Below are 230,686 nucleotides of genomic sequence, written 5' to 3'. Positions count from 1 at the left end.
GGCCCTGCCGTCCCTTGCGTGAGGGCCAGTGCGGATCAGCCGAGACGTCCCGAGCGAAATCCCCGATGGCGTTGTGCTGATCGGTATGGGTCTTCAACCACGCGGTGAAGCGGCTTGGGCATGTCCGCATACTTCCGCCGCCGCGTCGGAACAAACCCAATGAGGTGCGGCGCATCCTTTGGCGCTCGCTCCGCTCGCGTGTTGGCCGTCGCCGGGGCTTCCGGCGCGGTCCGGGGCGCGGGCGCGGCACCCGGGGGCAGGATCCGCACCGTGCGCACCGCGTCGGTGCCAACCGTGCTGTTCGCAATGCTGGCACCGATTGGGCCTATTCCAACTCATCCCTAACTCTGAGCAACGCAGGGTATTCGCAAACGACCAGTTTCCCAAACCGGCGATTCCTCGGATTATTGGTAGTCCACCGCTTCTCGCTGCTTCCCCGCTCACGGAAGCAACCAGACCCGAAAGGCACTGCGGACAGGAATGCCCAGCCAGAGCAGCACGACGCATCATGACCCGTTCAGCCCTGAGCACACCCGCGCCACCTGGAGCGGGACCGCGAGCGTCGAGGACGCCGCCCAGGCGTTCGGCTTGTCGAGGTCGAAGAGCTACGACCTTGTTCGCCGCGGGGAATTCCCCTGCCGCGTACTGCCGATAGGCCGTACCACCCGCGTCGTCACCGCCTCGCTCCTCCGGGTACTCGAGAGCGGCGAGCCGGAGTACAACAAAGCCTCCAACGCAAGCACCAAGCCGTCTTGACCAACTGCACGAGGACGCCCCGCCGGAGCGTCCTCGCATCAGGTCCCGTCTACGCAGGCCCCCGTCGAAGCAAGCCGGCAAGGCCCTCACATGTCACGAGCGATCACAGCCGAATCACCAACCCCACGCACACCATCACGCCACAACGCTCTGACTTGGTCTTACGCTCTCCCCCTGAACCCACTGGACGCCCCTGGACGGTTTCTACGACATGTGCCATGTGGTACCGCGAAGCCCACTCGCCAGCACCACGGACTACACACCAAGCTCCGGACCAGGCGCGGACCAACTCGGCTTCGCAGCAGACGCCGGCGATCCCGTGGACGTCGTGTGGAGGCCGCGGCAGCATGTGACGCTCGCCGAGTCGGTCGGGGCCATCCTGGGCGACCAGGAAGTATTGCGCCGCGTCCACTCCCTGGCCGAACAGGTCCCGGCCTGGGATGCGAAGGCCATGCTGTTTCACGTCTCGAACCGGACACGAGCTGCTGCTGAGCACCCCACGGAAACACTGGCAGCGACATCCTCGAACTCGGGCTGACCATGGCGTTCGCATGGGCCGAAGACTTCAGCATTCAGGATCCGCGGATGGCCCTCGCCGAGGCCGCGAAAGGCTGCCCCTACCAATGGGAGCCGGAAAAGCACACTCTTTACGTGTTCCGCGCCGACGAGGCTCGGAACACCCTGACCAGTGAAGACCTCTGGAGCGAACGTGCGGACGACCGCAGAGTCGACCGGCTGACCAGGTCGGAAAGGAACGACGGGCCAGGCTGCGAAGGTTCTACGGATTCTGGCCGATCTTCTCGGACGGCAACCGCCACAGACGGACCCGACAGGTCGCGACTAGACTGCTGCGCGCTACCACCACACCGAGGCTGGGCAGTACATGTGAACGGCTGGCGTACCAGCAGCTCATCGAAGCCGGACAGGGTTCCTTCGACTGGACCGAGCACATCGCGCACCCGTTGGCTCGCGAGGCGGTCGCCGACCTCGCCGGGCGAGACAATGCCGACCACCTTCTGGGCATGGCTGCCGCCGTCATGCACGAACTCGCCGCACCAGAGGTGGACATGGTGCGAATCGACCTGGCTTTGGAAGCCGTGGACGGCCTGCGGGACTGGCTGGCCGGTGAAATCCACCGCCCCTCATCCCGCTTCCTCGCCGGGCTGGCGGACGTGTGGAGCGACGAGCACCTCGGGCCCGACTACGCGGCAGCCCTGCTTGCCCAATTCATCACCGGCTCCTACGAACCGATCCTGACTGCCTTGTGCGTTGCCGGGGAACTGGCCACGGCCCCGCTCATGGCCGGCCTGCCAGTGCGCAGCGTGCGCGAGGAAGTACTCCGGCTCGCGACACCGTTCCGTTTCGCCAGCCGCTACGCCCGCCGCCCGGTGACCGTCGGCCCGCACCACCTCGGCACCGGCGACCGGGTCACTGTCTGTCTCGGCACAGCCAACCTGGACCCCCGCCGCTACCCCGAACCGCTGGACGTCGCGGAACGCCGGGAGATACCCCGTTCCTTCAGTTTCGGCTTCGGCAAGCACTACTGCCCCGGCGCTCCGATAGCCCGAACGGTCATCGATGCCCTGCTGAAGACCATGCTGGGACTCGGCGTCCGGTTCGAGGTGGAGGAAATGCAGCGGGAACCGGAGCTACCCATGCTGCGCTACCGGCAGCTGAAGGGGCACCTGGTCCGGCACGACCGATAGCCCCGGACGTGGGGAACGACGCCGGCACCGGACCGGCCTCCGCTGAAATCAACTCCTCAAGACACCCGGTGTCCGCTGCCCGCTGCCGGGCTCCGGCGGAGGCGCGGAACGCGAGATGCCCGCGCGGCAGCGACTTGCGCCTCCTGGTTCCAGTCCATCACCCAATTCGTAGCCCGACCAGGAAGACCCTCATGGATTATCTGCTCGACCCCGCTGAACAGCCCCAGGACGTCCCGGCACGGTTGGCGGAACAGATCGCCTTCATCGCGGAGATCGACCGCCTCAAGACCGTGCTCCGCCTCAGCCCCCTGCTGGCCGCCGACCGCCGGGAGAACGACGCCGAGCACTCCTGGCACCTGGCGGTGATGGTGCTCGTCCTGAGCGAGTACAGCAACGACCCGGTCGACATCGGCAAGACACTGAAACTCGTCCTGGTGCACGATCTCGTGGAAATCTACGCGGGAGACACCAACCTCTTCGACACCGAGGGCCGCAAGAACAAGGCAGAGCGTGAACAGGCGGCCGCCATGAGGCTGTTCGCCCTCCTACCGGGTGACCAGGAGAAGGTTTTCCACGATCTGTGGGAGGAATTCGAAGAGGCGCAAACACCGGAGGCCCGGTTCGCCAAAGCCATGGACCGTCTCCAGCCCCTCCTGCTGAACTTCGGTAACGAGGGCGGCACCTGGCGCGGCCCGGGCGTCACCGAATCCCTGATCCGCACCCGGACCTCCGGCATCGCGGACGGTTCCCGCGAGCTGTGGGACTTCACCCAGAAGCTGTTCGACCTTGCTGTCGGCCGCGGCTGGATCATTCGCGATTGACCGACCACGGACGACCTGGCCCATTCGCCGAGGCGGCCTTACACAACCCTGGTTCGCGGAGCTCGCGATCTTTACAAAGACGTCAGCACCGGTCTCCTGCAGACAGCCCCGGAACGGGTGATGACGGCGGAGCTGCATCTATAGCCGATCACCGCCTTGCGGTCTTTGCGTCGGCTGGTGGCGACCTGCCTATCGCCTATCGCGGGCTCTGTTCGTCGTTCGTTTGGTCCAACACGTGCCACTCGCCGACGACGGGCGTCGCCCAGCTTTGATGTGGACGTGGAACAGCTCGCTCGGCCACGACCGTTCGTAGCACCAAGCAGCCGTCTGCCATGAGCTATACCGACTCGCCTACGGAAGCTGAACCTTTTGCTCGATTCCACCTACACACAGCATGCGGCTGTACGCTCGCCGCTCTGCTCGTCTTGGTTGCCTACCGCGTACTCGGCCTGCGCCGACCGAACTGATTCTCACGCTGACCGACGTCCTCGGTACGGGGGAGGCGGTCCAGCGGCTCGCGGATCGCAAGGCTGCCCAGGCAATGATCATGGACCCGCCCGACACCGCCGCCATACCCGAAAGACTGTACGCCTCATAGTCATCTCTGCTGATTCAGCGGAGATGACCTTCACCTTCTCCGCCACGGACTGAGGCTGTCGTGATCGATGGCTTTCCCCGGCCGGCCCCTGCACCGGCAGGCCGATCAGTCCTGCCGATCCCTGGTAGCAGGCACCTATTCGAGTGACGCTCACCAGGCCGACAAACGCCGTAACCACTGGTGAAAGGTGCGGACATTGCGGGACAACGTGGTTGCTGAGCAGGGCCGTTGCGTCCGAGGGCAGCTGATCGGTTGCAAGGTTGAGGACACGCGGCGGCTGGGTGGGGAGTAATCGGCGGCAGAAAGCGTGTGGTCTGTAGAACCCGCCGGGCCACACTCGGTAGCGCCGAGGAGACATGCGCCCTCCCCGCCGGACCCTATGCCATTTCCACCCACGGACATGCCTTGGCGCGCTGCGCCCGCCGACCCACAGAATGACAAGGGCTATGACACCCGCCACCCGCCCGCCTGCCGTTCGCCCGACCTGCTCAAAGCCGTCCTCGCCGGCGTTGGCGGTGTCTTCTTCCTCGTCGCCGTCCTGCGGCCCGCGCCCTGGTCCTACGCGGTCGGCGCAGTCCTCCTCACCACCTCGGGCCTCGTACATTCGCGCTGCCAGCCGCCACGCTGAACGCACCATCCCTCACAGGAACACGGTCCGCTCCATGTCGTCTTCATTCAGCGGAAGCCGGAGCATTCCTGCCGAGGCCAGGCGGGGGACGGCAGGGCTGCCGAACAGCCCTGGTTGCCGCGTCCAGGGCGGGTGTGCGCCGTTTGGTCCGATGGGGGAACGCCGCCGGGAATCGTGTCGGACGGACTGTGGGACCGCCTGGAACCGCTACTACCGCAGCGTGAACGCAGGTTCCGACATCCGGGGCGTAAGCCGCTGTTGAAGCGGCAAATGCTGTGCGGGACCTTGTACGTGCTGCACACCGGGGCCCAGTGGGAGCCCCTGCCGCGGGGCCTCGGTTTCGGCTAGGGCATGGCGTACTGGCGACGCCTGCGGGACCGGAACGAGGCCAACGTGTGGCAGCGGCTGCACGAGGTCCTGCTGGCCGGGCTGAACGCGGCGCGCGGCTGGGCTGGTCCCGGTGCGTGGTCGACTCCTCCCACGTCAGGGCGTTACTAGGGAAATCCACACGGGCCCCTCGCCGGCCGACCGGGACGGGGCCGGTTCGAAGTGCCAACGGATCACCGACGGGCACGGCACTCCGTTTGTGGTCCTGCCGACCGCCGGCGACCGCAATGACATCACTGGGCTGCTGCCTCTGCTCGACGCGATCCCGCCGGTCCGCGGCCGCGTCGGGCGCCCCCGCCGCAAGCCGGACCCGCTGTCCGCCGACCGCGGTTATGACCACGACATCCACCGCGGCCGGGATCGTACTCGCGATCACCCGCTGCGGTATCCGGCCGGACCTGCCGGAATACCGGGCCGGCCTGATCATCGTCGGGCTGGCCCGCTGCATCGCCATAGTCATCATCTGGAACGACCTGGCCTGCGACGACCGAGAAGCCGCCGCCCTCGTCATCGCGTTCTCCGCGCTGGGCTGGTTCTGTCGGCGTGGGAGCAGGCCGTGGCCGTCCGTTTGTGACTGAGCGCTTGAGTTGGCCCTTTAGCGCTCCAGTTGGCCGGCTGAGCGTCGCAGTTGGCCCCTTGCCGCCCTTTCTGAAGAAGTGACGCCAGATGACGGGCCGCCCCGAGCCGCCAGCGGCGGCTGATCGCTCCGGTGGACACCAGTAAGCACGACTTCGCCGGCCCCTGTGATTCAGTCCGGGGTCGCCGACGGCCTGGCCGACTGCGGGGAACCGCCTCGGCGAAGACGCAGAGCGGCGGGCCGTGGGGCTAGCCCCACGGCCCGCCGTACGGCGCCCTGTTTACACTTCCGACCACCAGTCGACCCACAGCTCGGAGTCGTCGGTGATGACGAACGCGTACGGCCGCTGCTTCGCGTCCGGAGTGTCCTGAAGCGTGACTGCCTCACCGGGCCGCTCGACGATGCGGCCGGACGGTGTGTCCTGCGCGGCCCAGTGCCACGCTTTGCCGTCCCACCAGTTCACGTACAGCTTCGAGTCGTCACCGATGACGAAGGCATACGGGCGGGTGAAGGCGTTGGGGTCGTTCTGCCTCATGACCACGCCCACGGAGTCGAGGATGAGCCGCCCGGACGGCGCGCCCTGTGCGCTCCAGTTCCACTTGCTGCCGTCCCACCAGTTCACGTACAGCTTCGAGTCGTAGCCCTGCACGAAGGCGTAGGGCCGCTCCGCGGCGTTCCGGTCGTTCCGGGCGCTGATGACGCCCGCGCCCTTCTTGACCGGTTGCCCGGACGGCGCGCCCTGGTCACTCCAGTTCCACTTGCTGCCGTCCCACCAGTTGACCCAGACGCGGGAGTCGTCGGTGATGACGAAGGCGTACGGGCGGGTGAAGGCGTTCGGGTTGTCGCGCACGGTGGTGACGCCCAGGGGACGGGAGATGGTGCGGCTCGGCGGCGCGCCCTGGTCGCTCCAGTTCCACTTGCTGCCGTCCCACCAGTTGACCCACATCCGGAAGTCGTCGGTGATGACGAACACGTACGGGCGCTGCGCCGCGTTCGGGTCGTTCCGCACGGAGACGACCCCGACGCCCTCACGGACCAGACGTCCGCTGGGTGCGCCTTGTGTGCTCCAGTTCCACTTGTTGCCGTCCCACCAGTTCACGTACAGCTTCGAGTCGTCACCGATGACGAAGACGTAGGGGCGCTGTGCCGCGCTCGCATTGTCCTGAACCGTGACCGCGCCGACCTTCTCAAGGACGGTGCGCCCGGGCGGAGTTCCTTGGTCACTCCAGTGCCAGGCCTTGCCGTCCCACCAGTTGACGTGCAGCCGTGAGTCGTAGCCCCGGACGAAGACGTAGGGCCGCTGTGCGGCCTGCGGGTCGTCCTTCATGGTGACGGCGCCGGCGGTGGCCCGGACCCCGATGGTGCTGGTGGGCTTCTGCTGGTCGCTCCAGTGCCATGAACCCATGCGATTCCTCTCCGGACCTCAAGCCCGACACGTCGCGGGCAGGGCATGCTGAGGTGAGATGTGCTCCGAGCGCCCGGCGCCGCACGAGGCAGATGCCAGGACGTGGGGGCGGGGTCCGGCCGGGCCCCGCCAGGTGCTGCGGCGGACACTCTGGCACCGCACCTGCTGCCTGTCACCGGCGCGGTGAGGAGGGCGACATTCCAGGGGCACGATCCGGACACCGCTGACGAGATGGTGCATTTCAGCCAATGAACGCTTCGTGACGATAACGAGTCCTTGCCGAATGGTGATCTGCTTGTGGCGCGGTGGAGGGGACGGTGATGTCGTCCCTCGGGGGTCAGGATGGCTCGGCGAAAGCCGTGGGAGGTCAGTGATGAACTGTGGGCGGTGATCGCGCCGCTGCTGCCCCGGCATGAACGCCACTACCGGTACCCGGGCCGCAGGTGGATCGATGACCGCAAGACATTGCAGGGTCATCTTGTTCGTGCTCTGCACCGGCGTCCAGTGGAAGTTCTTGCCGCAGGAGCTGGGCTTCGGGTCCGGGCCGACCTGCTGGCGGCGCCTGGCCGCATGGCAGCAGGCCGGCGCCTGGGAGGACCTGCGGCAGGTGCTGCTGGACCGCCTGCGGGCGGCGGAGCGGCTGGACTTCTCCCGCGCCGCCGTCGATGCCTCGCACGTGCAGGCCAAGCGGGGGCGCAGCCGCCCAAAAGCCGGCCCGGGTCCGGCTGACCGGGGGCGGCCGGGCTCCAGGCACCATGTGCTGACCGGCGGCGGCATTCCGCTGCGGGTATCGCTCACCGGCGGCCACCGCAACGACGTGACACAGCTGTTGCCTCTGATCGACACCGTGCCGCCTGTCCGGGCCGCCGCGGACGACCGCGGCGCAAACCCCGGACGCTCTATGCCGACCGCGGCTACGACCACGACGTCCACCACCGCCGCCTGCGGCAGCGGAACATCGTTCATAAGATCGCCCACCGCGGGCAGCCACACGGCTCGGGACTGGGCCGAGTGCGACGGGTCGCCGAAGCAGCCATCGCCCACCTCCACGGACCACGCCGACTGCGAGTTCGCTGGAAGCACGCGACGACATGCACAACGCCTTCCTCCAACGTGCTCACTGCATGATCCTCGCCCGAAAACTCCCAACATTCTGAAAGGGCTCCTGAGACCACGGACACACCGGAGCGAGCGAAGAGGACGTACGCTGCGGCACGCCCGCGTACAGCCAATGTGCTCGTCCTGGCCCTGTTCCTGCCCCTGCGACGGGCCGACGGACTCCCTGTGGATTTCACCGCGCAAACCACCACCTCGCTGAGCGACAGTGATTCCGTACGGCGGTCGAGTGAACGGCGCCGCACCACCTGCGGACCTGCCAGCACGCGCTGGCCGACGCCGACGGTGACCGCGCGATCCGTGCCTCGTTGTCCCCGGCAGACGCACACACGGTTGGCCGAAGCTGTCGGCCGGACAGGAGGACGTTGGCGATGCCGATCATCAAGCAGGCCCTCGCCGCCGCTGCTGCCGCTGCCGGACTGGTGGGAGCGACCGCCGGAGCGGCGGCCGCGACGACTGTCATCGGCGCAGGCAACAGCGCGCACGACAACCACTGCGCCAACAGCGCATCGGCGCGCACTGCCCAGTCGGGGACGAACGCCCCTGGAAGCCTGGTCGGCGAGGTCCTCGCGGTGGCGCTGAGCGCACCGGCCAACCAGTGCGGCGACCTCGGCCTGCCCAAGGAGGACAAGGCCGACCAGCCGGCGGAGAACGCGCACATCGACGTCGCCGAGTAGGGCACGTGACCGCAACGACGAGGCCGCCGTCACCGCCCGTCATCGACAGACTCGGGACAAGCAGGAAAGACTTGGAGGCTTCTGCCGCAACCCGCGGTCCAGCGACAAGCACATCACCGCACTCGAAACCGATCTTCTCCACGTGACGGACGGGTCACCCGGTGCTGTCTACGATGATCAAACTGGTCGTCATACCTGACCGGAGTCTCCATGAGCGACCCGGCGCCGCGCGTCCTGCTGGACACCAGCTTCGGTCCCATCGAGATCGAGCTCAACTCCGAGAAGGCCCCCGTCACGGCGAAGAACTTCCTCGAGTACGTCGGAGCGGGACTTTGCAACAACACGGTCTTCCACCGCGTCATCCCCGCCTCCTTGGCCCTGGGCCGCGGCTTCACCGACCGGGTGGTCCAGGAGTCCATCCGCGCCGATCAGGAATGAGGCCGGCAACGGTCGGCAGAACACCCGCAGAACGCTGGCCATGGCCCGCACCTCGATCCGGGCTCGGCCACGTCCCAGTTCTTCATCAACGTCGCCGGCAACGACTTCCTCAACCCTGGCCGCGACCGCGGCTATGCCGTCTTCGCGAAGGTCACCAGGGGCACGGGGTGGCCGACCAAATCGTCAGCAGTCCCACCAGCGTCAAGAAGGGCATCCGGGGTACCCCCGCCGACCCGGTCCACATCAAGTCCGCCATGCGCATCGACTGACCGGGCTCGATCGCGAAACCGCTCTTGCCCCCATCAGCAGCGGTTCCGCGTTGAGGTGATTCACGCGGCGGACACCTGCGCGACGCATCAGGCCGGGGCCCCGGCCCTCCGAACAGCTCAGCTCACCAAAAAAGTACCAGGCGCAGGTTGTGCTCAAGCGGGCACCCGAAGTCCAAGGCCCGGCTGGATGATCGAAGTGCCAGGTGGACAGGGCCCATTCGATCAACCCCCGCGCTCGGCGGACAGATCGCCGGACCAGCCGCCGTGTGGGCTCCTGGGTTCGGTCTACCGTGCGACGGCCGGCTTGTCGCATGGCGCGAAGGCGGGCAGCGCAGAACGTCGCGCGGCGAGTGCCGTGCCACTTGGCCTGGGACGGCGACGGGCGGAGCCGGCAGGTGCGGTCCGCCCGTCCACACCGGGTAGCGTTCAGCCGAGCGGTAGTTCCAGGACGGCTTCCTCTCCGGCCGGGGAGGTGATGGTGGTGGTGCTGTCCTGCGTGCCGGTGAAGGCGTAGAGCTGGTCGCGGCTGTTGACGACCAGGGCGAGGCGGTGTCCGTCGGGCAGGTCGTAGGCGGTCGGCTGGAGCTTCCAGCCGACGGTGCGGTCCGTGCCGGCGCTCAGGCCGGTGGCGGTAAAGGGCTCGTGGGTGATGATGCGGGCGCTGCCGTCCGGAGCGATGTCGAAGAGGTAGGCGACCAGGGTCGCGGCGTCGGCCTCCGGGGCCCGGACGGTGAGCTGCAGGTGAGCGGTGCCGCGGATCCGGCGGCCGCCCGCCAGCGCCTCGGTGGACCAGACCAGCAGCTGGCTCCGCTCGAAGCCGGCCGGGTCGTAGGTCTTGGGGTTGCCGAACCACTCCTTCTGTCCGGTCTTCATGATGTCGTCCATCGCGGTGGCGGTGGTCTCGTGGCCGGCGGTGAAGTCGCGGCTCCAGCCCGTGGACGGCTTGTCGGACAGGGCCCCGTCACCGTGCAGGTGCCAGTCCTCGGTGCCGGTGGTGGCATCGGCCCAGGAGGCGAGCGGTTCGCGTCGGGCCGGGGCGGTGATGCGCCGGCCGCCGCCGAGGGCCGGGGCGGTCTCGTAGGTGAACATGACCTGGCTGCTGACCACCGGCCAGTCGGGCACCTCGTTGGCGTCGCCGAGCAGGTGGTGGTCGAGCCAGGCGTATGCCTCCCGCATCGGTGTCAGCAGACCAGGGAAGGCCACGCCGGTCACCACTCCGGTGATGCCGGCGCCTTCCGGGGCGCCGTGGTCGCCGATCCACAGGTTCAGATGCTTGGGCGTGGTGAGCTTGTCGAAGGCGGCGATCGCCTCACCGGCCGGGAACAGGCTCTCGTGCCAGGTGTTCGAGTAGAAGGTCGGGATGCCTCGCGCGTTGGTGCTCTCGACGTAGGTCTCCGGGGAACGCTCGGTGCCCCAGGCCACCACGCCTTCCATGTTCCGCCCGTCGCGGAAGTCCTGAAGGATGCGCCGCGTCCTCTCGTCGAACTTCTCCTCCTCCGCGCCGCCGGTGAACTCGATCAGCTTCCGTACCGCCTCCTCGTGCCGGGTGCCGTTGTCGTAGAGGCTGGTGGCGAGGTTGCCCCAGGTGCTCAGCGCCGCCACGGCGGCGACTCGGCCCTCTTGGTCGTGCGCGGCGACCAGCTGGCTGATCCCCGATCCGTAGGACAGGCCCATGAAACCGACCTTGCCCGGCGCGAACTGCGCCTGCGCGTGGTCGATCACCTTGGATCCGTCCGCCCAGTCGACCGGACCGGCAACATCGATGAACCCCTCGGAGGTGGACACCAGCCCTGGTTTGCCGATGCCCCGCGGGGTGTAGGCCAGCACGTGATAGCCGCGCGCCGCCAGCGAGAGATAGCCGGCCATGAACGGCAGCCAGCCGTACGGATTCCACCCGGCGGGCACGATGACCACCGGGCGCGGCTCCGCAGCGTTCTGCCTGATCGCGAATGCCGACAGGCTGATGTCCTCCGTCATGGGGACACGCTGGAGTGTGACCTCGGCACGCCGGCGGACGCCGGCCACCAGCTCCTGCAACTCCCCGGGGAGCGCACCGGCCGGGGCACTGCCCTGGACGGCCGCGAGCAGCGCCCGGGCAACGGCGAGCACCGACGGGTTGATGTCGAATCCCGCGCCACGCCAGATGCCATGGGTGGCGATATCGGCGAGGGTCGCGTCGGTGACCGACACGACCGGCTCCCCATCTGCTGTTGTCACGTGAACCGCCCCTTCCTGACAAGCACCAGGCGTCCGAGAGGACGCCATCCAGGCGAAGCATGAAGCGGAACGCAAGCGCCGAAACGAAAGAGCGGCCGGTCGTACCCGAACGAGCGGAAACTCCGCGCACCGGCCCACGGCAACGGCACCCACCGCCACCAGCCCCGCCCACCCACCGGGTTCGCCGACGTCCTCACCGAGAAGCAGCCGCCGTACGTACGGCGGCGCCGGTTCGGGTGGCAGGGCCGGCAACGGTGCTGACCGGGGCCGTTCGCGTGACTGATGCGCGCCCGGAGGACTGCCCGGAGCCACTAGACGCTCCCGTGGCGCCCCAAGGACATTCTCCTCCTCGCCGCCATCACCGTCATGCGGCCACCGGCTCACCCGGATCACGCGCCGCCCCGGGACGGTACACCGGCCTTATGGCTGTCGACCGGGCCGGCCAAGGCCAGGCGGGCATCGGGCAGATGCCGCGGAAGCAACTGGTCCGTCACCCGCGTCAGCGCCGGTGTTCCTTGCTGGCGGGGCACCGGGGCTCCAAGGAATGTCAGTGGCACCCGTGATCATGAGCGTATGGGTGAGGAGAAGCCAAAGGAGTCACGCACCGGGTTCGATCCGTTGGCGCGATCGTCCGTGTTTGACGCGGTGAAGTCCCCGGTAGCCGCAGCCATAACGCGCCCGGCCTGCGTTGGCTCCATCGGCCATCAAGCTCTCGGCAAGATCGTTGAGCAGGACCGCGCGACACGACGCGTCGGCAGCGTGGTCGATGTTGCGCGGAACGTCTCCCTCAGCACAGGCATCGACGTACGCGGCCTGATGAACGCCTGGGCGCGCGTTGCCCTGGGGCCGGACCCGTTCGGCCTGCGGCAGGCCGCCGCGCACATCACCGATTCGTTGCACCTGAGCATCAGCCGGGCCACAGGCACGGGCCGGATCCTCCAGCAACTGACCACACCGGTGCGGTTCGACATCGTCGGCCTGGTGCCGAACCCGTTCGAGAAGCTTGTCCGGCCGCTGTCCCCGACGCTTCCCAGGCTCGCCGAGAAGCTGGCGGAGCTGCTCTTCCCTCCGAACCTGCAGCACTTCGCCGAAGCCGAGTGGGACCGACTCATCGCCATGGGGACCGACGACGGCATCGGTCTGATGTGGGCGCCGGGCAAGCAGCATCTGCTGGCCCTGCTGGACGAGCCCGACCGCGAAAGCCGGTACGCCTACCTGCACGCACAGCGTGAGGCCCTGTTCGGCGAAGTGGCCGAGGGCCTCGACGAGGTCGAGCAGGAGGATTTGCAGGACCTGGCCGCCTTGGGACAGCGCGCCGTCGAAACGGCGCGCGCGAGCCTGTGGGAAGCAGCTTTGTCGTTGGCCACCAATGTCGTCTACACGGCCATGGATACCAGGGCACTGAAGTGGTACCGCGAAGAGTTCCAGGACGTCGTCGACGAGCGCAGTCACAAGATCACTGGCCGCGGGGCAGGAAAGACCATGGCGTTCGTCCTCGACCACGTACCGATGCCGCCCCGCGCCGTCGCCATCTTCGAACTGCGTTCCCACCTCGTCCTCCGGCCACTGTCACAGACCTTCGCACAGAGCGATACGGTGCGGAGTCGGCACCAGCGTCGAGCGCGTTGTGGGCCACCGACTGGATCACCCGGCCGTGACCTGGCCGCTGAAACACGACGTACCCCCGACAGTGCCGCGAAAAGCCGGCCACCGCGAACTGGCCGAGGCGTTCCGGCCCAAGGCCCCCGCATGGCCCAGCGGCTGACCGACGAGGCCTTCGATGCCCTTGACGAACAGGCCGTCGTCCCAGGCGCCACCACCCTCGATACCATCGTCTCCTCCCTGGCCCGTTCAATGATGGCCGTTGATGGCCGTCCATGCACAACGCAAGGCCCTGGAAGCCCAGGTCGCCACTCTGCCGGAGGCCCACCTTCTTTCCAAGGCCCTGACCTCGATGACCTGCGTCGGTGTCAGGACCGCCACCGTCCTGCTGGTCGCCGTCGTCGACAGCACCGGCTTCCTCACCGCCGCCCACCTCATCTCCTGCACCGGCCTTACGCTGCCACCAAGTCCTCCGGGGCTGCCAGCGCATCAGCGTCCTGTTCGCCATACTCCGCGACGGCACCTTCTCCCCGCCCCGCCCCCGCGCCTCCGCCATCACCCTCGCCGCCCAACCAGGACCAACCACCGAACCAGGCCGCCTGGACTTGACGAAAGACATCGGGTGCAGCTCTTCCGCAGGGATAGCTTGAGGTGTCTGCCGTGGGCCGACGACTGGCGTCGTTGTCCGGATCGTTAGGGTTGCTCGCCATGAGCTGTGAACGATGGGCATTGGGCGGGGACCTGTGGGTTTCCCGGATTGGGTACGGCGCGATGAGGCTGACCGGCTGGCCGCGGGGAGACCGGCCCGACCGGGATGCTGCCCTGGCCGTCCTGCGGCGGGCTGTGGAGTTGGGTGTCAACCACATCGATACCTCGAACTACTACGCCCGCGACGGGGTGTCCGCCAACGAGTTGATCCGGGCCGCGTTGTACCCGTATCCGGATGATCTGGTGATCGTGACCAAGGTGGGGGCATTGGTCGAGGGGGCGGACATCGCGCTGTCGGCCGCGGAGCAGCACGGCCTGACCGCCGACGGTCTGCGTCGTGGGGTGGAGGCGAACCTGCGGTCGCTCGGCGTGGATCGGCTGGACGTGGTGAACCTGCGCATGGGCGACCGCGGTCACGAAGGCGCCTCGCTCGCCGGACCTCTGGAGACTCTCATGGCGCTGCGTGAGGAGGGTGTGATCCGGCACATCGGGGTGTCGAATGTGACCACTGAGGAGTTCGCCCAGGCCCGGGCCGTTGCCCCGATCGCCTGTGTGCAGAACGCCTACAACTTTGGCGTGCGCGACGATGATGCGCTGGTGGACGCGTGCGCGGAAGCCGGTATCGCGTATGTCCCCTTCTATCCGGTCGGCGGCTTCAAGCCGCTAGCCGCCGAGCGTCTGAGTGCGGTCGCGGACCGCCATGGCACCACCACCGCTCAAGTGGCCCTGGCCTGGCTGCTGGCCCGCTCAAGCAACATCTTGCTCATCCCGGGCACGGGTTCCCTGGCTCATCTGGAGGAGAACATCGCCAGCGATCGACTCGTATTGACGGACAAGGATCTGGCAGAGCTGGGCTGACGGGCCGCGATCGGGCAGTGAGACCGTAGATGTTCTGCTGACGGCTCGGGTAGAGGCGTTGGTGCTCGCGGCGTAGGTGGTAGCGCCAGTAGGTGTCGAGGTCTGCGTTGTCGGTCAGGGCACGAAGTTCGAGGACGGCTTCGGCACCGGCGAGGCCCCAGCGGGCGCCGGTGATGTCGAGCCGGTCGCCGATCAGGTGGCGGCAGGCACCCCCGATGGCGCCGGTGGCGATCGGCCAGCCGGCCGCGAGGGCGGTGTCGTGGCCGAGCTGGTCGAGCTGGCCGGTGAGGTAGTTGGTGCAGGCGGCGACGGGCTCGTGTTTCGCTCCGTGCAGCTGGTCCCGGCCGGGTGCGCATCGCCCGCCGGGCTCGTTGGTGCGCTTTGAGGGTGTCGGGCCGCAGCGCCTCGGGCCGCATCACGATGCCCTTGCTATCGAACTGCATCACCAGCAGCGTGTCGGCGGTCGCCGGCAGCGGCATCCACTGCCGGTAGAAGACGTCGATGTCCCCAGCGGCGGCTACGACCAGCTGCTCAGCCTGCCGCTTACTCAGCACCTTCCCGCACCGGCGCTCGATCGCCGCGACGGCCTGGTCGTAGGAGCCGCGGACCGCCCCGGCGACGGCGAGCCGGCGCAGGCCATGGCAGTGCCGTCCGGCGGACAACGACAGCTCCGCATCGGCCGGGCGCACGCTGGACAACCCCTTCTGCCGCCACGCGCACCGCTCGACGGTGGCCGTGCCGAACACGCAGGCCAGCTGGCGATGATGCCCGGTTTCCCGATACGGACGACGCACGCCATCCGCCCCGTCACGTTCGTCGAGGCCACCTGGTGGGGCAGCTCCCGCTCCCGGAGGGCCCGCAGGTCGAGATACCTCTGGAACCTCAGCCGCAGGAGCTCCCGGCCCTGCACCTCGATCAGATCCTCAGCTCATGGTGCGCCAGCACCCGCGCCTGCGGCTCGGCCAAGGCGCCCATCAGGCGGTCGAAGGCGCTGACAGCGGCAGCGAACGGATCGTCGGCCTCGAAGGCGTCATACCGTTTCACAGTGAGCCTTTTCCAACCTCAGTTCGTGCATGTGAGGTGCAGGGTGAGGACGGCCTGGACGATGCTGGTGATACGGCTGGTAGAGCATCGCAGTTTGCGCATGAGCCGCCAGGTTTTGAGGGTGGCCATGGCCTGTTCGACGAGTGCACGGATCTTCGTGTGTGAGCAGTTGACGGCTCGCCGGCCAGGGGAGAGAGTCTCCCAGCGCCCCCAGTAGGGAACTCGCACGGTGCCGGCGGCGCCCCGGTGGCCCTTGTCGGCCCAGCAATCCACCCCGGCACCCGCCAGGGCACCGATGATGCCGTGGGTTCGCGCGGCCTTGATGTCGTGGACGGATTCCGGCAGCGCGGGCGACGCCCACACTAACCGTCCCGCCGGGTCGGCGTTCACCTGCACGTTCATGCCGTGCTTCTTATGTTTCCCGGAGTAGAAGGGTCGGTCGGCGGCGATCCGGCCGATCGGCAGCAGCGTGCCGTCCAGGATCGCGAACGCCTTGCCGGAGGCTGTCCTCACCGCCTCGGCGAGGGTTGGAGCCAGAGCGGCCAGGATGTCGACGGCCTCAGCGATGTACCGGTGGGCGGTGGTGGTGCCCACGCCGGACCCGGCGGCGAGCTGAGCGTAGGTATGGCCGCATCGCAGATGAGCCAGCACGAGCAGCGCCTGCCGTCCGGCGGCCAGCCGGCGCCATCGTGTCCCTTGCGCAAGACGACGTGCGGTCAACTCACGGGCGAGGAAGCGCAGAGCGGAGGTGGACAGATCCACCCCGGCTGGGTAGACAAGCGTGCGGAAAGCTCCTGGCAGGACGGCTTGTACTCGACACGCACCCGTCTACCAGGAGCTTCTCTACGCCCGGACCCCGCCCTTACCCCCAGTGGCTTTGCTCCGCACGCAGGTTGAGGACACCTCGGTGGGTGTTGGCATGAGGGAGCGCGCGCGGAAGTGCTCGGCGCCGATCACGAGCGCGGGACGGTGGTCGAAGCGGCACCGATCCCATTCGTGCCCGCGTCGTGCTCGGCTACCTGCGAGCCGGGCGCGAGCTGGATCCGGCCGGGCTTGCGGCTCGGGGCCGACTCGGACTCGTTCCGGTGTGCTCAGTTGTGTTCAGCGAGGAGCAGTACCACCCGGGGCCCCGGCGCCCAGGAGCGTGAGCAGCCCGGGGAATCTCTTCTCGATGTCCGCGCGTCGTAGTCGGATGCCCTTGCGGTTGCCGTAGTCGATCTCGTCAATGAGACCTGCCTCGCGCAGGACCCGGAAGTGGTGGGTCTGGGTCTGCTTCGAGATCGGAAGATCGAACGAGTTGCAGCCCCGCTCGCTGTCGCTGCGGTCGGCGGCCAACTCCGTCATCACCGAACGACGGTGCTCGTCGGCGAGGGCGCGGAACACCGCACCCAGATCGAGCGCATCGGCCTCCGGGCCGACCAGGTTCCTCCCGGCCACGCCGCACCTCCTTCAAGTACGACTTGCATCGTACCTGAAGGACGTGCTCCACTGAGGTACGAAAATTTTCGTACCTAGGTCGGTTGTGCTGCCCCGCGCCGCCGCCCCCTGAGACCAGGGCCGGCACTCGCCGGGGGCCTGGTCATCGACACTCCGAGAGGTCATCGTCATGAAGAAGCCCGAGGTGCTGATAGTCGGTGCCGGAATCGCAGGGCCCGCACTCGCCTACTGGCTCTCCCGGAATGGATACCGGCCGACGGTCGTCGAACACGCCCGGCAGCTGCGCTCCGGAGGCAGCGCGATCGTCGTGAAGGGGCCCGCGGTCCCGGCCGCCGAGCGCATGGGCATCCTCCCGCAGCTCCGCGAGCTCGCCACCCGCAATCGGTCGCTGACCCTGCTCGACCCCGGCGGCAGGCGGATCCTGCAACTCCCGCTCACCTCGGACAAGGCGCCGACGGTCGAGGTGACCCGAGCCGACCTGTCCGAGGTGCTCCACCGGTCGGCGCAGACCGAGGCCGAGTTCTTGTTCGACGACACGGTCACCGCTCTCGACCAGGACGAAAGCGGGGTGGACGTCACCTTCCGGCGGTCCGCGCCACGGCGCTTCGACTTGGTAGTCGGTGCCGACGGGATGCACTCCACCGTACGGCGCCTGGTGTTCGGACCCGAGCGGCAGTTCGCGAGCGACCTGGGCCTGTACGGCGCGACCGTCCCGCTGGAACCCGACGCCATCGAGGACCCGACCGAGATGACGATGCTGACCGTGCCGAACCGGATGTTGGTCCTCCACCCCTCGCGGACCACTCCGCTCGCGATCTTCACCTTCCGGGCCGCACAGCCGGCGCCCCACGACCGCAAGAACATCGCCCTTCACAAACAGACCGTGGCCGACGCCTACGCCGACGTGCGGTGGCGGGCACCGGAACTCGTGGCGGCGTTCCTCGACCACCCGGCTCCGTTCTTCGACCCCCTGACCACCGTCCGGGTGCCCTCGTGGTCCCGCGGACGGGTCGTACTGCTCGGGGACGCGGCGGCGGCGACAGCCCTGCTGGGTGACGGGTCCAGCATGGCGATGGCGGGCGCGTACGCCCTCGCGGAAGAGCTCGCCGCCCATCCCGGTGATCACGCCCGCGCCTTCGCCGCCTACGAGTCGCGGCTCCGCCGTGAGGTAGGCCCGCGGCAGCGACGTGTCGGTCTGCTCTCCAGGCTCATGGTGCCCCGCACCCGGCCGGGCCTCGCGGTGCGCAACGCGGTGGGCCGCGCGGTCGGTCGCACGAACCGGATCGCCTCTCGCGAAGCCGCGAACCGGTAGACCGGGCCCGCACCGACCGCGCACCGGCCGGTGCGCAGCTCCGCGGCAGCTCTCAGCCGAATCGGCGCCGCCATGCCCGACGAGCCCGGCGTGGCAGGCCATCGCCGATGCGGCAGGTCGGCTACTGGCGGCCTCACCCACCGTTCCGGGCGCTCGCCACGACACGGATGCTGCCGGTGACTCCCCCCCCGCGACGCGGAGGTGAAGTGCTGGACGGACAAGGTGTATCGAGGCGCCGGCGGCACCACCCGGGCGCCCGTCCGCGGTCGCCATCTCAAGCTGCGGCGACGTCGGCACAACAGCAGCCAGACCGGAAGCCGTTGCCTCGGCGACCAAGCCATGGCCACCCTGAAGGGCTGGCGCCTCCCGCGAAAACTCCGCTGTAGCACCAACCGAGCCACTGCCATCGTGAAGACCACCCCCGCCCTTCGCCACGCCTCAACCTGAGGTTGGAAAGGGCTCAGTGGCCCTTCTTTCCACTCTTCGGTTGGGTCGCACCTTCGAAGGTAGAAAGAAGAGCCTTTGTCGTTCCGGGAATGCACCCCTAAGACATAGCGGCCCCCTCACGGCCGGCACGGTGCGACGCTCGCGGAAGCGCACCAGACGCGCACCGAGCACCAGTACAGGAGGCGTGGAGATGAGCACGAGGAAGAACCCCACGGCGGACTTCAGTGAGGCCGGCCTGCGCGCCCTGGCGGGCCCGCGCTCCTTCGACCGCGGTACGGAGTACCTGAACGCGGTGACGGCCCTGGAAGTGGGTGACGGCTGGATCACCGCGACCGTGCACGGCACCGACGCGTACGAAGCCCGCTTGACCTTCGGCGGCGGCGAAGGTCTCACCGGAATGTGCACCTGTCCCTATGGCCAGGAGGGGAACTTCTGCAAACACCTGGTCGCCGTCGGGCTGAGCGTGCTCGGCCGGCCGGAAAGCCTGCCGCGGCAGCGTGCCCGGGCCCGGGAACGGGCACGCGACCTGGACGCCTGGCTCGCCGCCCGCTCCCGCGACGAGCTGCTGGCGCTGGTGCGCGAACAGATGGCCCACGACCGCGGGTTCCGGAGCCGCATGCGGCTCCGGGCCGCCACCGCCCGGCACGACCTCGCCGAGATCCGTACGCAGGTGTCCGCGCTGCTCGACTCCGGCCCGTTCGCCCAGTACGGATGCCTCGCGGGAGGAGCCGCGCACTCGTACGCGGAGCAGGCCGCACAGGCGGTCGCCGCGCTCGCCGAACTGACCGCCCACGGCCGGGCGGCCGACGCGGTCTCCCTCTCCCGCGAAGCGATCGACGAACTGGGGCGGAGGTACGAGGAGACCGATGACTCCGACGGCGCCCTCTCCTCTGTCCTGGCCCAACTCGCCGAAGTCCATCTCGATGCCTGCCGCGCCGCCTCACCGGATCCCACCGAGACCGCGCAGTGGCTGGTCGTCCACCTGCTCGGCGATCTCGCCCATGCCACCGGCGTCGCGCTCCGCGACTACCGCCACGTCCTCGGCCCGGAGGGACTGGCGGTGACACGAGAACTGACGACCGAGGCCCACCAGCGCAACCCGTCCGGCTGGGTGGAGAAGGACCTGATGAGGACGCTGAACACGATGGAGGGCAGGGTGGACGCCCTGATTGCCCGCCACGCATCGAACCTCCGCCCGGACGGCGGTACGCACCTGCGGATCGCCCGGGAACTGGCCCTGGCCGGGCGTCCCGCGGAAGCCCTCCAGTGGGCCGAGCGCGGCGTCACGGAGGCCCCCGACCCCGCCGTGCTGGACAGTGACCTGCTCGACTACCTCAGCACCCGGTACGAACGTTCCGGCCACCTGGCACAAGCAGTCATCCTGCGCCGCGACCACTTCACCGCACACCCCACCCTGACCACCTACCAGGCGCTGCACGCGGCGGCGCAGACCGCTGACACCTGGCCGGCGGAGCGCGAGAACGCCCTCAAGATCCTGCGCACCACAGCGGCACGGGGCGAGGCAGACCGCCCCAACGGCCCCGCCCTCATCGACGCCCTCCTGGACGACGGCGACCTCGACACCGCCTGGCAGGCCGCCTCCACGACGGGCACCGCCGACCACCAGTGGCTCACCCTCGCCGACCGCATCCGTGACACCCGCCCCGCCGACGCCCTCCCCGTGTACCTGCGCCTCCTCGAACCGCTCAAGAAGTCCACCGGCGCCGCCGCCTACGAACAGCTCACCTCTCTCCTCCTGAACATCAGCGCCTGCCACCGGCTCCTCGGAACGGACGAGGACTTCACCGCGTACGCCACCACCCTGCGTACCGAACTCAAACGCAAGCGCAAGCTGATGGCGATGTGGGACGAGCACGGGGTGTGAAGCGCCGGTGCCAACAGGCTCTCACCAAAACCGGAACGGGATCTCCGGCCGGCGCAAGGTCGCCGGCCGGGGGCGCGGTACGCAGCCGACGCCCGCCTCACCCTTGTCCCCGCGCACCTGTCGGACGATCTCCCTCGCAGAGACCGGGACGACGCCGTCATCACTCAGCACGGTGACCGCCGAGCCGTCGAGGGTGACAGCAGGCAACGCGCCCTCGTCACCGTCCTGGTTGTGGGCCGCGGCCACCTTCTTCCCCCAGGGCAGGCAGGTCAGCTCCCGTACGGCCTTGTCGAACGCCGGCGTCCGCAGCCCGTCCACCCGATCGGCGATCCCCAGCAACGTGTCCGCCGAGACCAGCGCGGCACCATCCCATTTCTCCCGGCCCGACCGGCCCGCGAGAACCGCCCCCGGTAGCGCACGAACCTTTCCAGCCCTTCGTTGGCCGCCGCCCTCAGCGCGTTGGCCGCCCGGCGTGAGCCTTATCCGCCCTCGACGTCGTCCTTGACAGTGGCGAGGCGGTACTCGACTCGGTACGCTCCCTTGTCGGCGAGTTCCCGCATGGTCCGGCCCAACGCGGCCTCCAGACGAACGCAGGGCGCACACCGCGGGTCCAACGCGACCGATCAACACGGCCACCACCACGACCGCCCCGACAACCGAGAACCGCCGCCGCGTCCGCCTCCTTCTGACACTCCACTCACGCTCGAACTTGAGTTGTTCCCGAGCCGATCATCCGGGTTCGGGCCTGCGCCCACGCGGTCCCTGCGGTATCGCAGTGACCGACTGAAACCGTCTGATGTTCAGCATCGAGGCAGAGAAGATCGGCAATAGCGCACGCCACAGCTCACTGGGGGATCTCTGTCGGGTGTCGGACATCCTCAGGTCGGAGGGTGTGGATCCCGGGGACGTCGACCGCTTCGTCGTGGACGGCTGGAAGTCGTCCATCAAGGATCCGCGGACCGTCTCCACGCACCAGGACGGAGAACCGACTGCCCTGCCAGTGGCGCCCTATGCGGACGGCTTTCTGTCCACCGCGCCTCTCCACCGTTACGCTTTCACCGCGCGCCAGGGCCCGTCAGGCTCATGTCCAACGCACTGCCGTTCCGTGGAAGGTTGTCTGCCCTCTTCAGTTCCAACTTGGGGCCGTTTCGCGAGAATGTCTCGCAGAATGACGCTGAAGCGGATTGGCGTTACCGGTCCATTCCCGGGAAGGCGATGGCCTACGCGGCACTGGGCAAGGTCGAGCAGGACGCCCTCCTGGATTTTGCTCCCTTGGTGGCATGTCCGGGACGGCCAAGGAGAGTAGCCTCGCTCTGGGAAGAGAGCTGGCCGCCAAGCGCGAGCATTTCTTTCCGGGCATGTCGGATCGTCTACAGCGGTCCACGCCTCCCCCGGGACGAGACCTTGCCGGAGGGGTGGCGAACGGGCGCTTGCGACGAGTGTCAACTGGCCGAGCTGCTGCACACCGACGGGTCACTTGTCGTCGCCCTCTCCGGCCGGGCAGAACTCGGGCCGAGGACGCTGGGGAGCCGCAGCATCCTCGTCGGCGGCACGGATCAATACCTGGCCCGCTGGCAAAGCCGGTCGCGCCCTCCCCACGTGACTTTCACAGTCACCGCCCACCACCCCAACTACACCTGTATCACCGCACCCGACATCACCCTCGCCCCTACCAGCGGCGCGTCAACTGCGCCAGCAGCCTAGGAGACATCAGCCGCTGGTCCTCGCCGATGAAGCTGTTCGAGTACATGTCGCACGTCAAGGCGATCATCCCCTCCGACCTACCGGTACTCAGGAAGGTCCTGATGGCCGGCGTCAACTGCCTGCTCTGCCCGCCCGACGATGTCGCGGCCTGGACAGCGGCCGTCCAGCTCCTGGCCGACGCACCCGGGGGTCGAGCCTCCACAAAACCGGAACAGGTGAAGGCCAATGCGGCGGCCGGGGAGTGGATTCCCACCACGCGAGAGGTCAGGGAGGTCTTGGAGCTGCTGTGACAGCTCCAAGAGGGGTGCCCGTGATCAGCGGTAGACCGTTGCTTCCTTGGCGGTCTGCTTGATGCCGTTGGCTCCGTTGAACAAGCGCTGCCCCCACGGGGTCAGCGACTTGGCGTCGAAGTGGTTGCTGAGGTCGAGGTGGGTGTCCTCGCCGCTGTTGCCGCTCCAGGACCAGCCAAGATAGCCGACGCGTGCGGCTTTGGTCCGGGCCATGATGGTGTCCTCGTCCGTGTCACCACTCGGGTGGTAGTGGCCGAACTCCCCCACGACAAGAGGGAGCTTGTTCCGGGTGAAGCTGTCGAGGTAACGCTTGACCTTGTCGGCGGAGTTGTAGACCCCGTACATGTGGACGGAGAAGACGGTGTTGTGGTCGGGGTCGGCGTCGAGGACCGAGCGGGCCTGGCGCTGCATGGTTCCCGACCAGTCCTGGCCCCAGTTGGGTCCGTCGGCCATCAGTGCGTGATGCAGGCCGGCCGCGCGCAGCCGGGCGATGGCGGCTTTGGTGTCCGCCGCCCACCGGTCGGTGTTGTTGTTGCCGCAGGGCTCGTTGCCGACGTTGACGACGACATGGCTCTCCTGGCCGCGCAGGGCGCCGCGGACGCTGATCCAGTAGTCGGCGGCGCGGGAAGGGAAACGGCTCCCGTCTGCTCGCCGTAACCCGTGGTGTCATGGACTTCCAGTACGCAGATCAGCCGGTTCGCCTTGCAGCGGGATATGACCGCGCGGACGTCGGCAGTGTCGTTCTTCGTCCAGCGGTCGCCGCTGCTCAGTACGATGCGGACGCTGTTGGCCCCAAGACGTTTGATGTCGGACAGGGCCCGGACGGTCCGGTCCGGGTGCCAGGCGTGGGAGTGATTGACGCCGCGGAAGACGAAGTCGGCGCCGTTCTTTTCGACAAGCCGGCCGTTTTTCACATGGATGCCGGTGTCGGTGTGCGCGTAAGCCTGAGTGTCGGCGGTGGCGGGCAGGCTCTGGGACGGGGCCAGGAGGAGGATGCTCACTGTCGCGGCGAGAGAGGGCAGATAGGGCACGGCAATGGTTCCTTATTGTCGGTGGGTGGTGGCGAGAGGCATTCGATCCGAGCCGCCGAGGAACGACCGTCTAATTCCGCCATGTTCGGACGGCGCGGCAACCTTTTCGGTGGTCGGTGGCCGGACGGGGCGTACTCCGGGCCGGTGATTCGGTGGGCAGGTCTCTCGCGGTCAGGTCGACTGGCGCCGAAACGGGCATCGGTTCTCTTTACGGCCGAATATCCGGGCGCCGGGTGGGCGCAATATCGGGGGTGCGGAAGCGGGTCGTCCTTCGCAGAGCCGCCCGAGCGGGCCAGCGCGGCATCCCCGCTCGTCGGGTGCGGTGGGAGACGTATCGCGCCAGGTCAGTCCGGCGGCGGCGCGGTGGAGCCGCGAGGGGTGAGGGCCGGCCGCGGGACCGGGTGTGAGGCGACGTCCTTGCCGGCGATCACGTCGAAGAGGGCCAGGGCCACTTCGGCACCGAAGGCGTGCACGTCGTGGCTCATCGCCGAGAGCGTGGGGTGGGTGAGCCGGCACAGCTGTGAGTCGTCCCAGGCCAGTAGGGACAGGTCATCGGGTACGGACAGGCCCAGCTCGGCGGCGACGCCGACGCCGGCCACCGCCATGATGTCGTTGTCGTACAGGATCGCGGTCGGGCGGTCGGGGGCGAGCAGCAGGGAGCGGGTGGCGCGGGCGCCTTCCTCGCCCGCGAAACCGGTGGTGGTCTGCCGGGTGCCGTCGAGTCCCAGTTCGCGCAGCGTGGTCTCGAATGCGGTGGCGCGGATCGCGCTGTGTCCCAGGCCGGCGGGTCCGCCCACCCGGGCGATACGGCGGTGTCCGAGGGCGGCGAGGTAGCGGACGGCTTCGGCGACGGCGGTGGCGTCGTCCGTCCACAGGGAGGGCAGCCCGCCGGTGAGTGACGGGTGCCCAACTGCGACGGCAGGCAGGCCCAAGGCGCGCAGCGGCTCCACGCGGGGGTCGTCCTGGTGGAAGTCCACCAGGACGGAGCCGCCGATCAGGCGGCCGCGCCACCAGCTCTCCTGGAGCGCGATCTCCTCGTCCAGATCACGTACCAGGCGCAGCAGCAGCGAGCAGGACCGTTCGGCCAGGACGCCTTCGATGCCGGAGATGAACTCCATGTAGAACGGTTCGAGGCCGAGCAGCCTGGCCGGCCGGCAGATGGCGAGTCCCACGGCGTCCACCCGTCGGCTGGAGAGGCTGCGCGCGGTGGAGTCCGGTTCCCAGCCGAGTTCGCGGGCGACCGCGAAGATGCGGTCCCGGGTGGGCTGGGACAGGCCCGGCCTGTCGTTGAAGGCGAGGGAGACGGCCCCTTTGGACACACCGGCCCGTGCTGCGACGTCCTTGATGGTGACCCGTCGGGGTGTGGCGCTCACGAGGCTCCCAGACAGAAGAGGGCGGCGCGGAACTCCTCGCTCCCGGCGCCGGCCGCACCCCGTACACGGATGCGTGTCCGTTCGCCGGGCAGCAGGGTCACCAGGCCCCGGCCGGCCACGGCGTCGGGGGCCAGCCGGTCGGCCTGGAGCAGGAGGTCGCGTATCAGGGTGTGTGCCGTCACCACGAGGTCGACTGTATCCTCCGCGTCGGCGACGGGCTCCACCGCGAGGTCGAACCGGGGGCGCGGAAAGGCGAAGTCCCGGTCCCGTACGGCGAAGAACACCGCGCGCAGCTCCCCGGCGTCCGCGACCAGGTACTCGGTCCCGGAGCCCTTCGCGGGGACGAGGTCCCGCGGTACGGGGAGGCGCAGTACGGACCGGGGCCCGACGGTCAGGTCGAGCGTCACCTCGTAGGCGGCGAGCGTCTCCGGCAGGACCGTGTCGCAGCCGGCTTCCATACGGCGCAACGTGACCGGCGTACGCCAGGGGTCCGCGCTCTGGTTCACCAGCGCGAGGACGGGTCTGTCAGGGCCGGGTTGCAAGGTCAGCAGGCGATCGGCGTAGACGCGACGGAGCTCGTGGTAGAGGGGCTTGGGGCGGCCGTCGCCGTCGATGGCCGACCAGGAGCTGGCAGGCCAGCAGTCATTGAGTTGCCAGACGACGGTGCCTGCGCAGAGGGGCCAGTGGGAGCGCCAGTGCTCGATTCCGGCGGCCACGGCGCGGGCCTGGACGACCTGGGTGAGGTAGTGCCAGCGGTCGAAGTCTCCTTCGGGGAGGCGGAAATGGCGCGTCACGCCGCGATGCAGTTTGTCGTTGCCGGCTTCGGCCTTCTGGTGGTGGAGCATCCCGGGCGAGTCCGGCGCGAGTGCCTCGCCAGGCAGGGCGCGCCGCAGGGTGGCCAGCGCCGGGGGTGCCTGCCAGCCGAATTCGGAGACGAAGCGTGGCACGGTGGCGCGGTACTCGGTGTAGTCCCGGCGGTTCCACACCTCCCACGAGTGGTGGGTGCCGTGGGCCGGGTCGTTCGGGTGGTGGTCCCAGGAACCGGACCAGGGGCTGCTCGCCGTGTAGGGGCGGGTGGGGTCCAGTTCGGCGACCACCCGGGGCAGCAGCCCGAGGTAGTAGCCCTCTCCCCAGGAGTTCCCGGCGAGTTCGGCTTCCCACCCCCAGTCGCGGAAGCCCCAGAGGTTCTCGTTGCCGCCGTTCCACAGGACGAGGCTGGTGTGGTGCATGAGGCGTACGACGTTCTCGCGGGCCTCGGCCTCCACCTCGCCGCGCAGCGGCTGCTCCTCGGGGTAGGCGGAGCAGGCGAAGGGGAAGTCCTGCCAGACCATGAGGCCGAGTTCGTCGCAGGCGTCGTAGAAGGCGTCGTCCTCGTAGATGCCGCCGCCCCACACCCGTACGAGATCGACGTTGGCGTCGGCGGCCTGGGTGAGCCGGGTCCGGTAGCGGTCCGGGGTGACGCGGGAGGGCAGGACGTCGTCGGGGATCCAGTTGACGCCACGGGCGAACGTGCGGGTGCCGTTGACGACGAACGCGAACCCGGTGCCGTGCTCGTCGGCGCCACGGTCCAGCTCCACCGTACGGAAGCCGATACGGCGCCGCCATGCGTCGAGGGCGTGCTGCCCAGGTGCGGAAGCCGCCGCAGTGGTTGTCGGCGTCCCGGGCGCCTCGTACAGCGTGACCTCCACCTCGTACAGCGGCTGATCGCCATAGCCGCGTGGCCACCACAGCCCGACGTCGGGCGCCTCCAGAACGATGACGGCCTCGCCGTCCTCGATGACGGCCGCTCCCCGCGCTTCCGTCCCGGCGATCACGGCGTGAGCCACGAGTTCGCACGCCGCAGCCTGTCTGGTGCGTTCCACCTCGATCCGCAGTTCCACGCGGCCTGTCGTTCCCTCGACAGCGACCAAGGGGCGGACCCGCGCCAGGCGGGCCGTCGACCAGTGCTCCAGGCGTACCGGGCGCCAGATGCCGGCGGTGACGAGGGTGGGGCCCCAGTCCCAGCCGAAGCTACAGGCCATCTTGCGGATGTACTGGGAGGGTTCGGGGTAGACGTTGGGCCGGTCTCCGGTGACTGCCCGCACGGCTGCCGCCTCGTCGTAGGCGGAGGCGAACTCCACGCGGAGTTCGCCGGTGCGCCCGGTGACGTCGAAGCGGTAGCCGCGATGCATGTTCCGTGTACGCCCGAGTTCTTCACCGGCCAGCGTGATCCGCGCGGCGGTGTCCAGACCGTCGAAGACCAGGTCCGTACGTTCGTGGACGGCCGGGGCGGGCGGAAGGCTGGTCGTGTACGTCCATGCGCGCCGTCCGATCCAGGCCACGTCGTGCTCGTTCCGCCCCAGGAACGGGTCGGGGATCAGTCCGGCGGCCAGCAGGTCGGTGTGCACGCAGCCGGGCACCTCGGCGGCGAGTGACGCCCCGTCGTGACTCAGTCTCCAGCCCTCGGTGAGCGGGATGACGTCCTTCATGGCGCGGCTCCAATCAGCGGGGGCGAGCCCGGTTGAGGGAATGCGGGGCCAACCTAGCCTGCGGCAGGTAAACCGGTCTAGTGGATACCTTCTGAAAGGGCCGCCCGTCAACTACAGCCGAAACACGTCTACTTGGTATCACGCTCCGGCCGATGGTAACGATTGCGCATCGCGAACGAAGCAGCAGCTTTACCGGTTCAGCTTCCGCTGTCATAGTTCCGGCATCCCACCGAAGACATGAACCGGCCCCCGGAAGGAGTTGGGCTCATGGGGAGGAAGACACTCGCCTGCGCACTCGTCGTCACGGTGGCGCTGGCCGTCGCGGGCTGCGGCGGCGTAGGCGCCCCCTCGGGCGAGACCGCGACAGCCCCCTCGGACCCGAACGACGTGTCGGGCCACCTCACGGTCCTGACACACCGCACCGACCTCGTCCAGAACGGTGTCCTGAAGAGGTACGCGGCCGAGTTCCACCAGACCTACCCCAAGGTCGAGGTCGAGTTCGAGGGCATCACCGACTACGAGGGCGAAGTCAGGATCCGGATGAACACGGAGGACTACGGGGACGTCCTGATGATCCCCTCCTCGATCGCCAAGGACAACTACCCCAAGTTCCTCGCCCCGTTAGGCAGCACCGCGGCGATGAGCAAGCAGTACCGCTTCACCGGCAGGTCGGACGTCGGCGGCAAGACGTACGGCATCGCCACCTTCGGCTCCGCCAACGGGGTCGCCTACAACAAGACTGTCTGGAAGAAGGCCGGGGTGACTGAATGGCCCACCAGTCCGGCGGAGTTCATCGCGGCGCTGCGTACGGTGAAGGCGAGGACGGGCGTGGTGCCGTACTACACCAACTTCAAGGACGGGTGGCCGCTCGGTACGCCCTGGTCCAACAGTGTCGGCTCGGTCAGCTGCTCCGCGCGGGCCGGGGACGCGCTGGCCACCAGCGCCCGGCCCTGGTCCCCCGGCAGCGACCTCAGCGTCATCGATGCCTTGCTGTACGACATCGTCCGCGGCGGCCTCGCCGAAAAGGACCCGACCACCACCAACTGGGAGAACTCCAAGAACCTCCTCGCCAAGGGGCAGGTTGGCAGCATGGTGCTCGGCTCCTGGGCGGTCTCGCAGCTGCGGGACGCCGCCGAGCAGGCGGGTACGAACCCGGACGACATCGGGTTCATGCCGTTCCCCGCACAGAAGGACGGCAAGTTCTGCGCCATGCTGCTCTCCGACTACCAGCAGGCGGTGAACGTCCACTCGCCGCACAAGGAGGCAGCCCGCGCCTGGCTCGACTGGTTCACCGAGAAGTCGGGGTACGCGCAGTCGCAGGGGGCGGTGTCCGCCCTCCGGTCCGCGCCGCTGCCGTCGAACCTCCAACCGTACGTTGACAACGATGTCAAACTGGTGGAGCGCTCCGAGGCGAGAACCGCCGGGGTCAACGCCGTCGACGACGCCTCCGAGATCGGGCTCGCCAAGCCGGACTACCGCCAGAAGATCGTCGACCTCGCCCGCGGCGCTCAACCGGGCGACCTCCGCGGCTACTTCGCGGAGCTCGACCGCCGCTGGGCCGAAGCGTCCCGGAGCATCCGCCCATGACAAGACCGCGATCACAGAACGGTCCGTCCCCCTCGGGCCCGCCGTCCCACCGGGGCCACCGCCCTTCCGGACCACGAAAGGCCCTGGCCGACATGGTGTCCGACACCACCGGCGGGAAGCCGACGTCCGCCGCCGGAACATCCGAGACCGCCGCCCCGCACCGGCAGGCAGGCCGCTCCCCCGCCGTCCCACCGCGCTCCTGGCGCTCGCACCCCTGGCGGCGGGCCACTCCCTGGCTCTTCCTCGCCGTGCCCCTGGCCCTGCTGATCACATTCACCTACGTCCCCGTGGGCAACATGATCTACTACAGTTTCACCGACTGGGACGGCATCAGCCCGGAACGCCACTTCACCGGCACGGACAACTACCAGCAGCTGTTCACCCGCCCCGAACTGTTCCGTGTCTTCCTCGTCAGCCTCTACTACCTCACCGCGTCCGCGGTGCAGATCGCGGCGGCACTGTACTTCGCCACCGTCCTCAGCTTCGACCTGCGCCTGCGCAACCTCTTCAAGGGCATCCTCTTCTTCCCGTACCTGGTCAACGGCGTCGCCATCGGCTTCGTCTTCCTCTACTTCTTCCAGGACGGCGGCACCCTCGACTCGGTCCTGGCCTGGTTCGGCGCCGACCGCGGCCACGCCTGGCTCGGCGACCCCGAGTCGGCCAACGCCTCGCTCGCCGGAGTGTCCGTATGGCGGTTCACGGGGCTCAACTTCGTCCTGTTCCTGGGGGCCATCCAGTCCATTCCCGGTGAGCTGTACGAGGCGGCGCAGCTCGACGGGGCCGGCAGACGGCAGCAGTTCCGGTACATCATCGCGCCGGGCATCCGGCCCGTTCTCACCCTGAGCATCATCCTGGCGGTCTCCGGCTCGCTCGCCGTCTTCGAGATCCCGTACCTCATGACCGGCGGCGCGACCGGTACCTCGACATTCGTCATCCAGACGGTCAAGCTCGCCTTCCAGTTCAACAAGACGGGCCTGGCATCGGCGGCGGCCGTCGTGCTGCTCACGATCATCGTGCTGATCACCTGGGTCCAGCGCCGGCTCGTGCCCGACGAGAAAGCCGACCTCGTATGACCATGCCCCGCATCACGGCCGTACGCCGCACCGCGGCCTCACGCGGCCACCGGCGCCCGCGACTCGGCACCGGCCTGACCTACCTCTCCTTGATCGCCGCCTCCGCTGTGGTGCTGATCCCGCTCGCCGTCGTCTTCCTGACCTCGCTCAAGACCTCCCGTGAAATCACCGGCGGCGGCGCACTGGCCTTGCCGCATGACTGGCTCAACCTCTCCAACTACGCCACGGCCTTCCGCGACGGCCATCTGCTCACGGCCCTGGGCAACACCGTCTTCCTCCTGGCCTTCTCGATCACCGGCACCGTCGTGATCGGTTCCATGACCGCGTACGCCGTCGACCGGTTCGACTTCCGGGCCAGGAAACCGGTGCTGGCGCTGTTCCTGATCGCCACCCTCGTACCCGGCGTCACGACCCAGGTCGCCACCTTCCAAGTCGTCAACAGCTTCGGACTGTTCAACTCCCGGTGGGCCCCGGTCCTGCTCTACATGGGCACCGACATCGTCTCGGTCTACATCTTCCTGCAATTCATCAGGTCCATCCCGGTCTCACTGGACGAGGCGGCGCGGCTGGACGGGGCGAATGCCTTTGCCTTCACCATCTACCGCAGGATCATCTTCCCGCTGCTCAAACCGGCGATCGCGACCGTCGTCATCATCAAAGGCATCACGGTCTACAACGACTTCTACCTCCCCTTCCTCTACATGCCGTCCGAAGACCTCGGCACGATGTCCACCGCTCTGTTCCGCTTCAAGGGCCCTTTCGGCGCGCACTGGGAGACCATCTCCGCCGGGACCGTCCTCGTCATCGTCCCCACTCTGATCATCTTCCTCTTCCTTCAGCGGTACATCTACAACGGGTTCGCCCAAGGCGCCACCAAGTGACTGGAGCCGGCCCGCTGACTTCCCCGGTGCGGCCTGGACCGAGCCGCCGGGAGACCGGTGATTTCGCCGATGCGTGGCCGTGGGCGCGCCCCGACAGTGGTGGTCGTCATTCACCATCGGCGGCCTCACCGAAGCGTCTCCCCGTCGTGCCGCGGCAGCGGCCGGGGCCGGCGGGCTCGGTTGCGCCCTACTGGAGGAGCCCCCTCGTGCGCCCTCACGCGGACGACGAAGACTGCCCAGCCCGTATCCCCCTTCACAACGGCCGCAGACGCCCCCGGCCCCGGCGCCACTCCCGAGTGGTGACGGCGGGAGCGGCCGCCGTGCTCGGCCTCGGCAGCCTGCTCACCGCCGGAGCCTCCGGCGCGGGGGCCGCGGCGGCCGGAGCCGGCGGCAACCCGTACGAACGCGGACCCGACCCGACCGAGTCGAGCATCGAGGCACCAAGAGGCCACTACGCGGTCTCCGAGAAATCGGTGTCGGCCCTCGACGTCACGGGCTCCGGCAGCGGCACGGTCCACTACCCAGCGAGCACCGCGGACGGAACCTTCGGCGCGGTCGCGATCGCCCCCGGCGACGGCTCCCTCCAGTCGAGCATCGCCTGGCTCGGCCCGCGCTTGGCGTCGCAGGGCTTCGTGGTCATCACCATCGACACCCGCGCCACCGTCAATCAGCCCGCCACCCGGGGCGACCAGCTTCTCGCCGCCTTGGACTACCTTGCCCGGCGCAGCCCCTCCACGACCGTGTCGACAGCAGCCGGCTGGGCATGATGGGACACTCCATGGGCGGGGGCGGCAGCCTCGAAGCCGCGAAGGACCGCCCGTCGCTCCAGGCGGCGATCCCGCTGACCGGCTGGAACCTCGACAAGACGTGGCCGGAGATCCGCGTGCCCACCCTGCTCGTCGGGGCCGACGGCGACACGATCGCGCCGGTCGCCACTCATTCGCAACCGTTCTACCAGAGCCTGCCGTCCACGCTGGACAGGGCGTATCTGGAACTGAACAACGCCACCCACTTCACGCCCAATCGCCCCGACACCACCATCGCGAAGTACAGCGTCTCGTGGCTGAAGCGGTTCATCGACAATGACACCAGGTACGAGCAGTTCCTCTGCCCGCTGCCCCGTCCGAGCCGGACGATCGACGAGTACCGCGGCAACTGCCCGCACACCTCGTAGCCGTACGTCCGCGACGCCGGCGGCGGCTGCCGCACATGGCCGCCACCGGCCCACGGTCTCCGCCCCCGTCCCCGTCCCCGTCCCCGTCCCCTACCATCACCGTCACCGGATCACCTCGCCCGAACGACAGGAGACCGATCCCGGTGACGGACTGCGGAGTGAGGGGTTCCCGCCCTGCTCACCCGGCAGTAGCGTGACAGCCGTGACCGGACCGGCCACCGTGGAACCTCCGCTGCGGTTGTAGGGGCGGGAGGCGGAACTCGCGGCCCTGGCCCGCCTGTTGGGCAAGGTGCGGGCCGGGCACGGCGGTGCGCTCGTGCTGGCGGGGAGGCCGGGGCTGGGACGCACCGCCCTGTTGGGTCGGGCGGTCCACGCCTTCCGTTCTTCCGCCACCGCACGCGGCGCGACCGTTCTCCACACTCGCGCCGCCGCTCCCGAAGCGTCCTTGCCATACAGCGGACTGCACGCGCTCCTGTGCGGCGCCGACGACGAGCCACCCACCGATGTGCTGCGCTCCGGCATGCCGCCCGCCGCCCTCCTCTGCCTGCTACGGACACTGGCGGAACGGGGGCCGCTGCTGGCGTGCGTCGACGACGTACACCTATGGGACACGCAGTCGCGTACCGCCCTCGGCTTCGCCGCCCGCCGTCTCGACGCGCCGTTCCCGGTGGGCCTCGTGCTCACCGTCGCCGCCCATCGCGCGGACGACTCCGCACTCACCGGTCTTCCGCTGCGGTAGCTGGCCCCCTATCGGACCAGGCCGCCTCCGCGCTGCTCGACGGACTGACTCGCACTGGCATCGACGCCGTCGTACGCGCCGAACTGCTCGCCGAGGCCGAGGGCAGCCCACGCCTCCTGCACGACCTCGTCGCCACGCTGGACCCGGACCAGTTGGGCGGCCGGGCCCCGCTGCCGTACCCGTTGGTTCCTGCGGAGCTCCTGCGGCGGACGCACTCGGCGTACGTACGGATGCTGCCGGACGGTGTCCGCGCGCTGCTGCTTATCGTGGCGGCAGTCGGGGAGGCCGAACCGTGTGACGACGTACCGGTGGAGGTTCTGCTGCGCGCGGTGGCCGCCGGGGCGGACATGGGTTCCGCCGGCCTCGCGGCCGCCGAAGCTTCGGGAGTCCTGTCGCGTACCGGCGATCACGTCCGCTTCGAGTCCGCGCTGCTGCGCCGCTCCGTGTACGCGGGTGAACCGCCGGCCCGCCGCCGGGCCGCTCACACGGCCCTGGCCGCCGTCCTCGGCAGGGCAGCACACCGACTCCTGCGCCTGCATCACCGTGCCTGCGCGACCGAAGGCACCGCTCCAGCCCTCGCCGACGCACTGGCGGCGGCAGCGGCGCAACCGCACCACAACCGCCTCCGGCGCAGCGCGGCCCTCGCCCGATCCGCCGAACTCACGGCCGACGGCAACAGGCAGACGGCACGCTTCACCGCCGCGGCCGACCAGGCACGGCTGGCCGAGGACACCCGCGCGGCCCGCACCCTGGTCGCCCGGGCCCGCCAACTGCCCTCGGAGGACGGCACACGGGGCCACGCCGAGTTGGTGTACGGCACTCTTGCTCTGCGGGACGGCCCGGTCGCCGACGCCCGCGAGATCCTGTGCACCGCCGCGCGGCTGCTGGCTCCGCGCCACCCGGCCGCGGCAGCCGAAGCCCACCTCGGCGCCGCCGAGGCAGCCTGGTCCACGGGCGCCCCCGCCACCAATCTCGACGCCGTCACCCCCGCCCCTGACACCGATCCGCTCGGCAACTACCGCACCGGAATGCGCGCCTTCCTGGACGGCCGCTGGGGCCAAGGGCGGACCGCGTTACGCCGATGCATCGACCTGGCGGACAGCGCCACCGACCCCGCGCTGCTGCTGCGCGCAGGGGCGGCAGCCCTGGTCGTGGGCGACGTCGAGGCCGCGAACACCGCCAACACCCGCGCACTGGCCGCCGCACAGACACGGGGCACAGCTCTGCTCGTACCTCAGGCCCTGGAACACCTCGCCTACAGCGAGCTGCGCGCGGGACGCCACGCCAAAGCCAGCGCCCATGCCCACCAAGGGCTGCTCGCCGCGCACCAGGCCGGACAACGCAACACCGGGGAAATGGTCCACCACCAGCGTGGCGACCGGTTCCTTCACCGCCACGCTTCCCGCTCAGAGCGTGACGACCTTCGTAACGGTGTGACAAGGACGCCAAACGGGAACAGCAGAAATCCGCTGACGGCCCCACCTGCAAAGGCGAACCCGTCCAACGAGCGTCACCAGCGGGGAGAGCCCTGTCGCCCCGCGGCCCGTAACCCAGATACTCGTCACTCATTCGACGGCAATAACCCTCCCCCCACGGAAATCACCTGCAAGACTCTCCTCCACGGGGAATGGCATACCCGTCGGACTCCGACCCCGTAAGGAGAGTCATGCGTACCCGAATCTCTGGCACTGCTGCGGCACTCGCCGCACTGATCGCGTTGGGAACCGCAGGGGTGGCCGCAGGCAACGCCGCGGCGGCTGACAGCCCCACCTCCCGAACCTTCCACATGAACGACGACCCGGCGTCCCCGGACGAACACGAGTGGAAGGAAGGTTCATACAGCACCAGATATGCCTGCGTAAAGCGTGGGGACTGGGGCGTGCAGAACGGGAAGTGGAAGAAGTATAAGTGTGTGAATTACCCCCACTGGGAGTACACCGAGCTGTGGGTCCGAGTATAGCGGCTCCGAGGCGGAAGGAACGACCGGCCTGGCAGCGGTACGCGTACGCACGTCCATACGGCACGGCTGTCAGGCCGAGTGTGCTGCCCACTGCACCCACAGCGGGAGCAGCAGCAGGGTCACGACCGAGCTCTTGATGACGAGGGCGGCGGACATGTCGATCGCCACGTCGTAGCGCTGGGCGAAGATGAACAGGTTCTGTGGGGTGGGCATCGCGGCGAGCAGGACCAGGTAGTGCAGCCAGTCACCCTCCACGCCGAAGCCGTGGCGCGCCACGACCAGGGTCATGAGTGGGAAGGCCACACACTTGAAGGCTATGATCCACAGCTCCTCGACGGTGGTGCCGCGCACCGTCAGCCCCATGCCGCCCAGGTGCAGCCCGAGGGCGAACAGCGCCACCGGAGAGGCACTGTCGCCGACGAACGCGAAGCTGTCGAGAGCGACCTGAGGCAGCGGCACGGACAGCAGGTTGAGCACAATGCCCGCGTTGCAGGCGATGACGACGGGCGTCATCAGTGATGCGGCGACGGCCGCGGTGAGCCGCGTACGAAGGGCCCCTGCACGGTCCGAACGCCCCAGCTCCACGATCGAAATGATGACCAGGGACAGCACACAGACCTGGAACAGCAACACCGGGAAGATCGGTGCGGCGCTCCCGAACAGCCAGGGCGAGGCCCACTTGGGCGCAGCGCACTCCTACGTCGGCGACCCGGCTGACGCTGGCGTCGGCACCGACCAGGTCCCGGGTACGGAGGGTGTCGCCGTGGTTGGTCCGTGCGGTGGCGATGTGGTCCTCCTCGGCCACGGTGGTCAGCGCGGTGCTGTCGCGGGCCGTCGTACCGGCGGCTGCTGCGGCCTCGGTCAGTGCCGCGTCGAGTTCGCTGTGGAGGACCATGGGGCATCCGATCGCCTACTTCGACCGGGACTAGCAGGTGCGTGTCCCCGGCTGGCACCGTTCGAGGATGGTGGTGGGGTCGAAGAAGCGAGCCGAGGGCTTGGCTCGGACGTCACCGGTGGTGATGTCGCGGATCACGACGCCTTCGTCCTCGGTGAAGCTGGGGTCCGCCTTGTAGCCGCCGAGGTAGATGCCCTCTTCGCCGGACTTGTTGGCGGTGACGATGTGCAGGTAGTCACCGGTACGGCTCTTCCAGAGGGCGCTGCGGACCGGGGCGCGCCAGTCGGTGTTCATCGCGACGACGTCGACTCCCATGCGGGCCAGGACGTGGGCGGTCTCGGGCGGCATCATGTCGACGTCCTGCATGAGGGCGAGGCGGGCGTAGTCGCGGTCGACGACCAGGTAGTCGTTCGACAGTCGGTCCCCGGGGAGTGCTTCGCCGCGCCGGTGGTGGGTGCGCCGGTAGTCGTAGGTCTGCCCCGTCGAGGCGAGGAGGGTGCTCTTGGGCACCTCGGTGCCGGTGGACGGGTAGTGGATGAGCAGGTCGGTCCGACGGCTCGTGGCGAAGGACTTCAGCTCCGCGAGGCCCGCCGTGTCGGGGCCGGGGAAGTAGTTGGCCGGGAAGACGATCAGGCGCAGTTTCTTGCCGGTGGACTCGGCCCGGGACGTGGCCTTGGCCGCGGCATCGAGAGCGGTCTGCCAGGGTGTGGTGCTGGGGCCGGGGTCGACAGCGGCTGCGGTGAAGGTGGTCGGGGCGGGCTGCTGGAACTGCTTTTGCGTATAGGGCTCCAGGGTGTCCTGGCCCAGCAGCGCGTACATCGCGGGTTTGCGTTCCACCGGGAAGGTCCGTGACCTGCGTACGGGAATCTCGCCGTAGCCGATCTGATCGGACCGGCCGCTCACCTCCGCGAGGACCTTGCCGTCGTGCGTCATGATGATGCTGCGCGACCCCGTGTCGAAATCGTAGGGAAACGGGGACGGCACGGTGAAGGTGTCCTGTGTGAACACCTCGGGCTTGGTTCCCTTGGTGCCTTTCCCCCAGCGGTTCGCGACAATCATGGAGAAGTCGTTCTCGAAGGTCCGGACGCGGACGAAGTCGGTGTCGATCCCGACGTTGGCCGGCGCGATCAGGATGTCCGCTCCCTGCACGGCGGCCGCTCTGGGGAACTGCGAGTTGAACATGTCGGAGCAGATGACCAGCGCCATCCTGCCGTATTCGGTGTCGAAGGTCGGGATCGGGTCGAAGCTCGCGGCGTTGTAAGAGGATTCGATCAGGTGGTTGCGCTTGCGGTAGACGCCGCGGGCCCTGCCGTCCGGGCCGATGAGCACGGCCGAGTTGTAGTAGCGGTTCGTGTCCGGCTCGTAGACCGGCATGCCGAACGCGATGTAGGCGCGGTGCCGTTCGGCGACGGCGCCGAGAGCGGTGGTCGATTTTCCGGGGACCTGCTCGGCGGCCTCGGACATCTCCGCACGGCTGAAGAAGGAGTAACCGCTGGTGGCCATCTCCGGCAGCACGATGAGCTTGGCGCCCTTGCCGGCTGCCCGGTCGGCCAGCTCGACCATCTTGGCGCGGTTGTCGTCCACCTTCCCTTCTTCCGGGGCGAAGTGAATCGTCGCGGTCTTCAGGGTTCTGGGTGCCGGTGACGCGTCCGCCGCGGCGGCGCTCGTGGGCTCGTGGCCCGGCAGGAGGGGAATCAGCCCTGCCAGCGCAGCCGCCACCACAACCGACCGGAGCCGACGGCGACGTAACAGCGGGATCGGTTTCAAGGGATTCTCCGATCTCATACGGCGGGCACCTTCTTCGAGTACCTCAGCGCAGCACTCAGGAAATGGCGCGGGATCTCCGGGTGCAGGCTGAAATGGAGATGGATGTAGCTGGCCGCTACGTTGTCGAGCAGGAACCCGGCACGGCGGCTTTCACCCGTGCTCGTGGTCACCTCGTACAGATTCGGTTCGATCTCGGCAGTGGTGATACGGGACTGGTGGAACTCCTGGCCACGGGCTCGTTGCCCCGCCTCGCCGAGCGGGGACGGCGCCTGTGTGCGCACCTCGACGTAATGGATGGAGAGGTATTGCCGGTCCATCACCACATCGATCGGGAGGATACCGGTCATGGTCGCGCGTTGACCGTCGAAGTCGGTCAGCGACCGGGCGAGGTACATCATCCCGCCGCACTCCGCGTAGACCGGCATTCCGTGCCCGGCCCGCGCCCTCAGCTCGTTTGCCAAGGAGCGGTTGCCGGCCAGTTCGGCAGTGAAACTCTCCGGGTAGCCGCCGCCGAGATACACCGCGTCGACGTCGTCCGGCAGCCGGGGATCGACGGTCGGCCGGAACGGCACCAACGTGAACCCGGCGTCCTCCAACGCGTGCAGGTTCTCCTCGTAGTAGAAACAGAACGCGGCGTCACGGGCCACCGCCAGACGCGCACGGGGCCTACCGGGGCCGGAACCGCGTGCCGGACGGTCCGCGGATGTCCCGGCGGGCCCGGGCAGCGCGGTACGAGTGGCCGCCAACAGCCCGTCCACGTCCACCGAGCGTCCGGAAGCGAGCTGCGCGCGGGCGCGTGCCGCGGCGCCTGTCGGGTTCTCCTCGACCGTGGTCAGCCCGAGATGCCGCTCGTCGACACGCAGGTGCTCGCTGCGCTCGACCCAGCCGGCCACGAGCTCCCGCAGGTGGCCGGGGAGCGCGCTGAGCACCATATCGGCGTGGGTGCGGCTGCCGACCCGGTTCAGGACGCAGGCCGCGATCCGGACCTCGGGGTCGAAGGCCAGCAGGCCGCCGAGGACGGCTCCGGACGTACGCGTCATCCCCCACACGTCCATGACGACCACCACGGGCAGGCCGAGAAGCTTGGCGATGTGCGCCGCGCATCCCTTCTCCGTCCCGTTCTCCCCGTCGTACAGCCCGCCCATGGCCTCGATCACGCACACGTCCGCCTCGGCGGACCAGCGGTCGAAGGAGCGGCGCACGCCTTCGGCCCCCATCATCCACAGATCCAGGTTGATCGACGGCCGCCCGGTGATCTCCCGGTGGTATCCGGGGTCGATGAAGTCAGGGCCGAGCTTGAAGGCCTGTACCCTCAGGCCGCGTTCCCGCAAGAGGCGCAGCAGAATGGCCGTGACGGTCGTCTTGCCGGCGCTGCTGTGCGTCGCGGCGACAACGAATGCGGGCCGCGACCGCGGTGCGGGGCCGGTGCTGGCCGTGTTCTTCACTGCTGCGCCTCCAGAACGAGCCGGATCTTCCGTGCAGTGACGCAGAGTACCGCCAGGCTTCGGGCGGGGACGGGCGGAAGCGGCACAGGTCGGCGATGTCTGGTACGGACATGCCGCCGGCTGCATACACTCCCTTGCGGAACCCACTCGAAGACCCCCGGGCCGCAACGGTCCTCAACGGTCCGCACCAGGCAGACGAGAGACACCCGGTGAGACGCAGCGTCAGACCCATCAGCCGCAGCCTGGCCGTGGTGGCCACCGCGGGGACTCTCGCGCTGGCTTCCGCGGCCCCCGCCCACGCCGCCGACTACCGCTACTGGTCGCTGCGGCACGGGGACAACGGCACCTGGCACACCACGGCCGAAGGCCCGGGTACCTACCGTCCGGCCGACGGCGCCGTGGAAGGGCTGCGCTTCGCCGTCTTCCACGAGGACACGAAAGGGTCCGTCGTCCCCCGTACTCCCGCCGACTTCGCGGCGATATGCGCTGCCATTCCGGCGAAGACAGACACCAAGCGGGTCGCCTTGGTCCTGGACTTCGGAACAGCAGAGGATGCCCCGTCCGGGGAGCGGCCGCCGGCGATACGCACGCTCTGCGTGCGGTTGCCGCCGGATGCCACCACCGCGGAGGCGCTGGCCAAGGCCGCGCCACCCCTGCGGTACGGGTCCTCGGGGTTGCTGTGCGCCATCGCGGGCTACCCGCGGCGCGGCTGCGGGGAAGCGGTGGCCGACAGCTCCCCTCACGCGAGCGGCAGCGACAGCCCTGGCAGCGGCAGTGGCAGTGGTTCGGGTGGCGGGCCGTCCGTGGGGCTGCTGTTCGGTGGTGGCCTCGTCGTTGCCCTGGTCGGCGCGGCCGTATGGCAGGTCCGGCGCCGCCGCGACGCCTCGTGAGCGCACCGCGGCCGGCCGGCAGCACCGTGGTCCGTACGAGGCGGGCGCGCGTGCCCGCCGCAGTTCAAGGGTGCCGGCGATCCGAGCACGGGACCGGTCGGTCCGGCGAGGGGCACCGATGTGTCCGGGTGACTGGCGGGGCGACAAGAACGTGCAGGTGAAGGTGGTGTGGCTCGAACTGCATGGCGGTGCAGCGAGGAATGAGCCGATGAGCGGTGGGTGGCGTGACACGACCGTAAGGGGCTGGCAGGGTGCTGGGGGCGAGCTCGAACAGCCGCCGGCCGGCAGGCGTCAACCAGACCCATCGACTGCAAGAGGGTGTGGAACGTGGCAGAGCAGACCGCTGCACCGGGTTCCTTCTACCGGCGCATCGACGCCGTCGTGAGGGCCAAGGGCAACGACCCGATCACGTGGGTCCTCAAGGACAACTCCTACGTGCGCTACGACATGAAGGACAACCACGGCTTCGACGGGTACCCCAAGCTCATCGAGGGCAACTGGCCGGGCCTGGTGGACAGCTTCGGGCGCCGGATCGACGCCGCGCTCAACCGCCGGGACCAGCCGAACGTCGTGTACCTCTTCAAGGACAGCCAGTACGTCCGCTACGACCTGGACTCCGACAAGGTCGAGCCGGGCTACCCGCTCAGCATCGCGGAAGGGTGGAAGGGGCTGCCGCCGGACTTCCAGCTCGGCATCGACGCGGCCGTCAACCACCAGAGCAACCCGAACGTCAGCTGGTTCTTCAAGGACGACCTGTACATCCGATACGACGTCGTGAACGACAAGCTGCTGGGCGGCCCGACACCCATCCTGCGCGGCTGGCGCGGGCTGCCGGAGAACTTCCAGCGGGGCATCGACGCGGCCGTCAACTCCGTGCTCGACACGGACAAGGTGTACCTGTTCAAGGACGACCAGTACGTCCGCTACGACCTCGTCAGCGACAGGACCGACAGCGGCTACCCGCTGCCGGTCGAGGGGAACTGGAACTTCTTCGCGTGAACCTCGCCGCCTGAAGTCCGCGGCGGCTCGGCGTCCCGTCCGGCTGATGCGGACGGGACGCCGATGCGGACCTGCCTGGCGGGGCCAGGTGCCGGTGAGGGAGTTGGCCAGGTCCGTGATGTTCAGCGGGAACTGCCTGATGGAAGTGGCCTGACCGGTGAGGACGTTGACGCTGTAGAGCGACGGGTTGCCCGCACCGTTCGGGGTGAGGGAGGCGAAGGCGGCGTAGTCGGCCGTCTGCCCGTCGGACAGCGTGCTGTAGATGCCCAGGCCCGCGTTGAGCCCGGCGTTGACGCCGAGCTTGCCGGTCGGGGCGAGCGTTCCCTGGTTGGCCGGGGACTGGAGGACGACCTGGTCGTTGGCCGTGTCGACGTCGGCCAGGGGGATCGCCGTGGCCACACTGCGGTCGTTGTTCGTGTACGCGGCGGCGGTGACACCCTTGGCCGTGCCCTCCTCCCCCGGGAAGGTGAGGTTCTGGTCCTGGACGGTCGTGTGGTTGTTGAGGTTGTGCCGCAGGTTCTGCCCGTTGTCGCTGATCACACGGAGCCGGTCGGCCGCCGGGTCGAAGTCGACGCCGAACGCCGTGCCGCGCATGTCGTACTGGAGCTGGGGCACCTTGGTGACCAGGGCGTCCTCGTCACCCGTCGGAATCTTGGTCGTGTAGATCCCGCCCTTGTCGCCGACCCCGTACTGCAGGCCGTCCCGCACCCGGAAGTCGATGCCGACCAGGCTCGTGTCACCGACGAGGCCCTCGACGGCCCTTACCCAGTCGAGGACCTGCGGCCGGTCGGTCTTGAAGGCGGCAATCAGAATGACTGTCGCGGTGTTCCCCACGGATGTACATGCGGTTCTCATTAAGACTGCTTCACGGCCCCTCCACAAGCGGAAAAGGTGATGAGAACGCCCAGGTCCGGGAATTTTGCGCGCTGTGACAAAGACCTGGTCGCGTACTCGCCGCCGTTTTGCGCGCTGTGGCTCCGGCGTCGGGCCGTCGAGCTGTCGCCGGACAGACGCGAGTTGTCCGAAGCCGACCTCGGCTACATCGCGACGATGGGTGAGCTGCGGGCCGAGGCGGGGATGTCGCTCGACGCACGGCAGCGGGTCCTGGGGCTGCACGCCGCGCTCATGCTGCGCGAGGTCAACGAGGTGACCGAGGCCCAGCGCGGCTGCGGAGTCGAGGAAATCATGCGCATGATGAGCTGGTTCGCTCCGCAGGGTGACCGCGGTATCGGCGCCTACTGCCAGGGATTCGTACGGGTACTGCGCCGCCGGAGACAGTACGTCGAACAGGTCGCCGTGCTGACCCGGTCCCTGCTGAACGGAGATCCCATAGCGGCGGAACTCGCCTCGGCCGTCGGTATGGAGCTGCCTGTTTGCTGGGTGGTGACGGTGTTCCGTATGCCGGTCCGCCCCGCCGCAGATCGTTTTCTGGAAAACGATATCGAGACATTGGTGAAAAGCCACCGGACGCCTGTCATGCGGGGCCGGGAATACAGCGACGGAAACGGTGAGCTGATCGCTCTGGTTCCCTTGATTTTCGGCACGGCGGGAGCCGAATCCGCAGCGCCGCACGCCCATTCCGACCTTCTGCCCGAGCTCGCCCCCGACTCCCTCGACGCGTACTACCGCCACGGCATGCACCGCGGCGCCACGGCGACCGCCCTCAACATCCACGCCCGCACCCTGGACGGCCGCCTCCGCCGGGTACGGGAACTCACCGGCATCGACCCCGGCTCGACACGCGGCGTACGCACACTCAGCGCGGTCGTCACCAGGCGCCTGTCGGGAGCGTGGCGCTGAACCCGTCGGGGCCCGTACGGACCTGTGGCGACCCATCGGCCGCGCCGGGCCGGGGTGGCCGACGTAGCTGTAACTGCTCCGGATGAACCACATCGCGGGGCGGCGGCTGACGCGCGCGAAAAGAACAAGACTGCCGTCGGCATGCCGACTGCGGGACCCTGGCTGCCTCACCCCAAGGCAGGAGACCGCGGATGACGATGCCATCGGGTTCCCCCATACCCTTGCACCTCTCGGGCAACAACGCACCGGTCGCGGCCGAGGTCACCCACCGGCCGAGCGCGGTGACCGGCACCGTGCCCCGGGAACTGTGCGGCCAGTACTTCCGCAACGGGCCCAACCCGCGTAGCGGCTGGTCGCCCCACTATTTCGCCGGTGACGGCATGCTCCACACCGTCGCACTGGCCGACGGCCACGCCACCTGGTACCGCAACCGCTACGTACGCACCCCGCTGCACGCACAGCCGGGCGCCTCCCGCCTCGACCTCGCCTTCGATCCGGCCACCTCACGGATCGACTACCGCGTCACCACCGCCAACACCCACCTGATCGCCCACGCCGGCCGGCTCTTCGCCCTCGAAGAAGGCGGCTTCCCCTACGAGGTCACCCCCGACCTGGCGACCCTCGGGGTCTTCACCTTCGACGGGGCGCTCACCACCCCCATGACCGCTCACCCCAAGACCTGCCCCCGCACCGGGGAACTGCACTTCTTCGGCTACCGCCTCCGGCCGCCGTACCTGACCTACTACCGGGCCTCCGCTGCGGGCGAAGTGCTCCAGAAGCAGATCGTGGACCTGCCGCGGGCAGTCATGATGCACGACTTCGCCCTCACCGCCCACCACGTCGTCTTCATGGACCTGCCCGTCGTCTTCGACGCAGGCCGGGCAGCCGCAGGCGGCCCGCCCTGGCGGTGGGACGACGGACACCGCGCTCGCTTCGGCATCCTGCCCCGGACGGGGAAGGCCGCCCGCGTACGGTGGTTCGACGTCGCGCCCTGCTACGTGTGGCACACGATGAACGCCTTCGAGACCGACGGGACGGTCACCCTCACCGGCACCCGCGTCCCGGCCCTGTGGCGCCAGGGGCCGCAGGACCTCAGCGGTGGCCTGCCCACCCTGCATCAGTGGGTACTCCACCTGGCCAGCGGCACGGTCACGGAAACCCCGCTGGACGACATTCCCAGCGAATACCCCCGCATTGCCGACACCGGTGTCAGCCTGCCCCACCGCTACGGCTACACCGCCGGATTCACCCTCGACGCCGAGCCCCTGCACACCGAGATCTACAAGTACGACCTGGCCCACGGCGCCCGACGCAGCACCCACCGCTTCCCCGCCGGCCACACCTGCGGAGAGCCCGTCTTCGTCCCCCGCTCCCCCACCTCTTCCGGCCAGGAAGACGACGGGTACCTCCTGACGTTCGCCCACGACCGCTCCCGCGGCACCAGCTACCTGGCCGTCCTGGACGCCGCCGACCTCAGCGCCGCCCCGGTCGCCGAGATCCACATACCTGTCCGCATACCGGCGGGCTTCCACGGCAACTGGATTCCCGGCACCCCGGGTGCCGCGCCCAAGGTGCCGACAGCAGACAGGGCCCTCAAGGGGCGTTGAAGCCCTCCCGCCCGACGATACGGCGCGCCTCCACTCGTCCGCGCGGCGCACGCTGCTTTCGGTCGGCCAGTTGGCTACCGCCGTGGTGCCGGCCGGGATACTGGTGTCCGTCTGGGTGCCTGTGCGGAACGGGCGCACGCTCTTCGAGCGCGAGCCGCTGTCACGCCTGCCCACAGACATGCCTTTCAGCGTCACGGCGCCCGGGCTGGAGGCGTACGTCGCCATCCTGTTCATGCATAGCGCTGGAACTCGTCCCCGCCAAAACGAGTGACGGAGAGCCCGTGGTGCCTCGGCCGATCAACGCCGCTGACCTGCACCAGGCGATCAGCCTCGCGGTTCAGGACCTCGGCCGGGGCCGCGAGTACCCGGGAGACGCCCTGCACCGGCTGACCGTCGGTGACCGGGTGTTCCGTCCCGGGCTGCGCCGCGGGACGGCCTCGGACTGGCTCGGTGGCATGTCGGTACCGGCGCCTGGCACGGGCGGCGCGGTGCGGCTGGATCCCCGCTGGGCCACCGCACTGGACCTGTTCGGACACGAGCGTCTCCGGCGCTTCGTAACGATCCGTCTCGGCAGCTGGCAGGAGGAGGTCGTCACCACCGTCCTCGCACGGGCTCTCAGCCAAGGCAAGGTGCTGCACTTGGAGTGGCAGCCTTACCTGCTGCCGCCGACCGCCACCGCCTACCGGGTGATCGACTCGTTCGCGCCCGTCGATCACCTGGCCGACGGGCCGACGGTGGTGGGGCAGGCGCTCTGGGGGCTGGGCCGTGACATGGGCGCCGCCATCGGCCAGATCTTCCGCACCTGGGCGTCCGCCGCCCGCGCCATGCGCCATCGCGGCCGCTACCGCCGGCTGGTCCGCGACGGCTATGCCGTCAACCATGCTCCGGCCGTCAGCGTGCGTGGACTCGGTGCCGAGGAGCACTTCCAGAACGTCTTCCAGGAAGCCGATGTACAGCGCTTCTTGAGCACGGTCTGGGTGCGCACCCAGACCGCGGTGCTCACCGCACTCAAGGACCGCGGCTACGACGTCAGCGCATTCGAACAGCAGGCACAGAACATCGTCAACAACAACATCAACAATGGAACGCAGATCAGTGGCGGCACCCAGCACGGCCCCGTCGCCGGCGGCCCGGGCACGGGTCACTCCGCCTCAGCCACGCGTGGGGGCGCGGCCCGGCTCCCGCGCCAACTGACCAGGGACGACCGCAGACAGATCGCTGAGGAGACGGCCATGTCGCCTGACGGGCCGAGCACCCCGCACAACGAGGGCGTTCAATTCAGCGGCGGTACGCAGTACGGCCCCGTCGCGGGCGGCCATGAGGCGCGGGCCACCGTCCACCACGCGCCCGCCGCAACGGCCCCGGCTGCTGTCCTGTCGCCCGCCCAGGCGGAGTTGCTGCAGGCGGTGGCAGCCCTTCGTCGCGACCTCGCCATGCTGATCGCCGCGCGGCCCGGGGCACTGGAGTTGGATGCGGCGCAGGACGCCGAATACAGCCTGGCACAGGCCGAGTCGGAGGCCGGTCAGGTACAGCCACCGCAGGGCCGGCTGCGACGCCGCCACCAGACCGTCGCTGATGCCCTGGCGGGCGTCGGCGCACTGGCAGCCGGTGTCACCACCGTCCAGACAGCCTCTTTGCCGCTGGATAGCCGCTCCTTGCTCTCCCGGACGATGAGCCCGCGCTTTCCCGTGGCGCCCCAGGCAGAGCGACACCCTGGCGACGACGACGGCCGCATGTGGCGCCTTTACCACCCCCGGCGGAGCACCGGCTTGACGCCGTCGGCCGCAGTCCCGAGAGTACCGCCTGACAGCCTTCCGCCGAGGAGGTTCCATGACGAACCGCATCGATCAACCACGCAAACTCGACCTGGTCGGCAATCCGGTACAGATCAGCGGTGTCGGCACCGGTTTCGAGGCCACGCTGCAGTATCGCGTCGGCGACGGGCACGACGAGGTCAGCGGCCACTTCAATGCCGGGGGCGGCTCCGGGGAGCACGGGCAGTTCCAGGTCCAGGCCGACGTCAGGCATGCCGCGTTCAAGCTCGACCGGCTGATCGTCCAGGTCTTCGAGATCAGCCCGAAGGACGGCAGCGAGATCAACCTCGTGTCCGTACCGGTGATTTACGGGCCGCGCATCGTCCGCGGCTATTACGGGTACCGCGAGCACAAGGTGGTGAGGGGCGACACCTTGTCGTCCATCTCCAAGGCGTTCTACGGCGACCCGTCCCTTTACCAGCGCATCGTCCGGGCGAACCCGGATCAGGTGACGGATCCCGACGTGATCGTGCCGGGGCAGGTGCTCCGCATTCCGATCGGCGTCTGACGACGGACTTCGGCGTCTACGCGAGGCCGCCGTTGCTCATCAGCAGTTGACCGTTGATCCACTCGCCCTTTTCGGAGCACAGGAAGTCCACGAGGTGTGCGGTGTCCCGGGGAGTGCCCAGCCGGCCGAGCGGCGTGCTGCACATACAGTGCTCCCGCACTTCCTCGGGCATCCAGCCGGTGTCGACGGGCCCGGGGTTGATCGCGTTGGCGGTCACTCCGAGGTGGGCGAGTTCGTGGGCGGCGGCCAGCGTGATGCGGTCCAGGGCCCCCTTGCTCGCCCCGTAGGGCAGGTTGCCGACGGTGTGATCACTGGTGAGGCTGACGATCCGGCCGGTCCCCGTGCCGCGGCGAAGCGGCGCCCGAACTCGCGGATGAGCAGCCAGGCGGCGCGCGCGTTGACGGCGAAGTGCCGGTCGAAACTCTCGACAGTGGTGTCCAGGAGCCCGGAGTCGACGGACTCGCAGTGGCTCATCACCAGCGCGGTGACCTTGCCCATCCGCTGTTCGACCTCGTCGAAGACGCGCGCCGGGCTCGCGGCCCCAGCTCATACGGTCGTCGTAGGGCGTCCAGTAGGTGAAGGCGATGTCCCAGCCCGAGGCGGCCAGCCGACGGGCGATGCCCGCGCCGATCCCGACGGTACGGCCCACCCCGGTGACGAGGGCGAGCGGGCGGCCGGGCGAAGCGCCGTGTCCGTGGGCGGGCCGGTCATGACCGGTGTTCGTCGTCACGGGCCGGAAGGGTTCACGAAAGACACCGCGGCGTCAATCATTGTCCCGCGGCACCGCGGCACCGCGGCACCGCGGCATCGCGGCATCGCGACATCGCGACATCGCGACATCGCAGTTTCCGGCAGGGGCAGGGGCAGGGCGGTGACAGGCGGCACACGTACCCCGCCCCGAGAACCAGGCTTCGGGCAGCGCGGGCCCCTACCAGGTAGGCAGGGGCCCGTGGCGGAGAGATGCGGTGCCTGTTCGCGGTGGACGGCATCCCGGCCGCCACCGCGCACCGTCTGCTGCCGTCCTACCGCCCCGGCCTCACTTCAGGTGCCGTGTGAAGAACCGGCCCCCGCCCTCCACCTCGAACCACGGAGTGCCGGTGTGCCCGCCCATGTTGGCGTGCAGCGTCTTCTCCTTGCTGCCGAAGGCGTCGAACAGGTCCAGGGCCCGCTGCCGGGGGTTCCCTTCGTCGTCCCACTGGAGCAGGAGCAGCAGCGGAATGGTGACCTGCCGGGCCTCCTCGCGCTGGGCTCGGGGTACGTATCCCCCGGCGAAGAGACCGGCGGCCGCGATGCGCGGCTCTACCGCCGCCAGCCGGATGCCGACCGCGGCCCACCCCGAGTACCCGACCGGGCCGCCGATCTCGGGCAGCGCGAGGAGGGCGTCCAGGGTGGTCCGCCATTCCGGGGCCGCCTTTTCGACCAGCGGACCGATGAAGGACTCGAAGATGTCGTCGGTCGGCTCGCTGGCCTGCACCGCCCGGCGGAGTTCGGCACGTGCCTGCTCGTCGGCGGCGGAACGGGGCCGGTCGCCGCACCCGGCGGCGTCGATGGTGGCGACCGCGTGACCGCACGACGCGGTGTACCGGGCCCGGGCCACCAGCCGGGGTTCCCTCTTGGGAAGGCCGTTGTTGTGGGCCATGAGGATCAGCGGGACCGGCTCGGCGGACTCGGGTGTCCACAGGGTGCCGGGGATCTCGCCGAGGGTGAATTCGCGTACGAGGACGCCGTTGTCGAGGCGTTGCTCGGAGGTGAAGTGCATGGTCGTGCCTTTCGGGAGGGCTCTGGAACGGCGCTCCCGGACGACCTATCGCCCGACCGTGACCCCGGAGGGAAGCACCCATGTCGATACTGCGTTCACAGGTACCACCTCCTCGTTCTCTCGCACGGTCGACGGAAACGTAGCAGTGGTCGCGGCGGCCGGCCAAACGAATTTCGCGGAGTCTCCGTCACCGGACACCACGGGGCCGGAACACTCCGGTGGGGTACCGCGTCGGAGGTGTGCACGACGGCAAGCCGAGGTACTGGCCACAGCCGCCGGCCATGAAGCCGCTCTGGGCGGGGAGGATCAGTACTGCCTGGTACAGATCTGGCGGACCGCCACCGCCTGAACCGCGCCCGAAGGGATCGCAGGGCGCCCCTCAGGCGCCCGCCACGAGCAGGGGCACCAGCGTGGCGCTGGAGTGAGCGAGCCAGTACGCCTCGCGGCGCGCAGCGTGCACCGCGCGGCGGAGCAAGCACCGTTCGCCCGCCGGGACATGGCAGGTCGGGCACTCCACGGAGTAGACGCCGTGGCGGAACCGGCGATGTGTCTCGTGCGCCGCCTCGTAGGCGGCATCCGAGGCCGGGGACGGGATGGTGGAGGACAGCGTGGACGGCACGCGGCGGCCTCCCCTGGTGGGCGCGGGGGCGGCGGCCGCGGGGAAGAACGGTGCAGCGGCCTGCGCGGTGGCCGCGGGGACGGTGAAAGTGGCGCTCATGGAGGGGCGTCTCCTGGGTACGTGGGCAAAGGCCGAAGCCCCCACCATCTCTTACGTCTGCTCGCCGAATCCGTTACACCTCTCCGTTTGCCCAGGTCAGACAGGAAGATGTGCGGTGCGTTCCTCCATGGCCGGGGACTGGTGGGCGGAAACAATCGGCGGCGGGGAGAAGTGGGGAAGCGGCAGGGCGCGCCCTGACCGCTGCGGGTCGGATTCAGGCCGTTTCCTGTCGGGGTGGTCGCCGACCACTCTGGCGTATATCCAGCGATGACCGTATAACGGTTCAAGAGCTCCTACGAAGCGTCACGCCTCTCATGAGATGCGGTCGGTGGAGTGTGTGCGCCGCGCGCGGATGACGGATTTCCGGGCATCGTGAGCGTTCAGGTCGCACCCTCGTCGGTCCACGGCTCCCGATGCTCCCCCTTCCCCGCGTCGGACCGATCGCGCCGCACAGCCCCTCTCGCACTCCGCGCGAAACGCCCGTCCCGGACCTGGAGTCGCTTAGATGAGCGGAACCACCCTCTCGCAGTTCTTTCTGGCCCTGGCACTCGTTCTCGGCTGCGCGAAACTCTTCGGCTGGCTGGCGCGTCTGGTCGGGCAGCCGCGGGTGGTGGGGGAGATTTGCGCGGGCCTCTTGGCCAGTCCCATGGTCCTCTCCCCCGAGCTGGTCGCGGTCATTCTGCCCGGCGAGGTGAAACCACTGCTGAGTGTGGTCGCCGACATCGGTCTGGCGGCTTTCATGTTCGCCGCCGGTTACGAACTGGACCTGTCGATGCTGTACCGCAGGGCGTCCGGGTCACTGGGGCTGCTCATCGGTTCGATTCTGTGCCCGCTCGCTCTGGGCGCGGGCGTGGCGCTCTTTCTCGCCGACCAGTACGCCCCCGCGCATCGCACGGCCTTCGTCCTCTTCGTCGCCCTCGCCATGTCCGTGACGGCACTGCCCGTACTCGTCAGAATTCTCGCGGACCGCGGGCTGAGCGGCACGCCCGTCGGAAATCTCTCCCTCGGAGCGGCCGCGGTCGGCGATCTGACCGCCTGGGTCTGTCTCGCGGGCGTGGTGGCCTACGCGGGGGAGCGGGTCAGGTGCGTGTCCTCCTGCTGCCGCTCTATCTCGTTCTGCTGGTCATGGCGCGGCCGGCGCTGAGGGCGGCGGTACGCGCGAGCCTGCGGCGGAACCGGGCGGGTGCCGGGCTCGTCTCCGCCGTGTTTCTGGGACTCATGCTGTCGTGCGCGGTCACGGAATGGCTCGGCATCCACTTCATCTTCGGTGCCTTGGCGTTCGGCGCCATCATGCCGCGCAAAGAGATGGCGGAGCTGCGGGGATCGGTCCCCCGCAGCATGAATCAGATCGGCCAGCTCATGCTGCCGCCCTACTTCCTCCTGGCCGGCATGAATGTCGACCTCTCGGCGGTCGGCGTGTCCGCTGTCGCCGTCATCGCACTCATCATCTGCACGGCGATGCTGTCCAAGATCGGCGGTGCGTACGTGGGCGCCCGGATCTCCGGTATCGGGCACGGGGAGGCGCTGCCCACGGCCCTGCTGATGAATACGCGAGGGCTGACCGAAATCGTGATCGTCGCTGTCGCCCTGGACGCCGGCATCATCGACCGGTCCTTCTACTCCGTGATGGTCATCATGGCGATCGCGACCACAGCCATGACCGGACCGCTGCTGACCTTGCTGGTCAAGGCCCCGAAGGACAGCGCTCCGGCTCCGCTCGTCGGCGAGCGCGCGAAGAAACCTTGACCGAGGGGAAGGCGCCGGCCGGGCAGAAGAGGCCGTCCCGGTCAACCACGGGCTACGCGCCGTCGTTGACCGGGGGAAACGTGGTCTCAGTGCTCGGTCGTCGATATCCGCTGCCGCACGCGCCGCGACCACGGACCTTTACGGCGGCGGAAATGCCGTCAGAGCGGATACCCGAGACTGCGCAGGCCTTCCCGTACCGAGTCCGGCGGGGCGTTGTTCCGGGCCGGGCCCAAGGACCGGTTGTAGTCGTCCAGCACGGCGAGCAAAGTGGGGTCGGGGGCGCCTTCTCGGACGTGGGGAATCGTGTTGTCGTCGAAGTGTTCCATCCGTACCCGCTCGTCCGGAGTCAGACGGCTCATCTGGTCGGTGTAGCGGTAGTTCAGCCGGACCAGCCTGGTGCGATTCAGGTAAGCGCTCTCGCCCAGGAGCACGTGCGGCAGCGCCCCGGGATCCTCGCCGGCGCGCTGGCGTTTCTGGTAGTGCACGAATTGCCGTGCGTCGGAGGTGTACGCCTGGGCCAGTGCCGGCGCGTCCTCGGTGAGCCCGGTCGTCCCCCGTACCACGTCGGCGCGGGATTCCCCGTCGAAGAGTCCACGCCAGGGAACCTCGATCCCGGCCAGTTCCATGACCGTGGGCGCTATGTCCGCGGACCGGATGCGGCGCAGGTGCCGGCCCTGGGCGACCCCGTCCCCCGCGATGATCAGCGGTATACGGAGGACGCCTTCCTCCAGCGAGTTGAAGTTGCCGTACGAATCGTCCTCGAACTGCTGGCCGTGGTCTCCGAACAGGACCAGCAGCAGGGTCTTGCCCGCTTGGCGTACCCGGTCGACGAGCTGGGTGAGGAACGGCTCGAAGCGGCTCTTGAGGAAGAACTCGATCCCGTCCAGGTACATCTGGAAGAGGGTGTCGTACTTACCCGCGGCGTAGAGGTAGTTGATGGCCCGCTTGTACCGCAGGAACAGCGCCATGTCCGCTGGCGTGCGGTACGTCTCGTTCAGTTCGTCGACCTGGTGGGGTACTTCCGCGGGCAGCAGGCTCTCCATCCAGGCGATTTTCTCCTGGTAGGCCGAGCCGCCGAAGCGGAGGTTGTGGAAGCCGTACGGCATATGCATACCGGCGAAGTGGGCCAGCGAGAGGGACATCTCCGTGGCGAGCACGGCGTCGATGAACTTCTGGTCCTCCTCGACGAGATACGTGTCGATGTCCGCCGTGAATCCCAGCTGGGCACCGAGGATGACGGGGAAGTCAACCTTCATGAGGGTCTGGCGGCCGGCGCGGCGGGCGTGGGTGAACACCGACGGGCTGCGCAGGAAGCCCTCGTAGAAGGCGTGCAGGCCGTGGCGCGCCGGATACTGCCCGGTGAATACCGTGGCGTGGGCGGCGGAGGTGTACGGCGCGGAGGCGATGACGTTGGTGAAGAAGGCGCCGGAATGTGCCAGGTCGTCCAGCACGGGTGTGGCGGGGGCCCGCAGGTCGGGGTAGCGCAGTGGCCAGAGTTTGTGCGGATTGGCTCCCACGCCGTCGCTGCGCAGGCAGTCCAGGGATATGAACACGACATGGTCGTACGGCTGGGGAACGCTCACGGGCGTGTTTCCTCTCGCTCAGACGGGGTCGGACCACTCGCCACGACGCTGTCGGTGATACGGAGCGTCCCGCCCCCGGGCGGGGGCGGGACGGGCACCGGATGAGGCGCTCCGGCCACGGCCGCGGTACTGCCGTCAGGCGCCGTCCGCACGCCGTGGGCGGTCAGCGCCCGGTTCGCCGTGGCTGACGGCGACGGCCGTCAAACGGGGCCGGGGCGGGCCTTGATCGCCCGCAGGCCGAGTTCGGCCGCGGCGCTGAGGCTGGCGGCGACGGGTACGGCGACGGCCGCCGCCCGCTCCGGGTCGTACGAGCCGTCGGCGAGCAGGACGCAGGAGGCACCGACCGCGACGGCCGCTTCGTTGTCGTCCAGGGTGTCACCGATGAGCAGCACCCGGTCCACGCTCAGCTCGGCCGGGTGCCGCTCCCGTACGGCGTCCAGGTGCCGTGCCAGCACGGCCTGTTTGCTCTCGGTGCGGTGCTGCCGGGCCATGCCCTCGGCGACCAGGAAGCGGGACATCAGGCCCTCGCGTTCGAGCAGGGCGACCACCTCGTCGTGCTCCCCCATCGACAGCAGGGAATGGGTGACGCCGGCGCCCGCCAGGCTGTCCAGGATGTCGGCGACGCCTTCCCGCAGCCGGGCCCGGTCCAGCAGATTCCGGTACGTCCGGTGATAGCACTCGGCGATGGCCTTCCACTGGAGGTCGGTGAACGTCCGTTCCAGCAGGCTCGTGTAGAAACTGCGTACCGGGCGGGTGAACGCCCTGCGGTAGGCCTCGTGCGTGATGTCCCCGCCGCCGACGGTCCGGCAGGCGGCGCTGGCCGCGGCGACGCTGATGTCGATGTCGTCGAAGAGCGTGCCGTTCCAGTCCCAGACGATGTGGGCCGTCACACCCGGACTTTGCCCGAGGTCAGCAGGTGAATGCGCTTCTCCGGCGGCACCGGCGGGACCGGACGGTGGCTCAGCCACATCGTCTCCTGCCGGTCCAGGATGTCCAGATACTCGCTGCGGACCTCCTGGTACCGCTGAGCCGTCTCCGGGAACACCGACTCGTAGATCATGTCGCACAGGTGGAGATTCCTTTTCCAGTGATCTTCGTCTTGGGCCGTCACCGGCATCACGCCCCAGAACCGGAACGGTACGTCCAGCAGCCGGTCGCGTGCGTCCGGAATGTACGGCGTGTAGATGTTCGACTGAATGTGGTAGTTGGGGACGAGCCCTCGGCTGATGATGCTGCGGATGTAGTCGATCTGGCCGAGGTCGGCCTCGTAGTCGATGTCGAGCAGACCCGAGATGAAACTGGGTTTGATGGAGATGCCCCGCGCGGCGGCGAACTGGAGGCGGTCCTCGAAGCTCTCCACCTCCACCGGCTTGTTGATCTCTTTGCTGGTGAAATTCTCGATACCGACGAGGACGGAGTGGCATCCCGTCTCGGCCATCCGGTCCAGGTTCTCGTCGGTGAGCGTCACCAGGCACGTCTGTTGCGACCAGGCGATACCGGCCTCCGACAGCACGTCCATCATCTCGTCGGCGTGCTGCTGACGCATGAAGAAGAACGGGTCGGCCACGGACACCGCGTCGGCGCCGTACTCCGTCTGGAGATACCGGACCTCGTCCCGCAGGACCTCGGGGTCCTTGTAGTTGATCTTGTAGACCATGGGGTTCAGGCAGAAGGTGCACTTGTACGTGCACCCGATGCTGGTGACGACCGTGTAGCGGATCTTGTCCCGCACCTCGGGCGCGTAGGTCTCGCCGATCCACGAGTTGTCCGGCCGGAAGGTACGGAACTTCAAGTCGTCCGCCCGGCCGAACACCTGCTTCGCCCACGCGAAGATGTCCCGGTTGGTCACCACGAACTCGCAGTCGGCTTCGAGCTTGAGCAGGTCGGGCCGCAGGAAGTGGTTGGAGCTGACCGCCGGCCCGCCGACGAAGAGTTTCGCGGGCGAACGCCGGGACAGGTCGACGGCGATCTGGCGCGTGCTGTCGTAGGAGTTGACCGTCGAGGAAATCAGGACGGCGTCCGGACGGTGGTCCAGGACCCGCTGCATGTTCTCCTCGTACGTACCGAAGTTGAAGTCGACGACCCAGGCGTCCGGTGTGTAGTGCCGCGCGATGCTGTAGAGATACGTCAGCGCCTGCGCGATGTGGTAGGTCGAACCGTTCTTGACTTCCGTCGCCAAGTGCGGGCGCCATCCCGTGCAGTACCCAACGTGCGGAAAAATGATGACAACCCGCATGGTTACCCTCTCTGTCGTCACCGCACCGATCACGTCCTGCCGGACGTCTGTCCAGCCGGAATCGGCAGCAGCGGTGCTGAGGAACAGAAATCGCCGGATCGACGGGCGAGCAGACGGGCAGGCCTCCGACCGTCGTACGACGAGAATTGCCGCGCACTTCCCGCACGTGCACCGAAGGTGGTTCCCTGCTCGATTTCCCAGCAGGCTAACGACGCGTCTCTCGGAGCGTCAAGCGTCATACGCACCGGCTGTCAGCACCTATTCCGCCGAGGGGCCGCACGGGAAATCGTGGGCCCCTCGGCGGCACTGATCGCCCGTTCAGGACGGCTCGGGCAGCCCCAGGGCCCTGGCGGCCCAGGGCAGGGCCACTTCGAGCTGACGCCGCTGAATGTCCCGCACCATCGGCGCCTGCGGAATCACCGGCAGCCCGGCCCGCGCGGCGAAGAAGCCGGCCACCAGCGCGGCCAGTTCCGCCGGGACGGAAGCCACCTCCTCCGGAGCCGGTCCGCCCTCCAGCCGCAGGCTCGGCAGCCAGAAGGCGACGTCGAACTGCGCGTTGCCGACCGCGGCGTGATTCCAGTCGAACAGGAACGCCCGCCCCTCGCGGAAGCACAGATTGTCGCTGCGGACGTCCAGGTGCAGCAGACTGTCACCGTCCAGCTGCTCCGGGCGCGCCGCTGCGAGCAGTACGGGGAGCGCGCGGTCCAGCCAGGCGGCGGAGCACAGCCCCAGGGACAGGAACGGCTTCGGATCGGCCGCCACCTCCGGCCAGTTGTCCTCGCCCATGTGGGTGGAGCGGGCCGTCGGCAGCCCGGGGGCGCTTCGTGCCCGGCGACCGCCCGCAAGGTCGCGAGCACCGCGTCGATCTTCCCCTTCGACCAGGGGGACTCCACTCACCGTCGGAAAGGTCTTCCAGGACGAGCACCGGAAGTTCCCCGTCGTCGTGCCACCCGAGCACGCGCGGCACCACGTCGAGACGGAGCGCGTCGTAGACTTCGTACTCCCTGCGCAGCCACTCGGCGGTGACGGCGTCGTCGGCGTGCTTGACGAACGCGGTCCGGTCGTCGGCCAGGCGGACGATCCAGCGGCGATTGTTCGTGTAGCCCCGCCCCTGGATTCGCTCCGCCGACTTCACTGTCTGCCCCAGCGCCCGTTCGATGCGCAGGGTCTCATCTTCGTGCAAATACATCGGCACACATTAGCATTTTCACTTCTGCCGCATTCAAGAAATCGCCGAATACGTTGAATTCACGCCACCCTTCTGTCCGACGATCGCCGATGCGCCACCGAAGCCCCTTTTATCGGACACTCCGGCGATACCACTCGGCACCTCCGATTCCGTCGGCGGACGGCTGCTGTCGGCACGTCAGAAGTAGCCCTCGCGCTTGCGGTCCTCCATCGCGGCCTCGGACATCCGGTCGTCCGCCCGGCTTGCACCCCGTTCGGTCAGCCGTGACGCCGCGATCTCGGCGATGACCTGCTCGACCGTCCCGGCATCGGAGTCCACCGCTCCGGTGCACGACATGTCGCCGACCGTCCGGAAACGCACCGTCCGCCGCTCCAGGGGCTCCGCGTCCTTCGGCCCGCCCCACTCCCCCGGTGACAGCCACATGCCGTCGCGGCGGAACACCGTGCGGGTGTGGGCGAAATAGATGGCGGGAAGCTCGACTTTCTCGCGGGCGATGTAGTGCCACACGTCCAGCTCGGTCCAGTTGGACAGCGGGAAGACGCGTACATGTTCGCCGGGGGCGTGCCGCCCGTTGTACAGCTGCCAGAGTTCCGGCCGCTGCCGGCGGGGGTCCCACGCGCCGAAGTCGTCCCGCAGCGAGAACACCCGTTCCTTGGCGCGCGCCTTCTCCTCGTCCCGCCGGGCGCCGCCGAGCACCGCGTCGTGCCGGCCGGCCGCGATGGCGTCCAGCAGCGGCACCGTCTGCAAAGGATTGCGGGTGCCGTCCGGTCGCTCGCGCAACCGCCCGTCGTCGATGTAGCGCTGTACCGAGGCGACCTGTAACCGGAGCTTGTGCAGGGCCACGGTACGGTCCCGGTGGGCGATGACTTCCGGGAAATTGTGGCCGGTGTCCACGTGCAACAGCACGAAAGGCAAAGGAGCCGGGGCAAAAGCTTTCAGTGCCAGGTGCAGTACGACGATCGAGTCCTTGCCGCCGGAAAAGAGGATGACCGGCCGTTCGAATTCGCCGGCCACCTCGCGCAGGATGTGCACCGACTCCGATTCCAGCACGTCGAGGTAGGCCAGAGAACGGACCGGAGGGTGGCCCCCGCTGCCCGGCCCGGCCGCCCCGGTGGCCGTGGAGGCCCGTTCTTCGCCCGCTGCCCGCATCGGCTCCGTCTCCTACGCGTCGATCACGGCGTCCACGGGCACCCCGTCGAGGTCGTGTGCCAACCGCCGGCGCCCCGACAGCGCTCCCAGTTCCAGCATGAAGGCCACGCCGACGACCTCGGCCCCCGCCTCCGCGACCAGGGAGGCGGCCGCCAGAGCGGTGCCGCCCGTCGCCAGCACGTCGTCGACCACGACCACCCGGTCCTTCGGTCCCAGGGCGTCACACTGGAGCTCGAACTCGTCCGTCCCGTATTCCAGCTCGTACACTCGCCGGAACGTCCTGCCGGGCAATTTGCCGCTCTTGCGGATGACCGCGAACCCCAGCCCGGACCGTACGGCCACCGGCGCGCCCAGCACGAATCCGCGGGCCTCAAGTCCGACGACCATGGTGGCTTCGCGGCTGCGGCACACGTCGGCCAGTGCGTCCACGAGTGCGGTGAACGCTCGCGGGTCGGCCAGCAATGAGGCGTAGTCCTTGAACAGCACACCGGGATACGGATGGTCCGGCACATCGCGGATATAGCCGGCCAGCCACGTGGCCAGCGGCATCATCTCCATTCCGACCGGTCCCCGTAGCCGAGGCGCTCGGCCATGTCCGCGGTTTTCCGGTCGATGGCCGGCTCGATCAACGACGCGCGCTCCGTCCAGCGCCACCCTCGCGGACGTGCGGTCGCCACGACCGGCCGGATACCGTGGTGCACCGCCCTTCGGAATTCACCGGTCAAGGGGACACCGAGCCATGCGCCCATCTTCTCGAAGGAGGCGATCCGGCCGGCCGGGCCCGCGGTCAGGTCCTCGAAGCGGACGGTCATACGGTCGATCGAAGCGTCGGCGAGATGACCGAGCACCGCCTCGTGGGCGCTACGCCACTGGAACGCGCAGACTTCGGCGAGTGGCGCTCCGGTGTACTCCTCCCAGCCGGGTGGGAGGTCGAACTTCCACCACCACTGGTTGTCCTCGTTCTGCTCGACATACCCGTGGATGCCCAGCGGTTTCTCCATCCGGTGCGCGTGAAAACCATGATGGCGCCATCCGTCGTAGAGACCGTTGACGGCAGCGGCCGGATTGCGGGTCAGGTGCAGTATCCGGAAGCGCGCGTTGGGGAAGAGCGACCGCAGGAAAGGCAGGCGATACGCATTGCTCGGTGTCTTGACGACCAAGGGCTTGTCGTGCAGGTCGGCGGCGTCCGCCCGGCGCCAGGAACGTGCTACGACGAACGGTGGCTCCTCCACGAGGAAGCCCCCGGCGCCCGTAGTCCGGTGTCCATGGACGGATACCTGCGCCCGAATTCTCTCGGCAGGTCGTAGTACCGCGGATCGACCGGCAGGCCCCGCTCGGACAATTCCTCCAGTACGGCCAGCAGACACCTGGCCTCGTGCGCCCCCTCCGGCGCGTCCGCGGACCGGCGGTACGGGCGTGCGCGCCACGCGCGACGGACCGTCTCGACGAGTTCCAGGGGCTCCAGCGGCAGTTCCGGCCATTGCACGATCAGCCGCCAGGCCATGTCGGCACAGAGCTGGTCCTCGTCGCACTCCTGGGCCGCGCTCCCCGCGTCCCGCGCCATTTCCTCGGCCAGTACCGAGCGCGCCCAGGGTTCCAACGCGGTCGCGTGCTCGGCCCCCAGCGCGTCGGATCCGGTGCGGCTCTCCGGATGGCCGAGCCCGGCCAGGCGGAGAAAGGGATTGGTCTCCGCCTGGAAATGCAGCAGCTCACGGGAGTACCGCAGGAGTTCGGCCACCATGCTGGAGCCACCGCGGGAACTGCAGGCGAGCACCACGACCTCGCCGACCCTGCCGAGGAAATCCGGCACGGCGGGGCCGCGCAGGGGCCGCAGCGCGTCCAGACGTTCGTGCAGCGTACCGAGCCCCTGCGGCGCACTGACAGAATGCGTGGTCATCCGGCCATCACCGCGGTTTCCGCAGCGAATAGACACACCAGCGCCACTGGTCGTTGATGGATCCGTCGGCCAGCACCTCGAACGGGTGGGCTTCACGCACCTCGCGCGGCGCTTCGTAGAACAGCCGCTGGATCTCCCGGCGATGCGCCGGGGTGGTCTCGTGGGTGTCGATCCACTGGTCGATGGATTCCCACAGCAGGTACTCGGTCATCCGGACGTCCTGGAATCCGGCGCCGAGGAGCAGGGAACGGAAATCCTCCTCACGGAACATCTGGTGCAGCAGCGGCTGTTTCTTCTTGAAGACGCGGTACATCCAGAAGGCGTCCTCGTCCGCGTACGGGACGATCTGCCCCACGATGAACTGCCCGCCGGGCCGCAGTACCCGGAAGATCTCCGACACCGGGCGCTCGGGCTGCGGGAGCAGATGCAGCACCTCCCGTGTGACGACCAGGTCGAAGGAGTCGTCCGGATAGGGCAGGTCGTAGACCGTGCCCTGGTCCACGCGGTCGAGCCGGGTGGAGGCCAGGGCGACCATCTCGGGGGTGATGTCCAGCCCGACCGTCTCCCCGACCCGGTCCTTGAAGGAGGCGCCCACCACACCGCTGCCGCAGCACACGTCGAGCATCCGGGCGTCGGCCGGCACCTCGCACAGCGCGGCGTGCCGGGCGAGCAGGTCGCCGTCGGTCAGCCAGGCGCAGGAGTCGTGCCAGTTGCGGGAGCGGATACCGAACTGCCGTTGGTAGACGGTGTAGTCGATGGCGAGATCGCGCCGCTGCACGCGGGCGGTGCGGCCGGCCAGCCGGGCGGCGAGCCGGGCGCGGGTGGCGTCCAGCACCCGGGTCACGATCCGCCGTCCCAGTTCCTCGTCCTTCTCCATCCGGCGGCTGAACTCGCTGTCGACGGCCTCTTGGACGACCTGGCCCACTTCGGGGTTCTGCAGCCGCTTCTTGGTCTGCCCGTCGAAGCGCGGGCCGTCCATGCGCAGGGAGACGACGGCGGTGAGCCCTTCGAGGACGTCGACGGAGGTGATGCGCTCCCCGAGGTGCGCGTCCAGCATGCCGCGCGCGGTGGCGTAGCGGTTGATGGCCTGGGCCAGTGCCGAGCGGACCGCGTCGACGTGCGCGCCGCCCTGGTCGGTGCGGACTCCGTTGACGAAGCTGCGGATCTCCTCCGTATACCCTTCCGTCCACTGGAAGGCCAGTTCCAGGGCGCTGTGGTCGCCGGTGGCGTCGACCACGATCGGCTCGGGGTGGACCACGGAGGCCGCCCGGTTGAGGTGCGCGAGGAAGCCCCGTACTCCCTCCGCGAACGAGAAGCGGGCCCGGGTGCCGGTCGCCTCGTCCGTCAGCGCGACCGTGAGTCCGGGATGCAGGAAGGCGATCTCCTGCAACCGCTCGGTCAGGGTCCGTACGGAGAAGGCGCAGGCGTCAAAGATCCGCGCGTCCGGCCGGAACGTGACGCGGGTGCCGCTGCCGTCCGCCGCTCCGGCCTTCGTCAGCTCCATCAGCGGTTCGCCGCAGGAGTACTCCTGGTAGTGGTGCACCCCGTCCCGCCGGATGTCCACCCGGAGCCACTCGGCCAGGGCGTTGACGCAGGAGACGCCGACGCCGTGCAGTCCGGCCGAACGGCTGTAGGCCGAGCCGCCGAACTTGCCGCCCGCGTGGAGGGTGGTGAGGACGACCTCGCAGGCCGGGCGGCCGGTGTCGCGGTGGACGTCCACCGGGATGCCCCGCCCGTCGTCCTCCACCGTGCAGGAGCCGTCCGTGTGCAGGCTGACCGACAGCTCGCGGGCGTGGCCCGCCTCGTGTTCGTCGACGGCGTTGTCGAGCAGTTCGAAGACCAGGTGGTGCAGGCCGTCGGGGCCGGTGGAGCCGATGTACATCGAAGGGTTGCGGCGTACCGCCTCCAGCCCGGAGAAGACCATGATCGCCGATGCGTCGTAGGCGGCGGCCGCGGCCGTCCGCGAATCATCGGTCATGGCGGGCTCCCGTGAGTGCGGGGTCACCGGCGGATTCGTCCGAGTGCCGGGACATCTCCTGCAGCGCGGCGTCGAGCCGGGCCGTGTGCTTCTTCTTCAGCGCCATGAGCGTGGTGAGCCAGCTGGCCAGGTCCGCGCCGCCCGCGTCGAGGGCGGCGGCGGTCAGACGCGGGTAGGTCTCACCGGACTGCTCCAGGGCGGCCGTCACGGACGAGGCCAGGTTCAGCGGGGTGTCCCCCACGTCCCGGAAGCCCGTGGCCGGGGTGACGTCGCGCAGGACGTCGAGGTGGCCGTGCGCGGCGCACCTGATGCTGTCGGCCAGGTCGGTGAACAGCTCCGCGACCTGGGTGTGGCCTTCCGTCTCGGCTATCTGCGCGAAGTAGGCGTAGCGCAGCGCGGTGGTGGCCTCCGCGGCGAACACCGCGCGCAGTTCGGCCGCCAGGCTCTCACTCGGCTGTGTCATGGGGCTCCTCACCGGCTCCGCCGCCCGTCGCGGCCGGCTTGGTCCCCGCCGCCACGACGAACAGCATGTGGTCGACGATCCGGCCGGCCGCCTCCCGGACCGCGTGCAGGGACCTGAATTCCTCGGTGGCGCCCCGGTAGGCGGCCCGGATCGCCTCGCGGCGCTCCTGGCCGATGGCGCCGTTGTCGGACCAGACGTCCACGTCCTCGGCGGAGATGTGGCGGCGGGTGTGCACCGGATCGCACCCCGCCCCGCGGAGGAGGGCCGCCGGCTCCTCCGGAAGGAAGAAGTGGCGGCGGACGGGGTTGCGCAGCCGGAGGATCTCGAAGTACGTGTCCCGGTCGTGCGGCCCGTACGCGCACAGGTTCACCAGGACGACCCGGCCGCCGGGGCGCACGACCCGCACCATCTCCTCGACGGCGTCGGGGAGGTCCATGAACTGCATGCCCTGCCGGCACACCACGAGATCGAACTCGCCGTCGTCGAACGGCAGCTTCTCGGCCGGCGCCACCACCAGTCGGTCCAGGAACGGTGCGGCCTGCTCCGCCATCTCCGCGGTGAGGTCCAGGCCGACCACCTCGGCCACCCGCCCGGAGAAGAGGCGGGAGACCAGACCGGTGCCGCAGGCCACGTCCAGGACCCGGTCGCCGGGTGCCGGCGAGCCGAGGCCGAGGACGATCTCGCCGAGCCCCTGGTCGGTGCACCAGGAACTGGACCGGTCGTAGGTGGCGGCACGCATTCTGAAGTGCTCGGTCACGTCATCTCGCGTGATCGGCAAGGAAGGACCTCCCTTTCGTGTTCTCCGGTTACGTCACCACCCGCGGGCGCCGCCCGCGCTCGGGGCCGGCCGGGTGGCTGTCAGGCCGTACTGCGTCGTGCGGCGAGCGGTGCGGTCAGGGCCGGCCGGCCCCGGAGCCGCACCCGGGCGTGCGCCCTGATCCGCAACCACCGCACATAGACGTCCCTGCCGAGCCGCAGGGAGTAGTTCCGGTCCTGCCTGAGCGACCGGAACTCCACCTGTAGCCGCAGGGCCGCCGACCGCACGGCCAGCTCCACCGGGGAGGGGGTGGGGCAGGCGTGCGCGTCGGGGTGGACGGGGTAGCCGAGGCCGCTCTTCAGCGGCCCCGTCACCTTGTCCACCAGCAACCGTTCGCCCGGGGTCAGCCCGGCCTGGTGGGCGCCGATCCGGTCGGTGGTGACCGGTGTTCCGGCGTTCCGCCACGCTTCGGCCCATCCGGCCGTGTGACGGGCGGCCGACGAGCGGTGGTGTTCCAGCATGGCCGGGTGGAGTTCCTCGGCCAGGAAGGAGCAGAGTCGCTCGATCTCCTCCCGTGGGCGCGAGACCAGGTCCTCGTAGCGCAGCAGATGGACCGATTCCGGCCCCCACCGGGACAGCGCGGCCCTGGCCTGTTCCTGCTGCCGCCGCCACAGGTGGGCCATCCGGTAGGGGTGGCTGTAGCCGAAGATGGACCGCTTGGCCGAGGAACCGACGTCGCAGGGGTCCCTGACCAGCCAGATGAAGCGCGCCTCGGGGAAGTGCGCCAGCGCCTCGTCCACGTGGTCCACCATGAAGGTGCTCTTGCACCCCCAGCGCGCGGCGCCCTCGGCCTCTCGGTACTGGTCGTACACGGCGGCCACCACCCCGAACAGGGTGGGGGCCGCCTCCTCCACCACGCGCCGGGGGTCGATCGTGTGCTGCCAGGGGTGGATGTGCCGCCGCAGCAGCCCTACGGCGTCCTCGGCGGCCTTCCGGCGGTTGGCCGCGACGGTCAGGTCGCCGTAGGAGCCGGCGGGCGTGGCCAGGTAGCGCATGAAGTGCGGCGGGTGCGGGACGCAGATCCGTGGATGCGCGTCCAGGATCAGGCGCAGCAGGTTCGACCCGGACCGTTCGGTGCCGATGATGAAGATCGGGCTCTGCGGCCCCGGCGCCGCTTTCATGCGCCACCGAGGGCCGCGGCGCGGCGCATCATCTCGGCCCCGCTCGGCACGAGACGGCTGCCGAGTGCGGCGACCTCGGGGGAGGCGCACTGGTCGAGGGTGAAGCGCCCGGAGCCGGGAGCCAGTCCGCCGGCCGCCGAGCTCCACTTCTCGCGCCAGCCGGTTCCGGCGTAGGACGTGGAACGGTCCAGGCCGTCGTGCGGCTGCGGGTGGAAGTACCAGAAGTTCTCCGGGTAGTGCTTGAAGTCCATGACGGGGCCGGGCTGGTAGGCGTCGTAGATGCGCTGGTAGGCGTCACGGCAGGCACCTTCGGACAGTCCGCTGATGTTGAGGAACTCGTCCTCGTGCAGGGCCTGTTCGATGGACAGCCAGTTGAGGTGGTCGATCTCGGAGCGGATCAGCCCGGAGGCGATGGCCTGTTTGTAGACCGTGGTCCCCGGCATGGCCGACAGGTACTTGACGCGGGTCACGTGGTTGTACGTCTCGGCGAACTGGACCATGTGGTTGAGGGACTCGTTGCTCTCGTTCGGCAGGCCGACGATGAGCAGGGAGCCGAACCGCACATCGTTCTCGAAGGTGGTCCGCATCGCCCGTACGGTCAGGTTCTCGCTGCTGCCCTTGCGGGCCTCCCGGAGCACTTCCGTGCCCAGCGACTCCACTCCGTAGAGGATGATGTCGCAGCCGGAGTCCCGCATGGCGGTGATGCGCGGGGTGTCCATGTCGGCGCACCGGGTCAGGCACGTCCAGCGGATGTCGTGGTCCTTGATGGCGTCGCAGATCTCTATCGTCTGCCGGCGGTGGGAGCTGAAGGTCAGGTCGACGAAGAAGCAGAAGTCGACGCCGTACTGCTCCTTCAGCCAGGCCATGTCCCGGTCCATCTTCTCCGGGGACTTGGCCCTGACCTGGGGTGTCGTGCGGTAGCAGAAGGAGCAGTCCATCTTGCAGCCGCGGCTGTACGAGGAGATGATCTGCGGCTGCATCCCCATGGGGCTGTGATACTGGGGCCACAGGTCGAGCCGCATCCTGGGCAGCGAGTCCAGGTCCATCATCTGGCCGCGGGCCCGGGTGCGCTTGGGCTCCCCCTCGGGGGTGCGGTAGCAGATGCCCCGGACGTTGGGCAGGTCCTGCTCCCACTTGCCGGCGGCGAAGCTCTCCATGAGTTCGAGGATCGTGATCTCGCCCTCGCTGATCACGGCGACGTCGCACGCCGTGCTCTCCATGAACACATGGGGCACCGAGGTCACCAGGGATCCGCCGCAGATGATGGGGACGTCCGGTTCCGCGTCGCGGACCATCTGCATCAGTTCCCGGCAGAACGGGAAGTTGTCCTCGAAGGTGCACACGCCCAGCACGTCGGTCTGGCCGACGATCTGGTCGTAGGCGGTCTTGAGCGGGTTCAGCGCGTACCGCACGTCGACGATCCGTACCGGGAAGCCGGCGTTGTGCAGCACCGTCGAGATGTAGGAGGCGCCCTCGTAGGGCGAGGTCAGGAAGAACTCCCAGCCGCGCGGCATGCTGAACGGGGACGGGCCGACGACCAGGGTGAAGCTCGGGAGGGAGGGATCCGTGGGCACCGGCTCGTCGTCCTGCTCACGCATCTGCCGCATATAGCGCTGGTCGACGGCCTCGTCGGCATTCGAGTACAACTCCAGCGCCAAGGATTTCTGTGCCATGAGTACTCCCTAGTTGCCAGGTGATGTGTCCTTATCCGCTGGCCTGCCGGTCGTGCGACACCACGATCCGGCGCACCTGGTCGGCGAATTCACGCCATGAATCCGCACAGCCGTCGGCGAGTTCGGCCACCATTTCCGCCCAGTGCGGCGGGACACCGTCCACGAGGTGGCCACCTGCCTCCATGAGCAGCTCTTGCGCGTCGAACAGCCGTAAGAGCGTCCGACCCATTTCGGTGAAACGGATCGACGGGTCTTTCTTGAGGGTGCGATGCAGCTCCGAAATACCCTGGAGGGGCTGCCCGTTGGTGGTCTTCCCCGCCGGCTTGCGGTCTCCCAACTGCGGCGTGGGGCGCCCGGCCGCGTTCTTCCGCTTGCTCGCCGGAGCGGAGACTTCACGATAGCGCACCGGCACCGGGTCCCGGCCTGAACGCAGACGTTCACGCACATCGTGTGCCGTACCCAGGGATATCCCGACCGTGGTGGCGACTTCGCGCAGCGGCATGCCAGGGTGGTCCGTCATCACCCGGGCGGCCGTCTTCCGCAGCTCCGACATGTCCAGCGGCCGGGTTCGGCCGTCATTGCCGATACGGGCGTTCGAGTGAGGAATTTCCTCACTCGAACGCCGCCGGACGGCCGCGACCGTCTTGGGGGACAGGCCGCTCACCCGGGCCACGGACCGGTCGGAGAGATGGGGGTGCGACCGTACGATGCGGGTCGCGGCGGCGGTGCGCTCCTCCAGCGAAAGCGGCAGCCCGTGCCGCACATTGCTCTCCACCGCCAGGACGAAGGCGTCCGCCTCCGAACCGTCGAAGAACGTGCAGCGGATGGTCCGGTCGCCGCGCTGGACCGCTACCTGGAGCCGGTGCATTCCGTCCAGAACCCGCATGGTGGGACGGTGTACGAGAATGGGAGGAAGGCTCGCTCCGGAGGCGAGCAGCAGTTCCACATGCTCTCGGTTGAGTCCCCCGGAACGGGGGAATCATTCGAGCTGCGCAGTTCCTTCAATGACACCAGGTGCAGGGAGTCTTCGGCCGGTCCGGGTTCGCGCACATTGCCGAGGTCTTGCAACAGCGACCTCCTCAGAAGCACTCCTCCAAAGTCGCCCACCAGTCTATGCACGTTCAGTCAATAGCCGATCAACAGCGGATCTACGCGTCAAGCGGAAGGACGCCAACCGTGACGAGTCTCGTGCTCATCTCCCTCGACACCGTTCGGGCGGACGTCGCCTATTCCGGGAAGATGCCCGGAATCGAGGCGCTGCGCCGACGGGGTACGACCTTCCGGCAGGCCATCTCGTCCGCCCCCTGACCCCGATCAGCCATGCCAGTGTGTTCACCGGCCTGCAGCCGGCCCGGCACGGCATCCGCCATCTGCTGCGCGAGCAACTGCGGCCGGACACGACGACGTTGGCGGAGCGCCTGCAAGCGGCGGGGTACGCCACCGGCGCGGTGGTGTCCTGCCCGGGGCTCAACCGGTGGTACGGCATGGACCGCGGCTTCGACCACTACGACGACGAGATTCCCCGTCTGCCCGACGGCAGTGACCCCCTGACCGTCAACGACGTCAAGCTGCGCGGCCTGGCGCTCAAGCGGGCCCCGTTGGTGGCGGACCGCGCCGCCGCCTGGGCGGAACGCCAGGAGGGCCCCTTCTTCCTGTTCGCGCACTTCTTCGACGCCCACTGGCCGTACGAACCTCCGGAGGACTTCTGCCCGGACGCCGCCAACCCCTACGAGGGCGAGGTGGCGTACAGCGACCACTACCTCCAACTGCTGTTCCGCAGGCTGGAGGAGGCCGGGCACCCGCTCGACGACCTGCTGGTCGTGTGCTTCTCCGACCACGGGGAGGACCTGGCCGGCTGGTACCCCAACGACCACTCCGGCGACCTCGGCCACGCCTACGAGGAGGGGCACGGGTGCCTGCTGTTCGACACGACGCAGCACGTCCCGCTCATCATCGGCGGGCCGGACGTGCCCCGGGGCCGCGAGATCACCGAACAGGTCCGGCTGGTGGACATCGCACCCACCATCCTGGAGCTGCTGGGTCTGGACCCGTACAAGGACGGCCCCGACGGCAGCTCACTGACCGAGTTCTTCGGTGAGCAGGCGCCCGCGGCCCGGCCCGCCTACTCCGAGACGTACCACCCGGAGGAGCGGCGTTCGGACGGGCGCTACCCGGATCTGCTGCCCCTGGCGTCGATCCGGCTGAGTGAGGGGACAGCCGCCAGAAGGTCATCTGGCAGATCGGCGGTGACCGGGTGGAACAGTACAACCTGGCCGCCGACCCCGACGAGCTGCACGGCCGGACCCTGTCCTGCCGTCAGAGCGACGAGGCCCGGCCGGAGTGGTGAAGGGCCTCGGTCGCCGCGGCGGGCGGTGAGCCGAGGATGTCGTCCGCGAGCTGCGCGGCCTGCGCCCGGATCTCCGCGATGGCCGTGGTCTCCCACTGCGAGCCCCGCCGCAGCGGGCCGATGGCCAACAGGGCCGGGTCGGGCCGCCCCGCGTGGTCGAGCAGCCGTCCGCGACGGTCCGTGGCCATGCCCAGCCGCAGGGCGTCGGGGACGGCCAGTCCGTCTCGCAGGAGCCAGCTCAGCAGCGGATCGGCCGAACCGGTGATGTCCCGTCCGAAGCCGGTGCAGTTGATCACCCAGTCATAGCGCACGGGCACCGCCCCGGCACCGACGTCGAGCCCGGCGACGACCCCGCGCGGGCACGCGCGCAGATAGACCGCCCGTCCCTTACGGGCCTTCAGGCGGCCCGAGCCGAGCGCGCGACCGAGCCGATGGGCGGTGACCGGCGGCAGCCGATGACGGTGCACGTCCCAGTACGTACCGAAGCGCCCCAGGAAGTCCCGCTGGTCCTCGGCGTCGAGCCGGCCCCACAATTCGCCGGTACAGGGGCGCAGCGCGTCGATGATCTCCCGCCAGCATTCCGGGCTCCTCCGCATCTCGGAGCGGACCGTGCTCACGAGCCGGGCCAGATTGAGCCGGTCGTCCGCCAGCAGAACGCCCACGACGTTCGGGTGCCCTCCGTGCGAGCATCCGGAGCCGTGCGGCCGGGGCAGCAGCCCGTGCCGGGACACGGCGTCGACACGGACACCCACCGAGCTGCCGAGCAGGCTGAGCCCGATGTCCACCGCGGTCAGTCCGTTGCCGAGCAGCAGCACCGAGGAATGGTCGGCCACCGCCGGGAAGCCGCTGTGCCAGGGAGAGCGTACGTACCGCGGTCCCGCCTGCGCCGAAGCGAACGGATCGCGCCAGGTGGCCGTGTTCCCCATGGCGAACACGACATGGTCCGCCGCCACGCACCGGCCGTCGGACAGCGCCACCACCGGCCGCGGGAGGCCGGGAAGCACCCGGCGCGCACGGCGGCGCACGTGCCACAGCTGCCCGGTCTCCGCCGTGCGCTCCCGGGTCTCGCGCAGCGTGTCGGCCAGGTAGGCGCCGTACGTACCGCGCGGCACGTAATGGCCGGCGGGCGTGTCCGGTTCCCGGCGCCTCAGCCAGGCGGCGAGGTGTCCGGGGTCGTGGGCCCAGGCGCCGGAACGTTCCATCGGCGTGTTCATCAGGTGCCGGGGGTCGCGCGACGCGTAGGCCGTGCCGCGGCCCAGCTCGTCGGACGGTTCGATCAGCGAGATCCGCACCGGGCGGCGGGCCGCCGCGCTCGCCTCCAGCAGGTGGACACAGGCCAGGGTTCCGCTGGCTCCGCCGCCGATGACGGCCACCGAGACCGCGTTCCGGTTCACGGCTTCCTCCCGGCCGGCGTGCCGGCGTCGTCGCGCAGCAGAATGCCGGTGAGACAGCCGAGGGCTCCCGCGGCCTTCACGTACTCCCCCACCTCCACGGTGTCCACGTGCAGGCCGGCTGCCTCCAGACGCCGCCGGGTGTCCGGACAGCCGGCGGGCATCAGCACGACCCCCGGCGCGAGCGTGACCAGGTTCATGGCCCGCCTCCGCACCACCTCGTCCTCCGGCGGCAGTTCGATCACCTCGTAACCGTGCTCGTGCAGAAGGGCGCACAACTCCGCGGTGGCCGCCGCCGCGTGCAGCAGTACCCGCAGGTGGTCTACGAAGACCAGGGAGCCGAGGAGGTGCTGCACCCCGGGGCCGAGCGGTACGACGACGGTCCGCACACCTTGGCGTCCCAGTTCGTCGCCGACGACCGCCGCGCCCTCCGGGTTGGTGCGGAAGCCGCAGCCCACCACGACCGTGTCCTTCCCCAGCCACAGGGCGTCCGCGCCCTCGAAGGTGGCCGTGCCGGCCGGGGTCCTCAGCAGGGGGACGCCGAGGGCGGCCAGGGCGACTGCCGCGAACCGCTCCTCGCCTGCGCGCTGGGCGGATGCGGGGCGGGCGAGCACCACGCCCTGCGGTGTCGCCAGAAAGAGGTCCCGCATGAAGATCAGGTTGGGCCCCGCATGGGCCGGCGGCCGGACGATGTGGACGGTCACGCCGTGCCGGAGGTACGCCTCGGCCACCGCGTCCGCCTGTTCCCGTATCCGTCCCAGGTCGACCCTGGCGGACATCAGGTGGCCGCGGGGCGCGTCACCGGCCGCCTCCAGGCTGTCCGGCGGCCGGGCGAGCACCACTTCCCGCAGCGGGGCCACCTCCGACCGGTAACCGCACCGGTGCCACAGCGTTCCGGCCGCCACTTCCTCGTGGTGCGCCGCGGTGCGGGGCACCCAGCCGTCACCGCCCAAGTCACTCGCCGTGGCTTGGCGCGTGGCAAGGCGCAGCCCGACCGTGCCACCGTGTCGACCGGTCCGTTCCACTCGGCCCTCCAACCTTCGTCGGCCCTGAAAACGCGAGGGTGATACGGCGCTCGGGTTCTCCGGAGCCGCTGCCGTCAGTCGCGTTGCGGCGGATACACCGTGGGGTCGTCCAGCGGGACCTTCAACCACGAGATCATCTGGCGCAGTTGGTGGTACGCCCGGAGCCGTTCCTCGTCGTCGTCCTTCTCCTCCGCCGCCGCGATCGGCTCCCAGAGCCGGGGCACCATCACCGGCCCGATCTCCAGGAGGCCGCCGCTCCCTCCAGTGGCCCATTTGGCGAGCACGTACCGCACGATGGCGCCGACGGGGATGTCCAGGTTGCGGGACATGCCGCGCACCGTCTCCAGCGGGTCGAGCAGTCCGTAGGCGAGAACGTCCGACTTGAAGTTCGCATGCCGGTCGTCCGAGTCCCAGCTGCCTTTCCAACGACGCAGACATATTACTTCCGAACCGTCGTCCGCGGTCCAGATGTCAGGCGTTTCCGGGTGAGCGTTCACGTAACTCCCCACGGTCCATGGACATTTCCTGGATTAAGCCATGACCGGCCGGTCTCCGGCAAGGGCGCCCCGGGCTCTCTGGACAGTCGGCCGGAAACCGGAGTAAAACCGGTGACACGCGCCGCAGCGGTTTCGCCGGCCGTACGAACAGGCGATATCGACAGCTGATCCCGCGTTTTTCCCCGGGCCCCGGCTTTCCGGCCGGCAACCGCGCCCGGCCGTCGCGTTGTTCCCGGTCCCGGAAGGAGTTCCCTTGAATGCTTCGCCGGCCACCACGGAGCCGAGGTCCTTAGCCGTCCGCACCAGCGGCTCCACGACCAGGCAGGTCCTCCTGGCGAGCACCATCGGAAGCGCCATCGAATGGTACGACTTCTACCTCTACTCGACGGCCTCCGTGCTGATCATCGGGCCGTTGTTCTTCCCCGGGAGTTCCACGACGGCGACCATGCTGGCCACGTTCGCGACCTACGCCGCCGGGTTCGTGGCCCGGCCGCTGGGCGGCGTGCTCATCGGGCACTTCGGAGACCGCGTCGGGCGCAAGAACATGCTGGCCCTCACGCTCCTCGTGATGGGCCTCGCCACCTTTCTGGTCGGTGTGCTGCCGACCTACGAGCAGGCCGGAATCCTGGCGCCCGCGCTGCTGGTCACCCTACGGATCCTGCAGGGCATCGGCATCGGCGGAGAGTGGGGCGGAGCCGTACTCATGAGCGCGGAGCACGCCCCGCCGGGACGCAGGGGCCTGTGGACCTCCTTTCCCGCGGCCGGGTTCCCGCTGGGGCTGCTGGGCAGCACCGCCGTGATCGAACTGGTGCTCCGGATGCCGGAGCGGCAGCTCCACGCCTGGGGCTGGCGCCTGCCCTTCCTCGCCTCGATCGCCCTGGTGGTACTGGGCGTGGTCGTACGGCGGAAGGTGGCGGAGTCCCCGGAGTACGTGCGGGCGAAGAGGACGACGGCGGTGGCGGCCCTGCCGGTCCGGGAAGTGCTGCGGCACACCCCCGGCAAGGTGGTGCGCGGTGCCCTGGCCGCACTCGGTCTCGCCGTGATCGTCAGTACCTTCACGGTCCAGCTCTTCACCGCGGCCTCCGCCGGACAGCAGCACACCACCCGCTCGGTCTTGCTGCTGGGGCTGGCGGCCGGCGCGCTGGCCGAGGCTCTGATGCTGCCGGTGTGCGGGGCGCTGTCCGACCGGTGGGGCCGTCGCCCGGTCATTCTGTCCGGGTACGCGGTCTGCGCCCTCCTGGCGGTGCCCGCGCCCTTCTGGCTGGCTTCGGGAGAACCGTGGCTGGTCATCATGACCTTCGTCCTGGCCATGGGGGTCGGCCATGCCGCGGTGTACGGCGCCTTCTCCTCCTTCCTGGTCGAGATGTTCCCCGTCCAGCAGCGCTATTCGGCGCTGGCCGTGACCTATCAGGTCGGCGCGACGATCGCCAGTTTCAGCCCGCTCGTGGCCACGGCCGTCGCCGGATCGGAAAAGGCCACCCTTCCCGGCATACTCATCATGATCGGCTGTTTGGCGCTCGCAGCCGCCGCGGTGGCAAGTTCCCGGCCTGGGCCCGGTATACCGGGGCGGGAACCTCTGGCGTGACGTCATAATCCGGCAGGGTCCTGCCGGCCGCCACCGTGCGGGGGTGCGTACTCCGGCAGTACGGCATCGGCGTATTCCGTCTCGCGGCTCAGCACAATCCGCAGGCGTGCCCGGGAACATTCTCCACGGCTTGCCATCGCTCCGGGGCCTTGTCCTGATCGGGCGGTACGTCGTCCGCCCACCCGGCCAAGGCCCGGCACAGCGCCGCATTGATGGCGGAAGTCGCCTCCCCGGAAAGGTGCCCCCAGCGCTTGGCCATCGCCGCGGCTTTCTCGTAATGCGTCACAGCCTCGTCGAAACGCCGCTGGGCCCGTGCCAGCATGCCGAGCCCGTGCAGCGCCTGCCGTGCGATGAACGGGTCCTGGCCCTGACGGGCGGAGTTGATCGCCAGGTCCGCGTAGGTCCGCGCCTCGGTCAGCCACCCCGTCTGGTACGCGGTGACGGCGTAGAGGAACTGGGCCCGCCCGAGCGTTCGCGGCTCGTTCCGTTTCGCGGCCGCGCGCACCAACGGGGGACGGCGGCCCGCAACCGCTCGTCCCCCACCGCCCCGGCGAACGGGGACACGGCGATGAGCAGGTCCACGGCACGCGGCAACAGCTCCTCCGCTGCCCCCGCCGGGCGGCGTGCCGCCTGCAGCGCCGCGCCGGATATCGTGGGGACCTCGCTGCGGACCCACTCCCGTGCCTGCCGGAAGTCGGGAAAGGACAGCCCCACGGGGGCCCGCAGACGAAAGGCGTCCTGCACGGGGTCGCCGGGCGCCGCCAGTGCGAACGCGTTGCACGCCGTGGCCAGCAGGTGTTCCAGCAGCCCCCGCAGGGCACGGTCCGACTCGGCCTGGTCGGGCCGGCCGAGCCGTGCGCCGGCCACGGAGCGGGCCACGTACCGTACGCGATACCGTCCGGGCCCGGACGAGCCCAGCAGTGAGTCCGCTCTGAGGGCTTCCAGGACGCGCCCCGCCGTGGGTTCGTCCACCATCAGCACCGCCGCGGCGCTGCGCACCGTGAAGTCCGGTACGCCGGTGGCCGTCAGCCGGCCCAGCGGCGCGAGCTGATCGGGCATCAGGTGCCGGTGGTCCCGGCCGACCGGCCCGTCGGGCGCAGCGGTGACGGAGGCACGGCCACGCCCCGGCGTCTTCTCCGTCGAAGCGACGGCCTCGTCGAGGCTGAGCCTGTCCAGACCCGCCCGCGCCGACAGGGCAAGGCCGGGCAGGTCGGACCGCGCACTGACGATGACGCCGCACCGGACGCTCACCGGCATCAGGTCCCGTAGCTGCTCCGCGTCCCGCGCGTCGTCCAGCACCAGCAGGACCCGCCGCTCGTCCAGCATCGAACGGAAGAGGTCGCGGCGTGCGTCCCGGCCGTCGGGAACGACCTGGTGCGGCACGCCCATGGACAGCAGGAATCCGGCCAGGACGGCGGACGGGTCGGCGGGCACCTTGGCGGCACCGCGGAGGTCGGCGAACAACTGGCCGTCCGGGAAGGCGTACTTCACCCGGTGGGCCGCGTGCAGGGCCAGCGCGGTCTTGCCGACACCGGCCACCCCCGATATCCCCACGGCGGCGGGTGCGCTCCGCGCCGGGTCGGTCAACGCCGCACACAGGTGGGACACCTCGGCCTGTCTGCCGACGAACCCCACGGCCTCCGCCGGAAGCTGGGCGGGAGGCGGCACACGGCATCTCCTCGACCCGACCGGGACCGTGAGGTCGGCCGGGCGGTCCGGCTTCCCGTCCGCGTCACCGTACGGCAAGTCCGCGGGAAGGACGCCACTGAGGATGCGCTGTTGCAAAGCGGTGAGCTCGGCACCGGGATCGATCCCCTGCTCTTCCAACAGAAGCTTCCGTATGTTCTGGTAGACGTCGAGAGCTTCGGTCTGACGCCCGACACCGTACAACGCTCGCATGAGCAAACATCGGAACCGTTCGTTCAGCGGGTAGGCCCCCACCAGATCGGTCAGCTCCGGTACGACCAGCCGGTCGCGTCCGGACTCCAGCGCCAAGTCGTAGTGCTCTTCCAGCGTAGCGATCCGCAGCTCTTCCAGCCGTGCCCGCTGCCGCGCGGCGAACGGGCCCGGTACGCCGCTCAGCGGCTCGCCCCGCCACAGGTCCAGGGACGCCGACAGCAGGCGCCCGGCCTCCTGTGTCCGGCCCGCCCTCCGCTGTTCGACGGCCCGCTTCATCAGGGACTGGGCGCTTCCGGCGTCCACCGCGGAGGAGTCGGTGGCCAGCCGGTAGCCGTCGCCGGCCGATTGCAGCACGGACCGGTCCACGGCTTCCTGCGGTTCCAGGAGCTTGCGCAGCCGCCAGACGTAGGTACGGATCGTCGTCACGGCCCGCTTCGGTGGCTGAAAACCCCACACGGCTTCGATCAGCCCGCTCATCGGCACGGCTTTCCCGCCACTCAGCAGGAGCCCCACCAGAACCGCCTGTTGCTGGGGTGGGCCCACCGGAACCCCGACACCGTCCCGGTGGGCACAGAGAGGCCCGAGAACGTGGAACCGCAAGTCATCCGCCATGGCTCGTCCTGTGGTGTCGGTACCGGAGGGGAGCACATCGTCACCGCAACAAGAAGAGTTAAAGGTAATGCGAAAGTGTTTGCCCGACCAGAACGGAAGCTTTAAACCCAACGGATCCAGCCGAGTCCGGGCCCGCCGGCCCCTGCCTCCTCCCCGCTCCCAGGAGACCCCACAGCCAGGGCCGGAACGTCCCCGTCCCGCCGTCCCCCGCGCCTCACCGGGCCGTTTCCCGAAACACCTCGGCCACCCCGGAAGGCCGTCGTCCTCGCGCCACGCCGAAGCCTGCCCGCTCCCGACGTCCGGTTGCGATCCTCAGGTGTGTCGGCAAGCGGAGGAGCGGGCAGGCTTCTTCGGTTGAGGACTTGGGCCGACCGCGCACCGACGCTGCTGCCGGGCTCCAAGCGATGACAACACCGTCCTGTGCGCGCTCACGTCAGTTCGCTCCCACCGAGGTCGGAGCGGGCGGCACCCAGCGCTGGTTGCGCGCCTGCTGCGACCGCAGGCCGTAGCCGGACTTGAGCTCCTCGGGGATGGCGTACTGCATCACCCGGCCGCGGGTCAGGGAGGCGAGTTCGAAGCCGGAGACCAGGCTGCCCGCCTTGTCCAGGGCCCACTCCCCCAGCGGGCTGCTGTCCTCGATGGTCTCCAGCACGCCGAGGACCAGCGGCACGGCCTTGGCCGCCGTGTCCCACGGGCCGCGGGGGATCTGCAGCCAGCCGGCGATGGTGTCGCCCACGAGGTAGCGGATCGTGGCCGGCACGATCGGGTCGAACAGGGTGCCGGGGACGACGTCTTCGTACATCCGCATCAGCTGGTTGTTCAGCCGTACGCCCTCCTCCGAAGGCCCCAGGTTGCGCAGGAGGTAGAGGTCGGCGTAGGCCCGGGCCTCGGTGAGGTTGTCCGGCGCCGCCGTCATGTCGCAGCCCAGGATGGAGCCGACGACGCGCCAGGCGTAGTAGTACGCCTCCGCGCCCTCCTGGCTCATGTGGATACCAAGACGGTGCATCGCGTCCAGGACGAGGATCGAGAAGCAGATCTGCCCGCCGATCATGTCCTCCTGGCAGAGTGGCACTCCGTCCCGCTCGCTGTCCCACCGCCCGGACCGCGTCAGGTGGTGGCGCACCGCGGCGTGCAGCAGGCGTACCTTCTGGGCGGCCGGGATGAACTTGCTGCCCTCCTCGAAGGCGTTGGTCTGCATCAGATACGTGACGAACTGCCCGGTGTTCGCCATCCGGCGCGACGGGTAGTCCATGGAGTGGGTGGAGGCCAGCAGTTTGGCCACGCGCGGAACGGCGTACGTGGCCGGCATGGCGGCGAAGGACAGGCCGGTGTTGATGTGCGCGGCGTTGTCCATGAAGAACAGCCGTGCCCGCTCCATGATGTCCCAGTCGACCCAGGCCGGGGGCATGCCGGTCGCTTCCAGGTAGGACGCCGCCGACTGCGGCAGGCCCTCCGGCAGTTTGTGTCCGGCGGTGGTGAAGAAGCGCATGAGGGTGTTGAAGTCCGACACCTCTCCCCGTTCGAACATGGCGGCCACGGTCTCGTCGGCGAGCGGGTCGCCCTGGTTCCGCAGTTCGTCCAGCGTCGCTTCGGTGTATCGCGCGGTGGTCTCGGCGGCCTCGGTGGCCCCCGTAGCCCCAGTGATTCCCTTGGTCTCAGCGGTCACGAAATCCTCATCTCTCTCGTTGCCCTCACAGGGACCGGTCGGCCGCCGAAGCCGCCAGTGCGCCGAGCACCGAGCGGGCGTCCGGCGGCAGCGCCACGGAGTCCAGCGCCGCCCGGGACCGCGCGATCCGTTCCCCGATCATGTCCTCGACGCGCTGCCGCGCACCGCAGTGCTCCATCAGCTCCCGTACGGTCGCCGCGCCGTCCTCGTCCAGACCCTGGCCGGCGGCCAGGGTCTTGGTCAGCAGCCGCCCGTCGTCCGGGGAGAGGAGGGAACGGGTCAGCGCGAGCAGGGCGGTGGGTTTCCTGTCCCGCAGGTCGTCCAGGTTCGACTTGCCGGTCCGGTCCGGGTCGCCGAAGGTGCCCAGCAGGTCGTCGCGGAGCTGGAAGGCTTCGCCCAGCGGCAGTCCGTATCCGGTGAAAGCGGCCAGTACGTCCCGGGAGGCGCCACCGAGCGTGGCGCCCATGTGCAACGGCCGCTCCACGGTGTACTTGGCCGTCTTGTACCGGGCGACCTCCAGGGATTCGGCGACACCGGAGGCGCCGCCGGTGCGCAGGACTTCCAGGCACTCCCCCGCGACGGTCTCGCGCAGCAGCGCGGACCACAGGGGCACCGTCCGCGCCACGTAGGCGCCGGGCAGGCCGCAGGTCGCGAAGACCTTGCCCGCATACCCCATCAGCAGATCGCCCAGCATCATCGCGAGCGCGGCGGAGCGGTCCTGGCGGCCCGCGCCGGGCCGCTCGTCCGCGGCTTCCCAGGTACGGACACCGCCCGCGGCGAAGGCGACATGTGCCGTCGGCAGGCCGTGTCGCAGCCGGCTGTCGTCGATGATGTCGTCATGGGTGCACGCGGCCGCGTGCACCAGCTCCATGGCGGCCGCGGCCTTGATCACTCCGTCGCAGTCCGGCTGCCCGGCGGCCCGCCAGCCCCAGTAGAGGAAGGCGGCGCGCAGCCGCTTCCCGCTCGTCAGCGAACTGCGCAGTTGCTCGCAGACCGGGGCGAGTTCGCCGGACAGGCGCAGCAGCTCGGCTTCCTCCTCGTCGGCGAGCCGGCACAGGTACGTGTCGATGCGCCGCTTGAAACCCGCCGCGTCATGCATGGGCGGGCCCGGACACCTCGGCCGCCTGGGCCCGCTTCACCGCGCGGCACGCCATCACCTCGAGGTAGTTCTCGGTGTCCGGCGTGACCCGACGGGACGCCAGTTCGCCGCGGGCGCGCAGGTCGTGCACCCCGTCGGCGACAAGCTCCCGCAGGTCCGAACGGCGCAGCAGCTGCCGGCCCCGGTCCGCGGCGCGGCGCAGCCGTTCGAGTGCGGCATCCGCGAGGCCCACGGCGAGCAGGGCCACGTCCTCCAGCCCGGCGGCGGAGTGCCGGCCGAACGGGCCGGCACCCTCGGGTTCGGTACCGGCGGACTCCGTACCCGCGGAATCGCTTCCCTTTTCCTGCTCCGGCATCTCCGGCACTCCCTCACTCCCGTTCCGATGCGATCTTCCGATCACCCAGGAGCTTCCAGTGAACCGTTCCACGCCGCCGAAGACCGCCGTTCCGGCTGCCCACCCCCGCCAGTGGTCCGCGATTCCTACGATGGAGTGACGATCACCCCGTCAGGCGGACGGCGGCGGCCCTGATCCCGTACAACACGTCCGGTCCGTCGAAGTCAGGTACGCCGGAGGGCTTTCCCGTCATGCCGGTGAGCCTTTCCGTGCTTCGGCCGGGCGGCCCGCCGCCGCCCTCATCCACCCGTGACCGCCTCCGCCGCGGTGCGTCCCAGCAGGGTGTGCAGGAGTCTGGTGGCCGGCAGGGAGGAGTGGAGGTAGACGTGTTCGTTGCGGTGTTCCACGGCGGTCAGGAGGGCGCGGAACGTGGCCTCGGCCTCCTCGGTACGGCCTGCGTGCTGCTGGGCCTGGCCCAGCAGGCCCAGGTGGAGCGGATGGCGCAAGTACGTTCTGCTGGTGCGCAGTTCGGCGAGGGAGACGTGCATGAGGCCGAGGCCTTCGTCCTCCTGGCCCGAGTGGGTCAGGCCCCAGCCCTTCAGTACGCCGAGCAGGGCTTTCCAGTAGAGCAGTCCGTGTTCGCCTGCCAGCCGCACGCCCTCCGCGCCCGAGGAGCGGGCCGTTGCCGCGTCGCCCTCCCAGGCGGCCACCACCGCGTCCACGTACAGGGCGAAGCACCGGTCCGAGGGGCGGCTCTCGAACTTGGTCAGGCGCAGCAGCTCCCGTCGGCGCGTTCCGGCGGTGCGCCGGTTGCCCAGCAGCCAGTGGGTGAAGGCGTTGTAAGAACGGCAAGAGACGCGCGGGTCGTGCTGGAAGGTGCGGGCCAGGGCGTGCCCCTCACCGGCGAAACGATCCGCCATGGCGACCGCGTACTCCAGCTCGCCGAGCGCCTCGGTCAGCCGGCCGCGTACGTGCAGCACGATGCCCTCGCCGTACGCCGCGCCCAGGCATCCCACCGGCGCACCGGTGGACTCCCGCATCTCCCGCAGCAGCCCGGAGAACTGCCGCGAGTCCTCGTAACGGCCGGTGACCAGGTACGCCGCGCACAGCGCCCACAGGACCGAGGGGTCCTCGGGGGCGTGGGTGACCGCGCTGAGCGCCCGGCCGTGGGCCAGTTCCGACTCGGCCTCCGGGTGGCCGTAGCCGCGTGTGGTCGCCAGTACTTGGCCCAGCTGGATGCGCAGTTGCTGCTCCAGCCGCACTGCCGACGGGTCGTCGGGGCAGAGCAGGCCCACGAGGTGCAGTGCCCGGCGCAGCCACATCTCCACCTGCTCGTAGGCCCATTGCTGTTCGGCCTGTTCGGCGGCGCGCAGCAGTCTGGGGAGAGCGCGCTCGACGGGGACGGCGTCCTTGGCCTGCCACGAGTGGTCGGCGACCCGCTCGATCTCTTCCCGCCCGGCCCGCCCCCGGGCGCACAGCGCCTCGGCGACCCGGGCGTGCAGCCGCTGCCGGTCCTCGGAGGGCAGCTCCTCGATGAGCGTCTCCCGTACCAGGGCGTGGGCGAAGTGCAGCCGGCCCGGGTGGTGCGGGTCCTCGGCGAGCAGGCCCGCGCGGATCGCCGTCTCCAGCGCGGCAGGAACCGGTTCGCCGGCCGCGACGGAGCGTCTCAGCAGGTCGGTGTCGACCTCGGTACCGATGACGGCGCACACCCGCAGGACGCGCAGCACCGGCTCGGGAAGGGCGTCGAACCGCTGGTGCAGCGCGTCCCGCACGCCGGTCGGGACGCGGGCCAGGAGTACGGCGACCGCGTCGGACCGGTGCAGGCTGCGCGCGTCCCCGAGGAGTGAGAGCAGCTGCATGACGAAGTACGGGTTGCCCTCGCTCCGCCGGTGCAGTACCTCCACGACCTCCGGGTCCACGCCCGGCCCGGCCTGGGCGTCCACGAGCGCGGCGACGGCCTGCCGGGACAGCCCTCCCAGACGCAGGGTCTCCGTCCGCGGTCCGCGCAGGACCTCGGAGAGGGCGCGGCGGAGCGAGTCGTCCGACTCGGCCTCGAACTCGCGGGCGGTCAGCACGATGCCGAGCGGTTGGCCCTGCCGGCGGGTGCTCAGCAGCCTGAGCAGTTCCAGCGAGGCGGTGTCGGCCCACTGCAGGTCTTCCAGGAACAGGACGAACGGGCTCTGCCGGGCCAGGGTGAGCAGGACCTCGCACACCGCGTCGTGGGTGAGGAAACGTGCCTGTCCCCAGTCGGATTCCGCGCCGGAGCCGTCGGGGCCGTCGCCTGTCGGGCGTTCGGGCAGGAGTGGGGTGAGCAGGGCGCCGAAGGGCTGGGCGACCCGGAAGAACGCGTCGGCGCGGGTGAGGGCGAGCCGCCGCAGGACCTGGGTCCACAGCCAGTAGGGCGGGACGCCCTCGCCGGGGAAGCAGTGGCCCCACACCACTTCGGGGCCGCCGTCCGCTTCGAGACGTGCGGCGAGTTCGAGGAGCAGCCGGGTCTTGCCGACGCCGGCGGGACCGAGGACGGCGGCCACGGGCCCGTGTCCGACCAGTGCGCTCGCCGCGGCGGTCGTCAGGCGGCGCAGTTCCTGGCTGCGCCCGGTGAACGGGGACGGGGCGGCGGTGCCGCCGACGGGCTCCTCGCGCCGTTCGGGCGCCTGGGGTGTGCCGGTGTGGCCGTCGGCCGCCGCGCCGTGCCCGCGTCCTTCGGTCTCCGGGTGCCCGCCCGGGTACGCCGGCCGCTCCGCCTCGGCGGACCCCGCCCCGGGGCCGCGGAGCGTACTCGCCGCCTCGTGCGGCGGCGGTTCCTTGTCCACCCAGTCCGGGCGGTGGGCGGGCGGGCCCTCCAGGCCGGTGCCGTGCGCCTCCGGGTCCTGGCGGAGGATCGACGTGCGGACCCGGCGGAGTTCGGACGTCGTGCCGACCCCGAAGTCTTCGGCCAGGTGGTGGCGGGTCCGCTCGTACACCTCCAGGGCCTCCGCCTGGCGCCCCAGCCGTGACAGCGCCGTCATCAGATGGCCGACGAGACGCTCGCGCGCGGGGTGGCGGCGCGCCTCGGCTTCGAGGCCCGCCGCCACTTCCTCGGCCGCCCCCAGTGCCAACTGGGCCTCCGCGCCGGCCTCCACCGCCGAGAGCCGGAGCTGTTCCAGCCGGTTCGTCTCGTCGTTCAGCGAGGGGTGGGCGTCGAACTCCGCGTACGGCGAGCCGCGCCACAGGCCGAGCGCGGTGGTGAGCCGGTCGCGGGCGCCGCCCGGGTCACCGGCTTCGAGCAGGCGCCGCCCCTCGGTCACCAGGTGTTCGAACCGGAACACGTCGATCTCCTGCGGGTCCAGCTCCAGTACGTACCCCGGCGAGCGATGGCGCAGGAGCGGCGCGCGCTCGGGGGCGGCCGCGGGGTCGAGGGCGCGGCGCAGGTGCGAGACGTAGCTCTGCAGGGTGGCGACCGCGTGGCGCGGCGGCTCCTGGCCCCACAACTCCTCGACGAGCAGTTCGGTGGGCACCACCCGGCCCAGGCGGACGAGCAGCAGCGCGAGAAGGGCCCGCTGGCGCGGTGGTCCGAGCGGCCGGTCGCGCCCCTCGTGCCGTACGGACATGGTGCCCAGAACGCTCAGCCGGGGAACGTCGGCACCATCGCTCCGTAAAGGACTCGCTATGGGGGTTCGGGCATCTCGTTCTCAATCGTTCTCGCACCGGGCGGCGCTTGAAAAGAGGGCCGGCACCTCGCGGCCGGCCTGAAATCGGATCTTGGCACAGAAAAAGGCATCCTCCAAGATCACCGAAGGGTCTCCGGCAAGTGAAGGACAAGCAAACGGCAAGGAACGCACAGGGATTCCGGCAGCGACGCGGCGCCTGCCTCAAGACGCCGACAAGGAACCGCCAACATCCCGACCAGTCTGTCGCAAGGAACGTGCCGCACGATGACCGGCGCAGAAACCGTGGGTGAGCAAGCGGAGGAGTGCCTTCCTCCGGCCGGCTCCTGACGGAACTTCCACGGACCGCAGTCGGCACGAGGGGAAGGCGGCAATGCAGCGGACAACAGCCGGGGCAGCCCCGACGTGAGAGCTCACGCGACGGGCCCACCGGCCCTCGCGTACGCCACGCCGCGGTTCGCCGCGTCGCATTCCTCCCGGGACACCACGTCCCTCCCATGAGCAGCTCGACAAGGAACGGAGCCCGTCCGGCGTGTCCCCGCACCGCCCGGACGACCCTCACCAGGGCCCGCCCCCGGCGCGGCCGTGCAAGGTACGGAAGGCAAGACAAGATGCAACAAACGCTCCCATCGGGCTCGCCGGCACCGTCGCACAGCGGTGCCCGGCCAGACCCGGAATCGCCCACCCGCCGACCGGCCCGCGCGATGGCGGTCCCGCCGCCCGACGGCCGGTCGTCCCGAGTCGCCGGTGCGACCCACCTCGCGGCTCTGCGGCCCCCCACCGACCGGGGCGGCAGGCCCGCCGGTACGGAGCGGAGCACGGACCCGGTGAGCGTGGTCGTGCTGGCGGACGACCCCATCACCCTCGACGGCACGGTCGCCTTCTTGCGGAGCAACCCGCTGATCTCGGTCGTCGGCGACGACCGGCTGCGGGAGGCGGACGTCGTCCTGATCCTGGTGTCGCCCGAGGGGACCGACGAGGCGCTCGCCCGGCTGGGGCAGCGGGACGCCTGGCAACGGCCCTCCCAGCGGCTGATCCTGGTCGCGGACTCGATGTCGGAGTACCAGCTGATGCGCGCCGTGGCGCACGGCCTGACGGACGTACTGCCGCGGGCCCAGAGCGATCTGGGCGCGATCGCGGACGCCGTCTGCGACCGCCGGCAGCGCACCGGGGTGGCCGATTCGCTGGTCACGCTGCTGCACCACCTCCAGCGCGACATTCTGGAGCCGCACCGGCTGAACGCGGCCGGCTTCGACACGCGGGAGATGAACATCCTGCGGATGCTCGCCGACGGCTGGAGCACCGGCGAGGTGGCCAAGGAACTCGGGTACTCCGAGCGCACCATCAAGAACGCGATCCATACGATGCTGGCCAGGCTGGGACTGCGCAACCGCACACACGCCGTTGCCCATGCCATCCGTTCCGGCACGGTCTGAGAGGAAGCTGAACCGAGTGGTGGAAGAAATCGTGGCCCTCTACGCCGAGGGTGATCTGAGCGGACGCGTCGTCGGCTCGGCACCCCGGAGCAGGATGCGCGCGGAGAACCTGCCGCACTGCGCGACGCAGGTGCTGCTGCGCGACCCGGAGGGCCGGGTGTACGTGCACCGCCGTACCGACACCAAGGACGTCTACCCGGGCATGCACGACGCCTGGGCCGGCGGTGTGGTGGCCGCCGGGGAGGACCCGGACGAGACCGCCGAGCGGGAGGTGACGGAGGAACTCGGCGTCCGCGGCTGCCCGGTGCGTCCCTGCTTCCGTTACTGGTTCGCCGACGACCACGCCAACTACCTGGCCTGCGTGTACGTGGCCGAGTACGACCCGGACCTGCACGGCCCGGTGGTGCACCAGGCGAGCGAGGTCGCCGAGGGCTGGTGGATGACCTGGGAGGAGCTGACGGCGCGCCTGGCCGACCCGGAGTGGCCGTTCGTGCCGGACGGACGGGCCGGGCTGGAGCGGTACGCCCGGTACCTGGAGGAGCAGCCGGCGGCGCGCGGCTGACGTGAACCGACCGGTCCGGCGCGGTGCCCGACGGCACCGCGCCGGGCCGCGCGGCGCCCTACAGCGGTTCCGCCGCCGTGGGAATGCTGATGCGCTCGGCCAGCGCCGCGAGCCTGGACATGACCTGTGCCTCGGTGTCGCCGCGCACCGAGACGATGGCCGCCGCGTCGCTGTACCTGGCCGGCGGGGCCAGCAGATCACCCTCCTGCACCAGGATCTGCGCTTCGGTGATCCACGGTTCGTCAGGCACCTCCGGGGTGCGCAGGACCCGGCCGGGCTCGGCGTACAGGGCCGTGAAGCCGGTCAGGTGGGCGTCGGGGGCCGGTACGTGCGGCACGCTGCCCTCCAACTGGGCCCGCAGCATCACTTCGTCGAGGTTGGCCCCGGTACGTGACCGGAAGCCGGCGAGGATGCCGCCTCCCCGGCCCGCGCCGCGATCTCGCAGAACACCGGGCCCGAGGGGGACATGAACACCTCGTGGTGCGCCACTCCGGTGAAGCCCGGGTACGCGGCGAGCACGGCCCGGTCGAACGCGAGCAGCGCGTCGAGCAGCGGGCCGTCGGGCACGGCGACGTCGCGGCAGGGCTCCAGCCGCCGGTAGGACATGGTGCTGTCCACGTACCGGCCGGCCACCGCCGACGTGACGTGCGCGTCCCGCACCACGCTGTCGACGTGGTACAGCTGCCCGTCGACGAACTCCTCGACCTCGAACTCCGCCAGCCGGCCGGCGTGGTCCCGTACGAACCGGTCGAGCCCGGCGACGTCGTCCAGCAGGTGGATCTCGCTGGAACCGGCGCCGAGCCGCGGCTTGACGACCACGCGGCGGTACTTGTCCAGCAGCGTCAGCGCGGCCTCCCGGGAGAACGGGGCGAAGTCCGGCACCGCGATGCCGTGGTCGCGCAGGTGCTCCTTCATCAGCACCTTGTCGCGGAAGAGCAGCGCCTGCTCGACGCGCTGACCGGGGATGCCCAGTTCTTCGCGCAGTTCGGCGGCGGGCAGCAGGAAGCGTTCGGTGACCGCCACCAGACGGTCCGCCGGCCGGCCGCCCCAGCGGTGCTGGAAGCGGACCGCCTCGGCGAACGGCGCGGGCTCGACACCGGGCACCCCGACGACGGACGCCAGCTCGGCGCCCACGGCCTCACCGGTCCGCTCCAGTGCGGTGACCAGCCGTACCTCCCAGCGGTCCGCGGGCAGGAAGGGGCGGCCGTCCGGGCCTCGGTACGAGGAATAGCCGAGGCGGTCGAGCAGAATGACCGGCTGCTTTTCCTGAGGCGCCGCCGGTGCATTCCCCGTGATTTGCGATGTCATTGCACAACCTTTTTCGGCTCGATGCCCTGTCGTGTGGGCCGGTTGCCCGGAAGCCGTTCGCCCGTGGCGGTAACAACGTTGTCGGAGCAACGTGGTCCGGGACTTGTCCCGGGGGCTCGGCGGACTCTCGTCAATGTCCGGTACCGGCGTCGGCCGGGTGTTCGTCGGCTGCTGTGCGGATGAGCCAAAACCCTAGTCACGATGGCGCTGGTGAAAAGGGCCGGCGGCCGATCCGGGACCAACGGGCAGCGTGCGTTGCCCTTGTGTACCCGAGTCGCGTACCGCTCGTTGCGACGCGGCGCCGCTGGTCATGGCGGTGGCGGCGATCAGTACCGTACGCGTACGCGCGAGGGGTGGGGTATTCGCGGTGGCGTCAGATTTCCCTGACAGGCAGTCGCTCTTCCCTCTCGCAAATCCTTTGGGGCAGTGAAGTCTTGACAGTCCCGAGTGAGCGCTGTTGTGATTGTTCTGCGCGGCGAGCCCCGCCCCAGCACCTCTCTCTTCCGGCCTTCGGGCGGCGCGGCTCGCAGTATTCTCCAACGACCCTTTCGGAGCGTTCTTTGGAAAGCTATCTATGGAGGGACTCCGAGGTGTCGCGCTCCGGTTCCGGCGACGAGCCTTTCGGCTGGGTCCCGGAAGCGCACAGCGTCTTCACCGAGCGGATTCTCGCCGAAGAGCCGTCCTATCCCTGTTACTTCGGGACGCAGGGCCAGCAGCGCGGCAACAACTCCTTCAGCGCCGTCGACACCCGCTACCCGGACACCCACGGCCCGGCCGCGCTCGCCCGGTCCCTGCGGGCCTACCGGCAGCGGGCCTGGCAGGGGCCGAAGCGGCAGACCCTCATCGTCTTCGTGGGGCCGGCCGTGCCCGGGGCGGAACTCGCGGACGACCACCGGCGGTTCTGGACGCTGCTGGACGAACTGCGGGCGTACGACACGGAGCCCTGGCCGGCCGATGTGCCCACCGACCCCTCCGACCCCCGCTGGCAGTGGTGCTTCGACGGCGAGCCGTGGTTCATCTTCGCCGCGAGCCCCGCCTACCAGGACCGCCGCAGCCGTGACCTCGGACCGTGCCTGACCCTGGTCTTCCAGGTCCGGCGGGTCTTCGAGGGCATCGGCGGCAGCACGGTGGCCGGCAAGGCCGCCAAGCGCCGGGTCCGGGAGGGCCTGGCGCGCTACGACCGGATCGGCCCGCACCCCACCCTCGGTGACGGCGACACCTCCACCGACTTCAAGTGGCGGCAGTACGCGCTGCCGGACGACGCGAGCGTCGCCGCCCCCGACGCCTGTCCGGTGCGGCACCACGCCGCCGTCCCTGTCCTGCCGGAGCGGAACGCCGTCGGCGGCTCCGCCTTACCGCAACCCCACGAAAGGCAGCGTCCGTGACTGCTGAAGACTTCTGGTCCCGACACGTGTTCGTCCTGCTGAGCTCCGACATCGTCCACCGGGGCCGGCACGGCGATCTGGTACAGCGGTTGCGGGACGAGGGCTTCCCCCGGTGGCAGCCCGTGCCCTCCAGGCCGACCCGGAGCTGATCGACGACCTGTACTCGGACCTCATCGCGGGCCAGTGGCAGACCTGGCGCTACCGTCTGGTGGACGCCGTCCTCGGGCTCGGCCCCACCGTCGCCCTGATCTGCCGCTGCGACGGCCGGCACGCCGAACTCGCCAAGCTCAAGGGCTACCAGCACCCGACCGACGCCGAACTGGGCACGCTGCGCCGCGACTTCGACGCCATCAACAGCGCCATGAGCGTGATGCACAGCTCCGACGGTCCGGAGGACTCCGAGCGGGAGGCCGCGGTCTTCGGTCTGACTCCGGAGCACGCGGGCGATCCGGAGCAGGTCGCCGCCGAGATCGACCAGCTGTGCCGGCTGAGCACGCCGGGCAACCCGGAGACCCGCGACTTCGAGCAGGTCCTGGCCTCGGTGCGCACCCGGCTGGTGGGCGCGCTGTGGGAGGAGCTGCCCGCGGCCGTACGGCAGCAGATCACCGCCGAGTTCACCGACACGTCCCAGCTGGGCCTGCCCGGCGCCGGTGACCGGCTGGCCACCGTCCTGGGCGACCGGCTCTCCGCCGACCTGGCCGACGTGGTGCGCTGCGACTTCACCCCGAAGTGGCGCGACGAGCTGCGGATGGCCTGGGCGGAGGAGCGGCTGCGCCGGGCGGGCGTGATCCTGGACGAGTGGGAGCGTGTGGTGCTCGGCTCGTCGCTGCACTTCCCGCCCCTGCGGGCGAGCGTGGAAGCGGCCAGGTGATCGGCACCCGTACCGCCTCCTGGACCGTGTCGGTCGCCGACTCGGTCCAGGAGGTGGGCCGCCGGTCCTGGACCTCGCTGGTGGAGGCGTGCGGAGCGCCCGTCTTCTACAGCTACGACTTCCTGTGCAGCGTGGAGAAGCTGCCGCTCACCTCGCCGTCCCGTGCCCGCTACCTGGTGGCGCGCGAGGAGGCGGCCGGTGAACCGGTCGCGGTGCTGCCGGTGTATCTCCAGCACACCCGTGACCCGTTCGCCTCGGGCCCGGGGTCCGACGCTCTGCTCACGGTGCTGATGGGGCATGTGTGGCACTGCTACGACACCGTGCTGCCCAGTCGCGTACCGCTGACCGCTCCCCTGGTGGAGGCGTTCTGGACCGCGCTGGGTGAACTGGCCGACAGCTCCGACGTGGATCTCTGGGGGCTGGCCAATGTGGCCGCCGACGGCGAACTCGCCCGTCTGCTCACGGAGATCGGCGTGGCGACCGAGTCCACCGTGCCGCGCTACCGCCTGCCCCTCACCGGCGGTCCCGCCACCCTGGACGAGCACCTCACCACCGTGAGCCGCCCGTCCCGGCGCACCCTGCGCCAGTTCGCGCGGCGGGCCCGCGACGCCGGCGCCAAGATCACGCTGCGCCAGGGCTCCGAAGCGCTCGACCAGGACGTCCTGGACCTGTGCGAGGCCACCGCGGACAAGCACGCCCCCGGCTACTACCCGCCGGAGCGGCTGGCCGCCCTGGTGAACGCCCTCGGCCCCGACTGCGGCATCCTGCGCGTGGATCTGGACGGCGTACTGCTCGCCGTCTCCCTGTGCCTGTACGACCGCACCCGGATGCATGCCTGGGCGGGCGGCTGTCTGTACCCGCGGGAACTCAACTGGAGCCCGCAGTACGTGCTGTTCGCGGCCGAACTGGAGGCCGGTATGGCCTCCGGGCGGCAGGTCCTCGAATGCGGCCGCCGCAACGACGAGTTCAAGACCCGTTACGGCCTGCACGCCCAGCCGCTGGTCCGTGCCGCCGTGCGCCGCTGACCCCGCGCAGCCGCCCGGCCCCGCCGCGGGGCACCCCCGCCCCCGCGCACGCAAACGTCAGAGGAAAGGCCCACCATGTCCCTACCGGACCCTGCCTTCGACCGGCGGGCGGCAGCGCTGCTGCGCGCCGCCGCCAACGATCTCAAGCGCGACGACACCACCGCCGAGGCCGACCTCGGCCTCGCCCCCGGCACCTTCGCCGGCCTCACCAGCGGTGAGCAGCCCGTCGACCTGGCCCTGCTGGGCCGTGCGGCCGAGGTCTGGCCGCTCAACGAGCGCGACCTGCTGCCCGGCCACGACGACACCTCCCGGCGGGTCCGGGTGATGCGGGCCAAGGAGTCGGAGGCGTCCTCGCGGGTGCTGGCCCGCGGCGGCGACGACTACTACGAGTACCGCGACACCGCGATGTCCCGCGTGGCCTCGTACCGCCCCGAGTGGATCCGCATGCTCCAGCCGGTGGACGACAACGATGCCGACAACCCGGCCGTCCGCTGGAACCGCGGCCATCTGCTCTACCAGTTCACCTACTTCGTCGGCCCGGTGAACTACTACTACCGGTGGCAGGACCGCAGTGTCTGCGTGCCGATGGAGACCGGGGACTCGGTGTGGGGGCTGCCGTTCGCCCCGCACTCCTTCACCGCGCGGTCCACCGACGAACCGGCGTACATCCTGGCCCTCACCTACGGCGGTGACCTGGTCGGGGACGCCCAGCGCGAACTGGCCATCCTCGGCAACGCCGCCGCCCACCGGGCCAAACTGTCCGCCGAAGCCGGGCCGGCCGCGCTGCTGCGCTCCTTCCTGGAGGCCAGGGCGGTCACCGTCGAGGAGCTGGCACGCCGCAGCGGGCTGCCCGCCGGGCACCTGGCGGCGCTGGTCGCCGGGGACCGGACGCCGTCCGACGCCGAGCGGGCCGCGCTGGCTGAGGCCCTCGGCGTGTCCGAGCGCGACCTGCTGCCGCCGAGCACCCGCACGGACGGCGGTGTGGTCGTCCAGCGGTCCGCGACCGCGCACCGCTGGAACTACCCGGCGGACGCCCCCGCCTACCGCTTCACCCAGCTCGCCGGCGACGCCTCGCACCCGCACACCACGGCGCTGGAGACCGAGGTGCTGGCCCGCTCCGCCGACGACACCGCCTGGCTCTCCACCTACCAGCACAGCTACCTCTACGTGCTCGGCGACCAGCCCGTGCGGCTGCGCTGGGAGGCCGACGGGGAGCAGTACGACGAGGAACTGCGGCCCGGCGACTCCGCCTACGTCATGCCGGAGGTCCCGCTCTCCCTCGTCCGCGCGGACCCCGAGGCGGCGCCCGCCCGGGTACTGCTGCTGCGCATCGCGGGCGCGGTGCTGCCCGAGGTGCGGTACGCCCTCGGCGCCATGCCCGACGGCGGGATCGAGCGCTATGTCAACGAAGACCGGCTCTGGTACAGCAAGGAAGGCAACTGACATGTCCGAGAACACCACCACCACGAACAAGTCCGCACTGCTGCGTGAGCTGCTCGCCGGTCCCCGGCCGGTGGCCGCGGTGGGCGCGCACGACGGGCTCAGCGCCAAGCTGGTGGAGCAGGCGGGCTTCGACGCCGTCTGGTGCTCCAGCTTCGAGGTGTCGGCCAGTTACGGCCTGCCGGACGCCAGCCTGGTGACGATGACGCAGTTCCTGGCGGCCGCCGAGGTGATGGACGCCATCATCGACATCCCGGTGATCGCCGACTGCGACACCGGGTTCGGCGGGCCGCTCAACGTGGCGTTCGCCGTTGAGCGGTACGAGCGGGCCGGCATCGCGGCGATGTGCATCGAGGACAAGCTGTTCCCGAAGATCAACAGCTTCGCGGACGCCGGTCAGGACCTGCTGCCCACCAAGGAGTTCGCCCTCAAGATCGAGGCCGGCAAGCAGACGCAGAAGGACGAGCGGTTCCTGCTGATCGCCCGGACGGAAGCGCTCATCTCGGGCCAGGGCGTACCCGAGGCGCTGGAGCGCGCCCACGCGTACGCGGACGCCGGTGCGGACGCCGTGCTGGTCCACAGCAAGAGCCGCCGCCCGGACGACATCCTGGAACTCGGCGACGCCTGGGACCGCGACGTACCGCTGGTCGCGGTACCCACCACCTACGCCTCGGTGGAGGAGAAGGCCCTGTTCGACGCGGGCTACCGCCTGGTCATCTACGCGAACCAGGGCATGCGCGCCGCGGTGAAGAACGTGCGCGAGGTGCTCGGCAAGCTGCGCGCCGAGGGCCGCGCCGAGGCCGTGGACGCCGACATCGCCACCATGCCGGAGATCTTCGCGCTGCAGGGCATGACCGCGGCCTTCCGGACCGCGCCGTGAGCACGACCTCCAAGGCGTTCGTCACCGCGCTCGAAAACCACGACATCAGTCTGGTCGCCGGAGTGCCCTGCTCGTACTTCGGCGGCCCCATACGCGAGCTGGGCCACTGGCCCGGTATCCACTACGTACCGTCCGCCAACGAGGGCACCGCGCTGGCCACCGCGGCCGGCAGCCGGCTGGCCGGGCGGCCGGCCGCGGTGATCGCCCAGAACTCCGGCTTCGGCAATCTCGTCAACCCGCTGACCTCGCTGGTCCTGCCCTACCGGATCCCGGTGCTGGTGTTCGTCAGCATGCGCGGCTGGCCCAAGGCGTCCAGCGGCGAGCCCCAGCACCACTGGATGGGCCGCGTCGTGCCGGAATGGCTGGACTCCCTCGACGTACCGCACCGGATGCTCCTGCCGGACGGGCCGGGCATCGACGAGGTCCTGGAGGAGACCCGGCCGGCCCTCGCCTCCGGACGGCCGGCGTTCGTCCTGGTGGCCAAGGGCGCGGTGCAGGACGAGAAGGCGGTCGGCACGCCGGACACGGCGCCGCAGCAGGCCGAAAGCGAACTGCCCGACCGCGACGACCTGGTGAAGGCCGTGCTCGCCGAGGTCGGCCCGGAGTTCGTCTTCTCCACCACCGGGTACCTGTCCCGCTCGCTGTTCAACCAGGGCGACCGGCCGCGCAACTTCTACATGCAGGGCTCGATGGGCCACGTGGCCTCGCTGGCCCTGGGCTCCGCCCTGGCCCGCCCGTCGGAACGGTTCGTGGTGCTCGACGGTGACGGCTCGGTGCTGATGCACATGGGAGCGCTCACCACGGTGGGGCACTTCGCGCCGCCGAACCTGGTGCACGTGCTGTTCGACAACCAGGTCTACGACTCCACCGGCGGGCAGCCCACCACGGCGAGCACCACGGAGTTCGACACCATCGCCCGGGGCAGCGGCTACCGCCGGGTGCAGTACGTGGCCTCCACCGCGGCGGTGCGACCCGCGATCCAGGACGCCTTCCGCGCCGAGGGCCCCACACTCCTGGTGGTCCGCGGCCGGGCGGGCGGCGCGGCGGGCGAACGGGCCTCCGGGGCCGTCACCGTCCCCGAGATCGCGCGCCGGTTCAGCGCGGAACTGACCGCGGGGCAGGTGCCGCTGTCGTGACCGGTACGGTTCCCCCGCGGCCGTCGCCGGACTGCGACGGCTGCCAGGACACCCCGCCGCGTTCTTCGGGACCGGCGCCGCGGCACGGCTCAACGCCGTGCTGGCGGGCGCCGGCGCCCGGCGCGTGCTGCTCGTGCACGGGCCGTCGTACGCCACCGGCGCGGCGGCCCGCCTCACCCGGGCCGGCCGGGCCGGGTACGAGGTGCACCACTTCGGCGACGTACGGCCCAACCCGGAGCTCGGCCACATCGAGGAGGCGGTACGGGTCATCCGCCGGCTGCGCCCCGACGCCGTCGTCGGCATCGGCGGCGGCAGCAGCATGGACGTGGCCAAGGCCGCCTCCGTGCTCGCCGCCCAGGACACGGACCCGGCGGACTGTCTCGGCACGCCGGACCTGGTCTTCCGGAAGCGCCCGGGACGGCTGGTCCTGATGCCCACCACCGCCGGTTCGGGCAGCGAGCTCACCCGGTTCGCCACCCTGTACCGGGACGGCCGCAAGCTGTCCCTGGACACGGACGGGGCCCGGGCCGACGTGGTCCTGGTGGATCCCGAGCTGACCGCGACGGTGCCGGTGCCGACGACCGTGGCCGGCGCGCTCGACGCCTTCAGCCAGGCCGTGGAGTCCTCCTGGGCCCGCACCGCCACCCCGCAGTCCCTGGAGTGGGCCGAGGAGGCGCTGCACGCCCTCCTCCCCGCGCTGCGGCAGCTGGCCGACACGGGACGGCCGGCCGAGGTACGGCACGACCTGTCCCTGGGCGCGGCCCTCGCCGGGGCGGCCATCGACGTCACCCGTACGACCGCGGCCCACGCGCTGTCGTACGCGCTGACCAGCCGGCTCGGCCTGCCGCACGGTGTGGCCGTGGCCCTCCACCTGCGCTGGCTCATCGGCCGGCACGCCGCGGCGACCTCCCGGGAGTGCCCGCCGCCCGGTGTCCGCGTCCTGCACGGGCGGGTCGCCGAGATCCGCCGGATGGTGCGGGCGCACACCGGACGGGAGCCGGAAGAACTGCTCACGGACCTGCTACAGGCCGGCGGCCACCCCGCCGACCTCGCCGACCTCGCCCTGCCGGCCGACGACTGGGCCGGCGTGGTGGCCGAGGCGCTGGACTCCGGCCGGGCCATGAACAACCCCTGCACGCTCACCCCCGAAGACGTCCTCGGCCGGTTCGTCCGGCCCTCACTGACGGAAGGCGCCGCGCGATGAACGCACAGCGTGTCCTGTACACCGACCCCGCCTGGCTGGTCGCCGACGGCCGGCAGGACCTCTCCCTGGCCACCGTCGAGCGCGACGTCCTGGGCGACAAGGTCGAACTGCTCACCGCTCCGCACGAGGACGGCCGCTACGTCCTGACCGACGACCGGCTGCTGGAACGCGCCGCCGGAGCCGACGCCCTGGTGGTGTACCGCTGCCAGGTCACCGACGCCCTGCTCGACGCGGCGGGCGACGGGCTGCGGGTCGTGGTCCGGCAGGGCGTGGGCGTGGACAACCTCAACGCCGACCTGCTCGCGGAGCGCGGGCTGCCCGGCTTCAACGTGCCCGACTACTGCGTGGACGAGGTCGCCGTGCACACCTCGGCGCTCGCCCTCGCCCTGGAACGGCACGTGGTGCCGCAGCACGTGACCCTGACCGGCGGCACCTTCGACATCTACGCCGGTGGCGCGCCACGCCGCGTCAGCCGCCGCACCCTGGGCATCGTCGGCTTCGGCCGGATCGGCCGGGCCGTCGCCCGCAAGCTCGGCACCTTCTACGGCCAGGTGCTGGTGTACGACCCCTACATCGGCCGGGACCTCGCCGAGGGCTACGGCGCCCGCACCGTCGACACGCTGGAAGAACTCCTCGCCGAGTCCGACCTGGTGACGCTGCACTGCCCGCTCACCCCCGGCACCGAAGGACTGATCGGCGAGGCCGAGCTGCGGGCCATGAAGTCCGACGCCTTCCTGGTCAACGCGGCCCGCGGCCGGCTCATCGACCCGGAGGCGCTCGGCAGGGCGCTGGACGAGGGCGCGATCGCGGGAGCCGGACTGGACGTCTTCGCCCCGGAGAACCCGCACCAGGACCCGCGCTGGAAGCCGGTGCTCGACCACCCGCACTCCGTCTTCACCAGCCACCGGGCCTTCCTGTCCGAGGAGGCGGAGGCCAGCAGCCGCCGGCGGGTCGCCGAACTCGCCCGGGACGCCCTCGCCGGTGACCCGGCCCTGCTCGCCGGCCGGGTGGGCCGCGTACTGCCCGACGGAGCCGCCCGATGACCACACTCGCTCCCACCGCCGTCACCGACCAGAGCGGCGACGTGGTGGTCCTGTCCACCGGCGACATCCGTGTCGCCCAGCACGACCCGGGGGCCGTGCCCGCCGCCCGCCGCGCGGACCAGCCCTACCGCTCCCCCGCCGGCGACCTGGCGCTCCGCGAGGCCATCACCGCCTACACGGCCGACGGCGGCACCGCGGGATTCGGCCCGGACCAGGTGGTGGTCACCCCCGGCGCCCGACAGGCGATCTTCACCGCCCTGCTGTCCGTCCTGCGCGGCGACCGCCGGGAGGTGCTGCTCCCGACGCCGTACTGGGCCAGCTTCCCCCGGCTCGTCGAGATGGCCGGCGGGACGCCGGTGCCCGTGCCCACGGAGCCCGGCCAGGGCGCTCCGTCCCTGGAGGCGCTGGCCCGGCTGACGACCGGGCGCACCGCCATGCTGATCCTCAACTCCCCGCGCAACCCCGACGGCGCGGTGGTCTCCGCCGAGGAGCTGCGCGGTATCACCGAGTGGACGGCGGAGCGCGGGCTGACCCTGCTGTTCGACCAGGTGTACCGGGGTGTCGCGCTGTACGAGGAGCCGGCGCCCTCCGTGACCCAGCTCTACCCGGAGCTGCCCGGCCACGTGGTGCTCACCGACGGGGTCACCAAGAGCCACGCGCTGGCGGGCCTGCGGCTCGGCTGGGCCGTGGCCGGGCCCGACACCGCCGCCCGAATCACGGCCACCGCCTCCCACCTCATCGGCGGCGCCAGCGGAGTGGTCCAGGACATCGCGCAGCAGGTGCTGACCACCGGGGAGCCCGGACGCCGGGAGCTCGGCGCCCGGCTCGCGACCCACCTCGACCTGGCCCTCGATGCCTTCGCCGGCATCCCCAAAGTGCGCTGCGCCCGCCCGGCGGGCGGCATCTTCCTCTTCCCCGACCTGCGCGGCTGGCTGGCCGACAGCGCCCCGCCGCAGGCACGGGAGGACATCGTCGGCTGGCTGCGTGCCCGGCACGAGGTGGCGGTGGTCGACGGCGCGGCCTTCGGCGCCCCCGGCCATCTGCGGCTCTCCTTCGCGCTGCCGGCCGACCAGCTCAAGGACGGCCTGCACCGGCTGCGTACGGCCCTCACCCGCCCCTGACCTCCGAACAGAAGCGAGCCACCACCATGGACCCTGCCCTTCTGGACGCCCTCCCCCACGCGGTACAGGCCGCACTCGGCCGGCAAGGCGCCACCCACGAGCGCATCGCCGCTCTGGTGGACGACCGGCCCGGCGACGTGGTCATGCTGGCCGGTTCCTACGCGACCGGCGAGGCCAACCCGACCTCGGACCTGGACATCCTCGTCCTGATGCCCGGATCGGGCGCGCGCGGGGTGCCCGGCACCACCAACCATCCCTCGATCTTCGGGGACAGCTTCGACGGCATGGCGGGCGACTTGATGGTCAACATCGAGTACGTCAGCGAGGACGCCATCGCCCTGGTGCAGCAGGCCGTACGTCCTACCACCGGCGGCGAACTGCCCGACCTGGCCAACCTCCAGGGCCTGGAACTGCGGCTCGTCCAGCGGGTCAGCACGGGCTGGCCGCTGTCCAACGCCGACCGCCTGGACGAGATCAGGAAGGGCATCGACGCGGACCTCGTGCGCGCCTCAGCGGCGGCACTGGCCTTCGTCGACACGATGAGCCTCCTGGCCGACACCACGGTGCTCCCGTCCCCCGCCCGGGAACTGATGTGCCGCGGCGCCGCCGAAGCGCTTCTCACCTCCGGCCTCAACGCCTTCGGCCGGATCACCTACGGCACCAAGCACCTGCTGTCCAGGTCGGCCACCGCCGCCCAACTCCCCGGCGCACCCGCCCTGTTCGCCCAGCGCGACAAGGTGCTCTTCGCCGACCGGCTGCCACAGGAGGAGGCGCTGCCCTGGCTGCTCGACCTCGCGGAAGAGCTGTTCCGCGCGTTCGGCGACGAGCGGTGCGCGCCCGGCATCCAGCCCCTCCTCGAACCGTTCCGGCCCCAGTGGGCCTGGTCGGGCCGGGCCTTCTAGTGCCGGTCGGCCTCCTGGCCCGCATCGTGCTGTCCCGAATCGTTTCTACCTAGGGAGTCCCCCGTGAGCTCCGCTCCCCAGTCACACCGGGGAATCATGACCCAGCCGGCGTTCCGCCGCTTCTGGGCGGCCCGGACGCTGTCCCTGGTCGGCGACTACGCCTTCCGCATCGCTTTCGCCACCCACCTCATCACCGTGACCGGTTCGGCGTCGGTGCTCGCCGCCGCCACCGCCGCGCTGCTGGTGCCCTCACTGCTGTTCTACCTGGTCGGTGGGGCGGTGGGAGACCGGACCAAGGCGCGGCGGCGGGTCCTGGTGGTGTGCGACGTGGCGCGGGTGGTCGTCCTGCTGCTGATCGCCGCCGCCACGTACTGGACGACCAGCGCGCTGCTCCTGGTGGCGCTCTCGTTGCTCATCGGGATCGCCGACGGCTTCTTCATGCCGGTCTCGTTCTCGTACATGCTGGAGATCACGTCGCGGGACAAGCTGGTCTCCGCGAACTCCGCGCTGTCGGTCAGCATGCAGTTCGGGCTGATCGGCGGGCCGCTGATCGGCGGTCTGCTGGTGGGGTTCGTCGGGGCGCCCGCCACCTTCGCCTTCGACGCGCTGACCTTCCTGTTCTCCGGGATCCTGTTGATGGTCCGGCCGAAGGGCGTGACCGGTGCCCGGCCGGAGACCACCGGCGAGACCACCGGCGAGGCGGGTGTCGAGCCGCGCCAGCCGCTGGGCGAGCAACTGCGCCGCTTCGGCAGGGACATCGTGGAGGCGCTGCACTACGTACGGGGCGTGCCCTGGCTGCTGATCTTCCTGGGCGTCGGCGCGCTGGTGAACGCCGTCTTCGCCGGTGTGCTCGACGTACCGATTCCGCTGATCATGTCCCCGGAGGGCACCAGCCAGGCCCAGTCACTCGGTGTCTTCTACGCGCTGGAGGGCGTCGGCGCGCTGATCGGCGCCGTGATCCTGATGCGGCTCACGGTCAAGCGGCTGGGTACCAGTATGTTCGCGATGCTGCTGATGATGGCGGCGGCGCTGACCGCCGTCGGATTCTTCGGCGGAGGCATCCCGGCGCTGGCCCTCGCCCTGCTGTACGGCATCGGGCTGCACGTCTTCAACTCCCTCTACCCGAGCCTGCTCCAGGACCGGGTTCCGGAGAACCTCACCAGCAGGGTGGGCAGCCTGTCGTTCCTCGGGTTCGACGGCCTGATCCCGCTGGGCACGCTGCTGATGGGCCCGCTGGTGACCACCATGGACGCACAGGGCGCGGCCATGGTGGCCGGCGCGGCGGCCGTCCTGCTCAGTCTCGCGGCGCTGCTCGCCCCCAGCATCCGGGGCCTGAAGGCCGAGCCGCCGGCCGACGTCCCCGCGGCCGAGCCCGACCTGGCCCCCGCTGACCCGTCCGCGAGGACCGGCCCACGACCGAACGAAGGAGAGGAATGCCCCGCACCGAGATCTCCGCGCACTTCGACGCCGCACGCTGGGGCCGACTGCACCCCGGCTCCGCGGTGCAGAGCGCCTGCTGGATCGACATCATGCTCAGTCGGCTGCCCGGTAAGCCCCTGATGGTGCTGCACGAGGACGACGACGGCGCCGCGCTCGGCTTCGTGGGCGCGGTGGTCGGGGAGCCGGGCGCCTACGAGGCGTACAACCCGTGGACGATCCTGCGCGCCGACCCCGAGGTCTTCCCCGCCGCGCACGCCGACGGGCCGGTGGCCCCACGGCTCGGCGGCGCGGCGGAGGACATGCTCCCCAGCGTGGTGCTGTCCGCCCCCGGCTACCTCGGTGACCCGGTCGGTCCGGCCGGCCGGCGCCCGGACGCGGTACGCGACTGCCTGTCCGCGGTGCTGGACCACGCGCGGGACGCCGGGCTGGCGACGGTCTGCGTGCTCTACACCACTCCCGAAGGCGCCGCCGTGCTCGACCCGGTGACCACGGCGCTCGGCGGCGCGAGCTTCGATCTGACCTCCCGGTCGGTGCTGGAGATCGGCTGGGCGGACTGGGAGGACTACCACTCGGGGCCGCGCAACCGGCGGCGGGCCGAGATCCTGCGGCAGTTGCGCCGGCTGGCCGAGGCCGGGGGCGAGGTGGTCCGCGAGGATCCGCGGCCGCGGTTCGACGAGGTGGTGGCCGCGCGCTGCTGTCTGCTGCGCCACTACGGCCAGCCCGCGGACGAGGACAGTGAACGGCGCAGGCTGCGCGCCCTGATCGAGGCGTTCGGCGACGACCTGGTGCTGTACTCGGTCGTCCGCGAGGGCCGCCTCCTGGCCCATGCGCTGTTCGTCGCCCAGGACCGCATCCTGCAGAACATCTACGCCGGCACCACCGAGGAGGGCCGCGCCACACCGTACGCGCACCTGGCGGCCACGTACTACGCGCCGCTGATGTACGTCACCAGCAAGGAGTTCGACCGGATCGACTACGGCGTGGGCCACGAGACGACCAAGCGTCTGCGCGGCTGTCTCGTCGTGCCGCTGCGCGGTCACCTGCTGCCGGTGACCGGGCGGTGACGGGCGGGCCGGGCGGCGTGTCGGCGGCCGCCCGGCCCGCCCGAGGGCTGCCTGTGCCACTGCCGTCGGACTTCGAGCACTACCGCCCGTGGTTCTTCGGGGGCGTCGTGCCCGGCGCCCTGCCACAGAATTCCGCTTCCCCGACGTCCTCGTACCGCTGCACGGTCTGCCGCGTCAGCCAGTCACCGTTGACGTTGAAGGCGAGCAGATGCCGGCCCCCACGGTGCCGTAGGCGTGCGTCAGGGAACCGTGCAGGCTTCCGTCGTGGCCCCAGACCGTCACCCCGCAGGACAGCTCGCGGCCCATGAGCCCGAGTCCGTACCAGTCGGGGAGGGCTTCTTCCGGCAGGCGTACCGCGTGCAGCATGGCCCGCATCTGTGCCGCCGGCAGCAGATCGCCGCGCAGCAGTGCGGCCAGGAAGCGGGCGATGTCCCCGGTGGTGCTCACGATGTCGGCCGACCCGGCCCACATGGTGGTGTTGTAGTCCGTCGCGTCGTGGATCGCGGCGTGCGGGTCCTGGACGTAGAGCGTGGAGTACGCGACGGGGTGCGGGCCGGGCAGCGTCGGGCCGGTGCCGGGAAAGGACGTCTCGTGCAGCCGCAGCGGGCGCAGGACGCGGCGTTCGATCTCGTGGCGGTAGGAGTGGCCGGTCACCTCTTCGACGATCATTCCGGCGACGAGGTAGTTGGTGTTGGAGTACGCCCAGCCCTTGCCGGGCGCGAACAGCGGCCGGTGCCGGAGCGCGGCACGCAGTACGTCCTCGGGAGCGAACGTGTCGTAGCGGTGTTTGAGGAAGCCCGCGCCGGTGTAGCGCTTCTTCAGCGCGGCGTCGTCGCTGAAGTTGTAGAGCCCGCTGGTCTGCTGGAGCACCTGGCGTACGGAGATCCGGCGGCCGTCGTTGCCGCTGCCGCGGATCGCGCCCGGGAGCCACCGGTCCACGCTGTCGTCGAGACCGAGCCTGCCCTCGGCTTCGAGTTGCAGGACGACGGTGGCGAGAAAGGTCTTGGTGACGCTGGCGGCCCGGAAGTGGTCGGCGGCACTGCGCTCCCGGCCGGTGCCGAGGTCGGCGACTCCGGCCGTGCCGTTCCACACTCCGTGCTCGTTACGGACCTGGGCGGCCACGCCGGGCAGGCGCACCTCGGCCACCAATCGGTCCAGGGCTCGGCGGGTCGACGGATGCTGCGCGGAAGCCTGGTGGCCGGTCTCCGTGGCCTGTGCCGGTCCCGTCAGAGCGGTCACGCCGAGGACGAAGGACACCGCCATACCCGCGCAGCGGCGGAAGCGACGGGCACGGTGTGCGGGGGAACGAGGGGCACGGTTGTGCATACGGGGTCTCCTCCCCGACCGCACGCGACGGCGCCCGGCGGGGCGTCGGCTCGCCTGTTCCAGAAGCCGCGCGTGTCTCGGCAAGCAACAGTCGGCCGAGCATAATCGGCGACCCCCTGCGTGTCCTGCGAGAGGCTCGGATTCAGCCCCGAGCCCGGTCGAAGGCCCATGCCCCCTCGGTGCGGATGCTTTCGTAGCTGCCCAGCTCGGGGCACCGGTCACGGGTGCCCGGCATCGGGAACAGCCGGGCCCGGCGCTGCGTCATGGGGGCCAAGGTGATTGCCGCGCACAGGCCGACGAACAGCGAGAACGCCGCCAGGGCCCGGACACCGGGCCAGCATCCCGGCACACCGCACCGGCACGCCGCCGCCATGCCGGGCCGGTCCGGAAGCCTGGCCCGGATGGCGGCATCCCGCGCCTCGGTCCCCCGGGACGCCCCCGCCCCGTCCGGCGCGGGACTACGTAAGGCCCCGGCTACGTAGTTCTCGCCGACGCGGTGATTCCCCTTCCGGTTCCGGCGGCAGGGTCGGTACAGCAGTCACGTACCGGCTCCGGACGGATGGGGACGCGCCGGTGAACAGGACCGGGGAATCACGTGCTCAGCTCGCCTCCGGCCGCCACGGCTTCCGTACCCACCGCGCGGCGGGTGCGGGTGGCGGTCACCGCACCCGACCCGATCAGCCGTGAGGGGGTCCTCAGCCGGCTGCGCCGCCACCCGGAGGTCGATCTCGGGGAGGACGCCGGTTCCGCCGCCGTGGCCGTGCTCGTCGAGGACGTACTCGACGAGGCGGCACTCGCCCGGCTGCGGCGGCTCGTACGCGGTGAGGGAGCGCGGGTGGTGCTCGTCGTGGGGACCATCCGCGAGAACGAACTTCTGGACGTATCGAGTGCGGCGCGGGCGCCATCGTCTGGCGCCGCGAGGCCACCGCGCACCGGCTGGTTCAGGCGGTGCTGACCGCGGCCGAGGGGGCGGCGATCTGCCCGCCGACCTGCTGGGCCGGCTCATCAGCCAGGTGGGCCGCCTGCACCGGGGCGGCGCCGACCAGCCGGGGTCCTTCCTGGGCCTCACCTCCCGCGAGGTGGACGTCGTGCGGCTGGTCGCCGAGGGGTTCGACACCTCGGAGATCGCCACCAAGCTGTCGTACTCCGAACGCACCGTCAAGAACGTCATGCACGGGCTCACCACCCGCCTGCACCTGCGCAACCGCACGCACGCGGTGGCGTACGCCCTCCGCGAGGGCTACATCTGACCGGACGGACGGCGGGGTCGGCCCCTTGGGGCACGAGCGCTGCCCCGCCGCCGTCCCCGGCGTGCCTGCGCCCCGGACGGTTCAGGGACCACGATCGGCAACAGGACCGCGCACAGCCGACGCGACCGGCGGCAGGGCCGCGCAGCGCCGATGCCGGGGACGGCGGGGCGGCCGGCAGGTGGGAGCACGTAAGTGATTCATGAGGTGGACGAGGTCCTCAAGGGGCTCATCGGCGGCGGGGCCCTGGCCGGGTCCGGTATCGACGTGTCCTTCGAGGTGCCCACCCGTGACTGGGCGGCGCGGCGCAACGCGCCGGTGGTCAACGCCTACTTGTACGACATACGGGAGGACATGGCCCGGCGGCAGCGCGGACGCACGGCGCTGCGCGACGAGCGCGACATCGTCGTACGCCGCCGCCGCGCGCCGCGCTGGTTCCGGCTCTCCTACCTGGTGACGACCTGGACGAAGACACCGCAGGACGAACACCGGCTGCTGTCCGCTGTGCTGGCCACCCTGCTGCCGCACGAACTGCTCGCCGCCGAGGAACTACCGGAATCACTCGGGCGCCTCGGCCTGGCGGTGCCGGTGACGGTGAGCGGCAGCCAGTCGGAGGCCCGTTCCCTGGCCGACATCTGGTCGGCGCTGGGCGGGGAACTCAAGCCCTCCCTGGATGTCGCGGTGACCGTGCCGTTCCCGGCGTTCCCCGACTACGACGCGGGGCCCCCGGTCACGGAGGGAGCGGTGGTCCGGGTACGCGGTGCGGACGGCGGCCCGCCCCGGTCGGAGGAGCGCGGCCACCGGCCCGGCCAGATCGCGGAGGCCCGCGCCGCACGGCACGGCGCACCGGTGCGTTCGCCCGGCCGGTGCCCGCCTGACTGATCTCACGCTGGGAGACGACAGTCACGGCCGTCAGGTTCTTGATCGGTGACGTCATTCGGCCAGCACCCGGGACAACCAGGGGACTTCTCCGAGATGACGGAGAACATCGCTCAGCTCCCCGCCTCACCCGTGACCGACATGACTGACGTACCGCCACCTGTCAGGACACGGCGCGCGCCGGACAGTTCACCCGGGCTCCGGACGAGCCGCCCCGAATTCCCGGCGCAGCCGGTCCGGGTCGACCGCGGTCACGGCCGTCTTCCCGTCCAGCTCCCAGCCCGTCCCGTACGCCGCGGCGAAGGCGTCCTCGCCCAGCGCGGCCCGCCCTCGGCGGGTGAGGTCGCGAACCTGCCGGTCGGTACGGTCGTGGGCACCGCGCAGCCGGGAGGCGGCGCCGAGCAGGACGGCGGCCCGGTGCTGCCGCCCGTGTGCCTGGGCGAGCGCGGCCGCCTGCACCGCCACCAGCGACAGGATCGGCAGGTCCCGGGCCGCCAGCGCAGCCGCGTACGCCGTGGCCAGCGCCTTCTCCGCGCCGGCCAGGTCCCCCGTCTCCAGGCAGAGGGAGGCCCGTACGCTGCCGACCAGCGTCCGCGCGTGGTCGCCGGGGAACAGGGTGCCGCCGTGCAGGCCCCGTTCGGCTCCGTCGAGCAGTTCCCGCGCCCGGCCCAGGTCGCCGCGCCACACCCGGAAGACGGCCTCCCACGCGTCGACCAGGAACAGCATCTCCGGCGCGCTCATGCGCCGCGCCCGCTCCCGGGCCGAGTCGATGGTCGCGATCACCCGGTCGGTGTCGCCGCGCCGCAGGTACAGGTCGATCCAGCGCAGGTCGCCGAAGACCTCGTCACCGACGCTCAGCGAGCCGAACCCGGCCGCCAGCGAACGGGCTTCGCGCAGGTCGGCCAGCGCGCCGTCGAGGTCGTCGTCGTACTGCCGCAGCTGGGCGCGCAAGGGCAGCGTGACGGCCTGGCCCCAGCGGTCGCCGGTCTGCCGGAAGCAGGCGAGGGCTCCTTCCACGTCGGGGCGCATCGCGTCGAGTTCGCCCGCGTTCTCGGCGAACTGGGCCCGGAACATGCGGGCCAGCCCGGACAGCCACACGTCGTCACCGTCGGCCAGCTGCCCGATGATCGCGGGCGTGCTCTTCTCTTCCTGGAGGAACACGAGCGGGAGGGCGGTGAGGGCGCCGTAGGAGGCGGGCAGTTCCGGGTACGCGAGCAGCCGCTCGGCCACCTCGCGCATCTCGGACCGGTCGGCCGCGGCCTCCCCGCGGTCCTCCCCGGCCGGGTGACGAACCGGTTGAGCAGGTGGATCGCGTGGGCGCAGGCACGGTCGGGCGCCGGCCCGCCGCCGGGCACCGCCAGTGCCTCGCCCAGCCAGTAGGCCGCGTCACGGTGCCGGCCGAGCATCTGCCAGTACCAGGCCAGCCGCAGGGCCAGGGCGACCGCGCCGGTGGCGTCGCCGGTGTCGCACCGCCGGCGCAGGGCGGCGAGCGTGTTGTCGTACTCGTCGCTGATGACGTGCAGGGCCGCCAGTTGGCCGGGCCCGCGCAGCTGCGGGTCGTACCGGGCCATCAGCTCGGCGGAGTAGCCGGCGGCCAGGTCGCGGACGGTGTCGAGGCTGCCCGCCGCGGCAAGGCGGTCGGTGCCGTACTCGCGCAGCGTCTCCAGCATGCGGTAGCGGCCGGGGACGGGCGCGAGGTGCAGCAGGGACCGGTCGACCAGGGCGGCGAGCAGTTCGGGGACCTCGGCGGCCGGCACCGCGGTTCCGGCGCGGAGCGCGGTGGCCGCGGCCACCGTGACTCCGCCGGGCAGGACCGAGACGCGTTCGGCGACCGTACGTTCGTCTGCGCTCAGCAGGTCCCAGCTCCAGGCGATGACCGCGCGCAGCGTACGGTGCCTCGGCAGCGCGGCGCGGCTGCCGGTGGTGAGCAGCCGGAACCGGTCGCGGAGCCCGTCGGCCAGCTCGGACAGGGACAGCGTCCGCAGCCGGGCCGCGGCCAGTTCGAGGGCCAGTGGCATCCCGTCCAGGCCGCGGACCACCCGCCGGACCTCCGGCAGCGTCACCGCGTCGACCACGAAGCCGGGGCGCACCGCCGCGGCCCGCTCGGTGAACAGGCGTACCGACGCCGCCCGCCGGGCCTGCTCCACGCCGTCGTCCGGGCCGGGCAGCGCGAGCGGGCCGAGCGGTACGAGTGACTCACCGTCGACCGCGAGAGGTTCGCGGCTGGTGGCGAGCACGCGCAGCTCCGGGCACCGGGGCAGCAGTGCCGCGACCAGGCGGGCCACGGCGTCGATCAGGTGCTCGCAGTTGTCGACAAGCAGCAGGCTCTCCCGGCCGCCGAGCCGGTCGACGAGAACGTCCAGCTCGTCGCCCGCCGCCCGCACCCGGGCCTCGGCCGGCGCGCCGCCGCGTATCCCGGTCCCGGCGAGCAGGGCCGCGCCGACCTTGGCCGGCTCGGTGACCGAGGTGAGGTCGATCATCCAGGCGCCGTCGCGGTACGCGTGCCGGTGGCGGCGGGCGGCCTCGACGGCGAGCCGGGTCTTGCCGGCGCCGCCAGGGCCGGTCACGGTGACCAGGCGCCCGGCGGCGAGCAGCGTCTCGATCCGGGCGAGGCCGTCGGCGCGCCCGACGAAGCTGGTCAGCGGCGCGGGCAGACTGCCCGGCCTGGTCCGTACGTCGTCCGGGGCCGGCTGCTCGGCGGCGCGCAGCAGCCTCAGATGGCGCTCGCGCAGAGCGGCCCCCGGATCGGCGCCGAGGCCGTCGGCCAGGGTTTCGCGGACCCGCTCGTACAGGGCCAGGGCTTCGGCCTGGCGGCCCTGGGCGGCGAGCGCGTCCATGAGCAGCGCGGCCGCCCGCTCGTGGACGGGCTGCTCGGCGAGCAAGGCGGTCAGGCGGGCAGCGGCCGCGTCGGCACGGCCCAGGGACAGTTCGGCGTCGGCGAGGTCGGCCACGGCCTCGGCCGAGGTGTGGGCCAGCCGGGTCGCGGCGGCGGGCGCCACCACGGCGACGGCCGTCGGCTCGGTGCCGGGGCGGTCGCCCCACAGCGCCACGGCCTCGCCGAGCACGGACGCCGCGGCATGCGGATCACCGGCGCGCAGGCAGTTGCGTCCGGCGGCGGCGAGCTGCTCGAACCGCAGCACGTCCACGTCGGCCGCAGCCACGTCCAGCCGGTAGCCGCCCGCGGTCTGCGCCACGGCGCCGGCCGCACCGAGGGCCCGGCGCAGCCGTGAGACCAGTGCCTGGAGGGCGTGGGCAGACCCGGCCGGCGGCTCCTCGGCCCAGATCGCGTCCACCAGGACCCTCTGCTCGACCGCGCGCCCGCCGGCGAGCGCCAACCGTACGGTCAGCCCTCGCAGCCGCGCGCCCGCGACGGGCAGGGCCGTGCCACCGCGGGACATCTGCAAGGCACCGGCGCCGAGCAGCATGACGCGAAGCCGCGCGTCCCCATTCCCGTTCCCACCCCTGTCCATCTGCCCATCTTCGCGCGCAGGCCGGGGAGTTCCCGAGGCGGGGCGGGTGGCTGTGTCACCGACTGCGGGTCTGGTGCTCGTTCTGTGGAACGTGCCGCTGCGTGGGTGACCTGGCCGGAGTGGTGAGCCGGTTGACGGCGGCGGTAGCGCACGCGGGCGCGGCCGGGGGCGGCCGGCAGCGGCGAATCAGCGGTTCACGTCCGGGTGGTGAGCCGCGCGAGTGCCGCGTCGTACCGTGCCTGGAGGCCCGCGTCGGCCGCTACCCGCAGCAGTGCGCCGAGCGCCCGTACCGCGCCGTCGTCGTAGCCGGAGGACTCCGCTTCCCGGGCCGCCGCGTCGAGTTGCCTGATGCCCTCGGTTGCGTCCCCGAGCCCCAGCAGCGCCTCTCCTTTCACCATGAGCAGCAGGGTCCGGGGGATGTCGGTCGTGCCCGGCCGGTCGTGGAGAGCCAGGGCCTGGGTCGCGGTGTCGAGGGCCTGGTGCCATTTCGCGGCGTCGGCCCAGTGGCGGGCGAGGTGTTGCAGGGCCAGTTTCTCGATGGTCCGGTCGCCGGCCTGGCGCGCCAGCTCCACCGCCCGCTCGCATCCCCGCGCGGCCTCGTCCTGGCTGCCGAGCGCCGCTTGTGCCATGGCCAGAACGATCAGGGCGTTCGCCTCGGCCACCGCGTCCCCGGTCCGGGAGGCGAGGGCGCGCGCGGCCTCCAGGTGGGTGACCGCCTGCGGGACGCGCCTTTCCTCGATCAGGATCCAGCCGAGGACGTTGAGCACCCGTGACTCGCCGTGCCGGTCGGCGTCGGTCCGGGCCGCTTCGAGCGCGGTCTCGAGGAGCGGTACCCAGCCGTCGCGCACGCGCCACACGATCAGCGGCCACAGCGTCATGACGAGCCGCCAGGTCCTGCCGTGCAGTGCGGCGGCATGCGCCGCGGCCACCGCCAGGGTGAGGTCGTCTCTCTCGGCCGCGTACCAGGCCACGGCGGCGGACCGGTCGCCGAACGTGCGCACGGCGGCGGGTGCCAGGTAGTCCTTCGGCAGCGGGAAGCACTCCTCGTTGCCGGGCTCGGCCGCGGCCACCGCCGCGAGGCCCGTGGCGATGTAGTGGTCGAGCACGCGCTTGAGCGCATCGGGCCCGGCGTCGAGACTTCGTGCGTAGAGCCGCACCAGGTCGTGCATCGTCCAGCGGCCGGGCATCGTCTCCGTGACGAGGTGCGCGACGGCCAGCCGCTCCAGACCGGTCTCGGCGGCTGCCGGGTCCGTGTCCGCCAGGGCCGCCGCGGCATACCGGTCGACGTGCGTGCCGGGGTGGCGGCCGAGATGCGCGAACAGGCGAACGACGGGCTCCGGGAGCTGGTGCAGCGTCACCCGCAGCGCCGCTCGCACGCTGGTGTCCTCCACGTCCAGCAGGCTCAGCCGGCGTGTCTCGTCGGACAGTTCGGCGGCCATCGCGCTCAGCGGCCAGGCGGGCCGTTGCGCCAGCCGGGCGGCCGCCACCCGCAGCGCCAGAGGCAGCCCGCCGCACAGCTCGGCCAGGCGTCGCGCAGCCGCCGGCTCCGCGCGGACCCGTTCGGCGCCGAGTACCTGGGCCAGGAGCATCGTGCCGTCCGCCGGCCCGAGCACGTCCACGGCGACGGGCCGGGCGGTGTCGGTGACGATCAGCCCCGGCAGCCGGTGTCTGCTGGTGACGACGGTGACGCAGCGGCGCCCGCCGGGCAGGAGCACTCTGACCTGCTCGGAGTCCCGCACATTGTCGAGCACCACGAGGAGCCGGCGGTCGGCGGCCAGCGACCGGAACAGCGCGGCCGCGCTGTTCACCGACTCCGGTATCCGGCCGTGCGCCACACCGAGCGCCAGCAGGAACTCGCGCAGCACCTCCATGGAGGACGGCTCGCCCTGGTCGCCGAAGCCGCGCAGGTCGGCGTGGAGCCGCCCGTCGGGGAATGCGGCGCGGCTCTGGTGGGCCCAGTGCAGTACGAGTGCCGTCTTGCCCACCCCGGCGGGCCCGGTGACCAGGCAGACGGGCGCCTCGCCCACGGCGGCCCGGGACACCGCGGTGAGCTCCGCAGCCCGCCCGTGAAAGCCGCGCGGCGCGCGTGGCAGCAGATCGGGCGCACTCGTGGGCGCCACGGCGTCCCGTACGGCGGCAGGCGGCAGTGCCTGCGTCGTGGGGGCCGGCGGGGCCGGCCCAGGCTCGCCAGGCGCTCCAGTTCCCTCGCGTCCTGCGGGCTCAGGCGCAGGGCCGTGGCCAGGGCCTGCACGGTCCGGCGCTGCGGCCCCCGCGAGCGTCCGCCCTCCATGTACGACAGGGCCCGCACGCTGACCCCCGCGCTCTGCGCCAGCTCCTCCTGCGTGAGCCCGGCGCTCTTGCGCAGGCGCTGCAGGAGCGCGCCGAAGTCGCCGTCGGCCTGTGTTCCCGTACCCATCCTCGAAGCCCCCACAACCCCAGGGCCCACCGGATGCGCAACCCCACCTGCAAAAGTATGCAGCACCCTACTTTTGCAGGTGGAATTGCCTGTTGCGTCCAGGTTCTGTCGGGTTGGCTCAAGGGCGTACGAACGCGGGGCGGCCGGCCCCACCCGGCCGCCCCGCGCCGTCACTTCGCGCACCCCGTGTTCGCCGCCGAAGCCGCGGCCGAACACCACCGGGAGCGGACCGACCGGTGTCGCCGACGCGCCTCGCCCGCGCCACGACACCTACCTCTTTCCCGACTTCGCGCACACCGACGAACCTCCAGGAAAGGCCTGCTCCGAGGTCATTCCCCTGTCCGAGGCACGAAGAAGGGTCCCTGCGCCGGCCGTGGCGCCGGCCGTTCTGCTCGGTCTGCTCATCGGGTATCCCGCTCCGGCCGCTCATGCCACTCCGCCCGATGACCTGACGATCGCGACGTACCACTCGCAGGGTGAAAGAGTGAATGATCTGAGGACTCTCAGCAGGCGCAACGCCATCGTCCTGGTCCAGGAGGCGGGTGCCCTCCCGACGCAATGGACCTATGTAGGCATCCACCTCAACCAATGGGACTGCTCCGAACAGCTCAGCCAGGAATTCATTGTTCGGCAATATGGTGGCGGGGCTCTCCAGTTCTTGCACGCGAGGGAGCACCAGAGCCCCGACTTACTGACACGGCCAGGGCGGAACCGCCTGACTCGGGCGATGCCTGAACTCGGGGTGTCAACGTCATGTGAGCCGCTGTCAGCGCCGTGTGCGCCCCGTGTGAGTGACCGGCGGCAGTCTTCCGATGTCTGACATCCCGAAGACGAGGAAACCTCATGCATGACGTGCTCATTGTGGGCGCCGGCCCGGTAGGCCTGTTCCTTGCCTGCGAACTCGGTCTCGCGGGCTGCTCCGTCCTGGTGCTCGAACGGGAGCCGGAGCCCCGCTCCCCGTGGAAGGCGGCCCCGCTCGGTTTGCGGGGTCTGTCCGCCGCGTCGGTCGAGGCGTTCTACCGCCGCGGGATGCTGGACCCGCTGCACTCAAGGTCGGGCGTACACGACGCCCCAGGCACGGCCCCCGGCGCAGCACCCGCAACGGACGAACCGTCTCCCCTCCCGGCGTGGGCCACTTCGCCGGCATGATGCTCGACCCGGCCAAGGTCGACTTCGACGCCCTGCCGTTCCGGCTTCCCGGCCCGGCGACGGGCGGCGTGCTGACGAGCCTCGAAGCGATCGAGGCGGTGCTGTCCGAGCGGGCGTCCCGGCTCGGCGTGGAGATCAGGCGCGGCGTCACGGTCTCGGCCGTCACGCAGGACGACGGGGGCGTGGTCGCGTACGCCGGCGAGCACACGTACGCGGCGCGCTGGCTCATCGGCTGCGACGGCGGACGCAGCACGGTGCGCGGGCTCGCCGGCTTCCCGTTCGTCGGCACCGAACCGCTGTTCACCGGCTACGTCATGCTGGCCACGGTCGCCGGCCCCGACGAGCTGGCTCCCGGGTTCAACCTGACGTCGGCCGGCATGTACCTCCGGATGCCCGCCCAGGAGTACATCGGCATGATGGACTTCGACGGCGGTGCGTTCGACCGCTCGCGGCAGCCGTCTCCCGGCCACCTCCAGACGGTGCTGCGCCGTGTGTCCGGCACCGGTGTGACGCTGAGCGACGTCCGTCTCGTCTCGGACTTCACCGACCGGGCGATGCAGACGACGACCTACCGGCTCGGGCGCGTCCTGCTCGCGGGCGACGCCGCGCACATCCACTCCCCCTCGGCGGGCAGGGGCTCAACCTCGGTATCGGTGACGCCGTGAACCTGGGGTGGAAGCTCGCGGCGACCGTGCACGGGCACGCGCCGGACGGGCTGCTCGACACCTACACCCGCGAACGGCACCCGGTCGGCGCGGCGGTGCTCGACTGGACACGCGCCCAAGCGGCGGTGATGCGGCCGGGTCCGCACGGCCGGGCCGTCCAGTCAGTGATGCGCGACCTGCTCGGAACCCGTGACGGAGCGACCCAGGTGTTCGCGAAGGTGTCGGGCGCGTCGATCCGCTACGACCTCGGCGGCGAGCACCCGCTGACCGGCCGCAGCGCACCGGACCTCCGCCTCGAAGACGGCACCCGGCTCGGGGAGCTGTTGCGGGACGGGCGCGGTGTCGCCCTCGATCTCAGCACCGACCGCCGTCTGCGTGATGTGACGACGGGCCGACCGGGCCGCCTGCGTCACACGGCCGGGACGGCGAAGAACAGCCTCGGCCTGGACGCCATGCTCATCCGTCCGGACGGCATCGTCGCCTGGGCGGGCGGTCGCGGCTTCGACCCGCACGCGTTCGAACGGGCCGCCGACCAGTGGTTCGGCATTCCGGCAGCCTGATCCGCCCAAGTCCTCGTTCCCCCCGCCCTTCTCTTCCAGGAGCACCCATGACGATCACCCTCCGCCCGGGAGCCACCGTGATGTTCACCGGCGACTCGATCACCGACAGCCAGCGGCTGACGAGCGAGGACGGCCTCGGCTCCGGTTACCCGCTGCGCGTCGCGGGCGAGTGGGGCCTGCGGCACCCGGACCGGCCCGTGACCTGGCTGAACTCCGCGATCGCGGGCCACAAGGTACGGGACCTCGAACCCCGGTGGCAGACGGACGTGCTCGACGCGCGCCCGGACGTGGTGTCGATCCTCGTCGGCGTCAACGACATGGGCTGGCACACCCTGGACCCGGAGGGGTACGTGATTCCCGTGGAGGAGTTCGCGACGGGTTACGACCGCCTGCTCGCGCCCCTCGCCGCGGCCGGCACGGAGCTGATCCTCGTCGAACCGTTCCTCCTGCCGATCCACGGCGTCGTCGAGGCCGGAGCCGGTACCGCGCGCATCGGGCCGGAAGAGCGCGAGCGATGGCGCGCCGACCTGGACCCGAAGATCCGGGCCGTACGCGAACTCGCCCGCGCGTACGGGGCGCGGCTGCTCCCGGCCGACCGCATGTTCACCGAACTCGCCACGACGACCGGCCCGGAATACTGGGCCGAGGACGGCGTCCACCCGACCCCGGCCGGCCACGCCGCACTCGCGGAGGCCTGGCTGCGCCTGGTCACGTGACGGCTTCCGGCCTGTGCCTATGGGGTGAAGGGCCCGGACCGGGCCCTTCACCCCATAGGGGCCTTGCCGGGATGACGTTCTCCTCATCTCTCGGGACTTCTCGATGACCTTGTCCTTGTCCGTGCCCAGCTGCGTTTCATCTGATCAACCCTCTTTTGTTCATTGTGTTTCGCCGTCGCACACTTCGGACGCGGGACACTTTCCCTCGGGCCATTTCTCGTTCCGGTAGAACCCTCCTCACCGGCTCCACCGGCGCATTCTCCGTGCCGGCAGGCAGCCTGCCCGGATGTCATGCAGGCCCTGCAACGGCCTACTCCTTCTCCACCTGCGGCTACTGCCGCGGGTACGGCAAGGGCTGTCCCTGGCGGAGGACTTCGACTACCTGACGCATCGCATTTCCGCAATGCGATGCGTCCCGCCTCGGAATGAATGAGCACGTGTCGTGGGCCGGGTTGGATCGTTGTTCCGCGTGCGGGCCGGGAAAAGCTTGCGTGGTCCCGTGCATGTCCTCCGTCTGATCCGGCGGAACGGCTACGGCGAGACGGGCGGACGGCGGCGGAAATGGCGACGGCTGAAATGGCAGCAGCGGAAGTGGCTGCGGTGAAGGTGGCGGCGGGCACGTGGCTGCAGGACCAGGCGGTGACCGAGCTGCTGGCCCTGAGCGGGCGAGCGCTGCCCCTGCTGCGGCGGTGGACGGCCGAGGACCCTGGCAACGGTGTGGCACGGGCGCTGCTGACCCTGGCGACCTCCGACAGCCTGACCGACACGGCGCTGAAGGACCAGTTGGTGGTCGCGCACCGGGACGCGCAGGCGGCGGGCGAGCGCGCGGCGAGCCTGGTGTACGGGGTGTACCTCCACACCCACCGGCAGTTCCGGCTGACCGCCGATCACCTGATCGCGCACTTCGCCCGGTGGCCCGCCGACGAGGTGGCCGGCCTGCTGCTCGGCGCGTTTCCCGCCTGCGGGGAAGCCGCCTACCGCGCTCACGGTGACGCCCTGGTCGAGGAGCAGTCGGCACTGGCCGGTCCGGACAGCTGGACCTGGACGGGCCGGCTGGCCATGACCAGGGCGGAACAGGGACGCGTACGGGAGGCACACCGGCTGGCCCGGCAGGCGCTGGAGATCCACCCCCGCTCGGGCGTGGCCGTGCACGCTCTCGCGCACGCCGAGCACGAACTGGGTGCCGGCCGCGCCGGCGTCGAGCACCTGGACGGGTGGCTCGCCGCGGACCCGCACGCCGTACAGGCGCGGCACCTGAACTGGCACGCCGCGCTGCACTCGATCGCCTGCGGCGACTTCCCCGACGCACGCCGACGGGCCGACACGGCGCTGGAGCGCGGCGACGTGGGGATGCGGGCCGGGGTGAACTGGCGGCTGCTGCTGGCCGGACAGACACCGGCCGGGCGCAGCGACGTGGAGCAGGTGCGGGCCCTGCTCGCCGCGCCGGGCGGGACGGCGGAGGTCTTCCCCACCTTCCATCTCGCCCTGGCCCTGGCCGTCGAAGCGGCCACCGACGACCTGCACGCCCTGGCCTACCGTACGGCTGCCGACCACCGGCCCGACTTCCGCGACGTCCTGACGCCGGTGGTCCAGGGCCTGGCGCAGCTCACCGCGGGCCGCCCCGCGGCGGCGGCCGGTCTGCTCGGCGCGCTGGGCGAGCGCATGCGGCGGATCGGCGGGGGCCGGATGGAACGCGAGATCATCCAGGACACCCTCGCCCGTGCCCTGGCCGGAGCCGGCGCGTACGAGCACGCTGCCCGGCTGCTGCGCCACCGTACGGCCGACCGCCGGCATCACGTCTACGAGGACCTGCTGCTCACCGCCTGTGCGCCGGTCCCGGCACCCGGGCCGCTCTGATCACCCGGCGCGGTGGACCGGCCGCCCGGTCCGCCCGGTCAACCCGACCGCCCGCCGCCAGGCCGACGGCTCCCCGGAGCCGCCTTCCGGCCGCTCTGCCTTCCTTCGGACGGAGATGTTCCATGGCCGTGCCCCAGCTGATCGTCGTCTCGCTGCCCGGCAGCGGCACCCCGCTCCTGGCCGACATCACCACCGCGCTCGGCTACACCTCGTACGGCACGATGAGCGGCGACCCACGCACCCCGGCCGGTCAACTCGGGCGGGGCGAGGTCTACCCGCTGCTGCGCGCGGCCTACGGCGCCGACCGCGCCGCGCTCCTGCTGAACCCGGCCGACCGGATCCGGAACTCCGCCCTGCAGAACGCCTTCCAGGACGCGGTCAGCGCCCTGTGGCGGGTGTGGTGGATGCGTCTGGGCCAGCCGACGACGCCCGCCTCCTCCGTCGCCCCGGACCTCGAGGCCCGCCTGGCGCGCCTGCCGGAAGCCGAACTGCTCGGCCTGCTGCCGGGCCGGGGCTGCTGGTACCTCACCGGCCTGGACCTGCACACGGTGGACGCGGGGCTCCTGCGCGCCTGGCACGCCGACGGCCGACCGCCCATCATCTTCCACCATCGTGACCTCCGCGACCGCGTCATCAGCCAGATCCACGCCCTCTCCCAGCCCCTGGACCGGCACGGCTCGCCACCCGGGCACCTCGTCTACCACGACATCCTCACCGCGCAGCCCACCCTGGACGCCAAGATCACCCTGGCCCTCACCGACCCCGGCTTCCCCGGTATGCGCGAAGCGCGCCGCAGCCAATGGCTCTTGCACCACCCCGCCGTCTGCGTGCTCAGCCACGAGGAACTCGCCGGTCCCGCACTCGGCGGCACCGCGTACGCCCGCGAGCAGGCCCTCGCCCGCCTCCTCCACGCCCTCGACCACCCCGGCCCCGTCCAGGCCCTCGTCTCGGCGCTTCCCCCGCCCGCCTCCGACGCCGACGACATCGCGGCGGGCACCGGACGGAAGCACTTCACCGCGACGCACGAACGTCTGCTGTCCCGGCTGCACGGCGTCTGCTGATCCCGGACCGGCCGGGGCCGACGCCGCGAAAGCGCTGCATGCGAGCGATCCCTCGGTCCTGACAAGGTTCGACCGGGTGTGGGCCCCTGAACAGTCGCACCTCGGCACGCGAAGAGCCGGGCCCAGGGGTGCTCCGGTAGCCCCTGGGCCCGTGATCCGCCTGCTCCCTGACGGACTGGTCCGCCCGTCCGCTACTTCTGGCCGGCGCGGCGGCACCCGTCGTAGGCGATCTTCGCGGGGACGTAGGCCCGCCGCAGCTCGGTGTAGCAGGCGCGGTGGCTCTCCCTGGTTCCCTTGGCGCCGAGGAGACAGCCTCGTTCGACCACCTCGGGATCGGCGTCGGGATGCTGCTCCATCACGTAGTAGAAGCAGTTCTGCGGGGTCGCGTGGACGGCCGGGGCTGCGGCGACGACGCCGCCGAGGGCGAGGGCGAGACCGCTGAGGGTGGCGGTGAGGCGTGGGGCGAGACGCATGGTGGGTCGGGTTCCTTTCGGGCGATGCACCGGGCCGGTGACCCGGTGCGAGTGATCCACTGCGGACAGTGCCCAGAACGGCGGCGGGTGACGCCCTGGAACGCGGGGCGCGAAAGGCGAGCGGCAGGCGCGCGGAGGGCGCGTTCCAGGACGGGGCGTGCGCCCGAGGGGGCGGGAGCGTCCCGCCCTACCCGGGCGCCCGGCCGGTCAGCGCCTCCGCCGGTTCACAGCACCCGGACCGCGTGCACGGGCAGGTGCCGGCTCTCGTCGTCCAGGCAGGCTCCGGTACGCAGGTCGAAGCGCTGCTTGTACATGGGCGAGGTCACCACCGGGACTCCGTCGACCGCCCCGTAGATGCCGCGGGAGATGACACCGGCCTGGGAGACGGGGTCGGTGTCGGAGACGGCGAAGACCTCGCCGTCCGGTGAGCGGAAGAGCGCGACCGCCGCCGCCTCGTCGCCGACCCGGACCGGTATGCCGCGCCCCGGCTCCAGGTCCTCCAGCAGGCAGACGGACTGCCACTCGCCCTCGTGCGTACGGACCTGGACGTGCCCGGGAGCGGCCGGGCCGGCCGGGGCGGGGAAGGAACTGGTGAAGCGGCGCAGCTTCGCCGGGTCGTCCAGGACGGCCTGCCATTCGTCGCGGTAGGCCGCCACGTGCCGCTGCATCTGGGACTCCAGCTCGTCGGCCAGCCCGAGGGAGTCGTGCAGGACGACGTCCCGTACGTGTCCGACACCGCCGTCGATCCGCTCCAGCCATGCCGCGGTGCGCTCCAGGCGGTCCGCGGTGCGGATGTAGAACATCAGGAAGCGGTCGACGACCCGGATCAGTTCCTCGTCGCCCAGGTCCTGTGCGAGGAGGTCGGCGTGGCGGGGTTTGACGCCGCCGTTGCCGCCCACGTAGAGGTTCCAGCCCTTGGCCGTGGCGATGACGCCGACGTCCTTGCTCTGCGCCTCGGCGCACTCGCGGACACAGCCGGAGGCCGCCAGCTTCAGCTTGTGCGGGGACCGCAGGCCGCGGTACCGCAGCTCCAGCTCCACGGCCATGCCGAGCGAGTCGCGCTGCCCGAAGCGGCACCAGCGGGAACCGGCGCAGGACTTCGCGGTGCGCAGGGACTTGCCGTACGCGTGGCCCGATTCGAGGCCGGCGTCGACCAGCCGGCGCCAGATGTCCGGGAGCTGGTCGACGGTGGCGCCGAACAGGTCGATCCGCTGGCCGCCGGTGAGCTTGGTGTAGAGGCCGAAGTCGCGGGCGACCTCGCCGAGCACGACGAGGTGTTCCGGGCTGATCTCGCCAGCCGGCAGGCGGGGCACCACGGAGTAGGTGCCGTCCTTCTGGAGGTTGGCGAGGAAGAGGTCGTTGGTGTCCTGGAGCGCGGCCTGCTCACCGTCCAGGATGTGGTGCAGGCCCAGTTCCGGGCCGAGGGTGGCGAGCAGCGAGGCGACGGTCGGGCGGCAGACCGCGCAGCCGTGCGGCGGCTTGCCGTCCGGGCCGGGTACGCCGTACTCGCGGGCCAGCCGGGAGAAGCTGTCGGTGCCGGTCACCCGGATGATCTCGTACAGTTCCCGGCGGGTCTGCGTGAAGTCCGGGCACAGGCCGCCGGGGCCCGTCTCGACGCCTTCGGCCGTCAGCTGCGCTTCCATGATCGAGGTGACGGCGCCGACGCAGCCGCCGCACTGGGTGCCGGCGCCGGTGCACTTCTTCACCGCGGCCAGGTCGTGCGCGCCGCCCCGCACCGCGTCGCGCAGCGTCTTCTTGGTGACCCCGTTGCACGAGCAGATCACCGCGTCGTCCGGGAGCACCGCGGTGGTGTCCACCGGGCCCGACGCGTCGGCGGGCAGCAGGAAGGAGGCCGCCGGGCCGGGCAGTTGGGCGCCGACGAGGGGCCGCAGGGTGCCGTACGCGTCCGCGTCCCCGACCAGGATGCCGCCCATCAGCTGCCCGTCCGGGCCGAGCACCAGCTTCTTGTAGACCCCGGAGCCGGAATCGGCCCAGAGCACCGAGCCGCCGGCGTCCGGGGCGAAGGGGTCGCCGAAGGAGGCGACGTCCGCGCCCAGCAGTTTGAGCTTGGTGGAGGTGTCGGCGCCGGTGAAGCTGCCCTCCTTGCCGGTCAGGGTGTCCGCCAGGGCTTCCGCCATCCGGTAGCCGGGCGCGACCAGCCCGTAGACGTTGCCGTCGGCGGCGCGGGCGCACTCGCCGAGGGCGTAGACCTCCGGCGCCGAGGTGCGGCACCGGGTGTCGATCACGATGCCGCCGCGGTCCGCGACGTCGAGCCCGGCCGTCCTGGCGAGTTCGTCGCGGGGCCGTACGCCCACGGAGAAGACGATGATGTCGGCCTGGACGCCGGTGCCGTCCGACAGCGACAGGCCGCGTACCCGGCCGTCCGCGCCGGTCCAGACTTCGGTGATCGCCGCGTCCGTGTGCACGTGGACGCCCATCGCCTCGACGGTGTGGGCCAGGACGTCGGCCCCGCCGGTGTCCACCTGACCGGGCATCAGCCGGGGCGCGGCCTCCACCACGCTGGTCTCCAGGCCGAGCGAGCGCAGGGCGCCGACCGCCTCCAGGCCGAGCAGCCCGCCGCCGACGACGGCCGCGGTGCGGGCGCCGCGCGCCGCTTCCTGGATGTCGCGGACGTCCTCGACGGTGCGGTAGACGAAGCACCCTGGCGCGTCGCGGCCGGGGACCGGTGGCACGAAGGCGTACGAGCCGGTGGCCAGGACCAGTGCGTCGTAGTGCCATGTGGCGCCCCGGCGCGTGGTCACCGTACGGGCGGCGGTGTCGACGGCGGTGGCGGGGTCGCCGAGGCGCAGCGTGATGTCGTGCTGCGCGAAGAAGTCGGGGTCGGCGAGGTTCAGTTCCTCCGGGGAGGTTCCGGTGAACAGCGAGGAGAGGTGGACGCGGTCGTAGGCGCGGCGCTCTTCCTCGGCGAGGACCACGACACGCCACCGCCCGCCGCCGCCCGGGCTGCCCGGCCCGTCCGGTCCGCCTCGGCCGTCCGGTCCGGCGAGCGCGTCCCGTGCGGCCAGTTCTTCCAGCAGCCGTTGGCCGACCATTCCGTGACCGACGAGAACAAGGGTGGGCCGGTCGGTGGATGACACCATGAGAGCACTCCTGCCAGCTGCTTGGCGACGGGACGCGGTTTTTCGTTTTCCACCACTGCCGCCCGAGCCCGCCGCCTTCCCGGGCCACAGCGCTTTCAGGCTATGCCCGCCGCACACCCGGCCCCGGCGCCGAACGGCCCTTTGCCCAGGGCCTGCCGTCCCTGGGCGGCCGGGACCAGCAGTTCCTTACGTCGGCGGGCGGACGCGCTTAGCGTGACCGCATGGCCTCCCTTTCCCCTGTACTGATTGCCGCCGCTCATGGCAGTCGCGAGGCCCGGGCGCAGACGGAAACACACGAGTTGCTGGCGCACGTGCGCGCACTGCGTCCGGCGCTGCGGGTGGAAACCGCGTTCTTCGACATTCACCGTCCCACGGTCGACGAAGTTGTGGCCGCCCTGCACGGCGTGCCCGCGGTCGTGGTGCCTTTGTTGCTGAGCACGGGCTTTCATTTCTCCGTGGACCTGCCCGCGCTGCTCGGGCCCGCTCGCGCCGCGCAACCGCTGGCCCCGCATCCGCTGCTCATCGAGGCACTCGTGCACCGCCTCCAGGAGGCCGAGTCACGCGCCGGTTTCCCGGCGGACGCCGTCGTCCTGGCCGCCGCCGGCTCGCGCCGTCCGGGCGGTAACGACAACTGCCGCACCGCCGCCCGGGACCTGGGCGCGGCACTGCGCGCCCGGCGGGGCGCCCCCGTCCCGGTACGGCCGGCCGTCCTGTGCGACGGTGCCGCGGACGGCCGGTCCCTGGCCCGTACGGCACATGACCTGCGTGCCGACGGCCGTACCCGCATCGCGGTGCTGCCCTACCTGATGGCCCCCGGACGTTTCTCCGACCGCCTCGGCGTGGAGGCCGGCCGGGCGGGGTGCGTGATCACCGCCCGGCCTCTCGGCGCCCAGGACGCCATGGCCCGCCTCGTCCTCGCCCGATTCGACGCCTGCGCCGGGCTTGCGGAGACGGAGGACGGTGTGGGCGCCCGGGTGGCCCGATGGGACGTATCAGGCGTGTCGGACACCGCTGGGCGTCGTTGACCGGACACCGGCCGGTCCGCGTTCCGGAAGCCCGTTCCGGAAACCGTTCCAGAAAGAGGATGAACGATGCGTGTCTTCCGTCCAGTCGTCGTAGCTCTCGCGGGACTCACTTTCGCCGCGACCCTCTCCACGGGTGAGGCGTCCGCCGCGAAAGGGTCATTCATCTGGCTGGGCCCGGAGGGCAAGTCGTACCTGGTCGAGAATCCGCCGAACGGCCGGTGCCTGACCATGCAGCAGCGGGCCCGCGGCGCCCGCAACGCCACGAAGACACCGGCCGTCCTTTTCTCGGGCAAGAAGTGCAAGGGGCGGGCCGTCCCGCTCGCTCCGGGAAAGCAGGCGCCGCGCGAGGCGGCCTTCGCGAGTGTGCGCTTCGGCTGACGGAAGAGCGGGGTCTTCACACTGTCGGCAGGCCGTATTCCTCGAATGTCCCGCGTGCCGCCGCCACTTCCGGCGCGGTGGGAATCGGAGTGTCCCGCAGCGTGAAATCCAGCCCCAGGCGTTCCCACTTGGAGGCGCCGAGTCTGTGGAAAGGCAGGACGTCGACCCGGGTGACATTGCCGAGCGAGGCGGCGAAGGAGGCCACGCCCTCGATGTTGGACGGGTCGTCGGTCAGCCCCGGGACGAGCACGAAGCGTACCCACACCTCCTTGTCCAGCCGGGCCAGCCGCCGGGCGAAGTCCAGGGTCGGGCGCAGTTGCCGGCCCGTGAGCCTCTTGTAGAGCGCGGGGTCCCAGGCCTTGATGTCCAGCAGTACGAGATCGGTGTCGCGCAACAGCGCGTCGGTGGCACGGACGCCGAGGTAGCCGGAGGTGTCCAGGGCGGTGTGCAGGCCGAGTTCGTGCTTGAAGCGGTGCAGGAGTTCGCCGGCGAAGACGGGCTGGAGGAGGGGTTCGCCGCCGCTGAGCGTGGCGCCGCCGCCCGCGGCCCGGATGAACGCCTGGTACTTCGCCGCTTCGGCCACCAGGTCGCCGGCCAGGACACGCTTGCCGTCGCGCATCTTCCAGGTGTCCGGGTTGTGGCAGTACAGGCAGGCCAGGGGGCAGCCCGCCAGGAACGGCACGAAGCGGATGCCGGGCCCGTCGACGCCCGTGGACAGGTCCCAGGAGTGCACCGACCCGGCGACCGGCCGGTGCCCGACCGCACCGGCCGGCGTCGCGGCTGCCAGGGCCGTCCTCGCTCCGGCGAGGGGTACCGCGGTCCCGGGGGACATCACAGGGCTCCGTGGAAGGTGCGGTTGATGACGTCGAGCTGCTGCTCGCGCGTCAGCCGGACGAAGTTCACCGCGTAGCCGGACACCCGGATCGTCAGCTGCGGGTACTTCTCCGGGTGCTCCATGGCGTCCTCCAGGGTCGCCCGGTCCAGCACGTTGACGTTCATGTGGAAGCCGCCGCCTGCCGTGTAGCCGTCCAGCACACCCGCCAGGTTCGCGATCCGCTCCTGCTCGGTGCGGCCCAGCGCGTCCGGAGTGATCGTGTTGGTCAGCGAGATGCCGTCCTCGGCGTCGTCGTACGGCAGCTTGGCGACCGACAGCGCGGAGGCGAGGTAGCCGTGCTCGTCGCGGCCGTTCATCGGGTTGGCGCCGGGCGCGAAGGGCGCGCCCGCCGGGCGGCCGTCCGGGGTGGCGCCGGTCTTCTTGCCGTAGACGACGTTGGAGGTGATGGTCAGCACCGACTGGGTGTGCACGGCACCCCGGTAAGTGGGGTGCTGGCGCACCTTCTGCATGAACGTGTGGACGATGTCCCTGGCGATCGCGTCGGCCCGGTCGTCGTTGTTGCCGTACGCCGGGTACGTGCCCTCGGTCTCGTAGCCCGTGACCAGCCCTGTCTCGTCGCGGACGGCGCGCACCCGGGCGTGCTTGAGGGCCGACAGCGAGTCCGCGGCGACCGACAGCCCGGCGATGCCGCAGGCCATGGTGCGCAGCACGGCGCGGTCGTGCAGGGCCATTTCGAGGCGTTCGTATGCGTACTTGTCGTGCATGTAGTGGATGACGTTCAGGGCGTGGACGTACGTCTTGGCCAGCCATTCCAGCATCGCGTCGTAGCGCTCGGCGACGGTGGCGTAATCCAGGTACTCGCCTTCGACCGGCTCGAAGCCCGCCACCACGGTCTTCCCGGTCACCTCGTCCCGGCCGCCGTTGATGGCGTACAGCAGGGCCTTGGCGACGTTGACGCGGGCGCCGAAGAACTGCATCTGCTTGCCGACCGCCATGGCCGACACACAGCAGGCGATGGCCGTGTCGTCCCCGTACTTCGGCCGCATGAGGTCGTCGGACTCGAACTGGAGGGCGGAGGTGTCGACGGCGGTCTTCGCGGCGAACTCCTTGAAGCCGCGCGGCAGGCGCGGCGACCAGAAGACGGTGAGGTTGGGTTCGGGCGCCGGGCCCAGGTTGTAGAGCGTCTGGAGGGCTCGGAACGTCGTACGGGAGACGAGCGGGCGGCCGTCCTCGCCGATTCCGGCCAGCGACCAGGTGACCCAGGTCGGGTCGCCGGAGTACAGCTCGTTGTACTCCGGGGTGCGCAGGAACCGTACGATGCGCAGCTTGATCACGAAGTCGTCGATCAGCTCCTGCGCCCGCTGCTCGTCCAGGACACCGCGTTCGACATCACGCCGCAGGTAGATGTCGAGGAAGGTGTCGATGCGGCCGATCGACATGGCCGCGCCGTTCTGCTCCTTCACGGCGGCCAGGTAGCCGAAGTAGAGCCACTGCACGGCCTCGCGGCCGGTGGCGGCGGGCCGGGAGACGTCGTAGCCGTACGAGGCCGCCATGGCCTTCAGTTCGCGCAGGGCCTTGATCTGCTCGGCGATCTCCTCGCGCTCGCGGATGACGTCCTCGGTGGGCCACTGCGCGTCGGCGTCGGCCTTGGCGGCCTGCTTGTCCTCGATGAGCCGGTCGACGCCGTAGAGCGCGACGCGGCGGTAGTCGCCGATGATGCGGCCCCGGCCGTAGGCGTCGGGCAGGCCGGTGATGATGCCCGCGGAGCGGCAGGCGCGGATCTCGGGGGTGTACGCGTCGAAGACGCCGTCGTTGTGGGTCTTGCGCAGCCGGGTGTAGATCTCCTTGACCGCCGGGTCGGCCTCGTACCCGTACGCCGCGAGGGCGCCCTCGACCATCCGCCAGCCGCCGTTGGGCATGATGGCGCGCTTGAGCGGGGCGTCGGTCTGGAGGCCGACGATCAGCTCCCGCTCCTCGTCGATGTAGCCGGGCGCGAACGCGTCGATGCGGGACGGGGTGCGGGTGTCCACGTCGTACACGCCCCGGGCCCGCTCCTGCGGGAACATGCCGAGCAGCTTCCGCCACACGGCGGTGGTGCGCTCGGTCGGGCCCGTGAGGAAGGAGCCGTCGCCCTCGTACGGGACGTGGTGGCGCTGGACGAAGTCGCGGACGTCGACGGCGTCCCGCCACGGGCCGCCGCCGAACCCCTCCCAAGCCGTACCGCCGGTCGTCTTCTCCACGGGTGTCGCGGTCATGGTGCGTGCCTTCCGAAGTGCTGTGAGTGCGGTGCCCGCACTCGCCCCCATTGCACTGCCGCGGCACGTCCGCCGAGGTCGGCGTTGGTCCCGACCCGGAGGCCGAAGGGCCCTCGGCGGACGGTGGCCCGCGCGACGGAAGGCCGTTGGTCCCCGGGGGCAGGACCTTGAGGCCGTGCCCGGGGTGCCCGTCGTGCCCCGAGAGTGGGGGCGGACGTACTTCCGTCCCCTTCCTCAGGAGGCCCGTATGCCCGGCATCGTCACCGTCGGCCTGGACGGAACCGACCACAGTCTCGCCGCCGCCCGCTGGGCCGCCGCCGAGGCCGCACGCCGCGGAGCGCGGTTGCGGCTGGTGCACGCGTGGATCTGGCGTCCCCTGGACGTGCCGGTCGCGGCGGACGAGGAGGTGCAGCGGCGCTGGGCCGCCGGCGTGCTGCGGGAGGCCGCCGACCGGGTGGCGGAGGACTTCCCCGACCTGCCCGTCACCAGGGAGATCCTGGCGGCCGAGACCGTACCGGCCCTGATCGCCGAGGCGGCCGCGGCGGACCTGCTGGTGCTGGGCTCGCGCGGGCACGGCACGCTGGTCGGCTATCTGCTCGGCTCGGTGGGGCTGCACGTGCTGCGGCAGGCGGCCTCGCCGGTAGTCCTCGTGCGCAGCCCGCGCCCTGAGGAGGCGGGGCAGCCTCGGGACGAGGTGGTGGTAGGGGTGCAGGACGAGCGGGAGAGCGGGCCGGTGCTGGAGTTCGCCTTCACGTCCGCCGCGGCTCAGGGGGCGGGCCTGCGGGCGGTACGGGCCTGGAACATCCCGCCGGTCCTGGTGTGGGGCGGCGAAGCCATGCGGGCGGCCGACGACGCCGGTGGCCTGGAGCCGCTGGAGCGCCAGCGGCTGGCCGATGCTCTGCGGCCGTGGCGGGAGCGCTTTCCGCAGGTGAAGGTCGTCGAGCACGTCGAGATGGGTGGCGCGGGACAGGTGCTGCTGGCCGGCAGCGCACGGGCCTCGCTCTTGGTCGTCGGACGTCGCAGCCCGGGCCGTCACGACCTGCGGAAGATCGGCGCGGTCGCGCACGCGGCACTGCACCACGCGCCGTGCCCGGTGGCCGTGGTCCCTCACCCGTGAGAGCACGGGCCCGGCCACGGGCTCTCACGGGCGGGACCCTCCCGCGGTCACCGCCGAAATGGCCCGTACCAGGGCCCGTTCGGCCCTGTCGCCGGGAGCCCGCTCCGAAGAGGCTGGCAGTCAGGCAACGAGTGCCCGGACGAGCGCCGCCGGAGCAGAGAGTGTGCAGCATGAACGACGAAGACACACAGCATGTCGAGGTAGGCCGTGAGCCGGCGGTCCGGGGGATGCAGCAGCTGTCCCGGGAGGAATCGCTGCGGCTGCTGGGCAGTGTCCCGCTCGGCCGGCTCGTGTTCACCCAGAACGCCCTGCCAGCCATCCGCCCGGTCAATCACCTCCTCGACGGGGAGGACATCGTCGTCCGGCTCAACGACGGGGCGACCCTGACCTCGATCGCGCCGCCCGCGGGCGAGGCGGGCCTGGTGGTCGCGTACGAGGCCGATGCCATCGATCCGCACACCCGCCTGGGCTGGAGCGTCATCGTCACCGGATACGCCCGGCTGGTGGCCGATCCGGCGCAGGTGGCCCGCTACGAGGATCTGCTGCGGCCGTGGGTGGCGCAGACCATGAACGGCGTGCTGCGCATCCAGCCCGACCTGGTCACCGGTTTCCGGCTGGTGGCGCAGCCGGCGGTCGCGGTGTACGCCGCGAGCGGTGAGGGACGGCAGAGGACGGTGGAGGGCTGCGTGAGGAGGTGAGGCGGCGGCTCCCGGCGGCGGCTCCCGGCGGCGAGGCCCGGCGGCGGGCGGGGCCCGTCTCCGGTTCCTGCCGCCGCTCAGCGATCGTCGGCCGGCGCTCTCTCGGCGGTGCCCGTGAGCCGGTCGCCGAGCGCGCTCCTTCGGTACAGCACATGCCGTCCGTCACGGGTCCGGGTGACCAGTCCGGTGGCGTGCAGGACGCGCAGGTGCTGGGAGACGGCGCTCGGGGTGACCCTCAGGCGGCGGGCCAGCTCGACGGTCGGCAGCGGCTCTTCGAGGAGGCCGAGCAGCCTGGCCCGGGCCGCGCCGAGCAGGGACACGAGAGCGGCCGAGCTGACGACCGGCACGTCCGGACCCCACAGGGTGGCCACTCCCCGGCTGGGGTAGACGAGACTCGGCGCCTCGTCCGGACCGGCCGGGGGCGCGGGCTTGTGCGCGAAGACGGACGGAAGGAGCAGCAGCCCCCGGCCGGACGCCTCGACCCGGTGCCGGCTGATCATCCGGTGGATGTACAGCTCGCCGTCCTGCCAGCGCAGATTCGGGTGCATGCCGGCGAAGAGCAGCCGGGCGCCTCCCAGGGCGAGCCGGCGGGCGCGGTAGGTCATGTCGGCTTCCAGCACCAGCCGGATCTGCGGCCACAGCGGCTCGACGGCGATGCGCCAGTACTGCCGTAGGAGATCGCAGAGGGCGTCGCGGAGACCGGCGAGGGACGCGTCGTCGGCGAGGGGGACGTCGCCCAGGGCCTCGGGGAGCGGGTCGGGCGCGTGGGTGAGCAGCAGGTCGTGGCGGACCCGGACGGCGGACACCTGGCGGACGAGGGCCAGTTGCTCCTCGAAGGCCGGGGCGAAGCTCGTGGGGTTCGGTGTCAGGAAGTCGGGGAGGGTGCGCCGCTGCGCGACCAAGGACATCAGCAGGCCGGTGTCGAGCGCGCCCAGCTTGCCGAGTACGGACCTGCGCCAGGGCAGATGCAGCGCGGACAGGCCCGGGTCCTGGAGCACCCGCAGGCTGAACAGGGTCTCGTGCAGGGGCGACAGGGCGAACCGGGTGTCCGCGAGGTCTTCGACGCCGAGCACGAAGCTGATCATTAAGCCGTACGCTACATCGATTGGCGGCGCGACGTCGATGCCGTGGACTTCCGCCCATGACGTACACAACTCATGGGCGGTGGGCGGCGTTTGCCGCCGGGGCGGAATGCGGCATGGGCGCGGCGGCGGCCGGTCTCCCCGGGGGATCGGAGAATGAACCGTCGGACCGTTCTGCTCCTGGCGGTCACCTGTGCCGTGGCGGTCGGCAACATCTACTTCCCGCAGGCCATCGGTCCGCTGGTCGCCTCCGGGCTGTACGTGTCGCCCGACGCGGCCGCCGTGGTGGTGACCGCCACCCAGATCGGCTACACGGCCGGGACGGTCCTGCTCGTCCCGCTCGGCGACCGGCTGCCGCACCGCCCGTTCCTGGTCACCCTGCTCGCCCTGACGGGCCTGGCCCTGCTCGCCGCGGGCTGTGCGCCGGCGCTGCCGCCCCTCGTCGCCGCCGGTGCCCTGGTCGGTCTGACCACGGTGGGCGCGCAGATCATCGGCCCCCTGGTGGCCGGGTTCGTGGGGGCCGACCGTCAGGGAGCGGTGCTCGGCACCCTGCTGAGCGGATCGACCGGCGGCATACTGCTGGCCCGGACCTTCGGCGGCACGCTCGGCGAATGGCTGGGCTGGCGGGCCCCTACCTGGTCGCCGCGGTCCTGGCCCTGCTCCTGGCCGGCGTTCTGGCGTTCGCGGTACCGGCCACGACCCCGTCCTCCCGTCAGCGGTACGGGGCCCTCCTGGCCGAGCCGCTGCGCCTGCTGCGCACCGAACCGGGCCTGCGCCGCTCGTGCTTCTACCAGGCAACCGTCTTCGCCGGGTTCTCCGCGGTGTGGACCTGCCTGGCCCTCCTGCTCACCGGTCCGGCCTACGGGCTGGACGCCCGAGCGGTAGGACTGATCGCCCTGGTCGGCGCGGCGACCATGCTCTGCACCCCACTCGCCGGCCGCCTGGTGGACCGCCACGGCCCCGACCCGGTGAACCTCGTCTGCCTGCTCGGCGTTCTCGTCTCGGCGACCGTCCTCACCGCCGGGGCCCGGGGCGGCACCCTGGGGCTGGCCGCCCTGGTCCTGGGCACCCTGCTCCTCGACGCCACGATGCAGTCCGGCATGGTCGCCAACCAGGTACGCGTCTACGCGGTACGCGCCGACGCCCGCAGCAGACTCAACACCGCCTATATGACCTGCGCCTACCTGGGCGGCAGCGCGGGTTCCTGGCTCGGTGTACGCGTCTGGGGCCAGGCCGGCTGGCGAGGGGTGTGCGCACTCGTCGCGCTGCTCGCCGTACTCGCCCTCGTCCGCCACCTGCTGGCGCTGCGCACGGCGAAAGGCGGCGAACGGCACCGCCACGCCCGGAGCGGGCCTCAGCGGGCGCCCTCCGCGGCGTCGGACCGCAGCGAGTGAGAAGCGCAGATGCCCTGGCCGACCCGGGACGAGCCAGGGCAAGGCCGCCGACGGCCCGTCAAGCGCCCCCGGCCAGCGGAGCGCGCCACACCACCTGGCTTCCGCCGTCGTCGGGCGTACGGATCTCCATCGTCCCGTCCACCCGGTCCGCCCGTTCGGCCAGGTTGGTCAGTCCGCTGCGCCGGCCGCCCTCCGGAATGCCCCTGCCGTTGTCCGTCACGGTCAGCACGACCTCGTCGCCGGTGGCCTGCAACGCCACCTCGACCCGGGTCGCGTGCGCGTGCCGGGCAGCGTTGCTCAGCAGTTCGGTGAGGGCCGCCACGACGTGGTCGGCGACCTGGGCCGGTACGTCGGTGTCCAGCAGGCCCTCCATGCTCAGCCGGGGCGGGAAACCCAGCGCCGTGCCGGCCTCCCCCACGGCGCGCGCCACCCGGGCCCGCAGGCTCGGGCCCGCGTCCTCCTCCCTGACCCGCAGACCGAAGATCGTCGAACGGATGATCTTGATGGTCTCGTCCAGGTCGCCCACCGCCCGGGTGACCCGCTCCGCGGCGCCGGCGTGCTCGACCAGCCGGGCGGCGCTCTGCAGCGTCATGCCGGTGGCGAACAGGCGCTGGATGGCCAGGTCGTGCAGGTCGCGGGCGATCCGGTCGCGGTCCTCCAGCAGGGCGAGCTGTTCGGCGTCGCGCCGGCGCTCGGCCAGCTCCAGGGCGAGAGCCGCCTGCCCGGCGAACGCGTGCAGCGGGTCCAGCTCCCCTTCGGTGAACACCGCCTCGCCCTCGGCGCGCGCCAGCAGCAGCACGCCCCGGGCGCTGCCGCCCTCGCTGTCCAACGGCACGGCCACCGCCGGGCCCAGACCGTCGAACCGCCGGGGCCCGGCGGCGTACCGGTCGTCGCCCGCCAGGGCGGACGTGGTCACCGGCCTCCCGGCGGTGAGGGCCGCGCCGGACAGCGTGCCGTCGACCGGCACCACCAGACCGCGGCGCTTCTCGCCGTGCCCGCCGAGCGCCAGCTCGACGACCAGGTCACCGGTGTCGTGCATGGGGACACAGACGTCGGCGAGCTGCGCCCGGGTGATCTCCTGGGCCCGGCGGGCGATCAGCTCCAACACCTCCAGGCGCGGTATGCCGGAGAACAGGCTGTTGGTGATCTCCGCGCCCGCCTTCAGCCAGCGCTGCTGACGCTGCGCGCCCTCGTAGAGCCGGGCGTTGTCGATCGCCACACCGGCGGCGACCGACAGCGTGGAGATCACCGACTCGTCCTCCGCGTCGAAGTCGTGCCCGCCGCGCTTGTCGGTCAGGTACAGATTGCCGAAGACCTCGTCCCGTACCCGGATCGGCACGCCCAGGAACGTGCGCATCGGCGGGTGGTGGGCGGGGAACCCGTACGAGGACGGGTGGGTACCGAGGTCGGAGAGCCGCAACGGCTCGGGGTGGCGGATCAGTTCGCCCAGCAGGCCGTGGCCGGCCGGCAGCGGCCCGATCGCGGCGACCTCCTCGGGGGACAGGCCCACGGTGAGGAACTGCGACAGCCGCCTGCCGTCCGGGCCGATCACGCCCAGCGCCGCGTACTCCGCGTCGACCAGCAGCGCCGCGGCTTCGACGATACGCCGGAGCACCTGGGGCAGGTCCAGTTCCCGCCCGACCGAGACCACGGCCTCCAGGAGGCTGTGCACCCGGTCCCGGGTGCCGCGCGCGGCGTCGATGCGTGCCTGCAGTTCCTCCAGCAACTCATCCAGACGCATCTGCGGCATCCGCGACAACGGCTCCTGCGTGCCCACCGGCCCTCCTTCTTCAGTCGCCCGCCGTACCCGGCCAGCGTATCTCTGTTCGAACACCGCCATCGGACCCCGGTGGCCGCCCGCTCCCGCGCAAGCCGCGCGCAGGAAGTTTCGAGAGTGACGGATGACGTGCCGGGGCGACATGTGACGCATCGGGGGCGAGTGGCCCTCGGACGGAGGCGGATGGGCCCTGCTCCCGGGCTCCGGCCTCGGCGAGACTCGATCGGCGGGGAGAAAGCGGCCGGCCCGGAGGCCGGTTCCGTGAGGCACCGAAGGAGGGGAGGTACCGCCGTGCAGAACCGCACCGTGGCCGAGGTGATGACGTGGGAGGTCGTACGGGCCCGCCCGGACACCCCGGCCAAGGAGCTGGCCCGGCTGCTCGACGTCCACCGGATCAGCGGCCTGCCGGTGGTGGACGGCGACGACAAGGTCATGGGGGTGGTGTCCCGTACGGACCTGCCCGCGCCCCCGGTGACCGGCCCGGAGGCCCGGCCGCGCGGCCGCCCCACCCGGTACCGCGCCGCCCGGCCGGCCCCCGCGCGGCCGGCGGCGCGACGACCGCGGGCGACATGATGACGACACCGGCGGTCACCGTGCACCCGGAGCACCGCGTCGCGGACGCCGCGCGCCTCATGCAACGTCGGCACGTCGACCGGCTGCCCGTCGTGGACGAGGAGGACCGTCTCATCGGCATCACCACCCGCCGGGACCTGCTGCGGGTCTTTCTGCGGCCGGACGAGCAGATCCTCGTGGAAGTGGTCGGCGAGGTGCTGGGCCGTGCCCTGGACGTGCCGCCGGACGACGTACGGGTGTCGGTACGGGACGGTCTGGTGACCCTGCGGGGGACGCTCGCGCACGAGGACGACATCCCGGCCGCGGTCGGTCTGACCTGGCGGGTGGACGGGGTGGTGGGCGTGGTCAGCCGCCTCGTCGCACGCGAGGGTGACAGCAGCGGCCCGCACGGAGAGCCGTTACGGCGCACACGGGAGTGACCGGCCCCGGCCGCGCCCCGGCGTCACACCGTCCGGCCGGGGAGCCGGTCCTGTCGGCCCCGAAGGTCCTGCCGATCCAGTGGCCCCACTGGCCTCACCGGCCCCGCCAGCTCCGTCGTCCCCGCCGGCTCCACCGTTCCCGTCGCTCACGTACCGGGATCCGTCGCCCCTTCAGACCCGCGGGCCACCCGCGCGCGGCGCCGCGGAGGCAGCCCCCGTGCGGGGCTCAGGGACGGCGGCGAGCGCCTGGGCGGCGATGACCGCGGCCTGGACCCGGCGTTCCACGCCGAGCTTGGCCAGCAGGCGGGAGATGTTGTTCTTGACCGTCTTCTCCGCGAGGTAGAGCCGCTTGCCGATCTCCCGGTTGGTCAGCCCCTCGCCCACCAGCGCCAGGATCTCCCGTTCCCGCTCGCTCAGCCCCGGCAGGCCCGGCTTCGGTTCCTCCTGCCGGGTCTCGCCGCGCAGCCGGGCCATGACGCGCGCGGTGGCGCCGGCGTCGAGCAGCGACTGGCCCGAGGCCACCGTCCGTACGGCGTTGACCAGGTCGGTGCCGGTGATCTGCTTGAGCACGTACCCGGCGGCGCCCGCCATGATCGCGTCCAGCAGGGCCTCCTCGTCGTCGAAGGAGGTCAGCATCAGGCACACCAGGTCGGGCATGCGCGAGCGCAGCTCGCGGCAGACGCTCACTCCGTCGCCGTCGGGCAGCCGCACGTCCAGGACCGCCACCTGCGGACGCAGGGCGGGGACGCGCACCAGTGCCTGTTCGGCGGTGTTCGCCTCCCCCACCACGGTCAGATCCGGTTCGGCGTCCAGCAGGTCGTGCACGCCGCGGCGCACCACCTCGTGGTCGTCGAGCAGGAAGACGCTGACCGGTGCCTTCGTCCGGGCGTCGGCAGGGTTCTCCGTCATCACACAGCTCCGATGTTCCTGGTGCGGCCCGCCCCCGCGGGCGGTGCCATGTGCAGCCTGCCGCACACCAGGGCCGAAGAGCCAGGGCCGGTCGGCCCTTCTTCCCGGTCCTTCGGCCCGGGTCCTGTCGCCCCCCGCTCCCGGAAGGGCCGAAGGTCCCGCGGTTCACCGGACGCGTTCCCATGGACGAGCCGGGTGAACGGCCAGACGGCGAACAGGGCCAGCGCGCTGAGCGCGTGCGGCTGGTACAGCAGCGGCACACCGCTCATCAGGGCGGGGTCGGGCCGGAAGGAGATGATGGACCGGAACCACGGGGAGACGGTGGTGCGGTAGTCGTACCCCGCGCCGGCGATGTTGGCGTCCACCGTGGCGGCCAGCCCCAGGACCAGGGCGAGCGTGAGCATGACGTACATCAGCTTGTCGTTGCGTGTGGTGGCACTGAAGACCGGACCGACGGTGCGCCGCCGGTAGACGATGCGCACGTAGTCCGCTCCGCTGCCAGTTCCTCGGTGCCGGGCCCGCCCTCGTGGTCGGGGATGCATTCGGTGGCCGGTTCCTCCAGTCCGTGGGCCTGTTCGGCGTGCGCGGGCGGGTTGACGTAGCGCTCGTCGTACTCGGCCAGCGCCAGCAGCCGGTACATCCCGCACATCTCCTCCTCACCCATGCCGACCGCCTCGGGAACGGCGGCGTCGGGCTCGCGGCCGAGGTTGATGTCGCGCAGGTAGCTGCGCATCGCGGCCAGCCGTTGGAGTACGGCCTCGACGGGCGCCGGGGCGCCGACGGTGAACAGTTCCGCGAGGTACTCCACGGGGATACGCAGCGCGTCGCTGGCGGCGAACAGGTTGCCGCGGTCCTCCGCGTCGTGTCCGGTGCCCCGGACCGCGTCGACCACCGGCGACAGCGCCGGGCGGCGTCGATCCAGTCGCGCGGGAAGCAGAAGGTGCACTTCTCGGCCTTGCCGGTGCGGTGGTTGAAGTAGGCCTTCTTGTACGGGCAGGCGGTGACGCACATCCGCCAGCCGCGGCAGCGGTCCTGGTCCTGGTCCTGGTCCTGGTCCACCAGGACGATGCCGTCCTCGGTGCGCTTGTAGATCGCGCCGGAGGGGCCGGAGGCCACGCAGGACGGGTTCAGGCAGTGTTCGCAGATCCGCGGCAGGTAGAACATGAAGGTCGGCTGGCGGCTCAACCGGCGCGGACAGCAAGCTATGTGTGTTCGCGCCGGAATTCCTCACCCCGGCGGGCGCCGAGTTCCGCCGTGATCGCTTCGGCCGCCCGCTGAGCGCTCTCGACGCAGCTGGTGATGCCGACACCGTCGTACGCGGCCCCGCAGACCGCCAGCGTGCCGAGCCGTCCCACGTGCTCCCGTACGCGGCCCATCCGGGCGACGTGGCCGACGGTGTACTGCGGCAGGCCGGTGGCCCAGCGGGTGACGGCGGTGGCGCGCGGGGGCGCCGCGAGGCCGGTCGCGGCGTGCAGTTCGGCGCGTGAACGGGACACCAGTTCCTCGTCGTCGAGGCGCAGGGCGGTGTCCTCCCCGTACCGGCCGACCGATGTGCGCACCACGGCGGTTTCGGGCGCGTACCGGCCCGGCCATGCCCATTTGCTGCTCAGGAACGTGGACGCCTTGATGAGGCGGTCGTCCACGGGCGGGACCAGGAAGCCGCTGCCCGGCAGGCCGCCCGGCAGGTCCGTCCGGTCGTACACGAGGGTGACCAGCGCCATGTCGGCGTACTCGACGGTGCGCAGCGCGGCGGCCGCGGCCGGTACCTCGTCGGCCAGCAGCCGCGCGGCGGCGGGCGCGGGTACGGCGAGCACCACGGCATCCGCTTCGAGCCGCTGTTCGCCGCTCGCGTCGCGTACCGTCAGCCGCCATCCGTCTCCCGTGCGGCGCAGTGTGCGGGCCGCGGTGGCGGTGCGGATGTCCACGCCCGCGGACCGGCAGGCCCGGCCGACGGCCAGGGGCAGGCGTCCGAGACCGCCCCGTACGCTCCGGAACGGCGGCTGCGCGGTGCCGCTGCCCGGCGTCCCGGGCCCGGGGCCGGTGGCCTGCGGTGTCCGCATCCGGCGGATGCCTTCGAGCAGGGACCGCTCCTCGCGGGCGACGGGAAGCAGGTGCGGCAGGGCGGCACGCAGGGAGATGCGGTCGGCCTGCCCGGCGTAGACACCGCCGAGCAGGGGTTCGACGAGCCGGTCGACCACCTCCCGTCCCAGCCGGGCGGCCACGTACCGGCCGACGGCGATGTCGTCGCCCACCTCCGTACGCGGGAGCGACAGGTCCTGGCGGGCGCGCGCGAGGCCGTCGTCGGACAGCACGCCGCAAGCGGCGAGGGAGTCGAGGTCGGCGGGTATGCCCATCAGGTGGCCCCGGGGCAGGGGGCGGAGCGCGCCGCGGGTCCACAGGGAGGCTTCCGTCGTGACCGGCGGCTCCAGCTCGTCCCCCAGCCCGGCCTCCCGGGCCAGTTCCAGGACGGACGGCTGCCGGACGAACACCGCCTCGGCGCCCAGGTCCACGGGGACGCCGCCCACCTCGCCGCTCAGGAGCTTGCCTCCGAGCCGGCCCGCGGACTCCAGCAGCGTCACCCGACAGCCGGTTCCGTCGCCTCCCGCGACACCGCTGAGGCGAGCGGCGGCGGCCAGTCCGGCGATGCCGCCGCCGACCACCACGACGTGCGGCCGGGCCGCCTCCGGGCCGGTCGGTGCGGAGGCAGGTCGTGGTCGCGGGACGCTGGTCGCGTTCATCGGGAGGCACTGCCTTTCTGAGGGGGTTTCAGGGAGCGTTCAAGGAACCGTCGGTGATTCACCGGCCCGGTTTCGCCATCGAGGTGACGGGGCATCGGCGCGCTCACGTGGTGCTCGCGGCGGTGCCGGTACGGGCGGCCGCCCGCCGCACCCGGGTACCGGTGAACGCCAGCGCGACGGCCGAGACCAGGGCCAGCAGGAGCAGGCCCAGGGCGTAACTCCCGGAAGCGCTGAAGATCGCGCCCATCACCAGCGGAGGAATGAATCCGCCCAGGCCGCCCGCGGCGCCGACCACGCCGGTGACCGAACCCACCTTGTTCGCCGGGGCCAGCTGCGCCACCAGGGCGAAGGTCGCGCCGCTGCCCGCGCCGAGCGCGGCGGCCATGGCCAGGAAGGCGATGGTGCCCACCGGGGCGAGCGCCGGGGTCGCCGACTGTACGACGGCCCCCACGACGACCACCGCCAGCGACCCGGCGAGGACGCGGACCGAGCCCACCCGGTCCGACAGCCAGCCGCCGACCGGACGCATGGCCACCGCCAGCAGGACGAAGCCGGCCATCCGGTTGGCGGCGTCGGCCTGGCCGAGCACGTAACCGGTCTTCAGGTAGGTCGGCAGGTAGACCGAGAAGGCGACGTAGCCGCCGAACGCCACGGCGTACAGGCCGGAAGCCTGCCAGGTGACGGACAGGCGGGCGGTGTCGGCGAGACGGCGGGCCAGCGGCTCGGTCGGTACGGTACGGCCGGGCGCGTCCCTCAGCAGTACGGCGGCCAGCACGGCGTAGCCGGCCAGCGCCGCGGCGGTGATCAGGAACGGGTTGGCCATACCGTGCGCGTCGACCAGCTTGACGGTGGTCAGCGCGCTGATGGCGGTGCCGCCCATGCCCGCGCCGAAGACGCCGATCGCCAGTCCGCGCCGCTCCGGCGGGTACCAGCCGCTGACGAACGGCACGCCGACGGCGAAGGCCGTACCGCCGATGCCCAGGAAGAAGCCGCCGACCAGCAGGGCGACCAGCGAGGAGTGGCCGAACAGGCCCAGGTAGAGCACCGGCACGATCGTCGCGGCGGACACCAGGGGGAACATCACCCGGCCGCCGAACCGGTCGGTCAGCGCCCCCACCGGGATCCGGCCCAGCGACCCGACCACGACCGGCACCGCCACCAGCAGGGACTGCTCGAACGAGCTGAGCGCCAGGGTCTCCTTGAAGCGCGGGCCCAGCGGGCTCAGCAGCGCCCACGCCCAGAAGTTCACCGCGAAGCCCAGCGTGGCCAGGGTGAGCATGATCGCCGGGCGGCCGGCCGGGGAGGTGCGGCCTGCCGCCGGCGCCGGCGTGGCGCGGACGGATTCCTCAAGCGGGCACATCGGGTACCTCTCGTTCCAGTCGTTCCGGCAGCCGTCCGGCGCGGGACCTGCGTCCCGCTGCCCTCACGCGGCTCCCGTCTTCCAGCTTCTTCGAACCCGCCCACCGGGGGACGGGCCATTCGTCGCGAGCACCCTCGCGGGGGGGGCGGTGCTACCGGGGCGCCTTGGGTCCGGTCAGCTCGCGGCGGGCACCGGCGGGGACGCCGGGGGCCGGCCGTACGCCCGGGTGGCCGTCTTCCGCCGGTAGACCAGGTACGGGCGGCGCAGATAGCCGACGGGGGCGCTCCACACGTGGACGAGGCGTGTGAAGGGCCAGGCCGCGAACAGCAGGCACGCGGTCAGGGCGTGCAGTTGGAACAGCAGGGGCGCCCCGGCCATCGCCCCGGGCTGCGGTTGCAGCAGGAACAGTCCGCGGAACCAGACCGAGACGGTGGAACGGTAGTCGTATCCGCCGCCGGCGATGTTGTGCACGACGGTGGCGGCGATGCCCAGCAGCACGGTGGCGGCCAGCAGCGGGAAGAGCATCTTGTCGCTGGAGCTGGTCCGGGTGCGGATGCGCGGGGCGAGCAGGCGGCGGGCGCTGAGCATGCCCAGGCCCACGACCATGGCCGCACCGGCCACGGAGCCGAGGGCGACCGCCACGGTGTGGTACGTGTGCTCGCCGATGCCCACCGCCTCGGTCCAGGACGCGGGGACGGCCAGACCCACGACATGTCCGGCGATCACGGCGAACGCGCCGAGGTGGAACAGCGGGCTGCCCCAGCGCAGCCAGCGGTGTTCCAGCAACTGGCTGGTGCGGCTGGTCCAGCCGAACTGGTCCTTGCGGAACCGCCAGACGTGTCCGACGACGAAGACGGCCAGGCAGATGTAGGGGACGGCGACCCACAGCAGCAGGTCGGTGCCGGTCATCGCGGTGAGGGGGCTGCTGGAGGCGCTCATCGGCGGGGCTCCGAATCCATGGGGCCGGTCAGAGGGGGCACCAGCGTCGGCTGGGCCGGTGTGGGCGGTACGAAGGTGCCGGGCGGGGCGAAGCCGGTGCCGCTGTACGGGTCGAGGCCGACGTCCTCGGCGGGCGGCCCTTCGGCGGCCAGCTTCGCCACCGCCGCCAGCTCCGCTTCGCCGGCCGGCGGCAGCAGGGACAGCAGCGCCGTCAGCAGTCCGGCGTAGGGGGACCGCACGTCGGACAGGGCGTGGTGGATGAGTTCCAGGCCGCGCCGGTGGCGGCGCAGCGGCGCTTCTCCGGCGCGCGGGCCGGCCAGTGCGGCGAATTCCAGGACGACGGGCAGGTGGTCGGGGAGTTCGCCTCCGTCGGCGCTCCAGCCGGCGGCCCGGTAGGTCTGGGCGAGGGTGAGCAGGGCCATGCCTCGGCGGCGGGTGTCGCCGTGGAGGTAGTAGGTGAGGTAGAGGCTGCTCTTACGGCGCAGGTCGAAGATCTCTACGTAGTGGCTCTCCAGTGCCTCGGCGGGCTGGGCCGCGAACCAGGTGGTGAAGGCGGCCAGTTCGTCGGCGGCGGGCGAGGGCGGCAGTGCGTCCACGGCGGCGGCCAGCGCGGGCCGTTCCGCGGTCAGTTCAGCGTCCGGGTACTGCAACAGGAGCGACAGCAGCCGCAGCAGGAGCGCGCGCTGTGCGGTCTCTTCGGGTCCGGGGCGGGCTCCGCGCCCGGCCGCCGGAAGGATGCGTGTGCGCAGGGTGCTCATGCGGTGTCTCCTGCGAGGCTGTCGGAGGTGGTGGTGCGTCGCCGCAGGGCCGGAATGCCGAGCATGACCTTGCGGTCGGTGCCGGACGGGGCGTCGGAGCTCTCCACGGGACAGCGGTCTTCCATCGCGCTGAGCGCGGCGGCGTCCTCCCGGTGGGCTGCGGGGACCACGTACCGGTCGGCGTACTTGGCGACGGCCAGCAGCCGGTGCAGGTCCTCGGCCTGCGCGGAGGTGAGCCCGACGGCCTTGAGGGCGCTCTCGTCGCCCTGCTCGCCGAGGGTGCGCATGCGCATGTGGCTGCGCAGCGCGGTCAGTTTCATCAGCACCCCGGCGACGACGTCGGTGTCCCCGGCGGCGAAGAGGTTGGCCAGATAGTCCAGCGGGATACGCAGCCGGGTGACGGCGGCGAAGACGTGGTCGGGGTCCTCGGCGTTGCCGCCCGCCTCACCGACGGCGTCCAGGACCGGGGACAGCGGCGGCACGTACCAGACCATGGGCAGCGTGCGGTACTCCGGGTGCAGCGGCAGGGCCACCTTGTACTCGCTGATCAGGGCGCGTACGGGTGAGCGGCGGGCGGCGTCGATCCAGTCCTCGGGAATGCCGGACCGCCGGGCGGCGGCACGGACCTCGGGATCGGCCGGGTCGAGGAAGACGTTCCGCTGGGCGTCCAGCAGATCCTGCTCGTCCGCCATGGCGGCGGCCTCGCCGACCCGGTCGGCGTCGTAGAGCACCAGGCCGAGGTAGCGCAGGCGTCCGACGCAGGTCTCGGAGCAGACGGTGGGCTGTCCGGCCTCGATGCGCGGGAAGCAGAAGGTGCACTTCTCGGCCTTGCCGGTGGCGTGGTTGACGTAGACCTTCTTGTACGGGCAGGCGGTGACGCACATCCGCCAGCCGCGGCAGCGGTCCTGGTCGACCAGGACGATGCCGTCCTCGGCCCGCTTGTACATCGCCCCGGACGGGCAGGCGGAGACGCAGGCCGGGTTGAGGCAGTGTTCGCACAGCCGCGGCAGGTGGAACAGGAAGGTCTGCTCGAACTCGAACTTCACCTTCTCGGCCAGGTCCCCGCTCAGGTTGGGGTCGCCGGCCGCCGTCTCGGCCGCGCCGCCCAGGCCGTCCTCCCAGTTGGCTCCCCAGGTGATGGCGGTCGGCTTGCCGGTGAGCACCGAGCGGGGGCGGGCGACGGGCACGTCCTGGCCGGCGGGGGCGCTGACGAGGTTGTCGTAGTCGTAGGTGACCGGCTCGTAGTAGTCCTCGATGGCCGGCAGGTCGGGGTTGGAGAACAGGGAGGCCAGGCGCTTGAGGCGGCCGCCGGAGCGCAGCACCAGGCGCCCGCGCCGGTCCAGCTCCCAGCCGCCCTTCCACTGCCGCTGGTCCTCGTAGCGGCGGGGGTAGCCGACGCCGGGCTTGGTCTCGACGTTGTTGTACCAGGCGTACTCCACGCCGGTGCGGTTGGTCCAGGTCTGCTTGCAGGTGACCGAGCAGGTGTGGCAGCCGATGCACTTGTCGAGGTTCATCACCATCGCCACTTGGGCCATGACGCGCATGTCAGTACTCCACATCCTGGCCGCGGCGGCGGATGACGGTGACTTCGTCGCGCTGGTTGCCGGTGGGGCCGTAGTAGTTGAAGGCGAAGGTGAACTGGGCGTAGCCGCCGGCCAGGTGCGTCGGCTTGAGCAGCAGCCGGGTCAGGGAGTTGTGCATGCCGCCGCGCTTGCCGCTGACCTCCGTCTTCGGCACGTTCACCGTGCGGTCCTTGGCGTGGTACATGTACACCGTGCCCTCGGGCATCCGGTGGGTGACCACCGCGCGGGCCGCCACGACGCCGTTGCGGTTGTACGCCTCGATCCACTCGTTGTCCTTGACGCCGATCTTCTCCGCGTCGGCGGTGCTCATCCAGATCACCGGGCCGCCGCGGGACAGCGCGAGCATGTAGGCGTTGTCCTGGTACTCGGAGTGGATGGACCACTTGGAGTGCGGGGTGAGGTAGCGGACCGTCACCTCGGCGCGGCCGTCTTCGCCCAGGTGCTCGTCGCCGTAATGCCTGGCGGTGTTCAACGGGGGCCGGTAGACCGGCAGTTGCTCGCCGAGTTCGGCCATCCAGTCGTGGTCGACGAAGAAGTGCTGGCGGCCGGTGAGGGTGTGCCAGGGCTTGTGGTGCTCGACGTTGATGACGAACGGGGAGTAGCGGCGGCCGCCGGTCTCGCTGCCGGACCATTCGTAGGACGTGATCACCGAGCGGGGCTGGACGCGGGTGTCGGCGAAGGTGATGCGTTCCGCCTCCCGCTCGGCGGACAGGTGCGCCAGCTCCGTGCCGGTCCGCTCCTCCAGTGCCTTGAAGCCCTCGGTGGCCAGCCGTCCGTTGGTGGTGCCGGACAGGGCGAGGATCGCCTCGCACATGTCCGTCGCGGTGGCCAGCGAGGGCCGGCCGTCCGCCGCGCCCCCGCGCCGGACCCCGTTCGTCCGCCGCAGCCGCTCCAGTTCCTCGTCCGGACGGACCGTGACGCCCTTCGTGGTGGTCCCGAGCCGGTCGAGGAGCGGGCCGACGGCGCGCATCTTGTCCGCCACCGCCGCGTAGTCCCGTTCCACGGTCACCAGCTTGGGCATGGTGCGCCCGGGAATCGGCGCGCACTCGCCGGCCTTCCAGTCGGCGACGATGCCGCCGGGCTGGGCCAGTTCGTCGGGGGTGTCGTGCTGGAGGGGCACGGCCAGGACGTCGGTACGGGTGCCGAGGTGCTCCTCGGCCAGTTCGCTGAAGCGGTCGGCGATGGTCAGGAAGGTGTCGTGGTCGGTCCGCGCCTGCCAGGGCGGCGCGATGGCCGGGGTGAAGGCGTGCACGAAGGGGTGCATGTCGGTGCTGGACAGGTCGTCCTTCTCGTACCAGGTGGCGGCCGGCAGCACGACGTCGGAGAACAGGCCGGTGGAGGTCATCCGGAAGTCCATGGAGACCAGCAGGTCGAGCTTGCCCTCGGGCGCCTCCTCGTGCCAGACGACGTCCCGGGGCCGCTTCTCCGGCGGTGTCTCCTCGGAGCGCACGGCGGCGTCCGTGCCCAGCAGGTGGCGCAGGAAGTACTCGTTGCCCTTGCCGGAGGAACCCAGCAGGTTGGCCCGCCACACGGTCAGTACGCGCGGGAAGTTGGCCGGGTCGTCCGGATCCTCGGCGGCGAAACGCAGGGTGCCGGACGTCAGCTCCTCGACGATGTGCTCCGCCACCGGGCGGCCCGCGGCGGCCGCCTCGTCGGCCAGGTCCAGCGGGTTGCGGTTGAAGCCGGGGTGGCCGGGGGTCCAGCCCATGCGGACGGCCTGGGCCAGACAGTCGGCGGTGGCGCGGCCGGCGAACCGCCCCTCGCCCAGCGGGGAGGCCAGCTCGTCCGGGCCGAAGGCCTCGTAACGCCACTGGTCGGTGGCCAGGTACCAGTAGGACGTACCGGCCATGTGCCGGGTGGGCCGCTGCCAGTCGAAGGCGAACGCCAGGTGTTGCAGACCGGTGACGGGACGGACCTTCTCCTGGCCGACGTAGTGGGCCCAGCCACCGCCGTTGACGCCCTGGCAGCCCGTCATGGTGGTGAGGGCCAGGAAGGCGCGGTAGATGGTGTCGGAGTGGAACCAGTGGTTCGTACCGGCACCCATGGCGATCATCGAGCGGCCCTCGGTGCGCTCGGCGTTGCGGGCGAACTCCCGGGCGATACGGGCCGCCTGGGCCGCGGGGACCGAGGTGACGGTCTCCTGCCAGGCCGGGGTGTACGGCTGGGAGGCGTCGTCGTACGAAGCCGGCCACGTACCGGGCAGCCCGGCGCGGTGCACGCCGTACTGGGCCAGCATCAGGTCGAAGACGGTGGTCACCAACCGGCCGCCGATCCGGCGGACCGGAACACCGCGCACCATCACCGCGCCGCCCTCGGTGGGTCCTTCGTCGAAGCGCGGCAACGCCACGGAGGCCGTGGAGTCGGCCCCTTCCAGCAAGCTCAGCTCAGGTTCTATGGTCCCCAGTTCGAGGTTCCAGCGCCCCTTCCCCTCCTCCCCCAGCGGAAGCCGAGCGACCCGTTGGGGACCACCGGCTGCCCGCTGCCACGGTCGACCAGGACGGTCTTGAAGCGCGCGTTCTCGTCGGTGTCGCCGAGGTCGGCCGCCGTCAGGAAGCGGTCCGGCACCACATTCCCGTCCCGCTCGCGCAGCGTGACCAGGAACGGGGCGTCGGTGAACCGGCGCAGGTAGTTCTCGAAGTAGGGCGTGCCGCGGTCGACCAGGAATTCCCGCAGGATGACGTGCCCCATCGCCATCGCCAGGGCGCCGTCCGCCCCCGGGTGCGGGGCCAGCCACTCGTCGGCGTGCTTGACGTTGTCGGCGTAGTCGGGGCTGACGGCGACGACCTTGGTGCCGTTGTACCGCGTCTCGGTCAGGAAGTGGGCGTCCGGGGTCCGGGTGACGGGGATGTTGGAACCCCACATGATCAGGTACCCGGCGTTCCACCAGTCGGCGGCCTCCGGTACGTCCGTCTGGTCGCCGAAGACCTGCGGCGAGGCGACGGGCAGGTCCGCGTACCAGTCGTAGAACGACAGCAGGGTGCCGCCGATCAGCGAGTGGAACCGCGCCCCCGCGGCGAAGGACGCCATCGACATCGCGGGGATCGGCGAGAACCCGGCCACCCGGTCCGGGCCGTACGTCTTGACGGTGTGCACCTGGGCGGCGGCGACCAGCTCGGCCACCTCGTCCCAGTCGGCGCGCACCAGCCCGCCCTTGCCCCGGGCCTTCTTGTAGGCACGGGCCTTGGCCGGGTCCCCGGTGATCTCCGCCCAGGCAGCCACCGGGTCGCCGAGCCGGTGGCGTACCTCCCGCCACATCTTCAGCAGCGTGCCGCGTACGTAGGGGTAGCGGACCCGGCTGGGCGAGTAGGTGTACCAGGAGAACGACGCGCCGCGCGGGCAGCCCCGCGGCTCGTACTCGGGGCAGTCGGCGCCGATCGAGGGATAGTCGGTGGCCTGGTGCTCCCAGGTGATGATCCCGTCCTTGACGTAGACCATCCACGAGCAGGACCCGGTGCAGTTGACGCCGTGGGTGGAGCGGACGACCTTGTCGTGGGCCCAGCGGTCGCGGTAGAAGCCCTCCCACCGCGGGTCCCCCGTGCCGAACACGGCGCGCCCGTCCGCACTCACCTCACGGCGGTCGAGCAGCCGCCGGCCGGCCAGCGGCCAGCCGCGTGCTTCATCAGCCGCCGACGGGCCGCTGAGCTTCTTGTTCTCCATGCAACAGAACCTAAATCGGGGTTGTGCGGGGCACGGTGGGCGAAGCGTCCCGCGCCGCAGGGCCACAGGACCCCGAATGTTTTCGGCCACACGGGACCAACGACCCTGCGCCGGAGCCGCCCCGCCCCCGGCGGCGGACGCCTCCCCGGCCGCATGCTGGGGGTGAGCACATCGGAGGTAGCCCTCATGCACGACCACTCCCGGCGGCCGGCCACCCGCCCCGTTCCGTGTCCGCCCCTGCGGCCGGCCACCCGCCCCGTCCCGTGTCCGCCCCGGTGACCGGCGCCCGCCCGGTCCGCCGGCAGCACCAGACGGTGGCGGACAAACCGTTCATCGTCATCTGGGAATCGACCCGCGCCTGTCCGCTGGCCTGCCTGCACTGCCGGGCGACCGCGACCCCCGACCGTGACCCCCGCGAGCTGGACACCCGGGCCGCGAAGGACCTGATCGACCAGGTCGCCGCCTTCGGACGGCCGGCTCCCCTGTTCGTCGTCACCGGCGGCGACCCCTTCCAGCGCCCCGATCTGCTGGAACTGATCGTTTACGGCACGCGGACCGGGGTAAGGGTCGCGGTCTCCCCCTCGGGCACCCCGACCCTGACCGCACCGAACCTGCGAGCCGTGCACGAGGCCGGGGCGGTGGGCCTGTCCCTGAGCCTGGACGGCTCCACCGCCGCACTCCACGACGGCTTCCGCGGCGTCCCCGGCGTCTACCGCTGGACTCTGGACGCCTGGGACACCGCCCGCCGCCTGGGCATGAAGGTCCAGATCAACACCACGGTCAGCCGGCACAACCTGCACGACCTGCCGGAGACCGCGGCCCTGGTCCGCGAACACGGGGTCATGCTGTGGAGCGCCTTCTTCCTCGTCCCGACCGGGCGCGGCAGCCAACTGGCCGCGCTCAGCCCCGCGGAGACCGAGGACGTCCTCAACTTCCTCCACGACATCGGCCTGTCGGTGCCGGGCAAGACCACCGAAGCCCACCACTTCCGCCGCGTCGCCCTGCAACGCGCGATCCTGGCCGCGAAAGGCGCGGACCACATCCAGACTCTCCACCTCGGCCCGCTGTACCGCCAACTCCGCCGGCGCGCAGAAGAACTGAACCTCTGCACCGGCCCCCGCCGGACCCGCCGCCCGCCCCTGGACGTCAACGCCGGCCGGGGCTTCGTCTTCGTCTCCCACACCGGCACCGTGCACCCCAGCGGCTTCCTCCCCCTCTCGGCGGGCAACGTACGTACCCGGCCCCTGACGGAGATCTACCGCGACTCGGACCTCTTCACCGCCCTGCGCGACCCCGCCCAACTCCTCGGCCGCTGCGGCCGTTGCGAGTTCCGCCACCTCTGCGGAGGCTCCCGCTCCCGCGCCCACGCCGTCACCGGCGACCCGCACGCCGAGGAACCGTGGTGCGGCTACGAGCCCGGGTCGTTCCCCTACCAGGGGGAATTGGCGGAGTTGATGGCGGAGTTGACGGCTGGGGGCGGCCCTGACAACGCGCGGCCGCGTCAGAGCCGGTCGTAGTTGATCGACAGTTGTCGCAGCACCTCCGCCGCCGAGTCGAGGGCGGCCGCGGCGTAGTCCGCGAGGGCGGTGTCCAGGGCCTGTTGCAGTAGTGCCTGGCGTTCGTCGTGGCGTTCTCGGCCTTTGGCCGTGAGGGTGACTGCGACGGCCTTGCGGCCCGGGACCTGTTCGCGGGTGACGTAGCCGGCCGTGACGAGGCCGTTGACCAGTTGAGTGGCACCGGGGGCGTGGTCTCCGTCGCGGCGGCCAGTTCGCGGATGGAGAGGGGGCCGTTCTGGGCGAGCACCCGTAGGGCGCGTGCGTGGGTGAGGGAGAGTGCGCCCGGCGTGCGGGTGGCGCGGCCCCGCAGTCGGGCGTCGGCTGCGCTGAGGCTGTAGGCGGCCCGGGACAGCTCGTCCAGGGCGAGCTTGCGCGGAACTCCGTGGACGCCGCGGAGACCGGAGCCGCCAACGGGCTCAACACGATGCTCCGCTTCGTGGGCACCAGTCTCTCCAGCGCGGTGGTGGGCACCGTCCTCGCGCAGTCGGCCCGGACGATGCCCGGCGGCACGCCGGCGTCCAGCCTCCTCGGGTTCCGCAGCGCCCTGCTGATCGGGGCGGTCGCCATGGCGCTGATCCGGCTGTCACCCCCTTCCTCACGGCCAGGAAACGATAGTGCGTCTCCCTTTGGCCGGACGCACAAAGCATGTGCGCAAACTCTGTACGGACGTCGCATGCACGCGCTCAGGACAGCGGTAACGCTGTCCGCACGCACATTCCAGCGAGTTTCGACGCGTTCCAGTGAGTTTCAACGAGTTCCCACGCTTTGCAGCGAGCGAGCGACACACGGGGGGAACCGACCGGGCGCTGCACGCATCTGTCTTACCGAAGGAGACCTCAAACGTCATGCGATACGGAACCAGCGCCGTGGCTTTGGCATTCACCGCCTCTCTGATGACAGCGGCGCCTGCCGCGTCGGCCGCGGCACCTCGGTGCGACACCCGGCCCGTCCAGACCGCGCTGCAAGCACTGAAGCATGTCGGCGCCTCGGGAATCAGCGTCACGGTGAAAAGCCCGCACTGCGGCACATGGCACGGCGGGGTCGGCCTCGCCGACCTCAGGACGGGCCGTAAGGCTGTCGGCAATGAGCACGGCCGTATTGCCAGCAACACCAAGACCTGGACGGCCACGGTCGTGCTCCAGCTCGTCGGTGAGGGCAAACTGAAGCTGGACGACACCGTGGACCGGTATTTGCCCGGCCTCGTCCGCACCGAGCACTACGACGGGCGCAAGATCACGATCCGGCAGTTGTTGCAGCACACCAGCGGCCTGCCCGACTACCTGGACGCGTGGGACGACCTGGAGGCGCACCGCTGGGAGCACATGGAGCCCCTGGAGACCGTCGAGCAGGCGCTGACGCTGCCCCCGCCCGACGACCGGACCCCCGGCGGCTTCGCCTACTCCAACACCAATTACAACCTGGTCGGCCTGATCGTCCAGGAGATCACCGGCCGCGACATCGGCACCGAGATGGAAAAGCGGCTCATCGAACCGCTCGGGCTGCGGCACACTTTCTGGCCCGGCGACCGGAACACACTGCCCAAGCCGGACATGCGCGGTTATGCGGACCGGGACGGGAAACTGGTGGACCGGACGGAATGGAACACCTCCGGGGCCGACGCTTCGGGTGCGCTGGTCTCCACCGGCGCCGACGCGACCACGTTCTGGACCGCGCTGCTGTCCGGAAAGCTGCTGGCCCCGGCCCAGCTCGCCGAGATGAAGAAGACCGTCGCGGACGCCTTCCCGAGTGAGCGTTACGGCCTGGGAGTCGAGCGCTATGAAACCGTCCCGGGTTTTGTCACCTGGGGGCACAGCGGCCATATGGAGTCCGGCCACAAATTCCGTAACGCCGTCACCGACGACGGCCGGCGGGCCGTGACCCTGCTGATCGGCTCGGAGTCGTTCGACTCGGACAAGGTGGACGCGATCATCGGCAAACTCATCCACGATCTCCGCTGACCGGGCCGACGCGCGGGGCAGGTGGGCGGCACCGTGGTGCCGCCCACGTGGCCCGGGACCGTCACTCTCCGGCACCGGCTCCGGTTCCTGCCCCCGCCCCTGTTCCTGTTCGGGCTCCGATTCCTGTTCCGGCAGCACCGCCGAGCCCTGCCAGCACCCGCAACTGCAGCCACAGGACCAGCCGTTCGTCGGGGTCCTCGAAATCGATCCCGAGGTGCCGGCCGGCCTGCTTCAGGCGGTAGCGGCAGGTGTTGGGGTGGACCGAGAGCAGCTTCGCCGCGCCCGCCACGTCGCACCCCGCGTCGAACCAGGACACCAGGGTCCGGGCGTAGTCGGTGCCGTGCTCGGCGTCCGCCGCGAGCACCCGCTGCCAGACACCCGCCCGCAACCCCCGCTGCTTGCGCATGACTTCGGAGAGCCGCAGCAGCGTCACCCGAGGGCGCACCTCGTCGACCGTGGCCACCGGCAGGTCGTCGTGCAACAGCCGCAGGACCAGGTCCGCGTCCGCACGCGAGTCCGCCACCTCACCGAGATCCTGTGCCACCTCGCCGAGCGCCGCCCGTACCGGAACCCGCAACGACCGTCCGGCCCGGCGCACGATGTCCTCCGCCAGTTGCCGATGCCGCTGGTGGGCGGCCTGCTGCTCCTGTGGCGCTCGCGCTCCGGCGCTCTCCTTGGGCGCCGGCAGCAACGCGTACACCACCCCGTCCAGGAGTACGCACGCGTGCCGCCCGTAGCGGGCCTCGCACTGCAGGCGTACGACGTCCAGCAGCCTGAGCGACGTCCGCTCGGCGTCGGGCACGCTCGCCGCGAAGTCCAGCACGAACGCCGCCACGCGCACCGTGTCCCACCCCAGGCGGTGCGCTGCCGTCGAGGCGTCCGCCGAGCCGTCCAGCAGTCGGCGCAGCAGGTCGGTGTTCTGGTGGCGGGCCAGTTCCTGGGCCGCGCGGGCACGCAGCAGGAGCAACGCCGCCGTGGACGCGCCCTGGAGCAGGGTCTCCTCGGCGTCCGGGGCGAGGGTGCCACCGTCGATCACCCAGATCGAGCCGAGGGTCTCGCCGCTGGCCCGCACCGCGACGGCCAGCCGCGGCAGGTCGCGCGGCGTGAGCGAGGGCAGCCGTACCGGCCCGTCCGCGGCGAACACCTTCCTGACCTGCTCGGAGTTGTCCACGCTGCCCGGGACCTGAAGGCCGAGGATCCCCTGGCGGCGGTCCTCGTCGACCGGCTGCCCCGGCACGGTGGAGTAGGCCAGGATCCGCTGGCGCGGGTCCTCCACGGCCGTCGCTCCGCCGGCCGCCGCCGCGATCGCGTCGGCCAGCGCGAACAGGTCCCCCAGCCCGGCGGCGCTGGGGGCGGACCAGGCGCCGATCGCCGACGCCACCATCAGGTGCACATGGTGCCAGGCCGCGTCCTCGTCGACGGCGAGCAGCGCCATGCCGTGCATCTCGGCCTCGGCGACCGGCGGCGCGACCGTGCCCCGCACCACGACGGCGGCCATTGCGGCCTCCGCCGCGGCCCGTATCAGCGGTCCGGCCGCGGCTGCCCGTACGCCGACCGCGAGCAGCAGGGCGCCGGGCGCGTGGGGCAGCGGGGCGTGGGCGTCGTACAGCAGTGCCTCGGTGACCGGGACGGCGAATCCGGCCGGAGCGGTGTGCAGCCGCAGGGGCGGGCTGCCGACGATGTCGATCAGGTCGCCGAGCGTGCAGGCGTCCATAGGTGCTCCTCACCGCATCGTCCCCGGTTCCGACCAGGCTGTTGCCCGGACAGCCCAGGTTGCTTCCTGGGCGCGCCCGGTTGACTGGCCGATCCCAACAGGAACGTACGTTCCTGTTGTCCATTTCCACAAACCGGCGAGCCGCGGCAGGGGCGGGTTCAGCCGCCTTCGGTGGTCCGAGGAGCCGTACGGAACCGGGGAGCGAATTCGTCCGCGATGAACCGTTCGATGGAGGTGGGGGTGGAGGTGCGGGCGGTACGCGGCTGTCGCATCCGTATACGCCGGGAGTTGATGGCCTCGCCGGCCTCGGTCATCATGTCCGCCACGCCGGCGGAGACGCCCGCGTCGCGGAGTCCCGCGTGGAAGTCGGCGAGGCTGATCCGCTCATAGGCGAGGTCGTCCGCCCCCACAGCTTCGGCGATCACGCGCACGGCTTCCCGCATGCTCACGTCGCGTTCGCCCTGGAGCTCCAGGATCTCCGTACCGCGCCAGGCCCCGGTGGCCAGCAGTTCCCCGGCCCGCGAGCCGACATCGCGCGTGGACACGAAGGGCAGGGGAATGCCCGGATCGAAGGGAGCGCTGATGCGGTGGTGGGCCCTGGCGGTGCCGATGTGGTCCAGCAGGTTCTCCATGAAGTAGCCCGCCCGCAGCCACAGCGCGTCGACTCCGGGAACGGCCGAGAGGCGCTGCTCGAAGCGGTGGAGCCCGCTGACCGGTCCGGTGCCGACGGCGTGCTGGGCTCCCCAGCTGCTGAGTCCGACGACGCGGGTCGCACCGGATCCGGCGACCGCCTCGGTCAGGGAGGCCGCCACCCGGTCCTGGAAGGCACCGAAGTCGGGGTGGTCGGGGAGGTAGTTGGGCTGGATCACCGCGTAGATTCCGTCCGCGCCACGGAAGGCGTCCGTCAGCGCGACGGGGTCGGCCGGGTCGGCCTCGCACACCTCGGCGCCCCGCGCGGCCAGGCCGGCGAGCCGCCGGGCCGAACGGCCGACAGCCCGTACGGGGTGCCCGGCGGCGAGAAGGTGTTCGGCGGCGGCCCGTCCGGTGCGGCCACTGGCGCCGGTGATGACGAACATCGAGGTCACTCTTTTCCTTGGTGGTCGCCCGGTTGAGCCCCGGGCTCTTCGGCAGGCGTCCGACACGCTAGGCACCCGGCGATCCGTACGGGTAGGAGTGCCGCACCCACCCCGGAGCAGCGGCGCCGCGTCCTTACGCTGGTGGGATGGACGTTTCGACGGGGCACGGCGCAGGCGCACCGCTGGCGGCCTTCCTGCGCGCCAGACGGGACCGGGTGCGGCCCGAACAGCACCGGATGGCCGCAGGGGCGCAGCGCCAGGTGCCGGGGCTGCGGCGAGACGAGGTGGCACTCCTGGCCGGGATCAGCACCGACTACTACGTGCGCCTCGAACAGGGGAGGGAACGGCGGCCGTCCCCCACCGTGGTGGAGGGCCTGGCCAAGGCCTTGCTGCTGGACGCCGTGGCAGCGCGCCACCTGCGTGAACTCTCCGTCGCGGAGTGCGCCCCGAACGGAAACGGAGAGGCGCCCCCCATGGATACGGAGCGCCTTGCCGCCGTGCACCAGCTGCTCGACTCCCTGCCGGTGCCCGCACTGCTGGTGAACCGATGGCTCGACATCGTGGGCGGCAACCCGCTCGGTGACTGCCTGCACGAGGGGTTGGAGCCCCGGGACAACTATGCCCGCCTGGTGTTTCTCGCCCCGGGCGCGCCGTCGTTCTTCACCGAGTGGCCCGAACTCGCCCGCTGCGTGGTGGCGGCCCTGCGCGCCCAGACCGGCGCCGAGACGGCATCGGCGCGTCTGACGCACCTGGTGGAAGAGCTGTCCGCGCACAGCGCCGCCTTCCGCACCGCCTGGCGCGAGCAGCACCTCTACGAGAAGACGATGGACCACAAACGGCTCCGGCACCCGAGGGCCGGAACGCTCGCCCTCGACCAGCACGTCCTGGAGCTTCCCGGGAGCGGCGGCCACCGGATCTGGGCCTTCCACCCGGCGGACGAGGCGACCTCGGACGCCCTGCTCAGCCTGGCTGTGCCGGCCGGTCGGTGAGGGTCGGTCGGTGAGGGTCGGCCGGTGACAGTCAGCCGGTGCCCGACCGACCACCGGTGCCAGATCGGGAGCGGTACCGGGTCAGGAGCGGTACCGGTTCAGGACCGGTGCCGGTCCAGGATCCCCTCGACGATCTTCATCAGACGCTCCCCCACCCGGTCGATGCTTCCGTTCTGCGTGCTGACCTGCGCGCCTTCCAGGACGAAGGTGATCTCGGCCGCGGCCTGCTCGGGATCGGGCAGGCCGGCCTCGGCGCACATGCCGACCAGTCTGCGGGTCTGGCGGGCCTTGTGCTGCTCGATCACCTGCCGTGCGGGGTCGGACCGGTCGGGCAGTTCGGCGAGGGAGTTGATGAACGGACAGCCCCGGTGCGAGAGCGCCGGCAGTCCCCCGGCGATGAAGCGGGCCAGGCCCAGGATCTGCTCCCGGGGGCGGCCGGGGTGTTCGGCCTCGACCCGGTCGAAGGCCGCCTGGTAGTCGGCGGCGACGATCCGCAGCCACTCCGCGACCAGGGCGTCCTTGGTCTCGAAGTGCCGGTAGATCGCCATCTTGGTGGTCTCGGCCTGCTCGGCGATCGCCTGGACGCCCACCCGCCGGATCCCCTCGCGCTGGAACAGCTCTTCCGCCGCGTCGAGGATGCGCTCACGCGGCGGCAGTTTGGCCACCCTGCCCGGCCTTCTGGTGGTCGCTGCCATGACTGCTCCGTGACTCCGGTCGGTCGTGAGGTCGGTGGGTTCCGTGGGCCCGTGGGGCCTGCGAGACCTGTGGCGGCCGTGGTGGCCCTCAGCCCCTGCCACGGTACCAGTCCGACCCACTCGATACCGTTGGGTATCGTTCGACACTCGACGGTATCTTTCCTTCCGCTGGGAGTGATGGTGAAAGTTTCCGAATACGTGCGCTTCGACGCGGTCGGGCTTGCGGAGCTGGTGGCCGGGGGCGAGGTGTCCCCCGCCGAACTGGAGGCGGCCGCACGCGAGGCCGTGCAGGCGGTCGATCCGCGGATCAACGCCGTGGTGGAGACCTGGCCGACCGACGACGCACCCGGCCCCGACGCCTGCGTCCGCCCCGGCAGCGCGGCGCTGGCGGGCGTCCCTTTCCTGATCAAGGACATCGGAGTCACCATGGCCGGGAGGCGGACGGAGCTGGGGAGCCGTCTCGCGGCCGGCCTGGTCGCCGGTGCCGACTCCGCCCTGATGCGGCGCTTCCGTAACGCCGGCCTCGTGACGTTCGGCCGTACCGCGACGCCGGAGATGGCCTACAGCATCACGACGGAGTCCGTGCTGTACGGCGCGACCCGCAACCCGTGGGACCCGGAGCGGAGCGCGGGCGGCTCCAGCGGCGGCGCGGCCGCGGCCGTCGCGGCCGGAGTGGTCCCGATCGCCCACGCCACCGACGCCGCCGGCTCACTGCGCATCCCCGCCGCCTGTACCGGCCTGTTCGGACTGAAGCCCACCCGGGGCCGCGTCTCCATGGGCCCCGACGCCGACGAGACCTTCAGCGGCCTGGCCGTGCACGGCAGCGTCAGCCGCACCGTACGCGACAGTGCGGCACTGCTCGACCGGATACGCGGCCCGGAACCGGGCGACCCGTACTTCGCCCAGCAGCCCTCCCGGCCCTACGCGGAAGAAGTCAGCCGCCACCCGGGCTCGCTGCGTATCGGCGTCCTCCCCCAGGCCTGGGGCGGGCGCCGCACCACCGCTCCCGTGGCCGACGCGCTCTCCCGTACCGTGCGGCTGCTCGAAGCCCTCGGCCACCGGGTGGAGGAGGTCACGGTCGGCCTCGGGGTCGGCTGGGAGGAGTTCGTCCTGGCCAACGCCCGCCTGTTCACGGTGAACCTCGCGGCCTCCGTCGACGCGTTGGCGGCCGCCTTCGGCCGGCCCGTCGACTCCTCGACCCTCGAACCGGCGACCCTCGCCGGCCACCACTACGGGCAGCGGGTCAGCGGCCCCCAGTTCGTCACCGCTCTCACGGTCCGTAACCAGGTCGCCCGGAGCCTGGCACGGTACTTCGATGCATACGACGTGCTGCTCACTCCCACCCTTCCGGAACTGCCCATGCCCCTGGGCACCTACGCCGACGGAGCGGCGGCGCTGGACGGCCTCGGCTGGATCGACCGCCTCAACGACCGCTCACCGTTCACCATGCCGTTCAACGTGGCGGGCACGCCGGCCATGTCCGTGCCGGTGACGGCCGACGCCGGCACGGGGCTCCCGATCGGTATGCAGTTCGCCGCCGGGTACGGCCTCGAAAGCCGCCTCTTCCGCCTCGCCGGCCAACTCGAACAGGCAAGCCCGTGGTCGGACCGGGCCCCGGTCGTGTGGGCGGGACATCACACGGGAGCTGCCACACCCGGCGAGGACTCGGGGAGCCGCCGAAACGACGGCACCCTCACAGCGCCACCCATTCACTGAAGCTGGTGACCTCGTCGAGGACGTCGGGCAGCGGCTCGACGCCGAGGCCGGGGCCTGTGGGTACGTCGAGGTGGCCGTCGGCCAGGACGAACGGCTCCGTGATGTCGGTGGCGAAGTAACGGCTGGAGCCGGAGGTGTCGCCGGGGAGGGTGCAGCCGGGCAGGGCGGCCAGGGCCACGTTGGCGGCGCGGCCGATACCGGTCTCCAGCATGCCACCGCACCAGACGGGTATGCCGTGGGCGCGGGCGAGGTCGTGGATACGGCGGGCTTCGAGGTAGCCGCCGACCCTGGCCGGCTTGATGTTGATGACGGAGCAGGCACCGAGGGAGACGGCCGCCGCGGCGTCGGCGGCCGACTCGATGGACTCGTCCAGGCAGATCGGGGTGCGCAGCAGCTTGGCCAGTTCGGCGTGCTGGACCATGTCGTCGTTGGCCAGGGGCTGTTCGATCAGCAGGAGGTCGAAGGCGTCGAGCCTGGCGAGCTGACGGGCGTCCACCAGGGTGTAGGCGGCGTTGGCGTCCACCTGGAGGAGCAGCTCGTCGCCGAAGCGCTCGCGTACGGCGCGTACCGGCTCGACGTCCCAGCCGGGCTCGATCTTCAGCTTGATCCGGACGTACCCCTCGTCGACGTACCCCGCCACGGCGTCGAGGAGTTCGGGTACGGAGTCCATGATCCCGACCGAGACGCCGCAGGGCACCCGCTCCCGGGCGGCCCCCAGGTAAGAGCCGAAGGACTCGCCGGCACTGCGCAACTGGGCGTCCAGCACCGCGGTCTCCAGCGCGGCCTTCGCCATGCGGTGGCCGGTGAAGGGCCGCAGGACCCGCCCCACCCCGTGCGCGTCCGTGCCGTCCTTCGGCAGGGCGGGGATCAGGAACTTGCGCAGGACCTCCTGAGCACTGTCGACGTACTCGGAGCTGTAGCGGGGCTCGGACATGGCGGCGCACTCGGCCCACCCCTCGCCCTCGGCGGTGACGACGCGGACCAGCAGCACATCGCGGCTGGTCTCCACGCCGAAGGAGGTACGGAACGGGGCGACGAGCGGCATCGCGATCCGGCGCAGTTCGACGCCGGAGATCTTCGTCTTCACGACGGGTGACTCCTCGGGAAGCGGGAAGCGGGAAGCGGTCAGGGGCGGGCGTGGGGGCGCCGGACCACGTAGCGGCGGCGTTCGTGGAAGCCGACGACACGGGCGCCCTCGGCGAGCAGGCCGCCCAGGGTGTGCCGTACGGCCAGCCGCCAGGCCCGGGCGGCGCCGGGGTCCGTACCGCGCAGGGCCTCGATGTCGTCGGGCAGGTCGACGAGGACGGTCGCGGCGTCGGACGGCACGGTCTGCGGGCGGCCCGCGTCGTTACGGAGGACGTGCGCGGCGCCGGCGGGCAGTTCGGTCGTCCCGGGCGGCGGGGTGGGTTCGGTGAGGTTCCAGGCGGCCACGACCCGGTCGGACTCGTCGCCGCCGTTGATCACGTCGTCCATCGCGCCGTAGAAGGAGGTCAGGTACTCCTCCGGCCGGGCGCCGAGTTTGACGAGGTTGAAGTAGGCGTTGCGGCGGATGAGCGGGTCGTAGGTCCAGGTGATGCGCTCCAGGCGGCGGGCCGTCGCCCACTGCCGCTGATGCAGCTTGAGGGCAAGGCCCGCACCACGGCCCATGACGGCGCCGGTGATGTGCGAGTGCAGGCTGGTGCCCACGGGCTGGCCGAAGAAACCGACGGAGGCGCCCACCAGCCGGCCGTCCTCGTACGCTCCGGCCACGTAGTTGCCGGCGTGCGAGAGGGCCCGCATGACCTCGGCGGACATGGGTGAGTGGGCGGGTGGGGTTCCCCAGATGCCGGCGTAGAGCAGGCTGACGGCGTCGAGGTCCGCCATGCGGTGGAGCTCCCGTACGGTGGTCCCCGTCACCGCACTGCTCCGACCAGGCGGGCCAGGAGCCGGGCGCGGTCCGGCATGGTGGCGGCCATGACGTGTTCGTGATCGGCGTGTGCGCCGTCGCCCACCGCGCCGAGGCCGTCGAGCGTGGGGCACCCGACCCCGGCGGTGTAGTTGCCGTCGGAGGCCCCGCCCACCGCCGCTTGACGCAGCGGGCCGAGGCCGAGCCGTACGGCCTCTTCGGCGGCCAGCGCGAACAGGTCGCGGGAGGCGTCGGGGGCCAGGGGCGGCCGGTTGGGGCCGCCGTCGATCCGCAGGCGGGCGCCGGGAATCCGCGGGGTCAGGGACCTGATGAGCCGGTCGGCCGCGTCCTGGGCCGTGGCGTCCGGCACGCGGACGTCCACGCTCAGTTCGGCCCGTGCGGGCACGGTGTTGTTCGAGGTGCCGGCCCGCATCACGGTGGGGGTGACGCTCGTACCGGGCCCGGTGGAGGCGTTGACGGTGCCCGCGATGCCGCCCAGGGCGAGCAGTTGGTGGGCGAGTTCGGTGGCCGCGTTGACGCCCTTCTCCGGCTCCAGTCCGGAGTGGGCGGCCCGGCCGTGGACGGTGATGTCGTAGAGGGACACGCCCTTGCGGCCGGTCTTCAGCGCTCCGCCGGGCGCCGAGGGCTCCAGGACGAACGTGGCCGAGCACCGGCGGGCGATGTCCTCGATCAGCGAGCGGGAGGTGGCCGACCCGGTCTCCTCGTCTCCAGTGACGAGCACGCAGAGGCCGTCGAGGGAGGGCAGCGACGCGAGGGCGTGGAACATCTGCACTAGGCCGGCCTTCATGTCGAAGACGCCGGGCCCGCGGACAACGCCCTGCTCCACCGACCAGGGATGCATCTTGAGGGAGCCGGTCGGCCAGACGGTGTCGTGGTGGCCCAGCAGCAGGATGCGCGGTGTTCCGAACGTCCACCGCACATGGGTGATGCCGTCGAGGGTCAGCGTCCGGGGCGAGGCATCGAGCAGCCGGCGGCCCTGCTCGGCGACCACCTGACCGCTGCGGGCCAGGGCCGCGTGGTCGTCGGAGAAGGACTCGCAGGTCACCAGTTCTTCGAGATCGGCGAGCATGGCGTCCAGGGCCGGTGTGACCGGTGTGCCCTGGGCGAGCGATGTGTCGTCCGCCGGCGCGAAACGGCGTGCGGAGTCGTGCGGCACGGGGTGTCCTCCGTGAGGTGTCGAGTGAACGGGCGGGGCCGGGTGACGGGGTGACGGGGTGACTGCTGAGGAGACCTGGGGGCGGTGGCTCGCCTGAGCCGGGGGGCGGTGGCGCGCGCGAGCCGGCACCGACATCGTGTGCGGGCCGGAGGCCCACCGGCCCTGCCGGGCGCCGTCGGGCCTCGTCGGGCGTCGTCTGGCGTCGTCGGGCCGGACGTCAGCCCATGTTCTTGCTCATCAGCCGCCGCATGTTGCCGCCGAGCACCTTGAGGATGTCCTCCTCGGGCAGGCCGCGGCGGAGCAGCGTCTCGGTGACCCGGGGCATGTCGGCCGGGCCCGCCAGGTCGGCGAAGTCGAACTGCGGGTCGTCCTCGTCGTTCTCGCAGCAGGGCGGGGTCACGTCCGCCATCACCTCGCGGAGGAAGTCCGACCCGAGGCCGACGTGGTCGGCCCCGGCCACGGAGATGACGTGCTCGATGTGGTCGACGACCCGGTCGACGCTCACCTTCGACTCGTCGTCGGTGAGGAAGTCCGGGACGAAGTTGACGCACACCACGCCGCCGGTGCCGGCCACCCCGCGGATCTGGTCGTCGGTGAGGTTGCGGTGGTGATCCCGTAGGGCGCGGGCGCAGGAGTGGGTGGCGATCAGCGGGCGGGTGGCGAGCTCCAGTACGTGGGAGACGCCGCTCGCCCCCAGGTGGGAGATGTCGAAGAGCATGCCCAGGCGTTCCATCTCGCGCAGTGCCTGGACGCCGGGCGCGGTCAGCCGGCTGCCGGTGGCGTCCTCGCGGCTGCCGTCCGCGAGCGGGGTGCGTCCCCAGTGGGCGATCGAGGCGATCCGTACGCCGAGCCGGAACAGGGTGGCGAACAGTTCGACGGAGGCGTCGATGCCCGGCGCGCTCTCCAGGGCCAGCACCAGGGCGATCCTGCGCTCGGCGAGCGCCTCGTCGATGTCGGCGCCGTCGGTGCACAGAGCGACGTGTTCGGCGTTGGCCTCGGCGAGGACATGGGCGCACTCGATCATGCGGAGGGTCTGCCGGAGCGCGCCCTCGGGGCGGTACTGGTCGTCGATGAACACCGGCAGGACCTGGATGTCGATGCTCCCCTCGCGCAGTTGCGGCAGCCACCGGTCCCGGAAGAAGCTGCCCCAGCGCTTCGGGGGCGGGCGGCGACGGCCATCAGGAGGTCGTTGTGGGCATCGGCGACGACGGCACGGTGGTGCAGGTCCAAGGACACTACGGAGCCTTTCGCGTGAAGGACTGAGCCGCAGCGTACGAAGGGCGGCCTCCGGGTGCTTGGTCCGGAAGGACGAACCAGCAGGGCATCTGCTGTGCGTATGGACAAAGCCGGGGCACGGTGGAGGGTCTTTGCGGTAGGCGCCTGGAGCCGGAGGTACGCGCCCGAAGCCGGAGATACGCGCCGGGAACTGGGCGTACGGGCCCGGAGCCGCCCGTGGCCGCCACCTGGTTCCGCAGCCCCACGCCCCATCCCGCACCATCGGCACAGTTCTTTCCGGTAATTGCACCGAACACATCCGCACCACGTTCCGCGGCGGCTTCCCGAAATTCCGCCGTTCACCGTGCACTATTCCGGCCGGTCCTTCACTGGCCGATTTCCGTGATTGACGCAGGCATGTGCCGTGCCTAGGTTCCCTGTCGCAACGGGGTCGCAACGGGGTCACGACGGGGTCACGACGGGGGAAGGAACGTCCGGGAACCGGACGTCGGAACCGAGGGGTATGGACATGGCAAAGCAGTACGTCACGCCGGAATGGGAATCCCCTGGCGAGTGGTACGGCACCATGAAGGCCACGGTCTGGAATTTCGAAAGCGAACCACTCGTCGATCCGGAAATCTCGTTCCGTGTGCAGTCGGATCAGAACGTCACCAACGTCTACGGCCTCGTCTGGCAGCGGTCGGGCAACGTCATCACCGGGCGGCTGGTGCCGGAGCGCAAGACCGTTCCGCCCCGGCGCGGCGCTCAGGAGTTCAGGCTCGGCTTCGCCCGGTCCATGCCGGGCCCCGGCCCGCTGCCGGCCGAGTTCAAGATCAACGGGCAGTCCGCCGACGTACCCGACGACCGGACGCCGCCGAGCGTGCCGACGAACCTTCAGGTGGACACGCTCGGCCCGACCCAGGCCACGCTCTCCTGGGCCCCCTCCACCGACAACATCGGCGTGCGGGGCTACGAGGTGGCGTACGGCGGCCCGCAGCCCCTGCGGGTCAAGGACGAGACGGCGGTGCTCTCCGGACTCACCCCGACGACCGCGTACACGGTACGGGTCACGGCTGTGGACCTCGCGGGGAACCGCTCCGACCAGTCCCAGCCGCTGGAGTTCAGCACAACCGACAAGCTCCCGGACGGCGGCCCCTGGGACATGCCGCGCGCGCCGTACGTGGACTACATGGCCTGGCCGAACCCCAGCCTGCCGCAGTACGCCCAGGAATCCGGTGTGGACGGCTTCATGCTGGGCTTCATCGTCGCCAACAACAACAAGAAGCTGGCGTGGGCCGGACAGGACGGCCCCGACTGGGAGGTCGACCAGAGCTCGTACGGGAAGAAGGACATCCAGCAGCTGGCCGCCACCGGCGGCAAGGTCGCCTTCTCCTGCGGCGGAGCCTCCGGAAGGCCCCTCGAAGCCGTCGAGACGAGCGTCCCGCGGATCGTCGAGCAGTACGAGGCGTTCCTGCGCAACTACGGCGTGGCGCGCCTCGACTTCGACTTCGAGGGCGACTTCCTGTCCGACGAGGCGGCGCACCTGCGGCACACGGCGGCGGTCTCCCAGCTCCTCGCCAAGCACCCCGGCCTGAAGATCTCCTACACGCTTCCGGCCGACGCGCAGCCCGGTGAGGGGTCGGCGGGCTTCAGTCCGGTCGGCGTCAAGTTCCTGGCCAAGGTGGCCGCCGCCGGGATCGAGCCCGGCCTGGTCAACGGGATGCTGATGGAGTTCGGCCAGAGCGCGCCGCCCGACATGTACGAGTGCTGCGTCATCGGCCTCAAGGCCATGCACGGGCAGATCGGTTCGCTGTGGCCCGCCTGGGACGCCACGAAGACCTGGAACCGTACGGGCGCGACCCCGATGTTCGGCTGCAACATCAACAAGCGGGTCTTCACCCTCGACAATCAGCGCAGCCTGGTCGAGTTCGCCCACGAGAACCAGCTCGGCGCGCTCTCCGGGTGGGACGCCACCCGCGACCACAACCAGGGCAACCCCGACGTCCAGCCGCCGTGCACCGTCGGCTGCGAGCAGTGCGACACCTACCGCTGTACCTGCGTGGACCAGCGGCCGTTCGACTTCAGCAAGCTCATCGCCCTCTACAAGAACGGCGCCACCCCCACCAGCGGGGCACAGTCCCGAGGCTGACGCCCCGCCCCTCCCCGTCCGGCGAACGGCCGCCTCCTGTGCGGCCGTTCGTCCGTACGGAACCATCGTCGGCGCCGACGCGTTACGGCTTCCAGAACCGCTTCTCGTCTGCTCCTGGAGGGCTTCTCGACTCCTTCCGGAAGGCTTCACGGCCGCTTCCGGAGGGCTTCACGGCTACTTCCGGCTGCGCACCATCGCCATCAGCAGCCGGTGGGTCTCGGCGTCGGCGGCCGCGACGAGTCCGCGGCCGCCCTGGCCGGCCGGGGCGCCGTCGATGCCGGTGACGACGCAGCCCGCGGCCCGGCACAGAGCGATGCCGGCGGCGAAGTGGACGCTGCCGGACAGGTCGCCGCCGTCCGTGACGTACGCGGCCCGCCTGCCCGCCGCGACCCAGGCCAGCGCGAGCGTCGTGGACACCACGCGAGGACGGAAGTGCTCGGCGAACGCGGGCCGGGCCAGCAGGTCGACAGCCCGGAAACCGGGGGCGCCGGGGAACGGCGGGTCGAGGTTGACGTCCACGAGCCGGGTGGCTGACGTGGGTGTCAGCCGCCGGTCGGCACCTTCGTCCCGTACCCACGCCCTTTCCCCGTCGGTGCGGAAAACCTCGCCGCTGAACGGATCGGCCACCGCCGCCGCGCCCTCGCGCAACGCCACGTTGACGGCGACCAGCATCGTGCCGACGGCGTAGTTGAGCGTGCCGCACAGGGGATCCACCAGCCACTGCCGTACGGCGCCCGCGGCGCCTTGCTGCCCGCCTTCTTCGCCGAGCACCGCGTCGTCGGGCCGGGCGGCACGGAGGACATCGAGGATCGCCTGCTCGGCCGCCACATCGGCCGCGGTGGCGAAGTCCCCGCCCCCTTGTCGATGCGGGCGAGCCGCTGTCCGTACATGTCGCGCACCACGTCCGCACCGGCACGCGCCGCGGCGGCCGCGACTTCGGCATCACCGAGATCCGTAAAGGATTTGATCATGCCGAAGAGATTACGGGCGGCGTCCCGCGCCGTGAGGGCGCCCGGCCTTGCGCCGGCCGGGCGCCCTTCGTGGTGCTCGCCCGTTACGGCTCGACGGTGGTCGGCTTCTCGGCGCGCAGGTCGCTGACGAAGCCGCCCTTCACCACGCGCATCCAGTAGGAGTGCGACCGGGCCCCGGCGGGGACGTCGGGGTCACGCTGGAGCTTCCGGTCCATCGAGGTGGCACCGTTCGGAGCGTTCCACTGGAACGTGTAGGGGTGCCACAGGCCCAGCTCACTGCTGTAGAAGGGCTTGCGCTCCAGCACGATCACCTGGTCCGGGGCGCCTTGTACGGCTTCCCAGTTGACGCGGACGGTGGCCGCGTCGATGCGGTCGACGGACGTCAGCCGCGGGGCCTTCGGAATCACCGTCGAGGGAGCGGGCCGGAGGGTGCCGCTGCGGATGGTCCGTGGCACGGACGGGTCGTAGTGCTCCGGGCGGTCCAGCTTGCCCGTGACGCGGAGCGTGGCGGGGGCCTGCCTCTGCCCGCCCGCGCACACGTCGACCTGGGCGACCTTCAACCACGCGTCGGAGAACCGTACGAAGTCCTCCTTCTGCACCGGGAACTCACGCGTGCTGCCGCCGACGACCCCGCTCACGGAGTAGACGTAACGGGAGTCGTCGGAGCGGACCACCTGGTAGCTGCACCGGTCGACGGCCGCGGCGCGCGCGTCGACCGCCGCCCTCGGCGACGACGCGTCCGCACCGGCGGCGGAGGCCGACGGGGCCGCTGCGGCTGTGCCCACGCCCGCGGCGAGGGCCCCGAGGCTCAGCGCACAGGTGGCTATGGCGGCGGTGATACGAGAGGTCATACATCCTCCGGTGACATCCAACGGCTCACGTTACGGCCCTGGTCGAGTTCGCCGATCAAGAAGGGACGCTACCGGCAACGAACGACCAAGAAACAGTCAACAACCAGCAAAGTGGCGACTTTTCGGTGACTTCGTGGCGACTTTCCGCGGTCGACCGCTCAGCGGCCCGGCCTCATGCTCTCCGCTGGGGGCTGCGCGTGGATTCCAGTCCTGGCGCCGTGAGCACGGCGGGAAGAGGGCACGTTCTCACCAGCCAGGAAACGGCTCCTCCTCCGCATGCGGCACCGGTTCGGCCGCTGGCCAGTCACCGGGAACGGCCGCGACGGCGGCGGCGGTAGCCGGACACTCGCGTCCGTACGGGCCGTACCGCCGCGCCATGACCGTCTCGCTGAGCACCAGTTCGGCGCATGCCGACGACACGCGGTCCAGGTAGGGCATCCAGCTGGCGTCCGGCAGGCAGTCGAAGAACAGGCTCACCGGCGGATCGTCGTGCGCCAGCTTTTCCAGGGGAATTCCCCAGCCCGCGCCTCCCTGATTCTCGTTGCGGAACACCAGCAGTTCGCCCGACGGAATTCCGTCCGCGGGCGTCAAAGGGCGCGCCCACGCCCGCGCGAATGCCTCGATGCTTTTCCACACCGCCGTCCGTCCGGTCAGCGCGGTGTCGAATGCCCGGGCCGGGCCGTGCCTGTCAGCCATCATTCGATCCCAGGTGTTCAGGAAATCGGCGATCGCCCCGCGGTACCGGTGCGTCGGTACGGCGGAGTCCGCCTTCGGTGAGAGGTGGTGCCGGAGTTTTGTGCGGGCCTCCGACCAGACCTGGCGGGCCAGAATGTCGGCGGGCTGCGTCGCATCGAGGATCAGGTCGCTGTCGTCGCGGGCCGGTTCGATGTGTCGTGCGTGCGCGTCGCGTCGGTGGCGGAGGTAGTTGCGCAGGAGGATGTCGAGGGGGAAGCCGTGGTGCAGGCACTTGCGCTGGATCTTGCGTACCAGCCGGAGGTCGGCCGGCAGATCGACGAAGATGTCGAGGCGGGGACAGCGTGCCGACGGTGCGACGTGCCCGGCGAACAGCCCCTCGACGATGACGACGGAGGCCGTGGCCAGCGCGGCGTCCGTGTCGTGGGTGAGGCGCTCGAAGTCCGTCGACCGGGGCGATCCGTAGTCCAGGTGCGGTACCCCGGCGGCGTCGTACGTCCATACGCCGCCGCGTTCCGGTGCGCCGAAGTAGTAGTCGTCACCGTGCAGGACGCAGGTGGTAACCCGGGGCGCGGTGGCTGTCAGTGCGTCCGCCAGCGTGGTTTTGCCCGCGCCGGAGCCTCCGGTCAGCGTCAGCAGCATGTGGTTCCCCATCCACTCGGCCTGGTGGTCGTGCCGGTCCCGCCGTACGGCCGGGCCGCCGTCCGCCGGCTCGCTGTCTTCTCTTCGGAGCCGGCGAACGTGCGGATCGGACGGGGTCGGGCGGGATCAGGTGAGGCGGGGTGGGGCGGGGCCGGACCTCAGGCGTTCTTGCGGGCGACGGCCCCGTACATCGCGATGTCCCGGTCGTCGACCTGCTCCTGGTCGGCGTCGGGCCGCCAGTGGTGGACCTGCGTCAGCCCGGGCTCGACCAGGTCCAGGCCCTCGAAGAGCGCCGCGGCCTCGGCCTTGGTGCGCAGCTTCATGGGCATGCCCCGGCGTGCGTACTCGTCGGCGACCCGGCTGACCTCACGCGGCGCGAAGTCGGCGGTTCCGATGGTCATGGCCAGGAAGCTCCCGGCGGGCAGCGGCTCCAGGAGGCGGCGCACCAGGCTGTGGTCGTCGGGCGGGAGGATGAAGTGCAGGATGCCGATGATCATCAGGCCGACCGGCTGCCGGAGGTCCAGCAGTTCCTGGAACTGGTCGGAGCCGATGATGGCCTCCGGGTCGCGCATGTCGGCGTCGACGTACGCGGTCCGGCCCTCCGCGGAGCCGGTGAGCAGCGCCCGCGCGTGGGTCAGCACGATCGGGTCGTTGTCGACGTACACGGCGTGGGCGTCGGGCCGTACCTCCTGTACCACTTCGTGCAGGTTCGGGGAGGTGGGCAGGCCGGTGCCGATGTCGAGGAACTGCCCGATGCCTTCCTCGCGGGCCAGGTAGCGGGCCGCGCGGTGCATGAACTTGCGGTTGGCCCGCATGTGGACGGGGAGTGCCGGCCACTCCTCGCACATCACGTCACCGGCTTCGCGGTCCACGGCGTAATGGTCCTTCCCGCCGAGGATGTAGTCGTACACGCGCGCCGAGTGAGCCGTACCGGTGTCGATCCGGTCCACGGGGTAGCCCTGCTCCAACACCCTTGCTCCTTACGGTTGTGCTTGCGCCACGACGGTCCGGCGCCACGGTGAGTGTATGCGGTACCCGATACGGCCCTGTCGGTGCGGTATGCCTGTTCAGGGCCGTGTGCCCGCGCGGCCAACTGACCGGGCCGGAAGGGGCACGCCCTGTTCACCGTGCCGCTTCGTCATTCAACCGGTCGGCGATCGCCTCGAATTGTTCAATCTCGTCCTGATCCAGGTCGAGGAGTGGGAAGTCGGAGGGCGTGTGCCCGCCGGCTGCCGGGCTGTCCGTGTGGGCGGCCAGTCCGTCCAGCAGGTCCAGCCAGGCACGGCCGAGACGGGCCACCACCGCCGCGTCCAGCAGCCGGTCCGGCCAGGTGAGGGTGAGGCTGAGAGCCGCCCCGTCCACCGTGTCCCGGACGACCGCGCTCGCTTCCAGTACGTGCGGAACGGGCATGCCGGGGTCGGAGGAGGAACCGATGGCCGGTTCACCGGTCAGTTGCCAGGGTTCGGGCGTGCCCGCCCGGGGGTGGGCGGCGAGGAAGCGGCCCATGTAGTTGAAGCTGATGCGGGCGGACGGAAGGTGCGCCCGCCCGGATGCGTCAGTGTTGTCCGGGAGGCGGCCCGGTCCGTCTTCGGTTGTCGCCCGAGCCTGTTGCTTGACCGCTTTGAGCAGCCGGCCGGCCGCTGGACCGCCGGCCGACGCCTCGGCCAGGTCGACGCCGTCGAGGTCCAGCCACTGCGGGCGTACGGTGGTGAACCAGCCCACCGTACGGGAGAGGTCGGTTCCGTCGGCCGCCGCACGGCCGTGCCCCTCGACGTCCACCAGAACGGTCCCGCCGCCCGCGCCCGGCCGGGCGTCCACGACGGCCCCTGCCAGCGCCGCGAGCAGCACCTCGTGCACACCGCAGTGGTACGCCGCCGGGGTACGGGACGTCAGGATCTCCGCCTGCCCTGCCGGCACCAGCCAGGTCTGCTCGCGCAGGGTCGCCGCGGTGTCGACGGCCGGGTCGAGATCCCGGTCGACCGGCAGCGGGTCGGACGGCTGCGGGCAGGGCCGCGCGTCGAGCGGCTGCGCGTCGACCGGCCGCGCGTCGGCAGCCCGAGGACCGTCGGCGTCCGGCCCCGTCGCGGCCCAACTCCGGAACGACGTACCGACCGCGTCGAGTTGTGGTAGGCCGCCCCCGCCGCCATCTCGCAAGCGGCCCGCAGGTCCGCGAGCAGGATGCGCCACGACACCCCGTCGACCGACAGGTGATGGACGACCAACGCCAGACGTCCCGTCCGGCCGGGCCCGGCGTCCAGCCACACCGCCTGCACCATGCGGCCCGATGCCGGGTCGAGCCGTCCTACGGCGACCCGCGCCGCCCGTTCCGCATCCTCGTCGAGGCGCGCTTCGGAGGCCACCGGGTTCTCCGGGCTCCCCGGGTTCTCCGGGCTCCCGTCGAGCCCGTCCCCGACCGACAGACAGTTGATCAGCGACTCGACATCCACCGCACCCCGTTCGCCCGTCTCCAACGCCCACCCGTCCGCGTCCGGCACCACACGGGCCCGCAGCATGGCGTGCGTGTCCAGTACGGCGCGCAGCCCGGCCGCCAGGGCGTCCCTGGTGAGCGCGGCGGGTGTCGCGACGATCGCCCACTGCGCGAACCTGCCGCCGGTGATCCGCTCGCCCAGCCTCCGCATGAGCGGGGTACGGGGAATCCGGCCGACGCCCGTGTCCACGGCGGCCGACGGGCCGGTCCCGTCGGCCGCCGTACGGGCCAGCAGGGCGAGCCGTTCGGGCGTCTTCGCTTCGAACACCTGCGGTGAGGTCAGCACCAGTCCGGCGCGGCGGGCCCGTGCCACCAGTTGCAAGGAGATGATGGAGTCGCCGCCCAGCTCGAAGAAGCTGTCCTCGACGCCGGCCCGTTCCAGCCCCAGTACCTCGGCGAACAGCGCGCACAGGACCTCCTCGGCCGGGGTGCGCGGCTCGCGGCCCGCGGCCCGCGCGGCGAACTCGGGTGCGGGCAGGGCCGCGCGGTCCACCTTCCCGTTCGGGGTGCGCGGCAGGGCGTCGAGCACCACGACCGCCGCGGGCACCATGAACTCGGGCAGCGCCCCGGCGACGTGCTCCCGCACCGACCGGCCGTCGACCGGGTGACCGTTCACCGGGTGGCCGTTCACCGGGTGGTCATCGACCGGGCGACCGTTCACCGACCGGCCGTCGACCGATCCGCCGCCCACCACCCCGTACGGCACCACATAGCCGATCAACCGCCGCTCCCCCGGCCGGTCCTCCCGGACCACGGCCGTCGCCTCGCCGACGGCGGGGTGGCCGGCCAGCGCGGCCTCCACCTCGCCGAGTTCGACGCGGTAGCCGCGTATCTTGACCTGGCTGTCGGCCCGCCCGGCGAAGACCAGTTCGCCGTCGCCGGTCCAGCGCACGATGTCCCCGGTGCGGTACATCCTCCCCGGCCTTCGGCCGGGGGACCCCCATGCCGGGTGTGAACGGGCAGGCCACGAACCGCTGCGCGGTCAGCGCCGCCCGTCCCTGGTAGCCGCGCGCCAGGCTCTCCCCCGCCACGTACAGTTCGCCGGGCACGCCGGGCGGCACCGGCTGGAGGAACGCGTCCAGCACGTACAGCCGGGTGTTGGCGACGGGACGGCCGACCGTGGGCGTCTCGCCGCCGGTCAGCGGGGCGGTGGAGCTCTGTACGACGGTGGCTTCGGTGACGCCGTACTCCTCGTGGACCTGCCGCCCCGGGGCCCAGCGCCGGCGCAGCTCCTCGGTCAGCGGTTCGCCGCCGGTCACCACGACGCGCAGGTCGGGCAGGTCTTCCGGTGGCAGGTGCAGCAGGAAGGACGGGGTGCCGCCGAGCTGGGTGATCCGGTGGGCGCGCAGCAGGCAGGCCAGGTCCTCGCCCAGGGCCGGCGGTCCCGGCGGGGCCAGGACGAGACGTCCGCCCGCGCACAGGACGGGCCAGGTGTCGGCGATCGACACGTCGAAGGTGGGGGCGGCGAGCTGGAGGACGCGGCTGTCCGGGCCGAGGCCGAACCGGGCCACCCGGTCGGCGACGAGGTTGCGCAGGCCGCGGTGGGTGACCGTGACGCCTTTCGGCACGCCGGTGGTCCCCGAGGTGTAGACGAGGTACGCCGCGTGGTCCGCTGCCAGCGGCGTGCGGCGCTCCGCCTGGGTCACGAAGCCGCCCCGGTGGCGCGCCAAAGCCCCGGCCACGGCCGGGTCGTCCAGGTCGGCCACCCGGGCGGCGCAGTCACCTGGCACCGCGTGCCGGGTGTCGGCGTCGCACAGCACCACGGCCGGGTCCGCGTCCCGCAGCAGGAAGGCGCGGCGCTCCGGCGGGTAGTCCGGGTCGACGGGTACGAGGACGCCGCCCGCCATGATGACGGCCAGTGCGGCGGTCAGGGACTCCGCCGACCGCCGCAGCAGCACCGCGACGCGGCGTTCCGGGCCGACGCCGAGGCCGATCAGGTGGCGCGCCAGGCGTCCGGCCGTGGTCGCGAGTTCCCCGTAGGTCACGGTCCTGCGGGCGTCCTCGACGGCCACGGTGTCGCCCGGCCGTGCCGCGCGGCGGCGGAGCAGTTCCGGTACCAGTACGGCGGGCAGCGGCATCTCCGTACGGTTCCACTCCGTCACCACCAGCCGGTGTTCTTCCGCACCCAGCACGCCGACCCGCCCGACGACGGGCGCCGGGCCGTCGGTGACCAACTGGGCGAGGACCTGGGCCAGCCGGGCGGGCAGTGCTTCGACGACGTCGGCGGGGAGCAGTCCGCGCTGGTGGATGAGGTGGACGTGAAGCTGTTCGCCGGGGGTGATGTTCAGGCCCAGCGGGTAGTGGACGACGTCGGTCACGTCCGCGAGGCGGATCGTGAGGGCGCCGGGCCGGTCCGGGGCGGCCGGTGGCCGGGGCAGGTTCTGATAGACGACGATGCTGTCGAAGAGCGCGCCGGGCCCGCCCAGTTTCTGCGCCTCGGACAGGCCGAGGTGCCGGTGGGGCAGGAGGGCGGACTGGCGTTCCTGCACATCCTTGAGCAGGGCGAGCACCGGTTGCGCGGCGTCCAACGGCACCCGTACCGGCAGCGTGTTGATCAGGAGGCCGACCATCGTCTCGACGCCCGGCAGTTCGGGCGGCCGGTCGGCCATGGTGACGCCGAAGACCACGTCCGTACGGCCGGCCAGCCGGGCGAGGACCAGCGCCCAGGCGCCGAGTACCACGGTGCTCGCGGTCAGGCCGTGGGTGCGGGCCAGTTCCTCCAGCCGGCGGGACAGCCCGGCGGGGAGGTCGGCGTGCAGGTGTACGGGGTCGGTCGCGCCGTGTCGAGGTGCCGTCGGCGCCACCAGGGTGGGTTCGCCCGCGCCGTGGAACTCGGCGCGCCAGGCTTCCCGTGCGGCTTCCTTGTCCTGCCGTGCCAGCCAGGCCAGGTACTCACGGTACGAGGTGACCGGGCCCGGCCGGGGGTCGTCGCCGCCCGCCGCGTACGCCGCGGACAGCTCCGTGACCAGCACCGGCAGCGACCAGCCGTCCATCAGGACGTGGTGGGTGAGGACGACCAGGTGGTGGCGTTCCACGCCGAGGCGGATCAGCAGGAGCCGCCACAGCGGTGCCGTCGCCAGGTCGATCCGCCCGCGGTGTTCCCGTGCGGCCAGCTCCGCGGCCGCGGTCGCCGCTTCGTCCTCCGGGAGGTGCGACACGTCCGCTTCCTGCCAGGGCAGCGGCACGTCACGCGCGACGACTTGCACGGCCACGCCGGACGCGCTGCGGCGGAAGCTCGCCCGCAGGGTGGCATGCCGGCCCACCAGGGCCCGCCAGGAGGCCCGCAGCCGGCCGGTGTCCAGCGGCCCGTCGAGTTCCAGTGTCCAGCGGCTCTTGTAGACGTCCGGCGCCAGCTCGTCGTGGAGGGACTGGAACAGCAGCCCTTCCTGCAACGGCGAGAGCGGCCAGACGTCCGCGAGCTGCGGTACCGCCTGCTCCAGCTCGGTCACGTCCTGCTGGGTGAGGGTGAGCAGCGGGAAGTCCGAGGGCGTGTACCCGCCCGCTCCGGTGGTGTCGGTGTGTGTGGCCAGGCCGCCGAGCAGGTCGAGCCACAGCTGCCCCAGGGTCCGTACGGCGGTTTCGTCCAGTAGGTGGTCGGACCAGCTCAGGGCGAGGGTAAGTTCGGGGCCGTCGGGGGTGTCCCGTACCGCGGCCTCGGCTTCCAGGGCGTGCAGTACGGGCATGGCGGGGTCGGCGGACTCGCCGATCGTGGCGTGACCGGCGAGCTGCCAGGGCTCGGCCGGGCCGGTGTGTGTACCGGCGGCGAGGAACCTGCCCAGGTAGTTGAACGAGACCTGAGGGGCCGGAAGCGCGGCCAGTGCCGGTCGCGTACCGGGGTTGAGGTGGCGCAGCAGGCCGTGGCCGAGACCGTCGCCGGGCACCGCTCCGGCCTGTTCCTTGACCGTCTTCAGCAGCGCGCCGGCCGCCGGGCCGCCCGCCAGGGCTTCGTCGAGGTCGACACCGGCGGCGTTCAGCCGGACCGGGTGCACGTCGGTGAACCACCCCACCGTACGGGCCAGCTCCACTCCTTCGGCCACCGGCTCACGGCCGTGGCCCTCCACGTCCACCAGCAGTCCGGCGGCCGGGACACTGTCCGGCCGCCAGTGGGTGAGCGCTCCGGCGAGCGTGGACAGCAGGACTTCGTGCACGCCGCAGTGGAACGCGGCGGGCGCGCGGCCGGTCAGGGTTGCCGCGTGGCCGGCCGGAACGGCCCATTCCGTACGGTGCACGGTGGCGGCGGTGTCCCGCAGCGGGTCGGGCGCCCGCGTGCCCACGGCCAGGTCACCGCCGTCCAACAGCGCCTGCCAGTCGGGCAGTTCCGCAGTGCGGTGCTCGTCCGCGGCCTGTGCCGCCAGTAGTTGGGACCATCGCCGGAAGGACGTTCCTACGGGGTCGAGGACCGGCGGCCGTCCCGCTGCGACTGCCTCGCATGCCGCCCGGAGGTCGGGTATCAGGATGCGCCAGGAGACCCCGTCCACCACCATGTGGTGCACGACCAGCACCAGCCGGCCGTCCTGCTCGGGCCCCGCGTCCAGCCAGACCACTTGGACGAGTGTGCCGGCGGCGGGATCGAGCCGCTGACGGGCGTCCCCTACGGCCCGTTCGGCGGCCTCGTCCAGGCCGTGGCCGTCCTCGGTGGCGATGCGGCTGATCAACGAGTCCGCGTCGACCGTGCCGCGCCCGGCCACCGTCAGGGCCGGTTCCGGACCGTCCGTCACGATGCGGGCACGCAGCATGTCGTGGGTGTCCAGTACGGCGGCCAGCCCACCGGCCAGCACGTCCCGGGTCAACCCGGCCGGCGCGCCGACGGTCACCCACTGCGCGAACCCGCGGCCGGCTCCCCGCTCCCCCAGCGCCCGCATCACCGGGGTCCAGGGCACGTCCCCGATCCCCTCGTCGTCCTGCGGGGCACGTTCCGGCCGGTCCGCTACGGCCTCGGCCACCGCCGCCAGCCGCTCCGGCGTCGAGAGGCCGAAGACCTGACCGGACGTCAGGACCAGACCGGCGCGCCGGGCCCGGGACACCAGCTGCATCGAGCTGATCGAGTCACCGCCCAGCGTGAGGAAGTCGTCCCGCACCCCCACCCGGTCCAGCCCCAGCACCTCGGCGAACAAACCGCACAGCGTTTCCTCGGCCGCCGTCCGCGGCTGCTCCGGTGCGGCTCCGCCGAAGCCGGGCGCCGGCAGGGCCTTGCGGTCGACCTTGCCGTGCGCGGTGAGCGGCAGCCGGTCCAGCGGTACGAGCGCGGCGGGGACCAGGTACTCGGGCAGCGTCGCGGCCAGGTGGTCCCGCAGAACGGCGAGGAGCGCGCCGGTGTGGCGGTTGTCGGACCGATCGTCGGACCGCGCGACGGGCTCCGGCAGTTGCCGGCCACCCTCACCATGGGAGTGGCCGACATGACCGACGGGCTCTTCCGGGTCCGGCGGCACCGGCCCGGCGGCCGGAACGACGTACCCGACCAGCCGCCGCTCGCCCGGGTGCTCCTCCCTGGCCACCACCACGGCCTGCCCGACCGCCGGATGCGCGGCGAGGGCCGATTCCACCTCGCCCGGCTCCACCCGGTACCCACGGATCTTGACCTGTTCGTCGGACCGTCCGACGAAGACCGGCTCGCCGTCAGCGGTCCACCGCACCAGGTCCCCGGTACGGTACATCCGCTCGCCGCGCGCGAACGGGGAGGCCACGAAGCGCTCCGCGGTGAACCCACCGCGCCCCAGGTATCCGCGGGCCAGCCCGCCCCCGGCGAGATACAGCTCCCCGTCCGCCCCCGGTGCGACCGGCCGCAGCCACGAGTCGAGCACGTGCAGGCGGCGGCCGGTCAGCGGCCGTCCGAGAGGCAGTACGTCCGGCACCTCGTCGCCCGGCCGCACCGGACGCGTCGTCGCGCACAGCGTGGCCTCCGTCGGCCCGTACAGATGCTGCACGGTCACCTCCGGGCACGCCTCCCGCACGCGTGCCACCGCCACGGCCGGTACCACGTCCCCGCCGCACATGACCTGCCGGAACCCCCGGAAGCACTCCGGTGACTCCTCCGCGATCACCCGGAACAGCCCTGCCGTCAGCTGCACTGCCGTCACGCCGTCGGCCACCGCCTGGGCGAGCCGCCGCGCGTCCGGCGGACCTGGCTCCGCCATCACCACCGTGCCGCCCACCGCCAGCGGCAGCCACAGGTCGAACAGCGACGCGTCGAAGGCGTACGGCGCGTGGGCCAGCACCGCGTCGTCCGGGCCCACTCCCCACCGCGGGTCGCTCACCAGGCCCGCCACACTCCCGTGCGGGACCAGCACGCCTTTCGGCAGCCCCGTCGAGCCGGAGGTGTACATGACGTACGCGGCGTCCTCCGCGCCCACCGTCACTCCGGCACGGTCCGGTGGGCACGCGGCCACCGCCGCCGCCACCCGCGGGTCGTCCAGCACCACCGTTTCCGCGTCTCCGGGAACCAGATGCCGTGTCACGGGACGGGTCGCCTCCGAGCACAGCACCGCCGCCGGGGCCGAGTCCGCCAGCAGGAACGCCACCCGGTCCGCCGGATATCCGCAGTCCACCGGAACGTACGCGGCCCCTGCTTTCCACACGCCCAACAACGCCGTCAGCAGGCCCGCAGACCGCTCCAGCACCACCGCGACCCGGTCACCGCGCCGCACACCCCGGGCGGTCAGGTACGCGGCCAGCCGACTCGATGCCGCCGCCAATTCCTCGTAGGTGTCCTTGTGACCGGCGTCCGCCACCGCCACCGCGCCCGGCGTGCGGGCCGCCTGGCGGCCGATCAGCTCGGGCACCGAAACAGCCGGCGCCCCGGCGAGCGCGCGCTCCGGCCCGGTCATCGTCCGGTCCCCGTGCCCGGCCGACGGCAATTCCCGCGCATATTTCGTTCGGAGCGGGCCGTTGCCCTTATTCCTTTCCGACGGGCGGGAAAGGACATCGTCAGGGCCAGGGGCAGGTCGGTGGACGCCAGGCCGTTCATGATTCCCCTTGGATCGCAACGACCGAAATGACCGGCGACCCCATGGCCGTGGGCGCGGCGAATTCCGCGACGTCCGCGCATTCCGCGTCGGTCCGAGACCGATCGGCGTACCGTTGTTCAGGGGTCGGTTGGCCTCACTTTGCGGTCGGCGAAGTACGGGGTCAACAGCAGCCAGTTGGACGAACACTTGGTGGTGTGCGCGTCCAACTGGGTGTTTTCCGCACTCCGGACATCGCCCCGATACGGGGGTACTGGTCGCAGTGGTCGGCGCCTCCGGCCATCAAGAGGTTTTCCTCTGCGAGCACGACCTGAAGGACTTCCGTGCCGTCCCGGTACGAATCGAAAGCGCCGAGCATACTGCCGACGACGGTGCAGCGGCAGAGTCAGTGGCAACCCCGCCGAGCGGCACGCGCGGGCAGCGAATGCGGCTCCAGGAATAGACACCGCGCGCCCGCGCCGCCAGAGCACATAGAAGGTGCTGCCGTAACTGCGGAGGCTGTTCCGCAGCAAAGTGTCACGACACCCGGCGCCGCCTCCCGGGCGGCCGGGCGACGCGCGGGAGGCACCCGGGCCCGTACGGGGAAACGGCAGGCGGGCAGCGTCGTCCGGTCACCTCCCGAGAGCTGCGAGCGTGGCTTCGAGGTCGGCGGCGCGAGGCTGGTTGTGCGGAAGCCTGGCCAGCAGGGCCGCCATGCCGCACGTGTCGGTCGCGGCGGAGAAGACCAGGCCGCAGCCGATCGCCGCGGACAGCCAGCGGGCACGCCGGTAGCGGGCGCCGAGGGCGAGGCCGGCCACCACGAGGGAGCCGGCGGCGAGGCGGACCTGGCGTTCCATGGGCCAGGCGGCCTTGGTCCCGGTGCCGTCTTCCCGCTCGACCGGGTGGCCCTGTGCGGCCCAGGCGGCGGTGCCGCCGGTGAGGGTGGCGGCGGGGATGCCCGCGGCGGCGAGCTGTTCGCAGGCGGTGGCGGAGCGGTTGCCGGAAGCGCAGACCATGAGCAGTTCACCGCGGGCGGCTGCCGCCTCGATGGCGGGAAGGGCGCTCGCGAGGTGGTCGAGGGGGATGTTGTGGGCGCCGGGCAGATGGCCCGCGGCGTATTCGCCGGGGGTACGGACGTCGACGACGGTGTAGGCGCTCAGCCGGTCCGCCACCCGGTCGGGAAGAACGGCGGTCTGGGTGATCATGTGCATGGGGTTCCTTTTCGTTGCGTCCCCCGGGCCCCGGGGAAGCGGGCCCCGACGGACTAGAATACCCGCGGGGGTATCCGGAGCGCCCGGAGCCACACCCGGGACGCCCCGGGTGTCCCCGGACGCGGGTCTGCCGCGGAGGAGGAAATGTGGAGCTGGAGATGGCGGCCGACGAGCTGAAGCGCGTGCTCAACCGGCTGCGACGGGCACAGGGACAGATCGCCGGAATCATCCGGATGATCGAGGACGGCCGCGACTGCGAGGACGTCATCACGCAGCTCGCCGCGGTCTCCCGCGCACTGGACCGGGCCGGGTTCGCGATCATCGCGACGGGGCTGCAGCACTGCATGGCCGACGGGGAGCAGACCGGCGGTGACCGGGAGCAGATGCGGGCGAGGCTGGAGAAGCTGTTCCTTTCGCTGGCCTGAGTCGTCCGGCGGCTCGCCGACCTGAGACGTCTGTCCACTCGCCGGCCTGATACGCCTGTGTGTGCTCGCCGTCCTGAGGCGTCCCGCCGCTCGCCGGCCCGAGACGTCCGTCCGCCGCCCCGCCGGACACGTCATGTCACGGCCTCGACGAGCATGAAGGCCGCCACCGCCAGCAGGGCGAACGCGAACACGCGCCGCAGGCGGGGCCCGGAGACCTTCCCGGCGAGGCGTTTGCCGTCCCAGGCCCCGAGGACGGCGGCCGCGGTGAACGGGCCGACGACCGCCCAGTCCAGGGAGCCGGCCGCCCCGAAGCGGGTGGCCAGCGAGGACAGGGAGTTGACGGTGATCACCAGCAGACTGGTGCCGACGGCCGCCCGCATCTCGAAGGCCAGCACCGTCACCAGGGCCGGTACGGCGAGGAAGCCGCCTCCCACGCCGAGCAGCCCGGTCAGGGCGCCGAGCCCCGCGCCGGCCCCCGCGGCCCGCCCCTTCCGTACCTCGCGGTTCCCGTCCGCCGCCGCGGCAGGGCGCAGCATCTTGACCGCGGCGAGGGCGGCGACGCCCGCGAAGGCGAGGGTGAGGGCGGCCTGCGGAAGGTGTGCGGCGGCGGCTCCGGCGAGGGCCGCCGGCAGGACTCCGGCGGCGGCGAACGCCGCCCCCGCCTTCCACCGCACGTGTCCGGCCCGCGCGTGTGCGTACAGCGCAGCCAGGGAGGTGGCGGTAACGATGAGCAGACTCGCGGTGGTGGCCTCGGCAGGAGTGAAGCCGAGGAGGTAGATCAGCGCCGGTACGGCCAGGACGCTGCCACCGCCGCCGAGCGCGCCGAGCGCCAGTCCGACCACACCGCCCGCGACCAGGGCCAGGATCAGTGCGCTCATGCTGCCGGACCGCCCGGCCCGCGCACGCCGACGGCCGGTGGGGCGCAGGCGCCGGGATCGGGGACGGGGTCGGGGGCGGGGTCGGGGACTGGCATCAGGAGCCGGCCACGGTCAGGCCGGCGTCGACCGCGGCTTCGAAACCGTCGTCGACGGCGACGACCTGCCGTCCCACCGCGTCCAGGAGGGAGGCGGCGATCGCCGCGCGCATTCCTCCGGCGCAGTGCACCCACACGACGCCCGGCGGGATTTCGCCGATCCGGCCGTGCAGCTCGTGGACGGGTATGTGCACCGAGCCTTCGACGTGCCCGTCGGCGCGTTCCGAGGTGCGCCGCACGTCGAGCACTACCACCTGCGCGCCACGCGCACGGGCGGCGGCGAGGTCGGCGAAGGCGGCGCGCGGGAAGGAGGCGAGTTCCTCGCCGTCGCGGATCCAGCCGGCCGGGTCGCCGGTGGCGGCAGCGGCCGGGCGGTCGATGCCGACCCGGGCCAGCTCCCGCTGGGCGGCGGCGATCTGCTCCGGTGTCGTGCCGAGCAGGGTGACCGGCTTGCCCCACGGGATCAGCCAGGCCAGGTAGGTCGCGAGCTTGCCGTCGCCTTCGAAGTTGAACGATCCGGCCACGTGTCCGGCGGCGAAGGCGACGCGGCTGCGCAGGTCCACCACCCACTCCCCCGCGGCCAGCCGCTCGGCGATCCGCCGCGCGTCGGCGGGCTCGGGCGGGGTCAGGTCGACGGGGGCGGGGCCCGCGGCGTTGGCGGGGCCCATGTGGGCGTAGTAGGCCGGTACGTCCTCCAGGCCGGCGAGGGTACGGGCGACGAAGGTGTCCACGTCCAGGGTGAGCGCGTCGTTGGCCGTGCGCTCCTTGCCGATCGTGGTGGTGTCGCCCGCGGCCTGGGAGGAGGAGCAGAAGCTGCCGAATCCGTGCGTGGGCAGCACCGGGACCTCGTCGTCGAGTTCGTCGGCGAGGCGGTGGGCGGAGGCGTGCTGGGCGCGGGCCAGCCGCTCGGTCAGCCGCGGCTCGACCAGGTCCGGGCGGCCGACCGTACCGATCAGCAGCGATCCGCCGGTGAAGGCCGCCACCGCCCGTCCGCCGTCCTCCAGCGCGTACGAGGTGTGGTGCGGCGTGTGGCCGGGGGTGGCGATCGCGCGCAGCACCAGGCCCTCGTCCACCGCCACCGTGTCGCCGTCGGCGACGGGAGTACGGGCGAACGACACGCTCGCCGCGGCCGGAACCAGGTAGGCGGCGCCGGTGACACGGGCCAGCTCCAGGCCGCCGGTGACGTAGTCGTTGTGTATATGGGTCTCCGCGACATACGCGATCCGCACCCCGCGCCGCGCCGCGGCGGCGATCACCCGGTCGATGTCGCGCGGCGGGTCGATCACGACCGCGGCCCCGTCGCCACCGGCCAGGTAGCTGCGGTTGCCCAGGCCCTCGAACGTCAGGGTGTCGACGAAGAACACAGTGGTGCCTCCTCCATGGAACGGACGTGACGGGTGTACCCCCGGGGGTATCTGTCACCCACCTTAACAGTGATACCCCGGGGGGTATCCCGGAGTGGTGGTACACCCGGGCACCCGGGCGACTCCGGGGGATCGGAACGCTCGGGTCCGACAGCACTCCACTCCGACGGGTACCCGCCGGGGTATCGGGGAATCCGCTCCGGGTTCGGGTCCGGGTCGGCGGCGGCGCGCGGCGCCGCCGCGGGAGCACGGACCGGGATACAGTCAACTCCGCACGGGCCGCCGCCCGTTGTCCGTGGTTCGCCCCGGCCTCCTCCCCGCACCCGGCAGCCGGTCGCTCACCGCCGTACCGCCACGGGTACCTCTGACACGGAGCACGGAGCCTTCGCCATGACCACCACACCGCGGGACCTCCAGATCGTCGCCCTGGTCCTCACCATGGACACGGACCCGCCGCGCCCCGTGGACCCGGGCGACCTCTCCCTCGCCCTGGCGGGAGCCGAGGTGATCGACCTCCTGCGCGCCGGGGTCCTCGCCGTGGACGGCGACCGCATCGTGCCCGACGACCGCGACCGGCGGGCACCGGCCGACCGTCTGCTGGACGCTGCCGCGTCGGCGCTCGTCCGGCGGGCGCCCCACGAGTCGGTCGAGGATTGGCTGTGGCGCCGGGGCCGCGGCCTGTCCGCGGCCTACCGGGCCGCCCTGACGGAAGAGGGACTCCTCACCCGCAAGCGCCGCGGGCTGCTGTTCCGCACCGGCCGGACGGCGGTGCCCTCCTCGTCCGCCCGCGCCCACGCGGCCGACCGTTGGGCATCGGGCGAACCCGTCCTCGCCGCCCTCGCCGCAGCCGCCGGAATGCGCGAGGCGCCGGCCGGCGATTCCCTGAGCGGGACCGACGACGCGGTCGTGACCGTCCTCGCCGCAGTCAACGAGGCGGTGGTGGAGCTGGAGGGCGTACGGCAGCGACGCTCCGTCGAGCAGGCGGCCTTCGACAACATCTGGCGAGGCCTGTGACGGGAAGGCGAGGCGTGCGACGGGAAGGGGCCGGGCCGCGTGAGCCCGACTGGCGGCGGCGAAAGGCGGCGGGCGGAAGGCTTCGAGCGGCGTGGGCATCGCGCAGCGGAAGACCCCGTACACCGCCCGCGCGATCCCCTCGCCCTGCCGCCCTGCCGCCTGCGTCGGCGCAAGTGCCGTACGAAGATGCCCGTCGCGGCGTTGTGGTCACCCGTTACGAGGTCGGGGCGCAGCGAGGTGAAGGCGACACGGAAAACGGCCGACCGAAGGCCTGCGACGGCGTACGGGCAGCCCGCGACAGCTCGCGGAGGGGGAGGAACCGCCGCCCGGGTCACTTTCCCGTCAACCCGGTGGGGCCGCTCCAGTAGGCCCGCTTCCACCGCTTCGCGTCGGGAGTGAACTCGACCTCCATGCGGTCGGCGGCGTCCGGCGGCAGCGAGAACGCGTACCTGCCCACGACCTCCCGGCCGGGCAGGACGTACCCCTTGAGGACCTTCTGCCGCCCACTGCCGTCGATCACCAGCTCCGTCGAGGCGCCGTCGGCGTCGTTGACCGAGGGCAGTCCCGTCTCGATCTCGACCCGCTCGGTCCCGGTGTTGACCACCTTGACCGTCACCTGGACGGCCTTGTTGCCCTTCGCGTGTCCCAGCACGTAGGCATCCGGGACGAACGGCTGCGGCTGGGCAACCGTCACCTTCAGGCCGTTCCCGAAGGTGTAGGAGCCGCCGAACGACGGGTGCCGCGCCTTCCTCTCGGCCTCGGCGGAGGACTTCGCCTTCTCGGTCCGGACGCGCGCCTCGTCGTCCACCTTCTGCGCCAAGGCGACGACGAAGAACCCGCCGGCGATCGCGGCCAGCAGTCCGACCCCGCCCAGGAGGACACCGGCCAGCGCCATGCCCTTGCCCCGCGCCCGGCCCTTGCGCCCCATGCCGATCCCGACGGAGCCGAAGACCACGGCCAGCAGCGCCGGCAGCCAGGAGACCCAGAACAGGACGAGGGGCAGGGCGAGGACGACCCCGAGGACACCGAGGACCAGTGCCGCGACGGCCATGCCGTTGCCGGGCCGCGGCGCGAACGGCAGTGCCGTCGGGGGCGGACCCCAGTGGGCGGGAGCCTGCCCGGGGGCGGCGGGCGCCACGGGTCACGGTCGTCCGGCGTGGGGGCGACGGGCTGCGCACCGTCGGGCGGAATGGATTCGGTCACGTACAGTCCTCGTAAGGGGTCGAAACGGACAAGCCGTTGACCATATCAGTCAGGCAGCCGACGGTTCGGCCGCTCTCGGCGAAGGCCTGGGCAATCTTGTCTTCCCTGCTCATGTCCCTGCTCCGTCGGCCACCCGCAGCCTGTCCACCGCCTGCCGTGCGGACAGCGGCCCCGGGGCGACCTGCGGTACCCGGTCAGCGCACCGAACCGTGCGCCTCCGGTCCGTACCGGCCACACGAACACCGCCCGTACGCCCGGCGACTGGGCCTCGAAGGCGAAGTTCGGCCACCGTTCGCCCGCGCCCGCGCCCAGATCCGCCACCTGATGGGGCACCTCGCTGAAGTCCGTCGTCATCCCGGGCCCTTGCCCCAGGGTGAACTGCGCGTCCTCCAGCCGCGCACCGATGTCGTCGCTGAACCACACCAGTTCCGCACCCCACCGCAGCGAGACCGCGATGCCCTCCAGACCCAGCGCGTGCGCGCACCGCACGGCCCACACCCGGTGCTCTCCCGAGTCGACGGCTCGCTCCAGACCGACGAGCAGTTCTTGTACAGACACTTGGTGCTCCATCGTTGAGCCTTCCGCGCCGAAGGGCGGACCAGCACCGAAGACGACCACGTTCCGTGTCTGAAGGTCATTCTGCACCGCCCTGGCGGAAGCTGTTCCGGGGTAAGCGGTTGCTCCCGTCGGGACACGATTCGGCAGCGCTTCCGTTCGGCCGCGGCATTCCGGCCGGGTGTGCGGCGGACACCGGCGAGCGGAAGGACAAGGGGGGAACGAGGGGAGGAACCAGAACCGACAGCCGTTGCCTCCGGTTGTCGACAGGCCTACTTCCAGGCGGTTCTGTCCGTCACCACGATGCAGTACTTGCTCCACTTTCCGGTGCGTGAGGCGGAGACGGTGGGCTCCGCGCAGGCCGTGGCCCGGAACGTTTTGCCCACCGACACCATCGGCGTGTACTGGTCCTTGCCGTACTCCACGACGGCGCTGCGGGCCGAGCCGCCTTCCACCCGGACGGTCACCACGTCCCCCACTTCCGCGCTGGTGATCCGCCCCCACACGACCCCGCAGCGCTTGCTGTGCCGCACGTGCAGCGAGACCGGGTTGTCCTTCGGCGGGAGCCAGGTGACCGCGTCGGCGGAACACCCCTCCTTCTGCGGGTCCTTCCCGTCGCATCCGGCTCCCGGGCAGGTGGCCGGTACCGGCGGGGGCGGAGAGAGCCAGTCCTGCAACGCCCCGGTCAGCAGGACCGGTACCGCACCGCCCACCACGGCCGCCGCGACCGCCACCAGGAGGGCGTGCGTACTGTGCGCACGCAGCCAGCGCCACACCCGGCGCCGCGGCGACCGGTCCCGCGTGCTGTCACCTTCGGCCTCGACCTCGGAATCACTCACCCTGCCTCTGCCTCCCGGAGCCCTCCGCTGCCCCACCAGCATCGGCGGCTCCGCGGCGCGCCGTAAGAAAGATTCACGCCCCGTGCGAAGTCCCCTCCGGGGCCCGGCACATGAACATTGCCGGCGCGGCACCGGGGTGAGACGCCTGCGGCGCGCGCCGGGGGCGCTCAGCTTCCGGTGTGCGCCAAGTGGCGATGTCAGGGCGTGCGCGCGTCGTTTGCCGCTCGCGACCGGAAGGTAAAGAACAGGTATAGCGGCAGGTGGGGCAGGGCCTGCCGGACGACACACCAGGGGTACCGGTGGAGCCGACCGGTAAGCCGGGAAACAGAGGTGAGGGGGAGGAATCGTGTTCGACCTCAAGGCCGAGGCGGAAATGCGCCTCTTCTCGGAGAAACTGGCCAGGGAATTCGCCGGGAAGCGTCCCGGCGCGCAGGAGCACGCGGGCGACCGCGCCGCGGCGGATTCTCCAGCGGACGGGCGGAAGCCCTCGGACACGGCGGACGCGCCGTTCGCCGCGGAGATACCGATGGCCGCGGAGGTGCCGGATGCCGCAGAGGTGCCGGGTGCCGCGGAGGTGCCGGATGCGATGAAAGCGCCGGGCGCAGCGAAGGCCCCGGATGCGTTGGATCCACCGGACGTCGCGAGAGCGCCGTGCACCGTGGAGGCATCGGACGCGGCGGGCGCGAGCGAGCCCCTTCCCGCCGGTACGTGAGCGGCCGCACGGTCAGGTGGCGCCCCGGGTCGGCCGTGGGTCGTCGGACGGAAGGTGGCTGGTGACCCGTTCGTCCTCCGGTGGCGCCGCGGCTGGCGGGGATCGGTCGCTGTCCGGTACGGGCGGCGGCGCAGCGCGGCCCGTAGGCGATGGACGGCGGGGTCGGCCCAACGGGCGGTGAGTGTGCCGAGGACGACCGTCATCAGTACGTAGGCCGTGGCGATGGGGCCGATGCGGGGTTCCGTCGCGGTGGCGAGTCCGTCGATGACGATGGAGAACTCGCCGCGCGCCACCAGCGCGCCGCCCGCGCGGAGACGGCCGCGGGGGGCGATGCCAGCGCGGCGGGCCGCGTACCAGCCGGTGAGGATCTTCGTGGTGGTGGTGACGGCGGCGAGCAGGAGGGCGGGGAGCAGCACCGGGGGGATGGCGGCGGGGTCGGTGGACAGGCAGGAGAAGACGAAGAAGACCGCGGCGAACAGGACACGCAGCGGGGTGAGGAGGGTACAGGCGCCTGCGGCGGCCTCGCCGGACAGGGCGATGCCGACGAGGAACGCGCCGACGGCGGCGGAGGCCTATGCCGCTGGGCGACTCCGGCGACGAGCACGGTCAGGCGCAGGACGACCAGCAGGAGCATCTCGGAGTTGCGGGAGGAGACCGCGCGGCTGATCAGCCGGCCGTGGTGCAGGGCGAGGTAGAGGACGGCGGTGGCGAGGGCGAGGGCGATGAGCAGGGTGATGCTGCCGCCGGCGAACGACGCCCGGCCAGCAGGACGGTGAGCAGCGGCAGACAGACGGCCATGGAGAGGTCTTCGAGGACCAGCAGGCCGAGGACGACCGGGGTTTCGCGGTTGCCGAGGCGGCCGAGGTCGGTGAGGGCCTGGCGACGACGCCGGAGGAGGAGATCCGGCTGATGCCCGCGAGGGTGACGGCGACCACCGGGCCCCAGCCGAGCAGGATCGCCGCCCCCGCTCCGGACAGTGCGTCGAGGGCGAAGTCGACCGCGCCGGAGGAGTACTGGGTCTTGAGGCTGGTGACGAGTTCGGAGGCGCTGTATTCCAGGCCGAGGAGGAGCGGGAGGAGGATGACGCCGATCTCGGCACCGACCGCGTGAAGCTCTCGCTGGCGTCCAGCGGCAGCACTCCGCCCTGCCCGAAGGCGAGTCCGGCCAGCAGGTACAGGGCTATCGGGGACAGCCCGATGCGGCCCGCGAAGCGCTCGGTGAGGCCGAGGGCGAGGATGAGGGCGCCCAGTTCGATCAGCAGTGCGCTGGTGTCGTGCACGGTCGGCCTCCGGCGATGATCGCGGCCAGGGTGTCGACTCCCTCGCGGGTGCCGACCGCGACGGGGGTGTCGCCGATGGCGAGCCGGAAGTCGGGGCCGTGATCTTCCCTCAGGCCACGCCGGACAGCCACGCCCCAGTCCCGCCCAGCCCGTCCGCCCACCCCAGATGCTCGACCTGGGCACGGGAAGTGCGACCACGCCGGGCCTTCGCCGACTGGTGTTCGTCGCAGTCGGTACGGATCAGCCGCTTGAACCGCGGATATGCGGTCCTCTCGATCGAGGTCACAGGCCCCCCGCCCCGGACAGCGTCCAACGTCACCACCGACGACGCCGAACCGAACGGATGACGAACCCGATGCGCTCAACCCTTCAAGGTCATCCCGTGGTGGGTTTCTGGCATATCTGGGTCACGCCCCTTATGGCTGCCTCTCGCGTGCGCACCCGGCGGCCGGTGCCCGCACCCCACGGGATCTCCGGTCAGGCCCGCCCCGCGGCCGGGACGGCGAGCCGCACGGGACGTAAGGTAAGGGTGACCTTACCCACCACCGGCCAGCTCCGGTGCTTCGCTCCCCGCGCCACCGACACGGAGACCGCCTCGATGACCGTCACCGCCCCGCCCTCCGACACCCCCGGCACCCGCCCCGGGTACCACGGCCCTCCCCGTGCCGCGCGTCACCGACGAGCGCGTCGTCCGCCGGGCGGCCGAGTTGTCCGGAGCGGAGTTCTGGCGGGCGGTGGAGCGCGAGGGCACGCCGCTGACCGGCCCGGACCCGTACGGTGCGGCGGACCACGCCCTGGTCACGTTCCTGTGGCGCGGCTCCCCCGCCACCCGTGCGGCCCTGGTAACGCCCAACAAGCTCGCCGATCCGCGCGACCCGGCCGGCAACCTCATGGAGCGCGTCCCCGGTACGGACGTGTGGCACTGGTCGGTGCGGATGCGCCGCGACTGGCACGCCACGTACACGCTGTGTGTGGATGAGGGCGACGGTCCGGCCGACGACGACGCCGCGTACTGGACGTGGCTGCGCACACAACGGCGCGTAGATCCGTTCAACCCGCTCTCGCTCGCGAGCCGTTGGGGCGGCGCTCCGGCCTCCTGCGTCGTGCTGTCCGGCGCGCCGGACAGCACGGAGTGGCGGGAGCGGCCCGGCATTCCCCGTGGCACCGTGTCCGTCCACACCGTCCGCAGCGCGCTGCTCGGCAACGAGCGCCGGGTGTGGCGGTACGTGGCCGCGGGCGGTACGGCAGCGGGCGCGGAGCTGCCCGTCCTCGTCCTCCTGGACGGGGAGATGTGGCAGCCGGGGCTGGACGTCGCCACCGCGCTGGACAACCTCGTCGCGGACGGGCGGATACCGCCGCTGGTCGCGCTGCTTCCGGAGTCGCTGGGCGCGGACACCCGCTGGGCCGAGATGACGTGCGACCCGCGGTTCACCGGCTTCCTCACGGACGAGCTGCTGCCCTGGGCGGCAGCGGACCTGCCGCTGACCGCCGACCCGGCCCGTACCGTCGTGGCGGGCCAGAGCCTCGGAGGCCTCACCGCCGCGTACGCCGCGGTGTCCGCGCCCGACCGGTTCGGCTGTGTCCTGGCGCAGTCCGGTTCCTTCTGGTGGCCGAACGGGCCGGGCGCGCAATGGCTGACCGGACGGATAGCGGAGTCCGCGCGGCTGCCGGTGCGGTTCCGGCTGTCGGCGGGTGAGCAGGAGTGGGTCGCGCTGCCCGCGAACCGCCGGCTGCGCGACACCCTGGCGGCGAAGGGGTACACCGACGCGGTCTACCGCGAGTTCAACGGCGGCCACGACTACCTGTGCTGGCGTTCGGAGCTGGTGGAGGGGCTGTGCGACCTGCTCGGTCCGGGGACGGACGGGTCCTCGGCCGACTGACGCCTTCGGGCCCGGCCGCACCCCAGCGGCCGGGCCCGAAGGCGTCCCCAGGGCGGCTCCGCCGCACCGGGAGTGTGCACGGCGGAGCCGGTCTCAGTGGGAACGCGTCAGGCTGATCCGGTGCACCGAGTCGATCCGGTCTGCTCCGGCGGCGGACTTGTCCACGACGTAGGCCGTGCCGCGGCGGACCGTGACGTGGTTCGGGTTGGGGCCGGTGGCCAGGTCGGCCAGGACGGTGCCGTTCTTCGGGTCCACGACGGTGGTGGTGCCGCTGCCGCGGTTGGCGACGAAGACCCGGCCGGAGCGGTGGTCGGCGGCGACGGAGATCGCGCCGGCACCGGTGGGGACGGTCCGGGTGACGGTGCCCTTGCGCAGGTCGACGACCGAGAGCGTGCCCGCGGCCTGGTTGGCCGTGTAGGCGGTGCGGCCGTCGGCGGACAGCTCGATGCCGATGGGGGCGTCACCGGTGGGGATGAAGCGCAGCTCGGCCTTGTACGGGCTGACCGCGATGATCCGGTCGTTGGTCAGGTCGGTGGTGTAGGCGGTGCCGGTGCGGGTGTCCACGGCGAGTCCGGCGGTGCCCGCGCCCTCGACCTTGACGCGCTTCTTCTCCTTGAAGGTGCGGGTGTCGAAGGCGACGACCGTGCCGTCGCCGAAGCCGCTGGCCCAGGCGAGGTCGTGGCGCTTGTCGACGACGATCTCGCGGGCGTGGGCGACGTCGGGCAGGGTGGCGAGGTGCTTGCCGGTGCGCTGGTTGTAGACGGCCACGGAGTTGTTACGGGTGTTGGTGGTCCACACGGTGTCGTGCTCGTCGTCCACGGCAACGCCGTAGACCGCCTCGACCGCGCCGGTCGCCTGGTCGGTGACCGGCGGGGTGTACGCGGCCTTGGTCTTGAGCGTCTTCGGGTCGACCTTCAGCAGTCTGGACTGGGTGACCGGCGGCCGTCCGACGGCCGTCGTGGTCCACAGGACGTGGTGGCGCTCGGAGTAGGCGGACTGGTAGAGCCCGGTGGCCAGTTGCGCGGTGTCCACCCGGTAGGACGCCTGGTGCGCGGGCCGGTCGTGGGCGACGGCGGTGCCGCTCACCGCAAGGGCGCTGCCGGCGGCGACGGCGAGGGCCGTGGCGCTGCGGACGAGGCGGCGGGAGGCGCTGCGGGGCTGCGGCGTCTTGGGGGCGCTCATGGTCTGGACTCCTCCTGAAGAGGCGGGCGAGACAGGGAAGCCGGGGGAAAACCACCCGACGCGGTCAAAGGTTAGCTTAGCCTTACCTAAGTTTCACTCCATCGGCGGCCGGCGGGACGCGGGAGGCGAGCCGGGCACACCGGCACGGCGTGCCCGACTCGCCCGTCCGGACGGCTCGTTCAGGCGTCCAGCGCGGCCAGACGTCCCGCGACCACCGCCGCGATCCCGTCCATCCAGCGCGGCTGCGTCATCTGCGGGTGCAGACAGTCCACGTCGTGGTTGGCCAGCCCGCCCTGGATGTACGGCGTCCAGGCGTCCCGCGTCAGCCAGTCCTCGGCGCGCGGGGCGGCGGCGGTGAAGAACAGCGCGTCGCCGGTGAACACGCGGTGCTGGTGTTCCCGCATGAGACGCGCGTTGTTGACGACGATGTCGACGACGGCGGACAGCGTACGGTCGGACAGCCCGGCCAGCGCGCTGCCCTCACGGCGCAGCGTCTCCAGCACGTCCTCGCGGGTCAGCTCGTCCGTCCGCTCGAACCCCGCCATCCGCAGCAGGGCGGTGAGCGCGTCGGTCTCCTTGGGGACGGCCTGGTCGCGCCACTGGTCGGAGGGGTAGGCGTCCAGCAGGGCGAGGAAGTCGACGCGCTCCCCGCCTCCTGGAGCCGCACGGCCACGGTGTGGGCGAGGACGCCGCCCACGGACCAGCCGAGCAGCCGGTACGGGCCGTGCGGCCGGACGGTACGCAACTGCCGTACGTAGTCCGCGGCCATCTCCTCCATCGTCGCCGGAAGCGGCTCGTCCCGGGCCAGACCGCGCGCCTGGAGGCCGTACACCGGTTGCGCGGGATCGAGCCGCGAGAGCAGGCCCGAGTAGCACCAGCTGATGCCGCCCGCCGGGTGCAGGACGAACAGCGGTACGCGGTCGCCTGCCGGGCGCAGCGGCAGCAGGACGTCCAGGGCGTCACCGCCCGCCCCGTCGCCGTCCAGGCGGGCGGCGAGCGCGGCCGGGGTGCGGTCCTGGAAGAGGGCGCCGATGGCCAGGCTGGTGCCGAGCGTGTCCCGTACCCGTGCCATCAGACGGGCGGCCAGCAGGGACGTGCCGCCCAGGTCGAAGAACGCGTCGTCCACGCCGACCCGGGGCAGGCCCAGCACTTCGGCGAACAGCCGGGTGAGGGTCTCCTCCCGGTGGGTGCGCGGGGCGCGGCCGGGTCCGGTCTCGAAGGAGGGGGCCGGGAGCTGTGTGCGGTCCAGCTTGCCGTTGGGGCTGAGCGGGAACGCGTCCAGGGCGACCACGCTGGTGGGCACCATGTGCTCCGGCAGGGTGCGGGCGAGCGCGGCGCGCAGCTCCTCCGGGTCGGGCGGGGTGTCGCCGTCGCGATGCTCGTACGTGACGTAGCCGGTCAGCCGCTGGTCGCCGGGGCGGTCCTCGCGTACCACGGCGCAGGCGGCGGCGACGGCGGGCAGGGCGGCCAGGGCCTCCTCGATCTCGCCGAGTTCGACGCGCTGGCCGCGCAGTTTGACCTGGTGGTCGGTGCGGCCGAGGTAGAGCAGTTCGCCGCGGTCGGTCCAGCGGGCGAGGTCGCCGGTGCGGTACATCCGGTCGCCATCGGGCCCGAAGGGATCGTCGACGAAGCGGGTCGCCGTCAGGCCGGGCCGTCCCAGGTACCCGTCGGCGAGCTGGGTACCCGCGAGGTACAGCTCACCGGGGACGCCGGGCGGGCAGGGTTGCAAGGCCGCGTCCAGGACGTACAGGCGGGTGTTCCAGACGGGCGCCCCGATGGGCACCGGCCCTTCACCGGCGGGTGCGCACGCGTGGTACGTGACGTCGACGGCCGCCTCGGTGGGGCCGTACAGGTTGTGCAGTTCCACGTCCGGCAGGGCGCGCGCGAACTCCCGAGCCGTCTCGCGCGGCAGCGCCTCGCCGCTGCAGAACACCCGGCGCAGCCCGGTGCAGTTCAGCGTGTCCGGCTCGGCCAGGAACATCTGGAGCATGGAGGGCACGAAGTGGCAGGTGGTGACGGCCTGTTCGCGGATGACGCGGGCCAGGTACGCGGGGTCCCGGTGACCGCCGGCCTCGGCCACCACCAGCGTGGCGCCCTGGCGCAGCGGCCAGAAGAACTCCCACACGGACACGTCGAAGCCGGAGGGCGTCTTCTGGAGCACCCGGTCGCCCGGCTCCAGGCCGTACTCCCCTGCATCCAGCGCAACCGGTTGTCGATGGCCCGGTGGCTGACCACGACGCCCTTGGGGCGGCCGGTGGAGCCGGAGGTGTAGATGACGTACGCGGGGTGGTCCGGGGTGAGCGGGCGGGGCGGGACGGTTCCGGAGTACGGGTCCAGGTCGAGGCCGTCCAGGACGACCACCGGCAGTTGCCCGTCGGCGGGCACGCGGTCGGCCCGGTCGGTGACCACGCACACGGGCCGCGCGTCGTCGAGCATGTACGCGAGCCGGTCGGCGGGGTAGTCGGGGTCCAGCGGCAGGTAGGCGCCGCCTGCCTTGAGGACGGCCAGCAGGGTGCGGACGAGGTCGGCGGAGCGCGGTACGGCGACGGCGGCCAGGGTGCCGGGCCGGACGCCCAGGGACGCCAGATGCCGGGCCAGCCGGTTGGCGCGGGCGTCGAGTTCGGCGTACGTCCAGGTGGTGTCCCCGAAGACCAGCGCGGTGGCGTCGGGGGTGCGGGCGGCCTGTGCCTCGATGGGCCCGATGAGCGTGGTGGGCGGCAGGACGCGGGCCGTGGCGTTGAACTGCTCCAGCACCAGGGACCGTTCGGCCGCGGTGGCGATGCCGTGCTCGCCCTGGGGGACGTGCGGGTCTGCGTGCGCGAGGCGGGTCAGCAGGTCCAGGAACCGTTCCTGGTGGTGGCCGAGGTCCGTCTCCTCGTACAGCGCGGGGTTGGCGTCGTAGTCGAGGCGGAGGCCGCGGCCGTCGGCGCGGTCGTAGACGTTGACGGTCAGCTCGTCGACCGGGCCGGTGGACAGGTTGTGCGCGGTGGCCGGGACGCCCGCGAAGTCCAGGCCGTAGTCGAAGGGCATGACGTTGACCAGCGGTCCGACCAGCGCCCGGTCGGCGCCGAGCAGGCCCAGGTCGCGGCGGATGTCCTCGTAGCGGTAGCGCTGGTGGCGGCGGGCCGCGCGGATGCCGAGGACGACCTGGCGGGTCAGTTCGGCGAAGGTGGCGCGCGGGCCGGCGGTCAGCCGCAGCGGCAGCACGTTCATGACCATGCCGGGGACGCGCAGCGCCACCGAGCCCATGCGGCCCATCATCGGCAGTCCGAGGACGACCTCTTCGGCGCCGGTGGCCCGGGACAGGTACAGCGCCTGGGCGGCGATCAGCACGTCGGGCCAGGTGGCGCGGACCGAGGAGGCCAGTTCCTTGAGCCGCTCGGTGACCTCGGGCCTCAGGTACGCGGTGCGGCGCAGGTGCGTACGGGAGGGCAGGGCGGTGCGCCCGGCCAGGTTGACGGCCTCGGGCCGGTCCGCGAACGCCTCGTTCCAGTGCTGCCGGTCGGCCTCGTACGTGTCCGAGGCGCGGTACGCGGCGTCGTCGGCGACCAGGTCGGTGAGCCGCCCGAAGGGGTCGGGGCCCACGGGTTCGCCGGATGCGAGGGCCGTGTAGACCTCGGCGGTGCGGCGGGCCAGCAGCGAGTAGCCGAAGCCGTCCATGACGACGTGGTGGACGCGCTGGTACCACAGCCAGCGGGTGTCGCCGACCCGGAACAGCGCGTGCGCGAACAGCGGCCCGGCGGCCAGGTCGAACGGTTCGGCCAGGTCGGCGTGCATCCAGGCGCGCGCCGCGCCGTCCGGGTCGGCCTCCGCGCGCAGGTCCGCCAGATGGAGAGGCAGCGGCGCCGGGCCGGTGGTCAGCGGGAGCTGGCGGGGGCCCTCGGGCGTCTCGACGATGCGTACGCGCAGCGCGTCGGCCTCGGCGACCACCTGGTGCAGCGCGTCGGAGAACAGCGCCGGGTCCACCGGGCCGTGGATCTCCAGGTACTCGGCGGTGTTCTGCGCGGGGCTCGCCGGATCCAGGGCCTGGGCGTACCACAGGCCGGTCTGGGCGGCCGTCAGCGGCAGGCCCTCGGCGGTGAGGTGACGGCCGTCCGCGGTGGCGTCGAGCAGCGCCGTCACGAGTCCGCGCCCAGGATGCGGGCCCACGCCTCGATGGCGGGCTGCTCGGCGAGGTCCACGAAGCCGGCCCGGGTGCCGTGATCGCGCCGCCACCGCTCCAGGAGCGCCATGATGCGGACCGAGTCCATGCCGTAGTCGACGAGGTTCTCGTCGACGGGGATGTCGGCCGGGTCCTCGCCCAGCACGTCGGCGACGTCCGCGCGCAGGTGGTCGATGGTCAGAGCCATGACAGGTGGTTCTCCTTGAGGGGTGGGCCGGTGGTAATCGGGTGCGGGGTGCCGACGGGCGGCCGGGGCTCGCCGGTACGGACGGGCGGCCGGGAGCCGCGGCCACGGGTGGGCGCCGGGCCGGACGAAGCCGTGCCCGTCCGGCCGGGCGCCGTGCGTCACTTGGCCATGGCCTTCTCGATGTCGTCCAGGACGGACAGGGCCGCCAGGCCACCGCCGAGGCTGGTCCACTTGGAGCCGTCGACCTCGGTGGCGTGGCCCTCGCGGACCGCGCGGAGCTGACGGTAGGCGGGCTTGGTCTTCAGCTCGGCGAACAGGTCGGCGTCCTTGCCCTTGGCGGCGAGGGTGCCGATGAACAGCCAGTCGCCGTCGATCTGCTTGATGTCCTCGTCGCTGATCGGGGTGGAGTGGCCCTGCCCGCGGTCGTTCTGGATGCCGGGCCGCTTGAAGCCGAGGTTCTTCAGGACGTCGCTGATGAACACGCCCTGCTGCATCACGGCGGTGCCCTTGGCGGAGTAGCGGGCCACGGAGACGGTGGCGCCGGCGCGCGGGCCGAGCTTCTTCTTCAGGGCCGCGGCCTTGTTCTCGTAATCCGTGAGGAAGGTCTTGGCCTCGTTCTGCTTGCCGAGGACCCGGCCGGTGAGGTCGAGCGCCTTCTTCCAGTCCTTGTCCTTGCCGATGGTGACGACGGTCGGCGCGACGGCCTTCAGCTGCTGGAGCACCTTCGGGTCGGCGAGCTGCCCGGCGAGGATGACGTCGGGCCCGGCGCGCAGCACCTTCTCGATGTCGGGGCCGGTGACGGCGCCGACGACCGGCATGCCGCCGGCCCGGCCGGCGAGGTATCCGGGGGCGCCCTTCTGGCCGCGCCCGGCGGTCAGACCGATCGGTTTCACCCCGAGTGCCAGCGCGGAGTCGAGGTCCATCTCGCTGAGCGCGACCACCTTGGCGGGCTTGGCGGGAACCTCGACCTCGGTGCCGGTGGCGTCGGTGACGGTGACCTTGCCGGCGCCGCCGGTCGTCGCCTGCCCGGAACCGGACTCGTCTCCTCCGCAGGCGGTGAGGGCCAGCGCCAGGGCGGTGGTGACGGCGGCCGCCGCGGTCCGGCGGACGCGCGGCAGGGTGTGCGTGGACATGTGTGTGGTCTCCGAGTGGTGAAGTCCGGCGCCGGGGCGGCGTCTGACGGAACAGCGGGTGCCGGGCATGCCGGGACAACCCCGGTATCCGGGCCTGTCGGGCGACGAAAGCCCCGGTCAAACCTTAGGTTAGGCTAACCTTATGTTGGTTGCGCAAGAGGCCGGGGCCCCCGTGGGCGACACCCAGCCCCCTCCGTCACGGGCGCCCGGTCACCGCCGGCGCATCCTGACCGCCGCGGTCGCCCTGACCGTGCTGCTGGCCGCCCTGGTGCTGCTGTCCCTGCTCATCGGCACCGGATCCAGCCCCCTCGCGCGCGCGTGGGACTTCCTCATGGGCGACCCGACGGCCCGCGCCGACGCCCAACTCCGGCTCGCCGTCCTCGACGTACGGCTCCCGCGGACCCTCGCCGCCGTCCTCGTCGGCGTCTCCCTCGGCGCCGCCGGCTGCCTCCTCCAGGCCGTCACCCGCAACCCTTTGGCCGAAACCGGACTGCTCGGGGTGAATTCCGGCGCCGCGCTCGGCGTCGTCATCGGCCTCACCTACTTCGGGGTGAACTCCTCCTACGCCCTGCTCGGCTGGGCGCTAGCCGGCGGCATGGCCGCCAGCGCGGTGGTCCTGCTGCTGGCCGCCTCGGGCCGGGCCGCGGCGTCCCCGCTGCGGCTGGTGCTCGCCGGCTCCGCGCTCGGCGCCACCTTCCACGGCATGACCTCGTACGTCCTGCTCAGCACCCAGTCCACCTTCGACACGTTCCGCTACTGGACCATCGGCTCCCTGGCGGGCATCAAGACCTCGGACACCTACCCGCTGCTCCCCCTTGTCGCGGCCGGTCTGCTGGTCGCCTTCGGCGCCGCCCGCCCGCTGGCCGCCCTCGCGCTCGGCGACGACAGCGCACGGTCCCTGGGGCACCGCCCCGGGCTGGTCCGCGTGGTCGTCGCGGGGGCCGTGACCCTGCTGGCCGGATCGGCGGTGGCGCTCGCCGGCCCGATCGCCTTCCTCGGCCTGATGGCCCCGCACGCCGCCCGCGCCGTCACCGGCCCCCGGATCGCCGCGCAGCTCGCCCTGTCGGCGCTGATCGCCGCCGATGTGATGATCGCGGCGGACATCTTCGCCCGGGTCGCCATCCGCCCCTGGGAGACCCCCGTGAGCGTGCTCCTCGCCTTCGTCGGCGGGCCGTTGCTGATCTGGATCGCCCGCTCCCGGCGGATGTCCACGGCGGGAGGCACGGCATGACGGATCCGGCACACGGAGCGGCGGCGGAGCCGGCCACGGACGGCCGGAAGGCGGCTGTCCCCTCCCCCGCGGACCCCACGGACCCCACGGCCCCCGCGACCCGCACAGCTCCCGCAGCTCCCACAGCCCCCGCTACGGCCGTCACTTCGGACGCGGCCCCCGCCGCCGACGTCACGCCGCCCGACAGCCTCGTCCTGCGGACCGGCGCCTTCTCCTGGCTCTTCCCCCGCCGGGGCTCACTGGTCGCCGTCGCGCTCGGCGTGCTGATCCTGGTCCTGGTCGCGCTGGGTACGTTCGCCAGCTCCACCGGCATGAGTTTTTCCGAGACGCTCGCCGGCCTGTTCGGCACGGGCGACCCCGCGACGGTGATGCTGGTCCAGGACTTCCGGCTGCCCCGGATCGCCGTCGGCGTCCTGGTCGGCGCGGCACTGGGCATCGCCGGCTGCCTCACCCAGACGCTCGCCGGCAACCGGCTCGCCACCCCCGACCTCATCGGTGTGAACGAGGGCGCCACCGCGGCCGTCGTCGCCTCCGTCGTCGGCTCGTCCACCGGCATGATCGGCGAGTGGTGGCTCGGGCCGGTCGGCGCGGTGCTGGCCGCCGCGCTGGTGGTCCTGTGCGCGGGCGGCGCGGGCCATCGGGGGCACCGCGTCCTCGTCGTCGGCATCGGCGTCTCCACCGTCGTCGGGGCCGTCACCGACCTCGTCATGTCCCGTCAGAACGACAACACGGCCGGTGGCGTCTTCCTGTGGACGGTCGGCAGCCTCAGCGGGCGCGACTGGTCGGTGGGGACGCCGCTGCTGCTGATCCTGCTCGGACTGCTCCCGTTCGCCCTCGCCGCCGGGAACCGGCTCCAGTTGCTGCGCTTCGACGACGACACCGCCGCCGGGCTCGGGGTACCCGTACGGCGGATCCGCGCACTCGCCCTGACACTCGCGGTGGTCCTCTCCGGCGCCGCCGCGGGCATCGGCGGCCCCATCGCCTTCGTCGCCCTCGCGGCTCCCGTACTGGCCGACCGCCTCGGCGGCCGGGCGCGCGTGCCGGTACTGGCCTCCGGCCTGGTGGGCGGCGCGCTGATCGCCGGCGCCGACGCGCTGGGCCGGGTGATCGCCCCCGTGGAGATTCCGGTGGGCGTGGTCACCAGTGTGCTCGGCGGCCCCTTCCTGCTGTGGGTCCTCTTCCGCCCGGACCGGAGCGCGGGCCGCCCGTAGGGGCCTGTGTCATGCCGGGCGGGTGACGGTGACGGTTGCGCCCGGGCGCCGGGGCTACGGGGGCAGGTGCGGGAAGCCTGGCCGGCGCCCCGCGTCACCGACGGGCCACCGGAGTACCGCTTTCCCTGTCCGCGCCCTTGCCGAGCGCTACCGTGAGGAGTGCGCTGTTGGACCGTCCAGAGCCGGGTGGAACCGACCGCCGTGACAGTCGCGGACAGGTCAGGTGAGAGGCGAGGCGGCCGGCAGTTCCTGTCAGCGGGCATCAGCGGTCCCCGAGACCGGACTTCCTTCTCCCACCGCCGCGGGCGCGCGCCGGCCCCCGCTCCCGCGTCGTGGAGGCGGGAGCCTGCCGGTCGGCGGCCCTTCATGCCCGCGACCGAACGTGCGGCGCGCATCGCCGAAACGGTGCGCGCCCTGGTACACCGCAGCGCGGACTTCGATCCGCTGGAACTGCCGCACGACCTGACCGGACACGCCACGGCCCTGCTGCTCACCGGTGAGCACGGCGCCGGGCCGCCCCTGCACCGCGCCGAGGCCCACCAGGCCACCGGCGTCCTCGCCGTCCAGCTCCGCATCGCCCTCGACCAGGCCCTCCTGCGGCTGCGTGGCCACGCGTACTCCCAGGACCGCGCCCTCCTCGACGTCGCCCGCGACATCATCGCGCACCGCCTGCGCCTCGACGACGGCTCGTCGTGACCGTCCGGCACGACCGGAATCCGACGGGTACAGCCGGGGTACGACGGGCACCGCACCCCGGTCCCTGACGGGCGGCGTCGGCCCACCGACCACCCAGGTGCCCCGGAGAGAATGCGCGCCCCGGCGGGAACGGCTGTGCTGGAGGTCCAGCTACCGGCTCCCTCGTACCCAGGAGTGATCTGCATGCGTGTACGTCTCACCCTCGCCGGCGCGGTGCTCGCCGCGGCCGTCGTGCTGCCCGCGGCCTCCGCCGCCGTGGCCGACGACAGCCCGGCAGGCACCGCCCCGAAGACCGGCGTCGGCCCCGGCGCCGGTCCGGCCGGCACCGATTTCGGCGCGGTCCCCCAGGCCAACCGTGAACTCGTCGGCCGCATCATGACCGGCCTCGCCTGAGCCCGCCCCCGTTCGGACGCGGCACGCGACCGGGCGGAGGTGCCGGCCGCGCCGGAGACCCCGGCAGGCGCGGGAGCATCAGGCGACGCGAAGACGGAAGACCATGTCCGGGGCGTCGCCCTCCACGGCCGCGCCGTCCGCGTCCGTCACCGACACCGTACGCAGCCCGGCCCCGGCGGCGAGCTTCTCGAAGCCGGAGCGGGTGTACCAGTGCAGCAGCCACGGACGTTCCACGACAGTGGGCCCGTCGGGGCCGTGACGTTCGTAGCGCAGCACGGCGGTCCTGGTGCGCGCGATCTCGTCGCGCTCCTCCGACACCATGGAGCACCGCAGCTCGGCGCCGTCGTCGGCGGGGGCGGTGCGGACCTGACCGATCCGGTCGGCGGGGGTCGGCGGCGGGACGTGCAGCGGGATCAGCGCGGTGCCGTCGTCGGCCAGGTGACGGCGGATGCCGTGCAGAGCGGCCGCCGCGACGCTGTCGTCCGGCAGCAGGTTGAAGGTCGGCCCGGCCTGGAAGACCGCCTGGAACCGGCGTGACAGGCTGAGCGCTTCCATCCGCTGGTGGTGGACGGTGACGATGAGGCCCGCCGCGTCGGCCCGGCGGCGGCAGCGTTCCAGCATGTCGGCGGAGGAGTCGACGCCTTCGACGTCCAGCCCGGCGCGGCGCAGCGCGAGCAGCGGATCACCGTCTCCACAGCCCAGTTCCAGGGCCGGGCGGCCCACTTCGCGGAGGAAGGCCGCATAGCTCTCGGGATCCGGGGAGAACGACCGCAACGGGGCGAAGGACTCGGCGACGAGGCCGGTGTAGAAGTCAGCTGGGTGCACGGACGTTCGCCGGCCCTTTCGGTGGGGGATCGACTTCGCGGACCGGAGCCGAGGGCCGCTGCCGCGAGGTGACGGCGGCGACCGCCGACGCAGGGTAGGTGCCGTGAGATCACCATCGCCAGCGATTTACGCCCTACTTGGCGAGATACCCGCCGTCCACCACGTGGTCGCTGCCGGTCATGTACGAGGCGTCGTCGGACACCAGGAACGCGATGAGCGCGGCGACCTCGGCCGGCTCCGCGGTGCGCTGCAACGGGACGGACGCGATGAGGTGATCGGTGCTCCCGGGCGGCAGCGAGGTGACCATCGGGGTGCCGACGACGCCCGGTGACACGGACAGGACCCGGATGCCGTGGTTCGCGTACTCGCGGGCCGCGGTCCGGGTCAGGGCGAGGACGCCCTGCTTGGCCGCCGCGTAGGCGGCGTGGCCGCGGAAGGCCGAATGGGCGGCGATGGAGGAGAGGTTGACGATGACGCCGCCGGTCGCGGCCATCGCGGGGAGCTGGCAGCGCATCGCGTAGTAGACGCCGTAGAGGTTCACCTTCGTCACGGTGTCGAAATCGGCGGGTGACAGCTCCGCCAGCGGCGTGAGGGGGCCGCTGATCCCGGCGTTGTTGACCGCGATGCGCAGGCCGTCGCCCAGGGTGGCGGCCTCCTTGACGACGCCGGTGACGCTGTCCAGGTCGGTCACGTCGACCCGGCGGGCCAGGGCGGTGCCGCCGGCCGCGGTGATCTGTCCGGCCACCCGGGCGGCACCGTCCTCGTCGAGGTCCGCCGCCACCACCACGGCGCCCTCCGCGGCCAGCCGCTCCGCACACACGGCGCCGATTCCGGAGGCGGCGCCGGTCACCAGGGCGACCCGGTCCCGCAGCCGTCCGGGCAGGGTTTCGTCGTCGGGCGTGTGCAGGGGCGTCGACATGTGCGGCTCCTCTGGGTGGGGCGGGTGCGAGGCGGAGGTGGTGGGATGCGGTGGAGAGGGCTGGGGTGACCGGCAAGGGACAGGTGCGGTCGGAGAGCGGCGGATACGGTCAGATGGTGCGGGCGTGCGCCGTCAGCGGCAGCCGGTCCGGACGCAGGACGGTGCCGACCAGGGGCCGTACGGGCACGTCGGAGACCGGAACCAGACGCCGGTTTGCAGTGAACGCGGCTACCGCCAGGGTCAGTTCCGTCCAGGCGAAGTCCTCGCCGATGCACAGCCGGCTGCCCGCGCCGAACGGCAGGTAGGTGTGCCGCGGCGGCTTCGCGCCGGCGTCCGCCGGCCAGCGGTCGGGGCGGAAATGGTCGGGGTCCTCGTACAGTCGCGGGTCGTGGTGCAGGGCGTACGGGCTGAAGAACACCTCGGCGCCCGGGGCGAGCCGTACGCCGCCGAGCGTGACCGGCCGTACGGCGCGGCGCATCAGCAGCCACGACGGCGGGTGCAGCCGCAGTGTCTCGGTCAGCACCTGCCGTGTGCGGACCAGTGCGGGCACGTCCTCGAAGCCGGGCGGCCGTCCCGCGAGGACGGTGTCGAACTCCTCGTGCAGGCGCCGCTGGACGTCGGGGCGGCGGGAGATCTCGTAGAGCGCCCAGGCCAACGAGGCGCTGACGGTGCCGGTGCCGGCCAGGAAGAGGGTGATCAGCTCGTCGGTCACCTCGGTGTCGGTCAGGGCGCCTTCCGGGCCGCCCGCGAGCAGGAGCATGGAGAGCAGGTCGCCGCGGTCCCGGCCGTCGGCACGGTAACGGTCGATGATCCGCTGCTGGACGGCCACCAGCCTGCGCAGCGGGCCGGCGTCCGGCGGCCGCCAGCCCGGCAGCAGCGGAAGGCGCTGCGCCCAGGCGTGCAGGGGCGACAGGGCGAGGCGCATCGAGTGGTACTTGACGGTCAGCCAGTCCTTGACGGCCGCGCGCAGCTCGGGGTCCTGGGGGTCCGCGAAGAGGGTGCGCAGCAGGATGTCGAGGGTCAGGCGGTGGATCTCCGGCACCAGGTCGAGCGGGGTGCCGGGTTCCCAGGCGGCGGCCCGCGCCAGGGAGCGTTCGGACATGACGCGGGCGTAGCCGGCGATCCGGTCGTGGTGGAAGGCGGGCTGCAACGTACGGCGGTGGCGGAGATGGCGGTCCCCGGCAGCCGTGATCAGCCCGTCGCCCAGCGGGACGCGCAGGGCGTCGAACATCGCGCCCTTGTCGAAGGAACGGGCCTGGGCGGTCAGCAGTTCCCGTACCAGCTCGCCGGAGTTGACGACGTGCACCGGCCGCGGGCCGATGTAGACCTTCGTCACCGGCCCGTGGTGCCGCTGCTCACGGACGAAGCGCAGGGCGTCCCGGTGGAATCGCAGGGCGTGCCCGGCCAGCGGTACCCGGCCGGGGGCGACGGGCGCTCCGGCGGGGGCGTCGGCGGAGGTGCGCGCGGGGCGCGCGGCCGGTCGTGCACCGCTCCTGTTCACGTCGGCCCTCCTCCCGTCCGGCCGCAGGACAGTTCCTCCCCGTGCGGCCGGAGGCAGCCGCCTCGCGCGGCGGCGCGTAGCCTGCGCTGCCCGGCGAAGAGGCCCTCCACGGTGAACGCGTGGGTGTGCGTGGGGAAGTGGGTGAGGAGCGGCCGCGGGCCGTACATGAGCGGTACGCCCGGCCAGGTGCCGTCGTCGCGCTGGGTCTCCACGAGGTAGGCCAGGCCCGGCGCCCAGAGGGCTTCGTCGCGGAGGCCGCCCCGCTCCAGGGCTGCGAGTGCCAGGCCGGTGGCGGCGGGGGTGCTCGGACCGCCTGCCTCGACGGGCCAGCCGCCGTCGGGGTTACGGGTTTCGGCCAGCGCGCGGGCGGCGGGATGGCCGTCCGGCGATGCGGAGGCGTCGAGGGCGGGCAGGGCCTCGGCCGTCGCGTACGCGAGGCCCCGGTACCAGCCGGCGTGCCAGCGTCCCTGGCCGTCGAGGCGTTCGGTGAGCCAGGCGCGTGCCGTGCTCAAGTCCACGCGGTGGCGGCCGGAGTGGCAGGCCAGCGCGGTGACGACGTGGGCGATCACGTCGTCCACCGGGGGATCTCCGGCGGACTGCCAGGTTCGCCAGAGCCCGTCGTCCCGCTGCTGCCGGGCCAGGTGCCGCACCCCGGCCCGGATCACCCCGCCGGGAGCGCCGCTCGCGCCGTGCAGGGCGATCAGGGCGGCCCCGGTGGTGTCGTTGTCGGACTCGACGCCCGCGCGGTACGGCCAGCCGCCGTCCGGGTTCTGTGCCGCGACGAGGTATCCGACGGCGGCGGGCAGCGCGTGGCGGTCGAAGTCCGCCGCGCCCCGGAAGGCGCGTACGGCCAGCGTCGTGTCCCAGACGTCGCTGGTGGAGAAGCGCCAGGTGCCGTCGGCGTGTTGGCTGGTGAGCAGGTACTCCGTGCAGCGGCGGGCGGCGGCGGTGCCGGGAGCGGCGGCCTGGAGGGCGAGCCCCGCGAGGGCCGTGGTGACCGGATTGGCGAAGAAGTCGCCCGCCGGGGACTGCTGGTCGGCGATCGTACGGGCGGCGTACAGGGCGGCCCGCCGGTCCCCGAAGTGGGCTGCCACGAGGGCGTGCGCGGACCAGAGTTCCACGCGCGACCAGCGCTTGAGCCGTCCCGGAGCGGCGACCGCGGTGGCCAGCCGCGTACGCAGGGCGTCGGGTCCGGCGCCGCCGCGGACCGTCCGGCCGGTGTGCAGGGCGAGGACCTGGAGGAGCCGGGCCCGGGCCGACAACGCCGGGTCCTCGAAGGCGGGGTGGCTGACGTCGACCGGCTCGTCGGTGCCCAGCGCCAGGGACAGCAGCGCGCTTTCCACGGCACGGGCCACCGGGTGATGGTCCTGCGGGGCGGCCCCGGCGGCGAGCCAGGCCCGGCCCCGTTCGGCGGCGTGACCGGCGCCGGGCTGGGGTGACCGCGCCAGGGCCAGCGTGCACAGCGCGGTCTCGGTGATCCGGGGGTCGGGGGTGGCGAGCCATGAGCCGTTGTCCCGCTGCGTGGTGAGGGCGTGCCGGGTGGCAAGGGCGAGGGAACGGTTCACCCGTGGTACGAGCGTGGGCGACAAGCGGGCGACCGGTAGGTGCGGTAACACGCGTCCTGCTGACATCTTGCCTCGATTTCTGGTGGTCCCGCCTGTACTTGGTGCGTACACGCCGTCAACGCGACGGCCGGTCCCGCGTACTGTTGAGCGGCCGGGGAACGACCGGGCGGCCCGGCCGTGCGCGGCGGCTCCGGGGCACGTCGGGACGCGGGGCGGCGGACCGCGTCCGGACCCGCGCGACGTAGCCTGGCGGCGTGCACACCTCACGGCCGGCCGGCCACCTTCCCCGGGAGATCGTCTCCATGGCGGACACATGCTCCGCCGCCTTGCAGAACATGCCCAGACTGGAAAACTGGCTCAAAAAGCTCGGTTTACCCGTGGACACCGCGCTGGTCCCCCTCATGTGCCTGCAGACGGCGTTCTTCACCCCGTGGCTGCCGCCCGAAACCTGTCTGCGGATGTCCCGGCTGACGGTCTGGCTGATGGCGATCGACAACGTCCTGGACGCGCCCGGAGCGCCCGGCACGCCGGGCCCGGACTGGCCCGCGGCCCGCGTCGACGACTGGCACCGGATCCTCGACGGGCACGACGACGGCAGCGACGATCCCGTGGCGCGCGCTCTGGCCGAGATCGTCCGGGACGTGGACGGAAGCGGACGGCCCGAACGCGTCGCCATGTGGCGGGAAAGCATGCATCAGACCCTGACCGGCATGCGGTACGAACACGAGACGGCCCGGACGGCGGCCGCCGGCGGCGCGGCGCCCCCGCTGGCCGACTACCTGCGGCACGGCGCCTGGAGCATCGGCATCGAACAGCAGGTCACCGCCCTGTGGGCGTTTCTGGACGAGCCGGACCCGGCCGGGCGCAGCCTGCCGGTGCTGCGTACCGCGCTGCACGAGGCCGCGATCGCGATCCGCCTGCTCAACGACCTCCGCGGCCACCACCGGGAGCAGGCCGAGGGCAAGCCGGACGCCCTGGCCCTCGGCCTGACCGAACGGGAGGCGTACGAGCGGGCCGACGCGGGGCTGGAAAGCTGCCTGCGGACCCTGGCTCCGCTCAGCACGGCCGGGTACGGTTCCGCGGTGGCGCTGGAGCAGGTGGTGATCTGGCACGCACGGATGTACCACCGCTTCGACCCCGTACGGCCCGGCCGGACCACCTCCCCTCCGCTGCCGGGCAGTACCGCGCCCGCCCCGCCCGTCCCCCGGCCGAAGGAGGCCCCGCCCATGGGTACCGAGCAGGAAGTCTTGGACGCCGTCGCGTCCGGAGGCACGTACGACACCGCGGAACTCGCGGACCTCTTCGACCGGTTGGAGCCCGTCGGCACCGGGGACCTGCTCGGCACATGGCGCGGCGGTGCCTTCGAGCACACCAGCGAGAACGCCGCGATGCTGGCGAAGATGCGGTGGTACGGCAAACGGTTCGTCGACGCCGACCACGTGGAACCGCTGCTCTGCCGCGACGAGGACGGCACGGTCTACTCATACACGGAGATGGGCCTGGCCTCGCTGCGTGAGGTCGTCCACCGCGGCAAGCAGTCCGCGGCGATGGTCTACGACCAGTTGCCCATCATCGACCACTTCCGCCGTCTCACCGACGACGTCCTGCTGTGCGTGATGGACAAGAAGGGCGATCCGGAAGACTTCTACTTCCACCTCACGCGCGTACCGGACACCGAGCTACGGGACTGACGTCGGGCCGCCGATGACCGGGGCGCCGGGACGCCCGCACCGCCCCCGCCGCCGTGGTCGTGCCAGGCGGCCGCCAGCCGGCGTACCGCTTCGGCCAGCCGGTCGGCGCCGGCGAAGAAGGGGATGCGGAGGAATTCCCGCTGCCTCCCGAGGCGTCCAGTCCCCGGCCGGGCAGCACGACGACGCCGTGGCGGAAGGCCGTCTGCGCGAAGGAGTCCCCGTCGCCGTGCGGCAGGCGCACCCACAGGGTCGTTCCGCCGGTCACGGGCGGCACGTCCCAGTCCGGCAACTGTCGCGCCAGCTGCGCCCGCAGCTCGTCATGGCGGACCTGACGGTCGGCCGCCGCCTCCCGGCAGTGCTCTTCGAGGTGGCGCCGCCGCTCCGCGAGCAGCGGCGCGCGGCTCTACTCCGGGGCGCCGAAATTCCATACCGCGTGCGCACCCGGGCCGACGACGAGGGCCGACCGGCCGATCCGTTCCTCGTGCCGCTGCTCGACCGGCCGGTTGAGCGCGAACGTGACCTGCCGCAGCCCCGCCTGGCCGAGCGGGACCGCGTCGAACCGGATGCGGGTGCCGCCACGCTGGGCGACGACGCCTCCGTCGGCCGCCTGCCGGACGACGAACCCGCCCGCCCGCAGCAGCGGGACCGTGTTGGCGATGTCCCGCCGGGTGACCGCGAGGCGCACGGACGTCACGTCGCGCATCAGGTGGTCCCGGTAGGCATCGGGCAGATAGCGTTCGCGGCCGACGTCACCGGGGTACCGGGCAGGTCCCGTCCTGCCGCGCGGGTCGGCGAAGTACTCCGGCCGGTACTCCATCGCCCAGGCGGCGAAGACGTCGTACTGGAGCGTGGTGAAGGCTCCGTCGAACCACGGCACCGGGGCGCCGTCGCCGAAGTCCCGCGTCTGCCGGAACTCGACGGGTTCGGCGACCCCCTCCTCCTTCAGCCGCCCGATCACCTTCGCCAGGTCGCCGGCGCGCTCCACGGAGACTCCCGTCCCCGTGGAGCCGAGGGCGCCGCTCTGGCCGGGCAGATCCCCCACCCCGAACAGTTCGAGGTAGGTCTCCCGGCCCCTCAGATAGCGGCCGGTCCAGCTCTCGCCACCGCTGCCCGTGGTGGTACGGACCTCGAAGTCGGCGAAGTCGCGCAGGTACGCCGAGTGTTCGATCGCGTCGGCGGTCGCCCGGTCGAGCACTCCGTAGGCATGGTTGTAGAACAACAACTGCCGGCCCGTCCGCGGCGCGGCCGTCGCGGCACGCGCCGTACCGGCGCTCCCTTCGGCCGCCCCGGTGAGGGCGGCGGTGAGGACCACGGCGAGGGTCACGGCCAGGCGCGACATCCGGCGAAGCAGCATGCGGGCGAGCGTAGGCGGAGGACGACACGGACACTGCCGGTCCGATCAGGACGTCGCAAAAACGATGCTCCCTGAACGCGGCGGCGGCCCCGGCCGTGATCACACGGCAGACGTCACCCCTGCCCGTCCTCCGCCACCTGCCGTGCCCGCTTGTTGCGCGCGCCCACGACCAGCGCCGTGGCCGCCCCGGTCACCGCGAGGGCCACCGGGACCATCCAGCCGCGGTTGACGGAGTGGCCGAGCGCGTGGTCGAGGGAGATCCGGCCGGGCCCGGCGATGCCCAGTCCGATCGTCGTCAGCCCGAGGAAGGCCGGGTGCTCGTAGCCGCCGCTCTGCGCGAAGAACCCGTTCGGGGCGTGGACGGCGGCGGCACCCGCCATCGCGCCCGCCGCGGCCGCGCCGGCGGCGGGGGTGGCCAGCCCCAGCGCCAGCAGGACGCCACCGCCGGCCTCGGTGAGCCCGGCGACCGTGGCGTTGGCCTTGCCCGGCGTGTAGCCGACGGACTCCATGAACTGGCCGGTGCCCTCGATACCGCCTCCGCCGAACCAGCCGAAGAGCTTCTGCGCGCCGTGCGCGGCCAGCACACCGCCGGCCCCCGCACGCAGGAGCAGCAGGCCGAGATCACGTCGGTCGAAACAGGTCACGATGGGCTCCCGGGGCAGCCGGACAGGGACGGTCCCCTCCCGCGTGCCCATCGTCCCTCCCCCGGAGCGCCACGGGCTTGCCCACTCGGCCGTTCGGGTGACGGGTCGCGGAGGGGACCCCGCCCCTCAGCGTGGCCTACTTGACTGCCCGCGCGCGCTCCGGCGTCCGAGTGCCGTCGTCGAGTTCGCGCAGGAACCAGGTGAGGACGAAACCGGCCAGCAGCACGGCTCCGGCGACGAGGAAGACGACGTGGAAACCGTGCGCGAAGGACTCGGTGACCGACTGAGCCAGCCTGGTGTCGATGCCGTGGAGCAGGGACGTGTCGTCCAGGTCGATGCCCGTGCCACGCCCCGATTCGACCATGGCCAGGAAGCGGTGATTGGCGGGGTCCCCGGTGACCGCCGGGTCCGTGAGGAGGCCCGCGAAACGCCCGGAGTGCAGCAGGTCGGCCAGCCGGCCGAGCGCCACCGTGAACAGGACGGAGAACAGGACCGCGATGCCGGTGGAACCGCCGATCTGCCGGCACAGGCCGGACGCGGCGTTCGCCACCCCGAGCTGGCTCTTGGGCGCCGCGTTCTGCATGGCCAGGGTGATGACCGTCTGGGACAGCCCGATGCCGGTGCCCAGCCAGCCGACGATCAGGACGATGCCCCACATCGGCGTCGTGGCGCCGGCCGCGGCGAGGGTCAGCAGCGCTCCGGCCATGGAGCCCAGGCCCACGACGGCGAGCTTCTTGAACCGGCCCGAGGCCGCGATGAGTTTGCCGGACACCATCTGGGAGGCGATGGTGCCCACCATGAAGGGGATGACCACCAGCCCCGCCTCGGTCGGGGCCCGTCCCTGCACCAGTTGGAGGAACAGCGGCAGGGTGGTCACCGTACCGAAGATGCCGACCCCGATCGTGAAGTTGACCGCCGAGCACAGGGCGATGCCGCCCCGCCGGAACAGCCGGAGCGGGAGTACGGCTTCGTCGCCGCGCCGCAGCTCGACGGAGATGAACAGCGCCAGTCCGGCCGCGCCCAGCGCGAAGAGGACGAGGAGACCGGCGCGGTCCAGCCCCAGGACCGGCCCTGTTCGGCCACGATCAGCAGCGGTACCAGGAACAGTGCCAGCGCCGCGGCGCCCAGTACGTCCATCCGGTGTGCGCGGCGCTCGTGCGGCAGGGTGAGGGCTTTGCGTACGGTGACCAGGGCCAGCAGCCCCAGCGGCACATTCAGCAGGAACACCCAGCGCCAGCCGGCCACGCCGAAGACCGCCCCGGCTTCCGCGAAGGCCCCGCCCGCCAGCGGACCGACGACGCTGGCCGCCACCCAGGCCAGCTGAAGGAAGGCGAAGTAGCGCCCGCGTTCCCGTACCGGCGCCAGATCGGCGACGACCGCGGTGGGCAGGGACATCAGCCCGCCGCCGCCCAGCCCCTGGACCGCCCGGTAGAGGGCGAGTTCGGTCATCGACCCGGCCGTACCGCACAGGACCGATCCGATGACGAACACGGCGATCGAGACCAGGTACATCGGCTTGCGCCCGTGGATGTCGGAGAGCTTGCCGTAGAAGGGCATCGCCAGCACGGAGGCGATGAGATACGCGGTCGTCGCCCACGCCTGCTCGGTCTGGCCGTGCAGGTCGTCCGCGACGGTGCGCATCGCGGTGGCGACGACCGTCTGGTCCAGTGCCGCGAGGAAGACGGCCAGCAGCAGCCCCGACATGGCCGTCACCATCTGCCGGTGGGTGAACGTCCCGCCTGCCTGGGCCGCCTCGCCGGCGGTGCCCGGTTGCGCGGATGACACGGTTCCTCACTCTCCAGGCCGGGGGTCACGGCACCGTCCGCGCAGCCCGCACCCTGCCGGCTCGCGGTCGGCGCCCCGGCCGGACGCCGAGCGTAATCACCGGAGCGAGTTTCGACAAGTCCTTGTCGTTCTCTCGGGAGGAGACGATCCGGCAGGCCGGACCAGGAGGCGCGGAACGCCGCGCAAGGCCGGGGATCTACGCTGTGGCCATGGATTCCTCTCCCCCCGACGTGGACGCCCTGGTCGAGGTGACCGCCGAGGTCTTCGCGGTCAACGGCCGCCTGCTGCGCGAAGGGGACTGGCTCTCCGCCCACGCGGGACTGACCTCGGCACGCTGGCAGGTGGCGGGGCTGCTGCTGGACGGGCCGTCGACGGTGGCCCGCCTGGCCCGGGAACGAGGACTGCGGCGCCAGGCGGTCCAGCAGACCGTCGACCGCCTACGGGCCGAAGGCGTCGTGACGACCCGCCCCAACCCGCAGGACCAGCGCAGCCCGCTGGTCGAACTCACCCCGGGCGGACGGCAGGCTCTGGACGATCTGCGCCCCCTGGAACAGCGCTGGCTGGAGCACCTGGCCGGAGACATTCCGCCCGAGGACCTGCACGTCGCCCTCTCGGTGCTGCGCCGACTGCGGGAGAACCTGGACGCCCGGCCGGTGCTGGACGCCCGTCCGGCAGTGGAGCCCGGCTCGGGGCAGCGGCCCTCCTGACTCTGGGGGCACTTCCCTGCCCTCCGGGTGCCTCACTGTCCCGGCCGACGCCCCCACACCCAGTACTCACACCCCGTCAGCACCGAGCACCGCATCAGGAGCCCCCACGTGATTCCCCGCCGCACCCTGCTCACCGCCTCCACCGGCATCACCACACCAGCTGCCGCGACCGCCCCTTCCTCCCCGCGACCCCGGCCCGACGACTTGAAGGCCGATGCCGGCGCGCTCCACCTGGCGCCCGCCCGCGACCAGGTCGCCGCACTGTGCCGACGCGAGATCAGCAGCCGTGACCTCCTGGAGCAGTACCTCCGGCACATCGCGCAGGTCAACCCGCACGTCAACGCCATCGTGACCCTCGACGCCGATGCCGCACGCGCCGCCGCCGACCGGGCCGACCGGCACCTCGCCGAGACCGGCCGGCCCCTCGGGCCGCTGCACGGGCTCCCGATGACGGTCAAGGACGCCCTGGAGACGGAGGGCCTGCGCACGACCAGCGGCTCCCCCGACCTCTCCGGCCACATACCGGACCGGGACGCCGACGCCGTCGCCCTCCTGCGTGCCGCCGGCGCCGTCCTCGTCGGCAAGACGAACGTGCCGGTCATGTGCCAGGACATCCAGACGTCGAACCCCCTCTTCGGGAAGACGGACAACCCGTACGACGCCACCAGGACCGCGGGCGGCTCCTCCGGTGGCTCGGCCGCCGCCGTCGCCACGGGCCTCACCAGCCTCGAAGTCGGCTCCGACCTCGCCGGTTCGCTCCGCCTGCCGGCCGCGTACTGCGGTGTCCACGCGCTGCGGACCTCCCGCGGCACCGCGCCGGTCGTACCCACCCGCGGCCACATCCCCCGCCCGCCCGGCTGGGCCACCAGCAGCGACATGCTCACCCTCGGCCCGATGGCCCGTACGGCCGACGACCTCGGCCTCCTCCTGGACGTACTCGTCGCACCCGCCCCCGCCGACCGGGACGGATGGACGATCACCCTCCCGGCCCCGGCCAAGAGCGAGCCGGCCCAGTACCGCGTCGGCGTCTGGGCGGACGACGCCTACTGCCGCGTCGATGCCGAGACCCGCGCGCTCCTCGGTCAGGTCACCGCGCTGCTGCGCTCCGTCGGCGCGAGCGTCGACGACGCCACCCGGCCCGTCGACTTCGCCGAGAGCAACACGCTGTTCCAGCGGCTCCTGTTCGCGACGGGCTCCGCCACCGCCACGGACAGCGCGTTCGCCGCCGAGGTGGCGGCCGCGGAGAAGATCCCCGCCGACGACCCAGCGGGCCAGTTCCCGCGCTCCCGGACGATGCGGCACCGGGACTGGTGCGTCGCCGACGAGGCACGGCAGCAGCTCCGGGCCGCGTGGGCCGGTTACTTCGCCGACCATGACGTCCTGATCACCCCGGCCGCACCGACGGCGGCCGTGCCCGACCAGACCGGCACCGCGCCGCCGCAGCGTTTCATCACGGTGGACGGCGCGAAGCGCCCTTCTTCGACCAGACCAGCTGGCTCAACCTGGCGAGCCTGGTGGGTCTGCCGTCCCTGGTCGTCCCGGCCGGCCGGACCGCCGACGGGCTGCCGCTGGCCGTCCAGCTCATCGGCCCCTACCTGGCGGACCGCACACTCGTCGCCATGGCACAGCAGCTCGCGGGGCACCTGCCCGGGCCCGGCCGGCCGCCGACCCGGAGGGCATGAGCCGGCTCAGCTCTCCCGCCTTACCAGCCTTACCGGCCTTATGGGAATTTCCCCCTGAACAGCCATTAATGAGCCTTTTCAGTTTGCCCACTGATCGGGTGATGGTGAGGCGGTGCGCAACGCACGAGGCACCTGTGCCGTGAGGGAGGTGTTCGACGTCTCGACTCAACAGCGCAGGTGCCTCGTTGGTTCCTTATCCTGCCGCACTCGACTTGCCGCACGCCGTGGTCGAGTGGGTCACGATGCTCATCGTCACCCGCGAAGGTGACCGCCGGTGCAAGCTCCCGCCGCACCAGCGTGCCCTGATCGGTCTGGTGTACCTGCGCCGCCACGACACGCTTGCCCAGCTCTCGGCCGGTTTCGGCATCTCCGTCGGGACCGCTCACGCCTACGTCGGCGCCGTCATCACTCTGCTCGCCGTCCGTGCGCCGGGCCTGCTCAAGGTCCTGCGGGAGAGCGATCCCGGCTTCGCCCTGCTCGACGGGACTCTTGTCGAGTGCGACCGCGTCGGCGACGGCCAGGCGGACTACTCGGCCAGGCACCGGCGTCACGGAGTGAACGTGCAGGTGGTCACGGATCCGGCGGGACGGCTGCTGTGGCTCTCGCCCGCTCTGCCGGGCCGAACCCATGACCTCACCGCCGCCCGCACCCACCGGATCATCAGGATCTGCGGACGCCAGGGCGTCCCACTCGTGGCCGACCTCGCCTACCAAGGAGCCGGCCCCTGGCTGACCACGGCGGTCAAACGACGACCCCGCCAAGAGCTCACCCTGACCCAGAAGACCGTCAATCACGCGCTCGCCCGCACAAGAGTCCCGGTCGAGCGTGGTGTCGCCCGGCTGAAGACCTGGAGGATCTTCCGTCACGCCCGCTGCAGCCCGAATCGAATGACGTCAATCGCCAGGGCTGTCCTCACCCTGGAGCGGCAACGCTGAAAAGGCTCAATGTTGCCCGCCACGGCAAGAGTTCCTGTGTGACCGAAGAAGGCGTGGCGAGAAGTGGTTCCACCGTCGAAAAAGACCCTCGTCACCGCCGCGGCCGTGGGCGGAACCGCCCTCGCCGCGGCCGGAGTTCTCGCCTTTTCGTTCCTCACCGCACCACCGGACATCGCGAGCGCGCCGAACGCGAGCCACCCCCTCTGCGGTGACCTCGCCCGGCACTACCCGCCCCAGCTCCTGAGAGAGGGCCGAACCGAGGCGAAAGGGGACGGAGTTGCGGTCTGGGGAGATTCGACCGTCGTTCTTCGCTGCGGCATGAAATCCCCCGGGCCGACCACCGACTTGTGCCTCAACGTGAACGGGGTGGACTGGGTCTTGCGGAGCGCCGCATCGGGCGAGAGCAAGAAGACGCTCATCACCTACGGACGCGACCCCGCCGTCGAAGTGACCGTGGCGGCGGAGGCGGCGACTTCGGCGGGGGACACACTGGTCGGCCTCGGTGACACGGTGAAGGCGATCCCGCAGACATCCAAGTGCATTTAGGCGGCGATCCCGCAGACGACGTCCGCTGCATCCAGCGACGCAGGCGGCGGGTCGGCCGACTCCCCCAGCCACCGCCCAGCGGGACGGAAGCGCCGTCGGTACGCCGCGAACACTTGCCTAAAAGCTTTAGGCAAGTGCATACTCCATTAGGCAAAAGCTCGATTGGTTTAGCTGAATGGGAGGAAGGCCATGGCGCCACGCGTAGGGCTCACCCCCGAGCGGCTGACCCAGGCGGGGGCGGAGCTGGCCGACGAGGCCGGTTTCGAGGAGGTGACCGTCTCGGCGCTCGCCAGGCGGTTCGGCGTCAAGGTCGCGAGCCTGTACTCGCACGTGAAGAACTCGCACGACCTCAAGACCCGGATCGCCCTGCTCGCCCTGGAGGAACTCGCCGACCGGGGCGCCGCCGCACTGGCCGGGCGGGCGGGCAAGGACGCCCTGGCCGCGCTGGCCAACGTCTACCGCGACTACGCACGCGAGCACCCCGGCCGGTACGCGGCGGCGCAGCTGCGGCTCGACCCGGCGACGGCCGCTGCCAGCGCCGGTGTCCGGCACTCCCGGATGACGCGGGCGATCCTGCGCGGATACGACCTGACGGAGCCGGACCAGACACACGCGGTCCGGCTGCTGGGCAGCGTCTTCCACGGCTACGTCAGCCTGGAGCTGGGAGGCGGGTTCAGCCACAGCGCCCCCGACTCGGACGAGACCTGGACCCGGGTCCTGGACGCCCTCGACGCCCTGCTGCGGAACTGGCCCGCGCCACGACTGCCCTGACGAAACACGACGCGACACACGGACACACGGACGCACAGACACATGGGCCGTACGGACCGCCCGGAACACCCGCGTCACTCGCCGCCCCCGAAAACTTCGATCAACAGGTTGAGGCCATGCACACCGACGACAACTGGACCAGCACCCCCATCACCGCGGACCTCCTCCGCGGCGCCCTGGACGTGGAGCACACCGAGCAGGGCGTGCTGCCGCACCGGCTGCCCGCCTGGGCCCGCGCGCAGAACAACGACGGGCAACTGGCCATGGCCGAGTCCCAGCCCTCCGGCGTACGGCTGGCCTTCCGTACCCGAGCCACCGTCGTCGAACTGGACACCCGGCCCACCAAGCGGGTCTACACGGGCGTCCCGCCCCGTCCGGACGGCGTGTACGAACTGCTCGTCGACGGCCGTCCGGCCGGGCGCGCGAGTGTCGCGGGCGGCAACACGCTGACCATCGACATGGCCGCCGGTACCGCCGAACACCGGCCCGGCCCGGCCGGCACCCTGCGCTTCGACGGCCTGTCCGGCGAGCTCAAGGACGTCGAGATCTGGCTGCCGCACAACGAGACGACCGAACTCCTCACCCTGCGCGCCGACGCCCCCGTCGAGCCCGCGCCGGACCGGGGCCGCAAGGTGTGGCTGCACCACGGCAGTTCGATCAGCCACGGTTCCGACGCCGCCGGACCGACCACGACCTGGCCCGCGCTGGCCGCCTCCCTGGGCGGCGTGGAACTCGTCAACCTGGGGCTGGCCGGTGCCGCGCTGCTCGACCCGTTCACCGCCCGTACACTGCGGGACACCCCCGCCGACCTGATCAGCGTCAAGATCGGCATCAACGTGGTCAACGCCGACCTGATGCGGCTGCGCGCCTTCGGGCCCGCCGTCCACGGGTTCCTCGACACCATCCGCGAGGGCCACCCGACCACCCCGCTGCTGGTCGTCTCCCCCATCCTGTGCCCGATCCACGAGGACACCCCCGGGCCCAGCGCCCCGGACTTCTCCTCGATGAGCACCGGGCAGCTGCGCTTCCGGGCCACCGGCGACCCGGCGGAACGCGCGGCCGGGAAGCTGACTCTGAACGTCATCCGGGAGGAACTGGCCCGGATCGTGGCGCAGCGCGCGGCCGAGGACCCGCATCTGCACCACCTCGACGGCCGCGAGCTGTACGGCGAGGCGGACTTCGCCGAGCTGCCGCTCCCCGACGACCTGCACCCGGACGCCGCCGCCCACCGCCGGATCGGCGAACGCTTCGCCAAGCTGGCCTTCACCGATGGCGGCGCCTTCGCGGACGGGAACGGCGGCGCCTGACGCCCGGACCTACTGCCCGTGGGCGGCGAACATGTCGAGCAGGCGTTCCAGGCCCCGGGCGTCGAACATCGTCTCCAGATTGGCCGCGGACTCCGCGGCCGACGCCTCGCTGCGGGGGAACAGCGCCTCCTCGTAGGCGGCGAGGGCGGCATCGGTGTCGCCGGGGTGGGCGGCGACCGCCCGGCCGAGTTCGGCACCGTCGAACATGGCCAGGTTGGCGCCCTCACCGGCGAACGGGGACATGAGGTGGGCGGCGTCGCCGAGCAGGGTGACGCCGGGCACGCGGTCCCAGCGGTGGCCGACGGGCAGGGCGTGGATGTGCCGCGGGACGAGCAAGCCGTCGGCGTCGGCGATCAGTGCCCGCAGACCGTCGTCCCAGCCCTCGAAGTGGGTGAGCACGGCCTTCTTGGCGGTGTCGGAGGTGAAATCGACGGTGCCGAGCCAGTCCGGGCCGGTCTTGAGCGCCGTGTAGATGTGCAGGCTGCCGTCGGATTCGCGGTGGGCGAGGATGCCCTTCTCGTCCCCGAGGCAGAAGAAGGAGCCGCCGCCGACGAGTGCGGCGCTGTCCGGGTGGCGGGCGTCGGCGTCCAGCAGGTCCGACTCGACGAAGGAGATCCCGGTGTAGGCGGGGGCGGCCTGCGAGACCAACGGCCGGATCTTCGACCAGGCGCCGTCGCCGCCGACGAGGAGGTCGGTGGTGAAGGCGGTGCCGTCGGCGAGGGTCACCTCGTGGCGGCCGCCGCCCAGCGGGCTTGCGCCGGTGACCTTGCTCCCCCAGCGGACGGTGCCCTCGGGCAGGGAGTCCAGCAACAGGTCGCGCAGCTGGCCGCGGTCCACCTCGGGGCGGGTGCCGCCGCCCGCGTCCCCCTCTTCCAAGCGGACGGTGCCCTGGGGATCGACGACGCGCGTGGCCTCGCCTCCCGGGTGGACGAGGGTTCGGAAACGATCGTGCAGGCCGGCGGCGTGCAGGGCCGCCTGGCCGGTGTCGTCGTGGATGTCGAGCATCCCGCCCTGCGTACGGGCGTGCCGGCCGGCTTCCAGTTCGTAGATCGCCGCGTCGATGCCGTGTACGTGCAGGACGCGGGCGAGCGTCAGGCCGCCGAGGCCCGCTCCGACGATCGCGACGGGGTGGTGGGCGGGGGTGCCGGTCATGGTGGTCTTACCTTTCAGTCGTGGGTCTGATCTGGTCATTCGTAAGATCGGAGGGCCCAGGGGCTCCGGGTATGGCTGTCATGTTGGTGCCGCTCGACGGCTTGAGAGACATGGCCGCCCGGAGCCCCGCGACGACTCGACCGCCAATTGGGATTTGCGACGTTGATCGCTGCTGTAAGACCACGCCGGCGAGGTCGTCTGCGGGAATCGATGACGACCACGAAGCGGCGGAGGTGACCCGTGCCCCAGATCTGGGCCGGGGTGGACATCGGCAAGACGCACCACCACGCGGTGGTGATCGACGCGGAAGGCAAACGGCTGCTGTCCCGCCGCGTATCCAACGACGAAACCGAGCTGCTGACGCTGATCGGAGACGTCCTGGAGATATCCAGCGACGTGCTGTGGGCCATCGACCTCAACCGAGGCGGTGCCGCACTGCTGATTGGCCTGCTGCTCAACCACGACCAGCCCGTCGCCTACCTCACCGGGTTCGCCGTTCATCGAGCGTCGGGCACCTACCGGGGCGAGGGAAAGACGGACGCGAAGGACGCCTTCGTCATCGCCGACCAGGCCCGCGTCCGCCGCGATGTCGGGCTGCTGCGACCCGGCGACGACATCGCCGTCGACCTGCGCATCCTCACGTCCAGGCGACTGGATGTGGTCTTCGACCGAACCCGGCAGATCAACCGCCTGCGAGCCCAACTGCTGGAGATCTTCCCCGCCCTGGAGAGGTCGCTGGACCTCACCAACCACGGCCCGGTCATGCTGCTGACCGGATACCAGGCCCCCGCCGCCATCCGCCGCACAGGCGCCAAGCGGATCGAAACGTGGCTGAAGAACCGCAAGGTCCGCGGCGCCGCCACACTCGCCAAGACGGCCGTGGAGGCGGCCGAAGCCCAGCACACGGCGCTGCCTGGTGAGAGGCTGGCTGCCGCCATGGTCCTCCGGCTGGCGAAGGGGGTGATGGCTCTCGATGAGGAGATCGCCGAGCTTGACGCTCTCATCGAGGCGCGGTTTCGCGAGCATCCACACGCCGAGGTGATCACCAGCCTGCCCGGCATGGGCCCTCGTCTCGGTGCCGAGTTCATTGCCGCCACCGGCGGCGACATGGCCTCTTTCGGGACCGCGGACCGCCTGGCCGGCTTCGCCGGCCTGGCCCCTCAACCCCGCGACTCCGGCCGCGTCAGTGGCAACCTGCGCCGGCCTCGGCGCTATCACCGCGGGCTCCTGCGGAGCATGTATCTGGCTGCCCAGGTGAGTTTGCGGTGCTGTCCAGCATCGCGTGCGTTCTACGACCGCAAGAGGAGCGAGGGCAAGGCGCACAAGCAAGCGGTGCTGGCCCTCGCGCGCCGGAGACTGAACGTTTTGTGGGCCATACTCCGTGACGGAGTGTGCTACCAAGCCACACCACCTGTCACGGCAGCGGCTTGACTTCACCATTGGGATGTCTCTCCGTTCCGTGGCGACGCGGCCGGTGCGGCGGCGTACGCGAGGCGGGCCTGTGCTCGGGCGAGGCGGGTTTGCGCTGGGCAAGGCGGGTCTGCGCTCGGGCGAAGCGGGTCTGCGCTCGGGCGAAGCGGCTCAGAACTGGCGGGGAGTGGTCTCCGTGCCGTTGATGACGGCGCGGAAGATCCAGGCCAGCCGCTGTTCGGGGCTGCCCGAGAACAGGTCGTCGCCGATGGCGGCGATCCGCGGGTGGGTGGCGGAAGCGGCCTGCCGCAGCACGCGCACAAGCGCCTCGTGCTCGTCCTCGGCGGCAGCGGCACGGTCGCGGGTGGACTGTTCGGCGGCGGTGGCCGTGGCCACCTGGAGCAGTACGTCCACACCCCAGGCGGCTTGCGCGTCAGGGACCCCGCCCTCGTGCAGCAGGGCGAGGATCGACTCGACCAGGGCCAGGTAGTTCGGCCCGCAAGGGCGGGCCACCAGCGCGGAGTGCGCCAGGCCGGGGTACTGGAAGAGGGTGTGCGTGCAGGAGCCGAGGAGGGTCACCAGCCGTTCACGCCAGTCACCCGGCGCACGGACCGGAGAGAGGTCGACCTCGCCGAGGAGGTTTTCCAGGATCGCGGCGTGCAGCTCGGCCGTGTTGGCCACGTACACGTACAGCGAGGCGGGCCCGGTGTCGAGCTGCTGGGCCAGGCGGCGCATCGTCACCCGTTGCAGCCCTTCGGACCGCATCAGGGCGACGGCGGTCTCGACGATGCCCTCGTAGGTGAGGGCGGGTTTGGCGGGGCGCTCGCGGCGGCTGCGGGAGACAGGGGCGCGTGCCGGGCTCTGCTCAGGGGGCGCGGGGTCACTTCACCACCGTAACGAACACGTTCGTCACGAACAAGTTCGTCACGGTGGTGACGCGCCACGGTGGAGCCGGTGCGTCACGGCGCGGCCGGCGCCCCTCCGGTCGGACCGGACGGTCAGAGAGTGCCCAGGAAGCCGCCGACGATCTCGTTGAACTCGTCCGGGCGCTCCATGTTGGGGTAGTGGGCCGTCCCGTCGACGGAGACCGCACGGCCGTTCTTGACGGCGCCGACGAGACGCTCGGCCATGCCGATGTTGTCGGGTGAGTCGATGCCGCCGTTGACGGCGAGCACGGGGACCTCGATACCGGCGGCCCGCTCCCACGTGTCGCGGACCGGCAGGATCGGACTGGACTCGCCGCTGCTGTGCTTGGCGAGGGTGCCCTTGTTCATGTCGCGGAGTTCGTCCATGACCTTGGGGTCGACATCGTCGGCACCACGGTGCGGGCCCGCGGCGAGGAGAATGAACGCCTCCACGGACGCGTCCAGGTCACCCGAAGCCATCGCCGCGTGCCAGGCGCCCATGGTCCGGGTGGTCCAGGGGTCGGAGTAGTACGGCTCACTGGTGCCGGCGCCGCTGACGACCAGGCCGCTGACCAGCTCCGGATACTCCAGCGCGGTGTCGACGGCGGTGGCCGCCCCCATGGAGAGGCCCACCAGGATCACCGGGCCGGTACCCAGGTGGCGCAGCAGCCCGGCGACGTCGTCGGCGGGCCGGAACGGCCCGGTCGCGTTGGCGGAGCGGCCGTGGCCGCGGGCGTCCGGGGCGATGACGCGGTACTTCGCGGCGAAGGCGGGGACCTGACGGTCCCACATGCGGTGATCGAGGAAGCCGCCATGGAGCAGGACGAGCGGGCGGCCACTGCCGGTGTCGAGCCAGAACAGATCATCCATGACAACCAAGGTGTCATAGTCTCACCCACATGACAACTGGGTTGTCACCTCTCCCCGCGGGCCGCACGGACGGGCAGTTGGGCGGCCGCCTCAGTTCACGTCCACGTCGTCCAGGGAGTGCAGGAGGCGGGAGAGGACCCGGATGCAGGCGGTGATCTCGTCATCCGTGAGGCCGGAACCGGCCTGGCGCAGCGCCGTCCGTTCACGGTCGATCACGGCGGTGATGGCGGCCCGGCCCGTGTCGGTGAGGGCGATGAGCGAGGATTTCTTGTGCGCCGGGTTGGGGTGGAACTCGACCAGCCCGAGCCCCGCGGCGTCATTGGTCATCCGCTGCACGAACTGACGGCTCAACGCCTGGGCCCGGCCCATCTGCGGCACGGTCATGGGCCCGTGTTCACGGAGCATGTTGAGGACCGCACGCACCCCCACCGACAGCCCTTCGAGGGGCGCGTCCTGCTCCACCTTGCGCTGGGCACGCCGGTACAGCGGCCCCACCAGGTTGAAGATCTCCACGAACCGGTCGCCCGGCTCCTCGGTCGCCTGCGTGCCGTTCTCCTCGCTCACTCCCCCATCATGACACCGTGGTTGCCATGTCGTGAATCATGGTGCGGCTGATCGGCTCCGCCGGTTAGGTTGACGGATGTGAGCGATGCGTCGTCCGAATTCCGTACGCTGCTGCCCGCCGACGGTGGCGGATGGGAACCCGTCACGGACGGGGAGTCCGCGGCCAGTGTCTTCCGGTCCGCCGACGGAAAGCGGTACGCCAAGTGCGTCCCCGCCGGTCAGACGGCCTCGTTGGAGACGGAGCGGGACCGCGCCGACTGGCTCGGCACGCAGGACGTGCCCGGTCCGCGCGTCCTCGACTGGCGCGTGAGCGCCGACGGTGCCGCCCTGGTGACCACCACCGTCGAAGGCGTGCCCGCCGACCGCGTACCGGCTGCGGCGCTCCGGGCGGCGTGGGGGCCGATCGCGGACGCCGTACGCCAACTGCACAGCCTGCCCGCGTCGCAGTGCCCGTACACGCGTGATCTCACCCTGATGTACGCGACGGCCCGCGACGTCGTGGCCCGGGGCGCGGTCAACCCGGAGTTCCTCCCCGTCGCCCAGCAGCGGACGGCTCCCGACGCACTGCTGGCGCGCCTCACTCCGCAGCTCACGCGGCGCCTGGCGCAGGAGGCCGCGGAGACCGTCGTCTGCCACGGGGACCTGTGCCTGCCCAACATCGTGCTCGATCCGGACACCCTGACCGTGTCGGGCTTCATCGACCTCGGCCGCCTCGGCCGGGCCGATCCGTACGCCGATCTCGCGCTCCTCTTCGCCACCGCCCGGGAGACGTGGGGCGACGACGCGCAGGCGGCCGCGGCGGAGGAGGCGTTCGCCACGCGGTACGGGATCGCGCTCGACCGTGCCCGGGAGCGCTTCTACCTGCGTCTCGACCCCCTCACCTGGGGATGAGGGGCACGACACCGTGATGCTCACCCGTAACTCCCGTCCCAGCACAACCATGTGCCTCTCCAGGAGTCACCTAGGCGTACGCGCCTGACACCTCAGGTGACATCTCAGGAACGTATCGCTGATGACGTTCCGCCAGACATTGACGGCTGCCGCGGCAGTAGCCGTGCTCGCGCCCGCCGCCGTACTGGCCACGCCCGCCGGCGCGTTCGCCGCGGAGGCTCCCGGCCGATCGGCAGACACCAGCGCGTCGCAGCAGGACGGCACCCGGGAGGGCGGCAGCAAGCCCGAACAGCCGGGCGGCGCGACGGAATCGGGTGGGTCCTCCGTGGGCGAGAAGCCGGCCACCGGAACCGACGGAAACCCGAAGCCCGGTACCCCGAAGCCCGGTACGGGGAACGGCACCGGCCCCGCACCCGGCACCGATCCCGGCAAGGACACCACGACCCGGCCCGGCCTGGGCACCGGATCGCAGCCGGGTCATGGAGCGGGAACGCAGCCGGGTCAGGGCACTGGCACGCAGCCGGTCAAGGACTCCGAGACCGAGCCGGGCACCACGGCCGGCGGATCGCGTTCCGGGGACGACGGGCCGAGCGGCGAATGCGAGGTCGAGGCGGGTCGCCTGCGGATGTCCATCGAGGGGTGGCAGTCCGACTTCGTCGCCGGTGCCGGCTGGAGCCGTTCCTCCATCAAAATCACCAACACCACCGACAAGGCGATGGATCGCATCAGACTGCGGCCACTCGCCTACTCCTTCGAAACCGTCGACTACCCGTACCGGGAAGTGCTGGGGGAGATCCACGACCCCGGGGCGGGCAGGTGGGTGAGCTTCGACGACGCCATCAACGACGGGGAGTTCGCCGGTCTCTCCCTCGCCCCGCAGGCCACGGTCAGCCTGCCGCTGCGCCTGCGCGCCGTCTCCACGGCCAAGCCCGGTCGCGGTTGGGTGATCATGGAGGGAGGGTTCTCCAACAAGGACGGCTCCTGCGGCTACTCCAACGACGGGCAGTACCACTTCACCATCCTCCCGGCACAGGACAAGCCCCGGAAGCCGGGCAAGCCCGACGAGAACGCCCAGCCAGGCGCCGGCGGCACGGGTGGCGACACGCCGCAGGCCGGCCTGAAGACACAGGGCGGCGCCAAGGAGGCCGCCGGCACCGGCGAACTGGCCGCCACCGGCTCGTCCTCGGCGCTGCCGACGATCGCCCTGGTGGGCGGCGTGGCCATGGCCGTGGGAGCGGGCGCGGTCATCACCGTACGCCGTCGCAGGGCCGGTGTCGGCTCCGGCGGTGGCACCGGAGCCGCGGTGTAAGGGGAAGGCCGGGCCCGGCATCGGTCCGGGCCCGGCCGGACAGCACCGTCGGGCCATGTGCACCGTCAGGCGACCAGCACCGCCAAGTGCCCTGAATCGTCAGGCGGACGGCGGCCTGACGGCCCGGCGCAGCGCCAGGGCTGCCAGGGCCTCCGGGGCGCCGGCCTGACCCCGGATGCCGGGAAAGGCGTTGATGTCCACGATGAGCGGTGCGCCGTCGCCCGCGTCGATGACGTCCACGCCGTAGACGTCCAGCGCGAAGACCTCACCGACCCGGCGCACCAGGTCCGGCCAGCCGGCCGGCAGGGCGTCGGAGGCGAGCGGCCGGTCGGGGCCCCGGCCTCCGGGCGAGAGTTCGGAGCGGCGCAGGGCGGCGAAGAGCCGGCCGTCGACCACCCAGAGTTTGTGGTCCCACCCGCTGTTCGGAACGAACTCCTGGACCACGACCGGCTCCTGCGGCCGGGTCGCGGCGAGTTGGCGCAGGTGCGTGGCGTCGTCCAGGCGGGCCACCAGGTCCTGTTTACGGCTGTGCCGGCTCTTGACCACCACCGGGCCGGCAAGCCGCGGCCCGTCGGCCAGTTCCGCGAGCGTGCCGAAGGTACGGGTGGGTACGAACGGGAGGCCGGCCCGCCGGGCGCGGTCCGCCATCGCCGTACGGTCCTGGCACAGCGTGGTCGCGGCGGCCGAGTTCACCACGGGGGCACCGCGTCCCTCCAAGGCGCGGGCGAGGGCGAGGGACCGTGGTGTATGGGACTTCAGCAAGTAGACGTCCGCGGGCCGCTCGGGAGTCCTCTCCACCGAGTCAGGGTCCAGCGTCTCCACCCGGTGCTCGGGGGTGAGCAAGGCGGTGGTGGCGGCCAGGAGAGGATGGCCTGGATCGCCTGTGACAAGGCCGATTCTCATGCACTCTCCCCCGCCGTCGCGGGCACGTGCACCGGGGCCGGAGGCGGGGCCGGGACCGTGGCTGGGGCCGGGCCCGCACCGGCCAGCCCGAGTACGGCGCGCGCCACCCGCGCCACCGCGTCCGGGACCTGCCGGAAGCTGGGGAAGTCGTTCACGTCGACCACCACCGGGCCGTCGGGCCCCAGCAGGACGTCCACGCCGTACAGGTCGAGGCCGTAGACCGCCCCGACCTGCCCGGCGATCGCGGCCACCTCCGCGGGCAGCGGCACGCGGCGCTCGGGTATGCCCAGTTCCGGGTGGAGCGGGGAGCAGCGCTCGGTGGCGTAGAGCTCGCCGCCGACGCAGTACACCTTCAGGTCGATGCCCGAGTTCGCCACGTACGGCTGGGCGATGAGCAGGCCCTCCCGCGCCAGTTCGGGGGCCATGGCGGCCAGCCGGTCCGGCGACGCCACCAGATGCACGGCCCGCCCCGAGCTGCCGTCGGCGGGCTTGACCACCAGCGGGTACTCCGACGACGGCAGCTCCGCCAGCAGTTCGGGGCGGGCCGCGGCGTAGGTCGGTGGTACGGGCAGCCCACGGCTGCGGCCGATCGCCGCGGCCAGCGCCTTGTCCCGTACGCGCCGTATCGACCGGGCGTCGTTGACCGTCGTCATCCCGGCCGAGGCCGCCGCTTCGAGCAGGGTGAGACCCGGGCCGCCGGAGACCGTCTTGAGCACCCAGGCGTCGTGCGAACCCGCCCGTAGCGCCTCGGTCATGCGCAGCAAGGAGCCGCCGGGCCGCAGCACGTCCACCTGGTGCCCCCAGGATTGCAGCTGACGGATCACCTCGTTCGGCATTCCGTCGTGCCGGTAGTGTTCCTCCACCAGGAAGCAGAGCCTCATCGATCTTCCTTGTAATCCGCCGAGCCGGCCCGGCGCGCGTAGCGAGATCACAGGATGTCATGACCGGTCGGCGGCGCCTCCCCCGGCGCCTGACCGGCCCGCTCCGCGGACTTCGCGGTGCTGGGTGGCCGTACGGGGCCGCGGCACGGGGAGGGGGAACTCCTGCCGCCGACCCTGGCAAGTCGGCGACGGCGGGGAGGAAACCCGGTGGGAGTGGGGGGCGGGGTCAGTTGTCGGCGGGTCAGTTGCCGGCGGGGACATCCCGCTCGCCGTCGGCGTACTCGGAGCAGAGGCAGCCCACCCCCTTCCCGATCCACTCCCGCCCGGTCCACTGCGGGTACCGCCGGGCCATCAGCTCCGCCACCTCATCGGCGATCACTTCCTCACCGACCGCCGCGTCGCGGCGTGTCCATGTCTCGCGCTGGAGCGCTTCGAGGTAGTCGCACACGTCGGTGAGCAACCGCGGGCCGCCGACCTCGCCGTGGCCGGGCACCACGATCCGCGGATCGAGGGCCGCCAGCCGCCACGCGACCGCGAGCCAGCGGGTGCCGGAGACATCGGTGTCGTGCGGCGGAAACCACGGGAAGATGGCGAACTGTCCTGCTTCCACCAGGTCTCCGGTGAACAGCACCCCCGCGTCGGGCACCTCGATCACCTGATCCCCCGGCTGTGGGCCCGGCCGGTGGCCCGCAGGCGCACCACCCGGCCGCCCAGATCGAGGTCATGGGTCCGGTCGTAGACATGGTCGGGCCGCACCGGGACGACGTCCGCCAGCCGGCGCGCGACCGGCTCGCCCAGCTGCCGGAACCTCTCCAGATACCCGGGCCCCCGCTCCCGCAGGTCCTCGGCCTGGTCCCGGTTGACCAGGTAGGTGGCCGCACCGGCGAAGGCCTGCGCCCCGAAGGCGTGCTCGGGGTGGAAGTGCGTCGTCGTCAGGTACAGCCGGCGTCCCCGTGCGTAGCCGGCCGCGAGGTCCCGTACCGCTTCGGCGTTCCGCGGGCCCAGCCCGGTGTCGACGACCAGGACCGCGTCGCGGCCGCCGATGATCCCGATGTTCGGTACGAGCGGCACCCCCGGTCCGGGACGACCAGCACGTCCCGGGCGATCTCCCGAGCCGCCGCGACGTGGACGGCGGGGTCCGGGAGCGCCTGCTCGACCATGTCGGCAATCTCCGGCATTTCAGCCATGTCAACTCCTCGCCATTCAGGGCATATACGTCATTCACCACGCGCGGGTGTGTGGTGTGTGGCATGTACGGTGTGAGCGGTATGTCCGGAGGTACGCCTGCCGGTTCCGCCACGACGTCGAGTCCACCGCCCCGCACGCCACGGCGTCCAACACCGGTCCCGTCTCCCCGATACCGCGCGGGTATCGTTGCTGGATGGAGCTACGCGTGCTGCGCTATTTCGTCGCCGTCGCCGAGGAACTGCACTTCGGACGGGCCGCCGTACGGCTGCGGATGACCCAGCCGCCGCTGAGCCGGGTGATCCGGCAGTTGGAGGCCGACCTGGGCTGCGTCCTGTTGGACCGTTCGCCCACCGGGGCCGCCCTGACGCCCGCCGGAACCGTGCTCCTCGACGAGGCCCGTACGCTGCTGGCGCGGGCCGACCGGACCCGCGTCAAAGTGGCGGCCGCGGCGGGTTCGGCCAGCTTGACCGTCGGTACCCTGGCCGACAGCGCCGGGCAGGCCGGAACCCGGCTCGCCGCCGCCTACCGGGCCCGGCACCCCCATGTGGAGGTCCGTGTCCGCGAGGCCGATCTGACCGATCCGAGCACCGGGCTGCGCGCCGGGCTGGTCGATGTGGCCCTGACCCGCGCGCCGTTCGACACCACCGGCCTCACCACCCGGGTCCTGCGTGCGGACGCGGTCGGCGCGGTCCTGCGCGCCGACGACCCGCTCGCCGGGCGCGACAGCCTGCGGCTCGACGACCTCGCCGGCCGTCCGTGGTTCCGCTTTCCGGACGGCACCGATCCCGTGTGGGCCGCGTTCTGGAGCGGCCGGCGCACCGCCCGCCGGAGCGGTCCCGTCGTACGGACCGCCCAGGAGTGCCTCCAGTCCGTCCTGTGGAGCGGGACGGTGGGGCTGATACCGCTGGGCCATTCCCTTCCCGAAGGACTCATCGCCGTTCCGCTGGCCGACATGCCGCCCAGTCAGCTCGTCATCGCCTGGAACGGCGCCGATCCCGGACCGCTCGTCCGCTCCTTCGTGCGCATCGCGACGGCGGCGTGGCGCCACGGTGAGGCCGCTGCGGCCTGACGGCCGGGTTCGCACCGCCAGGTCCGCCACCCGGGTCCGCCGCCGGGGTCCGCCCAGGCCCGCCACCCGAGCCCGCTGCCCAGGCCCGCCGCGCCCCATGGTCCATTTCCGGCCCCGGTGCCTCTTCTGATACGCCCTCGCCTCTTTGACCTCGTAAGATTCCCGCCGTAACGACTCGGCCAAGGGGAGAGAACGCTGATGGACTTCCGGCTGCTCGGGCCGGTGTCGGCCTTCTCGGGGGACGTGCCGGTGCCGATCGGCCCTCCCAAGCGCCGGGTCGTGCTGGCCCTGCTGGTGCTGGCCGAGGGCTCGCCCGTGGGGGCCGAGCGCATCATCGAGGCGTTGTGGGACACCCGCCCGCCGACTCACGCGCGGACCATCGTCTACGGCCATGTGTCGGCCCTGCGAGGGCTCCTGCACGCGGCGCCCAGCGCCTGTGTCGCCACCGAGGGCGGCGGCTACGCGCTGCATACCGCGCCGGAGGCGGTGGACGTGTGGCGCTTTCGCGACCTGGTGCGCCGGGCCACGGCCGGTTCTTCCGGCGAGGAGGCGGCCGACCTGCTGCGGGAGGCCCTCGGGCTGTGGCGGGGCCGGGTGCTCGGCGGGACCGGTGACACACCGCTGATGGCCGCGGCGGCCGAGCGGCTGGTGGAGGAACGGCTCGCCGCGCTGGAACACTTCGCCGCGGCCCTGCACGCCTGCGGCCGGGGCGCGGAAGCCCTCGCGCCGCTCCGGTCCGCCGTCGAACACCACCCGCTGCGCGAGTCGTTGATCGCGGCCACCGTCCGCTCGCTGCACGACGCGGACCGCCAGGCCGACGCCATCGACCTCTACCACCGTACGCAGCGCCTGCTCGCCGAGGAGCTGGGCGTCGACCCCGGGGCCGCGCTGTCCGAGGCGTACCTCGCCATCCTCCGTTCCCGGCCGGCCGCGGACCGGCAGCCGAAGGTGCAGCGGGGCGCGCCGACGCTGGTGCCGGTGCCTGCACCGGAGCACACCCCCGCACCGTCCCCAGCTCCGTCCCTCCGGCCCGCCACGCCCAGCACCACGCACGCCGCACCTGACACCCCCGCCCCCACCGACACTCCCCCACCCCCTCCCTCCTCCCGCGCGCCCCGGCCGGTTTCGTGGGCCGTTCGGACGAGCTGGCGCTCCTCTGCGAAGCCGCGCGGTCGGGCACCCCGGCCCTGTGTGTGGTCACCGGCCCCGCCGGAGTCGGCAAGACCTCGCTGGCGGTCCACTGGGCGTACACGTACGCCGGTGACTTCCCCGGCGGCATCCTCTACGCCGACCTGCACGCCACGGAACCCGACGGCACCGGCCCGCAGCCGGCCGGTGTCCTGCACGACTTCCTCCAGGCGCTCGGCATCCCCGAGGAACGCCTGCCCGCCGACACGCGCGCCGCGGAACACCTGTACCGCTCGCTGCTCACCGGCCGCCGCGTCCTCGTCCTGCTCGACAACGCGCGCGACGCGGCGCAGGTGCGCCCCTTGCTGCCCGGCACGCCGGGCTCCACCGTGCTGGTCACCAGCCGCAACCGGCTGGAAGGGCTGGCCGTCACCGACTGCGCCCGGCTGCTGCTGCTGGAACGGCTGGCGCCGCCGGACGGTGTACGGGTCCTGAGCACCGTGATCGGTGACGTCCGGGTGGCCGCCGAGCCGGTCGCCGCCGCGCACCTGTCCGCCCTGTGCGACGGCCTGCCGCTGGCGCTGCGGCTGGCCGCGGCGCGACTCGCCGCCCGGCCGCGGCTGTCCCTGCGGGCGATGGCGGACGACCTGGTCGACGAGCACCGGCGGCTGTCCCTGCTGGCCAACGAAGACCTCGGGGTCGAGGCGACGCTGCGCCTGAGCGTGCAGCAACTGCCGCCGGCCGGCGCGCTGCTCTTCCGCCAGCTGGCCCTGCACGTCGGTTCCGAACTCGACGCCGGCGCCGCGGCGGCACTCACCGGCCTGCCGCCGGCCGAGGCACGCGCCGCCCTGGACGAGCTGGCCACCGCCCACCTCGTCGAGGAGTGGACCGGCGACCGGTATCTGATGCACGACCTCACCAGGCTGTACGCGCGTTCCGCCGTGGCGCGGGCCGACACGGCGGGGCTGCACCGGCTGCTGGTGCACTACCTGGCCGCCGCCCAGGCCGCGGCCGCCGCTGCCGAACCCGGCAGCCAGCCCTGCTGCACCCTGCCCCCGGGCGTGACGCCGCCCGTCGCGCCGCCGGTCTTCGCCGACCGCGCCGACGCGATGGCCTGGTACGTCACCGAGCGCGCCAACCTGACCTCCGCGGTGGCCGCCGCGGCCGACGCCGGACACCCGGAACTGGCCTGGCGGATCGCCGTCGAGCTGTGGCCGCTGGTCGTGCGCCAGGTGCACGACGGCTGGGAACCGGCCCTGGAACGTGCCCTGGCCGCCGCCACCGCGCTCGACGACCCGGACGCCGAGTCACGGCTGTGCTCGCTGCTCGGCTGGGTCCTCACCGAGAACGGCCGGCACACGGCGGCGCTGGAACACCTGTGCCGCGCCCCGGACCTGGCCGTACGGGCCGGGGACCCGCGCGGTCAGGTGATCGCGCTGATCAACTGGGCGGCCGCGCTGGAGCACGTCGGCGACCTGCCCGGTGCCGGGACCCGGCGGGAGATGGCAGCGCGGATGGCGCACACCCTCGACCATCCGCACACCGAGTCCCTGTCCCTCTACCACCTGGCCGCCCACTGCCTGACCGTCGGCCGGCCCGACGAGGCCGTGGCCCACTGCCGTCAGGGCCTCGCGCTGGCCCCCGAGGAACAGTCGGACGAGCGCCGGGCGCTGCTCCTGGACACCTGCGGCAAGGCGCTGCAGGCGCTCGGCCGCGACAGCGAGGCCCGGCGTTGCTTCGCCGAGTCCGCGGCCCTCGCCGGACCGCCGCTGCCGGCGGAAGGGCCGGCCACCGGACAGGGCAGCCTGCCCGTGGGCGGCGGAGGGACTCCCGGCGGGAAGCTCCGCATCGTCGCGGGCTGACAGACCGACAGGAGGCGGTCCCACGCTCACTTTCTGAGCGCGGGGCAGACGGAGCCTGCCGTACCCGACGGGCCGTCGAGTACGGGACGGCGTGACCCAGCGAGCATCGGCCGCCTCTCCCCGTTCAGCTGTCCAACCGTCAAAACGGAACCTTGGATTTACCGCGGGACGCACCGTAGGTTTCTCGTGCTTTCAACCCGCTTGCTGCCGTGTTCCGCGGGGAGTTGACCGGCCGACCGCACTTCGGCCTCTTCGTGGCCGTGTGCGGGCGGGGCGGAATTCCGCCTTCCCGCGCCTTCGCCGAGCGGGCGCATCACCGACGCACGGCAGCCGGTCTCGTTCCAGGTTCACGCCGATGGTTCCGTGCCATGGCACGGCAGGGGGAATGCTCATGTCTTCCGGATCCGGACATCCGGACGTTTGTGTCGTGGGGGCGGGGCCGGTGGGTCTCACCACCGCCCTCGGGCTGGCGGCCGCCGGGGTCGGCGTCACCGTCCTGGAGAGCGCTCCGGGCATCGCCGCGTCCGCCCGCGCTCTGGTCCACCAGAGCCACACGCTGGAGGGTTTCGCGCGTCTCCAGGTGCTCGACGCCGTCGTGCGGGCGGGAACACCGTTGCGCGCGCGGGATTTCGTCGTACGCCGCACGGGCGAGCGCATCCGTCATCCCACGCCGGATCTCCGTACCGGCCCTGTCCCCGCGTACAACCTGATCCTGCGGCAGGACGGGCTCAGCCGTATCCTCCTCGGGCAGCTGGTGCGCTTTCCGACCGCCGAGGTGAGGTTCGGCTGCACGGTCGACACGGTCCGTCAGGACGGCGAATCGGTTCGCGTCGGCTACACACACAAGCAGGGCCGCGAGCAGATCGAAGCGCGCTGGGCCGTCGGCGCGGACGGTGCCCGCAGTACCGTACGGAAAGCCCTCGGTGTGGAATTCGGTGGATTCACCTGGCCGGAGCGCTTCGTCGCCACGGACATCCGTTACGACTTCGCTGCCCACGGTTACGCCGACGCGAATTTCGTCATCGATCCGGACGACGGGGCGATCATCGTGCGTATCGACTCCGGGAATCTGTGGCGGGTGGCTTGGACGGAGTGCGCGTCCCTCCCGGAAGAATCCCTCCCACGCCGACTGGCGGAATTCCTCGCACGTAATCTTCCCGGGCCACGGCCACGCACTTACGAACTGGTCGCGCACGCCCCGTACCGCGCGCACCAACGGGCCGCCGAACGGTTCCGCGTGGGCCGTGTCCTGCTGGCCGGCGACGCGGCCCACGTCACCAACCCGACCGGCGGCATGGGCCTGACCGCCGGGCTGCACGCCGCCTTCCCGCTGGGCGAGGCGCTGGCCGCCGTGCTTCTCGGGCGGTGCGGCGAGGGCGTGCTGGACCGTTACGCGGAGGCCGGCCGGGCCGCGTTCCTAGATCAGTTCTCGCCGCTCGCGACCGATCTGAAGCGCCTTGTCTTCGACACCCGTGACCCCGCGCGGCTCGCCGAGGCCCTCGTCCCGCTCCGCCGGCCGGCGGCCGGTGAGGAGCTACGCCATTCACGGACCACCGCGTTCCGCTCGGCCCTGCCGCTCTCGCTGCTGGACGACGAGGGAGCCGCCGGCCGCTCGCGCCCGGGCCTCGACGCGGCAGCCGCGGGCCCTCCTTCGGGGCCGCGGGGGCGCGCGGGCCACCACTCAGGACCACAGGAGAGGCAGACCGCACCATGACACCGACACCATCGGTCCTGTCCCGCAAGTGGAGCAGCTTCGAAGAGCTCCACGCGCTCCAGCGGGAACGTATCGGCACGACCCTGTGCCAGGCCGCGCACGCCCCCTTCTACCGGGACCGGTTCCGCCTGCGCCAGGGCGGGACGATGCCCGGCAGCCTCGCCGACGTCCCGGTGACCACCAAGGACGACCTGCGCGCCGCCTACCCGTTCGGCATGCTGGCGGTGCCGCGGGAGCGGGTCGCCACCTACCACGAGTCCAGCGGGAGTTCGGGCCGGGCCACGTCCTCGTTCTGCACCGAGGACGACTGGGTGGACATCGGTGAGCGCTTCAACCGCATGCCGGTCTCCATCGGCCCCGCCGACACCCTGCTGGTGCGCATCCCGTACGCCATGGTGCTGGCCGGGCACATCGGTCACTTCGGCGCCCGGGCGCGGGGCGCGACCGTGGTGCCCGCCGACAGCCGCAGCTTCGCCACCCCGTACGGTCGCGTCGTCCGGCTGCTGCACGACCTCGGTACCACCCTGACCTGGTCCAATCCCACCGAGCCGCTCATCTGGGCCGCGGCGGCCCGCGCCGCCGGGCTGGACCCCCGCACCGACTTCCCGCAGCTGCGCGCGCTCCTGGTCTGCGGCGAGCCGCTGAGCGACGCGCGCCGTGCGCGGCTGGGCGAGCTGTGGAACGCCTCCGTGATCGAGGACTACGGCGCCACCGAGGTCGGACCGCTCGCCTCCGCCTGCCGCTACGGCCGACGGCACTTCTACGCCGACCGTGTGGTGCCCGAGGTCCTCGACCCCGCCACCGGGGAGATCACCCCGGACGGTACCGGTGACCTCGTCATCACTCCGCTGTACCGCGAGGCCATGCCGCTGCTCCGGTACAACCTGGAGGACACCGTCCGGCTGAGCCACGAGCCGTGCGCCTGCGGCAGCCGGCTCCCCGTCGTCCGGCTCACGGGCCGCGCGACGCAGGCGTTCGACGTCGCGGGGCGGCGGGTCTCCCAGCTGCAACTGGAAGAGCTGGTGTTCCGTCTGCCTGCCGCCTACGGCGTGCTGTTCTGGCGGGCGCGCGCCGAAGCTCGGCGGCTCGTCGCCGAGGTGGAGGTCGCGGACGCGTACGCCGCGGACGCCTGCGCCGAGCTGGCCGGTGCCGTACGGGCGCGGCTGGGCGTGGAATGCGAGGTGGCTCCCGTGCCGCCGGGCACGCTGATGCCCGACGAGGTGCTGTCCGCGCCCGGCGACGTACTCAAGCCCCGCAGCCTGTTCGGCCCCGACGAGGACTGGTCCCGTGGTCTCCTCTACTACTGATGCCGCCCTTGCCCCGGCGTACGGCCTGGCCGCGCTCCCCTCCGCCACCCGCATCCTCCTCACCGGGGACGGCGCGACGACGGTCATGCTGGAAGCGCTGCTCGACGTGCCGTTGCGGGTGCGCGTGGTGGAGCAGCGGGTGGTGGACACGGCGGCGGTGCCGCCCGCGATCCGGCGGGCCCTCGCGGCCGAGCGGATGCCCCGGCTCCTGGAGCGGCTGTCCGAACTGGTCGACCCCGCGGGGCGGCCGGTCAGCCGCAACCGTGTCGTCTCCGCGGTGGCCGCGACCGGCCAGCTGCCGCCGCCGACGGACCCCACGCCGCTCGGTGTGCGGCTGCGCGAGGAACGCCGTGCGCAGCACCGGGAATTGCTGTGCTGCGGTGTCGGGCACGCGCCCGAGGCGCCGCACTTCGGCCGGTGTGCCTTCAAGGAGTACGTGATCAGGAGCCCGGACCGGTATCCGGTCTATGTCGCGGAACGGTTCAACCCGGCCGTCGTGGGCGTGGTCTGACCGCCGGTCGCCGCGCGGTCTCCGGGGCGGTGGGTGCGGCAGTACGTGTCGCGTACGGCGCGGTATCCGGGGACGTGCACGGTGTTCAGCAGCAGCGCCCAGCGGGCCGCGTTCGCCTCGATCCGCCGTTCGACGACGTGCCGGGCGGCGGGCGTGGTGGCCGCGGCGAGCTGTCGGGCGTGCGCCCACGCCTGCTCCCGCCAGATGCGGAACAGCCGGCCTGCGGTGTACCCGGCGATGGGGTTCCACCGCGCGTCGGCCAGGGCCAGTACCGGGTCGTAATGGCGGGCGATCTGTTGGACCGCGGGTGCGTACGCGCGGTCCAGGACCGTCTGGAAGCGGTTGTAGTCGGCCTTGCGTGACGCGCCTCCGGGACGGGTGAGACCGACGGAGGCCAGCACATAGGGCATGTCGCGCTGGATGTGCGCGTTGGCGCCGAGCAGGACGTCCTGTCCCGCGTTCACGTCACCCGTGCGTGCGGCCCCGAAGGCCGTCTTCCACGCCTGCGGAACCGGCCGGCCTTCCCGGTCGGCGTGGTAGGCGTCCAGATACAGGTTGACGAAGCCGGTGTTGAGGTCTCCGGCCAGCCAGTCAGGGTCGTCGAAGGAACCCGGCTTGGCCGCGGCCGCTTCCAGGGCGCGTTCGAGCTGGACGTAGATCACGGGGAAGGGGGCCCGGTGGTCGCATCCCAGTGCGTCGCGGAGCCGGGTCAGGGTCTGGCGTGCTTCCCGTACGCATCCGACCGCCGGCCCCTCGCAGGAAAGGCGTCGGGCGTCGTCGCGCGGTGGTGGTGCGGCGAGGGCCGGGCCGCCGGCCAGAAGCGCCGTCCCCGCCACTACCGCAGTGGACAGCTTGAAGAACACGCCACGCGTACCGGCCATACTCCCCCGCCTCCTTGTCGCCCGCCCGACACATCTCCCCCGCCTACCGAACGATCGGGCGCGACAAAGGTCACGCACTCACGGGGCGCCGGTTTCGCCTCCGCGGCGGTGCGCGGCGAGGGCCGCGAAGGCGGTGGGGTACGCCGGCAGCAGGGTGTCGAGGCCGGTGATGTCCAGCAGGCGGGCGAGCCGGCCGGAGACGGCGGCCAAGGTGAGGGTGCCGTCGGCCTCTTGCGCGGAGCGCCAGATCGCCACCAGGGCGTTGAAGCCGGAGGAGTCGCAGAAGGAGACGGCTTCCAGGTCCAGGACCAGGTGCCGGTGGCCCCGCCCGATGAGGTCCAGGGCCTCGGCGCGCAGGGTGGGCGCGGTGGTCAGGTCGAGATCGCCGGCGAGGGCGGCCAGGGCGAGGTCACCGTCGGCGCGCCGGGTGGTCAGGCGGAAGATGTCGTTCACGGTCGGTGCTCCGGCTTCCGCCCGGAGGGGCGAGATGGGGGCGGGACAGGGACGCCGTCCATGGGTGACACCGGCCGCGAGCGGGCCGGCGGGTACGGGCGGTGAGGAAACCGATCAGCCCCTCGCCGCCGAGCATAACGTCGCCGCCGGCGCCGGCCACGGCGGGCCGGTCCGCCCGAAGCCCCGGTCAGAGCCGCATTTTGGTCATCCTGAATGGCCGGTTGTGATCGCGTTGACCAAAAGTGGTGCGCTGCCGGTGGCGTGAACCGGGGGCGCAACTCGGCCGCACCGCCGCTGTCCAGTGGGTGAGACGGCGCCACCCGGCGCCCCGCCGGACGCCCTCACCCCAGTTCCGACGCCATCACAGGATCATCACATGTCCTCTACAACCCCTGCATCGAACAAATCCGGCGTACCTTCCCAACCGTGTCATGTACGGGCAAGCGCGGCCGGCTGGCGCCGGCGTGGCGGCTTTTCCCGGTGACCGGAATCTTTCGTTGACAGTCCGGAAATGCGGTCTCTACTGTTACGTGCAAATTCCGGCCCAATCCCTCCTTTCAGCTCATAGTGAGCGGACATCACCCGTTCACCATTTGCACGTGCGCATGTTTTCTGTCGTTTGCCGACCAGGTTCGCGCCGTTGCGCGGCCTGAAGAGGCAGCTCGAACGCAGCATTCAAGTACAAGGAGAAACGGTGACCCCCGCACTCGCCGAACAGCAGACCTACCGCCTGACCGAGGCCGAAACACACAAGCTCTGGCGGCTCTCCCAGCTCGCCGCCGGCGCCTCGGAGGCATCTGCGCTGGCGCTTTCCGGTCTACTTCTCGATCTGCCGAAATCCGTGCGTACCGCCTTGCTCGATTTTGCCGAGGCCGGTCACGACTCGGGATTCTTCCTGCTGCGCGGAGTCACCGTCGGGGACCTTCCCGACACCCCCACCGTTCACCACTCCGGCGCCCTCCAGGGGCACCCCACCGACGGCACCCTGACCCTCGTGGCGGATCTGCTCGGCTCGCTCGTCGGCTACCTGGACGAGAAGGACGGCGCGCTCCTCCACGACGTGCACGCCGTGCCCGGGGAGGAGCAGCGCATCGAGAACAGCGGATCGGTGGCCTTCGACTTCCACACCGAGAACGTCCACCACCCGCTGCGCCCGGACTACTTGGGCCTGCTGTGCCTGCGCCAGGACCACGAGGGCGTGGCCGCCACCCGCGTCGCCTCGGTGCGCGAGGCCGTCCGGCACCTGACCGAGGAGCAGGTGGCGATCCTGCGCACCCCGCAGTTCTACAGCTCCTACCCGGCGTCCTTCACCCGGGGCCGGACCGGCCCGGTGCCGCGCTCCGGACCGCACCCGGCCGTCTTCGGGCCGTACGACCGGCCGTTCATGCGCTTCAACTCGCACACCACGCACGCCGCCGGCGCCGAGGCGACCGCCGCGCTCAAGGCGCTGGCCGAGGCCCTGGAAGCGGTCTGCCACAACGTCGTGCTGGAGCCCGGCGACCTCGTCGTGGTCGACAACCACGTGGCGGCGCACGGCCGCAGCGCGTTCGTCCCCCGCTACGACGGCCGGGACCGCTGGCTGCGCCGCTTCTACTCCGTGCGCTCCATCCTCGGCTGGACGCAGCACATGATGACCCGTCAGCGCGTCATCCCGACGATGGAGGACATCCAGGGCGTGCTCTGAGCCGCGCTCCGCGCGCTCGCGGCCCCCGCCGGGCGTGACCGCCTCCCGAGCGGCCGCCCGGCCCGGGAACCGTCCGATTCGTCCTGCCCGTGCAGTCGCCCAGGACTGCGCATCCTTGCACTGAGGACCGGAATACCTTGGATTTCACAGACGTCATAGGGCTGCTCACCGCCGCGGTGGCCGCCGGGTGGGTGGACGCGGTGGTCGGCGGGGGCGGGGTGCTGCTCATCCCCGTCCTGCTGCTCAGTTTCCCGCATCTGCCGCCGGCCACCGCCCTGGGCACCAACAAGATCGCCGCGATCACCGGCACGGCGACCGCCGCTTACATGTACGCGCGGCGTACGGCCCTGGACCGGAAGATCCTCGTACCGGCCGCCGCCTGCGCGGTGCCGGCCGGCGCGCTCGGCGCGCTGTCGGCGGCCACCGTCCCCACGGCGTACTTCCGCCCGGTCATCATGGTCCTGCTGATCTCGGTCGCCCTGTTCGTGGCGTTCAAGCCGAGCTTCGGCACCCAGACACTGGCCCGCGAGGTGACCCGGCGGCGGCGCGTCGTCGCCGTGCTCCTCGCCGGCTGTGTGGTCGGTTTCTACGACGGGCTCTTCGGGCCCGGCGTGGGCACCTTCCTCATCATCTCCTTCACCACGCTGCTCGCCACGCAGTTCCTGGAGAGCGCGGCGATGTCGAAGGTCATCAACGCCTCGTCCAACCTCGGCGCCCTGCTGGTCTTCGCGCTCCAGGGCAACGTGCTCTGGGCGCTGGGGCTCGGGATGGCCGTGGGCAACGTGACCGGCGCGCTGATCGGTTCGCGCATGGCCCTGAAGAAGGGGTCCGGATTCGTCCGTACCGTGCTGGTGCTCGTGGTGATCGGCATGGTGACGAAGATGGCGTTCGACCAGTTCGCCTGAGACGACGGCCGAGCCAGGCAGCACCTCCCGCCCGGCCAGTACGTCCCGCACATCTCCTGCTCCTGCACACCTTCCGCACGTCCTGATCCAGCACGTCATGCTCCTGCACGTCCTGCACGTCAGCACTTGATGGGAACCACGCAAGAACACATCCGACACCCACGCTACGAGAGACCGGAGGCCACCATGGACCCCGTACGGAATCTCGCTGAACTACTGACCCTGCCGGACTTCGAGGCCGCCAGCGACGCGGTGCTCGACCAGGGCTGCCGGGCCTACGTCGCCGGCGGCGCCGGGACCGACCGCACCGTACGCGCCAACATCGCGGCGTTCGACGACATCTGGCTCCGACCACGGGTCCTGGCCGGCACGACGACCGAGCCCCGCACGGAAGTGACGGTTCTCGGGCACCGCATGTCCATGCCCGTCCTGCTCGCGCCGACCAGCCCGCAGCGGCTGCTGCACGAGGACGCGGAGATCGCCACCTCGCTCGCCGCCGAGGCGGCCGGCGTCGTCCCCGTCGTCAGCACCGACAGCCACGTCCCGTTCCCGGAGATCGCCAAGGCGTCGGGCCGGGCGGGCTGGTTCCAGCTCTACGCCTACCGGTCGCGCGACGACATCGCCGCGACGATCGACATGGCCGAGACCGCCGGTGCCTCGGCCTTGGTGGTCACCGTGGACGCCAGTCACGCCGCGCTGCGGGTGCACGCCCAGCGCGCCGGGTTCGCCACGCCCGGACACGTGGACTTCGGGACGCTGCGCGCGCTCGGCATCCTGGAGGGCGAGGTACCGGCCGGCGCCCGCATCGACCGGTTGTCGCTGAGCTGGGAGGACCTGCTGTGGATCCGGGCCAGGACCCGGCTCCCCTCCTGGTCAAGGGCGTACTGCGGGCCGACGACGCCCGCCGCTGCCTGGACAGCGGCGCGGACGGCGTCATCGTCTCCAACCACGGCGGGCGGCAGCTGGACGGGGCGGTGCCCAGTGTGGTCGCACTGAGCGAGGTCGCGGCCGAGGTCGACGGCCGGTGCGCCGTCCTGATGGACAGCGGCATCCGCTCCGGCGTGCACGTCGTCAAGGCCCTCTCGCTCGGCGCCGACGCGGTCTGCCTGGGGCGCCCGTACCTGTGGGGGCTGAGCGTCGCCGGGCGCGAAGGGGTCGAAGCGGTGCTGCGGCTGCTGCGCCGGGAGATCGAGGACACCCTCCGGCAGCTCGGCGCGGCCGATGTCGGCGAGCTGGGGCCGCACTTCGTGGCCAAGGCCGGCGCCGGGGCGGCCTGACGCCCGTACCACCGCCGACGCCGGGGCGGGGGGCGGGGGCGGCCTGACGGCCCGTACCACCGCCCGCTCCGCACCCGCGGCGAGAGCCCGTACCCGCACGACGTACCCGTACCACGACGCCCCCGTACGACGTCCCCGCACGAAGACTTTCCGAGAACGGAGACCCACGATGTTCCACTTCTCGCGCGGCATCCCCCCGCAGGAAGCGATCCCCTCGCGGCAGCTCGCCGAGCACACCGCCGCCGTCCTGCGGGACAGCGAGGCCCGGGTGTTCCAGTACGCGCCGATCGGCAACCACACGGGCGACGCGGCCCTGCGCGAGCAGCTCGCCGCCTTCCACTCGGTCGCCGCCGACCAGATCTTCGTCACCAACGGCTCCCTCCAGGCACTGGACCTGCTCGCCGCGCACCTCCTGGCCGGCGACCGCAAGGACGTGTACGTGGAGGCCCCCACCTACGACCGCGCGGTGCAGATCTTCGAGCGGCACGGCGGCCGGGTCTCCGGTATCACCCTTCAGCACGACGGCCTCGACCTGGACGCCCTCGAAGCCCGGCTGGCGACGCGCGTCCCGGCCCTCGTCTACGTCATCCCGGACTTCCAGAACCCGAGCGGCGTCACCATGAGCGAGGACAAGCGCCGCCGCCTCGTGCAGCTCGCCGAGACCCA

The 230,686-nt window shown here is 71.6% G+C and carries 180 protein-coding genes and 27 pseudogenes (3 of these 207 running past the window's edge); 97 read left to right on the top strand and 110 right to left on the bottom strand.

The features are described 5' to 3' along the window. Positions 1-22: the 3' end of a hypothetical protein gene (locus tag ACEXOX_RS42275; RefSeq protein ID WP_406525943.1), read on the top strand. Its footprint begins 527 nt before the window's first position; 22 of the gene's 549 nt are visible here — the last part of the coding sequence; the start codon falls outside the window, past its left edge; its stop codon occupies positions 20-22. On the opposite strand, the pseudogene ACEXOX_RS42270 reads toward ACEXOX_RS42275, so the two are convergent. Beyond that, positions 1-130 (bottom strand): annotated as a pseudogene (locus ACEXOX_RS42270) (hypothetical protein); its annotated part reaches 17 nt to the left of the window's first position; the annotation flags it as partial. The gene ACEXOX_RS42275 and the pseudogene ACEXOX_RS42270 overlap by 39 nt on opposite strands. Before the next feature lie 350 nt (positions 131-480). Between ACEXOX_RS42270 and ACEXOX_RS42265 the strand changes: the two are divergent. From ACEXOX_RS42265 to ACEXOX_RS42235, 7 genes and pseudogenes are all read left to right on the top strand, one after another. Beyond that, a complete protein-coding gene (locus tag ACEXOX_RS42265) occupies positions 481-756 on the top strand; it encodes a helix-turn-helix transcriptional regulator (RefSeq protein ID WP_406525942.1) in 276 nt (91 codons plus the stop codon). Between the two features lie 349 nt (positions 757-1,105). After that, complete coding sequence (locus tag ACEXOX_RS42260) at positions 1,106-1,294, top strand: hypothetical protein (RefSeq protein ID WP_406525941.1); 189 nt, start codon at positions 1,106-1,108, stop codon at positions 1,292-1,294. A gap of 424 nt (positions 1,295-1,718) precedes the next feature. Then, positions 1,719-2,462, top strand: a complete 744-nt coding sequence (locus ACEXOX_RS42255) for a cytochrome P450 (RefSeq protein WP_406525940.1) — start codon at positions 1,719-1,721, stop codon at positions 2,460-2,462. A 191-nt stretch (positions 2,463-2,653) separates the two neighbouring features. Then, positions 2,654-3,283, top strand: a complete 630-nt coding sequence (locus tag ACEXOX_RS42250; protein WP_406525939.1) for an HD family hydrolase — start codon at positions 2,654-2,656, stop codon at positions 3,281-3,283. A gap of 998 nt (positions 3,284-4,281) precedes the next feature. Beyond that, a complete protein-coding gene (locus tag ACEXOX_RS42245) occupies positions 4,282-4,509 on the top strand; it encodes a hypothetical protein (protein ID WP_406525938.1) in 228 nt (75 codons plus the stop codon). A 114-nt stretch (positions 4,510-4,623) separates the two neighbouring features. Beyond that, positions 4,624-5,266: pseudogene (locus ACEXOX_RS42240) on the top strand (IS5 family transposase); the annotation flags it as partial. A 22-nt stretch (positions 5,267-5,288) separates the two neighbouring features. Then, positions 5,289-5,432 (top strand): annotated as a pseudogene (locus ACEXOX_RS42235) (arsenical-resistance protein); the annotation flags it as partial. Positions 5,433-5,753: 321 nt separating this feature from the next. Here ACEXOX_RS42235 and ACEXOX_RS42230 read toward each other — a convergent pair. After that, positions 5,754-6,878 (bottom strand): hypothetical protein, encoded by a 1,125-nt coding sequence (locus ACEXOX_RS42230; RefSeq protein ID WP_406525937.1) that lies wholly within the window; start codon positions 6,876-6,878, stop codon positions 5,754-5,756. A gap of 342 nt (positions 6,879-7,220) precedes the next feature. Between ACEXOX_RS42230 and ACEXOX_RS42225 the strand changes: the two are divergent. The 3 genes and pseudogenes from ACEXOX_RS42225 (at position 7,221) to ACEXOX_RS42215 (ending at position 9,109) form a co-directional block, all read left to right on the top strand. Then, a pseudogene (locus ACEXOX_RS42225) lies at positions 7,221-8,035 on the top strand (IS5 family transposase). A 330-nt stretch (positions 8,036-8,365) separates the two neighbouring features. Further along, positions 8,366-8,671: a hypothetical protein gene (locus ACEXOX_RS42220; RefSeq protein WP_406525936.1), complete on the top strand. Its 306-nt coding sequence runs from the start codon at positions 8,366-8,368 to the stop codon at positions 8,669-8,671. A 210-nt stretch (positions 8,672-8,881) separates the two neighbouring features. After that, a complete protein-coding gene (locus tag ACEXOX_RS42215) occupies positions 8,882-9,109 on the top strand; it encodes a peptidylprolyl isomerase (RefSeq protein WP_406525935.1) in 228 nt (75 codons plus the stop codon). A 695-nt stretch (positions 9,110-9,804) separates the two neighbouring features. Here ACEXOX_RS42215 and ACEXOX_RS42210 read toward each other — a convergent pair. Then, positions 9,805-11,595: a CocE/NonD family hydrolase gene (locus ACEXOX_RS42210; RefSeq protein WP_406525934.1), complete on the bottom strand. Its 1,791-nt coding sequence runs from the start codon at positions 11,593-11,595 to the stop codon at positions 9,805-9,807. A 1,612-nt stretch (positions 11,596-13,207) separates the two neighbouring features. On the opposite strand from ACEXOX_RS42210, the pseudogene ACEXOX_RS42205 reads away from it, so the two are divergent. Both ACEXOX_RS42205 and ACEXOX_RS42200 read left to right on the top strand, forming a co-directional pair. Then, positions 13,208-13,714: pseudogene (locus ACEXOX_RS42205) on the top strand (IS110 family transposase); the annotation flags it as partial. 191 nt (positions 13,715-13,905) lie between these two features. Then, positions 13,906-14,763 carry an oxidoreductase gene (locus tag ACEXOX_RS42200; RefSeq protein ID WP_406526657.1) on the top strand — a complete coding sequence of 286 codons (858 nt, stop codon included), beginning with the start codon at positions 13,906-13,908 and terminating at the stop codon, positions 14,761-14,763. Between the two features lie 13 nt (positions 14,764-14,776). Here the strand turns inward: ACEXOX_RS42200 and ACEXOX_RS42195 are convergent. The 3 genes and pseudogenes from ACEXOX_RS42195 to ACEXOX_RS42185 form a co-directional block, all read right to left on the bottom strand. Continuing rightward, positions 14,777-15,807: pseudogene (locus tag ACEXOX_RS42195) on the bottom strand (hypothetical protein); the annotation flags it as partial. Positions 15,808-15,825: 18 nt separating this feature from the next. Next, positions 15,826-16,608: a transposase family protein gene (locus tag ACEXOX_RS42190; protein ID WP_406526656.1), complete on the bottom strand. Its 783-nt coding sequence runs from the start codon at positions 16,606-16,608 to the stop codon at positions 15,826-15,828. A gap of 300 nt (positions 16,609-16,908) precedes the next feature. Further along, entirely contained in the window at positions 16,909-17,244 is a 336-nt protein-coding gene (locus ACEXOX_RS42185) for an ArsR/SmtB family transcription factor (protein WP_406525933.1), read from the bottom strand. Positions 17,245-17,413: 169 nt separating this feature from the next. Here ACEXOX_RS42185 and ACEXOX_RS42180 point away from each other — a divergent pair, with 169 nt between their 5' ends. After that, positions 17,414-18,556, top strand: a complete 1,143-nt coding sequence (locus ACEXOX_RS42180) for an FAD-dependent monooxygenase (protein ID WP_406525932.1) — start codon at positions 17,414-17,416, stop codon at positions 18,554-18,556. Positions 18,557-19,193: 637 nt separating this feature from the next. Continuing rightward, on the top strand, positions 19,194-20,888 hold the full coding sequence (locus ACEXOX_RS42175) for an SWIM zinc finger domain-containing protein (RefSeq protein WP_406525931.1): 1,695 nt from the start codon (positions 19,194-19,196) through the stop codon (positions 20,886-20,888). Between the two features lie 21 nt (positions 20,889-20,909). On the opposite strand, the gene ACEXOX_RS42170 is transcribed toward ACEXOX_RS42175, so the two are convergent. Continuing rightward, positions 20,910-21,206, bottom strand: a complete 297-nt coding sequence (locus tag ACEXOX_RS42170) for a hypothetical protein (RefSeq protein WP_406525930.1) — start codon at positions 21,204-21,206, stop codon at positions 20,910-20,912. Between the two features lie 765 nt (positions 21,207-21,971). On the opposite strand from ACEXOX_RS42170, the gene ACEXOX_RS42165 reads away from it, so the two are divergent. Continuing rightward, entirely contained in the window at positions 21,972-22,592 is a 621-nt protein-coding gene (locus ACEXOX_RS42165; protein WP_406525929.1) for a hypothetical protein, read from the top strand. Positions 22,593-22,618: 26 nt separating this feature from the next. After that, positions 22,619-22,882, top strand: a complete 264-nt coding sequence (locus ACEXOX_RS42160) for a glycosyltransferase (protein WP_406525928.1) — start codon at positions 22,619-22,621, stop codon at positions 22,880-22,882. A gap of 24 nt (positions 22,883-22,906) precedes the next feature. On the opposite strand, the gene ACEXOX_RS42155 is transcribed toward ACEXOX_RS42160, so the two are convergent. The 4 genes and pseudogenes from ACEXOX_RS42155 to ACEXOX_RS42140 form a co-directional block, all read right to left on the bottom strand. Continuing rightward, the gene (locus ACEXOX_RS42155; protein ID WP_406526655.1) at positions 22,907-23,470 is read right to left on the bottom strand and encodes a cellulase family glycosylhydrolase; all 564 of its coding nucleotides are present in this window, start codon (positions 23,468-23,470) and stop codon (positions 22,907-22,909) included. A gap of 125 nt (positions 23,471-23,595) precedes the next feature. Next, positions 23,596-23,796 (bottom strand): annotated as a pseudogene (locus ACEXOX_RS42150) (glycoside hydrolase family 5 protein); the annotation flags it as partial. Between the two features lie 461 nt (positions 23,797-24,257). Continuing rightward, positions 24,258-25,286: a LacI family DNA-binding transcriptional regulator gene (locus ACEXOX_RS42145; protein ID WP_406525927.1), complete on the bottom strand. Its 1,029-nt coding sequence runs from the start codon at positions 25,284-25,286 to the stop codon at positions 24,258-24,260. Further along, positions 25,283-27,754, bottom strand: coding sequence for a glycoside hydrolase family 2 protein (locus tag ACEXOX_RS42140; RefSeq protein ID WP_406525926.1), 2,472 nt, complete (start codon positions 27,752-27,754; stop codon positions 25,283-25,285). The genes ACEXOX_RS42145 and ACEXOX_RS42140 overlap by 4 nt, the downstream gene beginning before the upstream one ends. 267 nt (positions 27,755-28,021) lie before the next feature. Between ACEXOX_RS42140 and ACEXOX_RS42135 the strand changes: the two genes are divergently transcribed. The 5 genes and pseudogenes from ACEXOX_RS42135 to ACEXOX_RS42115 form a co-directional block, all read left to right on the top strand. Beyond that, positions 28,022-29,341 carry an ABC transporter substrate-binding protein gene (locus ACEXOX_RS42135; protein WP_406525925.1) on the top strand — a complete coding sequence of 440 codons (1,320 nt, stop codon included), beginning with the start codon at positions 28,022-28,024 and terminating at the stop codon, positions 29,339-29,341. Positions 29,342-29,433: 92 nt separating this feature from the next. Next, complete coding sequence (locus ACEXOX_RS42130) at positions 29,434-30,414, top strand: carbohydrate ABC transporter permease (RefSeq protein ID WP_406525924.1); 981 nt, start codon at positions 29,434-29,436, stop codon at positions 30,412-30,414. Then, the gene (locus tag ACEXOX_RS42125; RefSeq protein ID WP_406525923.1) at positions 30,411-31,295 is read left to right on the top strand and encodes a carbohydrate ABC transporter permease; all 885 of its coding nucleotides are present in this window, start codon (positions 30,411-30,413) and stop codon (positions 31,293-31,295) included. Before ACEXOX_RS42130 ends, ACEXOX_RS42125 begins: the two co-directional genes overlap by 4 nt. 245 nt (positions 31,296-31,540) lie before the next feature. Next, a pseudogene (locus ACEXOX_RS42120) lies at positions 31,541-32,469 on the top strand (alpha/beta hydrolase). Positions 32,470-32,725: 256 nt separating this feature from the next. Continuing rightward, a pseudogene (locus ACEXOX_RS42115) lies at positions 32,726-33,208 on the top strand (ATP-binding protein); the annotation flags it as partial. 8 nt (positions 33,209-33,216) lie between these two features. On the opposite strand, the gene ACEXOX_RS42110 reads toward ACEXOX_RS42115, so the two are convergent. Then, positions 33,217-33,423: a hypothetical protein gene (locus tag ACEXOX_RS42110; protein WP_406525922.1), complete on the bottom strand. Its 207-nt coding sequence runs from the start codon at positions 33,421-33,423 to the stop codon at positions 33,217-33,219. A 51-nt stretch (positions 33,424-33,474) separates the two neighbouring features. Here ACEXOX_RS42110 and ACEXOX_RS42105 point away from each other — a divergent pair, with 51 nt between their 5' ends. Continuing rightward, the gene (locus ACEXOX_RS42105) at positions 33,475-34,866 is read left to right on the top strand and encodes a hypothetical protein (RefSeq protein WP_406525921.1); all 1,392 of its coding nucleotides are present in this window, start codon (positions 33,475-33,477) and stop codon (positions 34,864-34,866) included. An 8-nt stretch (positions 34,867-34,874) separates the two neighbouring features. After that, on the top strand, positions 34,875-35,168 hold the full coding sequence (locus ACEXOX_RS42100; protein WP_406525920.1) for a hypothetical protein: 294 nt from the start codon (positions 34,875-34,877) through the stop codon (positions 35,166-35,168). Between the two features lie 69 nt (positions 35,169-35,237). Here ACEXOX_RS42100 and ACEXOX_RS42095 read toward each other — a convergent pair whose 3' ends face one another. Then, entirely contained in the window at positions 35,238-35,801 is a 564-nt protein-coding gene (locus ACEXOX_RS42095; protein ID WP_406525919.1) for an AEC family transporter, read from the bottom strand. 134 nt (positions 35,802-35,935) lie between these two features. Here ACEXOX_RS42095 and ACEXOX_RS42090 point away from each other — a divergent pair, with 134 nt between their 5' ends. Beyond that, positions 35,936-36,097 (top strand): hypothetical protein, encoded by a 162-nt coding sequence (locus tag ACEXOX_RS42090; RefSeq protein WP_406525918.1) that lies wholly within the window; start codon positions 35,936-35,938, stop codon positions 36,095-36,097. On the opposite strand, the gene ACEXOX_RS42085 is transcribed toward ACEXOX_RS42090, so the two are convergent. Both ACEXOX_RS42085 and ACEXOX_RS42080 read right to left on the bottom strand, forming a co-directional pair. Further along, entirely contained in the window at positions 36,094-37,647 is a 1,554-nt protein-coding gene (locus ACEXOX_RS42085) for a nitrilase-related carbon-nitrogen hydrolase (protein ID WP_406525917.1), read from the bottom strand. The two genes, ACEXOX_RS42090 and ACEXOX_RS42085, sit on opposite strands and share 4 nt — an antisense overlap. Positions 37,648-37,844: 197 nt before the next feature. Then, the gene (locus ACEXOX_RS42080; RefSeq protein ID WP_406525916.1) at positions 37,845-39,275 is read right to left on the bottom strand and encodes a cobyrinate a,c-diamide synthase; all 1,431 of its coding nucleotides are present in this window, start codon (positions 39,273-39,275) and stop codon (positions 37,845-37,847) included. Between the two features lie 209 nt (positions 39,276-39,484). Between ACEXOX_RS42080 and ACEXOX_RS42075 the strand changes: the two genes are divergently transcribed. Then, positions 39,485-40,165: an SCO2322 family protein gene (locus ACEXOX_RS42075; protein ID WP_406525915.1), complete on the top strand. Its 681-nt coding sequence runs from the start codon at positions 39,485-39,487 to the stop codon at positions 40,163-40,165. A 327-nt stretch (positions 40,166-40,492) separates the two neighbouring features. Further along, positions 40,493-41,164: a hemopexin repeat-containing protein gene (locus tag ACEXOX_RS42070; protein ID WP_406525914.1), complete on the top strand. Its 672-nt coding sequence runs from the start codon at positions 40,493-40,495 to the stop codon at positions 41,162-41,164. Positions 41,165-41,251: 87 nt separating this feature from the next. On the opposite strand, the pseudogene ACEXOX_RS42065 reads toward ACEXOX_RS42070, so the two are convergent. Next, positions 41,252-42,019 (bottom strand): annotated as a pseudogene (locus ACEXOX_RS42065) (DUF4394 domain-containing protein); the annotation flags it as partial. 111 nt (positions 42,020-42,130) lie between these two features. Between ACEXOX_RS42065 and ACEXOX_RS42060 the strand changes: the two are divergent. Both ACEXOX_RS42060 and ACEXOX_RS42055 read left to right on the top strand, forming a co-directional pair. Then, positions 42,131-42,964, top strand: a pseudogene (locus ACEXOX_RS42060) (helix-turn-helix domain-containing protein); the annotation flags it as partial. A 191-nt stretch (positions 42,965-43,155) separates the two neighbouring features. After that, the gene (locus ACEXOX_RS42055; RefSeq protein WP_406525913.1) at positions 43,156-44,571 is read left to right on the top strand and encodes a carotenoid oxygenase family protein; all 1,416 of its coding nucleotides are present in this window, start codon (positions 43,156-43,158) and stop codon (positions 44,569-44,571) included. 230 nt (positions 44,572-44,801) lie between these two features. On the opposite strand, the gene ACEXOX_RS42050 is transcribed toward ACEXOX_RS42055, so the two are convergent. Continuing rightward, the gene (locus ACEXOX_RS42050) at positions 44,802-45,683 is read right to left on the bottom strand and encodes a hypothetical protein (RefSeq protein WP_406525912.1); all 882 of its coding nucleotides are present in this window, start codon (positions 45,681-45,683) and stop codon (positions 44,802-44,804) included. Positions 45,684-46,401: 718 nt separating this feature from the next. On the opposite strand from ACEXOX_RS42050, the gene ACEXOX_RS42045 reads away from it, so the two are divergent. After that, positions 46,402-46,893, top strand: coding sequence for a Gmad2 immunoglobulin-like domain-containing protein (locus ACEXOX_RS42045; protein WP_406525911.1), 492 nt, complete (start codon positions 46,402-46,404; stop codon positions 46,891-46,893). A 16-nt stretch (positions 46,894-46,909) separates the two neighbouring features. Here the strand turns inward: ACEXOX_RS42045 and ACEXOX_RS42040 are convergent. The 3 genes and pseudogenes from ACEXOX_RS42040 to ACEXOX_RS42030 form a co-directional block, all read right to left on the bottom strand. Beyond that, a pseudogene (locus ACEXOX_RS42040) lies at positions 46,910-47,623 on the bottom strand (SDR family oxidoreductase). Between the two features lie 306 nt (positions 47,624-47,929). Then, complete coding sequence (locus ACEXOX_RS42035) at positions 47,930-48,652, bottom strand: dienelactone hydrolase family protein (RefSeq protein ID WP_406525910.1); 723 nt, start codon at positions 48,650-48,652, stop codon at positions 47,930-47,932. A gap of 379 nt (positions 48,653-49,031) precedes the next feature. Next, positions 49,032-49,370, bottom strand: coding sequence for a hypothetical protein (locus ACEXOX_RS42030; protein ID WP_406525909.1), 339 nt, complete (start codon positions 49,368-49,370; stop codon positions 49,032-49,034). 505 nt (positions 49,371-49,875) lie between these two features. On the opposite strand from ACEXOX_RS42030, the gene ACEXOX_RS42025 reads away from it, so the two are divergent. Beyond that, positions 49,876-50,514, top strand: coding sequence for a cation:proton antiporter (locus ACEXOX_RS42025; RefSeq protein ID WP_406525908.1), 639 nt, complete (start codon positions 49,876-49,878; stop codon positions 50,512-50,514). Further along, the gene (locus ACEXOX_RS42020) at positions 50,454-51,116 is read left to right on the top strand and encodes a cation:proton antiporter (protein WP_406525907.1); all 663 of its coding nucleotides are present in this window, start codon (positions 50,454-50,456) and stop codon (positions 51,114-51,116) included. Before ACEXOX_RS42025 ends, ACEXOX_RS42020 begins: the two co-directional genes overlap by 61 nt. A 158-nt stretch (positions 51,117-51,274) precedes the next feature. Here the strand turns inward: ACEXOX_RS42020 and ACEXOX_RS42015 are convergent, their stop codons facing one another. The 14 genes from ACEXOX_RS42015 to ACEXOX_RS41950 all read right to left on the bottom strand — a co-directional run bounded on the left by ACEXOX_RS42015 (position 51,275) and on the right by ACEXOX_RS41950 (position 66,108). Further along, complete coding sequence (locus ACEXOX_RS42015; RefSeq protein WP_406525906.1) at positions 51,275-52,699, bottom strand: sulfatase-like hydrolase/transferase; 1,425 nt, start codon at positions 52,697-52,699, stop codon at positions 51,275-51,277. Positions 52,700-52,899: 200 nt separating this feature from the next. Then, a complete protein-coding gene (locus tag ACEXOX_RS42010; RefSeq protein WP_406525905.1) occupies positions 52,900-53,589 on the bottom strand; it encodes an HAD family hydrolase in 690 nt (229 codons plus the stop codon). Then, entirely contained in the window at positions 53,586-54,878 is a 1,293-nt protein-coding gene (locus tag ACEXOX_RS42005; protein WP_406525904.1) for a B12-binding domain-containing radical SAM protein, read from the bottom strand. Before ACEXOX_RS42005 ends, ACEXOX_RS42010 begins: the two co-directional genes overlap by 4 nt. 375 nt (positions 54,879-55,253) lie before the next feature. Continuing rightward, positions 55,254-55,832 carry a phosphotransferase gene (locus ACEXOX_RS42000; RefSeq protein ID WP_406525903.1) on the bottom strand — a complete coding sequence of 193 codons (579 nt, stop codon included), beginning with the start codon at positions 55,830-55,832 and terminating at the stop codon, positions 55,254-55,256. A 469-nt stretch (positions 55,833-56,301) separates the two neighbouring features. Continuing rightward, entirely contained in the window at positions 56,302-57,273 is a 972-nt protein-coding gene (cysD, locus tag ACEXOX_RS41995; protein WP_406525902.1) for a sulfate adenylyltransferase subunit CysD, read from the bottom strand. Between the two features lie 12 nt (positions 57,274-57,285). Beyond that, positions 57,286-57,825 carry an adenine phosphoribosyltransferase gene (locus ACEXOX_RS41990; protein WP_406526654.1) on the bottom strand — a complete coding sequence of 180 codons (540 nt, stop codon included), beginning with the start codon at positions 57,823-57,825 and terminating at the stop codon, positions 57,286-57,288. Next, positions 57,822-58,505: a hypothetical protein gene (locus tag ACEXOX_RS41985; protein ID WP_406525901.1), complete on the bottom strand. Its 684-nt coding sequence runs from the start codon at positions 58,503-58,505 to the stop codon at positions 57,822-57,824. Before ACEXOX_RS41985 ends, ACEXOX_RS41990 begins: the two co-directional genes overlap by 4 nt. Beyond that, positions 58,481-59,170 carry a hypothetical protein gene (locus tag ACEXOX_RS41980; RefSeq protein WP_406525900.1) on the bottom strand — a complete coding sequence of 230 codons (690 nt, stop codon included), beginning with the start codon at positions 59,168-59,170 and terminating at the stop codon, positions 58,481-58,483. The genes ACEXOX_RS41985 and ACEXOX_RS41980 overlap by 25 nt, the downstream gene beginning before the upstream one ends. Before the next feature lie 7 nt (positions 59,171-59,177). Then, positions 59,178-61,148 (bottom strand): methyltransferase domain-containing protein, encoded by a 1,971-nt coding sequence (locus ACEXOX_RS41975; protein WP_406525899.1) that lies wholly within the window; start codon positions 61,146-61,148, stop codon positions 59,178-59,180. Continuing rightward, entirely contained in the window at positions 61,138-61,611 is a 474-nt protein-coding gene (locus ACEXOX_RS41970; protein ID WP_406525898.1) for a ferritin family protein, read from the bottom strand. The genes ACEXOX_RS41975 and ACEXOX_RS41970 overlap by 11 nt, the downstream gene beginning before the upstream one ends. After that, positions 61,595-62,389: a class I SAM-dependent methyltransferase gene (locus ACEXOX_RS41965; protein WP_406525897.1), complete on the bottom strand. Its 795-nt coding sequence runs from the start codon at positions 62,387-62,389 to the stop codon at positions 61,595-61,597. Before ACEXOX_RS41965 ends, ACEXOX_RS41970 begins: the two co-directional genes overlap by 17 nt. Positions 62,390-62,469: 80 nt before the next feature. Then, positions 62,470-63,549, bottom strand: a complete 1,080-nt coding sequence (locus ACEXOX_RS41960; RefSeq protein ID WP_406525896.1) for a sulfotransferase family protein — start codon at positions 63,547-63,549, stop codon at positions 62,470-62,472. Beyond that, on the bottom strand, positions 63,546-65,222 hold the full coding sequence (locus tag ACEXOX_RS41955) for a B12-binding domain-containing radical SAM protein (protein ID WP_406525895.1): 1,677 nt from the start codon (positions 65,220-65,222) through the stop codon (positions 63,546-63,548). The genes ACEXOX_RS41960 and ACEXOX_RS41955 overlap by 4 nt, the downstream gene beginning before the upstream one ends. Before the next feature lie 31 nt (positions 65,223-65,253). Further along, positions 65,254-66,108, bottom strand: coding sequence for a streptomycin biosynthesis protein (locus ACEXOX_RS41950; protein WP_406525894.1), 855 nt, complete (start codon positions 66,106-66,108; stop codon positions 65,254-65,256). A 290-nt stretch (positions 66,109-66,398) separates the two neighbouring features. On the opposite strand from ACEXOX_RS41950, the gene ACEXOX_RS41945 reads away from it, so the two are divergent. Then, a complete protein-coding gene (locus ACEXOX_RS41945) occupies positions 66,399-66,530 on the top strand; it encodes a hypothetical protein (protein WP_406525893.1) in 132 nt (43 codons plus the stop codon). 20 nt (positions 66,531-66,550) lie between these two features. Then, positions 66,551-67,204, top strand: a pseudogene (locus tag ACEXOX_RS41940) (sulfatase-like hydrolase/transferase); the annotation flags it as partial. Between the two features lie 334 nt (positions 67,205-67,538). On the opposite strand, the gene ACEXOX_RS41935 reads toward ACEXOX_RS41940, so the two are convergent. The 3 genes from ACEXOX_RS41935 to ACEXOX_RS41925 form a co-directional block, all read right to left on the bottom strand. Next, the gene (locus tag ACEXOX_RS41935) at positions 67,539-68,963 is read right to left on the bottom strand and encodes an FAD/NAD(P)-binding protein (RefSeq protein ID WP_406525892.1); all 1,425 of its coding nucleotides are present in this window, start codon (positions 68,961-68,963) and stop codon (positions 67,539-67,541) included. Next, positions 68,960-69,895, bottom strand: coding sequence for a dimethylarginine dimethylaminohydrolase family protein (locus tag ACEXOX_RS41930; protein WP_406525891.1), 936 nt, complete (start codon positions 69,893-69,895; stop codon positions 68,960-68,962). The genes ACEXOX_RS41935 and ACEXOX_RS41930 overlap by 4 nt, the downstream gene beginning before the upstream one ends. A 164-nt stretch (positions 69,896-70,059) precedes the next feature. Then, positions 70,060-70,455 carry a DUF6027 family protein gene (locus ACEXOX_RS41925; RefSeq protein WP_406526653.1) on the bottom strand — a complete coding sequence of 132 codons (396 nt, stop codon included), beginning with the start codon at positions 70,453-70,455 and terminating at the stop codon, positions 70,060-70,062. 280 nt (positions 70,456-70,735) lie between these two features. Here ACEXOX_RS41925 and ACEXOX_RS41920 point away from each other — a divergent pair, with 280 nt between their 5' ends. Then, a complete protein-coding gene (locus tag ACEXOX_RS41920; RefSeq protein ID WP_406525890.1) occupies positions 70,736-72,067 on the top strand; it encodes an MFS transporter in 1,332 nt (443 codons plus the stop codon). An 88-nt stretch (positions 72,068-72,155) separates the two neighbouring features. Here ACEXOX_RS41920 and ACEXOX_RS41915 read toward each other — a convergent pair whose 3' ends face one another. The 6 genes from ACEXOX_RS41915 to ACEXOX_RS41890 all read right to left on the bottom strand — a co-directional run bounded on the left by ACEXOX_RS41915 (position 72,156) and on the right by ACEXOX_RS41890 (position 81,267). Beyond that, entirely contained in the window at positions 72,156-72,575 is a 420-nt protein-coding gene (locus ACEXOX_RS41915) for a tetratricopeptide repeat protein (RefSeq protein ID WP_406525889.1), read from the bottom strand. After that, on the bottom strand, positions 72,482-74,578 hold the full coding sequence (locus ACEXOX_RS41910; RefSeq protein WP_406525888.1) for a BTAD domain-containing putative transcriptional regulator: 2,097 nt from the start codon (positions 74,576-74,578) through the stop codon (positions 72,482-72,484). The genes ACEXOX_RS41915 and ACEXOX_RS41910 overlap by 94 nt, the downstream gene beginning before the upstream one ends. Positions 74,579-75,011: 433 nt before the next feature. Beyond that, a complete protein-coding gene (locus ACEXOX_RS41905; protein WP_406526652.1) occupies positions 75,012-76,223 on the bottom strand; it encodes an oxygenase MpaB family protein in 1,212 nt (403 codons plus the stop codon). A 46-nt stretch (positions 76,224-76,269) separates the two neighbouring features. Continuing rightward, entirely contained in the window at positions 76,270-77,343 is a 1,074-nt protein-coding gene (locus ACEXOX_RS41900) for a polyprenyl synthetase family protein (RefSeq protein WP_406525887.1), read from the bottom strand. Further along, entirely contained in the window at positions 77,336-77,698 is a 363-nt protein-coding gene (locus ACEXOX_RS41895) for a polyprenyl synthetase (RefSeq protein WP_406525886.1), read from the bottom strand. Before ACEXOX_RS41895 ends, ACEXOX_RS41900 begins: the two co-directional genes overlap by 8 nt. Before the next feature lie 278 nt (positions 77,699-77,976). After that, the gene (locus ACEXOX_RS41890) at positions 77,977-81,267 is read right to left on the bottom strand and encodes a BTAD domain-containing putative transcriptional regulator (RefSeq protein WP_406525885.1); all 3,291 of its coding nucleotides are present in this window, start codon (positions 81,265-81,267) and stop codon (positions 77,977-77,979) included. A gap of 884 nt (positions 81,268-82,151) precedes the next feature. Here ACEXOX_RS41890 and ACEXOX_RS41885 point away from each other — a divergent pair. Both ACEXOX_RS41885 and ACEXOX_RS41880 read left to right on the top strand, forming a co-directional pair. Continuing rightward, positions 82,152-82,760 carry a response regulator transcription factor gene (locus ACEXOX_RS41885; RefSeq protein WP_157851540.1) on the top strand — a complete coding sequence of 203 codons (609 nt, stop codon included), beginning with the start codon at positions 82,152-82,154 and terminating at the stop codon, positions 82,758-82,760. Between the two features lie 16 nt (positions 82,761-82,776). Continuing rightward, entirely contained in the window at positions 82,777-83,322 is a 546-nt protein-coding gene (locus ACEXOX_RS41880) for an NUDIX hydrolase (protein WP_238782603.1), read from the top strand. 58 nt (positions 83,323-83,380) lie between these two features. On the opposite strand, the gene ACEXOX_RS41875 is transcribed toward ACEXOX_RS41880, so the two are convergent. Together ACEXOX_RS41875 and ACEXOX_RS41870 are read right to left on the bottom strand one after the other, a co-directional pair. Next, entirely contained in the window at positions 83,381-83,686 is a 306-nt protein-coding gene (locus ACEXOX_RS41875) for a hypothetical protein (RefSeq protein ID WP_406526651.1), read from the bottom strand. After that, positions 83,686-84,630, bottom strand: a complete 945-nt coding sequence (locus tag ACEXOX_RS41870) for an acetyl-CoA carboxylase biotin carboxylase subunit family protein (RefSeq protein ID WP_406525884.1) — start codon at positions 84,628-84,630, stop codon at positions 83,686-83,688. Before ACEXOX_RS41870 ends, ACEXOX_RS41875 begins: the two co-directional genes overlap by 1 nt. Before the next feature lie 590 nt (positions 84,631-85,220). Between ACEXOX_RS41870 and ACEXOX_RS41865 the strand changes: the two genes are divergently transcribed. The 11 genes from ACEXOX_RS41865 (at position 85,221) to ACEXOX_RS41815 (ending at position 97,197) form a co-directional block, all read left to right on the top strand. After that, complete coding sequence (locus tag ACEXOX_RS41865) at positions 85,221-86,015, top strand: YqcI/YcgG family protein (RefSeq protein WP_406525883.1); 795 nt, start codon at positions 85,221-85,223, stop codon at positions 86,013-86,015. Positions 86,016-86,028: 13 nt separating this feature from the next. Continuing rightward, the gene (locus ACEXOX_RS41860) at positions 86,029-86,886 is read left to right on the top strand and encodes a nucleoside-diphosphate kinase (protein ID WP_406526650.1); all 858 of its coding nucleotides are present in this window, start codon (positions 86,029-86,031) and stop codon (positions 86,884-86,886) included. Continuing rightward, the gene (locus ACEXOX_RS41855) at positions 86,883-87,911 is read left to right on the top strand and encodes a GNAT family N-acetyltransferase (RefSeq protein ID WP_406525882.1); all 1,029 of its coding nucleotides are present in this window, start codon (positions 86,883-86,885) and stop codon (positions 87,909-87,911) included. The genes ACEXOX_RS41860 and ACEXOX_RS41855 overlap by 4 nt, the downstream gene beginning before the upstream one ends. Before the next feature lie 75 nt (positions 87,912-87,986). Continuing rightward, on the top strand, positions 87,987-89,354 hold the full coding sequence (locus tag ACEXOX_RS41850; RefSeq protein WP_406525881.1) for a helix-turn-helix domain-containing protein: 1,368 nt from the start codon (positions 87,987-87,989) through the stop codon (positions 89,352-89,354). 1 nt (position 89,355) lies between these two features. Continuing rightward, positions 89,356-90,231: an isocitrate lyase/phosphoenolpyruvate mutase family protein gene (locus ACEXOX_RS41845; RefSeq protein WP_406525880.1), complete on the top strand. Its 876-nt coding sequence runs from the start codon at positions 89,356-89,358 to the stop codon at positions 90,229-90,231. Then, positions 90,228-91,367, top strand: coding sequence for a phosphonopyruvate decarboxylase (aepY, locus tag ACEXOX_RS41840; protein WP_406525879.1), 1,140 nt, complete (start codon positions 90,228-90,230; stop codon positions 91,365-91,367). Before ACEXOX_RS41845 ends, aepY begins: the two co-directional genes overlap by 4 nt. Positions 91,368-91,398: 31 nt before the next feature. Next, entirely contained in the window at positions 91,399-92,571 is a 1,173-nt protein-coding gene (locus ACEXOX_RS41835; protein ID WP_406526649.1) for an iron-containing alcohol dehydrogenase, read from the top strand. Continuing rightward, positions 92,568-93,614, top strand: coding sequence for a C-terminal binding protein (locus ACEXOX_RS41830; protein WP_406525878.1), 1,047 nt, complete (start codon positions 92,568-92,570; stop codon positions 93,612-93,614). The genes ACEXOX_RS41835 and ACEXOX_RS41830 overlap by 4 nt, the downstream gene beginning before the upstream one ends. Then, positions 93,611-94,735, top strand: a complete 1,125-nt coding sequence (locus ACEXOX_RS41825; RefSeq protein WP_406525877.1) for a pyridoxal phosphate-dependent aminotransferase — start codon at positions 93,611-93,613, stop codon at positions 94,733-94,735. Before ACEXOX_RS41830 ends, ACEXOX_RS41825 begins: the two co-directional genes overlap by 4 nt. Before the next feature lie 26 nt (positions 94,736-94,761). Further along, a complete protein-coding gene (locus tag ACEXOX_RS41820) occupies positions 94,762-95,637 on the top strand; it encodes a nucleotidyltransferase domain-containing protein (RefSeq protein ID WP_406525876.1) in 876 nt (291 codons plus the stop codon). A gap of 96 nt (positions 95,638-95,733) precedes the next feature. After that, a complete protein-coding gene (locus ACEXOX_RS41815) occupies positions 95,734-97,197 on the top strand; it encodes an MFS transporter (RefSeq protein WP_406525875.1) in 1,464 nt (487 codons plus the stop codon). A 1,118-nt stretch (positions 97,198-98,315) separates the two neighbouring features. Here ACEXOX_RS41815 and ACEXOX_RS41810 read toward each other — a convergent pair. Further along, entirely contained in the window at positions 98,316-99,467 is a 1,152-nt protein-coding gene (locus ACEXOX_RS41810) for a serine hydrolase domain-containing protein (protein WP_406525874.1), read from the bottom strand. Between the two features lie 142 nt (positions 99,468-99,609). After that, positions 99,610-99,732 (bottom strand): hypothetical protein, encoded by a 123-nt coding sequence (locus ACEXOX_RS41805; protein WP_406525873.1) that lies wholly within the window; start codon positions 99,730-99,732, stop codon positions 99,610-99,612. Between the two features lie 330 nt (positions 99,733-100,062). On the opposite strand from ACEXOX_RS41805, the pseudogene ACEXOX_RS41800 reads away from it, so the two are divergent. Together ACEXOX_RS41800 and ACEXOX_RS41795 are read left to right on the top strand one after the other, a co-directional pair. Next, positions 100,063-100,717: pseudogene (locus ACEXOX_RS41800) on the top strand (response regulator transcription factor). Between the two features lie 192 nt (positions 100,718-100,909). Beyond that, positions 100,910-101,596 carry a DUF4255 domain-containing protein gene (locus ACEXOX_RS41795; RefSeq protein ID WP_406525872.1) on the top strand — a complete coding sequence of 229 codons (687 nt, stop codon included), beginning with the start codon at positions 100,910-100,912 and terminating at the stop codon, positions 101,594-101,596. A gap of 186 nt (positions 101,597-101,782) precedes the next feature. On the opposite strand, the gene ACEXOX_RS41790 is transcribed toward ACEXOX_RS41795, so the two are convergent. The 4 genes and pseudogenes from ACEXOX_RS41790 to ACEXOX_RS41775 form a co-directional block, all read right to left on the bottom strand. Beyond that, positions 101,783-102,544 carry a hypothetical protein gene (locus ACEXOX_RS41790; RefSeq protein ID WP_406525871.1) on the bottom strand — a complete coding sequence of 254 codons (762 nt, stop codon included), beginning with the start codon at positions 102,542-102,544 and terminating at the stop codon, positions 101,783-101,785. Next, positions 102,448-105,063 carry a BTAD domain-containing putative transcriptional regulator gene (locus ACEXOX_RS41785; protein ID WP_406525870.1) on the bottom strand — a complete coding sequence of 872 codons (2,616 nt, stop codon included), beginning with the start codon at positions 105,061-105,063 and terminating at the stop codon, positions 102,448-102,450. The genes ACEXOX_RS41790 and ACEXOX_RS41785 overlap by 97 nt, the downstream gene beginning before the upstream one ends. 194 nt (positions 105,064-105,257) lie before the next feature. Beyond that, complete coding sequence (locus ACEXOX_RS41780; RefSeq protein WP_406525869.1) at positions 105,258-107,105, bottom strand: NB-ARC domain-containing protein; 1,848 nt, start codon at positions 107,103-107,105, stop codon at positions 105,258-105,260. A gap of 215 nt (positions 107,106-107,320) precedes the next feature. Further along, a pseudogene (locus ACEXOX_RS41775) lies at positions 107,321-107,479 on the bottom strand (helix-turn-helix domain-containing protein); the annotation flags it as partial. A gap of 843 nt (positions 107,480-108,322) precedes the next feature. Here ACEXOX_RS41775 and ACEXOX_RS41770 point away from each other — a divergent pair. From ACEXOX_RS41770 to ACEXOX_RS41745, 6 genes and pseudogenes are all read left to right on the top strand, one after another. Further along, complete coding sequence (locus ACEXOX_RS41770; RefSeq protein WP_406525868.1) at positions 108,323-108,628, top strand: FAD-dependent oxidoreductase; 306 nt, start codon at positions 108,323-108,325, stop codon at positions 108,626-108,628. Beyond that, a pseudogene (locus ACEXOX_RS41765) lies at positions 108,625-109,343 on the top strand (FAD-dependent monooxygenase); the annotation flags it as partial. The gene ACEXOX_RS41770 and the pseudogene ACEXOX_RS41765, both read left to right, overlap by 4 nt. 78 nt (positions 109,344-109,421) lie before the next feature. Next, positions 109,422-109,853: a hypothetical protein gene (locus ACEXOX_RS41760; protein WP_406526648.1), complete on the top strand. Its 432-nt coding sequence runs from the start codon at positions 109,422-109,424 to the stop codon at positions 109,851-109,853. A gap of 47 nt (positions 109,854-109,900) precedes the next feature. After that, a complete protein-coding gene (locus ACEXOX_RS41755; protein ID WP_406525867.1) occupies positions 109,901-110,569 on the top strand; it encodes an SGNH/GDSL hydrolase family protein in 669 nt (222 codons plus the stop codon). A 576-nt stretch (positions 110,570-111,145) separates the two neighbouring features. Beyond that, on the top strand, positions 111,146-112,426 hold the full coding sequence (locus ACEXOX_RS41750) for a hypothetical protein (protein WP_406525866.1): 1,281 nt from the start codon (positions 111,146-111,148) through the stop codon (positions 112,424-112,426). A 122-nt stretch (positions 112,427-112,548) separates the two neighbouring features. Continuing rightward, positions 112,549-113,487, top strand: coding sequence for a hypothetical protein (locus ACEXOX_RS41745; RefSeq protein WP_406525865.1), 939 nt, complete (start codon positions 112,549-112,551; stop codon positions 113,485-113,487). Positions 113,488-113,678: 191 nt separating this feature from the next. Here ACEXOX_RS41745 and ACEXOX_RS41740 read toward each other — a convergent pair whose 3' ends face one another. Next, positions 113,679-113,960, bottom strand: a complete 282-nt coding sequence (locus ACEXOX_RS41740) for a hypothetical protein (protein WP_406525864.1) — start codon at positions 113,958-113,960, stop codon at positions 113,679-113,681. A 224-nt stretch (positions 113,961-114,184) separates the two neighbouring features. Beyond that, complete coding sequence (gene nirB, locus ACEXOX_RS41735; RefSeq protein WP_406525863.1) at positions 114,185-117,061, bottom strand: nitrite reductase large subunit NirB; 2,877 nt, start codon at positions 117,059-117,061, stop codon at positions 114,185-114,187. 221 nt (positions 117,062-117,282) lie between these two features. Here nirB and ACEXOX_RS41730 point away from each other — a divergent pair, with 221 nt between their 5' ends. Both ACEXOX_RS41730 and ACEXOX_RS41725 read left to right on the top strand, forming a co-directional pair. Beyond that, entirely contained in the window at positions 117,283-118,086 is an 804-nt protein-coding gene (locus ACEXOX_RS41730) for a sirohydrochlorin chelatase (RefSeq protein ID WP_406525862.1), read from the top strand. 66 nt (positions 118,087-118,152) lie between these two features. Next, on the top strand, positions 118,153-118,464 hold the full coding sequence (locus tag ACEXOX_RS41725) for a hypothetical protein (protein WP_406525861.1): 312 nt from the start codon (positions 118,153-118,155) through the stop codon (positions 118,462-118,464). A 16-nt stretch (positions 118,465-118,480) separates the two neighbouring features. Here the strand turns inward: ACEXOX_RS41725 and pflA are convergent, their stop codons facing one another. Both pflA and pflB read right to left on the bottom strand, forming a co-directional pair. Then, entirely contained in the window at positions 118,481-119,296 is an 816-nt protein-coding gene (pflA, locus tag ACEXOX_RS41720) for a pyruvate formate-lyase-activating protein (protein WP_406525860.1), read from the bottom strand. Continuing rightward, complete coding sequence (pflB, locus tag ACEXOX_RS41715; protein WP_406525859.1) at positions 119,296-121,554, bottom strand: formate C-acetyltransferase; 2,259 nt, start codon at positions 121,552-121,554, stop codon at positions 119,296-119,298. Before pflB ends, pflA begins: the two co-directional genes overlap by 1 nt. A gap of 247 nt (positions 121,555-121,801) precedes the next feature. Here pflB and ACEXOX_RS41710 point away from each other — a divergent pair, with 247 nt between their 5' ends. Together ACEXOX_RS41710 and ACEXOX_RS41705 are read left to right on the top strand one after the other, a co-directional pair. Beyond that, positions 121,802-122,671 (top strand): universal stress protein, encoded by an 870-nt coding sequence (locus ACEXOX_RS41710; protein ID WP_406525858.1) that lies wholly within the window; start codon positions 121,802-121,804, stop codon positions 122,669-122,671. 170 nt (positions 122,672-122,841) lie between these two features. After that, positions 122,842-123,369 carry a pyridoxamine 5'-phosphate oxidase family protein gene (locus ACEXOX_RS41705; protein ID WP_406525857.1) on the top strand — a complete coding sequence of 176 codons (528 nt, stop codon included), beginning with the start codon at positions 122,842-122,844 and terminating at the stop codon, positions 123,367-123,369. Between the two features lie 77 nt (positions 123,370-123,446). On the opposite strand, the gene ACEXOX_RS41700 is transcribed toward ACEXOX_RS41705, so the two are convergent. Continuing rightward, positions 123,447-124,454 carry an ArsR/SmtB family transcription factor gene (locus tag ACEXOX_RS41700; protein ID WP_406525856.1) on the bottom strand — a complete coding sequence of 336 codons (1,008 nt, stop codon included), beginning with the start codon at positions 124,452-124,454 and terminating at the stop codon, positions 123,447-123,449. A gap of 72 nt (positions 124,455-124,526) precedes the next feature. On the opposite strand from ACEXOX_RS41700, the pseudogene ACEXOX_RS41695 reads away from it, so the two are divergent. Further along, positions 124,527-125,845: pseudogene (locus tag ACEXOX_RS41695) on the top strand (MFS transporter). A 58-nt stretch (positions 125,846-125,903) separates the two neighbouring features. On the opposite strand, the gene ACEXOX_RS41690 reads toward ACEXOX_RS41695, so the two are convergent. Next, entirely contained in the window at positions 125,904-127,622 is a 1,719-nt protein-coding gene (locus tag ACEXOX_RS41690; protein WP_406525855.1) for a GAF domain-containing protein, read from the bottom strand. A 291-nt stretch (positions 127,623-127,913) separates the two neighbouring features. Between ACEXOX_RS41690 and ACEXOX_RS41685 the strand changes: the two genes are divergently transcribed. Continuing rightward, positions 127,914-128,195 (top strand): CBS domain-containing protein, encoded by a 282-nt coding sequence (locus ACEXOX_RS41685; protein WP_406525854.1) that lies wholly within the window; start codon positions 127,914-127,916, stop codon positions 128,193-128,195. After that, positions 128,192-128,614: a CBS domain-containing protein gene (locus tag ACEXOX_RS41680; RefSeq protein WP_406525853.1), complete on the top strand. Its 423-nt coding sequence runs from the start codon at positions 128,192-128,194 to the stop codon at positions 128,612-128,614. The genes ACEXOX_RS41685 and ACEXOX_RS41680 overlap by 4 nt, the downstream gene beginning before the upstream one ends. Positions 128,615-128,785: 171 nt before the next feature. Here ACEXOX_RS41680 and ACEXOX_RS41675 read toward each other — a convergent pair whose 3' ends face one another. The 9 genes and pseudogenes from ACEXOX_RS41675 to ACEXOX_RS41635 all read right to left on the bottom strand — a co-directional run bounded on the left by ACEXOX_RS41675 (position 128,786) and on the right by ACEXOX_RS41635 (position 140,558). Further along, on the bottom strand, positions 128,786-129,523 hold the full coding sequence (locus ACEXOX_RS41675; RefSeq protein WP_406525852.1) for a response regulator: 738 nt from the start codon (positions 129,521-129,523) through the stop codon (positions 128,786-128,788). Beyond that, positions 129,523-130,005 carry a respiratory nitrate reductase subunit gamma gene (locus ACEXOX_RS41670; protein ID WP_406525851.1) on the bottom strand — a complete coding sequence of 161 codons (483 nt, stop codon included), beginning with the start codon at positions 130,003-130,005 and terminating at the stop codon, positions 129,523-129,525. The genes ACEXOX_RS41675 and ACEXOX_RS41670 overlap by 1 nt, the downstream gene beginning before the upstream one ends. Continuing rightward, positions 129,936-130,711: pseudogene (locus ACEXOX_RS41665) on the bottom strand (4Fe-4S dicluster domain-containing protein); the annotation flags it as partial. The pseudogene ACEXOX_RS41665 and the gene ACEXOX_RS41670, both read right to left, overlap by 70 nt. A 14-nt stretch (positions 130,712-130,725) precedes the next feature. Next, a complete protein-coding gene (gene hemG / locus ACEXOX_RS41660) occupies positions 130,726-132,261 on the bottom strand; it encodes a protoporphyrinogen oxidase (RefSeq protein WP_406525850.1) in 1,536 nt (511 codons plus the stop codon). Positions 132,262-132,364: 103 nt separating this feature from the next. Next, entirely contained in the window at positions 132,365-133,540 is a 1,176-nt protein-coding gene (locus tag ACEXOX_RS41655; RefSeq protein WP_406526647.1) for an MFS transporter, read from the bottom strand. A gap of 255 nt (positions 133,541-133,795) precedes the next feature. Continuing rightward, positions 133,796-134,560, bottom strand: a complete 765-nt coding sequence (narI, locus tag ACEXOX_RS41650; protein WP_406525849.1) for a respiratory nitrate reductase subunit gamma — start codon at positions 134,558-134,560, stop codon at positions 133,796-133,798. Next, positions 134,557-135,318 (bottom strand): nitrate reductase molybdenum cofactor assembly chaperone, encoded by a 762-nt coding sequence (gene narJ / locus ACEXOX_RS41645; RefSeq protein WP_406525848.1) that lies wholly within the window; start codon positions 135,316-135,318, stop codon positions 134,557-134,559. The genes narI and narJ overlap by 4 nt, the downstream gene beginning before the upstream one ends. Continuing rightward, positions 135,315-136,862, bottom strand: a complete 1,548-nt coding sequence (gene narH, locus ACEXOX_RS41640) for a nitrate reductase subunit beta (RefSeq protein WP_406525847.1) — start codon at positions 136,860-136,862, stop codon at positions 135,315-135,317. Before narH ends, narJ begins: the two co-directional genes overlap by 4 nt. 1 nt (position 136,863) lies before the next feature. Then, a pseudogene (locus ACEXOX_RS41635) lies at positions 136,864-140,558 on the bottom strand (nitrate reductase subunit alpha). Between the two features lie 263 nt (positions 140,559-140,821). On the opposite strand from ACEXOX_RS41635, the gene ACEXOX_RS41630 reads away from it, so the two are divergent. Next, on the top strand, positions 140,822-142,075 hold the full coding sequence (locus ACEXOX_RS41630; RefSeq protein WP_406525846.1) for a TIGR04053 family radical SAM/SPASM domain-containing protein: 1,254 nt from the start codon (positions 140,822-140,824) through the stop codon (positions 142,073-142,075). 932 nt (positions 142,076-143,007) lie between these two features. Continuing rightward, positions 143,008-144,072, top strand: coding sequence for a serine hydrolase domain-containing protein (locus ACEXOX_RS41625; protein ID WP_406525845.1), 1,065 nt, complete (start codon positions 143,008-143,010; stop codon positions 144,070-144,072). A 61-nt stretch (positions 144,073-144,133) separates the two neighbouring features. Here the strand turns inward: ACEXOX_RS41625 and ACEXOX_RS41620 are convergent, their stop codons facing one another. Both ACEXOX_RS41620 and ACEXOX_RS41615 read right to left on the bottom strand, forming a co-directional pair. After that, the gene (locus tag ACEXOX_RS41620; protein ID WP_406525844.1) at positions 144,134-145,786 is read right to left on the bottom strand and encodes a PucR family transcriptional regulator; all 1,653 of its coding nucleotides are present in this window, start codon (positions 145,784-145,786) and stop codon (positions 144,134-144,136) included. 158 nt (positions 145,787-145,944) lie between these two features. Then, positions 145,945-146,862 (bottom strand): NAD(P)H-binding protein, encoded by a 918-nt coding sequence (locus ACEXOX_RS41615; protein ID WP_406526646.1) that lies wholly within the window; start codon positions 146,860-146,862, stop codon positions 145,945-145,947. A gap of 146 nt (positions 146,863-147,008) precedes the next feature. On the opposite strand from ACEXOX_RS41615, the gene ACEXOX_RS41610 reads away from it, so the two are divergent. Continuing rightward, positions 147,009-147,851, top strand: coding sequence for a helix-turn-helix domain-containing protein (locus tag ACEXOX_RS41610; protein WP_406525843.1), 843 nt, complete (start codon positions 147,009-147,011; stop codon positions 147,849-147,851). 98 nt (positions 147,852-147,949) lie between these two features. Here ACEXOX_RS41610 and ACEXOX_RS41605 read toward each other — a convergent pair whose 3' ends face one another. Continuing rightward, complete coding sequence (locus ACEXOX_RS41605) at positions 147,950-148,546, bottom strand: TetR/AcrR family transcriptional regulator (protein WP_406525842.1); 597 nt, start codon at positions 148,544-148,546, stop codon at positions 147,950-147,952. Between the two features lie 180 nt (positions 148,547-148,726). On the opposite strand from ACEXOX_RS41605, the gene ACEXOX_RS41600 reads away from it, so the two are divergent. After that, positions 148,727-150,262 carry an amidase gene (locus ACEXOX_RS41600; RefSeq protein ID WP_406526645.1) on the top strand — a complete coding sequence of 512 codons (1,536 nt, stop codon included), beginning with the start codon at positions 148,727-148,729 and terminating at the stop codon, positions 150,260-150,262. Here the strand turns inward: ACEXOX_RS41600 and menC are convergent. The 4 genes and pseudogenes from menC to ACEXOX_RS41580 all read right to left on the bottom strand — a co-directional run bounded on the left by menC (position 150,240) and on the right by ACEXOX_RS41580 (position 154,560). Next, complete coding sequence (gene menC / locus ACEXOX_RS41595; RefSeq protein ID WP_406525841.1) at positions 150,240-151,349, bottom strand: o-succinylbenzoate synthase; 1,110 nt, start codon at positions 151,347-151,349, stop codon at positions 150,240-150,242. The two genes, ACEXOX_RS41600 and menC, sit on opposite strands and share 23 nt — an antisense overlap. A 38-nt stretch (positions 151,350-151,387) precedes the next feature. Next, on the bottom strand, positions 151,388-152,158 hold the full coding sequence (locus tag ACEXOX_RS41590) for a GNAT family N-acetyltransferase (RefSeq protein WP_406525840.1): 771 nt from the start codon (positions 152,156-152,158) through the stop codon (positions 151,388-151,390). Continuing rightward, complete coding sequence (locus tag ACEXOX_RS41585) at positions 152,155-153,237, bottom strand: M20 family metallopeptidase (RefSeq protein WP_406526644.1); 1,083 nt, start codon at positions 153,235-153,237, stop codon at positions 152,155-152,157. The genes ACEXOX_RS41590 and ACEXOX_RS41585 overlap by 4 nt, the downstream gene beginning before the upstream one ends. Positions 153,238-153,541: 304 nt before the next feature. Further along, positions 153,542-154,560, bottom strand: a pseudogene (locus ACEXOX_RS41580) (dipeptidase). A 508-nt stretch (positions 154,561-155,068) separates the two neighbouring features. On the opposite strand from ACEXOX_RS41580, the gene ACEXOX_RS41575 reads away from it, so the two are divergent. Continuing rightward, positions 155,069-156,688 (top strand): fibronectin type III domain-containing protein, encoded by a 1,620-nt coding sequence (locus ACEXOX_RS41575; protein WP_406525839.1) that lies wholly within the window; start codon positions 155,069-155,071, stop codon positions 156,686-156,688. Positions 156,689-156,862: 174 nt separating this feature from the next. Here the strand turns inward: ACEXOX_RS41575 and ACEXOX_RS41570 are convergent. The 8 genes and pseudogenes from ACEXOX_RS41570 to ACEXOX_RS41535 form a co-directional block, all read right to left on the bottom strand. Further along, positions 156,863-157,659 (bottom strand): annotated as a pseudogene (locus tag ACEXOX_RS41570) (inositol monophosphatase family protein). Between the two features lie 83 nt (positions 157,660-157,742). Further along, positions 157,743-158,510, bottom strand: coding sequence for a hypothetical protein (locus tag ACEXOX_RS41565; RefSeq protein WP_406525838.1), 768 nt, complete (start codon positions 158,508-158,510; stop codon positions 157,743-157,745). A gap of 246 nt (positions 158,511-158,756) precedes the next feature. Then, positions 158,757-159,857, bottom strand: coding sequence for a uridine kinase (locus ACEXOX_RS41560; protein WP_406525837.1), 1,101 nt, complete (start codon positions 159,855-159,857; stop codon positions 158,757-158,759). A 146-nt stretch (positions 159,858-160,003) separates the two neighbouring features. Then, a complete protein-coding gene (locus ACEXOX_RS41555; protein ID WP_406526643.1) occupies positions 160,004-160,813 on the bottom strand; it encodes an SAM-dependent methyltransferase in 810 nt (269 codons plus the stop codon). 154 nt (positions 160,814-160,967) lie between these two features. Then, positions 160,968-161,762: a hypothetical protein gene (locus ACEXOX_RS41550; protein WP_406525836.1), complete on the bottom strand. Its 795-nt coding sequence runs from the start codon at positions 161,760-161,762 to the stop codon at positions 160,968-160,970. Next, positions 161,735-162,883, bottom strand: coding sequence for a phosphopantetheine-binding protein (locus tag ACEXOX_RS41545; RefSeq protein WP_406526642.1), 1,149 nt, complete (start codon positions 162,881-162,883; stop codon positions 161,735-161,737). The genes ACEXOX_RS41550 and ACEXOX_RS41545 overlap by 28 nt, the downstream gene beginning before the upstream one ends. 88 nt (positions 162,884-162,971) lie before the next feature. Further along, a complete protein-coding gene (locus ACEXOX_RS41540; RefSeq protein ID WP_406525835.1) occupies positions 162,972-169,157 on the bottom strand; it encodes an amino acid adenylation domain-containing protein in 6,186 nt (2,061 codons plus the stop codon). A gap of 749 nt (positions 169,158-169,906) precedes the next feature. Further along, complete coding sequence (locus ACEXOX_RS41535) at positions 169,907-170,479, bottom strand: rhodanese-like domain-containing protein (RefSeq protein ID WP_406525834.1); 573 nt, start codon at positions 170,477-170,479, stop codon at positions 169,907-169,909. Positions 170,480-170,631: 152 nt separating this feature from the next. Between ACEXOX_RS41535 and ACEXOX_RS41530 the strand changes: the two genes are divergently transcribed. Further along, positions 170,632-170,910, top strand: coding sequence for a metal-sensitive transcriptional regulator (locus tag ACEXOX_RS41530; RefSeq protein WP_406525833.1), 279 nt, complete (start codon positions 170,632-170,634; stop codon positions 170,908-170,910). Between the two features lie 131 nt (positions 170,911-171,041). On the opposite strand, the gene ACEXOX_RS41525 is transcribed toward ACEXOX_RS41530, so the two are convergent. Both ACEXOX_RS41525 and ACEXOX_RS41520 read right to left on the bottom strand, forming a co-directional pair. Beyond that, complete coding sequence (locus ACEXOX_RS41525; RefSeq protein ID WP_406525832.1) at positions 171,042-171,788, bottom strand: sulfite exporter TauE/SafE family protein; 747 nt, start codon at positions 171,786-171,788, stop codon at positions 171,042-171,044. 94 nt (positions 171,789-171,882) lie between these two features. After that, the gene (locus tag ACEXOX_RS41520) at positions 171,883-173,247 is read right to left on the bottom strand and encodes a rhodanese-like domain-containing protein (protein ID WP_406525831.1); all 1,365 of its coding nucleotides are present in this window, start codon (positions 173,245-173,247) and stop codon (positions 171,883-171,885) included. 390 nt (positions 173,248-173,637) lie between these two features. Between ACEXOX_RS41520 and ACEXOX_RS41515 the strand changes: the two genes are divergently transcribed. Continuing rightward, positions 173,638-174,261: a GPP34 family phosphoprotein gene (locus ACEXOX_RS41515; RefSeq protein ID WP_406525830.1), complete on the top strand. Its 624-nt coding sequence runs from the start codon at positions 173,638-173,640 to the stop codon at positions 174,259-174,261. A 331-nt stretch (positions 174,262-174,592) separates the two neighbouring features. Here ACEXOX_RS41515 and ACEXOX_RS41510 read toward each other — a convergent pair whose 3' ends face one another. From ACEXOX_RS41510 to ACEXOX_RS41500, 3 genes are all read right to left on the bottom strand, one after another. Beyond that, positions 174,593-175,399 (bottom strand): DUF4190 domain-containing protein, encoded by an 807-nt coding sequence (locus tag ACEXOX_RS41510; protein ID WP_406525829.1) that lies wholly within the window; start codon positions 175,397-175,399, stop codon positions 174,593-174,595. Positions 175,400-175,509: 110 nt separating this feature from the next. Next, positions 175,510-176,022 (bottom strand): hypothetical protein, encoded by a 513-nt coding sequence (locus ACEXOX_RS41505; RefSeq protein ID WP_406525828.1) that lies wholly within the window; start codon positions 176,020-176,022, stop codon positions 175,510-175,512. A gap of 269 nt (positions 176,023-176,291) precedes the next feature. Continuing rightward, positions 176,292-176,858: a DUF2690 domain-containing protein gene (locus tag ACEXOX_RS41500; RefSeq protein ID WP_406526641.1), complete on the bottom strand. Its 567-nt coding sequence runs from the start codon at positions 176,856-176,858 to the stop codon at positions 176,292-176,294. 346 nt (positions 176,859-177,204) lie between these two features. On the opposite strand from ACEXOX_RS41500, the gene ACEXOX_RS41495 reads away from it, so the two are divergent. After that, a complete protein-coding gene (locus tag ACEXOX_RS41495; RefSeq protein WP_406526710.1) occupies positions 177,205-177,570 on the top strand; it encodes a hypothetical protein in 366 nt (121 codons plus the stop codon). 137 nt (positions 177,571-177,707) lie between these two features. Here ACEXOX_RS41495 and ACEXOX_RS41490 read toward each other — a convergent pair. The 3 genes and pseudogenes from ACEXOX_RS41490 to ACEXOX_RS41480 all read right to left on the bottom strand — a co-directional run. Beyond that, a pseudogene (locus ACEXOX_RS41490) lies at positions 177,708-178,849 on the bottom strand (cation:proton antiporter); the annotation flags it as partial. Beyond that, positions 178,825-178,980 carry a hypothetical protein gene (locus tag ACEXOX_RS41485; RefSeq protein WP_406525827.1) on the bottom strand — a complete coding sequence of 52 codons (156 nt, stop codon included), beginning with the start codon at positions 178,978-178,980 and terminating at the stop codon, positions 178,825-178,827. The gene ACEXOX_RS41485 and the pseudogene ACEXOX_RS41490, both read right to left, overlap by 25 nt. Beyond that, on the bottom strand, positions 178,959-179,135 hold the full coding sequence (locus ACEXOX_RS41480; RefSeq protein ID WP_406525826.1) for a hypothetical protein: 177 nt from the start codon (positions 179,133-179,135) through the stop codon (positions 178,959-178,961). Before ACEXOX_RS41480 ends, ACEXOX_RS41485 begins: the two co-directional genes overlap by 22 nt. A gap of 376 nt (positions 179,136-179,511) precedes the next feature. On the opposite strand from ACEXOX_RS41480, the gene fes reads away from it, so the two are divergent. Further along, the gene (gene fes, locus ACEXOX_RS41475; RefSeq protein WP_406525825.1) at positions 179,512-180,729 is read left to right on the top strand and encodes an enterochelin esterase; all 1,218 of its coding nucleotides are present in this window, start codon (positions 179,512-179,514) and stop codon (positions 180,727-180,729) included. Positions 180,730-180,822: 93 nt separating this feature from the next. Here the strand turns inward: fes and ACEXOX_RS41470 are convergent, their stop codons facing one another. From ACEXOX_RS41470 to ACEXOX_RS41455, 4 genes and pseudogenes are all read right to left on the bottom strand, one after another. Beyond that, on the bottom strand, positions 180,823-181,911 hold the full coding sequence (locus ACEXOX_RS41470; protein ID WP_406525824.1) for a YncE family protein: 1,089 nt from the start codon (positions 181,909-181,911) through the stop codon (positions 180,823-180,825). 179 nt (positions 181,912-182,090) lie between these two features. Further along, a pseudogene (locus ACEXOX_RS41465) lies at positions 182,091-186,033 on the bottom strand (amino acid adenylation domain-containing protein). Further along, positions 186,030-186,260, bottom strand: coding sequence for a phosphopantetheine-binding protein (locus ACEXOX_RS41460; RefSeq protein WP_030018483.1), 231 nt, complete (start codon positions 186,258-186,260; stop codon positions 186,030-186,032). Before ACEXOX_RS41460 ends, ACEXOX_RS41465 begins: the two are co-directional and overlap by 4 nt. Before the next feature lie 158 nt (positions 186,261-186,418). Continuing rightward, entirely contained in the window at positions 186,419-187,393 is a 975-nt protein-coding gene (locus ACEXOX_RS41455) for an ABC transporter substrate-binding protein (RefSeq protein ID WP_406525823.1), read from the bottom strand. 142 nt (positions 187,394-187,535) lie between these two features. Here ACEXOX_RS41455 and ACEXOX_RS41450 point away from each other — a divergent pair, with 142 nt between their 5' ends. From ACEXOX_RS41450 to ACEXOX_RS41435, 4 genes are all read left to right on the top strand, one after another. Beyond that, positions 187,536-188,624 (top strand): FecCD family ABC transporter permease, encoded by a 1,089-nt coding sequence (locus ACEXOX_RS41450; protein ID WP_406525822.1) that lies wholly within the window; start codon positions 187,536-187,538, stop codon positions 188,622-188,624. Further along, complete coding sequence (locus ACEXOX_RS41445) at positions 188,621-189,835, top strand: FecCD family ABC transporter permease (protein WP_406525821.1); 1,215 nt, start codon at positions 188,621-188,623, stop codon at positions 189,833-189,835. The genes ACEXOX_RS41450 and ACEXOX_RS41445 overlap by 4 nt, the downstream gene beginning before the upstream one ends. Positions 189,836-190,201: 366 nt before the next feature. Then, positions 190,202-190,531, top strand: a complete 330-nt coding sequence (locus ACEXOX_RS41440; RefSeq protein WP_406525820.1) for an ANTAR domain-containing protein — start codon at positions 190,202-190,204, stop codon at positions 190,529-190,531. A 183-nt stretch (positions 190,532-190,714) separates the two neighbouring features. Beyond that, positions 190,715-190,924: a hypothetical protein gene (locus ACEXOX_RS41435; RefSeq protein WP_406525819.1), complete on the top strand. Its 210-nt coding sequence runs from the start codon at positions 190,715-190,717 to the stop codon at positions 190,922-190,924. A 78-nt stretch (positions 190,925-191,002) separates the two neighbouring features. Here ACEXOX_RS41435 and ACEXOX_RS41430 read toward each other — a convergent pair whose 3' ends face one another. From ACEXOX_RS41430 to ACEXOX_RS41415, 4 genes are all read right to left on the bottom strand, one after another. After that, positions 191,003-191,749, bottom strand: coding sequence for a class I SAM-dependent methyltransferase (locus tag ACEXOX_RS41430; RefSeq protein WP_406525818.1), 747 nt, complete (start codon positions 191,747-191,749; stop codon positions 191,003-191,005). Positions 191,750-191,882: 133 nt separating this feature from the next. Beyond that, complete coding sequence (locus ACEXOX_RS41425; protein WP_406525817.1) at positions 191,883-192,668, bottom strand: SDR family NAD(P)-dependent oxidoreductase; 786 nt, start codon at positions 192,666-192,668, stop codon at positions 191,883-191,885. Between the two features lie 109 nt (positions 192,669-192,777). Then, complete coding sequence (locus ACEXOX_RS41420) at positions 192,778-194,169, bottom strand: cytochrome P450 (RefSeq protein WP_406525816.1); 1,392 nt, start codon at positions 194,167-194,169, stop codon at positions 192,778-192,780. Beyond that, positions 194,166-195,734, bottom strand: a complete 1,569-nt coding sequence (locus ACEXOX_RS41415) for a prenyltransferase/squalene oxidase repeat-containing protein (RefSeq protein WP_406525815.1) — start codon at positions 195,732-195,734, stop codon at positions 194,166-194,168. The genes ACEXOX_RS41420 and ACEXOX_RS41415 overlap by 4 nt, the downstream gene beginning before the upstream one ends. A gap of 254 nt (positions 195,735-195,988) precedes the next feature. On the opposite strand from ACEXOX_RS41415, the gene ACEXOX_RS41410 reads away from it, so the two are divergent. Next, on the top strand, positions 195,989-197,425 hold the full coding sequence (locus ACEXOX_RS41410) for a DUF4334 domain-containing protein (RefSeq protein WP_406525814.1): 1,437 nt from the start codon (positions 195,989-195,991) through the stop codon (positions 197,423-197,425). Between the two features lie 403 nt (positions 197,426-197,828). Here the strand turns inward: ACEXOX_RS41410 and ACEXOX_RS41405 are convergent, their stop codons facing one another. From ACEXOX_RS41405 to ACEXOX_RS41390, 4 genes are all read right to left on the bottom strand, one after another. After that, positions 197,829-198,779 carry a DUF5829 family protein gene (locus ACEXOX_RS41405; RefSeq protein ID WP_406525813.1) on the bottom strand — a complete coding sequence of 317 codons (951 nt, stop codon included), beginning with the start codon at positions 198,777-198,779 and terminating at the stop codon, positions 197,829-197,831. A 113-nt stretch (positions 198,780-198,892) separates the two neighbouring features. Further along, positions 198,893-199,423 carry a DoxX family protein gene (locus tag ACEXOX_RS41400; protein ID WP_406525812.1) on the bottom strand — a complete coding sequence of 177 codons (531 nt, stop codon included), beginning with the start codon at positions 199,421-199,423 and terminating at the stop codon, positions 198,893-198,895. Positions 199,424-199,559: 136 nt separating this feature from the next. Continuing rightward, the gene (locus ACEXOX_RS41395) at positions 199,560-200,372 is read right to left on the bottom strand and encodes an MFS transporter (protein WP_406526640.1); all 813 of its coding nucleotides are present in this window, start codon (positions 200,370-200,372) and stop codon (positions 199,560-199,562) included. Then, positions 200,297-201,208, bottom strand: a complete 912-nt coding sequence (locus ACEXOX_RS41390) for an MFS transporter (protein ID WP_406525811.1) — start codon at positions 201,206-201,208, stop codon at positions 200,297-200,299. The genes ACEXOX_RS41395 and ACEXOX_RS41390 overlap by 76 nt, the downstream gene beginning before the upstream one ends. Before the next feature lie 209 nt (positions 201,209-201,417). On the opposite strand from ACEXOX_RS41390, the gene ACEXOX_RS41385 reads away from it, so the two are divergent. The 7 genes and pseudogenes from ACEXOX_RS41385 (at position 201,418) to ACEXOX_RS41355 (ending at position 207,156) form a co-directional block, all read left to right on the top strand. Then, the gene (locus tag ACEXOX_RS41385; RefSeq protein ID WP_406525810.1) at positions 201,418-201,915 is read left to right on the top strand and encodes a MarR family winged helix-turn-helix transcriptional regulator; all 498 of its coding nucleotides are present in this window, start codon (positions 201,418-201,420) and stop codon (positions 201,913-201,915) included. 27 nt (positions 201,916-201,942) lie between these two features. Continuing rightward, positions 201,943-203,280 (top strand): annotated as a pseudogene (locus tag ACEXOX_RS41380) (amidase family protein); the annotation flags it as partial. 149 nt (positions 203,281-203,429) lie between these two features. Then, positions 203,430-203,597, top strand: coding sequence for a hypothetical protein (locus ACEXOX_RS41375; RefSeq protein WP_406526639.1), 168 nt, complete (start codon positions 203,430-203,432; stop codon positions 203,595-203,597). A 185-nt stretch (positions 203,598-203,782) separates the two neighbouring features. Next, on the top strand, positions 203,783-204,532 hold the full coding sequence (locus tag ACEXOX_RS41370) for a transposase family protein (RefSeq protein ID WP_406518867.1): 750 nt from the start codon (positions 203,783-203,785) through the stop codon (positions 204,530-204,532). A gap of 63 nt (positions 204,533-204,595) precedes the next feature. Continuing rightward, a complete protein-coding gene (locus tag ACEXOX_RS41365) occupies positions 204,596-205,078 on the top strand; it encodes a DUF3515 family protein (protein ID WP_406525809.1) in 483 nt (160 codons plus the stop codon). Positions 205,079-205,267: 189 nt separating this feature from the next. Beyond that, positions 205,268-205,849: a TetR/AcrR family transcriptional regulator gene (locus tag ACEXOX_RS41360; RefSeq protein WP_406525808.1), complete on the top strand. Its 582-nt coding sequence runs from the start codon at positions 205,268-205,270 to the stop codon at positions 205,847-205,849. A gap of 116 nt (positions 205,850-205,965) precedes the next feature. Next, the gene (locus ACEXOX_RS41355) at positions 205,966-207,156 is read left to right on the top strand and encodes a GDSL-type esterase/lipase family protein (protein ID WP_406525807.1); all 1,191 of its coding nucleotides are present in this window, start codon (positions 205,966-205,968) and stop codon (positions 207,154-207,156) included. Between the two features lie 9 nt (positions 207,157-207,165). Here the strand turns inward: ACEXOX_RS41355 and ACEXOX_RS41350 are convergent, their stop codons facing one another. Next, a complete protein-coding gene (locus tag ACEXOX_RS41350) occupies positions 207,166-208,308 on the bottom strand; it encodes an FAD-dependent oxidoreductase (protein ID WP_406525806.1) in 1,143 nt (380 codons plus the stop codon). Positions 208,309-208,548: 240 nt separating this feature from the next. On the opposite strand from ACEXOX_RS41350, the gene ACEXOX_RS41345 reads away from it, so the two are divergent. Then, positions 208,549-209,739: an IS110 family transposase gene (locus ACEXOX_RS41345; RefSeq protein WP_406518466.1), complete on the top strand. Its 1,191-nt coding sequence runs from the start codon at positions 208,549-208,551 to the stop codon at positions 209,737-209,739. A 150-nt stretch (positions 209,740-209,889) separates the two neighbouring features. On the opposite strand, the gene ACEXOX_RS41340 is transcribed toward ACEXOX_RS41345, so the two are convergent. The 3 genes from ACEXOX_RS41340 to ACEXOX_RS41330 all read right to left on the bottom strand — a co-directional run bounded on the left by ACEXOX_RS41340 (position 209,890) and on the right by ACEXOX_RS41330 (position 212,057). Beyond that, positions 209,890-210,507 (bottom strand): TetR/AcrR family transcriptional regulator, encoded by a 618-nt coding sequence (locus ACEXOX_RS41340; protein ID WP_406526638.1) that lies wholly within the window; start codon positions 210,505-210,507, stop codon positions 209,890-209,892. A 209-nt stretch (positions 210,508-210,716) separates the two neighbouring features. Next, complete coding sequence (locus tag ACEXOX_RS41335; RefSeq protein WP_406525805.1) at positions 210,717-211,493, bottom strand: alpha/beta fold hydrolase; 777 nt, start codon at positions 211,491-211,493, stop codon at positions 210,717-210,719. Positions 211,494-211,583: 90 nt separating this feature from the next. Beyond that, positions 211,584-212,057 carry a MarR family winged helix-turn-helix transcriptional regulator gene (locus ACEXOX_RS41330; protein ID WP_406525804.1) on the bottom strand — a complete coding sequence of 158 codons (474 nt, stop codon included), beginning with the start codon at positions 212,055-212,057 and terminating at the stop codon, positions 211,584-211,586. A gap of 78 nt (positions 212,058-212,135) precedes the next feature. On the opposite strand from ACEXOX_RS41330, the gene ACEXOX_RS41325 reads away from it, so the two are divergent. Both ACEXOX_RS41325 and ACEXOX_RS41320 read left to right on the top strand, forming a co-directional pair. Continuing rightward, positions 212,136-212,948 (top strand): APH(3'') family aminoglycoside O-phosphotransferase, encoded by an 813-nt coding sequence (locus ACEXOX_RS41325; protein WP_406525803.1) that lies wholly within the window; start codon positions 212,136-212,138, stop codon positions 212,946-212,948. A gap of 121 nt (positions 212,949-213,069) precedes the next feature. Further along, positions 213,070-214,257, top strand: a complete 1,188-nt coding sequence (locus ACEXOX_RS41320; protein ID WP_406525802.1) for an LPXTG cell wall anchor domain-containing protein — start codon at positions 213,070-213,072, stop codon at positions 214,255-214,257. A gap of 99 nt (positions 214,258-214,356) precedes the next feature. Here ACEXOX_RS41320 and ACEXOX_RS41315 read toward each other — a convergent pair whose 3' ends face one another. The 3 genes and pseudogenes from ACEXOX_RS41315 to ACEXOX_RS41305 all read right to left on the bottom strand — a co-directional run bounded on the left by ACEXOX_RS41315 (position 214,357) and on the right by ACEXOX_RS41305 (position 217,112). Then, a complete protein-coding gene (locus ACEXOX_RS41315) occupies positions 214,357-215,160 on the bottom strand; it encodes a RimK family alpha-L-glutamate ligase (protein ID WP_406525801.1) in 804 nt (267 codons plus the stop codon). Next, on the bottom strand, positions 215,157-216,041 hold the full coding sequence (locus tag ACEXOX_RS41310; RefSeq protein WP_406525800.1) for a RimK family alpha-L-glutamate ligase: 885 nt from the start codon (positions 216,039-216,041) through the stop codon (positions 215,157-215,159). The genes ACEXOX_RS41315 and ACEXOX_RS41310 overlap by 4 nt, the downstream gene beginning before the upstream one ends. A gap of 241 nt (positions 216,042-216,282) precedes the next feature. Further along, positions 216,283-217,112: pseudogene (locus ACEXOX_RS41305) on the bottom strand (MBL fold metallo-hydrolase). A gap of 310 nt (positions 217,113-217,422) precedes the next feature. Between ACEXOX_RS41305 and ACEXOX_RS41300 the strand changes: the two are divergent. The 6 genes and pseudogenes from ACEXOX_RS41300 to ACEXOX_RS41275 all read left to right on the top strand — a co-directional run bounded on the left by ACEXOX_RS41300 (position 217,423) and on the right by ACEXOX_RS41275 (position 224,820). Further along, on the top strand, positions 217,423-218,298 hold the full coding sequence (locus tag ACEXOX_RS41300) for a LysR substrate-binding domain-containing protein (RefSeq protein ID WP_406525799.1): 876 nt from the start codon (positions 217,423-217,425) through the stop codon (positions 218,296-218,298). 198 nt (positions 218,299-218,496) lie between these two features. Further along, positions 218,497-219,201: pseudogene (locus ACEXOX_RS41295) on the top strand (BTAD domain-containing putative transcriptional regulator); the annotation flags it as partial. A gap of 290 nt (positions 219,202-219,491) precedes the next feature. Further along, positions 219,492-221,288, top strand: coding sequence for an NB-ARC domain-containing protein (locus ACEXOX_RS41290; protein WP_406525798.1), 1,797 nt, complete (start codon positions 219,492-219,494; stop codon positions 221,286-221,288). 355 nt (positions 221,289-221,643) lie between these two features. Further along, a complete protein-coding gene (locus ACEXOX_RS41285; protein WP_406525797.1) occupies positions 221,644-223,002 on the top strand; it encodes an FAD-dependent oxidoreductase in 1,359 nt (452 codons plus the stop codon). Then, positions 222,999-224,309: a phenylacetate--CoA ligase family protein gene (locus ACEXOX_RS41280; protein WP_406525796.1), complete on the top strand. Its 1,311-nt coding sequence runs from the start codon at positions 222,999-223,001 to the stop codon at positions 224,307-224,309. Before ACEXOX_RS41285 ends, ACEXOX_RS41280 begins: the two co-directional genes overlap by 4 nt. Further along, complete coding sequence (locus ACEXOX_RS41275) at positions 224,290-224,820, top strand: hypothetical protein (RefSeq protein WP_406525795.1); 531 nt, start codon at positions 224,290-224,292, stop codon at positions 224,818-224,820. Before ACEXOX_RS41280 ends, ACEXOX_RS41275 begins: the two co-directional genes overlap by 20 nt. Here ACEXOX_RS41275 and ACEXOX_RS41270 read toward each other — a convergent pair. Both ACEXOX_RS41270 and ACEXOX_RS41265 read right to left on the bottom strand, forming a co-directional pair. Next, on the bottom strand, positions 224,775-225,701 hold the full coding sequence (locus tag ACEXOX_RS41270; RefSeq protein ID WP_406525794.1) for a DUF5995 family protein: 927 nt from the start codon (positions 225,699-225,701) through the stop codon (positions 224,775-224,777). The genes ACEXOX_RS41275 and ACEXOX_RS41270 overlap by 46 nt on opposite strands. Before the next feature lie 78 nt (positions 225,702-225,779). Then, positions 225,780-226,154, bottom strand: coding sequence for an STAS domain-containing protein (locus ACEXOX_RS41265; RefSeq protein WP_406525793.1), 375 nt, complete (start codon positions 226,152-226,154; stop codon positions 225,780-225,782). 694 nt (positions 226,155-226,848) lie between these two features. Between ACEXOX_RS41265 and ACEXOX_RS41260 the strand changes: the two genes are divergently transcribed. The 4 genes and pseudogenes from ACEXOX_RS41260 to ACEXOX_RS41245 form a co-directional block, all read left to right on the top strand. Next, positions 226,849-227,838 (top strand): TauD/TfdA family dioxygenase, encoded by a 990-nt coding sequence (locus tag ACEXOX_RS41260; RefSeq protein ID WP_406525792.1) that lies wholly within the window; start codon positions 226,849-226,851, stop codon positions 227,836-227,838. A 137-nt stretch (positions 227,839-227,975) separates the two neighbouring features. Then, positions 227,976-228,743: a TSUP family transporter gene (locus ACEXOX_RS41255; protein WP_406525791.1), complete on the top strand. Its 768-nt coding sequence runs from the start codon at positions 227,976-227,978 to the stop codon at positions 228,741-228,743. Positions 228,744-228,872: 129 nt separating this feature from the next. Beyond that, a pseudogene (locus ACEXOX_RS41250) lies at positions 228,873-230,020 on the top strand (alpha-hydroxy acid oxidase). 169 nt (positions 230,021-230,189) lie between these two features. Then, on the top strand, positions 230,190-230,686 hold the 5' end (the start) of the coding sequence (locus ACEXOX_RS41245; RefSeq protein WP_406525790.1) for a PLP-dependent aminotransferase family protein. The gene runs 604 nt beyond the window's last position; 497 of the gene's 1,101 nt are visible here — the first part of the coding sequence; the start codon lies at positions 230,190-230,192; its stop codon lies off the right edge, out of view.

The organism is Streptomyces sp. Ac-502 (assembly GCF_045222935.1).
Lineage (GTDB): Bacteria > Actinomycetota > Actinomycetes > Streptomycetales > Streptomycetaceae > Streptomyces > Streptomyces monomycini.
The sequence above is the reverse complement of the archived record's forward strand: the minus strand, read 5'-3'. Positions and strand labels throughout refer to the sequence as shown.

Coding starts and splice junctions, on each gene's coding strand:
- ACEXOX_RS42265 (WP_406525942.1), top strand. CDS start 481: ATGCCCAGCCAGAGCAGCACGACGCATCATGACCCGTTCAGCCCTGAG.
- ACEXOX_RS42250 (WP_406525939.1), top strand. CDS start 2,654: ATGGATTATCTGCTCGACCCCGCTGAACAGCCCCAGGACGTCCCGGCA.
- ACEXOX_RS42245 (WP_406525938.1), top strand. CDS start 4,282: ATGCCTTGGCGCGCTGCGCCCGCCGACCCACAGAATGACAAGGGCTAT.
- ACEXOX_RS42230 (WP_406525937.1), bottom strand. CDS start 6,878: ATGGGTTCATGGCACTGGAGCGACCAGCAGAAGCCCACCAGCACCATC.
- ACEXOX_RS42220 (WP_406525936.1), top strand. CDS start 8,366: ATGCCGATCATCAAGCAGGCCCTCGCCGCCGCTGCTGCCGCTGCCGGA.
- ACEXOX_RS42215 (WP_406525935.1), top strand. CDS start 8,882: ATGAGCGACCCGGCGCCGCGCGTCCTGCTGGACACCAGCTTCGGTCCC.
- ACEXOX_RS42200 (WP_406526657.1), top strand. CDS start 13,906: ATGAGCTGTGAACGATGGGCATTGGGCGGGGACCTGTGGGTTTCCCGG.
- ACEXOX_RS42180 (WP_406525932.1), top strand. CDS start 17,414: ATGAAGAAGCCCGAGGTGCTGATAGTCGGTGCCGGAATCGCAGGGCCC.
- ACEXOX_RS42175 (WP_406525931.1), top strand. CDS start 19,194: ATGAGCACGAGGAAGAACCCCACGGCGGACTTCAGTGAGGCCGGCCTG.
- ACEXOX_RS42165 (WP_406525929.1), top strand. CDS start 21,972: ATGTCCAACGCACTGCCGTTCCGTGGAAGGTTGTCTGCCCTCTTCAGT.
- ACEXOX_RS42160 (WP_406525928.1), top strand. CDS start 22,619: ATGAAGCTGTTCGAGTACATGTCGCACGTCAAGGCGATCATCCCCTCC.
- ACEXOX_RS42140 (WP_406525926.1), bottom strand. CDS start 27,754: ATGAAGGACGTCATCCCGCTCACCGAGGGCTGGAGACTGAGTCACGAC.
- ACEXOX_RS42135 (WP_406525925.1), top strand. CDS start 28,022: ATGGGGAGGAAGACACTCGCCTGCGCACTCGTCGTCACGGTGGCGCTG.
- ACEXOX_RS42130 (WP_406525924.1), top strand. CDS start 29,434: ATGGTGTCCGACACCACCGGCGGGAAGCCGACGTCCGCCGCCGGAACA.
- ACEXOX_RS42125 (WP_406525923.1), top strand. CDS start 30,411: ATGACCATGCCCCGCATCACGGCCGTACGCCGCACCGCGGCCTCACGC.
- ACEXOX_RS42100 (WP_406525920.1), top strand. CDS start 34,875: ATGCGTACCCGAATCTCTGGCACTGCTGCGGCACTCGCCGCACTGATC.
- ACEXOX_RS42055 (WP_406525913.1), top strand. CDS start 43,156: ATGACGATGCCATCGGGTTCCCCCATACCCTTGCACCTCTCGGGCAAC.
- ACEXOX_RS42045 (WP_406525911.1), top strand. CDS start 46,402: ATGACGAACCGCATCGATCAACCACGCAAACTCGACCTGGTCGGCAAT.
- ACEXOX_RS42035 (WP_406525910.1), bottom strand. CDS start 48,652: ATGCACTTCACCTCCGAGCAACGCCTCGACAACGGCGTCCTCGTACGC.
- ACEXOX_RS42030 (WP_406525909.1), bottom strand. CDS start 49,370: ATGAGCGCCACTTTCACCGTCCCCGCGGCCACCGCGCAGGCCGCTGCA.
- ACEXOX_RS42025 (WP_406525908.1), top strand. CDS start 49,876: ATGAGCGGAACCACCCTCTCGCAGTTCTTTCTGGCCCTGGCACTCGTT.
- cysD (WP_406525902.1), bottom strand. CDS start 57,273: ATGCGGGCAGCGGGCGAAGAACGGGCCTCCACGGCCACCGGGGCGGCC.
- ACEXOX_RS41990 (WP_406526654.1), bottom strand. CDS start 57,825: ATGATGCCGCTGGCCACGTGGCTGGCCGGCTATATCCGCGATGTGCCG.
- ACEXOX_RS41980 (WP_406525900.1), bottom strand. CDS start 59,170: ATGACCACGCATTCTGTCAGTGCGCCGCAGGGGCTCGGTACGCTGCAC.
- ACEXOX_RS41975 (WP_406525899.1), bottom strand. CDS start 61,148: ATGACCGATGATTCGCGGACGGCCGCGGCCGCCGCCTACGACGCATCG.
- ACEXOX_RS41970 (WP_406525898.1), bottom strand. CDS start 61,611: ATGACACAGCCGAGTGAGAGCCTGGCGGCCGAACTGCGCGCGGTGTTC.
- ACEXOX_RS41960 (WP_406525896.1), bottom strand. CDS start 63,549: ATGAAAGCGGCGCCGGGGCCGCAGAGCCCGATCTTCATCATCGGCACC.
- ACEXOX_RS41955 (WP_406525895.1), bottom strand. CDS start 65,222: ATGGCACAGAAATCCTTGGCGCTGGAGTTGTACTCGAATGCCGACGAG.
- ACEXOX_RS41950 (WP_406525894.1), bottom strand. CDS start 66,108: ATGCGGGTTCTGGACGGAATGCACCGGCTCCAGGTAGCGGTCCAGCGC.
- ACEXOX_RS41910 (WP_406525888.1), bottom strand. CDS start 74,578: ATGGCGGATGACTTGCGGTTCCACGTTCTCGGGCCTCTCTGTGCCCAC.
- ACEXOX_RS41900 (WP_406525887.1), bottom strand. CDS start 77,343: ATGCATGACGCGGCGGGTTTCAAGCGGCGCATCGACACGTACCTGTGC.
- ACEXOX_RS41895 (WP_406525886.1), bottom strand. CDS start 77,698: ATGCCGGAGCAGGAAAAGGGAAGCGATTCCGCGGGTACGGAGTCCGCC.
- ACEXOX_RS41890 (WP_406525885.1), bottom strand. CDS start 81,267: ATGTCCGTACGGCACGAGGGGCGCGACCGGCCGCTCGGACCACCGCGC.
- ACEXOX_RS41875 (WP_406526651.1), bottom strand. CDS start 83,686: ATGCTGCGGGCCCAGTTGGAGGGCAGCGTGCCGCACGTACCGGCCCCC.
- ACEXOX_RS41870 (WP_406525884.1), bottom strand. CDS start 84,630: ATGACATCGCAAATCACGGGGAATGCACCGGCGGCGCCTCAGGAAAAG.
- ACEXOX_RS41850 (WP_406525881.1), top strand. CDS start 87,987: ATGTCCCTACCGGACCCTGCCTTCGACCGGCGGGCGGCAGCGCTGCTG.
- ACEXOX_RS41845 (WP_406525880.1), top strand. CDS start 89,356: ATGTCCGAGAACACCACCACCACGAACAAGTCCGCACTGCTGCGTGAG.
- ACEXOX_RS41830 (WP_406525878.1), top strand. CDS start 92,568: ATGAACGCACAGCGTGTCCTGTACACCGACCCCGCCTGGCTGGTCGCC.
- ACEXOX_RS41825 (WP_406525877.1), top strand. CDS start 93,611: ATGACCACACTCGCTCCCACCGCCGTCACCGACCAGAGCGGCGACGTG.
- ACEXOX_RS41820 (WP_406525876.1), top strand. CDS start 94,762: ATGGACCCTGCCCTTCTGGACGCCCTCCCCCACGCGGTACAGGCCGCA.
- ACEXOX_RS41815 (WP_406525875.1), top strand. CDS start 95,734: ATGACCCAGCCGGCGTTCCGCCGCTTCTGGGCGGCCCGGACGCTGTCC.
- ACEXOX_RS41810 (WP_406525874.1), bottom strand. CDS start 99,467: ATGCACAACCGTGCCCCTCGTTCCCCCGCACACCGTGCCCGTCGCTTC.
- ACEXOX_RS41805 (WP_406525873.1), bottom strand. CDS start 99,732: ATGACGCAGCGCCGGGCCCGGCTGTTCCCGATGCCGGGCACCCGTGAC.
- ACEXOX_RS41785 (WP_406525870.1), bottom strand. CDS start 105,063: ATGGACAGGGGTGGGAACGGGAATGGGGACGCGCGGCTTCGCGTCATG.
- ACEXOX_RS41770 (WP_406525868.1), top strand. CDS start 108,323: ATGCATGACGTGCTCATTGTGGGCGCCGGCCCGGTAGGCCTGTTCCTT.
- ACEXOX_RS41760 (WP_406526648.1), top strand. CDS start 109,422: ATGCGGCCGGGTCCGCACGGCCGGGCCGTCCAGTCAGTGATGCGCGAC.
- ACEXOX_RS41755 (WP_406525867.1), top strand. CDS start 109,901: ATGACGATCACCCTCCGCCCGGGAGCCACCGTGATGTTCACCGGCGAC.
- ACEXOX_RS41750 (WP_406525866.1), top strand. CDS start 111,146: ATGGCAGCAGCGGAAGTGGCTGCGGTGAAGGTGGCGGCGGGCACGTGG.
- ACEXOX_RS41745 (WP_406525865.1), top strand. CDS start 112,549: ATGGCCGTGCCCCAGCTGATCGTCGTCTCGCTGCCCGGCAGCGGCACC.
- ACEXOX_RS41740 (WP_406525864.1), bottom strand. CDS start 113,960: ATGCGTCTCGCCCCACGCCTCACCGCCACCCTCAGCGGTCTCGCCCTC.
- nirB (WP_406525863.1), bottom strand. CDS start 117,061: ATGGTGTCATCCACCGACCGGCCCACCCTTGTTCTCGTCGGTCACGGA.
- ACEXOX_RS41730 (WP_406525862.1), top strand. CDS start 117,283: ATGGCCTCCCTTTCCCCTGTACTGATTGCCGCCGCTCATGGCAGTCGC.
- ACEXOX_RS41725 (WP_406525861.1), top strand. CDS start 118,153: ATGCGTGTCTTCCGTCCAGTCGTCGTAGCTCTCGCGGGACTCACTTTC.
- pflA (WP_406525860.1), bottom strand. CDS start 119,296: ATGTCCCCCGGGACCGCGGTACCCCTCGCCGGAGCGAGGACGGCCCTG.
- pflB (WP_406525859.1), bottom strand. CDS start 121,554: ATGACCGCGACACCCGTGGAGAAGACGACCGGCGGTACGGCTTGGGAG.
- ACEXOX_RS41710 (WP_406525858.1), top strand. CDS start 121,802: ATGCCCGGCATCGTCACCGTCGGCCTGGACGGAACCGACCACAGTCTC.
- ACEXOX_RS41705 (WP_406525857.1), top strand. CDS start 122,842: ATGAACGACGAAGACACACAGCATGTCGAGGTAGGCCGTGAGCCGGCG.
- ACEXOX_RS41700 (WP_406525856.1), bottom strand. CDS start 124,454: ATGATCAGCTTCGTGCTCGGCGTCGAAGACCTCGCGGACACCCGGTTC.
- ACEXOX_RS41680 (WP_406525853.1), top strand. CDS start 128,192: ATGATGACGACACCGGCGGTCACCGTGCACCCGGAGCACCGCGTCGCG.
- ACEXOX_RS41675 (WP_406525852.1), bottom strand. CDS start 129,523: ATGACGGAGAACCCTGCCGACGCCCGGACGAAGGCACCGGTCAGCGTC.
- hemG (WP_406525850.1), bottom strand. CDS start 132,261: ATGAACGCGACCAGCGTCCCGCGACCACGACCTGCCTCCGCACCGACC.
- ACEXOX_RS41655 (WP_406526647.1), bottom strand. CDS start 133,540: ATGCTCACCCTGGCCACGCTGGGCTTCGCGGTGAACTTCTGGGCGTGG.
- narI (WP_406525849.1), bottom strand. CDS start 134,560: ATGAGCGCCTCCAGCAGCCCCCTCACCGCGATGACCGGCACCGACCTG.
- narJ (WP_406525848.1), bottom strand. CDS start 135,318: ATGAGCACCCTGCGCACACGCATCCTTCCGGCGGCCGGGCGCGGAGCC.
- narH (WP_406525847.1), bottom strand. CDS start 136,862: ATGCGCGTCATGGCCCAAGTGGCGATGGTGATGAACCTCGACAAGTGC.
- ACEXOX_RS41625 (WP_406525845.1), top strand. CDS start 143,008: ATGACAGCGGCGCCTGCCGCGTCGGCCGCGGCACCTCGGTGCGACACC.
- ACEXOX_RS41620 (WP_406525844.1), bottom strand. CDS start 145,786: ATGGACGCCTGCACGCTCGGCGACCTGATCGACATCGTCGGCAGCCCG.
- ACEXOX_RS41615 (WP_406526646.1), bottom strand. CDS start 146,862: ATGTTCGTCATCACCGGCGCCAGTGGCCGCACCGGACGGGCCGCCGCC.
- ACEXOX_RS41610 (WP_406525843.1), top strand. CDS start 147,009: ATGGACGTTTCGACGGGGCACGGCGCAGGCGCACCGCTGGCGGCCTTC.
- ACEXOX_RS41605 (WP_406525842.1), bottom strand. CDS start 148,546: ATGGCAGCGACCACCAGAAGGCCGGGCAGGGTGGCCAAACTGCCGCCG.
- ACEXOX_RS41585 (WP_406526644.1), bottom strand. CDS start 153,237: ATGCTCGCCGATCTCGAAGAACTGGTGACCTGCGAGTCCTTCTCCGAC.
- ACEXOX_RS41575 (WP_406525839.1), top strand. CDS start 155,069: ATGGCAAAGCAGTACGTCACGCCGGAATGGGAATCCCCTGGCGAGTGG.
- ACEXOX_RS41565 (WP_406525838.1), bottom strand. CDS start 158,510: ATGACCTCTCGTATCACCGCCGCCATAGCCACCTGTGCGCTGAGCCTC.
- ACEXOX_RS41560 (WP_406525837.1), bottom strand. CDS start 159,857: ATGGGGAACCACATGCTGCTGACGCTGACCGGAGGCTCCGGCGCGGGC.
- ACEXOX_RS41545 (WP_406526642.1), bottom strand. CDS start 162,883: ATGGTGCCCGCGGCGGTCGTGGTGCTCGACGCCCTGCCGCGCACCCCG.
- ACEXOX_RS41540 (WP_406525835.1), bottom strand. CDS start 169,157: ATGACCGGGCCGGAGCGCGCGCTCGCCGGGGCGCCGGCTGTTTCGGTG.
- ACEXOX_RS41535 (WP_406525834.1), bottom strand. CDS start 170,479: ATGATCACCCAGACCGCCGTTCTTCCCGACCGGGTGGCGGACCGGCTG.
- ACEXOX_RS41525 (WP_406525832.1), bottom strand. CDS start 171,788: ATGAGCGCACTGATCCTGGCCCTGGTCGCGGGCGGTGTGGTCGGACTG.
- ACEXOX_RS41515 (WP_406525830.1), top strand. CDS start 173,638: ATGACCACCACACCGCGGGACCTCCAGATCGTCGCCCTGGTCCTCACC.
- ACEXOX_RS41470 (WP_406525824.1), bottom strand. CDS start 181,911: ATGAGCGCCCCCAAGACGCCGCAGCCCCGCAGCGCCTCCCGCCGCCTC.
- ACEXOX_RS41460 (WP_030018483.1), bottom strand. CDS start 186,260: ATGGCTCTGACCATCGACCACCTGCGCGCGGACGTCGCCGACGTGCTG.
- ACEXOX_RS41455 (WP_406525823.1), bottom strand. CDS start 187,393: ATGTCCACGCACACCCTGCCGCGCGTCCGCCGGACCGCGGCGGCCGCC.
- ACEXOX_RS41450 (WP_406525822.1), top strand. CDS start 187,536: ATGTTGGTTGCGCAAGAGGCCGGGGCCCCCGTGGGCGACACCCAGCCC.
- ACEXOX_RS41445 (WP_406525821.1), top strand. CDS start 188,621: ATGACGGATCCGGCACACGGAGCGGCGGCGGAGCCGGCCACGGACGGC.
- ACEXOX_RS41440 (WP_406525820.1), top strand. CDS start 190,202: ATGCCCGCGACCGAACGTGCGGCGCGCATCGCCGAAACGGTGCGCGCC.
- ACEXOX_RS41435 (WP_406525819.1), top strand. CDS start 190,715: ATGCGTGTACGTCTCACCCTCGCCGGCGCGGTGCTCGCCGCGGCCGTC.
- ACEXOX_RS41425 (WP_406525817.1), bottom strand. CDS start 192,668: ATGTCGACGCCCCTGCACACGCCCGACGACGAAACCCTGCCCGGACGG.
- ACEXOX_RS41405 (WP_406525813.1), bottom strand. CDS start 198,779: ATGCTGCTTCGCCGGATGTCGCGCCTGGCCGTGACCCTCGCCGTGGTC.
- ACEXOX_RS41385 (WP_406525810.1), top strand. CDS start 201,418: ATGGATTCCTCTCCCCCCGACGTGGACGCCCTGGTCGAGGTGACCGCC.
- ACEXOX_RS41360 (WP_406525808.1), top strand. CDS start 205,268: ATGGCGCCACGCGTAGGGCTCACCCCCGAGCGGCTGACCCAGGCGGGG.
- ACEXOX_RS41355 (WP_406525807.1), top strand. CDS start 205,966: ATGCACACCGACGACAACTGGACCAGCACCCCCATCACCGCGGACCTC.
- ACEXOX_RS41350 (WP_406525806.1), bottom strand. CDS start 208,308: ATGACCGGCACCCCCGCCCACCACCCCGTCGCGATCGTCGGAGCGGGC.
- ACEXOX_RS41335 (WP_406525805.1), bottom strand. CDS start 211,493: ATGGATGATCTGTTCTGGCTCGACACCGGCAGTGGCCGCCCGCTCGTC.
- ACEXOX_RS41320 (WP_406525802.1), top strand. CDS start 213,070: ATGACGTTCCGCCAGACATTGACGGCTGCCGCGGCAGTAGCCGTGCTC.
- ACEXOX_RS41315 (WP_406525801.1), bottom strand. CDS start 215,160: ATGAGAATCGGCCTTGTCACAGGCGATCCAGGCCATCCTCTCCTGGCC.
- ACEXOX_RS41310 (WP_406525800.1), bottom strand. CDS start 216,041: ATGAGGCTCTGCTTCCTGGTGGAGGAACACTACCGGCACGACGGAATG.
- ACEXOX_RS41300 (WP_406525799.1), top strand. CDS start 217,423: ATGGAGCTACGCGTGCTGCGCTATTTCGTCGCCGTCGCCGAGGAACTG.
- ACEXOX_RS41285 (WP_406525797.1), top strand. CDS start 221,644: ATGGTTCCGTGCCATGGCACGGCAGGGGGAATGCTCATGTCTTCCGGA.
- ACEXOX_RS41280 (WP_406525796.1), top strand. CDS start 222,999: ATGACACCGACACCATCGGTCCTGTCCCGCAAGTGGAGCAGCTTCGAA.
- ACEXOX_RS41270 (WP_406525794.1), bottom strand. CDS start 225,701: ATGGCCGGTACGCGTGGCGTGTTCTTCAAGCTGTCCACTGCGGTAGTG.